Below are 230,686 nucleotides of genomic sequence, written 5' to 3' on the forward strand. Positions count from 1 at the left end.
AACGAGACGGCGACGACGAAGAGCGCGATCGGCGCGGGAACGATCACGATCACGGATGGTGCGAACCAGAAGCAGGACATCGCCAGTCTGAACCGTGACACGGCCGACTTGAATGGCACGGTAAGCAAGTTGCCGGATCTGTCTAACTTGCTGAATCAACAGGCGAGTACGCAGCAGGCAGCGGCGATCGTGGCGCAGACGGTGGCGACGCAGATCGGCAATTATGCGGATCGGCAAAAGCAGGCGGCGGACGCTGCGGGCGATCAGGACACGGCCGATAAGTGGAAGGAAGGAGGCGCGTACCGGATCGCGATGCACATCGCGGGCGGGGCGGCGGTTGCCGGTCTTGGTGGTGGTAGTATCGCGGGCGGCGCTGCGGGCGCGGGTATCTCAGCGGCCGCAGCGGGCAAGTTGAACGATTTGAGCGAAGCTATCGCCACTTCGAGCGCGACGGGTAACGCAGATGCGGACAAGGCACTCGGGAATATCATTGCGAATGTGATTGCCACAGGCGCAGGTGCTGCCGTGGGTGGCGGCTCTGGCGCGATGACGGCGTCGAATGCTGATCTTTACAATCGGCAACTTCATCAGGACAGCACGGCGAAGGAAAAGACGCTGGCCAAGAAGCTAGCCGACGAGAGCGGCGGCAAGTACACCGAGCAGCAGATCGAAGATCAGATGGCGCAGATGAATCTGAAGGTGAACGGTCTGACGGAATCAGGCGGTGTTCGGGTTGCGACTGGCGCGCAGCCGCAAGATGGAACTGACTGGCAGCCTTATGGCGTAAATCAGGCGGGACAGCAAGTTTGGACCCAGAGCGTTGGTCCGGGTGATCCGGGTTTGCAGGCTTACATCGCCAAGGGCGCGCAAGGTAGTGGGCTATCGTACCAGCCGACGACCACGGGTTCCAATCCGGGAGTGATTCGTGCGCCGGACTTCGTGAACTTCCAGCTTGATTATTTTGTGGGTAGTGTATGGGGAACGTTCACGCGCGATGGGAATTCGTTCTTCGGTTATGGTGTAAATGCAGCGCTTCCAAATCCTGTTCAAGCGTCGGCGAGTATTACGGCTGGATGGCTTAATCAATCAAGCGTCTCGCCGGGTCAAGTGAATAATTTCGCTGGAGGTTATGCCGGTGGTATGTCCGGCGCTTACGGCATATTTGGTGGAGGTATTGTGTCTTCGCCCGGCAATGGAACCGCGACAGTGATCGGTGTTGGTGGTGGTGCGAGTGCAGCAAAAAACACAAATATCGGTGGAATCAGTGGTGGGTTCAGTAACGATCAAGGTAAAACAGGATTGAGGTGGTGATTATGGTTGGGATTCCTGGATCAACCCCTAAGACCCGAGGTCAAAAGATCGTGGGTACCATAGCCTTTACCGCAATCATGGGCTTTATCGTATATGTAGTAGTAGAGAACATCCTCTTCCGCTAAAGCAACGAACCCCGCTGAGCCCGGTTTCGTTGAATGCAGCTGTTCAAGCGGGCGTAGTGATGAGCTTGCCATCCTAAACTTGAACGTGCACGCGGCTGTGTTGTTTGAACCCAGTCTATTCGAGCCACAGCCCGACAAGCTGAATGCGAGCTACGGGCCAGTCTGAACCGTGACACGGCCGACTTGAGTGGCACGGTAAGCAAGTTGCCGGATCTGTCGAAGTTGCTCAACCAGCAGGCGAGCACGCAGCAGGCAGCGGCGATCGTGGCGCAGACGGTGGCGACGCAGATTGGCAATTATGCAAATCGGCAAAAGCAGGCGGCGGAGGCGGCGGGCGATCAGGACACGGCCGATAAGTGGAAGGAAGGGGGCGCGTACCGGATTGCGATGCACATCGCGGGCGGGGCGGCGGTGGCGGGCTTGGGTGGTGGAAGCATCGTAAGTGCGGCGCAGGGTGCTGCTGGAGCGGGGATATCGGCGGCGGCAGCGGGCAAGTTGAACGAGTTGAGCGAAGCTATCGCCACTTCGAGCGCGACGGGTAACGCAAATGCGGACAAGGCACTCGGGAATATCATTGCGAATGTGATTGCCACAGGTGCGGGTGCTGCCGTGGGTGGCGGCTCTGGCGCAATGACGGCGTCGAATGCTGATCTTTACAATCGGCAACTCCACCCTGACGAAAGAAAATGGACGAAGGATAACGCGAAGAGGTTTGCCGACTTCTACAAGGATCAGACGGGGCAAACGCTGACGGCAGACCAGGCGCAGCAGATGTTACTGGCAAGTGGCTATCGAATGGTGGATGCGGCCGCGAGCGCGGGACCGGCGCCGGACGGAAGCAAGTACGCGACGGCGTTCATTAGTCAGAATGCTGGCAGCATGTTCGCTGCTACTGCAGCCGAGTACAACAATCCGTTCTTGTACGGTAGCCAGGATGGGGCGCTGACGCCGGAGCAAAGGGCGTTGCCGGGAGCCGTAGCTAACCCTAAACTTGGACTCGCTATTGCGGGTGCGTTGGCGGCACCGGCAGTCCTACCTGCACTGGCAACAATACCCGGTGCGCCGATCTTCGGGATTGATGGTGCGTTGGGTTCAAGTACATGGGCTTCCCCGCTCGGCATCGGCGCGATCACAGGAACAGTCAACGCGACCTCACAGTATATTCAGAACGGCTCAGTGAATCCCGTTGACGTCGCTTATGCTGGGATCGGCGGAGCTGGCGGAATGTATGGTGGATTCTTTTGGAACGTTGGCCTCAATGCAATTACGGGAGCTGCCGACACGGCAACCAACAACGCCTTGTCCGGTAAGAACGACAGTATTGTGACGGGTGCAGCGGCAAATGCTGGCGCGGCAGCTATAGGCTTTAAGATCGGCGCGGGCGCTCAATCCATTGCAGCCGGATCGAGCGGAGCTAATTGGTTTATTCCGAATAATCTTCCGAATATTACTGCTGGATTTTTGGGGCGGCCGGAGCGGAAAGTGGGGCGGCAGGAATAAATGCGGCCAAGACGCGGGTCGGAAAATAAAATGAGTAAATACATCCTTACCTACGTAAAGTTGTTCCTTCTGAGCTTCGTAGGCGCGATGGTGTTAAGAATCTGGATGATTTTTATTTCCATGTGGATACATGGCGACCATTATCAATGGGGATGGGTCGATGTAAAATTTATTTTGGTTAAAGGCGGCCTATTGACGGTTTTATTCTGGGTTACCGTAACTATCGGCTGGATGAAAAACAGGTCATAAGCCAATGCGTCATTTCTTTTGGCAGCGTTCTACTGATGGCACGCCAAAACGCGCCAACCTAATGGAAGGAAGGCGCCGAGTACAGAACCGCGATGCAAATCGCGGGCGGGGCGGCGGTGGCCGGCTTGGGTGGCGGAAGCATCGGAAATGCAGCGCAGGGTGCTGCTGGAGCAGGGATATCGGCGGCGGCAGCAGGTAAGCTCAATGAGTTGAGCCACGACATTGCCGCGTCGAGTCCGACCGGCAACGCCGATGCGGATCGAGCGCTCGGCAATATCATTGCGAACGTCATCGCGACCGGCGCGGGTGCGGCGGTGGGCGGCAGCAGTGGCGCGGCGGCGGCTTCGGCCGTCGATTTGTACAATGGCCAGATCACCGCCCTAAGCCTGACGAACGACCGGGCCACGAGAATGCAGCAGGTAATGACATTACGGACGAGCATCTAAATATTGTGCCGTCGGGCGGTGGAGTTATTAACGAGGCAGAAGCTGGCGAGAAACTCACGGTGGGCGGTGGTGGTGCATGGGGCGGAGTGAATGGCAATGCAAAATCGGGAGTTTAAGACAGTAGCTTTACGCCTAACGAAGGTGTCTCTACGCCATACATTCGCCCGACAGGAGCTGGGCCAACTAATGCACAAAATGCAGCATTTCAAGGACAGCCGTGTGTGGATTGTGGTGCTGTAACCGGCAAACAAGTTGCGGATCACGTAGATCCTCTAGTAGTACAGTATTATCGTTAAGGTTCTGTTAACGTGGAGCAACAGCGTTCGGCCGATGCTGTCCAGCCGCATTGCCCGACATGTTCTTCAGTACAAGGCGGCCAGCTAGGAGCCTTCGGGCGCGCCATGAAGAGCTATTTTGGATTCTGATTATGAGTGAAGACATTCGCGAAACACAGCGGAAAATGTGCGTGAAATTTAATGCCGCGTACTTTGGATGTGACCTCAGTCTCAAGGTGGGAATCTACCGCAATGTAAAGGATGGACTTCGTCCATTGAATGGACTTCGACTTCAACCTGAAGGCGGTACATGTGGTTGGTATATTTGGGCTGGAGACAAGTTCTCTGATGCGCCGGACTTCTTTGTTCCCCTGCATGCAACGCACATCGAAGATTGGGCACCTTTGATCATTCCATACCTCGGATTGCCGCCTGGCTGGAGATTTATTGTCACTGAACATTATGACGACGTGTGGGAAGATCCTCATTTACTTGCTAAATGAACTACAGGGTGAACCGAATAACTCAACGGTGGTCAGTCGAATGACCAAACAGTTTGCCGCGATGTTGATGTGGTCATCGGGATGTTTCGCGACTTTTTTGATCATGGCGATTTAACTGAGTTTGGCCTAAGCAAGACGCGTCGTCTTCGGGAACCTAGAGCGCGCTAGATCGCCACCTCCAAGACACAACATACGAGAGCCATCGTCCGACGAAGTGATTTCGAGCTTAAATGATGAGCGAAGAAGGCTTGCGAAGACGAAGGCATGCGAAGTAAAAGTGAGTATTTGAGCATTATGAGAATCAGAAAGTGGCTGACGGCTTTGCCGCTTACAGCCTTCGCATCACTAGGGATACACGCACAGCAAGCACCAAACTCCGCAAATGAAGCGGCAGCAGCGCGCGCCAACGCCCAGCAAGAACAACAGGTCCAGCAGCAACGCGAAGCGCAGCAACGTGAGACGTCAGTTCAAACGCCCGCCGTGCGCTCAAGTGTTCCCGGCGATCAGGGCTTTCCAACCCTGCCAACCGAATCGCCGTGCTTTCGCATCAACACATTCGCGCTCGACGTTCCACCAAGCCTGCCCGACGCGATACGCGCCAAAGGCGCATCGGCTCTACCGCTCGATCCCTTCGCGTTCGCACGTGAATGGCTCGGCCACTACACCGATCAATGCATCGGAAAAGAAGGCGTGAACCTGCTGACCAAAGGCCTGCAGCAAGCGATCCTGAGTCGCGGCTACATCACCACACGCGTGTTGTTACCCGAGCAAGACCTGTCGCATGGCACGCTCAAGTTCGCGCTAGTCCCGGGCGTCATTCGTGACATACGGTTCGCCGAACCCTTGTCACGGGGCGCGTGGAAAACCGCTTTCCCCACAAGACCCGGCGACGTCCTCGACTTGCGCGATCTTGAACAAGGCATCGAACAGATGAAGCGCGTCGCCAGTCAAGATGCGGACATGAAGATCGAGCCGACCGAAATCCCCGGCGAGAGCGATGTCGTGCTCACGGTCAAGCGCGGCAAGCCTTATTCGTTCGTCGCATCGGTCGATAACTCGGGCAGCCGCGCGACGGGTAAGCTCCAAGGCAACCTCAGTCTCGGCATCGACAACCTCCTTGGCCTGAATGACATCCTCACTGTCGGCGCAAATCAGGACCTCGAGTTCGGCGACAAGGGCTTGGGTTCGCATGGCTTCAACGGATCGTACTCGATGCCATGGGGCTATTGGACCGCGACCGTCTTCGGCAACACCAACACGTACTATCAACAGATCGCGGGCGCCAACCAGACCTTCGTATCGAGTGGCAACTCACAGACCGCCGGCGTCAAACTCGCGCGCGTCTTACATCGCGGACAAAGCGACGTGTTCGGCACCTACGTGCAACTGTCGAAGCGCTTCGGCGCGAGCTTCATCGACGACACCGAGATCGAACTCCAGCACCGCAACAACACGTTCCTGGAACTTGGTCTGACGGATCGGCATTACCTGGGTGGCGCGCAGTTCGACGGCACGCTTGCGTTTCGCCAGGGCATCGGCGCATTTGGCGCGACGCCCGATCCATCCTTGCCGCCCGACCCGAATATCGCACCTACGCCGGCGACCAAGCCAAGCGGCCCGACTTACCGCTTCCACATGGCCGTGCTCGATGCGAACCTCTCGGTGCCGTTAGCCATCGCAAATCAAGCGCTTCGCTACGTGACGACGATCCACGGCCAGTACACGAACGACACGCTCAACTACATCGACGATCTGACCATCGGCAGCCGCTATACGGTGCGTGGCTTCGACGGTGAACAGATGCTCGCGGCCGAGCGCGGTTTCTACTGGCGCAACGAGTTGCAAGCGCCGATCGGAAAGACAGGGCAAGCGCTCTATGCCGGCATCGACTATGGACGCGTTTTTGGTCCGAACACGGCGTTTCTCGCGGGTACGCAGCTCGTGGGCGCGGTAATCGGCATTCGCGGCGGCGTCCCAACGAAATATGCGGGCTTGAGTTACGACCTTTTTGCCGGCACGCCAATCTACAAGCCGTCAGGGTTTCCAACCTCACGCGTTACGGTTGGATTCCAAATGACGGCCCAACTCTAAGTCATCGCGAGGGGGCGTACTTGAAAGTACGACCCCTCGCTCGGGCACTGAGCGAGCAGGCGTCGCACCCTTAGCCTTCTTCCTGATCATCCTCCCCGCACCAAATCCCGATGCGTCAAATAAAGCCGTAGATCGAACTCGATTTGGTGGTACCCCGGCTGCATCAATTCGCAAAGCCGGTAAAACGCCTTGTTGTGATCGTTCTCTTTCAGGTGCGCGAGTTCATGCACGACAATCATCCGAAGAAACTCGGGAGCCGTATCCTTGAAGAGCGATGCGATCCGTATCTCTTTCTTCGCCTTGAGCTTGCCGCCCTGCACACGTGAAATCGCCGTATGAAGTCCGAGCGCATGACGCAGCACATCGAGCTTGCTGTCGTAGATGACCTTGTCGATCGAAGGCGCCACGCGCAGAAACTCGCTCTTGAGTTCCGCACAGTATTGATAGAGCGCGCGGTCGGACTGCACCGCGTGCTTTTGCGGATAACGCGCTTCGAGATAGCTGCCGAGCTGTTGCTGGGCAATCAATCGGCGCACTTTGTCCTGTAGCGTATTCGGATAAGCGCTCAGGTATTTCAGCTGTTGCATGACGATAAAAGTCGATAGATAAAGATGCACGAAGGCGCGCACGCGCAGCGTTGTTTTATTCATTCTAGTCAACGCTGCGCCATCTCGCCGCCGAAAGAACCATGAGCGGTGTTGCAGGTCCCGCATTTACGTAAGTTTCTGTATCCGCCCGCTCCGGCAGACGCGCGCCATGCGAACATCTGCGCTCTTCATTGCAAGCAGGACAAGGCAGTCATGGCATCGAGCAAGGCCCATCACGCGACCGGGTGGGCTGCGGGAATCATCGCGGCGGCAATCGTTGGCCACATGGGCAACATCGGCAGCGCGCAAGGCATCGACAAGACCAGCGGCGGCATGTATTACCTTTACCTTGCGCTGGCGTTACTTGCTGGGGTAGCCGGTGCAACCGCGCCGGACTGGCTCGAAGTCGCCTGGTGGAGCAAGAGGCGCAAGCTCTGGATCACGCATCGCACGCTGACGCATTGGGGCATTGGCTGGGTCGCCTTGCTCGCGCTTTCGTGGCATTTGCTGAGACAGCATCCCGCCGCGGCGGTCGGCTTCGGGTTCGCGTGCGGCGGCATCATGCATCTGCTCGCGGACTGGCCCAACCCGCTCGGCGTGCCCTGGATCGGTCCGCGTCATTCGCTCAATCTCTGGACGAGCGGAACCTGCGACCTGATCGTGGTCGGCTTGTCATGGGTTGCCGCGTTCTATGTCGTGGACGATCTCTGGTTCCATCACGCGCATGTTCGCATGCTGCTGAACGCGGTGCATGTGCTGACCGGTCCGGCATGAAGGCATCACCCCGTTAGAATGTCCGTTGCCTAATCTCTCGCAACAGGAGCCCTTGCCGATGCAACCGAATCACGCGCGAAGCCGTTTCCTTTTCCTGATCACCGCTCTCGTGATGCTGTTCGCCTTCTCCGGGTGCGCGAGTCTGCTCAACCGCGACAGCCTGCGCGTGAGCGTCGCGGGCATCGAACCGCTCGAAGGGCAGGGGCTCGAAATGCGCTTCGCCGTGAAGCTGCGCGTGCAGAATCCGAACGATACCGCCGTGAACTTCGATGGCGTCGCGCTCGATCTCGATGTCAACGGCCGTTCCTTCGCAAGCGGCGTCAGTCCGCAAAGCGGCACGGTGCCGCGCTTCGGCGAAGTCGTGGTGGCGGTGCCGGTGACGGTGTCGGCGGTATCGGTGGCGCGTCAGGCGCTCGGCTATGCATCCGGCGACTCGGTCAGCAAGGTCTCCTACGTCGCGCGCGGCAAGCTCGCGGGCGGTCCATTCGGCGGCACGCGTTTCTCCGACTCCGGCACCATCGACTTTCCCGGCGGCAACGGCGCGTTGGGTTACTGAGCAGCCCGTCTTCGGGCTGTCGCGCGTTCGTCATCGTGACGGAATAAGGTGCCCTGACGAGCGCTCGCGCATTGTGCATCCGCACATGGTCCATCCAAGGCTTCCGCACGACGGGGCGCATAATCCTGCAGAGCATCCGACAGACTCGAAAAGACTGAGGAGGGCACCATGCTGGTCAGGAACGAAGCGCAGGTCGAACATCTCATCAAGGATCTGCTCGAATTCGCACACGGGCGTCTGCCTGACGCCGCCTTCCAGCTCATCGAGCCTTTCCTGTGTCATTACTACGACCAGGTGGATATCGAGGACATCGCGAGCCGCGATATCGCCGATCTCTACGGCGCGGCCATGGCGCACTGGCAAACGGCGCAGCAGTTCGCGGGCGGGCGCGAGGTCCTGCGCGTCTACAACCCCAATCTCGAACAGCACGGCTGGCATTCCGACCATACGGTGGTCGAGATCGTCAACGACGACATGCCTTTCCTCGTCGATTCCGTGACCATGGAGCTGAACCGTCTCGGTCTTGCGCTGCATTCGGCCATTCATCCGGTGTTTCGCGTGTGGCGCGCGGATGCCGGGCCGCACGCCGGCGAGATCGTGCGTATAGGACAAGGTCACGCCGATGCAGGCGATGGCCGCTCGTCGCTCGAATCGTTCATTCATTTCGAAGTGGACCGCTGCAGCGAAGGCGAGCGGCTCGAAGAAGTGCGCGAGAGCATTGCGCGGGTGCTTGGCGACGTGCGCGAGGCGGTCGAGGACTGGCCGAAAGTGGTCGATGCGGCGCGCGCGTCCATCGCCGATCTGAAAGCGCGCGATACGTCTCCCGACGGTCTCGAAGCGCGCGCCTTTCTCGAATGGATGGTGGCCGATCACTTCACGTTCCTCGGCTGCCGCGATTACGACCTCGTCGAGCACGAAGACGGTCTCGCGCTACGCGGCGTGCCGGGTTCGGGAGCGGGCATTCTGCGCGAGCCGGCGGGCGGCGATCTCACGCCGCTGCCACCGGGCGCGGCCGCGATCGTCGAAGGCGCGGCGCCGATCTTTCTGACCAAGGCGAATTCGCGTGCCACGGTGCATCGGCCGGGCTATCTGGATTACGTCGGCGTGAAGCGCATCTCGCCCGACGGCAAGGTCACGGGCGAACGGCGCTTTCTCGGGCTTTACACATCGACGGCTTATCTCGTGCCGACCTCCGAGATTCCTATCGTGAGGCGCAAGTGCGCGAACATCGTGCGGCGCGCGGGCTTCCTCGAAAAAGGGCATCTCGCGAAGTCGCTCATCTCCGTGCTCGAACAATATCCGCGCGACGAACTTTTCCAGGCCGATGAAGACGTGCTCTTCGACATCGCGCTCGGCGTGCTGCGTCTGCAGGAACATCAGCGCACGCGTCTGTTCGTGCGGCGCGATCGCTTCGACCGCTTCGTGTCGTGTCTCGTGTTCGTGCCGCGCGACAAGTTTAACACCGACCTGCGCCGCCGCATTTCCAAAGTACTGATGGAGGCGTTCAACGGCAAGAGCATCGAGTTCACGCCGCTGTTGTCGGAGTCGCCGCTGGCGCGAATTCATATCGTCGTGCGCGCGGATCGTGGCGCAATGCCCGAAGTCGATACGCGCGAACTCGAAGCGCGCGTCGTGCAAGTCGCGCGCCGCTGGCAGGACGATCTCGCCGATGCGCTCATCGACAGTCACGGCGAGGAAGAGGGCAACCGGCTGTTGCGCCGTTATGCGGATTCGTTTCCCGCCGGTTATCGCGAGGATTATCCGGCACGCACGGCGGTGCGCGACATCGAACTGATCGAGGCGACGCATTCGCGCCCCGGCGGTCTCGCGATGAGTCTTTATCGGCCGATCGAAGCGGCCATAGAACCGGGACGGCGCGCGTTTCGCTTCAAGGTGTATCGCGTGGGCGAGCCGATCGCGCTGTCCGCAAGCTTGCCGATGCTCGAACATCTCGGCGTGCGCGTGGACGAGGAGCGGCCGTATCTGATCGAGCCGAACGGCGCGCCTACCGCGTGGATTCACGATTTCGGTCTCGAATTGCAGGACGACGTGGAGTTCGATATCGACCGCGTGAAGCCGCTCTTCGAAAACGCGTTCGCGAGCGTCTGGACGGGCGAAACCGAGAGCGACGACTTCAATCGCCTCGTACTGCGCGCGCAGTTCGGCGCACGCGACGTGACCATCATGCGCGCGTATGCGAAGTATCTGCGGCAGGTCGGCTCGAATTTCAGCGACGCGTATATCGAACGCGCGCTCACCGGCAATCCGAAAATCGCGACGAAGCTGCTCGAACTTTTCATGGTGCGTTTCGATCCCGCACGCGGCGGCTCGGCCGAAGAGCGCGAACCGCACGTCGAACGCGTGCTCGCCGATATCGAAGCGGCCCTCGACAAGGTGCCGAATCTCGATGAAGACCGCATTCTGCGGCAGTTCCTCGGCGTCATCACGGCGACCGTGCGCACGAATCATTTCCGCCGCGAGCCGAACGGAGAACCGCGTCCGTATCTGTCGTTCAAGCTCGATCCTTCAAAAGTGCCGGGTCTGCCCGAACCCAAGCCGATGTTCGAGATATGGGTCTACGCGCCGCGCGTGGAAGGCGTGCATCTGCGCGGCGGCCGCGTGGCGCGCGGCGGCTTGCGCTGGTCGGACCGGCGCGAAGACTTCCGCACCGAGGTGCTTGGCCTCATGAAGGCGCAGATGGTGAAGAACGTGGTGATCGTGCCGGTCGGTTCGAAGGGCGGTTTCGTCGTGAAGAATCCGCCGCCGCTCACCGACCGCGAAGCGTTTCTCGCGGAAGGCGTCGCGTGCTATCAGATGTTCCTGCGCGGCCTGCTCGATGTCACCGACAACCGCAAGCCCGATGGCATCGTGCCGCCGCCCGATGTCGTGCGCCACGATCCCGACGATCCGTATCTCGTCGTGGCGGCGGACAAGGGCACGGCCACCTTCTCCGATTATGCGAACGCCATTGCGCATGAATACGGCTTCTGGCTCGACGATGCCTTCGCCTCGGGCGGCTCGGTTGGCTACGATCACAAGAAGATGGGCATTACGGCGCGTGGCGCGTGGGAGTCGGTCAAGCGGCATTTCCGCGAGATGAACTTCGATACGCAGACCACCGACTTCACCGTGGTCGGCGTCGGCGACATGTCGGGCGATGTGTTTGGCAACGGCATGTTGCTGTCGCGGCATATCCGCCTGATCGCGGCGTTCGATCATCGGCATGTGTTCCTCGATCCGAATCCGGATGCGGCCACGAGCTTCGAGGAACGTCAGCGTCTCTTTGCGTTGCCCCGTTCGAGCTGGGCCGATTACGACACCGCGTTGATCTCGGCGGGCGGCGGCATTCATGCGCGCACGGCGAAGACCATTCCCGTGTCGCCGCAAGTGCAGAAGGTGTTGGGCATCACGGCATCGAGTCTTGCGCCCGTCGAGCTGATCCGCGCGATTCTGCTCGCCGAAGCCGATCTGCTCTACAACGGCGGCGTCGGTACGTACGTGAAATCGAGTATCGAGACCAACGCGCAAGTCGGCGATCGCACCAACGACGCCGTGCGCGTGAACGGTGCGGAACTGCGCTGCAAGGTTGTCGCCGAAGGCGGCAATTTGGGCTTCACGCAACTGGGGCGCATCGAGTTCGCGCAACAGGGCGGACGCATCAATACGGATGCCATCGACAATTCGGCGGGTGTCGACTGCTCGGATCACGAAGTCAACATCAAGATTTTGCTCGGCCTCGTGGTCGCGGACGGCGAGATGACCGAGAAGCAGCGCAACGTGCTGCTCGCGGAAATGACGGACGAAGTGGGCCTGCTCGTGTTGAAAGACAACTACGCGCAGACGCAGGCGTTGTCGATTGCTAACCGTCACGTCGCTGAGACGCTCGATGCCGAGGCGCGCATGATGCGTTATCTCGAACGCGCGGGCCGGCTCAAGCGCAAGATCGAGTTCCTGCCATCCGACGACGAAATCGCCGAGCGCGCCGCTGCAAGGTTAGGACTGACATCGCCCGAACGCGCCGTGCTGCTTGCCTACGGCAAGATGTGGCTCTACGACGAATTGCTCGAATCCGACGTGCCGGAAGATCCACTCGTCGCCGATCTGCTGCCCGCGTATTTTCCGAAGCCGCTGCAGCGCCGTTTTAGCGCGACCATGCAGCATCATCCGCTCAAGCGCGAGATTCTCGCCACGCATCTGACCAACGTGCTCGTGAATCGCACGGGTTGCACGTTCGTGCATCGGCTGATGGAGGAAACCGATGCGCGGCCGAGCGATATCGTGCGCGCCGCATTGATGGCGCGCGACGTCTTCAGCCTCGATGACTTGTGGCGCAATATCGACGGACTGGACAATCTCGTCGCGGATGAAGTGCAGGCACGCATGTTCGTCGATGTCGTGCGTCTGCTTGACGACACCGCACTCTGGTTTCTGCGAACGCTCGAACAAAGTCCGAACGATGCGGCGGGCGTGCTCGCGCGTTGCCGTGAAGCCGCGCATAGGCTCGCGCCGCAACTGCCCGCGCTCTTGCCGGCCACGCAACTCGATGCCTGGTACGCGCGCCGTCGTGAACTCGAAGACGCCGGCGTGGAAAGCAGTCTCGCCGCACGTGTCGCGAGTGGCGAGATTGCCACGGCGGTGCTCGATAGCGCGGAAGTGGCCGCCTGCTCGGAGCGTGGTCTCGAAATCGTGGCGAGCGTCTACTTCGGCATCGGCACGTTGCTGGATTATCGCGGTATCGCCGAGCGCGCGATGGCTTTGCCCATCACCACGCACTGGGACTTGTTGGCCCGCGCCGCCGCGCTCGAAGAGCTCGGCCGGCTCAAACGTGCGCTGACGGTGAGTGCGCTCGAACAGTCGAGAGGCATCGATAATCCGGATGTGATCGTGGAGAGTTGGCGCGCCAAACGCGAGGCGGCGCTCGACCGCTACACGCGCTTGCTCACCGAGCTTCGCGCGAGCGGCGGCACGAGTCTGTCGATGCTGCTCGTCGTGGTGCGCGAAATGGCGGTGCTCGAACGCGCCTGAATCAGCGGCGCTTTTTCCTGGTGGCTTTCGGTGGCGTGAGCGCGGCGGTCCAGAAGTCGGCTACTTGCTTCTGGCTGCGGCGCGTCGCCGTTTTCGTCTGTCGCCTGGCGGCCGCCGTTGCGTGGCCGCGCACCGATCCGGCCACGGCATTGGCGCCGGACAACCACATGCTCAGAAAAGGGTTCTTCATGGCGTTTGCCTGATGGTTGCGTTCGTTGATTCGTTTTCAACGCATCTCGAACGCACGGGACGTGCCCGCGCGGTGCGGTTGTGGTATTGCTTGGACGAAGCCTTGACGATCGAGGTTTTCGGTGAACGCAACATTCGCGCTGCGCCTTGCAGATGGCGGGTTGGCGCTGCGACCTTGATCGGCAAGAGAAGAAAGTAGCGACGCGCTTGGCAAATGCCGGGGCATCGCCTACGTCCTGCATGCCATTTCACGCCGCCGCGTTTGTAACGGGCGACGGACTGACAGGAGCACGGGGTCATGGCTATCGTGCACGCCACAGCGGCCTTCGCGGCCGCGTTGATGGGACTGACGCTCGCGCCCTTCGGCAAGCGCGCGCCGGCGCGGGACATCCGGGTGGCGCGCGCGTCGCTCTCGCTTCGTTTCAGCTCGCTGTTCTCCGTGCCGCCGTTCAAGCGGCATGCGCATGGTGCCGCATCGCAAGCCATTGCAGTGCCCGCGAGCATCGAACCCAATTCGTCCTTGCGCGATACGCTCGAATGCCTTCCGCTCGCGATCCTGATTCTGCAAGCCGATGGCCGTATCGAGTTCGTGAACGGCAGCGCCGAAAAGCTGCTCGGTTATGCGCGCTGCGAGCTGATCGGCGAACTCGCGGAGCTCGTCGTGCCCGGCTTGCAGATGGCGAGCCTGCAGCAGCCTGACGATATTGGCACGACCGTCGCGCAACTCTTCGCACGCCGCAAGGACGGCACGCAGTTTCTGGCCGATGTCGCCCTCAACGCGATGCACGGCAGCGACGCCTGCCTCACGCTTGCGGTGGTCATCGACCGCACGGACCGTTACGAGCTGCAGCGCAATCGCCAGGAACTGGCGCATATGACGCGCGTGTCGATGCTCGGCGAACTTGCAGCATCGCTTGCGCATGAATTGAATCAGCCGCTCACAGCCATACTCAGCAACGCGCAGGCGGCGCAGCGCTTCATGAGCCGCGAGCCGATCGACCTCGACGAAATGCGCGAGATTCTGCGCGATCTCGTCGCCGACAACAATCGTGCGAGCGAGATTTTGCGACGCATTCGCGCGCTCGTGAAAAAGGGCGAGCTGGAAGTCGCGCCCTTGTCGATGGCTGGCGTGATCGGCGATGTCGCGTTGCTCGTGCATAGCGACGCCATCGTGCGCGGCATTCGCGTCGTGCTCGAATTGGCGCCCGACTTGCCGCAGATCCACGGCGACAAGATTCAGCTGCAACAGGTCGTGCTGAACCTGCTGCTGAACGCCTTCGACGCGATGAACGATTGCACCGGCAAGCGCGTCGTGACCGTATCGGCTGCGCGTGATGGCAATGCGTGGCTGCAAGTCACCGTGCGTGATGAAGGCGAGGGCTTGCCCGCTGCTTTCACGGACGAACTCTTCAAGCCGTTTCATACGTCGAAGCGCGATGGTCTCGGGCTTGGGCTTTCCATCAGCCGCACTATCGTGGAGATGCACGGCGGGCGCATCTGGGCGGAGAGCAACAGCGGACATGGCGCGGCGTTTCATTTCAGGTTGCCGATTCGGGATCACGTAAGGACCGCGCCATGAGCGAAGTCTTTATCGTCGACGACGATGCTTCCGTGCGCCGCGCGCTCGAGCGTCTAGTGGGCGCGGCGGGTTATCGCGTGGAGGCGTTTGCGTCGGCACAAGCGTTTCTCGATCGCGCGCGTAAGCGGGCGGACCCCGCCTGTCTCGTGCTCGATGTGCAGTTGCCGGGCGTGAGCGGACTCGACCTGCAGCGCGCGTTATGCAACACGAGCGAGACCTTGCCGATCATCTTCATCACCGGTCACGGCGATATTCCGATGACGGTGAGCGCCATGAAAGCGGGCGCGACGGATTTTCTGTCAAAGCCCGTTGGCGATACGGCCTTGCTCAATGCAATCGATGCCGCGCTGCTTCGTTCGGCCGCGGCGCTAGTCAGCCGCGATGAAATGGCCGGAATTCAACGCCGTATCGAACGACTCACGCCGCGCGAACGCGAAGTGCTGATACTCGTGGTGAACGGCTGGCTCAACAAGCAGGTGGCGAGTGAACTCGGCACCGTCGAAAAGACCGTGAAGGTGCATCGCGCACGTGTGATGGAAAAGATGGAAGCGCATTCGCTCGCGGAACTGGTGCGTCTGTCCGACAAGGCGGGCATCTTCACTTCGGTCGGCGCACGCGCGGGGTACGCGAGCCGTGATCGTGGCGAGCGTGGCGCCGGCAATGCAGAGGTTCATTGAGCCGCGCCGGAAACTCAGGCGCGACTTCTTGCCGTTACGGCTTAGTGCGGGAAAGCGCCGTGTTCCGGTGCTTGCATCGGCGCGTGCTCGTGGTCGCGATTCTGCTCCATGCCGCGGTTGTCGGCGTGAAGCTCGTCCCGACGGCGTGCGTCCGGACGGCGTTCGTCGTGACGACGCGAATCGACGCGGCGCTCGTCGTGACGCTCTTCGTGACGGTACTCGTGCTTTTCATGCTTGTCGTGCTTGTCGTGCTTGTCGTGCGCGGCGAACGCGCTCAGCGACAGCGAAGCCATGACGATCGCGGCGAAAATCTTCTTCATTTAAAGCGCTCCTGATTCCATGACCGCAAGCCGGATGGCTCGCGTTGCGGAATCAACGTGCGCTTGGGTCTTTCGTTGACCCTTAGTATGCCGTTGTAAGGACTTTCAACATTTGTTCACAGATGTCGGCATGAGCGCGCGCCGTCAGAAGGGGCGGCGCGCGCTCATGCCGGCTGAGTCTTCGCTGGCATCTTCATGGACGAGCTTTTGAATCTCGATGCTCAGATACTCACGCAAGGTGCCGAGAAAACACGGTTCCACTGCCAGCCGCAAGCGATCGAAGCGATGATTCACACGGCTGCGTTCGAGCATTTCGGCAACGGTTCGGGCGAATTGCCGGTCGCGTTCATTGGACTGCGGGGCGCGAGGCGCCGGGTTACGAAGCTCCTCGATTTGCCTGAGGTCAAGCTTGAGCCCTCTGGTTTCGAAGATCCGGGCACGGCTGTCATCGGCGGCCAGAACCCAGGTGATGGCGGTCATGTTGCTCCTCCTCCTCGCGGCCTTGAGCGCGAAGTCCCGACATTGTGCGCTTTCTCTCGCGCGTCGTCAGACAAGTCTGTCACGCAGTGCAGCAAAGCGCGCGGCGGGTTCCAGGAGGAGCAACGATGTGAGGCAGCGTCATGCAATTTCGATGCGCCATGCACCGCAACGTAGGCGCATGGCGTCGAGTCCGCATCAATTCGCGAACGACAAATACGGCGAGCTGAAAGCCTCCGGCGGGAAGAGCGGCTGCACGCTGGTTTGCCGCGTGAAGCTGTATCGAACGTACACGGCAGCGAGCCATTCGCGATACTGATACGCGTTGCCGAACGAAGCCGTCGCGCCGATGGCGAGTTGCGGCGCAAGCTGGTATTCGCCCGTCGCGTTGAGCGAGTAGGACACGCCCGTCTTGCTCTGGCTCGGATAGACCGCGCCGGCATCCGGTGCAAGGTTGGCCGCCGCGAACGCCGCCTGATAATTCGGCTCCGTCGGGAAGTAGTTCGACGCGTCCTGCCGATAATGCTGCACGCCGATCGAGCCCTTCAGGTCGTATGTGAAAAGCCCGGTGCGGCCCATGTATTCGACCGGAAAGTTGAGAATGACGTACTGCTGCGGACTGAAGTAGCCGCCTTGTCCGTAGGTGAAGTACGAAAGGTTTTTGTCGTAGTGCATCAAGGTGGTATTCGCGCCGATGGTCAGCGCCTGATCCGCGTCCTTGATGATGCGCGTGTACACACCGCCGCCGCCCTTGACCGCGTTGTTCGTGGCGACGTTCTTGCCGTCGAGGAACTGGTACATCGCGTTGACATAGACACCGCTCGTGCCGTCGTCCCAGGCGAGGTCGCCGCGCGCACCGCTCGATGTCACGCCGCCCCAGGTCGCGCCCGCAAGCTGATCGCGCGCGCCGGCATAGGACAGCAGGCTGTCCGTGACCGCGCGTCGTGCGACGGCGAGCGAGTACGAGACTTTATCGGTGATGGCGTTCTGATACTGCAAACCGCCGACGACGTTGGTCTCGCGAAAGCCGAGCGGCGTCGTGCCAACATCGCCCTTGAAGTTGCGGTTCTCGTAACCGACCGCGAGTCCCACGCCGGTCGCCGTCTGGGAGCCATACTGGTTGCCGGCGGCCGGAGCGATCGCGTTGATGCCGGAGCCGAAGCGCGCGAGCGTGTTCTGCTCGCTGCTGGCGGTGCCGGCGTCGAGCGTGACGGGCGTCGCCCGCACGATCACGTGGCCGTTGCCGGCCTTGATGCGGCCTTCGATGGGCGCTTCGATATCGGTGAGGTTCGAGAGACCGTCTTCGCCGTTGCGATTGCGGAAGATGATCCCGCCCGACACCGTGCTGGCCTGTTCCCGCTCGATCTGCGCGAGTTCATCGGCGACGCCTGCCGTCTGCGGATTCGCGACGGGCGCGGGCATGCCGCCTGTGTTCATCGTGGCGGCGGATGCGGCGCGCTGCCCGGCTTGCGCGGCTTGCGGATAATACGGCTGCGCGTAACCGGCGGGTGGTTGCGGCACGTACTGTTGCTGGGCGTATTGCGGTGGATAGGGTTGTTGATATTGCTGTTGCGGATACTGTTGCTGCGGGTAGGGCTGCTGATATTGCTGCTGCGCATAAGCTTGCTGCGGATACGCTTGCTGATACGGCGGCTGATATTGCTGCTGCGGATAGCCTTGCTGCGCATAAGCCTGCTGACCATACGACGCCTGCGCGTACTGCAGCTGCTGCGGCGCGTTGGCGGCTTTACGCGATGCCGAGCGCTTCGCCGTCGATGTACCCGCCCGAGTGCTCGCGCTTTGCGGCGCATAAGCTTCCGACTGCGCGGCTTGCGCCGCGGGCGACATCGGCCAGGGCGAACTGTTATACGCGTCCTGAGCGGCAGACGGCGCGCCTTGATACATCGGCGCTTGCTGCGGATACGGCGCGGGCTGCGCGTATTGACCTTGTTGCGGATATGAAGCGGGTTGCGCGTACTGCGCTTGCTGAGGATACGAAGCCGGCTGCGCATACTGAGTCTGCTGACCCGGATAAGCCTGCTGCGCGCCACCCGCGCCCTGATCCTGTCCCGGGTACGGCTGCAACGGCGCACCGGATTGCCCCGAGCCATAACTGTCGGGACCATAGCCGCCCTCGACCGGACGCGGCACCCTGACAGGGACGACCCCGCCACCCGACTCCCCCGACCCATCCGCCGCACCGCCATACCCACCGCCCGCAACCGGACGAGGCACATTGGCAGGCGCCCCCGGCGCGCCGTTATAAGGACTCACATAAGGCGCGGAATAAGGCACGGTCTGAGGAGGCGGCAAATAGTTCGGCACGGGCTGCGAATAAGTCGGTGTGATGTTCTGGCGATACCCCGGAAACGCATTCGATCCGGCGGCAAGCGCGGACGGCGCCGTATCGACGGCGGTCTTGCCTTCGAATGGATTGGTGCCCGGCAACGGCATCGTGCCGATACGGCTCATCGCGGTCTGCCAGTCGCGCGGCAGGTTGCTCGCCGGCTGACCGGAAGCAGGCGCGAGCGGCGTATTGGCCGCAAGCAGCGAGCGCTGCAGGAACTGCGCGGCGAGATCGAGCTTGCCTTCTGCCCGATACATCCTCCCGATCGATGCAAGCACGCCCGGATCGTTCGGCGCGGTGTCGTACGCCTGTTTGGCGAGCGTCTCCGCCAGCTTGAAATCGCGCACGCCGGTGGCGGCCGACATCGCGGCGGCTTGCAGATTCACGTCGTCCGGACGGCGCGCGAGCGCAGTTCGATAGCAGTTGAGCGCGCTGCGGTCGTCGCCCGCCGAGGTGTACATGCGGCCGAGCGCGGCCTGCAAGTCGGCGTTGTCGGGCATCGCGGCGAGCCAAGGTGCGATCACGTCGTAAGCCGCCGCGAGATTGCCGCTCTGGCGCACGTTGTCCGCCCGCGCGATCACGATTCCGACGTTCAGATTGTTGAAGTCGGCGCGTTGCTGCGCGGTGAGCGGCATCGACTGCAGCCGGCGCATCACGGAACCGAGTTCGGCGTCCTGCTGGGTCTGCGAGAGAATGCCCGCGTATTGCAGCAAGAGACCGGGATCGTTCGGCGAATTGGCGATCGCGCCGCGCGTGAGCGAGAGTGCGCGCGATGCATCGCCCGCTTTCAGATACGCCGACGCCACCGCGCCCGTCAGTTCCGCGTTGCCGGCAGCAAGCGGCTCGGCGCGACGCAGAATCGCATAGGCCTGCTGGCGCTGACCGGCCGCGGCGGCGCGCGTCGCGAGTTCGGTCTGCTGATGCACCCACAGACGATGTTGCAACGCGCCCATCGCCGGCGTGCGCTGCGCGGCAGGAATCCGGTCCAGTTGCGATAGACCCGTCGACCAGTCCTGTGTTTCGGCGGACAGAAGGGCGCTCGCGTAGAGCGCGTCGGTCATGTCGGGGTGCGCCGCGAGCAAGCCGTCCATCATGCTGCGCGCATTGCCGACCGCGCCCTGACGCACGTAAATGCGCGCGAGGTCGAGCCGTAGCCACGGATCGTCGGGGCTATTGAGCAGCGCGTCCTCGAAGAGACTGCGCGCCGTACCCAGATCGCCGCGTGCTTCGGCGGCGCGTGCCTGCGCGGCTTGCGCATCGCCACGCAGCTTGTTGATGCCGCCGGCTTTCGCCTGTTGCTCCGAGTTCAGCTTGTTGGCGAACTCGAGCGCTTCATCGCCGCGTCCCTGCGCCGCGAGCGCGCCGACGAGTCCGCGAATGGCATCGGGATTGTCCGCCTGACGCCGCAACGCCATGCGGTACGCCGCTTCCGCGCCCTTCGGATCGCCATTCGCCAGCAGCATTTCGCCGAGCAGCGTCTGCGCGGTGACATCGGCGGGACTCGTCGCGATGGCGCGTTCGAAAAGCGCCTTGGCCTTCGCGATCTCGCCGTTGCTGCGTGCGCCGATGGCATCGCTCGTATAGGTCCAGTACGTCGCGCTCGTCAGCGCGTCCTTCCAGCGCGCCGGATTGCCGGCCCGCGACGCGCGTTCGAGATAGCTGCGCGCTTCCGCGAAACGCTCCTGTTTCAGCGCGATGACGCCGAGGCCGCCGAGCGCGTCGGCATCGTTCTGATCGCTGGCGAGCACCGACGAGAAGCGCGCCTGCGCCGCGGCCAGATCGCCGCGATCCACGGCAGCGAAACCTTCTGCGACAGTGCGACCGCGTGCATCGACGACTGCGCCCGCCTGCGCGCGTTCGCGTGCTTCCTTGTCCTGCAGCACCATCGAATCGAAACGCGCCTTGACGGCGGCATCGTCGGGCGAACCTTGCAGATACGCCTGAAACAGCGGTGCGTCCGATGCGCGCGCGCCGAGCCACAGCAGCGCCTGCCGCCAGCTCTTCTTCGCCTGCGCGCCGACCGTGCTGTCGTTCGACAACGCCGCCAGCCGGGCGATGCCATCGCGCCGCGTCGAATCGCGATACGTCAGATGCTGCGCATAGGCGAGGGTGTAGCGCGGATCGTCGGCGTTCTGGCGCGCGAGCTGTTCGAGGCCGCGTCGCGCTTCGTCCCAGCCTTGCGGCGTCGCGGCGAGCGCCTGGTAATACTCGAGCTGAAGTTCGGGCGTCGCGGGCTTGCCTCCGATGGCACGCTTGTATTCCTGCACCGCCGACGCGCTCTGTCCGCTCTGCGCGAGACGGCGCGCGTCGTTGACGGTCTGATCGCGCGCGCTGGTTTCGCCGAGCCGCCGCCCCAGATCGTCGATGTTCGGATAGTTCGGCGCGACCTGACGCAGTTGCGCGAGATATTGCTGCGCGCCGCTGCCGTCCTTGCGATCGGCGAGCACCATGCCCATGCCGAAGAGCGCATCGGGCTGCTTCGGGTCGAGGCGCAGCACCTTCTGCCACGCCTGCTCCGCGAGGTCGCCGCGCTTGTGCGACTGCCAGTATTTGCCCTGGTCGATCAACACGTTGAGCGGATCGGCACTCGTCTGCGCGATGGCGATGGCCGGCGCCGCCGCCGCGAACAATGCCGCGATGCGGATGGCCAAGGTACGTTGTCTGGCCCGCTTCAGCATGCGCTTCTCCAGTTCGGCACGAGACGGCCGGATTCGTCGAAGCGATAGCGGCCTTCGACAAAGCCGCCACCGAAGAGACCGAGCACGCGGTCGTAATACACCGGTTCGCGGCCCGCGCCCGGCGGCGCGACGAGTGCTTCGAGATGCGTGCGCGCGAGGCCCAGGCCGTGCTGGTCGTTCAGCGCCTTGAAGTATGGCGCGAGCGCGCCCCAATACGAGAGCGGGCCTTCGCCGCTGGCCGTACCGGTCGTCGAAGAAACCTTCTCCGGCGGAAATCCCGTCTGCGCCACGCTCTGGCGCATGCCGCCGAGCGCGTCGAGCCAGGGCTTCGCGAGCGGATCGCCCGCTGCCGTCATGCCGGCCCAAAGATAGACGCGGATCGCGTCGTAGCTGCCGGTATCGCCGCTTTTTGGATCGACCACGAACTGGCCGTTCTGACTTGTTTGATACGCCGCCCAGTCGGGCGCATAGCCGCGCGGCGCGGTGATCTTGATCATGCGCGCGGCGCTTTGCGCGAGCTTCGCCCACGGGCCGTCGGGCATGTCGCGAGCCAATGCGCGCAGGAGCGGCAGCGGCAGATAGCTCGGGTTCAGACGCGTGACATCGCCTGTGCGAAAGCCTTGCGGACCGGGCAGCAGCATCGGCCCGAGGCCCGGCAGATCGACCACTTCCTGCTTGGCGATCTGCGCCGCGAGCGCCTGGCCGAGCTTCGTATAAGCCGGCTCCTTCCACAGCCGTCCGGCTTGCAGCAAGTCGTATGCAATCCACAAGTCCGAATCCGATGCCGAGTTCGGGTCCATCACGCCATAGCTGCCGTCCGGCTTCTTGCCCCATTGCCACGAAGGCAGACGCACGTTGTTCGCATCGAACTGATTGCCGGCCAGATTGGCGCGCGTCCAGTCGAGCAGACGGTCGAAAGTCGCGCGGTCGTTGGCGACCAGCGCGAAGAAGAGGGCGTAGGACTGGCCTTCTGAGGTGGTCTGCTGCGCGTCGGTGGAATGGTCGACGACTCTGCCATCGGCCTGCACGACGCGCTCGACGAACAACCGATACGCCGGCCATTCGCATTGCTGTGCAGCTTGTGAACTCAACGCCGCGCCGGCAAGAACACCCGCGACGGCGGCCTTCGAAATTGAACCCCGCATGTCAGTCCCTCAGACGCCGTGCGGCGAGCGAGCGCAGCGCACGATAAAAGACGGCAGCGATGATGAGCGCGGCGATCACGGCGGAAAACACCAGCAGCACCGGATGCGCGGACAAGGCCCAGCGCATGTAGTGCATGGGCGAAAGCTGGCCGACGTAATAGGCTTCGCCGTTGGACGTGACCGCGACCGTGCGGCCGTGAATCACCGCCATCGCGCCTTGAATGGATGGCAACAAGTCGTTGTCGAGCAGGGCGGCGGACAAATCCGCATCCGACTGTCCCGCCGCGCTGATGAGCGCCACCGCGCTGCGCCCGCTCTTCAACGGCGACTCGAAGCCGGTGAGAAGCGCGTCGCCGTTGGAGCTCACGAGCGACAGATCGGCGCGCGCCGGAGAACGTTCCGGGCCATGCTCGCCATGCCACCAGTCGACCAGCTTGAACGCGACATCGCTCAGCTGGAAGGTGCGCGCGTCGCCGTCGCCGGAAAAGGGCATGTTCTTCGCCCAGCGTTGCAGAAGCGGCTGGCGGCCCGGCGAGCCGAGGACCAGCAAGTCCTTGTCGGCGAAGCGGTCGACATCGTTCGCGCTCGTCACCGTGACGCCCGTGACCGGATAACCCGTCGACGCCCCCATGCGGCCCATCTCCAGCAGAAAGAGACTGTAGTCCGCCGAGTTCGGATCGTTCGGCAGCACGACCGCCGTCTGCGACAAGTCGGCCATGCGCGTGAAGGGGAAACCGCCGTTGGCGAACGCGGCCAGATCGGGCAGCGCCATGTAATGCGGGAAGCTCGAAAGATCGATGGTCGAATTCGGATCGATGGCGCCGACGACGTTATCGAGCAGACGGCCGGTGCATTCGCCGGTCTTCGGAATGTCGTAGTAAAAGTGCATGCGCAACTGCGCGCGCGGCGAGATCAGAAGCGGCGGCAGATAAACCTCGCGGCGCGCGGCCACGGTCTTGTCCGGCATCACGCGGCTGAAGTACTGGCCGAGATCGAACGTCGAAGTCGATACCGCCGGGATGCGCAGCGACTGCACGAAGCCATTGTTCACGCTGATATTGAGCGACGAACGGTCCGGCGCCGGGCGCACGGTGTAGCGATAGCTCAGATCGACCGGCACGCCCTTGGTCTGCCACATGAAGAGATCAGGCGGCACACGCAGGTTCACGCGCACGGCGTCGGCGTCGTAACCGCGCGCGGTCAGATCCTGCGCTTCGGCCAATTCACCGAAACGCACGGCGCGGTCGGACGGCAGCCAGTTCGGCGCATCGTAGGGGCGGCGCGGTTGCAGATCGGCGAATTGCGTGATCGTCGCGCTCGTGCCGGAGAACGCGTTGCGACCGACACCCAGCGCTTTCGCGGCGGTCTTCAACTCGTTGTCGTCGCGGCCCATCACGAGCAGCAAGCGCCCGCGCGCGGCGGCATCGCGTTCGACGACCGCGATGGTCGGGCCGGAAACCGGCGGCAGATCGACGCCCGCGATTTTCGCATCGCCGGTGGCGAACACGACGGCGTTGCCCGCGAGCGGGACGTTATCGGACTGTGCCGGGAAGATCGCGCCGCGATAGCCCGCGAGCGAGCCGAAGTACGACGCCACGGTGCCCGCCGCTTCGAGCGCGGGCAGGCTCGGCTTGCCCGCGAAGACAAACGGCAGTTCCAGGCGACGCACGTCGCGCCGGTCGAAGAACGGCGCGGGCAGCGCGGCGAGATCGGGCTTGCTGGCAAGCGACGCATAAGTGAGATCGAGCGAACTCGCGTTGCTGACCGTCGCCCACAGCGTCGAATTCGACGGGTCCTCGCACTGCTGCGTGTAATGGCCGATCAGCTGAACGTTGAGGTGATTGAACTCGGTGATGAAGCGCGGATCGATGGCGATATCGCGCGCCACGAGCGTGCCGGCCTGATCGCGCGGCACGGGCAGGGTCGCCGCGACTTCGCCGTTGACGAGCACCTTCAATTGCGAGATGGACGGCAACAGCGACGGCGAATAGCTATAGATCAGATGCAGGACCGCGGCCGTCACGACTTCGTCGCCGCGCACGGAAAACGCCACGCCGTTCTGGCCATCGGTGCCGCGCATTTGCAGCGGGTCCTGCGCGCCGAGGTCCACGAAAGTAAGCGTCTGACGACGGCCGCCGGGAACGAGCGTGCCCGGATCGGCGGTAGTCGGAAGACGCGCGGCGAGCGGCGAGGACGGCTTGCCGGAGAACGCGGGAACCGGCATGGCGAGCGCGGGCTGGACGATCGTCGCGGAGTTGTAGATCACGGCCGGGCTTGGCGCAGGCACACTGCCGACGCCGGTGGCCTGCTGAGTCGGCGCACCGTTGGCCGCGACGGCATCCGCCGCCGCCGCGATGGACGCGAGCGGGCCGGCAAGCGCGGTCTGCAGTGCCGCGAGGAACGCCAGCGCCCGCACCAGCGGGCGTTCGCAAAAACGCGGCGCGCGCTCGCCCGCATCGTGATCAACACGCAACTTCGCCATGCCGGTGCCTTTATTGGTCTTTGGTGTTCAGCTTCTTCATGTCGACTGAACGCTTGCTCGTCCAGGTCCGAAGGTCGCTGTAGAGATGCTCGAAAAGCCCCGCGATACCGCGCGTGCCTACCAGCAGCACGTGCGAAAGGCCGCGCAGCGGCGTATCGGGGCGGCGTCCTTCGGACCAGCCGGTCCACGCGTCCGCGCGCGCAAAAGTGGTTTTCACGAAGTCGTATTCCTGCTCGCGCGTGAGCTGCGAGAAGCGCAGGCCGACGCGGCCCTTCGCCGTGAAGCCGACCGTGGCCGGGAACGCGTATTCCTCGTCGCCTCGAAAGAGCGAGACGGTGACGCGTTCGTGCATCGGCACTTCGATGTCGTTCGGCAGCTTCACGCCGACGCCGCCTTCCGAATAGTCGATCGTCTCGCAAGCCAGCGTGCGCCCCGTCGAGAACTTGAGCATGACGGGCATCTTCATCGTCACGCGATGCGTGCTGCGCACCTGACGCCGCTCGCTAGCCGCCGCCACGCTGGCGCCGAGAATCAGCATGTTGTAGACGGTCCAGCAGAGATTCAGCACGGTGGTCTGCACTTCGCTGCGGATATGCCAGTTGATGACGATATGCACCACGCCCGCGATGAAGCCGAGCAGGTTCAGCAGCAACAAGAACAGATACGGACGCGAGATGCCCCAGTCGAAGTAATCCTTCGCGATCTGGCCGCCCTTGGCCGTGACGTTGAACTTGCCGAGCTTCGGGTTGATGACGGCCAGCAGCGTCGGCGCCGTGATGTACGACGCCAGCACCGACTCATACACTTCGGCCCAGAACGAATGGCGGAAAGAACGCTGCATGCGCGAATTGGTGATGCTCGCGTGCATCATGTGCGGCAGCGCGAAGATGGCGATGGTGCCCGCCGCCGCCTCGATCACGTGCGCGCCGAAGAACAGATACGAGAGCGGCGCGGTAAGGAACACGAGACGCGGCACGCCATAGAAAAAGTGCAGCATGCCATTGAGATAACACAGCCGCTGGCCGAGCTTCAAGCCCTTGCCGGTGAGCGGATTGTCGATCCGGAAAATCTGCGTCATGCCGCGCGCCCAGCGAATGCGCTGACCGATGTGGCCCGAAAGACTTTCCGTGGCAAGTCCGGCTGCCTGCGGAATCGCGAGATACGCCGTGGTATAGCCCAGCCGATGCAGCTTGAGCGCGGTATGCGCGTCTTCCGTCACGGTCTCGACCGCAATGCCGCCGATCTCTTCGACCATCGAGCGGCGCAGCACGGCGCACGAGCCGCAGAAGAACGTCGCGTTCCACAGATCGTTGCCGTCCTGCACGAGACCGTAGAACAGTTCGCCTTCGTTCGGCACCTTGCGGAACGTGCCGAGATTGCGCTCGAACGGATCGGGCGAGAAGAAATGGTGCGGCGTCTGCAGCATCGACATGAGCTTGTCGCGCAAAAACCAGCCGAGGCAGATTTGCAGGAACGAGCGCGTCGGAATGTGATCGCAATCGAAGATGGCGAGGTATTCGCCCTTCGTGATCTTGAGCGCTTCGTTGATGTTGCCGGCCTTCGCGTGGCGGTTATGCGTGCGGATCGTCCAGTTGACGCCCACTTCCTCGCAGAACGCCTTGAACTCGGGACGGCGGCCGTCGTCGAGCACGTGGATCGCGATCTTGTCGGTCGGATAGTCGAGCGCGAGCGCCGCGTAGATGGTCGGCTTCACCACCGAAAGCGGTTCGTTATAAGTCGGAATGAAGACGTCGACGGTCGGCCAGTCGTTGCGATCGGCGGGCAGCGGCAGCGGCTTGCGCTTGAGCGGCCATGCGGTCTGGAAGTAGCCGAGCAGCAGCACGAGCGTGGCGTAGACCTCGGCTGCGACGAGCAACAGGCCCCACGCGGCGTCGAGCGGACGCTCCCAGTAGGTCGTCTCGGTCAGACGCCAGAACATGTAGCGTCCCGACGATACGACCGACAACATGATCATGACGAGCGTCGCGTACTGGCCTTGCAGACGCCGGAAGCCGAGCGCGCAGGCAAAGCAAACGGTTGCGAAAGCGAGCTGCTGACCGAACGCGAGCGGCACCGTCACCACGAAGTAGAGCGAGAACAGCGCGAACAGCGTGAGCAACACCGTGAGGATGCGGCTGCCCCAGATGCGCGCATCGACGAAACGTTCCAGCCGCGACGTGGCGACGCTGACTTCCGTTTCCTGCGAGGGAATCTTGGCGGAGCTCATGCGACGTTCCTCGAAGCGGCCATGGAATCGACGGTGGCGAGAAGCCAGTCGCCGCACGCGCGCAAATCGGCGGCGGCTTGCGAGAGCGGGTCGTAGTGGATGAGTGTCGTGTCGCACGCAAGCGACTCGGAGACGCCTTCGTCCTGATGGATCACGCCCGGAAAGAGCTTCGTGCCGAGCATGTTGCGTAAGACCTTGAGCACGTCCTTGCTCAACTGGCGCGATTGGTCAACCTGATTCACCACGTAGCCCTGTCCGCCGAAGTCCTGACGCGGCGCGGCGTAGGCGTCGATCATGCGCTCCATGCCGGGAATCGCGGCGTAGGAAGCGGCATCCGCGAGCACGACGTTGAGCGCGAAGTTCGCGGCGCACAGCGCGGTGCGCGTATAGACCGACGAGCCCGGCGGGGTATCGACGATAACGATGTCGTTGAGATCGAGCGCAAGCGATTCGAGCGAGCGCGCGAGCCACGCGGGGTCCTGGTCGACGAGCGCCTCGAAGCGGCGGCGATCGTCTTCCAGCACCGCGCCGTAGGGCAGCACGGTGACGCCGTCGACGCCATCGAACATCACGGTCTGCCACGGGTCGCCCGCGAGCGTTGCACGCGAAATGCCGTCGATGCTGTCGAGCGGAATGCCGAAGTGCAAGCGCAGCGCGTTCTGCGGATCGAGATCGACGACGATCACGCGGCGATGGCGCGCGGCGAGCACCGAGGCGAGGTTCGCGGCGAGCGTGGTCTTGCCGACGCCGCCTTTCGCGGAAACTACCGTGATGACTTTCATGAGCGTGTGACGCGGGCAGCGAAGAGGGCGCGGTTCGGCTGCGCGGAATCGGTTGCGCCGGATGACGGGCTCGGTTGGCGCAGGCGGTCGAACATCGCGGTGAGCGAGCCTTCGGGGGCTTGCGGTGCTTGTGGCTCTTGTGGCTTGAAGAGCTTGCCGAGAATGGAAGGCGCGTTGCTTTCCTGTTCGCGCGGGCCGGTGCGGGTCTGCACAGCCGGGTGGAGCGCGGCGGGTATTTCGCGAGCGCGGAAGGTCGAGGCGCCTTCCCGAGCGAGGGAGTTCGAAGCGGTTTTGATGCTGCCGCTCGCTTCCGCCGCAAGAATGGCCGGAGGTGTCACGGCACCAGCGTTCCCCTGTTCAGACGCGAAGGGCGACGCCGAAAACCGCGCCGGCGCGCTCGGACGCGCAAGGACAGGCGCTGGAGCGGAATCGGAAATCGGTGCCGCGCTTTCGGGCTTCGCCTCGACGGCAACCGGCGCGGCGTCGGCGAGCGCCGAAAAGCGCGAGGCGCTCAGCGAATCGAGCGCGGCGGGCGGCGTGACGGGCGGAATCGTGCGGCGATGCGCACGCGCGAAAAGCGGCGGCTTGGCGCGATTGATCGGCATTGGCGTGGGCGCGGCCGTGGCACGGTCGGCATCCGCTTGTGCCGCAAACTCGCGCTTGTGCACCGGACTCGCCTGCACATCACGACGCGGCGCGATTTCCGGGATGGCCGGTTGCGCGAAATCGAGCGTGGCCAGGAGCGGCCAGCGCGTGCGGGCATTCCTGGCCTCGTTTTCGCGGCCGATTTCCTGGTAGTCGCCTGCATTGCCGCCGAAATGATCGAACAGCTTTTCGATGTCGCGTGATGTATTCATGTTGCCGCATCCTCGTCGTGCCTTGCGTCGAACTGGCCTGATGCAATATTTTTGGCGCTGTCCGTTGCATGGACAGTCGATATCGCCGTTGCCTTCATATATAACGGCGGTCGTTGAAATTGATTGAATCCTTGCAGCGCCGCTTCAGTTGCGTCGCTTATCTCGTTGCGGCGCGCGCGAGCCGGAACTCGACTGCACCATCACTGCTCAATTCGCTTGCCTGGGAAATAGCAAGCCCTTGCGCGCCCAAACCGCTCAACCAGTGCTGATAAGCGCCTTCAAGAAAAGCCGGTGTCCATGCAAGCGCGCTTTCTCCGAACGCCGGCAACGGCGCGCAGTAGTGAACGATGCTCAGATACTCGCGCTCGTCGGCTAATTCGACGAAGCCCCATTCCGAATCGCGCCACAAAACATTCAGCGCGTGTGCGAGGTCGGCGGTCGAATCGCATTGAGGAAGCGGCCGGGCATCGGCGAATCGGCTGCCGACTCGATGCATCAACTGTCGAAGTTCCGCACGACCGATCTGCGCTTCGAACTCCTCGGCAAGCGCGCCAAGAAATCCACGCCATTGCCTGGAAATCGTGTGGTCGAAGAGGTAATCGAAAGTAGCTGACATGGTTGCCGTTCAGAATGGCCTAAGGGAGTCTGCAAGAATTCTTGCAATGTGGTCGGTTCTTTTTACCTGGAACGCTGCGACTGTCTAACTGCGCGAGAGAGCACCGATCCGGTGGTTTGTCCAGTCGATAAAACACGTCTGAAGGTATCCCACTGGGTTTTTTTTCGCCAGTGGAAAGACTATCAGCGCATTTTTTTATCGTATTGAGCGAATAGGCATGCGATTGCGGCTCAGTTCGAGCATTCGAATAAACCTGCCTTTTCGACAAAATTTAGACAAGCTCGGGCGAAGGCCCGCCCGCTATGGCTCTGCGGTCGTGGACGCGAGAGTGTACCATCTTGTTAATATTATCAAACGACAAAACTCAGGCCTGATTCGTACGGATTGACAATCACAGGAAGTGGTTAATCCTCTTATTAATTGCGTTGAGACAAAATGCATCTTTTTGTCTGACATTAGTGTTTCGAGGCATTTAAAAATGTCTGTAGATTGAATTGATTTCGGTCAATGTGACCGATTACGACGCGGCTCAACGCAAGCCTCTAAGGCGCAACAGGCGAAAAAAAACGCCCCGAGCGGGGCGTTTTTTTCTTGGCCAATCAACGATCACGGATTTGCGCGCACTGCGTCTCGAACTGCATCCATGACGATGCCGTAGTCGAGCGGAATGTCTAGCGCATCGGAATAACCGTTTTCGTCGGCGGACTCTTCGGGCGCGGCACTGACCGGAAGCGACTCGTAGGCGGTTTCGCCAGACGGATTGTCGCGTCCTTCGATGGCACCCTGTAATTGCGGATTCTTCACGATTAACTCCTTCCGGTAATGGAGCGGCGAGGAAATGCAATATAAACCAATGACATGACAAATTGACGAATCGATGGAAGCTCTTGATGAGCGTGCTTCGCGCGGTGCGTCGATGACCGCTGCAGTTGCATGTTCCCAAGAGCACGGGGCCCTACAGTGTAAGGGCGACGCGCTCGTGTGAATGTGCGTTCTGATTATGACGAGGCGTGTTCTGAATTGTCTTGCAAATCTGTTTTTCGGCTCGAAACTTGCGTCCTTTTTAGCGAGAAAAATGTAGCTAAACACGCAGCGAAAAACGAGATCGTCGCATGACGCAACTATGATGAAGAATCGTTGCGAAACGCCTTGCGAATGAGCGATTTATTGCGAAGTGGGGTAAGTTAAACGCAGGCTCGATCGCCGGCGAAAGCGGTGTCACAAAGGAGAACCAACAATGAGCAAAATAGCGATCATTGGCGCGACCGGACATGCCGGAAGCAAGTTGCTGGAGGAAGCGTTGCGGCGCGGACACACGGTGACGGCGCTTGCACGCAACACGTCGGAGATCGCCAAGCGTCCTGAAGTCACCGCGAAGAATGTAGACGCATCGGATGCGGCCGCGCTAAGCGAAGCCGTCGCCGGTCACGATGCCGTCTTCAGCGCCGCGCATTTCGCTTCATTGTCGGAGAGTGCGATCACCGAGCCGCTTCGACGCGCGGGCGTCAGGCGCTTGCTCGTGGTGGGCGGCGCGGCGAGTCTTTATGTCGGGCCGGGCCAGCGCGTGTTGGATCTGCCCGATTTTCCAGAAATGTACCGCACGGAGGCAACCGCGGGCGCGGCATTTCTCGACGCGCTGCGTCGCGAGCGCGAACTCGAATGGACGTTCGTTTCGCCGTCGGCGGAATTCGTCGACGGTCCGCGCACGCGCAAATTCCGTATCGGCGTGGACGAATTGCTCGTCGATAACAATGGCCGAAGCTGGATCTCTTTCGCTGACTTTGCAATCGCGTTTCTCGATGAATTCGAGAGCGGAGCGCATATCAAGCAGCGTTTCACCGTCGGTTACTGACAGCAACCAATAGACGCAAGGCGGCAACGATCCCGACACCCAGGGGTGCCGGAACTCGTCGCCGTCGTCGCTGCGCGACCGAGCGGTCAGCTTAGTCGTGCACGTCGCATTCGACTTCCTCGCTGTTGGCCGGCATGGCTGCGGCGAGAATCATCGCGGAGGCATTCTGCGGTTTCGGATCGCGCTGTGACGGGCGATACACCTGATCGCCGCGATGAATCGGCATCCCCGAGAGCGAGCAGATGCCTTCGGCGCTCGCCGTCGTCGCGCGCCAACCTTGATAACCATAGTGGCACGTACCTGGGTCCGACCAGTAGACGAGCGCCGTCGCGCTGGACGGCCGCTCGATCACGCGCACGACTGCCTGTGGGAAAGGCAGGCGGTCATCCGACGGGCGCGGATGCGGGTGCGCGCGGTTCCAGTCGCGCGTCAGGCGGTCGAGGAAACTATCTTCGATACGCGCGGTTTTTTGCGAGGGGCTGGTGTGGGCGGCGTCGTGCGGCGCGGCCTCGAGCAGGTGAACCGTCTGTGACCACGGGTCTGCAATTTTCGAAAAAGCTGTCATGGCATTGTTCCAGGCTTTGACTCGACCTAGAACGTACGCTATTAAGCATATTCCGATAAATAGTGCATCGGTGAAAACACTGTCCCGTTGCCGCGAATAATCGCGCGCTGGCGAAGCGAAGGCTTGCTGGACATGGGTTTGAGCGCCGGACGCTTGCGACCGCGGACCGCCGGTATTGTACGATCGTTCTCCGAAGTGGCGGCCTTGGCGGCTTAATTGGCCGAAATAGCAATGAGGCAAGCGGGTAAGCGGGCGCTTTACGCGTCCTTCGACCCGGAAGCGCCGATGCGCCGGGCAGGCGCTTCCACGCGTTGCGCTAAATGCGAATCTGCCGGAAAGCGACGGCTTTATCGACGGCCGGCGAAGCGTCAACGCGCAAGAAGTGGCCATCCTTGGGTCTGTCGCGTGGCGCAATGAAGCCGGTGTGGGACGGCAAGCAACGCGTGCCGCGTCTCACGTTGCCGTTGTCGCTGTCGCATGACCATCGCGTCACATTCTTACGCGCGCTGTGAGTCAGTTGCCGCGCGATGAATGAAATATCTACAAGCGGCGCCTCGGTGGAAAGGCGACTTCAGCGTTAGCAAACTGCACGTCGTTTGGCGGTCGCGGGCCCAATCGAAGGCGCAGCCAGCAAGCGCCCCACGCCAACCGTGGGCACGCTTGCGGACTGGCGTATTATCGAAAACATTGCGGATAAAGCGTCGACATTCAAAGAAGCACACCGAACTCTCGCTTATCGCCGACCGAAACCTGAATATACGACTTCGGCGACATCGCATTGCAGTGCTTTTCGCGGCCGACGCCCCACTCGAAGCCTCAGCCGGTAATGCTTTGCCTCGATCTGGCGAGCCATCTCGGACCGCTTGCAGATCATCACTCCGCAACTGCACGCGCCGCCGCACGGCCCCGCAACCACTCCAGCGCCAGCAATAGACTCGTCGAGAACACGATCAAAATCGTGGCCAACGCGGCGATCGTCGGGCTGATGTTCTCGCGGATGCCCGTGAACATCTGACGCGGTAGCGTCGTCTGATCGGCGCCCGCGAGAAACAGCGTGACGACCACTTCATCGAACGATGTCGCGAACGCGAACAGCGCACCCGAAATCACGCCCGGCGCAATGACCGGCAGCGTCACGCGAAAAAACGTCCGCAGCGGACTTGCGCCAAGCGACTGACTCGCCCGCACGAGATTCATGTTGAAGTTCTGCAAGGTCGCCGCAACCGTGGTCACGACGAACGGCACGCCCAACGCCGCGTGCGCCAGAATCAACCCGAAATATGTATTGGCGATGCCGAGCGGCGCAAAGAACAAATACATGCCGACGCCGACGACGATCACCGGCACGATCATCGGCGAAATGAGGACAGCCATGAGCACGCTCTTGCCGGCGAAATTCGCCTTCGTCAATCCAACCGCCGCGAGCGTTCCAAGAATAGTCGCGACGAGCGTTGCCGAGGGCGCGACGATAAAGCTGTTCTTTGCCGCCATGCGCCACTCGTCCGACATGACGAGATTGTGATACCAGCGCATCGAATAGCCCGGAATGGGATAGACGAGAAACGTGCTCGACGAAAACGAAAGCGGCACGATGGCAAGTACCGGCAGAATTAGATAGAGCAACGTCAGCACGCAAATGAGGCGCAATGCGAAATACCAGATGCGCTCGATAGCGGATGTATGCGGCGCGAACATCGGTTTGGCGAGTTTCATTGTCTTACCCCAGGCTTACGTTCGAGCGCGTGAATCGACCGTAGACGACGTAAAGCACGAGCGTCGCGGCAAGCAGCAGCGCACCGAGCGCGCAAGCCATGCCCCAGTTGATCGTTACGTTCGTGAAATACGCGATGTAGTAGCTGACCATCTGGTCGTTCGGCCCGCCGAGAAGCGCCGGCGTGATGTAGTAACCAATCGCCAAGATAAACACCAGCAGCACGCCGGCCCCGATGCCCGGATAAGTCTGCGGCACATACACGCGCCAAAACGCCGCGAACGGATGACTGCCGAGCGAAACAGCCGCGCGCTGATAAGTCGGCGGCACGGACTTCATCACGCTATAGAGCGGCAAGATCATGAAGGGCAGAAGAATGTGCGTCATCGAGATATAAACGCCCACGCGATTGAACAGCAGCGCGAGCGGCGAACCAATCAGCCCGCTCGCGAGCAGCGCCTTGTTGACGAGCCCTTCGCTTTGCAACAGCACGATCCACGCGGCGACACGCACCAGCACGGAGGTCCAGAACGGAATCAGCACGAGCACCATCACGAGATTGGCACGGCGCGCGGGCAGCGTGGAAATCCAGTACGCGAGCGGATAACCGAGCAGCAGCGCGAAAAACGTCACCGCGACGCCGATCACGAACGTGCGTCCAAAGACATTCAAATAGATGGATTGATCCGGACCTGCATGCTCGATGTCACCGAAACCGTCCTGCCGGTGATCCAGCGAAGCGAGCAAATAAAACGGCGAATATCGACCGGCGTTTTTCGCGATTGCCTGCCAATACGCGGGATCATTCCAGCGCTCGTCGAGTTCGACGATCTTCGCCCGAATCTGCGGTGCGGCGAGCGACGTGCCGTCGTCTGCGGCGAGCGGCATCGCGCGGGCAGTTTTTGCAACCAGCGAGCGATAGCCCGGAATCTCGGTGTTGAGCCGGCGAGCGAGCGCGCCCATCGATTCGCCGTCCTGTATCGCGGTGAGATCTTGCGCGAGCGCGGCATAAGCGGCATCGGGCGGCGCGGTTTTGCGATCCCAGTTTGCGAGCGCCGCGCCCGTGTGCGGCAGCGCGTTCGCGACTTCGGGGTTCTGCACGGCGCGCGTGAGCAGCGCACCGATTGGCACCACGAAGATCAGGAACAGAAAAATGGCGAGCGGCGCAATCAGCGCGAGCGCCATTGCGCGCTTTTTCGCATCGACGAGCTTCAGTTCGCGCTTGAGTCGCGCGCTCGATTCGCGCGTGTCGTCCGCGGCGATCGTCAAGGTGTTCACGCTTTCTGTCTCCTATCCATGCAAAGGCTTGGCGTTGGCTGCGGTTCGCATTGCGCGAAACGCAGCCGTGCTTTCACCAAAAAACGCTTACTTCGACGACCACGCCGTGAAGCGCTGTTCGAGCTCGTCGCCGTGATCGGTCCAGAACGCCATGTCCTGCAGCACGGCATTCTTCGCGTTGGCGGGCGAATTCGGCATGTCGGCCTGGATTTTCGGATCGAGCGCCGCGATAGCCGCCTTGTTCACCGGACCATAGGCGATGTTCTTCGCGTACGTTTCCTGCGGCTGCTGCGACACCGAATATGCGATGTACTGCGTCGCGACATCCTTGTTCGGCGATCCCTTCGGAATGGCCCAGTAATCGAGGTCATAAATGCTGCCGTTCCAGACAACCTTCAGATTCTTGCCTTCCTTGCGCGCGGCATCGATACGTCCGTTATAGGCCGTCGACATCACGACATCGCCCGCGACGAGGAATTGCGGCGGCTGCGCGCCCGCTTCCCACCACTGGATATTCGGCTTCAGTTCTTCGAGCTTCTTGAACGCACGATCGGCGCCGGCTTTCGTGCCGAGCACCTTGTAGACATCCTTCGGCGGGACGCCGTCGGCCATCAGCGCGAATTCGAGGTTGTAGCGCGCACCCTTGCGCATGCCGCGTTTGCCGGGGAATTTCTTCGTGTCCCAGAAGTCTGCCCAGCCGGCCGGCGCGCCCTTGAGCTTGTCGGCGTTATAGGCGAGCGCTGTCGACCAGACGAAGAAGCCGGCTCCGCAAGTTTGCGGCGATTCGGTGACGAGTTCCGACTTCTTCGCGATCTTCGACCAGTCCAGCTTTTCGTAGAGACCTTCGTCGCAGCCGCGTCCCAGATCGCCCGATTCGACTTCGACGACATCCCAGTTGACGTGCTTCGCTTCGACCATCGCTTTGACCTTGGCCTGCTCGCCGTTGTATTCGACGGCCGTGACCTTGTTACTCGATGATTTTTCGTAAGGCTGATTGAATGCGGCCTTTTGCGCATCGCCGTTCGCGCCGCCGAAATTGACGACGGTCAGTTCCGCCGCGAATGCGGATGCGCCCGACATGCACACGAGCGCCGCCGACGCCATGGAGCACAGTGCGAACTTCTTCATGGTGGTTTCCTCTCTTCCTTTTTGGCTTGGTGTTAGCAGTGGACTTGCGAGTAGACAAAGCAAAAGCGATGAAGCGCGCGCCGCTTTAGGCAAATACGCGCAAATGCTCGGGAGCGAATTCAAGCGCGACGGGCGCGCCGGGCGTGAAGGTATCGAGCAACGCATTGCCGAGCGGCACTTTCACGAAGCATTCGTCCTGTTCGCGTACGCCGCAGCGCATGCGTACGTGATCGCCGAAATAGATGAGGCTCTTGGCCTCGCCAGCGAGCGCGTTATGTGTCGCATGGTTCTGTTCGCGGATAGCCGCGAGCTTCATGCGCTCCGGCCGGATGCAGGCAATAGCCGACGCACCCGCCTTCGCCTTCGCGACATTCAGCCCGGAAAGCCGCGTGCCGTCGGCTAGGCGGATATCGCAGAACTCGCCTTGTGTTTGCTCGATGGTGCCGCGCAAGCGGTTGCTATCGCCGATGAAGTTGGCGACGAACTCGTTGCACGGCGCTTCGTAGAGATGGTCCACGGTATCGAGTTGCTGCACGATGCCTTTGTCGAATACCGCGACGCGGTCCGACATGGTGAGCGCTTCGCCCTGATCGTGCGTGACATATACGAATGTCACGCCGAGCTTCTCGTGCAACGACTTCAGTTCGTACTGCATGTGCTCGCGCAGTTGCTTGTCGAGCGCGCCGAGCGGTTCGTCCATCAGCACGAGCTTGGGCTCGAATACGAGCGCGCGCGCGAGCGCGATGCGCTGCTGCTGACCGCCCGACAATTGCGCCGGGTAACGTTTCGCGAAGCTCTCCATGCGCACCATCCTGAGTGCGTTGTCGACGCGATGCGCGCGTTCCTCGGCGGACATCTTGCGAACCGTCAGCGGATATTCCACGTTCTGCTGCACGGAAAGATGTGGAAACAAGGCGTAGTTCTGAAACACCATGCCGATGTCGCGCTTATGCGGCGGCACCTTGTTGAGCAACTTGCCGTCTAGCCAGATCTCGCCGCCAGTCGGGAATTCGAAGCCAGCGAGCATCATCAGGCAAGTGGTCTTGCCCGAACCCGATGGCCCGAGCAGCGTGAGGAATTCGCCCTGGTAGATGTCGAGATCGAGCGATTTGACGACTAGGGTTTCCCCGTCATAAGTCTTTCTAACGCCGCGAAAACTGACGATCACCTGATCGGATTTCATCTTCCGTGTCTCCTTCGGAAATCGATGCGTTGTAGCTGGGAGCGGCCTGTATGAAGCCTCTACGGCGCCTGACCGGCGCCTTTGCGGCGCTCGGAAATTCTTCCACTGCCTGCGATAACTATAGCCCGTGACGGTTCTACAATGTGGAGCCATTTCAATATTCAACTTGGAACCACTTTGCCTTCTGGCGAGGTTCCTGAGGGCTCGGGGAAATTCATGGATACCATCATCCTCGCGGACTGGCTGAGTACGCGACTCGTCGAACGCTCGCAGGCGGAGCCGATGTACCGGCAGATGCTGGAACTCATGCAGCAGGCCATCCTGACCGGTCAACTTGCGCCCGGCACCAAGCTGCCGAGTTCGCGCATGCTGGCAAGCGATCTCGGCATCGCGCGCAATACCGTGCTGCACGTGTACGACCAGTTGACGGCCGAAGGCTATGTCACGTCGACGACCGGCAGCGGCACCTATGTGGCCGATACGGCGCCGCGCGAACGCGCCGCTGCGAAGCCGGGCGCCAAGTCGAGCGCCGACGCCGCTCAGAAGCCCTGCGCGATTTCGCAACGCGGCGCGCGCTTGATCTCGCAGGCGGGGGTATCGCCGAAACAGTGGGGCGCGTTCATGCCCGGCGTGCCCGATGTACGCGAGTTTCCCGCGCAAACTTGGAGCCGCTTGCAAGCGCGGCTCTGGAAGCGCGCGAATCCCGATTTGCTGACCTATGCGCCCGGCGGCGGTTATCGGCCGCTGCGGCGCGCGTTGTCGGACTATTTGCGTGTCGCGCGCTCGGTCAAGTGCTCGCCCGATCAGATCATCATCACGACGGGCATCCATCAGTCGATCGATCTGACCGTGCGTCTGCTCACCGATTTCGGCGACCGCGCGTGGGTCGAAGAACCGTGTTACTGGGGCGTGCGAAGCGTCCTGCAGTCGTCCGGGCTGTCGCTCGTGCCCGTGCCCGTCGATGACGAAGGCTTGAATCCGAACGCGCGCGACATGGCCACGCCGCCGCGTATCGCGCTGGTTACGCCTTCGCATCAGTATCCGCTCGGCATGGTGATGAGTCTCGCGCGGCGTCGCGCGTTGCTCGAGTTCGCGCGGCAACATGGCACGTGGATCATCGAGGACGATTACGACAGCGAGTTTCGCTATGGCAGCCGGCCGCTTTCGTCGCTGCAGGGACTCGACGACGCCGGACAGGTGATCTATGTCGGCAGTCTCGGCAAGATGCTGTTCCCCGGTTTACGCATGGGCTATATGGTGGTGCCGGAAAATCTCGTCGATACGTTTCGCACGGGCGTCGCGGAGCTGTATCGCGAAGGGCAACTGATGCAGCAGGCCGTGCTCACCGAATTCATTCTCGACGGGCATCTCACCTCGCACGTGCGGCGCATGCGCGGGCTATACGGCGAACGAAGGGAATTGCTCATCAACGCCATTCGCGCGCGGTTCGGCAATACGCTCGCGGTGCACGGCGATCAGGCCGGACTGCACTTCGTTCTGGGCATGCCGGAGCACGTCGACGACCGCGAAATCACGCGTCACGCAATGACGGCGGGCGTGGTGACACGGCCGCTAGCCAATTACTACATGAACGCGGATGCCGCGCGTTCCGGTCTCATGCTCGGCTACGCGTGCGTGCCGAACGATGAGATCGCGCCCGCGTTTGCGAAGCTCGCCGAATCGATCGAGATGGCGCTCTCGCCGGCGATGCAGGTGTGATGACGGCTCGTTGGCACTATTGCGCCCGTTACCGCGGCGGGGCGGTCAAGATAACTGCTGAAGCGCAATCGAAGCAGGCGAGCGCCTTGCATGGCGTCGAATGTTCGCTGACCAAAGTCACGTCGAAGATAGCTGCTGCTTGCGTCAGGCAGCATTTATCGCATCACTAACTATTCCCTGACAAATTAGGAAAAATCGAGTGCCGTTTCTCGACGGTCTCGATTATCGTTGCGCTTCGCATTTCAACCAGACGAGATAAACGTAGCGCGTAAGCGGATGTTTATCTGTAGCAAACCTGGAAGCCGAGATGCGGCATTTGGGCGTCAAGTTCGAGGAGTGGGCGACCGCCTTTCGCGGCCGAACATTTAGCTTGATCTGACGACCCATCCCTGTCAATTTTTATAAGCATATCCAAATGAAAAAATCCTTGATCTCGGCGATGGTCGCCGCAGCACTGGGCCTCGTAGCAAGCGCCGCGTTCGCGTCGGACGGCACCATCACGTTCAATGGCGCGCTGACGGCCACGACCTGCACGATCAACGGCAACGGCACCAGCAGCAAGGACTTCACGGTCACGCTGCCGACCGTTTCCACGTCGACCCTGACGGCATCGGGCCAGACGGCCGGCACGACTTCGTACAACATCGCGTTGACGGGTTGCGCGCCGGTTACGGCAACGAGCGAAGCGGGCGTGTTCTATGAAGCCGGTGCAACGGTCGATGCGAACGATGGCCGCCTGATCGTGGCCACGGGCGGCGCGGGCAACGTCAAGCTGCAACTCCTGAACTCCGATGGTTCGATGATCAAGGCAGGCTACTCGCGTGAGCTGCAGAACGTGAAGTCGGCCGACATCTCCAGCGGCGCGGCATCGCTCAGCTATCAAGTTCAGTATTACGCGACGGGCGCGACGACCGCTGGCGCAGCCAACTCGTCCGTGATCTACAGCATCGACTACATGTGATCTTGCGGTAGTGGAACGGGGTCTTCGGCGCGATCATCGGTTGAAGACCCGTACATATGCGGGCGCGAGCCCGCTTTATCTTTACACTCGCGCTCCGTTTCGGGCATTACGTCAACATGAAAGTGGCAAAGAGACTCATAACGACCGCGGCATTTATCGTCGCGATGCAAGGGTTCATTCCTTCCGCGAATGCGTCGGTGGTGATTGCCGGCACGCGCGTCGTCTTCAATCAAAGCGATTCCGAAGTCACGGTGAAGCTGACCAACAACGGCAAGCTTCCCGGCCTGACCAAGGTGTGGATGGACAAGGGCGATCCGAACATCAAGCCGGACGCCATCGACGTGCCGTTCACCATCACGCCGCCGATCATGCGTATCGATCCGAGTAAATCGCAGACCTTGCGGATCATGTCGACGGGCGAGCCTTTGCCTGCGGACAAGGAGAGCATCTTTTATTTGAACGTGCTCGAAGTGCCGCCGAAACCCACGGGCGACGAAGCGAGCGCGAACCAGCTGCAGCTTGCATTTCGCACGCGCATCAAGTTTTTCTATCGCCCGAGTGGCCTCAAAGGCCAGGCAACGGACGCGCCAGGACAGATCGTGTGGCATCTCAAACACGATGGCGGCAAGAACTCGATCGAGGCGAGTAACCCCACGCAGTATCACGTGTCGTTCGACCGCGTGCAGGTTAGCAACGGCGCGAGTGCATCGGAGTTCACTGACGGCGGCATGGTAGGCCCGGGCGAAAGCAGGGCTTTCCCGCTCAAGGGCGAGGTGCCCGCGAACAGCACGAAGATTCGCTATACCGCAATCAACGACTACGGCGGCCCGCAGGACGGCGATGCCAATCTGGCGCCCTGAGTCATTCGCAGGCTTCTCGGCGGGCCTGCCCAGCAGGCCGATTCCCCGCGATAGCGCAGCGTTGCGCTGAACGTCGCCATCACTCGTTAAGGATGAACTCGGAGCATGCCGCATAGCGTGCCGAGTCGCGCTGTTGCCGTAATTTCGGAAGACTAAATGAATATGCAATACCGAAGCGCTCATGTGTCCGGCATGCGCCTGAGACCCATCAGCCTGTTCACGCTTCAGGCATTGGCCGCAATGGGCGTGAGCGCTCACGCATGGGCCGATTCTACCCAGCAGATCGCGGCCGTCGAATTCAACGAACAATTCCTCGAAAACGGCAGCGGCGAAAAGCTGGACATATCGCGCTTCAACAAGGGACAAGAGATTTTGCCCGGCACGTATCGCGCGGATACCTACGTGAACGACGTCTGGAAAGGCAAGTTCGATATCGATATCCGCGAGGCGGGCGCAGGCGCGGGTGTTGTCGCCATGCAGCCTTGCGTGAATGCGGACCTGCTCGATCGCATGGGTGTCGATCTGCGCAAGCTCTCGCCGGAGGCATCGGCGAAGCTCGATAACGCGGGCGATGCCTGCCTTACGTTGCCCGATCTCATTGCTGGAGCAACCGCGTCGTTCGACAACGGCGAGCAGCGTCTCGACGTCTCCGTTCCGCAAATCGCGATGAATTCCCGCGCACGCGGCTACGTCGATCCGAAGTACTGGGACGACGGCATCAACGCGGGCACGCTGCAGTACAACGCGAACGTTTATCACAGCTCGTCCGGCGGATACAACAACGACTCGCAGTATCTCGGGCTGATCGGCGGCATCAATGCGGGACCGTGGCGCTTTCGCTATCAGGGCAACCTGACGCACAACACCATCGGCGGTCAGCACTATCAGAGCGTGCAGACTTACGTGCAGCGTTCGTTCAGGGACATCAAGAGCCAGCTTACCGCCGGCGATACCTTCACGGACGGCGCGCTGTTCGACAGCTACGGAGTGCGCGGCGTCACGCTCGGCACCGACGACCGCATGTATCCCGAGTCGCAGCGCGGCTATGCGCCCGTGGTGCACGGCATTGCAAACAGCAACGCGCGGGTGCAGGTCAGGCAGAACGGCAACATCATCTACGAGACGACCGTCGCGCCCGGCGCATTCGAGATCAACGATCTTTATCCGACGGGTTACGGCGGCAATCTCGATGTCATCGTCACGGAAGCCGACGGCTCGCAGCACATTTCCACCGTGCCTTATGCGGCGGCGGTGAACGCGTTGCGACCCGGCGTCACCCGCTATAGCGCGACCATCGGTCAGTACCGCGATCCGAGCATCGATATTCATCCGTTCGTCTCGCAGGCAACGGTGCAGCACGGCGTCAACAATCTCGTGACGCTCTACGGCGGCATGATCGGCGGAGATATGTATTTCTCCGGCATGGTCGGCGCCGCGCTGAATACGAGCGTCGGCGCATTCGGCCTCGACGTGAGCCACGCCACCGCGAGCTTCAAGGGCTACGGCACGCACAATGGCGCGAGTGTGCGCTTGAGCTTCAGCCGTCTGTTCGAGCCGACGAATACGAATATCGCGGTCGCGGCCTATCGCTATTCGACCAATGGCTTTTACACGCTGCAGGATGCCGTCGCGCTGCGCCAGTTGTACGAAGACCATCAACCAGGTTTTCTCGATGCTCGCCAGAAGTCGCGCGTTCAGTTCGTTCTGAATCAGAGTCTGGGCGAGGGCGGCAAGTACGGCTCGGTGTATGCCGTGGGATCGATTCAAAACTACTGGAACCGGTCCGATCACGACACGCAATTTCAGATCGGCTACAGCAATAGCTGGCGACGCCTGACGTATGGCGTATCGGCGGTGCGTCAGTATCAAGTGAACACGAATCGCTGGGATAACCGCATCATGCTCAACCTCATGGTGCCGCTCGGCTTCGGCGCGCACGCACCGCAATCGTCCACGACCTTCCAGCACGATACGAGCGATAGAAGCTCCACGTTGCAGGAATCGGTGACAGGAACGCTCGGCGCGGACAACGCGTTCAGCTACGGCGTCAACGCCAACTACAGCGACGGCGGAAATGGCTCGGGCAGTTCGACGAGCGCTGGCGGCAACGTCGGCTACATGTCGCCATTCGCGTTGATGACCGCAAACGCCAGTACCGGACGCCACTATTCGCAGGTCGGCGCGGGCATTTCCGGCGGAGTGGTCGCGTGGCGCGACGGCGTGGCGTTCACCCCGAATATGGGCGATACGGTCGCCGTGGTCGAAGCCAAGGACGCGGCAGGCGCGCGCCTCGCGAATGGTGCGGGCTTGCGCGTCGACCGTTGGGGGCATGCGGTCATCTCGGGCATGCAGCCTTATTCGAACAACGAGGTCGAAATCGACCCCAAGGGTCTGCCGCTCAACATCGCGCTGAAGTCGACGGTGCAGCGCACGGCGCCGACCGCCGGTGCGGTGGTCGCCCTGAAGTTCGAAACCGAAAACCTGGGCAAGCCAGCGGTCATGCGCGTGACGCAGGCCGATGGCACGCCGCTGCCGTTCGGCGCCGAGGTATTCGACGGCGACGCCCACACCGTCGGTACCGTGGCGCAAGGCAGCCGCATCATCGCTACCGGGTTGAAGGCGGACGCGGGCGCGTTGAACGTGAAGTGGGGCGACGGAGCCAGCCAGCGTTGCGTGGTGCGCTATCAGCTGCCGCAGTCCGTCGACGCAACCAAACCCAATTCGATCTCCATCGGCGATGGCGTGTGTCAGTGAGGAGAAGACGCGATGATTAATCAAGAAAACCATATGGGTACGATCGACAAGGTCGCCTCGGCGCTGGTGCGCGCTCTGCTGTGCTGGCTCGTCGCGTGGGCGCTGTTACCGGCGAATGCATATGCGGATTCCGCTACTTGCCGGTCCAACTACAGTGCGTTCACGCTTTCGATGCCCGCCGCCGTGGCCGTGGCGCGGGATCTGCCAAATGGGTCGATCTTGACCGCATGGTCACTGTCGCCATTGAAGAGCGACTATTACACGTGCACCGTGGTTGGCTCCGTGTACACGGGGACCGACTTCGAGACTGCGGGAGTGACGACGGACAGTCGAACCACATATACCGTGACCTACAACGGCGTCGCGTTCGCTGTGTACCCGACCACTGTGCCGGGTATAGGCATCGCGATGGGCGGTTACGTCGTCCCCGATGGCAGACAGACGAACCTTCGCTCGTTCGAAAAGATGGGTTCGCAGTGGAACTACCCCGGCACGATCTACAACGGCGGGCAATTGATCGTGGCTTTGGTGAAGATCGGAGACGTGACACCCGGCACACTCTCGGGAACGATCGCCCAGGCCTTCTCTTGGCAGACCTTGACACCACCGCCCGCTGGCAACGTGCTGTCCGCCGGGGTGATCGACTTCAACATCACGCCGGTCGTGATCACTGTTCTGACCTGCGAGACACCGGACGTGACCGTGCCGATGGGAACGCAGGGACCAGCCGACTTGCCATCCGTCGGAGCCGCGCCTAGCAAGGTCATCGGCTTCAATCTGAGCTTCAACAATTGCCCGGCCGGTGCGGCGGTGCCGAATACGTCGGCTGGATTGATCCACAGCGTGCAGTACCGGATCGATCCGACTAACGGAACCATTGCCGGCTTCACCGACGTGGCGGCGCTGAATGGCAGTCCGAGTGCGGGCGGCGTGGGCATCCAGCTGTATGACAGCACGGGCTCGGTATTCGGCTTTGGCGTCAACCGCACGTTGAGCGGATTCGACGGCACGCGCAATAGCAGTTACACGCTTCCCATGACGGCCCGTTATTACCGCACCGGCGCGCTGAGTGCGGGACCCGCCAACGCCACGATGACTTTGACCGTGCTTTATCTGTGACAACGCGCGGCGAATTTGCCTGAGATATCGCCGCGCACTGTCTGACCGCTCATCAACACAAAGGAGAAACTCGAATGAAGCTTTTGAAAACCGGCGTGGCCGCGCTTGCACTCGTTGCCGCGCATTCGTCATTTGCCGCCGATGCCACGCTCAATTTCACCGGAACGATCATCTTGCCGACATGCACGGTGGATACGGATTCCGTTAATCAGACAATCACGCTTCAACAGGCTAAAACGACCGACTTTGCAGCCGTTGGCGCAACCAACTCCGCGCAGGCGTTCAATGTCAAGCTGGTCAGTTGCGCGGCCGGCACGAATATAGGAATGACCGTCAATGGAACCATCGACACGGTGGCAAGCGTCCTGAAAAACACGGGTACTGCTGCGCAAGTGGGCGTGCAATTGCTCAAGGCCACGAATGTGGGTGACAGTACGGGTTCGCCTCTCGCGTTGAATAGCGCGCTCACGCTGGGCGCAGCGGACGCTTCGGGTTCGATGACCGTTCCGATGGTCGCCCAATACTATAGGCTCGGCACGATGACCGGCGGCACGGTGACGGCATCGGCTACGGTGAACTTCACTTATAACTAAGGTTTCAATCGCTTCGTTAAACATAGCTGGCAAAACTACTTATTTGATTCTGCGGAGTCTGTATGTAGTCTCTGATTGCCGGATAAAGCCGGCTCAAAGAAAACCCTCTACTTAGCAACAAGCAGGATCATATCTATGCACAAAATCGATCGAGCAGCGTTGAGCGAATGCTACGTCGCCGGTGGTGAAGCCAAGGCGTCGAGCAACTCCAGTTCAAATACTAACGTTTCTATTTCCATTACGTCTGGGAACCATAACGACAAGGCAAGAATCTCTGTTGCGGCCAACTAACGTTTCCAGTCTGTCCGAAGAAGCGATTGAACGACGGGGCCAGTGGCCCCGTTGTCGTTTGCCTTTAAAAAACAGTCCACGATGACAATGAAAGCTCAATTGAAGCAATCGATAAGGGCTTCTCGGCAATCACAAACTTTATTTGATTGCCTGTGGGCATGTATATACTCCTATGACCAGTTTTATTTTTCGGAATTATCGAAGTTTAAATTCGTTTCGGGATGCCGTATCATTCGCCTTCCTTTGATATTCAGCAAGATTCGGATATCGAAGGCAATGTAATTCGCAAGAACCTCATACTTGAATTCTTGCGCGTATCGTCAATCTAAAAATAGTTTCAAGGCAATCATGCAAAAAATCGAACGTAACGCACTCCAACACGCTGACATCGCAGGCGGCTGCAACAAGGGTTCGTCGGCTAAGTCGCAAACCGTGATCAACATCTACATCACGGGCTAAATCGAATATCCGCTTAGCACTTCCCGGGCGGCGGTAAGTGGTGGCCAACAGGGTAGTGCTGGCGGTTGATTGCTTGGCTTTTGACCTCTCCTGGTTTGCTCTCCGCGAGAGGTCATCGCAAGGGTAAAGAACGGATAATCCGCGCTGTATCCAATCTCGCCTAAGAGTGCGAGATCCGCTTTCTCAATATCTGACAGAAAATACCATGGCATCGTTGCGCCCAATGCTGAGAAAGTGGCTCGCGGTGTGTCGACATCGCGTAAAGCGCGCGGTGATCGGACGTATCCCGATGACCAAAGCGGAACAGCTCGCGAATATCATGCTGCGCGTCAACGGTTTATTCAATGCCGTCTGCCGCGCGCACGGAAACATTCGCGCAGAGATCGCGCGCGATATCCTGCATTTGCCAGCCGTGCAAATAAAGCGTTCACGCGCGGCAGCGCAACTGGAAAAGTTGATCGACCAGCGCATTTATTTCGGTCGCGATATTCGCAAGCACGAAGCCCTGCCCGAGTTAGACGCAATCGCGGAGAAGTTGGCGGCGCGAATCAGGCAACTCAAACGCGATGTGCCGAATCAGCCCGTGTTTGTCTCGCCCTTTCACTATGTCTCGCAATACGCGAATATTTATATCGTCGAGCGGCTTGTCGCCTTGCTCGACCTGAAGTCGCTTTCGGTGGTTTCGGGCGTGCCAAGGAATCAATATGGCGACGATCACAAGCTCATTCCCGGCATTAAAGTGCTTTACACCTATGGTGATGCGAATCGCAATGGTCTTGGCGTGCGCGTGGCGCGTTCGCTGAAACGCGATGGCGTCGTCGTGCTGTTCTCCGACGTGCCGCCATTCACCATGCATCGTTATCCCATGGAGACCGCCGAGGTCAGAATGTTCGGACGCAGCGCGCGTATTCATAACGGCGTGTTCCGCATGGGCGAGAGTTTCAATGCGCTGTTGCTGCCGTTTTATTTGCGCTTCGAGCGCGGACATTTCGAGGCGCATATCTTCGACCACATTCCGCTCGCCGCGCCGGACGCGCCCCAGCGGCTCGCAAATTACATCGAAAGCGCGCTGACCGATAACTATCAGCAGTGGACTCCGGGCGGTCATCCCGCCATGTATTCGTTCGCTCCCAATCGCTAATCAGCGCAACCGAATCTGCGCGTCACGCACCCGGTGCAGACCGGGCCAGACCACGCAGCGAAGCCAGCCTTCATTCTCATGCAGCCGACCGATCTTCCCGAATTCAAAGACGTCCCGTGGCGATGGATAGCCTACGCGACGTCCATTTTTACTGTCGCCGCCGTCGCTTTCGCGTTCTTCCATCAGGTCGAACTGAAACAGGATGTCAGTGGCGAAGTCATGTCTCCGTCCGAGGTCAAGATTCAAGGCCTGAGTGGACTGGTGTCGGGCATCTACGCGCGCACGGACGAAAAGGTGCAGCCCGGCACGCCGCTCTTTCGGCTGCAGCGGGATTTCTCGCTGACGACAGACGGACGTCGCCGACAAGTATTCGACGAGCAAATGCGCGATGACCAGATTCGCTCCATCGACGCGCAGTACAACGAGCGCCGCATCCAGTTGAATGCGCAGCGCGAATCGGCGCGCCTGACAGCAGTGAGCCGCCGCGCCGAGCTTGGGGCGCTCAACGCGCAGATCGCGCAGAACAATCAACTGGTCGGCGAGTTCCAGCAGCGGCTGGCGCGTCTGGATTCGGTGGCGGATTACGTTGCCGCCGACAAGGTTGAACAGGCTCGCGCGGATGTTCATCAGGGCAAGGCGACGGCCGCGCAAAGCGTCGCGCGTCAGCAGCAACTGGCGGGCGAAGTCAGCGCGTCGAGCAGCACGCAAGCCGATCTCGAAGCGCAATTGCGCGGCCTCGACGCGCAACATGAGCGCGACGTGCAAGACGTGCGCACGCGCTTCGAACGCGAACGTCAGGACGCGACCGTGTCCGCGCCGAAGGGCGGCACGGTCACGTTTTCGGGCCTCGTCGCGGGCCGCATGTTGACGACGGCCGACGTGGCGATGGTCATCGCGACAGACGAGAGCGGGCCCTTGCGCGCCGCGTTGAGCATTCCTTCTCGGCGTCGCGGTTTCGTGCGCGAAGGCCAGATCGTGCGGCTCAAGTTCGATGCATTCCCGTACGCCAAGTTCGGCACGTACGAGGCGCGCATCGACTCCATCTCCGGCACCACCGTGCTGCCAGCGAGCCCGCCCAGTCCACCCGGCACACCAGGCGCGCCCGATCCGACCGAACAGACGGATAGCTCGAAAGAAGGCGAAGGCGATTACCTCGCATGGGCCACGCTGCGCGGCAATACCTTCGACTTCGAGGGACAGCATTTCAAGATTTTGCCGGGGATGCGGGCGACGGCGAGCATCGTCGTCGAGCGAAGGACGATTGCCGAATGGGTGCTGGCGCCCTTGTTCCGAATGCTGAGAGGTTGATGGTGCGGGTTATTTATCAGAATGAAGTGGCCGAATGCGGCTATGCGTGTCTGGCCATGGTGCTGTCGCATCTCGGCCGGGCGACCGAAGTACGCGAGTTGTCGAGCTACAAGCCCATTTCGGCGAACGGGCTGAGCTTGATGGACCTGTACGATGTCGCCACCGATTTCGGCCTTGCAGTGCAGGCATACCGGTTCGATCCCAACGATCTCTCGCAGGTCAAGAGGGGCTCGCTCATGCATTTCGGCGGCTCGCACTTCGTGGTGTTCGAAAAGGCGAGTCACGGCTACGTGCGCGTGCTCGATCCGGCAAGCGGCCGCCGGCGTATCTCGATGGACACGTTCCGCTCCGCCGTCTCCGGCTTTCTGCTGGAGTTCGCGCCCACGCCGCAAATGCCGCGCATCCGCGCGAAATCGCGCGTGCCCGCAGCGTTGAAGCGCGTGCGCGCACTGAATCCGGACCTCACGGCGCTCATCGCCAAGGTGCTGTTCGTCGCGCTCGGCAGTCAGTTCGCCATTCTCGCCGCGCCTTACTTCGGCAATCTGGTGCTCGACTACGTGGTCGCCGCGGACAATCGCAACTTGCTGAACGTGCTGATCATGACGTTCGCAAGCATCTTCGTGCTTGGCGCGCTGAGCGAATTCGTGCAGAAGTATCTGACCGAATTGCTCTACAACGTCACGCAGATCAACATGACCGAGGGGCTGATCGGCCATTTGCTGCGCAATCCCATGTCATGGTTCGAGAAGCGTCACGTCGGCGACGTCTTCGCGCGCGTGAAGGCGCAGGACGAGATCAGCGTGTTCGCGACGCGCTCCGCCATTTCCTTGCATATCGACCTGGCAGTCGGCGCACTCGCGCTCGTGCTCATGTTCATTCAGAGCCGCCAGCTTGCCGTGGTCGCGCTCGTCGTTTTCGCCGTGTATGTGGCGGTTGCGCTCAGCATGTTCGCGGCCATGCGCGACAATCACGCGCTCGTACTCGAAACCTCGGCCCGTTGCGACGACTCGCTGATCGAGACCATCCGCGCGGCTTCGCTGCTCAAGCTCGCGCAAGGCGAGACCCGCCGCACGGCCATCTATATGACCGTCTACAAGGCTTATGCAGCGGCGCTTCTCAAGAGCAGCCGGCTGACCTGCACGCGCGACGGCATGCTCAAACTCGTCAATTATGCCGATACCATCATCATCACGTATCTGGCGGCGCGTCTCATGCTGGGCGGCAAGGTGTCGGTCGGCGTGTTCTATTCGTTTCTGATCTACAAGTCGCTGATGTCGGAGCGCTTTGCGAGCGCCATCAACGCGATGTTCCAATACTTCATGCTGAGCGTGCCGACCGCGCGGGTGGACGACATCGCCGAGAACGAGAACGAACGCTATACGCCGCTCGCGGATGCGCAGCGTGCCACCGAAGTGCGTCATTTCGAGCGTATCGACGTGCGCGATGTGACGTTCAGCTATGGCATTTCGGACCAACCGGTTCTGAAGAACGCGAGCTTCGAAGTGCGCAAGGGTGACAAGATCGTCATCACGGGGCCGTCGGGTAGCGGCAAGTCCACGCTCTTCAAGTTACTGTCGGCGGCCGAGCCGTTGCAGGAAGGGCATATCGCGCTCAACGACATCGCCTGGCCGAATCTCGCCGTCGATGAAATCCGCCGGCATCAGGCGCATATGCGTCAGGGCGACATCATCCTGCACGGATCGATCGCGGACAACATCACGCTCTTCACGGGCCAGGCGGACGAGGAGCGCATCCACAAGCTGCTCGACGACGTCGGCTTGTTACCCGACATCATGCGTTTGCCAATGCGAACGCGCACTGTCATCAGCGACACCATCGCGAATATTTCAGCGGGGCAGCGGCAGCGTCTGTTGCTGGCGCGCGCGCTCTATCAAAATCGAGAGCTATTGCTACTCGACGAACCGACCTCGAATCTCGATCCTGCATCGGTGAAGCATATCGCCGGGTTGTTGCGCAATCTCGATCGCACCGTCGTCGTGATTACGCACGATATGTCGCTGGCTTCGGCTTTCGATACGCGCTATCGCTTCGAGGATGGTGGACTCGTGCGCGAAGGCCAAGCGCCTGTGGTTGCGACGCCGGAAGAAGAAGCTCATGCATAAATCGTTGAAGCGCAGCTTGCTGCTCGGTATGTTGATACACGCGTCGTTCGCCCATGCCGACGATCTCATGGCGGTCGTTCAACAAACGCTCGGTCACGACGCCGAATTCGCGCAGGCGCGCGCAAGCTACGAGGCCGCGAAGCAAGCGGTGCCGATCGCGCGCGCCGCATTGCTGCCGCAAGTCGGAGGCGGCTGGGGACGCGCGTATAACCGCATCGTCATGGACGGCTTTCCGCGTCAGGACTATTGGCAGAACGGCTGGATGGTGACCGTCTCGCAACCGCTCTTCGACTGGAGCAAGTGGACCGCGTATCGTCAGGCGGATTTCACGGTGGCGCAAGGCGCGGTGGACTTCGCGGGGGCGCAACAGGCGTCGATCCTTCGCGCGGTGCAGGCTTATTTCGATGAACTCGCCGCGGAAGACGAGCAGAAGCGCACGGCGGACTATCTCGCGGCCATCGACTTGCAGCTCGATCAGGTGCGTCGCAAGCGGGCGGCGGGTGAGGCCACGCTCATCGACCAGCGAGAAGCCGACACCGCGCGCGAACAAGCCCAATTGCAGCAGGCGGATGCGCAGGAAGATGTATCGACGAAACGTCGCGTGGTCGAGCAAGTCACCGGCCAGCCGTTCTCGGCGTTGCTTGCGTTGCCCCCAGGCATGACCTTGCCCGCCCTTTCCGACGGCGAAGAGTCGTGGACCGAGCAGGCGAAGGCGTCGAACTATTCGGTACAGTCGAAGCAACTCGGCTGGGAGATCGCGAAGTTCGATACCGCGAAGGCGCGCGCCGCGCATTACCCCGTTGCAAGCATTACGGGCACTTATCAGCCAGCGGGCGCTGCATCCGGCTACTCACGGCCTACGACTACCACCACGGCCATGTTTCAGGTGCAGATACCGCTGTTCTCGGGCGGCGAGGTTCAGGCGCGCGTGAAGCAGACGCTCGCGCTCGCGGACAAGGAGGAGCAGGCGTATCTGCTGGCATCCAGGCAAGCAGAAGCGTCCGCGCGCGACAACTTCGCTCGCTATACACGTCAACGGATTCGGGTGGATTCGCTCACGCATCTCGTGCAATCCTCGCGAGACACGCTGGATGCCACGCAGATCGGCTACAAGGTCGGCAGCCGTTCGGGCACGGATGTGCTTCGATCCATCGACGCGCTTTACACCGCGCGCCGCGATCTGCTGCGCTCTCGCTACGATGCCATCGTCGCATTCCTGAAACTGAAGGCCGATGTCGCGACCTTGAGCACGAACGATATCGAGGCCATGAACGCGAAGTTGTGTTGCAGCGCGCAGACGGCGCTCACGGAATCGGCGAAAGCGAGCGGCGGGTCGTTCTAGTCCGCGCTCGCTCCGCGTTTCACCGCTCGCACCACGCGTGCGAGCGCCTTCAATGCATCGGCGGGGGAGTCGGCGAATTGCGCGGCGACTATGGCGCCATCCACGGCGAGCGCCAGCGCTTGTGCATCGGCCTTGGCTGTGCGCGATGCCGGCATGAGTGCGCGAATTGCCGCTGTCATATCCTGCTTGTGCCGCCGCGCGATATCCACGGCCGGCGGCAACGTGCCGCCCACTTCCACCACCGAATTGATGAACGCGCAGCCGCGATACGTGTCGCCGCCGAACCACTCGGCAAGCGCGGGCACGAGCGCTGAGAGCGAGCCGCCGTGACGCGCGAGCGCGTCGCGAAACCACGTCATCCAGTTCTCGTGACGGAACGCGAGGAACGCGACGATCAGATCGTCCTTGCTCGGAAAATAACGGTAGAACGTTTTCTTCGCGACGCCCGATTCCGCAATCACCCGGTCGATGCCGGTCGCGCGAATGCCGTCGCGATAGAAGAGATCGTGAGCCGTTTGCAGGATGCGCGCGTCGGGCGTGAGTTCCGTGACTTCGGTATGCGTATTCATGCAATCGATTGTAGACAGGTTCGTCTACCTGCGCTAGAGTAGGCCGCAGGTAGACAGACCTGTCTCCCTATATCGACTACATGTCAGAGCGCAAAGGAGAGTTCGCCATGGAAAGCAAACCGCCGTTCCCGCCGTTCACCGCCGAAACCGCCGTGCAGAAAGTCCGTGCCGCCGAAGATGGCTGGAACACGCGCGACCCGAAGAAAGTCGCACTGGCTTATAGCCAGGACACCCGCTGGCGCAATCGCGCGGAATTCGTCGACGGCCGGGCCGCCGTGGAAGCGTTCCTGCAGCGCAAGTGGGATCGCGAACTGGACTATCGACTCATCAAGGAACTGTGGGCGTATACGGGGAATCGCATTGCCGTGCGTTTCGCTTATGAATGGCACGACGATTCGGGCCACTGGCATCGCAGTTATGGCAACGAGAACTGGGAATTCAACGAGGCGGGTCTCATGACGCACCGCCATGCGTCGATCAACGACTTGCCGATTCGGGAAGCGGATCGCAAATATCATTGGCCGCTCGGACGCAGGCCGGGCGACCATCCCGGCCTGAGCGATCTCGGCTTTTAACACGCGCGTACGCTCACATGTTGCGACGGCGGCGAAACGCCCACCATCCCGCGAGCACGGTAAAGCTCGCGACGATCAACACGAGCAGCCAGAAGCCGTGATGATTTTCCGCGAGCGGAATGCCGCCCACATTCATGCCGAAGAAACCCGCGACGATATTGATCGGCAACGCGAGCACGGTCACGAGCGTCAGCGTGAACAGCGTGCGATTGCTCTGCTCGTCCATGCGCGTCGCGATCTCTTCCTGCAAGAGCTTGATGCGCTCGACGAGTCCCGCGAGATCGTTGAGCACGAGCGAAAATTCCTCGGTGGCGTCGCGCAATTCCTGAATGTCCTGCGCGTGCAGCCAGCGCGGCGGACGCGCAAGCAGCCGGAATACCGAGCCCGGTTCCGGCGCGAGCAGGCGTTGCAGCCTGACGAGCACGCGTCGCAACGCGCCGAGATCCGAACGGCTCGTGGGCGAATGCAGCGACAGAAAGCGGTCTTCTATGCCGTCCACTTCCACGCTCGTGCGCCGCACGATCTGCACGAGCAATTCCGCCTGATCGCGCAGCAGATGCGCGAGTAATTCCGCGGGCGAACGAAACAGCTCGCCACGTCGCACCGATTCGCGCAGGGAGTCAACGGAACGCAGCGGCTTCATGCGCGCGGTGACGAGAATCTTGTGATGCGTATACGCCCACAAGGTGGCGATCTCGGACGGCGTCAGTTCGAAGTTGAAGATCACATCGTTGATGACGGCGAACAACGCGCCTTCCTTATGCTCGATGCGCGTCGAGTGCGAACCTTCGCTGAGCGTCTCGAAGAATGTGTCGGGAAGGCCGAGCCGCGTGCGCATCCAGCGTTCGCACGCGCTATTGGCCAGATCGAAGTGCAGCCAGATGAATTCCTTCGACGTATCGTCGCGGGCGAGCCAAGCGCTCGCGGTGTCGGCGTCGATGGCAACGCCCGGCTGGTCGAGATGAAACCGGAAGCCGCAGACGAGGCCGGAGAAGTCGGAGCCGTAGGACGGTCTATGCAGGGTAGCGGGATTCATGCGGGCGGTCGGTGGCAGTGGCTAAACGGCGTCATCGATATCGACTGGCGTGACAGGGCGGCAGGCGTTAGTGTGCCATTGCTCGCGCGTCTGTCGAATGGGGCGCGCGAGCCAGGTTCTTCATACCCGTGCAAATATGGCTGTCACAAAGCGGGCGTATCATGGCGCAACGCAAGAAGGGCGCGGCGCGCCCTCGCATCGGACGATATCGACGCGAATCATTTGCCCAAACTGGGGAGAGGCAAGAGTGGACGACCGTGATGAACTGGATGGCGATACGCAAACCACGGCAGCAGGCGTGGTCCGGCTGGCTTCGGTGATCGCTGTTCTCGTGCGCGAAGGCGCGGTGGATACGCGCTTTGGCGGCAAGCTTTTCAAGCGGATCGACAAGGAAGCCCGGCGCGTGGCGGAAAACGAAGAAGCGGAGCGGGACGCGGTTTTCGCGGCGCTCGGCGAACTCGATCTGGCCTTGCGTCAGCACGACGCCGCATCGCTCGTGGAAGCAAACGCGCGCCTGCGTGACCGCGAAGAAGTGGTCGCGGGCAAGCGTCGCAAAAGCAAAAAAGACTGACCGCGCACGCCGAGAAGCGGCGGCGCGCGTCTCTGGTCCGAAACCTGCTGGCTGTTCGGCAAAATGAATTTGCCGGATTGCCATGCCTCTGACTTCGCTGACCTCGTCTTCTCAACCGTGTTCGCTGTGGACCAACCGCAGCGTCGACGTCGACCGTAAGCAATGGCGCATTCTCATCGTGGATGACAACGCCACGAGCGCCGAGGCACTCTCTGCCGCCTTTCTCGCCGATGGCTTCGAGACGCGCGTCGCGCTCGGCGGCCTCGAGGCGCTGCATGCGGTGGATCGTTGGAGCCCGCACATCGTCATTCTCGATATCACCATGCCCGAGCACGACGGTTTTGCCACCGCCCGTGTCTTGCGCCGCGTGGCTCAGACGCGCGACGCCGGGATCATTGCGTTTACCGCGCTCGGTGAAGAACTCGTCAGGACGCAAGGGCTTCACGCCGGTTTCGACGGTTATTGCCAGAAGGGCAGTTCGCCGGCCGCGCTCGTACGGCTCATCGAAAAGCTCGTGCAGGTGCATTGAGAGATAACGCCGGAAATCAGCCCGAGTTACCCGTCTATTGCACGCTCGTGCGATAAATAATCGTTTTGCCCCCGCTAAACAAAGCTCGCGCCGCTGCTGGACTGCATCGTCCGCAAACCCTTATCCGAAAAGGCTGCTCAGAACTTAAGCACAATCGTGCTGCCAGCGATTGTTGGTTCAGCGTGAAAAGTGTATTGAAAGATATCGAGATAAAAAAACGATAGTAGGGGTATACACTGCATTTCATCGACGTAGCAGACAGTTTCTCGCAAGACCGCTGCGGCGCTTTCTGATTGAACGTCAACCGTCTTTGGAGCTCACCATGAAACGCAATCTTATCGCTACTCTCTTGATCGCCGCTTCCGCCACGCTCGCAGCACCCGCATTTGCAAGCGGCTACGGCCCGGCTCCGTTCTACCGTCCGGCAGTCGGCGCGCCGAGCTCGCAACAAGGCCCGAGCGCACAAACCATTGCTGCTGAAGAAGCGGCTCATGGCGACAACCGCGCTTTCGGCGGTTCGCGTGACTCGCTGGCTCAATCGGGCAATCGTGCGCAAGCCAACGGCGACAACAACGCAAACTCGGTTTTCTTCGGTCACTGATCGAAGCAGTCCGGCCGGATTATCATTCGGCTAAACGGACTGACCAGTACGCAATAAGCAAAGAAAACGGCGCCCGGAGAAACAGACTCACAAGGTCTGTTATCTCGGGCGCCGATTTCGTTTGATCGCTCGGTTTTCAGGCCGCGTTGGCCAATGCGCCGCGCATGACGGTTGCGAGTTCGGAAGCCTCGAACTTCGACACATACGCATTCGCTCCGACTTTGCGAACGTGCTGCTCGTTCGCGGAACCCGAAAGCGACGAGTGGATCACCACCGGAATATGCTGCAAACCGGATTCCGCCTTGATCCGTCGCGTGAGCGTGAAGCCGTCCATTTCCGGCATTTCCAGGTCCGTCAGCACGAGCGCGATCTGATCCGACACTTCCGTGCCGTCCTTCTGCGCCTTTCTGAGCGCCGATTCCAGCACGTCCCACGCTTCCTGACCGGTCTTGGTCATGACGAAGGGCACGCCCATCGCGGTGAGGCTCTGTCCGATGAGCGAGCGCGCCACGCCCGAGTCGTCCGCGGCGAGCACGCGCGCGCCGGGCTTGAGCCGCAGGCGGCCGGTGCTTTCCTCGGTGATATCCGATTCCTGCCCCGGCAGCACTTCCCGCACGATGCGCTCGACATCCAGCACTTGCGCAAGACGCGATCCGTCGACGTTGCCGTCCAGCCGCGCGAAGCTCGTTACCGTGCTGCCGCCCGAATGCGATTCCGCCGACAGCACCTGATTCCACTCCAGCCGCACGATGTCATCGACTTCCTCGACCGCGAAGCCCTGCGTGGTACGCGCGAACTCGGTGACGAGCAGGATCTTCGGACCGTTTTTCGGCCGGCATCCGGTGATGCGCGCCAGATCGATCACGGGAATGATCTGCCCGCGAATGTCGGCGACGCCGAGAATTTCCGCGCTCGATCCCGCGACGGCGGTGATCGTCGGCATCGCGAGAATCTCGCGCACCTTGAACACGTTGATGCCGTAGAGCTCGCGCTGTTCCGAACCCGGCGCCTCGCCGAGCCTGAACAGAAGCAGCTCGAACATGTTGCTGCCCGCGAGCCGCACGCGCTGCTCGATATCCTGTTGTGAACTGCTCACCTTTGTCATCTCCATGAGCGGCGCCTCATTGCGCCGCTTGATGCGCGCATCGCGGCGCGCGTGTCTGATTAGCGGCAAGAATCGACAAAACTGAAGGCGACGCGCCTTGCGCGCGCAAACGCAAGTCCAGCGGGCTCGCACAAATATGCGAGCGGACGGGCGCATATCCGCGAGCCGGGGTTGATCTATACTTTTTCCACGGTCGGACTTTCGCCGATGCAGCCGGTCACTTTTAAGCCCGCGCTACATGTCGCACGACGAACTGCCTCGCCCGTTACGCGCAACATCGGTTCCGCACAACAAAAGCGCGTGTTCATCGGCCGGTGAGCCGCGCGAAGCCAGACGGAGGCGCTCGATGGCAACAGTCGCACAGGTACTCAGTTCCAAACCCGATCAGACGGTCATCACGATCGCGGCAACTGCATCGGTCTACGATGCAATCAGATTGATGGCCGACCGCCATATCGGCGCGGTGATCGTCACGGAGAACGAGGAGATCGTCGGGATCGTGACCGAGCGCGACTATGCGCGCAAGGTCGTGCTGATGGACCGTTCGTCCAAGCAGACGCCGGTGCGCGACATCATGACCTCGCACGTGCGTTACGTCCGCCCCGACCAGACCACGGACGACTGCATGGCGCTCATGACGGAAAAGCGCATGCGCCATTTGCCGGTGATCGACGACGGTAAGCTGACCGGCATGATTTCCATCGGGGACTTGGTGAAGAACATCATCTCCGAGCAGCAGTTCACCATTCAGCAGCTCGAGTACTACATTCGCGGCGGCGAACATACCTGATCTGCCTTGAGCGATGGCGCACGCCTTACGCGTGCGTCTCGTCATGCAGCTGTAAGCATTTTGTTATGATTCGGCAGATACTCGCCGGGCTTCGTTGCGTGCGTGTCGGCGGGACGTGGCGTCTTAAGCGCGCTTCCACGGCACGTCGGCGGCCAGGCGGGACGAATCGCACGATGCCAGGAGCGCTGCCGATGACCCCGACCGCCACACCCGTCATACCCGCCGAACCTGCTCGAGGCGCGGAACAAGGGCAGACACTTGCGCCGCACGCGCCGTTTTTTATCGTGATGAACGCGGGATCGGGCCGCAAGCAGGCCGACGAAACCCGCGCCGTGCTGGACCGCGAACTTGGCGCGGCGGGTCGGCGCTTCGAAATGTGCGTCGTCGATGACCCCGGCCGTCTGCCCGCCGCCGCGCGCGAGGCGGCACAACTGGCGTTCGATCAAGGCGGCGTGCTGGTCGGTGCCGGTGGCGACGGCACGCTATGCGCCGTGGCGGAAGCGGCGCTTACGCGCGGCGTGCCATTCGCGGTGCTGCCGCGCGGCACGTTCAATTACTTCAGTCGCGATCACGGTATTCCCGCCGATCTCGAGCTTTCCACCCGCCTGTTGCTCGAAGCGCGCGTATTTCCCGCGCAGGTGGGCTACGTGAACGGCCAGATGTTCATCGTCAATGCGAGTCTCGGGCTTTATCCCAAGCTGCTGGAAGATCGCGAAACCTACAAGCAGCAATTTGGCCGCAGCCGTCTGGTCGCGCTGTGGTCCGCGCTCAACACGCTATTGCGGCGGCATCGGCATTTGCGGCTGCATATCGAGCATGAAGGGCAAGTGCGCGACATCCGTTCATCGACGCTCTTCGTCGGCAACAACCGGCTGCAACTCGAACAGATCGGCATGGCCGAAGCCAGCGCACTGGAACATGGCTTGCTCGTCGCCATTGCGCCGCGTCCGGTCGGGCGGCTCGCGCATCTGTTCCTGTCCTTGCGCGGCGCGGCAGGGCGGCTATCCGACTCCGATCACGTGACGAGTTTCACATTCGAGCGCATTACGGTGACGCATCCGTCCGGACGACGCCGTCGCGTGAAGATCGCAACCGATGGCGAAGTGGCGTGGCTGCAGATGCCGCTGGAATTCCGCGTTTCCGACAAGCCATTGCTGCTGCTCAAACCCGAGCCGGCCGTGGCCGAAGCCAATCGCTCATGAACGTTTTGCTGCAAATATCCGATCCGCATTTCGGCACCGAACGCCCGACGGTGGTGGCGGCGCTCTTGCGGCTTTCCGATGCCATCTCGCCCGATTTAGTCGTCGTCTCGGGCGACATCACGCAGCGCGCGCGGCGTTATCAGTTCGCGCTGGCGGGCGCCTTCTTCGATGCCCTCGGCACGCGGCCCCGGCTCGTCATTCCCGGCAATCACGACATTCCGCTCTTCAATCCGCTCGCGCGGCTTTTTCGTCCGTATGCGAATCATCAGCGCGTGTTCGGCGCGGAGCTCGAGCCGTCGTTCGAATCGGACACGCTGCTCGTGCTCGGCGTGAACACCACGCGTCCGTTCCGACACAAGGACGGCGAAATTTCGATGCAACAGGTCAAACGCGTTTCCGCGCGGCTCGAAGCGGCAAGCGCGACGCAATTGCGCGTGGTGGTCACGCATCAGCCGGTCGCGGTCACGCGCGCGAAAGACGAGGCCAACCTTCTGCATGGACACGAGCGCGCCGTGCAGCGCTGGGCGCGCGCGGGCGCCGATCTCATTCTCGGCGGCCATATTCATCTGCCCTACGTGTTGCCGCTGCACGATACCTTCGCCGGCCTGCCGCGCAAGCTGTGGGCGGTGCAGGCGGGCACGGCGCTGTCCCGGCGCACGCGCGGGACCATCGACAATTCGGTGAACGTGATTCGCTACGACGGGTCTTCGGGTACGCGCAGCACGACCGTCGAGCGCTGGGACTATGTGGAAACGAGCGAGCGCTTCGAGCTGATCGCGCGTCACGATCTCGCGCTGGATAGCGCCGCCGCCGAACCGGCAACAGTCGCATCCGCCTGATCGACGCTCTTGGAGCGCTTCGTGCTGCTGCAACTCAGGAAGCTATGTACGCCGGATGACGAGTTCCGCGAAACCTGTCGCGGGATCGTGCTCACGCGTGTAGCGTTCGTCCGGCAACTTTGCGATCAGCACTTCCGCCGTCGTGCGCACGATGCATCCCGCCGTGACGTGGCCGCCGAAGACGCGGCCATCGGCATCGGAGATGCTCATGTGCAGATGCGGCCCATCCGCCGATAGCGATCCCGCCAGCGTCAAAATTTCGAGGTCGCCGCGCAGAACGGTTGCCTCGTCGCGCCCGGCATAGCGCAAGGCAGCCACGCTCAAGCTGCCAATGCCTTGCAGGACGAACGCTGCGCCCGCTTCTTGCGCGCTTTTTTGCGAGCGAACTGCGAGATCGAGCGCGAGGCGCAGGTCATCGCCGGGAGAAAGACGCAGGGTAAGCGTGTGCATGGAAGATTCACCGCGAGCGTGAGCGTGAGAACGAGCGTAAGTCGAAGGAATGCCAACAAGCGTACACGTTCGCACGGCCCGATGGCATGATGGACCGTCGCTTGCATCGCCAACAAACCGATTGGAGACGCCATGAGTTTCGAACTGACGATGCTGGCCTGGACGCTCATCCTCGCTCTCGTGCAAGTGCTGCTGCCCGCGTTCTTGCGCAACAAGGAGACGGGCCTCAGATACAACGCCGGTCCGCGCGACGGCCCGGCGCCGCCGCCGCGCAAGCTCACCGGGCGTCTGATGCGAGCGCAATCGAACCTTTTCGAGACCTTGCCGGTCTTCGCTGTCGCGGTGCTGATCGTGCATGTCGCCGGGCGCGAAAATGCGCTTACGCACTATGGCGCGCTCATGTATTTCGTCGCGCGCCTGTGCTACGTGCCGCTTTATGCGGGCGGTGTGCCGTTCGTGCGCTCGCTGGTGTGGCTCATTTCCATCGTGGGTATCGTGTTATTGCTCGTGCCCATCATCTGACGCGTGATTGAACGTGATCGACCTCAAGGGAGTGATTGCATGTCCGCACAACCGTACGATCCATCGGTAGTGGAAGTCGAAACCGCGCCGGACCCCGAGTTCGCGGTGATCCTCATGCACGGACTCGGCGCGGATGCCAACGACTTCGTGCCGCTCGTGCCCGAACTGCGTCTGGCCGATGCCCCCGCCATGCGCTTCGTGTTTCCGAACGCGCCGGAGATTCCCGTAACCGCGAACAACGGCTACGTGATGCGCGCGTGGTACGACATCCTGTCGTTCGAAGGTATCAACCGGCGCGTGGACGAGGCGGGCATCGAGACGTCTGTGGCCTTCGTGCGCGAACTCGTTGCGCAGCAGAACGCGCGCGGCATCGCCTCCGAGCGCATCTTTCTTGCCGGCTTTTCGCAGGGCGGCGCAATGACCTATCAGGCAGGGCTCACGCATCCGGAAAAGCTCGCGGGGCTGATCGTGCTGTCGGGTTATATCCCGTCGAAAGGCTTGATCGATGCCTCGTTCAGCGAGGCGAACCGCGACACGCCGATCTTCGCCGCGCACGGCAGCTTCGACGACGTACTCAACGTGCGGCTAGGCGAGGAAGCCGTGGACTTCGCGCGCGAGCAGGGCTGCACGGTGGAATGGAATACGTATCCGATGCCGCATTCGGTCTGCATGGAGGAAGTGGAAGCACTGCGCGAGTGGCTGGGTGCGCGCTTGCGCGAGGGTTGAAGCGCCGCGTTGGTATGCCCGCCGATCCGCTTCGGCAAGGTGGAAGCCGCAGCGTGTCGGCATTGCCGCGGCGCGCGCCGGTTGCATGAAAGAAGCGGTGCACTAGACAAGCACGTCAGCCGCGCAATGTCCGAGCAAAGAGTTCGAGCACCGCGTCCGCATTGACGCCGATACACGCGTCGCACGATGGCCGCGTGTCCCAATCCGGCGCACTGGCACGCATCGACGTGGGCTTTTGCACAGTCAAACCCGCCGCGATACCTTCGGTCAGCACGCGCACCGGCCCGCTTCTCGTCGTGAACAGTTCGCGCGCGACGACGAAAGCGGCCGCCGAATAATCGTGTGCGTAGATGCCGCGCGTCTCGCCGTCGTTCGCGTGAAAGCGCTCGTAAAAGCGCGAGACGTTCCATACGAATCGGCCGGCATTGCCTGCGCTGTCCCGCACATCGGCGAGAAACGCGTTCGTCATCACGGTTTCATGCGTTACATCGAGCCCGACGATCGACACCTTCCACGGCGCGCCGAAGACGATATCGGCCGCTTCCGGGTCGCCATGGATGTTCGCCTCGGCGGCGGGCGTCACGTTGCCGAGCGCGCCGTTGTAACCGAACGCGCCGCCCATGACGACGACCTCGCGCACGAGCGATGCAATCTCCGGATCGTCTCTTAACGCGAGCGCGAGATTCGTGAGCGGCCCGACCGCGAGCAGCGTGATTTCGCCCGGCTCCGCGCGCACCTTCTCGATGATGAACCGATGTGCCGCGCGCCCGTCCTCCTTCACCGTGACGGCTTCCGTGCGCTCGACGTTGCCGAGCGCATCGTCGCCGTGGATATGCGGAATAGGTTCGGGCGCGGCGCGTTGCAAAGGCGCCGCCGCGCCGCGCACGACCGGCACGTTCGGCGCGAAACGCGATGCAAGATAGAGCGCGTTGGCGGTCGTCGTATGGATATCCGCATTGCCGAACACGCTCGTGATGCCGACGAGTTCGATCCGCGGATGCAACGTCTGAAACACGAGCGCGATAGCGTCGTCGATACCGGGGTCGGTGTCGTAGATGACCTTGTGCACACTCATGCGATGGCTGCCTCGCAAGCGCTCTGGCCGGCTGCTGCGTTCGGCATCAACGCGACCATGCCGCGGCGCAATTCCGCCGGGCTCACGGGCTTGCTCAGCACATCCTGCTCGCACGCGAGCGGTACGATGGTGGCCGACGGTTCGCCCGTCACGACCAGACACGGACACGGACGGCCGAGCCTTGCGGTGCCCAGCATGGCCACTTCGCGCGCGGTCTTGGAGTCGCGCAGGCGGTAGTCGGTGATGATGAGATCCGGGAAGCGCTCGATGTCCGCGAGAATGGTTTCGAACTCGTCGAAGGTCGCGGCGGAGTCGTAAAGCACGCCCCATTGCGAAAGCAGCGCCTCGGTGGATGCGCGCACGAGGCCGTCGTCTTCCACGAGCAGCACGTAGCGCCCGCTCAGCGCCGCCGCTTCGTTCGCCTCGGACAATGCAGGCGCGCGCGTGGACGGCTTGTCGAGCGTCGGTCCGCACTGCGGCATTTCCAGTGAGAAACGCGAACCGCGCCCTTCGGTGGACTTGAGCTCGATGCGGTGTTCGTCCAGCATCGAAATGACCGCATTGACGATAGACAGGCCGAGTCCCAGCCCCTTGTCGCGATCTTGCTCCGGGTTGTCGACCTGGAAGAAGGGCTGGAAGATGGCATCGAAATAATCGGCTGGAATGCCGATGCCGTTATCCAGCACGTCGATGCGCGCCCGCGTCGGCGAGCGCACCACGCCGACGATCACGGTGGGCTTGGCGGTCTTGCTGGCGGTCTTGCTTTGATCGGCGTACTTGATGCCGTTCGAGATCAGATTGGCGATGGCGCGTCCGAGCCAGTGCGCGTCGCTTCTCACGCAGACGACTTCCGACTTCGGCAGCCGCAGCCGCAAGTCGACGCCACGGCTCATGGCGAACGGACGCAATTGTTCGACGGCTTCCTCGATGGTTCGCCGCACGTCGAACACGTGATAGCGCGGCACCACGCGGCCCGATTCGAGCCGCGAGAGATCGAGCACGGCATTCAAGAGCCGCGCCAGAATGATCGACGAGCGCCCGCATTCGTCGATGAGCCGTTCCGCCTGCTCGAACTCGCCGTTGCGGATGGCCTCGGCGGCGGCTTGCAGGAACAGGTTGAGCGCGTGCATTGGCTGGCGCAGATCGTGGGTCGCGGCGGCGAGGAAATTGGACTTCTCGCGGCTCGCGGTTTGCGCGGCGATCATCTGCTGTTCGCGCAACGCGAGCAATGCCGTGGTCTTGTTCTCCTGGTCCTTCCTGGAGATCTCCAACTCGTCGTTCTTGCGCGCGAGCGAGCCGTTCGCGGCGCGCAGTTCGTCGTTGAGCGAGGCGAGCGCGCGCTCGGCGGAAAAGCGTTCGCGCGAGACGCGTTCGGCGTGCACGCAGACGCCGTGGCCGACCACGATCACGTTGAACATATAGAACAGTCCGGCAAAGAAATTCTCCGGATTGAGCAGATGCGCGGTGAGCTGCAGCACCACGATCGACGCCATGGTGACGATGCCCGCCGTCAGCACGACCCGCGAGCGCAGATAGAAGAAGCTGAACTGCACGAAGAGCGCGAGGCACAGCCCCGTGAAATGCTGCGTGTAGTTATAGGGCGAGGGCGTGATCGCGAAGAGCGCGAGGATCAGACACAAGAGCCCGTAGATGCCCGTGAGGATGACCTTCTCGGACATCGCGTGCGAGCGGAACGAGGGCCGCAGGACGAGACAGCATTCGAGAATCAGCAACACGATGCCCGCAAAGCGGATTGCCAGAATGTCGGACAGGCGCCCGTTCAGCGCGCTGTTGCCTTGCGAGAAACTGAAGTCCCACCAGAGGAAGCAGGTCCAGATGACGAGCGCGAGCAGCGCGGATGCGCGCCTGAACGCGCAGAAGCGCTGCGCGTGATCTTCGAGGAATTGCGCTTCCAGCGCGCGGTCGGCGAAAGCGGCCGGAATGGAAAGATTGCGAACGAGACTGAGCCCCGCTTCTCGCGCGGCGGAGAAAATCTCGGGAGTGCGCACACGTTCGGCGCGTTGAGGGACGGCCATCGCTTGTTCGAGTCGCGGTTTCGGGGATATCTACTGTAGGCCAACTTGGTCTTACCAATACGCCTTTTTTTAGGCATCAACCGTTAAAAACGGAAATTAATGCGAGCTTTTGGCGGGCGGACGCTGAAAAAAGATGGCTTTGGACGGCAGCGGCGGGGAAGGAGGAGAGAGTCGACGCGCAAAGCAACCGGTGCATCTCGGAACCGGATCAGTCGAACGGCGAGCCGGGCATGCCTGCTCGCCGTATCGAAGGACAGCCACGACCGATGCCCCCCGCGCGATGACGAGGGCTAACCGTACCGCGCGAGAGTGCGCGATACCGCGCCTCGCGCATTCACGATTTCGGTTTGGCCTTGGTGCTGCGTTTGGCGACCTGCGTTTCCTTGGCGCCCGCTGCCTTGGGCGGCGATGCCTTGGGACCGGCCGTTTTCTTGCGGCTCGACATTTCGGTTTCGGCGGGATTGCTCGCTTGAGCCTTGCGTGGGGATGGCATGATGACCTCCTTCAGTGTGTGTCCAGGACGAACACACTGATAACCATAGGACGCGCATAGCCGGGAATCAAGACGGCGCAAGGCTTTCGCGCCGTCTTTCGCAAAAAGCTTCTGAGAGCGAAGCAATTCGCGGTCTCGACGCGCCGCATCGACGCCAGTTCAGCCGATGAGCTTGAGCCCTGCCGGCAACGCCTCGCCGAACACGCGGCCTTCGTCGGCGCGATCGAGCGTGACGACTTCGCGGACCATGGCGATCCACGCTTCCGCCGCGCCCATCGTCTCCAGGCGCTGCACGACGGCGGCGCGGATGTCGTCGGGAAGGTCGCGCGAACGGTCGCCCGTCATGCGCGCGATCTGCACGGCCGCGAACGCCGCCGGATCGACCTTCTTCCAGTCGAGCGCGAGGATCGTGCCGAGCCAGGCGGTCGCCGTCTCGGGCGGCACGACGCCATGGGCGCTGCCGTAGAACGGTTGCCGCGCGCCGATCCGCCCGACCGCCCACCAGCTCTGCACGTTCTCCGAAGGCTTCTTCAGCCGCGTGAGCAGCCATTCGCCGGTTTCGATCTTGCGCGCGACCGGCACGCGTTCGAGCGATGCCGCGAGCCGCACCATGTCTTCATAGCCCGCGCGCGCAGCGCCCGCCGCGCGCCGGTAGCGGCTCGTGCCGGGCGGCTGAAGCACGAAGGCCATGTCGTCGAGCAGGCGCAGTTGCGCGGCTTCGGGCAGACCGCCCGCCGCGCGCCGCCATAGCGTCCACCATTCGGACCAGATCTGGCTTTCGTTGCCGTACTGGATGCCCTGGTCGAAGAGCGTCCACAATTGCTCGACGCGCCAGCCATCCAGCGGATGACCGAAGCCCGGCCGCAAGCAATAGCCCGTCAGGTTGAGCCACAGCCGTTCGTGATCGGCGGAACGGCGGCGGCGTTTCGCGCGGTCCCACAGCGCGCCGTAAAGCTCGCGCAAGAGCGCGAGATCCCAGCTATCGCGCGGGCCGAGCGCCTGTTCGAGCAGCGCGCGCAGGCGCTTGATCTCCTTCGGGCCGACGTCCTGTGAACGCGCGCCGAAAGTGCGGTCGATCAGATCGATGGCTTTCGGCAACGCAGGATGCGTTTCGCTTGCCGCCGCGTCGTTCGACGCATTCTCCCGGCGCAATTGAAATTCGAGCAGCCAGCGTTTGGCGGGATCGTCGGTGGCGATGCAGTGCATCTCCAGCGTGCCGACTTCAGTGAGCGAAGTCGTCAATTGCACGGGCGTCTCGTTGGGCTTGTGCGCGTGATTCGCCTCCTGGCCGCGCGGATCGACGACCGTGGCGATGGGCGGCAAGCGCACGAAGTCGCCGGCCGAGGCGCTGACATCGGCGATCTCGCCTGCCTTGAACGTCGCATCCGCCACCGAAGACACCAGGTGAAAGCGCACCGGCGCGCCGAGCCGCAACGCGAAGGTGCGGTCCGCCAGATGGATGGCCTGACCTTCCTCAGTGCCGCGCGGCAGCACGCAGACGCCGCGCTCGCCAGCGTCGCTCTTGTCTTCGTCGAGCAGCAGGAAATAGCTGCGTGCAGAGCCGCCGCCGATCTTCGGTGCGCGGCCCGCGCGCGCGAGCGCATAGGCGACCGCGCCGCGCGCCACGGCAACGTCCGGATCGTGATTGGCGAGCACGTGGACCGGCGCGCCGCGCCATGAACCGAGCGCCTCGGCGATACGGCTCGCAAGCGGTTCGGCGCGAAACACGCCGCCGTTCAGGAGCAGCGTGTCGGGAACGGGCAAGCTGGCTTGGTCAGATGCCGCTTCGCTCAACGCCTCGCGCGCCTGCGTGGCGTGTTGCGCGAGAAACGCCGCGACGTGCCGCGTGACGCCGGCATCGCTTGCATAAGGCAGCCCGAATTCGACGATACCCCCGCGCGCGCGACGCGGACGCTCGTCGGGCGCGACCATCGGAAAGAAGCCATCGACGATGATCCGCGCGATCTCCTCGCGCGTCACTTCCGTGGAACGCGCGCCGCCGATCAGCTTCGAGCCCGCGCCGAGCAGCGTGATCGTGGCCTTGTCCGGCGCGTTGACGCCGAGCAATTGCTCCTTGGCCGCGCGGCAACGTTCGACGAGTTGCGAAAGACGCGCGGCGGAGAGGCGCTCCTGATCGTTGCCGGCAAGGCGCCGCTCCACCAGATGCGCAAGCGCCAGGTCCATGTTGTCGCCGCCGAGCATCAGGTGGTTGCCCACGCCGATGCGCGTCAGGCGCGGCTCCGGGCCGTCCATCTCGACCTGGATCAGCGTGAGGTCGGTCGTGCCGCCGCCGACATCGCAGATGAGCACGAGCCGCGTGGCCGCGAGTTCATCGGCGAGCTTTTCGCGATGGTGAAACAGCCAGTCGTAGAACGCCGCCTGCGGTTCTTCCAGCAGGCGCAGCGCCGTAAGCCCGGCCATGCGCGCCGCTTCGAGCGTGAGGGCGCGCGCGCCTTCATCGAACGATGCGGGCACGGTGAGCACGAGGTCCTGCGCTTCGAGTGGCGAGCCCGGAAAGCGATGGTTCCACGCCGCGCGCACATGCGCGAGATAACTCGCGCTCGCGGCGACGGGCGAGATCTTTTCGATGTCGTCGCCCGCGCCCCACGGCAGAATTGGCGCGACACGATCCACCGAAGCATGCGAGAGCCAGCTTTTCGCGCTCGAAACGAGCCGCCCCGGAACCTGCGCGCCCAGCACGCGCGCGAGCTGGCCGACCACTTCGGGCTGTGCCCCGGCGTTTGCGTCACGGGGCCACGGCAACTGCAAGTCGCTCGCGTTCAGTTCTCCCGCTGCCGCGTGATACCGCAACGATGGCAGGAGCGGGCGCGCCGCCACTTCGCCCGGACTCACGAGCTGTTCCATCTCGAAGACGCGAATTTCGTCCGAGCCCGCTTCGGCATAGGCGACGACGGTATTGCTCGTGCCCAGATCGATACCGACGCGATAGCGCGCGCCCGCCGCCTTCTTACGCGCCGGCACTTACAGGCCCATGCCCGAGTCGGCGCTCACGCCGCCGCGCATGTCGAACTCGACCTTCCAGCGCTCGGACGATCCGCGCGGCACGGCTTCGAGTTCGAGCGTGCCGGCCTCGGTGATGCGCGCGTGCAGCTTGACCGGCACGACTTCGCCGGGCGTGCGCCCTTCCGATGGCAGCGATGCCTCGATCTCCTCGAGTTCCTGCAGTTCGTCCGGCTGCCAGTATTCGAGCAGCGTGCCCACCTCGTCCTGACGGCGCACCGACGAGCCGAAGAAGCGGAAATGCACCGGCTCTCCGACCACGAGCCCGAACTCCTGCGCGGGCAGCGCGGCCTCCGTGCCTTCCTCCATGCCGAAAGGCGCCACGCACAGTGCCTGCACGGGCGGTTCGAGTCCGGGCACGGCAGGCATTGCCGACTCGACCGCGACGTAGTATGCGCGTGCCGTGCCGCCACGAATGCGCACGCCCTTGCCGCGCCGAACATAGCCGTAATAGGCCGCGCCGCGCGCCACCGCCAGATCGAGGTCCGCGCCTTCGAGCAGACGCGCGGCGGGCGCGTTCTCGGCGGCGAGCCATGAATTGAGCGTGGACATGACGCGCTCGACCAGGAGCGGCGACTTGAACACGCCGCCGTTGAAGAGCACCGCGGTCGGATGCAGCAGCGTCGCGCCTTGCGGGGCTTCGTGCTGCAAGCCTTCGATTTCCGCGAGCGCGTGCACCTGACGGCCGAGGAACGCGGCGAGGTGACGCGTCACGGCGGCATCCTGCGCATAGGGCAGACCGAGTTGCGTGAGACCGGCGCGTGCGCGGCTGACCGGGCGCGCGCTGCCATCGACTTGCGGGAAGAAGCCTTCGAGCAAGATCTGCGTGAGTTCGGCGCGCGTGAGCTCGGTGCGCAGCGAGCCGCCGATCAGCTTCGAGCCACGGCTCGGCACGACGAGCGGCACGGTTTCCGTGTCCGGATGGGTGAGCAGCGTTTCCTTGGCCGAACGGCACGCATAAGTGAGCGCGCGCAGTTGCCACGGATCGGGTTGCGTGCCGGCGGCCGCGAGCTTGCGCGCGACGATATGCGCGAGCGCCAGGTCCATGTTGTCGCCGCCCAGCAGGATGTGTTCGCCGACCGCGACGCGATGCAGTTCGAGATTGCCTTCACGCTCAACCACGGCGATCAGCGAGAGATCGGTGGTGCCGCCGCCGACATCGACGACGAGAATCACATCGCCCACTTTCACTTGCTTGCGCCAGCCGCCCGTCGACTTCTGAATCCAGCTGTAGAGCGCGGCTTGCGGTTCTTCGAGCAGTGTCATGCGCGCATAGCCGGCCGCCGCCGCGGCTTCGGCGGTGAGTTCGCGGGCGGCGGGGTCGAAGGAGGCGGGAATCGTCACGGTGACGTCCTGCTGATCGAAAGGCGCGTCCGGATGCGCGTGATTCCATGCCTCGCGCAAGTGCGTGAGATAGCGCACCGAGCTTTCGAGCGGCGAGACGCGTTCGACTTCCTCGGGAGCATCGGCGGGAAGGATGGCCGCGCGACGATCCACGCCCGGATGGCAGAGCCAGCTTTTCGAGCTGGAGACGAGGCGGATGGGCGTGCCGGCGCCCCGGCTGCGCGCCAGCTCACCGACGATGAACGGGCGCTCCTGCGTCCACGGCAAGGTCAGATCGCCGGGCGCGAGTTCGCTCGGATGCGGCAGATATAGAAACGAAGGCAGCAACTCGCGCTCCTCGGCCGCGCCAGGCGCCGTCAGTTGCGCGATGGACAGCACGCCTTGCGCGGTCTTCTCGCCGTCGCTTGCGGACAAGTCGACGTAGGACAGCGCGCAGTGCGTGGTGCCGAGATCGACGCCGATGGAATAGCGCGGCGCGTTCTCTTCGTGATGATCGCTCATAGCTCCACCTCGGCCGGTGCGACGATGCTCGCGTCGTGTTGGTCCGCGAGCTTCGGCAGACGTGTTTCAGCGACCTTCCAGCCGCGATGGCTGAGATTGCCCGAGAAAGGCGGCTTGCCGACGACGTTGCCGGTCACCCGCACGGCGCTGGCGTCGAAACCTTCGGGCAGCGTGATGCGGCTGCCTTCGGCTTCGTTGCGCACAGGCTGGACCGTGAAATGTTCGCGCAGCACCGAGCGGCAGCCGTCGTGCACGAGACGCGCGGCCGCGCCGATATCGGCGTCGCTGTAGTTGGCGATGTCTTCCTCGACGAAATCGATGAAGCGGGCGTCGCGCTGCAAAAGGCCGAGCAATTGCAAGGCGGCGACGGGGCTCGATTCCTTCAGCGGCGACGGCGCGGGCTTGGGCGCGACCGGCGCGGTTGCCACCGGCGCAGCGGCGGGCACGGGCGCTTCCGGCGCATGCGGGGCTTCGCGCAGGCGCTGCACGCGGCCGGCGAACGCGCCGTTGCCGAGCACGCCGAAGAACGCTCCGAAGGCAATGCCTATCCTGCCGAAGAAGGACGGATTCATGTCGGTCATGTGTTTGATGCTCCTTGTGGCTGCTTGCGAGGACGACCTATCCTCGGCGGCGCTGGTGGCCGGTGGCGGCGCGGTTCTGGTGTGCGGAAAACGGCAGCCGATGCCGCGAGCGGCGCACGGCAGGCCGTTTGAGCGCGGTTGCGTGAGCCGAAGCGCGCGACGAGAACGTCAGCGCGTTTCGATCCGTATCCCGATATTGTCCATGATGTTGGCGCCGGGGCGCTAAAACCCGCCCGCGAGGGTCGCGCGGCGGCGCCCATTCTCTTGATTTAGGCGCTTAAGTCAAGGCTTGGCGGGATCGAGACGGCTTGATCGTGGCGCGGAGGCCGAGTCGCCACTGAACATTGCGTTGGCTGGCGTGCTCACGACCGGGTCGAACCGACGTGCATGCAAGCTGGCGTACGGCGTGTCCTGGTCGCTTGCGACGTTTGCGCCTGGCCCTCGCGCCGGCCGATGCAGTTTCGCGAGACGAGACAACAGCCCGCGCTCAAGCCTTCACATCGAAGCCCGCGAGATAACCGGCCGTATCGCCGCCATCCCAAACGCGTCCATCGCACAAGGTCGCTTTTCGATACTCGTCCGGCACACTTACGCCTGCCGCCAGCGCCGCCTCGCGATACAACGCCGTCTGGTTCACTGCCGACGCAATGGCGGCATCGTCGTGTTCACCGGAAAGCATCCCCCAGCGCCGATACTGCGTGATGAACCACGAGCCATCCGACACGCGCGGAAAGTTCACCGCGCCATTGTCGAAGAAGCGCACGGGAAGCGCGCGCGCGTCGCCGCCATCGGCAGCAGCCAGCCGGCTTTCGATGAGCGCCGCCGGGACGCCAAGCAACTCCGCCGAAGCCAGCGCCCGCGAAATCTCCACGCGATGCTCGCGCGCGTCGAGCCACGCGCATGCGTCGAGCAGCGTACGCACCAGCGCCCGCGCGCTATTCGGATACAGCGCGACGAAATCGCGCCGGCACGCAAGGACCTTCTCCGGATGATCCGGCCAGACTTCGCTCGTGTACGCAACCGTGCGTCCCACGCCGCGCGCTTCGGCCACCGCATGCCACGGCTCACCCGCGCAGAAGCCGTCGAGCATGCCTTCGGCCATCGCATCGGCCATGCGCGGCGGCGGAATCACGACGCTTTGCACGTCGCGCAGCGGATGCACGCCATTCGCCGCCAGCCAGTAATACAGCCACATCGCATGCGTGCCGGTCGGGAAAGTCTGCGCAAGCACGGGCGGGCGGTCGAGCGACGCCAGCGCATCTTTCACGCTCGCGCCATTCTGAATGGCATCGGCGAGCGGGTTTGAAAAGGTGATCGCCTGACCGTTGCGGTTGAGGACCATCAGGACGCCCATGTCCGCCTGCGGCCCGCCGATGCCCAGTTGCACGCCATACACGAGCCCATATAGCGCGTGCGCGGCGTCGATCTCGCCGGAAAGCAGCTTGTCGCGCACGGCGGCCCACGAAGGCTGACGGCACAGTTCGATACGGATGCCATGGCGCCGCCCCATCTCGTGGATGGCCGCGACGGCAAGCGGCGCGGCGTCGCTCAACGCGACGAAGCCGAGCCGCAAATGCGTGCGTTCGGGCAACGCGGACGGGGATGTATTCGTTTCGGGCAAGTTCATGGTCTGTGCAATGTGCTTGGTCAGGGCAGCAAATCCGCGACCGAGAGAAGCTGGCGCGCGATCTCCGCGACTTTCACGCCCTGGTCCATCGCGCGTTTGCGCAGCATGGCGTAGGCGTCGTTCTCGGACAGGCCGCGGCGATCCATCAGCAGCCGCTTCGCGCGGTCGATGATCTTGCGCTCCGCAAGCTCGTTCTCCACTTGCGCGAGCCGCTGCCGCAACTGCGCCTCGTGTGCGAAGCGAGCAAGCGCGACTTCGATGATCGGTGCAAGCCGCGCGGGCGCGAGCCCTTCCACGGAATACGCTGTCACGCCCGCGCCGACGGCGGCGCGAATGAACTGCTGATCGGCGTCGTTGCTGAACATGAGCACGGGACGCGGCGCGGCCTTGTTCATCACCGCGAGCTGTTCGAGTGTGTCGCGCGAAGGCGAATCGGTATCGATGATGACGACATCCGGCTTCTGGCTCTCCACGGCCGCATGCAGCGCGGAAGGCGCGGCGACCTCGGCGAGCATGTCGTAACCGAGACGCGCCAGCTGCTCGCGCAAGTCGCCGATGGGCTTGGCGGTGTCGGTGACGAGCAAGACGCGCAACATGGATGGAGCAGGAGTCATGCGGGAAACGGTCGGAACGAAGGCATACGCGATACCTTCGACTCTAACGTGCGCCAGGCCGCTTGAGAACCTGGCCGAATGGCATAGGCAATACGGCGTGCGAATGTGCGCGACCAGCGTCTTTCGTTGCGACGAACGCGCGGATTCAACGTTGCATCGCGAACTATTCGCTCAAGCGGCATGCGCGAGACCTTGCCTGGAATGGCACGCGAATTCGACGGCTTCGCCTATCGCGCCGCCAATCAGAATGACGGCGGGGCTGCCGAGTCCGGCGGCGGTGGCGTCGGCGGCGAGACGATCGAGCGTGGTGACGAGGCGCTTCTCATCGGGCGATCCCGCGTGCTGCACGACCGCGGCCGGCGTATCTGCACGCAGCGCCAGGAGCAACGCCTGAGCGATGCTCGCAATGCGGCTCATGCCCATGTAGATGGCGAGCGTCGTGCCGGTGGCGGCGAGCGCGGCCCAGTCCGGTTGGCTGTGATCCTGCATGTGTGCCGTGACGAAGGTCACGCCCTGACAATGATCCCGATGCGTCAGCGAAATGCCGAGCCCCGCTGCCGCCGCGAATCCCGACGACACGCCGTTCACGATATCCACGGCAATGCCTGCATGGCGTAGCGCCGAAATTTCCTCGCCCGCGCGGCCGAACAGCAGCGCATCGCCGCCCTTTACGCGCACCACGTGCATGCCCTTTCTCGCATAACGCTGCATCAGACGTTCGATGAACGCTTGCGGTGTCGACCGGCAACCGCCGCGCTTGCCGACGCGAATCACGCGCGCGTTGGGCGCAAGCGTGACGATCTCTGGATTGGCGAGGTCGTCGAGCATGAGGATGTCGGCGGCGGCGAGCGCCTTGGCCGCGCGCAAGGTCAGCAAGTCGAGATCGCCGGGACCCGCGCTCAGGAGGGTGACTTTGCCTTCAACGTGATTCATCGTGTTCTCTTTCGGCTCGGGGCGAGATGACTCGCCTGTATCGGTGGGGCGCATCGGCGCGGCGGGACGAAATGCAAAAAGCGTCCGCCCGTGTCGTTGCACGAGGGGACGCCGTTGTCCTTGGGCCTTGGTCGATGCACGCATCGGTCGATGTATGCATGCTTTGCGCTGCTGCCAGCGCCGTTGCCGGCAGCGCTTCGAGCAATGCAATAAGCGGGCCATTTGCGCCGGGAACGCGCTTGCGTACATGTCGCAAGGGCTTGCGCGTCGACGCGCGCATCACGTCGCACCGCAAGGAGGCACTGTCGATGTGCAGCCGGCACCCGAACAGCGCGCGCATGCCTCGATGCGTTGCCAAACGCATGGCGTCCCGCGTTCATTCGCACGATTAACCAGACGGTTCAAATATAAGCGACGTTCGCACGCCATCAGTGCTGCGCCGCACCAGCGATGTGCCCGCGCGCATCAAAACGCGACGCGGAGCCAATGCGCGTTGCCGGTGCAGGATGGCTCGAACGCTTATGCCGCATGGTTTTGAGCTGCACGCCTTCAACATGGCATATCCCTTGCCTTATGTCCCGCCATCGGATCAACGGCGATCCGTCCTGATTACAGCGCCCGGCAGGTTAAAGCCATGCGGGCATCGGACAACGGCGTCCCCCGCATCGGCTTCCCGGCTGATGCGCGGGACGCCTTTCTTTTTTGGCGGAAAGACGATGGACAAAGCCACCCGGATCGATCTCTTCAGCATGCGCACGGCGCCGATGCGCGCCTTCCATCTCACATGGATGGCGTTCTTCGTATGCTTCTTCGCATGGTTCGCTTGCGCGCCGCTGATGCCGCTCATCAAGCGCGAATACGGCCTCTCCAACGACCAGGTCGCCAACCTCAATATCGCGGCCGTGGCCGTGACCATTCTCGTACGTCTGATCGTGGGCCCGATGTGCGACCGCTTCGGCCCGCGCAAGGTCTATAGCGCGCTGTTGCTCGTAGGCGCGGTGCCGGTGTTCGGCGCGGCGCTTTCCACGGGCTACGACAGCTTCCTGTGGTGTCGTCTTGCCATCGGTGCAATCGGTGCGAGCTTCGTCATCACGCAATACCACACGTCGGTGATGTTCGCGCCGAACGTCGTCGGCACCGCGAACGCCACGACCGCGGGCTGGGGCAACGCAGGCGCAGGCGCCGCACAAGCTCTCGTGCCGATGCTGGTTGCCGCCGCGATCGCGTTGGGCGCAGGCGCGGCATCGTCGTGGCGCATCGCGCTGATCGTGCCGGGTATCGCCATGCCTGTGATGGCGTACTTTTACTGGCGCTATACGCAAGACTGTCCGCAAGGCAACTTCACGCAACTGCGCGAACTGGGCGTTGCCATCGACGGCGGCAAGAAGGGCGGCTGGCAGAGTTTCGTGACCGCATGCTCGAACTATCGCGTGTGGATGTTGTTCGTGACCTACGGCGCGTGCTTCGGCGTGGAAGTGTTCATCCACAACATGGCGGCCGTGTACTACGTCGATCACTTCAAGCTCTCGCTCGGCGCGGCAGGACTGGCGGCAGGCAGCTTCGGTCTGCTCGCGCTCTTTGCCCGCGCGCTCGGCGGCTGGCTTTCCGATAAAGCGGCCGCGCGCCGCAGCCTCGATATTCGCGCGACCTTGCTGTTCGTACTGATCGCGGGCGAAGGCATCGGTCTCTATGCGTTCGCGCATGCCGAAGGCGTCGCGCTCGCCATCGTATCGATGCTCATCTTCGGGCTCTTCACGCATATGGCTTGCGGCGCGACCTACGCGCTCGTGCCGTTCATCGACCGCAAGGCGCTGGGCGGCGTGGCTGGCGTGATCGGCGCGGGCGGCAACGTCGGCGCGGTCGCGGCGGGCTTCCTCATGAAAGGCGTGGGCAATGCGCAAGCCACGCTCTCGATGCTCGGCGTGATGGTCGGAGGCGCTGCACTGTGCGCGCTGGCCGTGCGCTTTACCCCGGAACACAAGGCACGCGAAGCCGCGTTGCGTGAAAGCGCGCTCGCGGGCAACAACCGTGTAGCTGGTTAAGTCATCACTCAGGCAGAGTCCCCATGAAAATCGTCGTCATCGGCCACGGCATGGTCGGCCACAAGTTCCTCGAATGTCTCGCCGAAAGCGGGCATGACACGCTGCAAGTCACCGTGCTCTGCGAAGAACCGCGCGCGGCCTATGATCGCGTTCATCTGACCGAATTCTTTTCGGGTAAGTCGGCCGATGAGCTTTCGCTCGTGCAGGAAGGCTTCTTCGATCGCTCGGGCTATGCGCTTCAACTCAATGCGAAAGCCGTCGCGATCGATCGCGCGGCGCGTACCGTGACGGCATCCACGGGCGAAGTGCTGCCCTACGACAAGCTGGTGCTCGCAACGGGTTCGTATCCGTTCGTGCCGCCCGTCGAAGGCAAGGAGCGCGCGGGATGCTTCGTGTATCGCACGATAGAAGATCTCGAAGCGATGCGTGCCTTCGGTGCGAAATCGAAAGTCGGTACGGTCGTCGGCGGCGGTTTGCTTGGTCTCGAAGCGGCGAAGGCGTTGCGCGATCTCGGGCTCATCACGCACGTCGTCGAATTCGCGCCGCGTCTGATGGCCGTGCAAGTGGACGACGGCGGCGGACGCGTGCTGCGCAGCAAGATCGAGGAACTGGGCGTGACGGTGCATACGGGCCGCAACACGCTTGCCATCGTCGATGGCGAGGGTGCTGCGAATCGCATGAATTTTGCCGATGGCGCGCATCTCGATACCGACATGATCGTGTTCTCCGCGGGCATTCGTCCGCGTGACGATATCGCGCGTGCGGCCGGTCTCGAGATCGGGCCGCGCGGTGGCATCGTGATCGACGACGCATGCCGCACGAGCGATGCGGATATCTACGCCATCGGCGAATGCGCGCTGTGGCAAGGGCAGTTGTTCGGCCTCGTCGCGCCGGGTTACGACATGGCGCGCATCGTCGCGAAGCAGGTCATTGGCGCGGACGACGCCATGTTCGCGGGCGCGGACATGAGCACCAAGCTCAAGCTGATGGGCGTGGACGTGGCGAGTATCGGCGACGCACATGGCAAGACGCCGGGCAGCCGCTCGTATCAGTTCAGCGACGAGCGCAAGCAAATCTACAAGAAGCTGGTCGTGTCCGATTGCGGCAAGTTCCTGCTGGGCGGCGTGATGGTTGGCGACGCCACTGAATACGGCACGCTTTTGCAGATGATGCTCAACAAGATCGAGCTGCCGGAAGCACCCGAATTCCTGATCCTGCCGCAAAGCGACGGCAAGGCGAAGCCCGGCCTCGGCGTCGAAGCCTTGCCCGATGCCGCGCAAATCTGTTCGTGCAACAACGTGAGCAAGGCGGAAATTTGCGCGGCGGTGTGCGCGGGCGCGACCAGCATCGGCGCGTTGAAGAGCGCATGCAAGGCGGGCGCATCGTGCGGCGGCTGCGTGCCGCTCGTCACGCAGGTGCTGAAGAGCGAGATGAAGCGCCAGGGGCTCGCGGTCAACAACCATATCTGCGAACACTTCCCGTATTCGCGCCAGGAGCTTTATCACATGGCGCGCGTGGAAGGACATCGCACGTTCGGCTCGATGCTCGCGAAGCATGGCAAGGGTCTGGGCTGCGATATCTGCAAGCCTGCCGTGGCCAGCATTCTCGCTTCGTGCTGGAACGAGTTCGTGCTGAAGAAGGAGCATGCGGGCCTGCAGGATTCGAACGACTACTACCTCGCCAACATTCAACGCGATGGCACGTATTCCGTCGTTCCGCGCATGCCGGGCGGCGAAGTCACGCCCGATGGTTTGATCGCGGTCGGACAAGTGGCGAAGAAGTACGGGCTCTATACGAAGATCACGGGCGGCCAGCGCGTCGACATGTTCGGGGCGCGCGTGGAGCAGTTGCCCTTCATCTGGGAAGAGCTGATCGCCGCGGGCTTCGAATCTGGACATGCCTATGGCAAGTCGCTGCGCACGGTGAAGTCGTGCGTCGGTTCGACATGGTGCCGCTATGGTGTCGGCGATTCGGTCGGTCTCGCCATCGCGCTGGAAAACCGCTACAAGGGGCTGCGCACGCCGCACAAGATCAAGTTCGGCGTCTCGGGTTGCACACGGGAATGCGCGGAAGCGCAGGGCAAGGATATCGGCGTCATCGCGACGGAGAAGGGCTGGAACCTTTACGTCTGCGGCAACGGCGGCATGAAGCCGCGTCACGCCGAACTGCTCGCATCCGATCTCGACGAAGTCACGCTCATTCGCTACGTCGACCGCTTCCTGATGTTCTACGTGCGTACGGCGGACCGCCTGCAACGCACGAGCGTGTGGCGCGACAACCTCGAAGGCGGCCTCGATTATCTCGTCGATATCGTCGTGAACGACAAGCTCGAACTCGCCGCCGAACTCGAAGCGGAGATGCAACTCGTCGTCGATACGTACGAAGACGAATGGAAGAAGGCCGTCACCGACCCCGAAACGCGCAAGCGCTTCCGTCACTTCGTCAACAGCGACAAGAGCGACGAGAACGTGACCTTCGTGGAAGAGCGCGGCCAGATTCGTCCCGCGACGCCCGAGGAACGCAAGCTGAAGCTGATCGACATTCCTGTCGTCGTCGAAACCGTTTGAGCGCTGGAGACCACCATGAATGACCGCATTGAACAGGACTGGACCGAGATCTGCGCACTCGATGACATCGTGCCCGACACCGGCGTCTGTGCGCTTTTCAAGGGCGCGCAGGTGGCCGTGTTTCATGTGGCGGGCGACGAGCAGAGCGTCTTCGCCATCGACAACTTCGATCCGCATTCGCAGGCGGCGGTGCTCTCGCGCGGTATCGTCGGCAGCTTGGGCGAGCGCATTGTCGTGGCATCGCCGATCTACAAGCAGCACTTCGATCTGCGTACCGGCGAATGCCTCGAAGCGCCCGAGCGCTCCGTGACCGCGTATCGCGCACGCGTGGCCGGCGGCAAAGTGTGGATTGCCGCATGAAGACGGAATATGCGGTTGCGGCTGGCGCGGCCGATGTACCGATGGTGCAGGCGCGTCAGCGTCTCGTCGTGATCGGCAACGGCATGGCGGGCATGCGCACGGTCGAGGAATTGCTGAAGATCGCGCCCGAGCTGTACGACATCACCGTGTTCGGCGCCGAGCCTTACGGCAACTACAACCGCATTCTGCTTTCGCCCGTGCTTGCAGGCGAGAAGAGCGTGGACGACATCATCCTCAATACGCGCGAATGGTATCGAGCCAATGACATCACGCTGCATGCAGGCGACGCCGTGGTCGGAATCGATCGCGTGCGGCGCATCGTGCGCTCGGCAAGCGGTGTCAAGGTGCGCTACGACCGACTTCTCATAGCGACGGGTTCGAAGCCTTTCATCATTCCCGTGCCGGGTTGCGATCTTCCGGGCGTGATCGCGTTTCGCGACATTCAAGACGTGGAAAAGATGCTGGCGGCATCGCGCGATCATCGTCACGCGGTGGTGATCGGCGGCGGCTTGCTCGGTCTCGAAGCGGCCAACGGTTTGCAACGTCAGGGCATGTCGGTGACGGTCGTGCATTCGAGCGAAAGCCTGATGGACCGTCAACTCGATGCGAGCGCGTCCACGTTGCTCAAGCGTTCGCTGGAAGCCAAGGGTCTGCGTTTCGCGATGGCCGCGAAGACGACGGAGATCGTGGGCGATGAACGCGTGACGGCGGTGCGTTTTGCCGATGGCCGCGAGATCGAAGCCGATCTCGTCGTGATGACCGCGGGCGTGCGTCCCAACATCGCGCTCGCGAAGGAAGCGGGACTGCACTGCGAGCGCGCGATCGTCGTCGACGACACCTTGCAGACTTACGATCCGCGCGTCTATGCAGTGGGCGAATGCGTGCAGCATCGCTCGGCTACGTTCGGTCTCGTGGCGCCGATCTGGGATCAGGCGCGTGTGGCCGGCGCGCATCTCGCGGGCGCGGGACATCGCCGCTATGTGCAGCGCGCGACCGCGACCAAGCTGAAAGTCACGGGCGTCGATCTTTACTCGGCGGGCGATTTCATCGGCGACGATTCGTCCGAAGACCTCGTGCTGCGCGATCCGCGTCGCGGCGTCTACAAGCGTCTCGTGTTGCAGGCGGGCTGTGTGATCGGCGCGGTGCTGTATGGCGACGTGAAAGACGGCGCATGGTATTTCGAGCTGATTCAGAACCGCACGGATGTCTCGCATCTGCGCGGACGTTTGTTGTTCGGCAAGACGCTTTGCGAAGCGCAAGCATAGATATGAACGCGAGAATCCCCATCATTCCGGTTCAGGCGGCTGCCGTTCGCACGACATGTCCTTATTGCGGCGTGGGTTGCGGCGTAATGGCGACACCGCGCACGGCTATCGACGTGGCGATTGCTGGCGACGAAACACATCCGGCCAACTTCGGCCGCTTGTGCGTGAAAGGCTCGGCACTCGGCGACACGGTAAGCCTCGAAGGACGTCTGCTCAAACCGAAGCTGCGCGACGGTCAAACCGGCGCGCTCGCCGATGTCTCCTGGAGCGATGCCATCGGCACCGTGGCGAGCGGATTCGCTCGCATCGTCGAACGTCACGGTCCGGATGCGGTCGCCTTCTACGTATCGGGGCAATTGCTCACGGAAGACTATTACGTCGCCAACAAGCTGATGAAGGGCTATATCGGCAGCGCGAACATCGATACGAACTCGCGGCTTTGCATGTCGTCGTCGGTGGCGGGACACAAGCGCGCGTTCGGGGAAGACCTCGTGCCGCTGAATTACGAAGACCTCGAACTCGCCGATACCATCGTGCTCGTCGGATCGAATACGGCATGGTGTCATCCAATCCTGTTTCAGCGCATCGTGAAGATGAAGGAAGCGCGGCCAGACGTGAAGATCGTCGTGATCGATCCGCGCCACACGGCAACGTGCGAGATGGCCGATCTGCATCTGCCGCTCAAGCCTGGCAGCGATGTGCGGCTGTTCAACGGCCTGTTCGCGTTTCTGGCGGAGCATGGCGCATCCGATTCCGCTTTCGTCGATGCACACACCAACGGCTTCGATGCCGCGCTCGCGGCAGCAGGACCGTCCGATCTCGCGCAGACCGCGAAGGACTGCAAGCTCGATGCGCACGACTTGATGACCTTCTATCGGCTCTTTGCGCGCACCGAACGCGTGGTGACGGTTTATTCGCAAGGCGTGAATCAATCGAGCGCGGGGACGGACAAAGTCAACAGCATCATCAACTGTCATCTGTTGACCGGACGCATTGGCAAGCCAGGCATGGGACCGTTTTCCTTCACGGGACAACCGAACGCGATGGGCGGGCGCGAAGTGGGCGGCCTTGCCAACACGCTGGCGGCGCATCTCGAACTGGATAGCCCGCTGCATCGCGAGATCGTGCAGACGTTCTGGGCGTCGCCTGCGATTCCCGAACGCGCCGGATTGAAGGCCGTCGATCTGTTCGACGCCATCGAAGCCGGCCGCGTGAAAGCAGTGTGGATCATGGGCACGAATCCGGTCGTGAGTCTGCCGGACGGCGACCGCGTGAAGTGCGCGCTTGCGAAGTGCGACCTGGTGGTGAGCTCGGACATCATCGAGCATACGGATACCAACGCTTGCGCCGATGTGTTGCTGCCCGCGCTCGGCTGGGGCGAGAAGGACGGCACCGTGACCAACTCGGAGCGCCGTATCTCGCGGCAGCGCGCGTTTCTGCCGGCACCGGGCGAAGCGCGCGCCGACTGGCGGATCATGTGCGATGTCGCGCGTCGCATGGGCTTTGCGGGCTTCGACTTCCAGGCGCCGCATGAAATTTTCGATGAACACGCGCGTTTGAGCGCGTATCGCAACGACACGGAGACGGGCGTTTATCGCGCATTCGATATCGGCGGACTAACGCAACTCGGAGAGCACGACTACGACCTGCTTGAACCCGTGCAATGGCCGCTGCGCTCGAAAGACGACACCGGCAGCGCGCGACTCTTCGAGGAACGACGCTTCAGTCATGCCGATGGGCGCGCGCGTTTCATCGCGACGCCGCCGCGCGATCCGGTCAACGCGCCCGATGCCGACTATCCGCTCATTCTTAACACGGGCCGCGTGCGCGACCAATGGCACACGATGACGCGCACCGGGCGTTCGGCGAAGCTCGCCGGGCATATCAGCGAATCGTTCATCGACATGCATCCGCAAGACGCGCTTGCATACGGCGTGCGCGAAGGAGAGCTCGCGCGCGTGACGAGCCGCTGGGGTTCGATGATCGCGCGTGTTCAATTCGGCGGCGGCATGTCGCGCGGCAGCGTGTTCGTGCCGATCCACTGGAACGATCAGGTTGCCTCGGATGCGCGCGTCGGCGCGGTGGTGAATCCGGTCGTCGATCCGGTATCGGGCGAGCCCGAGTTCAAGCACACGCCTGTGTCGATCGAGCAATTCCACGTGACATGGCACGGCTTCGCGCTTTCGCGACGCGCGCCCGCGCTCGATTCCGTTACGCACTGGACGCGCGTGCACGGCGCGCGTTTCGTGCGCCATGAACTGGCAGGACGCAATCGTTTCGATGCCGCGCATGACGATCATCACGACTGGGCGCGCGCGCTCTTTCGCATTGACGATCCGCATGCGGACTGGATCGAATACGAGGACAAAAGTGCGGGCGTGTATCGCGCGGCGCATGTGGTGAACGATCGCATCGAGAGTTGCGTGTTCGTTTCCGAGCGCCCCGACTTGCCTGCACGCGCTTGGCTTGCGAGTCTCTTCGAGAAAGAGCGTCTCGACGATGAAGACCGCGCGAGCCTTTTGCTCGGCCAGCCGATAGGCAAGGGCGAGGACACAGGACCGACAGTCTGCTCGTGCTTCGGCGTCGGGCGCAATACGATCTGCAAGGCGATTCAGGACAAGGGTCTGAAGACGGCCGCGGAGGTTACCGCTTGCGTGAAGGCCGGCGGCAACTGCGGATCGTGCGTGCCGGAGTTGAAGAAGCTGATCGTCGAAACGGAGATGGCTCGGTTGAGCACGGTTTGATTTGTCATTTGACGGCTGCGGCAAGAAGCGGGCGCCTCGGCGCCCGTTTTTACTTCATGCAGTCTTCTAATAAGCGCCCTGTGAGCGCTGTCGAACCAAACATCTGATGAATCAGCGCGATTTCAGCGCATATGTTGGTTCCCCCGCCAATTCCTTTCGCGATTCTCCTTACAGTCCTTTCCCACAGGCGCATCGACAAAATTGAGCGTCAGCGGGCATCGTCGAATGGCTATAGGGATTGAAACGAAGGCACGGTTATTTCGGATGGCGAATGAGTTTCTTGGTGACGCTTCCACGCTATAGGGCACACGAAGCGAAGCTTGCCGCCATTGCAATAGCCATTGCAATAGCCGTTGCCATTGCCTCGACGAAACCGACGTCGCAAACCGCTCAGTAACACCGTTGGAACTCCGGAGGCAACCAGGCAAGGTGGCGTTTCTGGAGCATGGAGATGTGCTTCACAGCCGTCTCTTCTTTTTGGGTTGGCTCGGATGTGGATACATCGGAAGGGCCAACCCTTTTTTTTGACATTGCGGGAAAGCACCGCGAGAACAATCAGCCTGTGGAATGCCGTTCCGAAAGGCCCATCGCAATGCGCGCCTGCTGCGCATGCTCGGCGGATAACGGCGCCCCGGCCGATGCTCCGCCTTCGCTCATGGGCCGATGCTCATTGCCGAATCGCGCCACCGAGAACGCGAATGTGTTGATGCCCTTGGCACTCGTCGCCGATACCGTGCCGCGATGCATTTCCGCCACGGCCTTCACGATAGCCAGTCCCAGCCCGTGATTCTCCCGGCTGTTGGTGCGCGAGCTTTCGGCGCGATAGAAACGATCGAACAGATGCTCCATGACAGGCGGCGCGATCTGCTCGCCGGGATTAGCCACCGCGATCCGCACGCGCCCATGCTCGCGCGCGATGTTGACCGAGATAGTCGCGCCCGGCGCGCAGTGCTGAATGGCGTTCATCACGAGATTGGAAAGCGCGCGGCCGAATAGCGACGTGTTGACGAAGGCGCGTGCATCGCCGCTTGCCGTCGCGCGCACTTGCGCTTCTTCGAGCGGTATCTCCAGAAACTCCAGCGTGCGGTTCACTTCCGCCGCGAGCGACACTTCGACGAGCCCCGTTGCGCGTTCGCCCTGATCGGCACGCGCGAGGAACAGCATGTCGTTGATGATCGCGCGCACGCGCTCGAACTCTTCGAGATTCGACTGCAACGTATGACGCAATTCTTCGATCGGCCGGTCGCGCGTGAGCGCCACTTCCGTCTGGCCGATGAGGATGGTGACGGGCGTGCGCAACTCGTGCGCGACATCCGCATTGAACGATTCGAGCCGTCCATACGCGTGATCGAGCCGTTCTAGCGCGCCGTTGAATGACTTCGCGAGGTCTTCGAGTTCAAAGGGCAACGAGCGCGTGTTGAGCCGCTGCGAGCGATTGTTCGGGCTTACGTTCTGCGCGTCGCGTGTCAGACGCGTCAAGGGCGCAAGGCCCAGTCGCGCCACCGAATAGCTTAGGAACAACACGGCGACCGTGGCGAGCGCCGTCAATGCGGCAAGCGCAAGCCCGAAGGCGCGCATGGTCCGCACGTTCGGCGAACAGTCCACGGCCACGAAAAGCTGCAACGGCGGACGGTCCATATACGGCGGAATGGTCAGCGTGGTCATGAGCATTTCATACGCGCGGCCTTCGGGCTGGAAGTGCCCGTAATGGTCCTGCACGCGCTTGATCTGATCGCGCAAGGGCGGCGCGCCGTAGTTATAAAGCCCGTCGTTGCTGGCCACGGCGAACATCGTGGAGCCGTCACGCGGCGTGATGTCCGCGAGCTTCTCCTTGGCCATCTTCCACTTGTCGGGGTTCGATACGTGCGAGACGATCAGCCGTGCGATCTCCGCGCGATTGTCGAGCGAGTCGCGCAGATGCTGTTCGAGCTGCACACGCAGCACGAGAAAAAGCCCGGTGCCCACGAGCGCGAACACGAACAACGCGACGACCGCGAACATGACCGCAAGCCGCCGCGCAATGGATCGCTGCGAGCGCGGTTCGCCGTCGCCGGATTTGGCCCACTGCACGTTCATGATGTTCTCGCGTCTTCCCTGGTTTCCCGCGTGTCGCGTGCTTCGCGCACTTCGAGCACGTAGCCCATGCCGCGCACGGTATGCAGGAGTTTGGTGCGAAACGGCCCGTCGAGCTTGGCACGCAGCCGCTTGATGGCGGTTTCCACCACGTTGGTATGACTTTCGAAATCTACTTCCCAAACGAGTTCGGTGATGGCCGTCTTCGACAGGATATCCCCATGACGGCGCGCGAGCACGCTCAGCAGCTGAAATTCCTTCGCGGTGAGATCGAGGCGCACGCCGTCTCGCGTGGCGCGTCTGCCGATCAGATCGACGTAAAGATCGCCCACGGAAATGAGCGTGGATTCCTGCGCGCGCGTGCGCCGTGCGAGCGCGTGCAGTCGCTCGACGAGTTCGAGAAACGAAAAAGGCTTGGTGAGATAGTCGTCCGCGCCCTCGCGCAGACCGCGCACACGGTCATTGATATGATCGCGCGCCGTGAGCATGATGACCGGCGTCGACTTCTGCAGACGCAGCGCCTTCAGCACCGCGAAGCCATCGCGGCGCGGCAGCATGACATCGAGCACGACCACGTCGTAATCGTATTCGATGGCCAGATGCGTGCCTTCCTCGCCGTCCATCGCCACATCGACGACCCAGCCTTGCTCGGTCAGTCCGGAGCGCAGGTAATCGACTACCTTGTGTTCGTCTTCCACTATCAGGACTTTCATGCCTGCCTCTTCAAGGGGTTTGCTTACCGCTCGCTTGCTTATTGTTATAGGTGATTACTATACGATCCTCACGTCTAACATGCTTGCATCGAACCGCCATTCAACGCGATGATTCCTCGACGCTCTGATTCGATGCACCCTGTTCCTGCGCCGCGTCATGCACGTCCCATCCGCCGCCCAGCGCCTTGACGAGCGCGACAGACGTGGTGTGTTGCTGGCCACGTATCTGCACATCCTGGCGCTCGCTCGTGAGCAATTGCTGCTGTGCGGTGATCACGTCGAGATAAGCGACGAGGCCGCCGGAATATCGATCATTGGCAAGCGAAAGCAGACGCTGCGAGTCCACCACGGCTGCATGCGATTGCTTCGCCGCGCCATCCAGCACCGATAACCCGACGATACCGTCCTGCACCTGCTGGAACGCGCCGAGAACGGTCTGACGATAATTCGCCTCAGCCGCCACGTAGCCTTCGCTCGCGAAGTCGACGGCAGCGGAACGCCGGCCGCCATCGAACACGACCTGGCTCGCCATGGTGCCGATGGTCCACAAGAGGCTTGGCGCGGAGATGAGACTCGAGAACGCCGTGCTCTCCCAGCCGACGTTACCGTTCAAGGTCAGGCTCGGAAAGAATGCAGCCTTCGCGACGCCGATCTGCGCATTCGCCGACGCCATCGAACGCTCCGCCGATGCCACATCCGGCCGGCGTTGCAGCACGTCACTCGGCAGGCCGAGCGGTATCGACGGCACCGGACGATCCTTGATGTCCGCCGCGATGGAGAACTGCGGCGCGGGCGTGCCGACGAGCGCCGCAATGGCGTGTTCGTATTGCGCGCGCTGGTTCAGCAGCAGTTGCGCCTGCACGCGTGTCGAGTCGAGTTGCGACTGCTGTTGCAGCACGTCGAGACCGGATACCGCGCCCAGATCGTGCTGCGAGGTCACGTAATCGAGCGCTTTCTTCTGCAGCCCCACGGAGCGATTCAGCACGTCGATCTCGGCATCGAGTTCGCGCATCGAGAAATAGCTGCTCGCGAGTTCCGTGGTGAGAACGAGCCGCGCGTTGGCGAGGTCGTCGCGCGATTGTTCCGCCGTTGCCTGTGCGCCTTCCACTTCGCGGCGAATGCGTCCGAACAGATCGAGGTCATAGCTCACGGAAGGCGCGAGCTTGATGTCGTTCTGAACCGTGCTCATGACCGGCGTGTTGTAGCTCGTGACCGGACGATTCTTCGATACGCGCAGACGGTCGGCCTGTGCGCCGAGATCCACCTCGGGCAGCGCGAGCGATGAGGTTTGCGCGAGCGTTGCGCGGGCCTGTTCGTAATGCGCGACGGCGGCCGCGAGCGTCTGATTCTGCGCGAGTGCTTGCGTCTCCAGCGTGTTCAGCGTGGCGTCGTCATAGCTCGTCCACCAGTCGAGCGCGAGCGGCGCGTGCGAAGGTTCGCCGACTCGCCAGTACGAGTCGGTTTGCCAGTCGGGCGGCGTCTCGGCGACGGGGCGCTTGTAATCGGGGCCGACGGTGCACGCCGCGAGCATCGTCAACAAGCCGATGGCAACGATGCCTCTCATGACGCGGCCTTCTGATTCGGAGTCTGCGGATCGTGCTGATTCTGCTGCTTCTGCGGCTGGACCACGACATGATCGCCATCCGCAATGGAATCGCTCGGATTGATGATGATCTTGTCGGTCGGCTCGATACCGCTCTCGATTTCGAGCGACTGCCCGAGATCCTGCGCGATCACGATCTTGTTCAGATGCACATGGCCGTTCGAGTCGACCACCGCGACGCGCGGTCCTTCCGCACGGAAGAGCAACGCATTGCCCGGCACGAGCAGGCGTGCATGGACGACGGCTGGCACCGCGACCTGCACATAGGCGCCGGGACGGAGGCGCTGATCGGCGTTGGGCAGCGTGACTTCGACTTGCAGCGAACGCGTGGGCACGTCGATCGCGCCGGAGATATGCGTGATCTTGCCGTGGAACTGCTGACCGGGAAGCTCGGCCTGCATCACGACCACCGACTGACCGACCGACACGTTCTGCGCATACGCCTGCGGCAACTGCACGAACACGCGCAGCGGGTCCGACTGCGCGAGCGCAAAGAGCGCGCGGCTCGCGCCACTGCCCGCGTCGATGAGATCGCCGACATCGACGTTGCGCTGCGTGACCACGCCTGCAAACGGCGCGACGATGCGCTTGAACGATTCGAGCTGACGCAGACGCTTCACGTTGGCGTCCGCGGCGGCGAGATTGGCCACGTCCTGGTTATACGTGCTCTGACGTTCGTCGAGTTCCTGCTGCGAGACGGCATCGCGCTGACGCAGTTGTTGCCAGCGTTGCAGCGAGCTTTTCGCAAGGCCCAGGCTCGATGCTGTCTGATCGCGTTGCGCGACCGCCTGCGCGAGCTCCTGATCGATTTCAGGGGTATCGAGATCGGCGAGCAACTGGCCTTGCTTCACGCGTGTGCCGATATCCGCATACCAGTGCAGCAGATAACCCGTCGCGCGCGCATAAATCGGCGATTCGACGAAGCCGCGCAGCGTACCCGGCAAGGTCGTGTTGCCGCCGCCATCGGTCTGCGTCGGCGCGACCACGTTGACGTATTGCTGGGCGTTCTGTTGCGTGCGCGTGACGACCGAGCGGTTGTGAATCATGTCGCTGATCACGGTGCGCGCCGCGCCGAGCGCGAGCAGCGCAAGCACGATCACGAGCGCGATCTTCGCGCGTTTCCATTCGACATGGCGCGGTGGCAGCGCGGGTCCTTCATTCGGATCACGCGCGGGAATCGCGAGCGAGGCGTGGTTCTTTTCAGTCATGTTCGTCGGAGTGCCTGGATTGAATTCAGTGCTGCGTGTTCGTGTCGTCGGACTGCGCTTCGCCGTGCGGTTTCTGGCCTTTGCGTTCCGCGCGTTTAGCAAGGCGCGCGTGAATACCCGCGAAGACGAGCGGCACGAAGAACAGCGTGGAAACCGTGGCAAACAGCAAGCCGCCGATCACCGCGCGGCCGAGCGGCGCGTTCTGTTCGGCGCCTTCGCCGAGACCGAGCGCCATTGGAATCATGCCGATGATCATCGCGAAGGCCGTCATCAGCACCGGGCGAATACGGCTTGCGCCTGCTTCGAGCGCGGAGGCGAGCGGCGGCACGCCCGCTGTCAGACGTTGCCGCGCGAACGACACCATCAAGATACTGTTGGCGGTGGCGACGCCCATCGTCATGATCGCGCCCGTGAGTGCGGGCACGGACAGATGCGTGCCGGTGAGAAACAGCATCCAGACGATACCCGCGAGCGCCGCCGGCAACGCGCTCACGATGATGAGCGGATCGACCCACGACTGGAAGTTGACGACGATAAGCAAATACACCAGCACGATCGCCATGGCCACGCCAACGCCCAGCCCGAAGAACGATGTACGCATGGTCTCGACCTGACCACGCACGTTGATCTGCGTGCCGCGCGGAAGCGTGCGGCGCGCTTCATCGACGAGATGATTCACCTGACGCGCCACGCTGCCGAGATCGTTTCCTTCCACGCTTACGAAGAGATCGATCACGGGACGGATGTTGTAGTGCGAGACTTCCGCGAACTGATTCTGCGGCGAGACACGCACGAGGTTGCCGAGCAATTGCGTCGGTCCCGTGAGCGAGGCAGACACAGGCGTGCGCAAGAGTTCGTCGACCGATGAAACCTGATACTGCGGCGTCTGTACCGCGAGGTTGTATTCCACGCCATTCTTCGGGTTGAACCAGAATCCCGGCGACGTTTGCGAACTGCCCGATAGTGAAACGAGCACGTTCTGCGCGACATTGCTTGCCGAGAGATTGAGCTGCTGCAGACGCGTACGGTCCATGGTCAGGTTGATGACGGGTTCGTCGAGCTTCTGCTGGATGTGCGTATCCACGTTGCCGGGAATCATGCGGATCTGCTTCATCAGCTTGGCCGCGACCTGAAAGTTAGCTTGCTGATTTTGGCCTTGAATCTGCACGTCTACGGCGGCGGGCAAGCCGAAGTTCAGAATCTGCGTGACGATATCCGCGGGCTGAAAGAAGAACTCCACGCCGGGAAATTTCTGCGGCAAGAGCGCGCGCAGTTCGTCGATATATTTTTCGGTCGGCGCGTGATCTTCCTTTAACGCGACCTGTATCTCGCCGTCGAGCGTACCGATGGTGCCCGAGTTGCTGTACGAGAGATTGATACCGCTATAGGGCAGGCCGAGATTGTCGAGGATGGTATCGAGCTCATCGGCGGGCACGACCTGACGCACGACCTTCTCGACTTCATCGGCGAGGCGCGCGGTTTCCTCGATACGCGTGCCCGTCGGCGCACGCATGTGCATGCGGATGTCGCCGGCGTCGACCGTGGGAAAGAAGTCCTGGCCGAGCACGAACACCAGCGCGGTGGAGATGAGACAGAAGCCGAGAAAGAGCGAACCGTAGAGCCGCCGCTTCACGAGCAGGCTGCTCAGAATCACGATGTATGCGGCGCGCATGCGCTCGAAGCCGTGATCGAACCGGCGATGCAGCCGCATGAAGAGATTCGGTTTCTTCTTGGCATCGGGTGCATGCGCGTGGCCCATCAGCAGCATGGCGAGCGTCGGCACGAGCGTCCGAGAAAGAATGTACGACGCGATCATGGCGAACACCACGGCTTCCGCGAGCGGCACGAACAGGAACTTCGCCACGCCGGTCAGGAAGAACATCGGCACGAACACAATACAAATACATAGCGTCGAGACGAGCGCGGGCACGGCAATTTCGCCCGCGCCTTCGAGAATCGCTTCGTGCAGATCGGTGCCCATGTGCAGATGGCGTTCGATGTTCTCGATGGTGACGGTGGCGTCGTCGACGAGAATGCCCACCGCGAGCGCGAGCCCGCCCAACGTCATGATGTTGATGGTCTGCCCGAGCGCATGCAGCACGATCAACGACGAGAGAATGGACAACGGAATCGAGATCGCGATGATGCAGGTACTGCGCCAGTTGCCGAGGAAGAGCAGGATCATGGCGGCCGTGAGCGCGGCGGCGATCAGCGCTTCGCGCACCACGCCCTGCACGGCGGCTTTCACGAACACCGATTGATCGAAGAGCGCGGTGATCTTGATGTCTTCCGACAACGACGAACGCGCTTGCGGCAGGAGACCCTTCAACGTGTTGACGATAGAGAGCGTCGATGAATCGCCGTTCTTCAGCACCGAGATCAGCACGCCGCGCCGGCCATCCTGACGCACGACGTTGGTCTGCGGCGAGAAGCCATCGCGCACGTGCGCCACTTCACGCAGATAAGTCGTCGCGCCGTTCACGGTTCGCACGGGCAGGTCGTTGAGGCCTTCCACGGTGGTCGGTGAGCCGTTCATGTTGATGGTGAATTCTTTCGGCCCGATCTTCGCCGTGCCGGTCGGCAGAATCAGGTTCTGCGCGTTGACGGCGCTGACCACATCGGTTGGCGTCAAGCCTTTGGCGAGCAGCGCGCGCGTATCGAGGTCGATGGAGATGAGACGCGACTTCCCGCCATACGGATACGGCACCGATGCGCCCGGAATGGTCACGAGCTGCGGGCGCAGGAAGTTGAGCGCCGTATCGTTGAGCGACTGCTCCGACTCCTTGGGACTCGACAATCCAAGCTGGATCACCGGAATGCTCGACGCCGAATAACTGATGACGAGCGGCGGCGTTGCGCCGGGCGGCATCTGCTTGAGCTGCGCCTGTTCGACGGCCACCGTCTGCGCGATCGCCGTCTGAATGTTCGCGGTCGGCTGCAGAAACAGCTTGATGATGGCGATACCCGGCAACGACTGCGACTCGATATGCTCGATGTTGTTGACGGTGGTCGTGAGACTGCGTTCGTTCACGGACGTGATGCGGTTGGCCATGTCCTCGGACGAGAGGCCCGTGTACGTCCAGATGATGCTGACAACCGGAATGTTGATCTCCGGAAGTACGTCCACCGGCGTCGTCAGAATGACGAATGGCGTGGCCAGCAGGATCATGATGGCCATTACGATGAACGTATAAGGCCGCTTCAGCGCTACGTTGACAATCCACATTGAGGCGTTCGGAAGAGCGAGGGAGGGACGCAGGTGCTTTCACGCGCGGGACGAGTCTCGAAGGCGAGTCGGTGAGCCGCCTTCGGTGCCCTATGGTAGTGGCAACGTACCAACGAGATAATGACGCGAAAATGGCGATTTCGTCATCTTGCGTGGAATGAAAGGCGTGCGTAATCCTAAGCGCTCGAAAGGAAAGCCGGCAGCGCGCAATGGAAGGTGAACGTAATCGGAAAGTACGTCGATGCATCGCGCGAAAGGCAATGCGAGTACCGCAGTGAGACGGCGCGGGATCGCTTCAATTCAGCGGAAGCCGCGCTGGCCTCGTTCGGAATGGCGTGACTGTCGAGTGGCGTTATTGCGGAGTCTGGCCGAGCGGCGTGGTCGTCATGGTCGGTTGTCCCGACGCCGACGAGCCTTCCGACGATGCGCCATACGACGGGTTCGAGACCTTCTGTTCGGCGGCCTGGATATCGTTCGGGTAAAACGCATCGCGCTCCGACGGGTTGTAGCCGGCTTGTTCGACCTTGACGAGATCCTGTCTGACCTGTGCACGGGTGAGTCCTTCGCTTTGAGCAAAGGCGGCAAGTGGCGCTGCGGCCAACGTAACGATAGCGATGCGAGCGAGTAGTTTCATGGCGAACTCCCTGAAAAGTTAAGGACGATTCGCGGCGTGCGGTTTCGTGGTTTCGAGCGTCATGAAACTCGTTACACCCACCACCGCCACGGCACCGATTCTATGTCTCGCACCGTGACGAGATGCTGGCGGTCAAATGGCGCTTTGGTCAGATTGAAGCGGGCGCTGTCACAAACGTTTTCGCCTGTGGCGGCAAGCGCCCGATGATAGACTCGCGAGCTTCGAGCGTCCTGTAAGACAAAGGCATGGTTCGTTTCAGTGACGCTCGCTTTCGTTCAAACATCTTTCGTTCAAACATCGACACCGGGACCGTCAATTGCCGTTCAAGCTGCCGACCACGGCCACCGCGCCATTCTGTCCGTCTGAAGTCAAAGGCTCCGTCGCCGTCGCGCCTGGCGCGTCGTTCTGGAAAAAGCTGCTGCAGTTCGCGGGGCCGGGGCTGCTCATCTCCATCGGTTATATGGACCCGGGCAATTGGGCCACCGATATCGAAGCCGGATCGCGCTATGGCTACGACCTGCTTTTCGTGGTCGTGCTTTCGAGCCTTGCGGCGATGGTGCTGCAATGTCTGTCGATGCGCCTCGGCATTGTCACCGGACGCGATCTAGCGCAGCTATCACGCGAACGCTACGCAAAGCCCGTCGCTCATGCGCAATGGGCGCTCGCCGAACTCTCGATCATCGCGTGCGATCTCGCCGAAGTGCTCGGCGGTGCGCTCGCGTTTCACTTGCTATTCGGCTGCTCGCTGATGTGGGGCGTGATCTTCACCGCGTTCGATACGCTCATCGTGCTCGGTCTCAAGGGCAAGAACTTTCGCGATCTCGAAGCCATCATGCTGGGTTTGATTGCGACCATCGGGCTTGGTTATATTGTCGAGCTCGTGCTCGTGAAGCCGCATTGGGCTTCGGTCGCCGCAGGTCTCGTGCCTTCGATCAGCCTCTTCTCGCAGCGCGAGCCGCTGTATCTCGCCATCGGCATTCTCGGCGCAACCGTGATGCCGCATAACCTCTATCTGCATTCGTCGATCGTGCAAACGCGCGTGGTTCAGCGCGATAAGAAGAGCCTGGCGTCGGCCATCGGCTTGTCGCGCATCGACACTATCGTCGCGCTCGTGCTTGCGTTGCTCATCAATGCGGCAATTCTGATTCTCGCGGCATCGGCGTTTCATGCGACAGGGCATACGCAAGTCACCGAGATCGAAGATGCCTACAAGCTGCTGGCGCCTATCGTCGGCACCGGGCTGGCCGCGGTTCTATTCGCGGTGACGCTATTCGCTTCGGGACAAAGCTCGACGTTTACCGGCACCATCGCGGGCCAGGTCATCATGGAAGGCTTCCTGCACTTGAAGATTCCGTGCTATCAGCGGCGTTTCATCACGCGTGCGCTCGCGCTCGTGCCCGCGCTGATCGGCGTGTATGCGATGGGCAACGGCGCGGTCGGCAAGCTGCTGGTCGCGAGTCAGGTCGTGCTGAGCCTGCAATTGCCGTTTGCATTGTGGCCGCTCATTCGCATGACGAGCGATCGGACGCTGATGGGCGAGTTCGCCAATGCCATGACCACGAAGCTGCTGGCGTGGCTCTTGTTCGTCGTGATCAGCGTGGCGAATGTGTGGCTCGTCGTGCAGACCGTGAGCGACTGGCTTTCCTGAGCGCATGAAAGAAAGCGCCATGCACGCGTGATTTGTGCATGGCGCATCTGTCGATGTAGCCTGGAGGTTACTTGACCACCGCTGCCGGCGCGGTCGATTTCGCCGCCACGGCCGCCGGAATCGCGGTTTCGGGAGGCAAGGTCTGATCCACCGTCGTGCGGCCGCCATCGCGGAAGAATGCCTGTTCCGCAGCCTTGTTCAGCACGAGAATACTGATACGGCGGTTGGTCGGTTCGTCGGCAACGTCCTTATTGAGCGGCAGTGCATCGGCGAGACCGCGCACCTGAAGAATCTTGCTTTCCTTCATGCCGCCGCTGACCAGCGCCCGGCGCGCGGAGTTGGCACGCTCGCTCGACAGCTCCCAGTTCGAGTAGCCCGTCTGATTGCCGGAGTAGGGCACGGCGTCCGTGTGACCGGCGATAGACACGCGGTTATCGACGTCATTCAACGACGCGCCGATATTCGTGAGAATCGTCGTCACATAGCTTTCGAGCTTGAAGCTGCCCGACGCGAACATGGGCCGCTTGAGCGAATCGACAATCTCGATACGCAAGCCTTCGCTCGTGATCGCGATCCGAATCTGATCCTTGAACGCTTTCAGTGCAGGCGTCTGTTCGATCAGCGCTTGCAGCTTCTGCTTCAGTTGCTGCAGGCGCTGCATGTCGTCCGCGGCGACAGCGGCACGCGCGATTTGCGGCGGCACTGGCTGCGTCTGGCTCTTCTTGCCTTCGCCGGGACGCGTGCTCGACAGATCGCGTCCGCCGCCTGGAATCACGCTCGTGTGCGCGGATGCGCCGCCGTCGTTGCCGAAGAGCGCGGAGAGCGGTGTGTTGAAGTAGTCCTCGATGCCTTCCTTGTCGTACTTCGACGTGGAGCCCAGCAGCCACATCAAGAGAAAGAAGGCCATCATCGCGGTGACGAAGTCGGCGTAGGCAATCTTCCATGCGCCGCCATGATGACCGTGTCCGTGCGCCTTCTTCTTGCGGCGCACGATGATGGTCGGCGCGAGCACGGATTGCAGCGGATCGCGTGAAGGTTTCTCAGCCATGAACGTGTTTTCCGGTAATGAGCGCGAGCGGCTTTAAGCGGACTTCGGCATCTTGGTGGCGCGCACGGCGTCGTCCAGTTCCTTGAAACTCGGACGGTCCGCCGTGAAGAGCACCTTGCGGCCAAACTCGACGGCGATGGTCGGCGCGTAGCCGTTCATCGACGCGAGCAACACGGACTTCACGCACTGGAACGGCTTGGCTTCGGCCGCGCCCTTTGCGTTGAGCAAGTCAGCGAGCGGTCCGAAGAAACCGTATGCGAGCAGAATGCCCAGGAAGGTTCCGACGAGCGCACCCGCGATCATCTCACCGAGCACGGCGGGCGCTGCGCCGACCGAGCCCATGGTGTGCACCACGCCCATCACCGCCGCGACGATACCGAACGCCGGCAAGCCGTCCGCCATCTTCTGAATTGCGTTACCGGCAATCGCGCTTTCGGTGTGATGCGTTTCGAGTTCTTCGTCCATCAGGTCCTGCATTTCCATCGCGTTGACGTTGCCTGCGGACATCATGCGCAGATAGTCGACGATGAATTCGAGCAGATGATGATCGTTCATCACGTGTTCGTACTTCTGGAACACGGGGCTGGCTTCGGGAGCATCGACGTCGGCTTCGAGCGCCATCATCCCTTCCTTGCGGGCCTTTTGCAGCAGCTCATAGAGCAGCGCGATCAGCGCAAGGTATTTCTCTTTCGTGTACGCGCCACCCTTGAAGGCCTTCGGCAGACCTTGCAAGGTCTTCTTGAGCGTCGCGGTCGGATTGGACACGACGAACGCGCCGATTGCCGCCCCGAAAATACACAGCAGCTCGAACGGCTGAACCAGCGCCGCCAGATGCCCGCCGACGCCGATAAAACTCCCGATCACCGAACCGATGACCACTACCCAACCGATAATGACAAACATGATCTCTCCGCAAGAAGTCAGGGCGTCGCGAGCACTGCGAGCTCGACATGAGACACGCACGGCACGCGAAACTTTATTGGCTTGTTGATGGCTTTTAACGGCGCGGACCACCCGAGATTTAGGGTTACGCGCGCAAAGATTTCTGCGCAATGGTTTGCGAGGTAAATGTTACGACCGCATTCGACGCAACTTTGACCGGTCATTACGCGTCAGGTAATGGATCGCGGATGGACGAATCGACTAACATCGGCGGCATGAATTCGACTTTTGCGTTCGTTGCATCGAGTGTCGCGCCGCCCGCGACGGTCGGCGCGCTGTTGCGTGAATGGCGCCAGAAACGGCGCATGAGCCAGCTCGACCTGGCTGGCGACGCTGAGGTATCGACGCGTCATCTGAGTTTCATCGAATCAGGGCGATCGTTGCCGAGCCGCGAGATGCTCATGCGCCTGGCCGAGCAACTCGATGTGCCGCTGCGCGAGCGCAATACGCTTCTGATGGCGGCGGGTTATGCGCCGCTATATCGCGAACGCCCGTTCGCCGATCCGCAACTCGATGCCGCGCGCCGTGCCGTCGAACTCGTGCTCAAGGGACACGAGCCGTATCCGGCGTTGGCCGTCGATCGTCACTGGACGATGATCGCTGGCAACGCCGCCGTGTCGGCGCTGGTTGCGCTCGCGGCGGATGCGTCGCTACTCGCGCCGCCCGTGAACGTGCTGCGCTTGTCGCTGCATCCGCAAGGCTTGGCTCACGCAATCGAGAACTGGCACGAATGGCGCGCGCATCTGCTGGCGCGTGTGCGTCGGCAGATCGAGGTTTCTGGAGACGCCGCGCTCGCCGCGCTGCTCGTGGAACTCGAGGCGTATCCAACGCCGCCGCATGCCGGCAAGGCGAGGAGTGCCGAACTCGATCCCGTGGTCGTGCCGCTGCGCCTTTTGACGCCGCACGGCACACTGTCGTTTCTGAGCACGACGACGGTATTCGGCACGCCGGTGGACATCACGCTATCCGAGTTGGCAATCGAGGCCTTTTTTCCCGCCGACCAATTTACGGCTACCGCGCTCGCGGAGATGTCGTTGCGCTCACGGCCATCAGCTTACAAAATTGAACCTGACGACGCGGCGCGAATCAATGAATGAGCACGCGGCGTTTTAGCGAAGCGGCTAACCATGGCTTTTGTCCAACCAACGCGGAAGACAGCGATGATTCAAACATTCGAACAAGTAATCGGCGGGCAAAGCATGCAGTTCTGCGCGAGTATCGCGGACGGCGGCGGTCCCCGGCGCGTCATCATCAGCCGGGCGGATTCGGCGGAATCGCTCGTGATCGTGGAGGCGGGCGGCATTATCGGTGCCATCAAAGCGGAAGTCGAGGCGCCGGATACGTTCGTCGCGGATGCCGTGAAGCGGGCGCAGGAGGAAGGCTTGATCGAGCGCGCCCTGCAGACGGGTGCCGTGCAAACTACGAATTTGTAATTCTGGTTTAGACGGCAACAACGCCCGCGCGGCGATCTTCGGTCGCGCGGGCGTTGTGCTTTCTGTGTTTGGAAGATAGTGCGAGCCAGACAGCGCGCTGCTTAGGCTCTCGGCCTGCTGTCTCTGCGGTCAGTTAGGCGTGACCTCGACCGGCGCCGGCATTCAGCGGAGTCGCGCGATCTATTTCACGAAAGCAGCGCCGCTCGAACAACGCGCGCCTTCAAAGGCGCGGCTGCCCATTCCTCGGATCGGCGGGAACGAGTGGCGTCGCTGAATCCGGGCCATCGGGCATGTCCGGATCGTCGGGGTTCGGCGCCGCGTCGGGGTCGAGCAGCTTGTCCGGGTCCGGTTCCATCGGCTCTTCGGGTGAGCGGGGCATCGTCGACATGATGGGGTGTTCTCCAGGGTATGCAGTTCGTGTGTGACCGGCACGGTTTCGTCGATGCCGGGCGTCCCTCATGCGTCTGCAACGCGCGTTCCCGAGTCTCGTCGCATTATTCCGTCGCCTGCCGTGCCGCGCTCATCGGGCGATTGCCACGCGCATCGCGCACGAGAAACCCGCTGAAGCAAGCGCAGACTAGGAGCGCGACGGATATGCCCGCCGACCAGCGCACCGCATCGACGATCTGCGCCGTTGCCGCGCCGCCTTCGCCATGTCCCGCGAGCGCGCCGAATGCCGCCACGCCGATTGCGCCCGCCGCCTGCCGCGCCGTATTCAATACTGCGGACGCCGTGCCCGCGCGCTCCTGACCGACCGTGCCGAGAAGCGCGGTGGTCATTGCCGGAACCGCGACGCCCATGCCGGTTGGAATCAGGAGGAACGGCACGATGAGCGCGAGCGTGGGCGTGTGGGCATCGACGAAAACGAGCGCCGCGAAACCGGCGGCGTCGATGAGCGCGCCGGCGATCATCGGCGCACGCGAGCCGAAACGCGCGACGACCGGTCCGCTCGCCAGATTCGACAGCAGAAAGCCGCCCGTCAGCGGCAGAAAAGCAAGACCGGTCTGCAAGGGCGTATGTCCGAGCACGCGCTGCAAGTACAAACTCAGCACGAACACCATCCCATAGTAGGTAAGATTCACGCCGATACCGAACACCACCGCCGCGCTGAAGGTGCGCTCCTTGAAGAGCGCGAGCGGAAGCATCGGCGAGCGTGTGCGGCCTTCGATCACGACGAACGACGCGCCCGCCAGCAACGCCAGCGCAACCCCGCCGAGCACGAGCGGATGCGTGAGTCCGAGCGGCCGCATCTCGATGACCGCGCCGACGAGCGCCGTGAGCGCGATCACGGCAAGCGCCTGACCGGGCAGGTCGATACCGCGCGCGCCGCGACCGCTTCCAGGTTGCGCGGGTGTTTCGCGGACCCACGCGAGCGTCGCCGCTATGCCCGCCGCACAGATCGGCACGTTGACCCAGAAGATGCTGCGCCAGCCGAACGCCGCGATCAGCACACCGCCAACGATCGGCCCGGCCGCGATCGAAATCGAGCCTGCAGCCGTCCACAGACCCACCGCGCGCGCCCGCAAACGCGGATCGTGACCGCAGGCTGCGTTAAGCAGCGCGAGCGAATTGGGCAGCATCGCCGCCGCGCCGATTCCTTGCAGCGCGCGGGCCGCGATCAACTGCGGGGCATCGCGCGAGAACGCGCACGCGAGCGACGCCAGCGCGAACAAGGCGAGCCCGCCCGCAAACAGCCGCCGCGCGCCGATGCGATCGCCGAGCGAGCCGGCGGAAAGCATCAGCGCGGAAAAGGCGAGCGCGTAGCTGTCGATGGTCCATTGCAGACTCGCGACGTTCGCGTGCAGGTCGTGACCGATACTCGCCAGCGCCACATTGACGATGGATACATCGAGTTGCGAGACGACGAAGCCGACGCTGGTGGCGGCAACGATGAGCACCTGACGCGCGCTCAGGCGCGACGTTTTGGGATCGAGATCGAGGTTCGAGTTCATGCCCTCAATGCTAGACGCGGCGCACGCTCGATGTTTCAGGCACGGGTGAAACGTGGCGTTCAAGGCGAAAAAAGCGCACTCACGGGGAGTGCGCGTTGCGTGATCGGATCCGGCCCGCCGTTCAGGCCTCGACCGCCGCTTCCCGGATAAACAGCGTAGTCACCGCGCCCACCGCGCACAGCGCGCAGACGTAGATCACGGGTGCCATCGGACTGGATTTCATCATCAGCGAAACGACGATCGGCGTGAGTCCGCCGAAAACGGCATATGCGACGTTGTACGAAAACGAGATGCCCGAAAAGCGAATGGCGGGCGGAAACGCTTTCACCATGACGAACGGAATTGCGCCGATCACGCCAACCGTGAAGCCCGCGCACGCGTACCACGGCAAGAGCACGGAAGTATCGAGCGAAACTTGCCGGAACAGCAGGTAATACGACACGCCGAGCGCAATCGCGCCGATGAAAATCGTCCTGCCCGCGCCGATGCGCCCCGCAATCGCGCCCGCCAGCACGCAACCGATGGTCAAGAACAGCGTCGCCACGCAATTGGCCGCGAGCACGGTCGCCGGCGCGATGTGGAATTGCTTCTGCAGAAGCGTCGGCGTCATCAGAATGACCACGACGATAGCCGCGGAAAGCATCCACGTGAGCAGCATCGACACGATCACGGCGCGGCCATGATCGCGCAGCACGGCTTTGAGCGGAATCTCGGCGGCAAGCGACTTGCGCTTTTGCAGTTCGGCGAACACGGGCGTTTCATGCAGCCAGCGTCGCAGATACACCGAGCACAACCCGAACAATCCGCCGAGCAGGAACGGCAGACGCCACGCGAAGTCCGCGACTTGCGCCGGCGCGAAGCTCTTGTTGATCGCGGTCGCGACCAGCGAACCGAGCAGAATGCCGGCCGTCAGTCCCGCCGTGAGCGTGCCGCACGCGTAGCCGACATGACGACTCGGCACGTGCTCCGACACGAAAACCCACGCGCCAGGCACTTCGCCGCCGACGGCCGCGCCTTGCATCACGCGAAAGAGGAGCAGCAGAACGGGCGCCATCATGCCAATCGAAGCGTAAGTGGGCAGCAGGCCCATCAGGAGCGTCGGCACCGACATCAGCAGCACGGAGAGCGTGAACATGCGCTTGCGGCCGAGCAGATCGCCGAAATGCGCCATGACGATACCGCCCAGCGGCCGGGCAAGATAACCCGCCGCGAAGATGCCGAAAGTCTGCAGTTGCCGCAGCCAGTCAGGAATCGTGGCGGGAAAGAACAGCTGGCCGATCACGGGCGCGAAGAACACGAAAATGATGAAGTCGTAGAACTCGAGAGCGCCGCCAAGTGCGGCGAGGGTGAGCGTTTTATAGTCGCCGCGCGTGAGACGGCGGCCCGCGGCGCTCGTGGTGTCCGAGGCGCCGGGCAGAGGTGTTGCGTGCATCGAAAAAAGAACCCGTAAATGAAAAGAGCCGCGCACGTGTCGGGACGTGCCGCGCAAGAAGAGGCGTTGTCCTGCGGCTTTTCAAGACGCGCCGGGTGAGCGCGAATCAAGGACCGGATGATGAGCCCGACGGACGCATTGTCGTATCGCGCCCGGCGGCCGCGCTGCGCGAACGACTCGGAGTCGCGCGGCAGCGTTCCTTTGCGAGGCATCGGTAAGAGCTCGCAAACGGGGACGTTCAAGCCAGACGCGCGATGTTACAGGATGAAAGGCCACCTCCGGCAGAACGGCCGATCTATTTTCGAGATGGTTGTGCATGCGACACGGTGTCGAAATCGTCACATGCGTTGACAAATTCGGATGAGTCCGATGGGAAAGGGAAACGGGTCTGCCCAGAATGCCGCCTGTATTTAACCGTCTCAGTCTGTAACGAGACGTCCTGCGGTGCCCGTTCGACAAGGCATCTGCTTATTGCCCCTCAGACTCATCAGGCCAGACCCTATGCGCGTCGCCGTTTTGCAAACCGACCCAAGTTATAGAAATCTCATCAGCGACGTCGTCAAGCGGCTTGGTCACGCGTGCGTGACCTTTGGCGACGGCCTCCAGTTGTCCAAGGCGCTCTCGCGTTCCACGGTCGATTTGCTCATTCTCGACTGGAATTCATCCGGTCTGTGCGGTCTCGACCTGCTCAAATCCGTGCGCTCCAGTTTCGGCGAGCGCGTGCCGGTCATGTTCGCCACGCCCGACGGCGCCGAACACAACGTCGTTTGCGCGTTGACGGCAGGCGCGGACGATTACGTCGTTTATCCGGTGCGCCCGGGCGAATTCGGCGCGCGCATCGAAGCGCTGATCCGCCGGGCGTATCCAACCACGTCGAGCGCTTGCCTCGAAGTCGGGCCGTATCGCTTCGACTCGCGTCAGCAAGCCGTCACGGTGCGCGGCCGTCCGGTGCAGTTGAGCGGCACGCAATTCCGCCTCGCCCAGTTGTTCTTCTCGAATATCGGTCGCGTGCTGTCGCGCGATCATATTTTCGCGATGGTCTGGGGTCGCGAGTTCCGCGAAACCACGCGCACTATCGACAGTCACGTGTCGCGTCTGCGTCTGGCGCTGGAAATCGAGCCGGTCAATCACTTCCGACTGCAGCCGGTGTACAAGAGCGGTTATCGCCTGTTGCATCTGTATGGCGATGGCGAGGAAACCGGCGACGAGCGCGTCGAACCCGAGCATGCCCGTATTGCTGCTTAAGAGCACCAAGTAAAAATGCCGTCGCGAGACGGCATTTTTGCGTTTGCCTTGAAAGACTCACGCTTTCACATAATGGATTCCGTCGCGAGACGGCATCGCTGTGATCGGCGAAATTAGAACCGCGGCAATTCAGGCCGCGTTTCGATACTTCGCCGGATCAGCGCTTCGATCTCCTTGCGTTCGTCGCCGGCAAGCGGAAGTCGCGGCGGGCGTACCGGCTCCGTGCCAAGGCCGACGATCGTTTCCGCGAGCTTGATGTTCTGCACGAGCTTGTGCGACACGTCGAGCGCGAGCAGTGGCGCGAACCAGCGGTAAATCGCGCGCGCTTCCTCCATGCGTCCCGCCTGCAAAAGCTTGTAGATCGCCACGGTCTCGCGCGGAAAAGCGCACACGAGGCCAGCCACCCAACCGTGCGCGCCCATCAGCATGGCTTCCATCGCCAGATTGTCGACGCCGCAAAAGAGCGCATAGCGGTCGCCGACTTCGTTGATCAGGTCGGTGATGCGCCGTACGTCGCCGCTGGATTCCTTGATCGCCGCGAATTTGCTGTCTTCGGCCAGTTCCGCGAACATGCGCGGAGTGACATCGACGCCATACGCGAGCGGATTGTTGTAGACCATGATCGGCAGCGGACTTGCATCCGCGACCATGCGGAAATGGTTGAGCGTCTCGCGCCGATCCGAAATATAACGCAGACCCGGCAGCACCATGTAGCCCTTCGCGCCCCGGCTCGCCGCGCGCGCCGCCTGGCGGCAGCCGTCGAGCGTGCTGTTTTCCGCGATGGTCAGCAGTACCGGCACGCGTTCGCGCGCCGCGTCCACGGCGATATCGAGCACGTCGAGCTTTTCGTCGAGCGAAAGCGTCGAAGCTTCGCCGAGCGAGCCGCACACGATGATGCCGTCCACGCCAGCCTCGATCTGCGCTTCGATGTTCTTCTTCGTCCACGCGCTGTCTATGCTGAAATCGGCGTTGAACTTGGTGGTGACGGCGGGCATCACGCCTTCCCAGATATGCGACACGGCGGCTCTCCGAAAATGTTTGAACGCTGTGCAGTTTAAGCACGGCAAAACAAGGCGTCTTGCGCGTTTCGCGCGCGGCGCGTGCCGATTTCGGCACAGCGCGCGCGGGCTCCGGCGAGCGTCATCGGGCGAGGGCGGGTTATGCCGATATCGTCATCGAAATCGCGTAGCCGCTCCAAGACGCCTGCCGCGCGCATTTTTAGGATAGGCGGCATGAAAACCATCGACATCATCGATTCGCATACGGGCGGCGAGCCGACCCGCCTCGTCACCGCGGGTGGTCCGGACTTGGGCGACGGCACACTCGCGCAACGGCTGGAGACGTTTCGCACGCGTTTCGACGACTGGCGCCGCGCCATCGTCACCGAGCCGCGCGGCTCCGACGTCATGGTCGGCGCGCTTCTCTGCGCGCCCGACGACCCCACCGCGACTGCGGGCGTCGTCTTCTTCAACAACGTCGGCTATCTCGGCATGTGCGGGCACGGGACCATCGGGCTCGTGGCGTCGCTGGCGCATGCGGGACGGATAGCGGCGGGGCGGCATCGTATCGATACGCCCGTCGGTCCCGTCGATGCCACGCTCAATCCGAACGGCAGCGTCAGCGTGCGCAATGTGCCGGCATACCGGCATCGGCGCGCGGTGACGGTGGATGTGCCTGGCTGCGGTCCGCTCACGGGCGATGTCGCGTGGGGCGGCAACTGGTTTTTCCTCGTCGCGGACCACGGACGCACGCTCGACGGCGCGCGTATCGCGGAGTTGACGGCATTTTCCGATGCGATCCGCGAAGCGCTGCAGGCGCAGGGCATAACGGGCGCGGCGGGAGCGTACATCGACCATATCGAACTGTTCGCGGATTCGCCTTCGACGGGCATCGACAGCCGCAGCTTCGTGCTGTGCCCAGGCAGCGCGTACGACCGGTCGCCGTGCGGCACCGGCACGAGCGCGAAGCTCGCGTGTCTCGCGGCGGATGGATTGCTCGCGCCGGGCGAAATCTGGCGGCAGGAAAGCATCATCGGCAGCGTGTTCGAGGCGAGTTACGAGCACGCGCAAGGCGAGATCGTGCCGACGATCACCGGCTTTGCGCACGTCATGGGCGAAGGGCGGCTCGTGTTCGACGAGCGCGATCCGTTCGCGCGCGGCATTCCGGCGAGCGTTGCCGCGTGACGCACATGTCGGCGGATGTGATCGTCGTCGGCGCGGGCATCGTCGGCGCGGCGTGCGCGGCGGAACTGGCTGCGCGCGGGCTTGTGGTCGATGTCGTGGATGCGCGGGGTATCGGCGGCGGCGCGACGGCGGCGGGCATGGGGCATATCGTCGTGATGAACGATTCCGCCGCCGAATTCGCGCTGACCCGCGCGTCGCGCGACTTGTGGCTGGCGCTCGCGCCGCACTTGCGCGAACGCGACGCCTTCGTGCGATGCGGCACCGTCTGGGCCGCCGAAGACGACGAGGAACTCGACGCGGCGCAAACCATGCGCGATGCCTTCGCGGCAGGCGGCGTGCGCGCGCATTTGCTCGATGCGACCGGCTTGCGCGAGGCGGAGCCATCGCTGAGTCACGCGCTGCGAGGCGGCGTTCTCGTCGATGACGACGCCATCGTCTATGCGCCCGCAGCCGCGCAATGGCTGCTGACGTGCTCCGAAGGCGCCGCGCGCATTCGCGTCGTCACCGGCTGCGCGGTCGCTGGCGTCGCCGCGACCGACAGCGCCGCGAGCATCACGCTTCGCGGCGGCGAGCGGCAGCACGCGGCGCATGTGGTCGTCGCCAACGGGATCGCGGCGGCGGAGTTGGTCGATGGCGTGTCACTCGAAGCCAAGAAGGGACATCTGCTGATCACGGATCGTTATCCGGGCACGATCAGGCATCAGGTGGCGGAACTCGGGTATATCAAGAGCGCGCATCACGCGCGCGGCGTGTCGGTGGCGTTCAACGCGCAGCCGCGGCCGACGGGACAGATTTTGATCGGCTCTTCGCGGCAGTTCGGCAATGTCGATCCGGCCATCGATGCCCGCGTGCTCGCGCTCATGCTCAGACGCGCGTCGCGGTTTTTGCCGGGCATCGGCGCGCTCAACGCGATTCGCGCGTGGACCGGTTTGCGCGCGGCGACGCCGGACGGCATGCCGCTGATCGGCCCGGCGCGGTATGCGGGCGATCGGTTGTGGCTTGCGGCCGGGCATGAAGGGCTGGGCGTCACGACTTCGCTCGGCACTGCCGCGTTGCTGGCGGATCAGATTCTCGGCGCGATGCAAGCGCCTTACGCGGCTGCGTTTTCGCCGCAGCGGTTTGCGCGGGAGCCGGTCGATGGTTGAGATTGCGCGCTTGCCGCTCGCGTGGCCGCTTTGGCTTTCCAAGCTTGCAAGCAGGAATGCCTCGACGATTGCTGCCGGGCGTGGCGCAATCGACGGCGAAGCGCCGGGTCCGCTCGCGCTCTTACAAGATCATCCAGATGGCTGAAACCGTCCGCATCTTCATCGACGGTGAAGCGCTCGACGTCGCCGCTTTCACCACCATCGCCGCCGCGCTCGCGATGCGCTCGATCGCAGGCACGCGCCGCTCCGTTTCGGGCGAGCCGCGCGCTGCGCTCTGCGGAATGGGCGTCTGCCAGGAGTGCCGCGTCGTCGTGGCGGGCCGCGCGCATGTGCTCGGCTGTCAGACGTTGTGTGACGAAGGCCTCGTCATCCAGACGATGGCGACGCCGCGATGACGCCCGAAATGTTCGATCTCGCGATCGTCGGCGCGGGGCCGGCGGGGCTTGCGGCGGCGCAGGAAGCCGCGCGCGCGGGCGCGCGGGTCGCGCTCATCGACGATAACCCGCGTCCCGGCGGTCAGATCTGGCGGCAGGGTCCGCAGGCAGCGCTCGCCGATCCACTTCGTCACTGGCTCGCCGATACCGCCACGCGCCCGAATCTCACACGCTTCAGCGCAACCAAAGTGGCCGCCGTCTCCGGCGACAAGCGGCTCTTGCTGGAGCAGCAGACGGCATCGCTCGAAATCGCATGGTCGAAGCTGATTCTCGCGACCGGCGCGCGCGAGCGTCTGTTGCCGTTCGAGGGCTGGACGTTGCCCGGCGTCACGGGCGCGGGCGGCTTGCAGGCGCTCATCAAGAGCGGGATGCCGGTGCGCGGGCAGCGCGTCGTGGTGGCGGGAAGCGGTCCGCTACTGCTCGCCGCCGCCGATACCGCGCGCCGTCATGGCGCCAAAGTTCTCGCGGTCATCGAGCAGGCGCGTTTTGGGCGCATCGCGCGTTTTGTCGCGTCACTTGCGGCGACGCCCGCGAAGCTCGCGCAGGCCATGGCGCTTGGAACGGCTGGCTATCGGACGGGCGGTGTCGTCGTGAAGGCGCACGGGCGTGAGCGCGTCGAAGCCGTCACGATCCGCACTGGCAGTCGGGAGCGAGTCATCGAAGCGGATCGCATCGCGTGCGGTTACGGGCTCGTGCCGAATACGACGCTCGCGCAGGCGCTAGGCTGCGCATTCGCCGATACCGCCGCCCTTTGCATCGACGACACTCAGCGCACTTCGCTCGATGCGGTGTTCGCCGCCGGAGAATGCACGGGCATCGGCGGCATGGAACTGGCGCGCGTCGAAGGATTGATTGCGGCGCGCGCGGCGCTGGGGCTCGCCATCGACATGCGTCTCGTGCGCGAACGCGGGCGCTGGCGTGCGTTTGCCGGGCGCGTCGAGCGCGCTTTCGAGCTGGGTGTTGCCGCACGCACGCCGCCATCCGCCGACACGCTCATATGCCGCTGCGAGGACGTGCGCTTTGGCGACGTCGCGGCGCATGCCAATTGGCGCGATGCGAAGCTGCAGACGCGCTGCGGCATGGGCGCGTGCCAGGGACGCATTTGCGGCGAGGCGGCGTCGGTGTATTTCGGCTGGGAACGCCCGATGACGCGTCCACCGTTCGCGCCGGTTCGCATCGATACATTGATGGCGGAACTCGACGAAGGCGCGGTGGATTAAGGTCTTGGCGGCCGATGAACCGCGTACTAGCGTGATGAAGCCGTGCCGCGATACGCTTCACGCCAACGCCAACGCCAACGCCAACGCCAACGCCAACGCCAACGCCAACGCCAACGCCAACGCCAACGCCAACGCCGACGCCAACGCCAACTTCAAGAACCGACGCCCGCTCACGCATGAGCCGCCATGCGAGACAGACGCCACGCTCAATTTTGTCCTGATGCACGCGCTCCTATAATCACCCGCATCGCGTTCAAAGTCAGCCCAACCGAAAACGCATGCCAACCTCGCCCGGCCTTCCCGATGAAGAACCCGCAGCCGATGCCTCGCCTGCATCGACGCTCGGCGCCATGCTCGCGCACTTCGCGCTGCTCGCGCCGGTGTTCGACGCGATGCCCGACATCGTATTCTTCGTGAAAGATCGCCACGCGCGCTACGCGATGGTCAACCGCACGCTTGCGCGCCGCTGCGGCCACAAGGACGACAAGTCCGCGCTGCTCGGCCGAACCGCCGAGGACGTTTTTCCGAGCCGCTTCGGGCGCATCTATACGGCGCAGGATCAGGCGATCATCGCGCAGGGCACTCAGCTCATCGATCAACTCGAACTGCATCTGTATCCCGGCCGCGAGCCCGGCTGGTGCATGACCTGCAAACAGCCGCTGCACGATGCGACGGGCAAAATCGTGGGTCTCGCGGGTATTTCGCGCGATCTGCAAGCGGCTGAAGGCACGCATCCGGCCTATAGCCGGCTTGCGGCGGTCGTGCAGCACATCCAGGAAAATTTCGTGCAGCCGCTCAACATGCGGCAACTCGCGCAGATGGCGAACATGTCGATTGCGCAGCTCGAACGATATTTCCACAAGGTCTTTCACCTGACACCGCGACAGGTGTTGCTGAAGACCCGGCTCGATGCCGCCACCGCACTGCTTGTCTCAAACGACAACAAGGTGACGGACGTGGCAGCGTTATGCGGCTACACCGATCACAGCGCCTTTACGCGGCAGTTCAAGGCGACGGTCGGAATTACGCCGACGGAATATCGCGCGCTCTTACAGACATCGCAGGCGCCGCAGCCGTTGTCCACGCGCCCCGATTCCGCCGCGAACCTAAATGTCTGACGAGAAATCGGGGCATGGCTGCGGTTTTAATTACACGGTCGTGCGGCTTTACCGGCCGGTGCGCCACTAAAAAAACGCTGAAAGCGCCGCCAGTCAAGGGTCTGCGGGCGACGCCGGAGACCGGTCCGGTTCTTGCTCGATTTCGGTGCGCCGAGACCGGCATTACCCCCGTTGTCCCGGCGCGAGACATACTGCGCGGCATTCCGCACCGGTGCACGCGCAGCATAGAACACGGTGCGTTCGGAATTCCCGCCGCGTTTTCTTGTCAACGTATGCTTGGTGCGCGCAGTCGACGCAAGGTTGCCCAAGCAGTCAGGAGCGGCGAGCCGTGGAGACCGTGCGCGAGAATTCCGTTTTAGGCAGTCGAAAAGAACATCATGAACGAAGTAGCAAGACTGGGGCACACGCGGATCGTGCTGGTCGAAGACGATCCCGAAAGCAGGGCATCACTGCAAATTTTGCTGGAAGAAGAAGGCGCCGATGTGATCGCCGTAGCCGACGCCGAAGACGGCGCGGAAGCCGCGATCCGGAATCTTCCCGATGCGGTGATATGCGATCTCGACCTTCCCGGAATGGACGGTTTCTACCTCGTGCAACGTTTGCGCGACCACGAAATACGGGGCAATCTCCCGCCTTCCGTGGCCATCGCGCTGACGGGACACGACGGCGACGAATACCGATTACGAAGTATTGGCGAAGGATTCCAGCATTTCATGACGAAGCCCGCGCATCCCGATGAACTAGTGGCGCTGATTCAAGACGCGCTGTCGACACGTGTGGTGACTTGAATTCGCGTTTGTCTTGCGCGAGCGGCGTCGGCTGCAAGCGCAAGACAGCGGGAAAAGGCAGGCGATAAGCGGCTACGAGCGGTCGCGATTGCGGGCGCGCGTTGCGCCGGTAATGACGGCGATGCCGAGCAGGATGACGGCTACGATGGCGATCGTATGTTGCGACACGTGCATGGCAACGAGCCCCCACGCTACGCCGCCGATGAAAATCAGCCAGCCCACCAGATAAATGATCAGCGTCACGGTTTCTCCTGTTGTCCCTGTGTGCGTGTGAAAGAGATGCGCCCTCGGGCGCGCGGACATTATCCTTCGACGTATGCTCGCGTGGTGTCGGCTTGCAAGTCGCATACCAACGCTCACGATAACAATACGAGGCAACAGCGTGCTCACCGTCCATCACCTCAATAACTCCCGCTCGCAACGCGTCCTCTGGATGCTCGAAGAACTCGGCGTCCCGTACGAGCTGAAGCGTTACGAGCGCGATCGCAACACCATGCTCGCGCCGCCCGAATTACGCGCCGTGCATCCGCTCGGCAAGTCGCCGGTCATCACGGATGGCGCGCAGACCATTGCCGAATCGGGCGCCATTCTCGAGTATCTCGTCGATCGCTACGGCGAAGGGCGTTTCTCGCCGCCGCATGGCGCATCGCCGGAACGCGTGCGCTTCAACTACTGGATGCATTACGCCGAAGGCTCGGCCATGCCGCCGTTGCTGCTCAAGCTCGTGGCCTTGCGCATCGGCAGCGCGAAGATGCCGTTCTTCGTGAAGCCGATCGGCCGCCGGATCGCGCAGACCATGCAGACCAGTTTCATCGATCCGCAATTGAAGCTGCACTTCGGTTATATCGAAAGCGAACTCGCGAAGTCCGAATGGTTCGCGGGCGACACCTTCAGCGCCGCCGACGTGCAAATGAGCTTTCCGCTCGAAGCCGGCAGTCAGCGCGCGGGCGCGAAGAGCTTGCCGCATGTGCGCGCGTTTCTCGAACGCATTCACGCGCGGCCTGCCTATCAGCGTGCGCTCGAGCGCGGCGGCCGTTACGATCTCGCGGGATAGCGTCGGATAGCGCCCGACGCTTCGGCGCGCGCCGTTGCGTACAATGAAGCGCGACTTCATCGCAGATGCAACCAAGCTCCAAGGCAAGCATGGCTCGAATCGTTCCCGACGACTGGAAGAACCTGGAAGCAACCGGCGCAGCGGCCCGCGAGCTCGAAACGCTCGCGCTGCTGGAAAAGCTGCCCGAGGACTACACGGTGTATCACGGCGTGCACTGGACGCGCGTCAACGAAGGCTTCTCCGTCTTCGGCGAAGCGGATTTCGTGGTGGTCGCGCCATCGGGCCGCGTGCTGATGATCGAGCAGAAAGCCGGTTTCCTGCGCGAGACCAGCGCGGGGCTCGTGAAGGTCTACTTGCAGAAGGAACGCAACGTCGCCATTCAACTCGCGCGCACGCTGGAAAATCTGCATCGGCGCTTTACGGCGGCGTTCGGCGCGGGAACGTATCGCATCGAGGAACTGCTGTATTGCCCCGACTACACGGTGAAGGACGCGGCCATCGCCGGCGTGCCGCCCGGACGTATCGTCGATGCAAGCCGCAAGGCGCAACTGCCGAAAGTCGTGCTGGAGATTCTGCCGCCCGACGAGCCGCGCTTCGAATCGGCCGCACGCATCCATCACTTTCTCGCCGATGAACTCTCGCTCACGCCCGATACCAACGCGCTCGTCGGCGCAGCCAACACGCTCGTCACGCGCCTTTCGGGCGGTTTGGCGACATGGGCGCGCCGGCTGGAGTTTTCGCCGTTTCGCTTGCGCGTGATCGCAACCGCCGGCGCGGGCAAGACGCAACTCGCCGTTCGCGTCATGCGCGACTCGCTCGCGGCGGGCAAGAGCGTGCTGTACGTATGCTTCAACCGGCCGCTCGCGGATCATATCCGCGCGATTGCGCCGAAAGAGGCGAGGATCGCGAATTATCATCAGCTGAGCGCCTCGGTGGCGCGCGATGCCGGCAGTCCGCCCGACTTCTCCCAGCCCGATGTCTTCGCGACGCTCGAAGAACGCTTCGCCGCCGTGCCCGTGCCCGAGCACTGGAAGACGGATGTGTTGATCGTTGACGAGGGACAGGATTTTCAGCCGGGCTGGGTCGAACCGCTGGAACGGTTGCTGAATCCGGACGGCGCGTGGTGGTGGCTCGAAGATCCGATGCAGAACCTGTATCTGCGCGAGCCCGTGCCGCTGCCCGGCTGGACCATTCTGCGCGAGACGACCAATTACCGCAGTCCGCGCGATCTTCTGGGCTTCATCCGCAAGATCGTCGGTCCGGGCGCGCGGCTGGATGCGGGCAGTCCGTTCGATGGCTCGGACGTGACTATCGCCACCTACGAGAACGGCCATTCCGACGAAGTGATCGAGGCGACCAAGCGCGCCATCACGCAGGCGCTCTCGCTCGGCTTTCGCAAGCAGGACATCGCGGTTCTGTCGTTTCGCGGGCGCGAGGGTTCGGCGCTCACGCCCGTCGATCATCTCGGGCCGCATCGGTTGCGCGCGTTCACCGGCACGTACGATCTGTTCGGCAATCCGGAGTATCGCGATGGCGACGTGCTGCTCGAATCGATCTATCGCTTCAAGGGACAATCCGCGCCGTGCGTGATCCTCACCGAAGTCGACTTCGACGTGCTCGATGAACAAGCCGCGCGCAAAGTCTTCGTCGGCGCGACGCGCGCGACCATGAAGCTGATCGTGGTCGCGTCGGAGCGGGCGGCAGCCGCCATCGAAACGCTGCCATAAAGCAATGTCCGTCATAGCCGCCAAACCTGCCGCGCCCGGCGTGCCCGGAAGGCCGTGGTTTCGCCGTTTCTGGTACGCGGCGCTGATCGTGCTCGCGGTGGCACCGCCTATCGGCGCGGTCGGCTACATGCTGTATTCGGGGCTGTTGGCGCGCGATTCGCATCGCTTCGCGCTGCCTTACGACGGCCTCTATTGGGACGCGGCGCAATTTCAGATCGACTACGAACGTTTCGAGAGCCAGGTGCTGCTGTTCCGTGGCGGAATCGATGAAGACGCCGATGCCGTGCGCGCAAGCTACCGGCAGCTACGCGCGCGGTTGAAGCAGGTCGCGGAATCGAACGATCTGCTCGCCGGACACGACACGCTGCGCAATCGTCAGCAGGAAATTCTCCGGCAGATCGATACCGCGCTCGGCTCGGTCGAAACCGATGTCGAGGCATTGCGCACCGACCATCAACGCACGCTGCGCACCATCGGCGTGTTGCGGCAGAACGCGCCCGCCGTCGCGGAACTCGCGAGCGGCCGGCGTCTGATGGAAATCGTCGGGCGCGATTCCGTGGTGCGCGACTTCGAAAAGAAGCGCACGTATCTGATCTACGGTGGCATTCTGCTTGGGCTTTTATCGGCGGCGGCCACGGCGCTATTGCTGTTCAACGGCTACCGGCGCACGCGTCTCATCGAGCAGCAACGCGCCGCGCTCAGCGCCGAGCATCAGGCGACCCGCGCCGCGCGCGAGGCGGGCGTCGCGAAAGACACGTTCCTCGGCATGATCAGCCACGAACTGCGCACGCCGCTGCACGCCATCGTCTCGTCGGTCGAGCTTCTCGGGCTGAATCTGCGCGCCGAGGCGGATCGCAAGATCATTCAGCGGCTTGAAGCAGGCGCGCGCCATCTCGAAGCGCAGATGCGCGATCTCACCGACTACGCGCGTCTCGGCGCGGGCAAGCTCGAACTGCGCATGGCCGTGTTCGATCCCGCGGAACTGCTCGATTCAATCGTCGATGCCAACACGCCCGCGGCCAACGCGAAAGGTCTTGCGTTACGCGGCGGATTCGAAGGCGCGCGCGGGCCGCTCGAATCGGACCCGCATCGCGTGCGGCAGATCGTGACCAACCTCGTGACCAACGCCGTCAAATACACGGAGGCAGGTTCCATCGACGTGCATTTCGTGCGCGCCGACAAGCGCCTCGACATCTCCGTGGTGGATACCGGACCCGGCATCTCTCGCGAACAATTGCCGCTCATCTTTCAGGAGTTCACGCAACTGGATTCGTCCAGCACGCGGCGCTTCGACGGCGCGGGCATGGGTCTCGCGGTCGTGCGCGGCCTGGTGAATTTGCTGGGCGGGACGATCGAGGTATCGAGCGAAGTCGGGCAGGGCGCGGCGTTTCGCGTGAGTCTGCCGGCGGTATCGGTGGACTACTTGCCGGAGCCGCGCGATGAAGCGATAGAAACGCCCGCCAGCGGCAGATCGCGCGTCCTCGTGATCGACGACCACGAAGCGATCCGCGATTCATTGACGGAAATGCTCACGCACCTGGGGTATTGGACAGTCGCAATGCCCGATGTGGACAGCGCACTCGCATGGCTGCGCGCCAACGACGCCGATGTGATCCTCGCCGACCTGCACATGCCGGGCAAGGACGGCTACTCGTTCGCCAACGAATACCGCGCGCGCCTTTCGCCGGGCGCGAGCGTGCCGATCATCGCGGTGAGCGCCTACGCGCCGGAACTCGTCGACCCGCGCGCGGCGATTCTCTTCTTCGATTATTTGCTGAAGCCCGTGCGCTATGACGTGCTGAAAGGCGCTGTGCACCGCGCCGTGACGGTGCGGCGGCGCGCGGCGTGAGCGGACTCAACTACGCAAAAGCCGCTTGGAAAGATCCGCGACGAGAATGCCGAGCCGCGCCGGTTTTTCGAAACACGTCACGTTGTAGTCGCGAATCACCTGGCTGATTTCGGACTCGCTCGCCTTGCCGGTGGTTAATTCGCCTGTCAGCACGAAGATGGGCGCATCCGGATTGTCCGACTCGCGCACGTCGCGGATGGCGCCGGCTGACGTGTGTACGCCGAACAGCCAGTCGATCACCACGGCATCGAACACCTGCACTTGCAGCGCTTCGTGGAACGCGTCGAGCCCGTAGTAAGCCATCGCCGTGAAGCCGCTGAATTCCAGATAGTCGTGCAGATTGTCGGCGGAAGCGTGATCGTCGTCGACCACGGCGATGATCGGCTTCTCGATATCCGCGCGGCGCGGCAGGATCTCGATCTTGTGGACGTCGAACGCTTCGTGAAGCAGCACGCCTTCGTGACGCGAGACGATCCAGCGGTTATTCAGCTTCTGCGCGATGAAGTCGGGCCGGCTGCCCGCGTCCAGCGCATTTCCGACCCATGTCATGCAGGGAATTTCCAGCGAGCCGATCTTGAGCACCGCGTCGTGCGCCGTGCCTTCACTCTCGTCGGCGCGCGTGTCGATGGGTTCGAAGAGCTTGAGCGCGGCTTCGTCGAACGCGTCCGCGACCTTGCGAATTTGCGCGAGCGTCCACGGGCTGTTACCGCGCAGTTTGCGGTGCCCTTGCGAAAAACTCAGGTCGAGGATGCGGCACAGTTCGGCGGTTTGCTGCCGCTTGCCAATACCGTGGCGGGCCATGAGCTCACGCACGCGCTCAGCGACGGCGAGCGATTCCGATGAAGACGTTTCAGTGACCATACAGCCAAATGCGTAGAGGGGTGTCGACAAGGAAGCGGTTCGAGCGAGGCAAGACGCCTGAGTGCCACATTGTAAAGGGCGCGGCTAAGCGAACTCAAAACGGACCGGCGGACGATCGACAATGAGCTTGCATTTTACTTTCGTGCGATTGCTGCCGTCGTTCGTTGGCGCTCATTGAAGATCGTGGTTTACGAGGCGTGCGTAAGTGTTGCCGATCGACCCGCCAGGGGCGTCGGATCGGCGTCGCGAGCCGCGACGCTCGATTGCGCAACAGGCATCGGTTGCGGCGGTTTCAGGCAAATGCGGGCGCGGTTTGGCGCGCGGATTTTTGCACGACGGGCATTTCATCGAGCAGCGTGGAGAGCTGGCTTTCGGCGTCGCGTCCACTGAATTCGCGCAAGGTGGCAAGCAGCGTGCGCCACGGTGCGGGCCAGCGCGTCTCGCGGACGCAATGTCCGGTTGCGTCTGTGATGCGCAGTAGTGTGGTGTCGGGGAAGTACGTGAGCGTGACGGGCATTCCGTCGAGTACGCAAGTGGCAGTGCAGGCTTTCGGTGTGAACATGCTTTCTTATGTGAGTAATGTTCGGGCGCGGCCCGATTTATCGTCTGGTCAATGCGACCGTGAAGAGCTATAGCAACGCGCGTTCCCGACGATGGCTGCGAACGCTACTTGAACATTCGGAATCGGCTCCATCTTAAAAAGTCGCTTCGATAGTTAAACGGCGTTTTGCGAAGTTGGGGATAATTTGACCGAGATTATCGCTTTATACTGCGACGTAGCCAGTTTAAGGAGTTTCTCGTGTTCGTCGCCATTCTTCTCTTTAGCCCAATCGGTATCGCCGCTTTATTTGCCTTTGCCATGTTCGCCGACCGCGCCTTTCACGACCAGCACTTGGAAAGGTCTGGGACTGCAGTCCACCCCGAGACACCTCGGCGCATGTTCAAACTTCGCTCACGCGACGCAAAACCTGCTCGTCGATAAGCCAGCCGATCCGCTTTCGCTATCGAACGATTGCCCTTTCGAATTGTTGCGCTATTGCCGTGGGACTATAGTGCGTCTCACGGCATTCATTTCTTGCATGAATGACGCAACAAAAAGGAGACGAAAGGATGAACCGGATCGATCTGGCGGGCCGCACGGTGGTCGTAACAGGCGGCGCGCGCGGCATTGGCCTCGCGGTGGCGGAACGGGCGCTCGAATCGGGCGCGGATGTCGTGCTGTGGGACGTCGACGGCGAACGGCTGCAGCGCACGACTGCGGAACTCTCCGCCAAGCACGAAGCCCGCAAGGTGAGCGACGCAGTCGTCGAACTCACCGATGAAGCCTCCATCGAGGCGGCCGTCCAGAAAGCGCTCGCCGCGCACGGCCATATCGATGTCCTCGTGAACAACGCAGGCATCACCGGCGGCAACGGCACGACCTGGGAACTCGCTCCCGATGTCTGGCGCCGCGTCGTCGATGTCAATCTGATCGGGCCGTATCTCACTTGCCGCGCCGTCGTTCCGCACATGCTGAAGGCGGGTTACGGGCGCATCGTCAACGTGTCGTCCATCGCGGGCAAGGAAGGCAACCCGAACGCCTCGCACTACAGCGCGTCGAAGGCCGGGCTGATCGGGCTCACCAAGTCGCTCGGCAAGGAACTCGCGGGCAAGGGCATTCTCGTCAACGCGGTCACGCCGGCCGCCGCCAAAACCGAAATCTTCGATTCGATGTCGCAGCAGCACATCGACTACATGCTGTCCAAAATTCCGATGAACCGCTTTCTTCAGCCGCAGGAAGCCGCGTCGCTGATTCTCTGGCTCTCGTCGGAAGACTGCGCGTTCAGCACGGGCTCGGTGTTCGATCTGTCGGGCGGACGCGCGACTTATTGATATCGCCGTGATTGCTCGATCGCCATCATAAAAAAGCAAGGCGACCTGGAGAGAGACATGAATGACTCCGTTAGCGCGGAAGGCGCCGTCACGTCCCGCGTGATGCGCCGGCTGCTGCCCTTTCTGCTGCTCATGTATGTGCTTGCGTTTTTGGACCGCGCGAACATCGGTTTCGCGCAGAAGGCGCTGCAGCAGGACACCGGCCTCACCAATGCCGCGTTCGCGTTCGGCGCGGGCGTGTTCTTCGTCGGCTACGCAATCTTCGAGGTGCCGAGCAATCTGCTCTTGCATCGCGTGGGCGCGAAGCTGTGGATGTGCCGCATCATGGTGACGTGGGGTCTTGTTTCGGCGGCGATGTCCTTCGCGCACAACGCCACGAGCTTCTACACGTTGCGCTTTCTGCTCGGCGTGGCGGAAGCCGGATTCTTTCCCGGCATCGTCTATTACTTGACGCGCTGGTTCCCGCAAAGCGCTCGGGCGCGTGCGCTCGGCGTGTTTTACTTCGGCGCGCCGCTCGCGTTCATCTTCGGTGCGCCTTTGTCCGGATTGCTGCTGGACTTGCACGGCGCGCTCGGCTTTTCGGGCTGGCAATGGCTCTTTCTGGTCGAAGGCTTGCTCGCGTCGATCGTCGGTGTCTGGGCGTTCTGGTATCTCGACGACGACCCCGCCCGCGCACGCTGGCTCACTCAGGATCAACGCGCGCTGCTCGTCGCGCGTCTCGATGACGACGCCCGCAACGCGTCATCGCACGGACCGCGTGGCGTGCTGGCGGCGCTCATCGATCCGCGCGTGCTGGTCTTGTGCTGCGCGTATTTCCTGATCCAGGCAGCCGTTTATGGCGTGGTGTTTTATCTGCCGCAACAAGTGTCCGCGCTGCTCGGAACCAAGGTCGGCTTTCGTGTCGGACTCGTGACCGCGTTGCCGTGGGTGGCGGCCGTCATCGTCACGTGGATCGTGCCGCGTTATGCGGATCGCACCGGCAAGCATCGCGTGTGCGCTATCGCGTTGCTCGTGATGTCGGGCGTCGCGATCGTCGTGTCGGGCATCGCGGGAACGCCGGTGGTATCGCTTTTCGCGCTGTGTTGCGCCGCGAGCGGATTCATCGCCGCCCAGCCGCTCTTCTGGACGTTCCCGACGCGTTATCTCACTGGCGCGGCCGCGGCGGCCGGCATCGCGCTCATCAACTCGTTGGGCGGCCTCGGCGGATTCTTTGCACCGATGGCCCGCACCGCCGCCGAAGCCGCATTCCATTCGACCAGCGCCGGACTCATGGTGCTCGGCGCGGCGAGCGTCCTGGCCGCGCTCGTGATCGTCGCCTTCGTGCGCGTGCCGCAGCGCGACGCCTCGCGCGATGCCCGCGCCAAACCCGCCAGCGCATCCTGAACAACAACGCCTTCAAACGGAGACAGACACTCATGTCCATGCCCACCATTCGCCAAGTGCGCGCTTTCACCGTTCGCGGCGGCGGCGCCGATTATCACGACCAGGGCGCGAACCACTGGATCGACGATCACATCTCGACGCCGATGGCGCGTTATCCCGAGTATCGCCAGAGCCGTCAGTCGTTCGGACTGAACGTGCTCGGCTCGCTCGTCGTGGAGATCGAGGCAAGCGACGGCACGGTCGGCTTCGCGGTGACGACGGGCGGCGAGATCGGCGCATTCATCGTCGAGAAGCATCTGGCGCGCTTCCTCGAAGGGCAGCGCGTGACGGATATCGAAAAGATGTGGGATCAGATGTATTTCGCGACGCTGTACTACGGGCGCAAGGGTATCGTGCTCAACGCAATATCGGGTGTCGATCTGGCGTTGTGGGATCTGCTCGCGAAGGTGCGCCAGGAACCCGTGTTCCAGTTGCTCGGCGGACCGGTGCGGGATGAACTCCAGTTCTATGCAACCGGCGCGCGGCCGGATCTCGCCAAGGAGATGGGTTTCATCGGCGGCAAGATGCCTTTGCAGCATGGACCGGCCGAAGGCGAGGAAGGGCTCGCGAAGAACATCGCCAAACTGGCCGACATGCGCTCGAAAGTCGGTGACGACTTCTGGCTCATGTTCGACTGCTGGATGAGCCTCGACCTCAACTACGCGAAGCGCCTCGCGAACGCGGCGCGCGAGTATGGCCTGAAATGGATCGAAGAGGCGCTGCCGCCCGACGATTACTGGGGCTATGCCGAACTGCGCCGCGCGGTGCCAGGCGGCATGATGGTGACGACGGGCGAACACGAAGCCACGCGCTGGGGTTTTCGCATGCTCTTCGAGATGGGCTGCGCGGACCTCGTGCAGCCGGATGTCGGCTGGTGCGGCGGCATCACGGAGCTCATCAAGATATCGGCGCTCGCGGATGCGCATAACGTGCTCGTGGTGCCGCACGGTTCGTCGGTGTATAGCTATCACTTCGTGGTGACGCGTCACAACTCGCCGTTCGCCGAGTTCCTCATGATGGCCGAGAAAGCCGATCAGGTCGTGCCGATGTTCACGCCCTTGCTGCTCGACGAACCCGTTCCGGTGAACGGCCGCATGAAGGTGCCGGAGACGCCGGGCTTCGGCGTGCGGCTGAATCCCGAATGCGCGTTGACGCGTCCGTACACTCATTGAAGGAAACGTTCATGCTGTTGAAAGACAAAGTGGTGATCGTGACGGGCGGCTCGCGCGGCATCGGCCGGGCGATCGCGCTGGCGAGCGCGCGCGAAGGCGCGAACGTCGCGATCAACTATTGGGGCGACAACGACAAGTCGTACGGCAAGGGCTACGCCGTCGAGTCGATCCTGCGCGAGATCGAGGCGCTCGGCCGTCGCGCGATTGCGGTCGAAGGCAATGTCGCCGAACACGAGACCGGCCGCGAACTCGTGCGCCGCACGGTGGACGCCTTCGGGCGCGTCGACGTGCTGTCGAGCAACGCGGGCATCTGTCCGTTCCATGCGTTTCTCGACATGCCGCCATCGGTCTATGAAACCACGGTCGCGGTGAACCTGAACGGCGCGTTCTACGTGACGCAGGCCGCGGCGAATCAGATGAAGGATCAAGGCACGGGCGGCGCGATCATCGCGACGAGTTCGATCAGCGCGCTCGTCGGCGGTGGAATGCAGACGCATTACACGCCGACCAAGGCGGGCGTGCATTCGCTGATGCAGTCGTGCGCCATCGCGCTCGGCCCTTACGGCATCCGCTGCAATTCGGTGATGCCGGGCACCATCGCCACCGACCTCAACGCCGAAGACTTGTCCGATACGGAAAAGCGCGCCTATATGGAAAAGCGCATTCCGCTTGGAAGACTCGGTGAACCGGACGATGTGGCGCAGTGCGTCGTGTTTCTGGCATCGGATCGCGCGCGTTACGTGACGGGCGCGTCGCTGCTCGTGGATGGCGGTCTCTTCGTCAACCTGCAGTGACCGCGAGCGACGACGCCGAATACTTGCGCAACAGCGCGATGAAGTATTCGGCGGGTTCGGAGAGCGTCTCGAACTTGCGGCGCAGCAAGCCGAAGCCCGACAGACTCTTGCCGATTTCAATGGGCAGTTCCACCAGCAATTGCGCGCGCAGATAATCTCGCACGACGGATTCCGGCAGCATTGCGACGGCGTCGCTGTTTTGCAGCAGTTGCAGCGTCGCGAAGATGGACGCGCATTCCACGATATCGGCAGGCGTGGTGAGCCCGGCGCGCGCGAGTTCATCCTCGAAGAGATGACGCGCGGGACTCGTGATCGGCTGGAGGATCCACGGCCAGCCGACGAGTGTATCGAGCGCGAGCGTCGTCTTCGAAACGAGTGGATGTCTGGCGCGCACGACGAGCCGCATGGCTTCGCGCGCAAGCGGTTCGAAATCGAAGTCGTTGTGCTGCAAAGGCGTGGTGAGACGGCCGAGCGCGAGATCGACTTCGCGGCGATGCAGCAGTTGCACGACCTGGTCGCTGGTTTCGCCGAGGATGCGCACGTTGAGCAGCGGCCGCTCCGACTTGAGTTCGGTTACGGCCATGGCGAGCACGTCGGGCGCGGCGCCCATGATCGCGCCGACCGTGAGTTGGCCATGTCCGCCACGGCGTTTGTTGTCGAGGTCGTCGGCGAAGCGGGTGAGGTCGGCGAGCGAGCGGCGCGCGTAGGCGAGCGCGGACATGCCGAGCGGCGTTGGCTGCATGCCGCGCGCGTTGCGCTCGAAGAGCAGGAAGCCGAACGCTTCCTCGATATCGGCCAGCATGCGGCTCGCGCTCGGCTGCGCGACGTTGATGGCATCGGCGGCCTGGTGCAGATTGCGCGCGTCGTCGAGCGCGACGAGCAGCGCCAGATGCTTGAATTTCAGGCGATTGACGAGCGCCACCTGTGAGACGTTCTGATTCATTGTCGGTCCGCGGTGATGCAACGCAGTAGCTTCAAACCGATACGCATTTGCGATCGGCCAATCCTTCTTTCGGATTGTCGTGTTATCGGTCGGCGAATTATAGTCGCAGCACAACGAGCCGCGAACATTCGGGCTCACTAAACAAAATCAGGCGGTCCGCCATGGAGACAATGGCATTTCGCATGACCCTGAAGCCGGGCATGCGCGAGGAATACGAGAAGCGCCATCGCGAGATATGGCCCGAACTGGCCGATGCGCTCGTTGCAGCGGGCATCCGCGACTACTGGATTTTTCTCGACGAAGCGACCGGACATCTGTTCGCCACCTACAAGCGCACCGGCACGCATTCGACCGACGCGTTGCCGCATTTGCCCATCATGCGCAAATGGTGGGACTACATGGCCGCGCTGATGGAAACGCATGCGGACAACGCGCCTGTTGCCGTGCCGCTTGCGCCCGTCTTTCATCTTCCGTAATCGCGCATTTCCAAGCTCGTGAGGAACACCATCATGCAGGTCGTCGATCCGCATATCCACTTGTGGGATTTGTCCACGCATCACTATCCGTGGCTGGCGAATCCGCAGACATCGTTCGTCGGCGACGCGCGCGATTTAAAGCATGACTATCTGCTCGCCGATCTGTTGCGCGATGCCGGCGACATCGAAGTGCTGAAGATCGTGCACGTCGATGCGAACCACGATCCCGCCGATCCTGTCGAGGAAACGCGCTGGCTGCAAGGACTCGCCGACGACACCGGCCGCGGCATGCCGAACGGCATCGTGGCGGGCGCGGATTTATCGGCCGACGATGCGCCCGCCGTGCTCGAAGCGCACGCGGCCTTCGCCAACACGCGCGGCATCCGGCAGATTCTCAACGTGCACGAAAATCCGTTGTATGACTACGTCGGGCGGCACTTCATGCACGAGCCTCGGTGGCGCCGGAACTTCGCGTTGCTCGAGCGCTTCGGCATGTCGTTCGACTTGCAGCTTTATCCGTCGCAGATGAACGATGCCGCGCAACTCGCGCGCGAACATGCAAACACGCAGTTCATCGTCAATCATGCGGGGATGTTCGTGGACCGGTCTTCGGTCGAAGGATATCGCGCGTGGCGCGACGGCATGCGTGCGCTCGCGGCTTGTCCGAACGTCGCGGTGAAGCTGAGCGGCTTCGCCATGCTCGATCACGAATGGACAGTGGAGAGCTTCCGGCCGTATGTGCTCGAAACCATCGATACCTTCGGCGTCGGCCGCGCGATGTTCGCATCGAATTTCCCGGTCGACAGGCTTTTCGGTACTTACAAACAGCTGTGGAACGCCTACGCGCAAATCGTGAGCGACGCGAGCGACAGCGAAAAGCAAGCACTATTCGTGCGTAATGCGGAGCGGATTTACCGCATTTAATAGCAACGTTCGAAGACCGGAACTGGCGTCGGACTTGATCGAAGGCGTCGCGTGAAACTCGCGTAAGCGCTCAGGCGCAACGCCAAGGTCCACGGCGTTGCACAGGCCGGAGCAAGCGCCAGCTTCGGCCGACAAACAGGAGACAGCGCATGACAACCAACAAGCCGCCAAGACTCGAATTGCGGCACGCGAGCAAGGCGTTCGGCCGCGTGCGCGCATTGGGCGACGGCAGCCTGCAACTCTTCGCGGGCGAAGTCCACGCGTTGCTCGGCGAAAACGGCGCGGGTAAATCCACGCTCGTCAAACTGCTCGCCGGCGTGTATCAGCCGGATGCAGGCGAGATTCTCGTCGATGGCGAACCGCGCCGCTTCGCCAATCCCGCCGAGGCACGCGATGCCGGTCTCGCCGTCATCTATCAGGAGCCGACGCTGTTCGCGGACCTTTCCATCGCGGAGAACATCTACATGGGCCGGCAGCCGCGCGACCGGCTCGGACGCATACGCTACGACGAAATGCATCGCGAAGTCGATGCGTTGCTCGCGTCGCTCGGCGTGAACCTGCGCGCGCAACGGCTCGTGCGCGGCTTGTCGATCGCGGACCAGCAAGTGGTCGAGATCGCCAAGGCGCTTTCGCTCGACGCCAACGTGCTCATCATGGACGAGCCCACCGCCGCGCTCTCGCTAACGGAAGTGGAGCGGCTCTTCGCCATCGTGCGTGCGCTGCGTGAGCGGGATGTCGCGATCCTCTTCATCACGCACAGGCTCGACGAAGTCTTCGCACTGACGCAGCGCATGACCATCATGCGCGACGGCATGAAGGTCTACGACGCGCTCACCAGCGACATGACCATCGATGCCATCGTGAGCAAGATGGTCGGCCGCGATCTCGACACGTTCTATCCGAAGGCGGACGTGCAGCCCGGCGACGTGCGTCTCTCGGTCCGCAACCTGACGCGCGAAGGCGTATTCAAGAACATTTCCTTCGATGTCCGCGCAGGCGAGATCGTCGCGCTCGCGGGCCTCGTCGGCGCGGGACGCAGCGAAGTCGCGCGCGCCATCTTCGGTATCGATCCGGTCGATGGCGGCGAAGTGAAGATCGCGGGGAAGGCGCTCGCCCTCGGCCATCCGGCGGCAGCGGTGCGCGCGGGCCTCGCGCTCGTGCCGGAGGATCGCCGCGCGCAAGGGCTCGCGCTGGAACTGAGCATCGCGCGCAATGCATCGCTCACCGTGCTCGGCCGCTTGATGCGGCACGGGCTCATCTCCGCGAAAAGCGAATCGACGCTCGCCGCCGACTGGGGCAAGCGCCTGCGCCTCAAGGCCGGCGATCTCGATGCGCCCGTCGGCACGCTGTCGGGCGGCAATCAGCAGAAGGTCGTGCTCGGCAAGTGGCTCGCGACGAATCCGAAGGTGCTCATCATCGATGAACCGACGCGCGGTATCGACGTGGGCGCGAAAGCCGAGGTGTATCGCACGCTCGCCGAACTCGTGAAAGAGGGCATGGCCGTGCTGATGATTTCAAGCGAGCTGCCCGAAGTGCTAGGCATGGCGGACCGCGTGCTCGTCATGCACGAAGGCCGTATCAGCGCCGACATTGCTCGCGCCGATGCAAACGAAGAACGAGTGATGAGCGCCGCGTTGGGCGCATCGCCGCAAACCCTGGGACGCGCCGCATGATGACACGACACTCTCCCACCATGCCCGCGCTGCCTGCCGCCGAAACGAAACGCGAGAGTCTCGCGGGTTCGATCGCGAAGAGTCGCGAGCTCACGCTCTTCATCGTGCTGCTCGTGCTGATTGGCGCGACCGCTGCGGTGAAGCCGGACTTCCTGAATCTGCAGAATCTGCGTGACGTGCTGCTGAATGTGTCGATCATCGGCTTGCTGACGGCGGGCATGACGATCGTCATGCTGATGCGGCATATCGATCTGTCGGTGGCGTCGATCGTCGGCGTGAGCGCATATGCGGTCGGCAGCCTCTTCGTGATGAACCCGCACATGCCGGTGATCGTCGCGATGTTCGCGGGCATGGGCGTCGGGCTCGTGATCGGCGCGGTGAACGGCGCGCTCGTCACCTTCGGGCGCGTGCCGTCGCTCGTCGCCACGCTCTCGACGCTGTATATCGTGCGCGGCGCGGACTACGCGTGGGTCCACGGCGGCCAGATCAACGCGACGAGTCTGCCGGATAGCTTCGCCACGATTGCAACCGGATCGCTGCTCGGCGTGCCGAATCTCGTGTTGATCGCGCTCGTCGTGCTGATCGCGTTGTCGGTGTATCTGAAGCAGTATCGCGGCGGCCGCGAGCATTACGCCATCGGCTCGAACCCCGAAGCCGCGCGTCTCGCGGGCATTCGCGTGGACCGCCGCGTGATGATCGGCTTCCTGCTGTCCGGCGCGATCGCCGGCCTTGCGGGCGTGCTGTGGCTTGCGCGTTTCGGCACCGTCGATGCCAGCACGGCGAAGGGCATCGAGCTGCAGGTGGTCGCGGCGGCGGTGGTCGGCAGCGTTGCGATCACGGGCGGCGTCGGCACGGTGGCGGGCGCGACGCTCGGCGCGCTGGTGCTGGGCGTCATCAACATCGCGCTCGTGGTGTTGCGCGTGTCGCCGTTCTGGCAGCAGGCCATTCAAGGCGCGCTGATCGTCGCGGCGATCGCGCTGGATACGTTGCTCGCGCGCTCGGTCGCGCGCCGCATGATGAGGAAACGCGATCATGGCTAAACCCGACTCGGCTCTTTCCACGGCAAAACGCCGTCATCTGCAATGGGAGGCGATGCTCGCCATCGTGCTGGTCGTCTCGCTGATCGGCGGACGCGTGCTTTCGCCGATGTTCCTTTCCGGCGCGAACCTCTCGAACATGCTCGCCGATTTCACCGAGATCGCGCTGATCGCCTTGCCGATGACGCTCATCATCGTCGCGGCGGAAATCGATTTGTCGGTGGCGTCGGTGCTGGGCGTGTCGAGCGCGTTGATGGGCGTGCTTTGGCACATGGGCTTGCCGATGCCGCTCGTCATCGCCATCGTGCTCGTCGCGGGCACGATGGCCGGGCTGCTCAACGGGCTCGTGATCGTGCGCTTCAATCTGCCATCGCTTGCTGTCACCATCGGCACGCTAGCGCTGTTTCGGGGTCTCGCTTACGTGTTGCTCGGCGATCAGGCCATCGCGGACTTTCCGGCGTCGTACACGTCGTTTGGCATCGATACCATCGCGGATACCTTCCTGCCGATGCCCTTCGTTCTCGTGATCGCGGGCGCGCTCGTCTTCACGGTGCTGTTGCAGGCGACGCCGTTCGGCCGCAGCCTCTTTGCCATCGGCGCGAACCCCACGGCCGCGCAGTTTTCGGGCATCGACGTGGCGAAGACCAAGATCAGGCTCTTCATGCTGTCCGGCGCGATGGCGGCGCTCGCGGGCATCGTCTATACGCTGCGTTTCACCAGTGCGCGCGGCGACAACGGCGAAGGCTTCGAGTTGTCGGTGATCGCGGCGGTGCTGTTCGGCGGCGTGAGCATCTTCGGCGGACGCGGGTCGATGATCGGCGTGCTGCTGTCGCTCGTGATCATCGGCGTGCTGCGCAATGCGCTGACCCTCGCGGATGTATCGAGCGAAACACTGACTATCGTGACCGGGGCGCTGCTGCTGTCCTCGGTGCTAATTCCCAATCTGGTCGCGCGCTGGCGGGCCGCGCGTGAAAGACGCTTCATGGCGCAGACGTCGTAGGTGTTGAGGGCTGGTCGAGGGTGCATTGAAGAACGTTGATAACCAGCGCAACGGTTTGTCCAAAGGCAAAACTCGCGCGCAATGACAGGAGACATACATGAAAAAACCGTATCGATTCTCACGCGGGCCGGTGCTCGCGGCGGCCTTGCTGGCCGCCACCGTGGCGCTTGCCGCAAGCGCCGCCGAGCTGAAGAGCGGGCTGAAGATCGCTTTCCTGCCCAAGCAGATCAATAACCCGTACGAAGTCATTGCCGATGACGGCGGCATGGCCGCGATCAAGGAGTTCAAGGGCGATGGCAAGGTCGTCGGCCCGTCGGATGCGGGCGCGTCGTCACAGGTGAGCTATATCAACACGTTGATCACGCAGCGGCAGAACGCCATCGTGATCGCCGCCAACGACGCCAACGCGGTCGTGCCGTATCTGAAAAAAGCGATGTCGCAGGGCATCAAGGTCGTGACTTTCGACTCGGACACCGCGCCCGACGGACGGCAAATTTTCGTGAATCAGGCCGAATCGGAAGCGATCGGACGTGGACAGATCCAGTTGCTGTCGAAGCTGATTGGCGGTGAAGGCGAATTCGCGATTCTCTCCGCGACGCCCAACGCGACCAATCAAAACACCTGGATCAAATGGATGCAGGACGAACTGAAGAAGCCGGAGTATTCGAAGATCAAACTCGTGAAGATCGCCTACGGCAACGATGACGATCAAAAATCATTCGTGGAGACGCAGGGCCTGTTGCAGGCTTATCCGAACCTGAAGGGAATCGTGGCGCCGACATCGGTGGGCATCGCGGCGGCGGCGCGTTATATCTCGAGTTCGCCAGCCAAGGGCAAGGTCACGGTGACGGGTCTCGGCACGCCGAACCAGATGCGCGCGTTCGTGAAGAACGGCACGGTCAAGGCGTTCCAGTTGTGGGACCCGGGTCAGTTGGGTTATCTCGCGGCGTACGCGGCGGCCAGTCTTGCGTCGGGCACGATCACGGGCAAGGAAGGCGATTCGTTCGAAGCCGGCAAGCTGGGCAAGCGGACCGTGGGAAAGAGCGGGGAAGTGATTCTCGGGCCGCCTACGACGTTCGATTCGGCGAATATCGATAACTTCAATTTCTGAGGTCGAAAGGGTAGCGGGAATCTGAGAGGTTGGCCCCGCGGTCGCGGGGCTTTTTTATTCGCGTATGCAAAATGGGTCATCCACGAAACTATCCACAGTTTCTGTTGAAAGCCCTGTGGATAGCCGCTGCGTGACCCATCCAACGCATTGATCCGCAAAGGCTTTCCGGAGCGTGGCGATTGCGCGTCAAGATCAGCGTAAGGGCTGCCCGTCCCTGAGCACTTGAATGGCCGTCGCCGATTCGAATTGCGCATGCACCATATCTCCGGACTTCAAGCCGTCAAGCGATAAGTCCGGCGCGACCGCAAGCGTCACCGTGTGGGTCGGGCCGCGTAGCGTGATCTCGCGCTTTTTCTTGTCGATGTGCTGAATCGTCGCCAGTATCTCCACCGTTCGCGCCTGCGCCGTCACGCCGTTCGTCGCCGGAACGGTCGCTTGCGTGTCGACGCGCTCACGAATCGCACCCGGCTTCGCCTTGACCGCGCGCATCAGCACGGCGTTGCGATACTCGATGTTCACCGTGTCGCCTATCTTGAGCTTCTTGACATCGGCGACCTGCGGATTGACGGCGACTTCCACGACGCGCCCCGCCGGCCCCTTTAGCGCGACGCTGTTCGTCACCGGGTCGATGCCAACCACATGCGCCTGCACTTGCGCCACCGCCGCCCCGGCTCGCGCTTGCGGTTCCGACGCGGCATCCTGCGCCGCAGCCGGCAAAGCCGAGACACAAGCAAGCGCGACGAGTGCGCATCCGATCCATGAACTGCCTGCACGACGCGAAGTTCGAAGCATGGTCATCTCCTTTGATATGTGAACATCACCGGCATCAGCGTCGTGACTTCGACAGCAGATGCCCAAGTCCGAGATTGGTCGCGATCTGCCACACATAGACGCGCGAATAACGCACGCCGAAGCGCCGCTCGATCAGTTCGCGCAGACGCGAGTTGGTCCACGCGTCGCTCGCAAAACCATGCACGCGCGCCGGGCCCTGCAAGGCGGCCGCGATCCATTCGAGCGCCTCGCGGTCCAGCACCGATACCCGTCCGCCCACGCCCATTTTCGCGAGCTCGTCGAGCCCGCCATCGGACACGATTGCCTTGTAACGCTTCACCGTCTGCAAGGACAGATGCAGATGCTCCGCCACGGCCTGCACCGATGCCCCTTCGAGCAACATGCGCCCGGCTGTCATGCGCCGCTCGACGCTCGGCAGGGTAGTGGGCCGGGGCAACATGGCGCTCCTCGTTCGATACGCGTTTCGCGGACGCTATACGTCAGCCGCGATGCAAGGCGAGGCCTGAGCGCGTGCTCCGCTTCCTCGTCTGTCGATGCAGCTGCCAATCAGTTTCGGTTTCGGTATCGTGGCGCGCGAGGCGTCGGTAAGCGTTCATGCGTTCCCCCTGTCGAGCAAAGACTGCGGGACCTGTTCGGCGTACTTGCGGTGTACTAACGGTGTGCTGGATGTAACGATGAAGTGTTCGCGAAACGGCGGCGCTTTCAGGAAAGCCGGGTACTGGTCACCACCAATAAACGTTTTCCGCCGCGAAAGGGAACCATCGTCGAAATTTTTTAGGCTTGATTATTCGCGATGAATTGCCTATGCGCGAGGCTTCGCACGCGCCGAGCCGCGCAATTGCATGCGTGTGCGTTTCGAATGTGCACGGCCGGTCGGCAAATGCGGGCGCGATTAACCACGACGTCTTTGCGAAAAAACGGCGCGCGCAGAAGCACGCGGAGCATTCCGCTTGCATGGCCTGAGGTGACAATGACGAAGGCGAAACGCCCATGCCTTACGAATCGCGCTTAATGACTACGCATAATGATGGCGTTTATTGGCCACCGTGCATGCGTATCCGAAAGGCGGGGAAACGAGGAAGGGCGTTACACGCGATAAAACTCGATATCCTGACCGGCATGCACGGCGCGCTTCAGCCATTCGGGCATGTCGCCCAGGCCGTCCCACGTGTCGCCGCTGGCGTTACGGAAAATCGGCGCTGCGCCGTCTCCGGATTGCGGCAGTGACGGCAATTGCGGCATGGCCCGAGCTGGCTTCGCCGTACCGTTGGCGCCGTTGGTCTTGGTAAAGGTGGGCGGCGGTTCGGCCGCTGGTGCGTCGGCCAATGCTTCGGCCAGCGCGCCTTCCGTAATGCCGAACTCGACCATTCGGCTGCGTAAATACGCGATGATGCTGTCTCGCTTTCTTTCGTCCACGGCTTTCCTGATTCAGCTTTTTGATTTGCGAAAGACGAACCGATGCCCCGCGCGGACCGGGGCGGCTCGATGACTAGGTTTGATATGTTTTATCCAGCGTGACGCACAGTGAAACGTGCGTCAATTAGTGTATTTACCGCAGACCGCGCTTATCCCATCACACGCGCCGCCCACACCGATTAATGTCCCCGCTGTGTCGGCTATATAACAGTAATACCGGCTTCGGACATTGGCTCGTGCGGGAATCGCCATGACGGACGCACGACTATAGTGCGCGCGGGAGGTCACGTCGGGAGGCTACGAACTGCGGGAAAGCGACACTCGAACCGCCCGGTTTCCCGAACGGCTGATGCGTCGCCTGAACGCTATTGTATGCTGCTTGCGCCAACTATTAAATTGTTTTAACGACTATGTTGTTCACCCGGCAATTCCGCACCGTGCGCGCGAATTGCCGCAATCAGTTCGGCGGGCGTAATTTCATAACGAACTTCACGATGAATACCCGGCTTGCGCTCGTCGATCTCGATCAACAGAACAGCCTTGCCGTCGGATGCGGGTTCGAGCCGCAGCGAACGCACTTCCTGGCCGCTCGATTCATCGTATTCCGTCAGGAGCGTCATGGCGCCCGTGGCGGCGCTTTTCGGCATCGACATTCTTCCTCCCGTCTTGCGACGTATTTGTTGTTGTCTTGCCGCGCCTCCTCTCTCATGCACGAATTTCGGGCGCACGACGAAGGCAGACACGGCGGATAAGCAGATGCGAAGCGCGCACGCGCCCCGCCTGTCTCATTATTGCCTGTCAAAAGCGCGCGCGTAAAGCGTAGGGGCTTTCCCGAATGTCGTGCGGCCTTCGTCGTTGCGCCGATTCAACCGCGGGCGGCAATCGAATCGCGTACTTCCGCCGTGATCTCGAACGAGCGCAGACGCGCCCGATGATCGAAGATCTGCGCCGTGACGATCAACTCGTCGGCCTGAGTCTGCTCGATCACCGAGCGCAAACCCGCTTCGACATCCGCACGCGCGCCGACCACCGAACACGCGAGCGACCGCTCGACGCCTGCGCGCTCGCCCTCGCTCCACGCGATCTGGTCGACGGGCGGCGGCAACTGGCCGGGCGTGCCGCGCCGCAAATTGATGAACTGCTGCTGCAGCGAGGTAAATAGAAAGAGGGCTTCATCGACGGTATCGGCGGCGAAGACGTTCACGCCGACCATCGCGTGAGGCTTCTTGAGCGTCGCCGATGGCCGGAATTGCGTGCGATACACCTCCAGCGCGGTCAGCAGATAATCCGGCGCGAAATGCGACGCGAACGCGAACGGCAGCCCGAGCGCCGCCGCCAGTTGCGCGCTGAAGAGCGACGAGCCGAGCAGCCAGATGGGCACATGAAGACCGGCGCCGGGCACTGCGCGCACGCGTTGTCCCTCGACGGGATCGGCGAAAAAACGCTGCAGTTCGACGACGTCGTCAGGGAAGGAATCGGCGCTGCCTTGCAAGTCGCGACGCAGCGCGCGAGCCGTGGTCTGGTCGGTGCCGGGCGCGCGTCCGAGGCCCAAGTCGATACGTCCCGGAAACAGCGACGCGAGCGTGCCGAACTGTTCGGCGATGACGAGCGGCGCGTGATTCGGCAGCATGATGCCGCCCGAGCCGACGCGAATGGTCTTGGTGCCCGCCGCGATATGGCCGATCACGACCGCCGTCGCCGCGCTGGCGATGCCCGTCATGTTGTGATGCTCGGCGAGCCAGTAGCGGTTATAGCCCCAGCTTTCCGCGTGACGGGCGAGGTCGAGCGAATGCGCGAAGGCGTCGGAGGCGGTCGAGCCGAGCGGAATCGGTGAGAGGTCGAGAAGCGAGAAGGGGATCATTGCGACGTTCCGGATGCGTGGGACGACGAGAAGCGTGGCCGTCAGCGTTCAGGCCCGGCTGGCGGACAAGCCGCGCCGGCGCCTCGCGTTTAAAAGTCGATTGTGCCGAATGTGCGGGATTCTTGCCGAAGCGATCAGGCCAGCCGCGGATAGCCTTGCGCGATGGCATCGCGTTCGAGGTCGAGAATCGGCGCGTAGTCGGCGCGCGTGGGGCGCACGAAGCCGTCGAGCCGCAGCCGTTGCGCAAGCGCGGGATGGTCGCGTACGGAATCCGCGAGCGCGGCGGCGAGCCGCTCGATGCCGTCTCGCGGAACCCGCTTCGAAGCGATGAAAGGCAGCGCGGGCGAACTCGCCGTCACGCCGATTTCCCTGACGCCTTCGGCTAGTTCCGGCACATGTTCGCGCACGTAAGCAAAGGTCACGCAGTCGATGGCGGCGACATCCGCGCTTCGGTCCGTCGCGAGCGCTTGAAGCGAAGCCAGATGCCCGCCGCTTCGCTCGACCGAAGCGAAGAAGCGGCCCTCGCGGGCCAGCGGCGCGACCGCGTGACGCAGGAAGTTCATGCCGCTGTTGGAGTCGTCGCTGTTGTAGATGGCTCTAAGGCCGCGACAGTCGGCGAGCGTCGTCGCTTGCGTGTGCTTTCCGGCGACGATCACGCTGCGATAGCTGCCGTTCGCGCAGCCGGGGACATCGAAATTGGGCGTGGCGACGAGTTGCACGCGGCCTTCGAGCGCGTGAACGAGCGGATAACCGCAGGTTTGCGACAGGAGCAGATCGTCGCGTTGCCAGAAAGTGGTGAGATCCGCACCCGGATCGACGATGTCGAGCGTATCAGCGCGTTCGTCCAGCCAGTCTGTCACCCGCGCTTTCACGTCCGTCAGCAGCGCGCGCCAGTCGGCAGCCAGCGCGGGCGTGACGTTGTACATCGGAAGGGCGGTGATCCATTGCATGGGCGAGCTTTGCGAGAAGCGAGAACGCTCTATCGTACAGGGCGGCTCGACCGCAAGCCGATCTACGAAACCTTCGCCGAGCGCGAATCACGCGTGGACGCCGCAGCCCTGACCAGCGCCGGCTGCCCGAAGCGCTTGGCCGCGCCGCGTTGCATCGCGTTCGTGCGCGTCGTGACGGAGGTATCGGCAATCCATTCCACCGGCGCGCGCGTCCCGCCCGCGAACGGATGCACCGGTGAAACCGCGCGCGCGAACGCATGCTTTTTGATCCACTCGCCGTACCCGCGCACGACAAATCCGCCATTGCTCGCGCCGTACGCTTCGCGCCGCTGCCGATACACCGCGCCCAGCGCAAACCACGGCACGCCGGGCAAGTCGTGATGCACCGAATGATAATTGTTGTTCAGAAACAGCAGTCGCCAGGGCCACGCGGCCTCGTTCAGAACGGTGCGTTCGCGGGCATCGCCTTCCGCCCGATGCTCCTGAAACGATCGCACCGAAGCCAGCGCCAGCGATGCATAGCCGACGCCGAACAGAAACGCGCGCCACGGAATGCCGCAACGGGCATCGAGCCACCATGCAAGCGCGGCAAGCGACGCTGCGTGCACGAGCCAGCTCGCGACGATCCGCCATTGACCTAGCGCGACCGCCTGCGCGGCTTCGCGCCACGAGGCGGCGATCGAGAACCATGGACCGATCAGCACGCGGCCCAAGAACGTATTGCGGGCAGCGAGGGCCGCGCGCAATACGACGCCCGCATTGGCCCACTGCTCCGGCGTGACGTAATAGCTTTCCGGGTCGCGGCCGGGCTCGGTCAGATGCGCGTCGTCGTGATGACGCAGATGCGAGTCGCGATACACCGCATACGGAAACCACACGGCGAGCGGCGCCAGGCCGAAAAGCATGTTGACGAGCGGCCAGCGCGTGGGATGTCCATGCAGCAGTTCGTGCTGCAGCGACATGTACCAGCACGAGAGCACCGCGAGCAGCGTGAGCGTGACCGGCAAGCCGAGCGTGCGCGCATGGAGCGCCACGCCGAACCAGCCGCTGTACACCGCGACGATCACGAGCCACGTCGGCCACGCGCTGCGCCAGCGCCACGTCGCGCGTTGTTCCTGGAGTTGCTCGCGTTGCGCGTCGTCGAGATAGCGGGGCATGGCGAAAGTCGGGATAAGCGAAGTGCCATCCTAGCTGCGCGCTTCGATGCGCCCAACCAATGAATCCGCCTATGTTTTCCCCGCTCAGCGAATAGGAATAGGCAAAAAGTCATATATGCGGCAGGTCACGTGATTGCCCGGTGAACGCGCCGAACGCGCGGGAGTGGCCGCGCCGATTATTGGCCGCCCATCGAAGCGCGGTATCCTTTGACCCTTTGTGGCCCCAAATCCACCGACATGTCCCGATTTCACGACAGAGACGCCAACCCGAGTCACAGCGCGGTCATCGAGACTGCCGGGCGAATGGGCGCTTTCAGTCTGCAACGCAAGTCGACGCGCATGTTTGCCGGGCTCATCGTCTTCAATGTGCTCGCGTGGCTCTGGGCGCTCGTCGCGTTCCGGCACTATCCGGTGCTGCTTGGCACGTCGCTGCTGGCGTATTCGCTCGGACTGCGCCATGCCGTGGATGCCGATCACATCGCCGCTATCGATAACGTCACGCGCAAGATGATGCAGCAGGGTAAGCGTCCGCTTGGCGTCGGCATCTTCTTTTCGCTCGGCCATTCGACGGTCGTCGTGGTGGCGAGCGCGCTCATTGCCGCGACCGCGTTCGCCGTGCAGGGCCGCTTTGCGCAGTATCGTGAGATCGGCGGGGTGATCGGGACGTCCGTCTCCGCGCTTTTTCTCTTCGCCATCGCGGCGATGAATCTGTTCGTGCTGCGCGGCGTCTGGCGCGCGTTCGGGCGCGTGCGTCGCGGCGAAGCATGGCACGACGACGACGCCGACCTGCTGATGGCGGGCGGCGGACCGATCGCGCGCATCGCCCGGCCGCTTTTCCGCCTCATCAGCCGAAGCTGGCATATGTATCCGCTCGGCTTTCTCTTCGGACTCGGTTTCGATACGGCGACCGAGATCGGCCTCATGGGTATCGCCGCCGCGGAAGCCGCGCGCGGCATGCCGGTGTGGTCGATCCTCGTGTTTCCGGTGCTTTTCACCGCGGGCATGTCGCTCATCGATACCGCCGACAGCATGCTCATGGTCGGCGCCTATGGCTGGGCTTTCATGAAGCCGATCCGCAAGCTCTACTACAACCTCACGGTCACGCTGGTGTCGGTGCTGATCGCGGTGCTGATAGGCGGCATCGAAGCGCTCGGGTTGATCGCGGACCGGTTGCAACTGAAGGGCGGACTGTGGGACGCGGTCGCCGTGCTTTCCGAACACTTCGGCGCGCTCGGTTATGCAATCGTCGGTCTCTTCGCCGCGTGCTGGCTTATCTCAGCGCTGATCTACAAGTGGCGCGGCTATGATTCGCTCGATGGCGGCATCGTCCGCTAGAAATGTCTTCAAACTGACTCGTCGGGCATTCTTTCTGCTTGAAAGCTTCGCCGCCGCTCATCCGATCCCTGCATCGAGCGGCTTTCAGGGAGAAAAACATGTCACAGCCGAAACCCGGCGCGCAGCAAGAAGAAACATCCACCGAAGCTTCTCCCAAGGAAAGTTCCGCTGGCGCACAGTCGCCCAACCTCGATAACGCCGAGCGTGAACAGGCGGCCGAGCATTCGACGCCGCATGCGCTCGTCGTTCACGAAATCGTCCGCGAAGAAGGCGAGGCGGCGATGGAGCGGACCTTCGGCGCGCTGATGTGGTCGGCGCTTGCCGCCGGCCTTTCGATGGGTTTCTCGTTTCTCGTCCAGTCGATTCTCGAAAGCTCGTTACCGGAGACGAGTTGGCGTTCGCTCGTATCGAGCTTCGGCTATACGATCGGTTTCGTGTTCGTCGTGCTCGGACGCCAGCAATTGTTCACCGAGAGCACGCTGACCGCTGTGTTGCCGGTGCTCACGCGCCGCGATATGAAGACGCTGTTCAAGACACTGCGGCTTTGGGCGATCGTGCTCGTCTTCAACCTTGTCGGCACGGCAATTTTCGCGGGCATTCTGCAGATCAAGGGCGTCTTCTCGCCGGAAGTCACCGAAGCGCTCGCCCACGTCGCCGAGATGCCGTTTTCCGCCGACTTCGGCGTGACGCTCGTGCGCGGCGTGTTTTCAGGATGGCTGATCGCGTTGATGGTCTGGCTGCTGCCGAGCGCGCGCTCGGCGCGGCTGCTGACCATTTTGATCGTGACTTATACGGTTGCTGTGAGCAAGCTGACGCACGTGATCGCGGGATCGGTGGAAGCGGCCTATGCGGTGATGATCGGTGCGGCGAGTATCGGCGATTACTTTCTGGTCTTTATGATTCCGACCGTGATCGGCAATATGCTCGGCGGGATATCGCTCGTGGCGATCGTGAATCACGCGGCCATTGCGCCGGAAATCGAGGGAACGCCGCAAGGCGAGAAGTAACGGATAGGCGGCACAGGGCGTCGAGTAACCGGCAACGCCCTGATCGCTATCCGACCACACGCCTTATTTATTGTTGCCAGCTCCCGTGCCGTAGAGACCGTTGTTGAACCCGCCCGCGCCATCGGTCTTGTGATCCTTGCCGGCGCTGGGGCCTCGCGCCGCGCCCGCCGCATCCTTCGATTGCGGCTTTTGCGATTCATGCACCGTCACGCCCGCCGGATTCGCACGCGAAGTCGAATCCGAGGCGCGACTGTCTTGCGAGTCGGAGCCGGAGCCCTGGACGATCTGCGCAAAGCCGTAAGTGCTGAACACCGTCGTGCCGATGGCAACGATAGCAGCGACCATCTTCGAGGTGCGGTGTGATGTGTTGGACATGGCGTTCCCTGTATGAATCGATGACCTTTCATCGAGCAGGAACGATGCCCGGCAGTGAGCACCGGGAACCCCTCGCGCAGCTTTCGCGCGAACGGATATGACAATAGCGCGCGCCGCAGCGCGGAATTTCGCGCCGCCCGGCGCGAGTGGCGAAAGCGGTTTTTAGGCCGCTTTCGCCCACAGCCTGTTCGTGGATTTCTTGCGGCTTCCCGGGCCGCTCGGCCCTTTGCTGCTCACGGAATCGAGCGCCGTCGAAAGCGCTTCGATGCGCTGCTTCTGCGCCGGCACGAGCGCGAATCCCGCCGATACCGCCGCAAGCCGCTCGCGCCAATAGTCGACATTGAGCGTGCCGGAAGACTGGTTGTTCATCGTGCGAAGCTGCGCGACTGCGCGCTCGATATGCTGAAGTTCGAGATCCGCCATGGCCGAGGGCAAGAGACTGCCCTTGGTCTCACTTTTCTTTTTTTTCATTTGTGGTCTTCCTCTCGGCAGGCAAGCGCCCGATGAAATCGCTCATCGTCGCGCTACGCCGTAGCCGCTTCACCCCGTACCCCGATCACCCACGCCGGTTCTGGTCGAACCGTCGTGAGCGCCCCTTACTCGTCTTTGTTTTCACGACTCGTGCGGCGACGACATCCCCATGTCAACGCCTTGCGAATCGTTGAAAAAATAGTCGCAAACGGCGAGGCGGCGCTCCGTCTGGCATCGCACATTCAAGCAGGCGCGGTGCGGCGCTATGTGCGCTGCGCCGCGCAAAGGGCTGATGAGATTCGGAAGGATGCGGGACTACCCGCGAAGACGAAACTGCTACTCGGACGCGCGCTTGCCGCTGCGGCTGATTTGCGCTTCGAGCGCCTCGTCGAGCTTGCTGACCTTGCGCGGCTTGCCGGGCTCGCGCGCGTTGACGAAGGTGACGAAATCGTCCATTGGCATTGGCTCGGAGATCTTGCGCGAGCCTTCCGCCGATCGTTCGACCAGATAGAAGTAGCCGCCGGGCATGGAGACGGCCGCATAGTGCGCGTTGCCGCTACGCGTTTTAAGCCGTTCGACGGCGTTGATGGCTTTGGTCGAGCGCATTTGGACTCAGGGCGCGCACTTCTTACCAGCGCCTTCGATCCAAAGATTCGATGCGTGGCGCTCGCCGGGATAAAAGCGGTACGTGGTCTCGCCGTTGTCGTAGCGGACCTTGACGACGTTCGAATCGCCGAATTCGAGCATGGTGCCTTGCGGGATTGGCGTCGACTTGTATTTGGTGTCGTGCTTCTTTGCTTCGTCGGTGATGCACTGGACGATTTCGCCGACCCGGTTATCCGTGGATGCGGCTTCGACTTCGGGTTGCCCGGCATCGGCGTTATGAAAACGGCCGCACGCGGTAATGAGCAAAGGCAGCGCTAGCGCCGCGACAAATTTCTTCATGAGTCTCCCGAATGACCGTTGTTCTCTGCGAACCCGCATTAGAGCACAGGGCCTTTACAGTTCGATAAGGCGGACATGCGGCAAGGTTCGCGCTCGATGATTGGGCAGCAAAGTGCGCGCCCGCTCAAGCATCCGGCGGCACGCCCAGCAATGGCAACGTCGCGCCGACGATGCCAGAGAACACCGGCCCCGCCACTGTCCCGCCGTAATACGTCGTGCCCGACGGCTCGTCGATCATTACCGCGACGATCACGCGTGGATCGCTCATCGGCGCGATGCCGACGAACGACGCGCGATACTTGTTCGCCGCATACGACCGCCCGATCTGCTTCCTCGCCGTGCCGGTCTTGCCGCCCACGCGATAGCCTTCGACCGCGGCGGCGCGGCCGGTGCCGTTCGGGCCCATCGCCATTTCCAGCATGTTGCGCACGGCCTTCGCGGTGGCGGGCTTCGTGACCTGCAACGGGTCGCGGCGCGTTTCGCCCTGAATAAGCGTGGCTGCGTGAAAGCGCCCGTCGCCAGCATAGGCCGTATAGATCTGCGCAATCTGCACGAGCGACAGCGACATGCCGTAGCCATAAGCCATGGTCGCCTGCTCGATCGGCTTCCAGCGCTCGGGCGCGCGCAACCTGCCGACCGCCGCGCCCGGAAAAGTCAGCTCCGGCGCGCGGCCGATGCCGTAATCGCGGTACTTGTCCCAGATGGTCTGCGCGGGAATCTGCAGCGCGAGCTTCGTGAGCGCGACGTTGCTCGACATCTGCACCGCCTCCGAGACGGTGATGACGCCGTGATTCGACGTATCGTGGATCACGTTCGGGCCGATCTTGAGCGTGCCGGGCGACGTATCGATGCGCGTCTCCGGCCGCGTCTTGCCGAGGTCGATGGACAACGCGGCGACCAGCGGCTTGATGGTGGAGCCGGGCTCGAAGGTATCGGTGAGCGCGCGATTGCGCAGTTGCTCTCCGGTCAAATGGCTGCGGTCGTTCGGATCGAAGGTCGGATAGTTGGCGAGCGCGAGCACTTCGCCGGTCTTGGCGTCGAGCACGACGACACTGCCCGCGCGCGCCCGATGCTTCGCAATTGCCGCCTTCAGATGCGTATGCGCGAGCTGCTGAATGCGCCGGTCGATGGTGAGCGCAATGGTCTCGCCGTTTTGCGGCAAGTCGGGCTCGCCGATCTGCGAGATCACGCGCCCGAGCCGGTCGCGAATCACTTCGCGCTGACCCGCTTCGCCTGTCAGACGCGCGTTCGCCGCGAGTTCCACGCCTTCCTGACCGTTGTCCTCGTTGTCGGTGAAGCCGACGATATGCGCCGCCGATTCGCCTTCCGGATAAAAGCGCTTGGTGTCCGGCACGAGCGTGATGCCCGCGCGCCCAATCTGCGCGATCTTCTCCGCTGTCTCGGCCTCCACTTGCCGCCTGAGCAATACAAAGCTGCGGCCGGTTTCGACGCGTCTTTGCAAATCGCGCGCGGGCATGCCGAGCAGTTGGGCGATGTCGTCGCCGCGCGTGCCGTCGAAGAGTTTCGGGCTTGCCCAGACTTCATACGTCGACAGGCTGACGGCGAGCATGGCGCCGTGACGGTCCACTATCTTGCCGCGCGTCGCCTGCAAGGAGAGCGTGCGCTGATAGCGCTTCTGACCTTCGCCGATATAGAACTTGCGGTCGACCACCTGCACCCACGCCGCTCGTCCGGCGAGCGCGAAAAAAGCCGCGGCAAGGCCGATCACCACGAGTTGCGAACGCCACGCGGGCAACTGCCGCGCGAGCATCGTACTGCGATGATGAGTCTGAAAATCGCTGCCGCCGCGCGTCTTTTTCTTGAGCATCGTGGTCTCGTGCGTGTGCTGGGAGTGGGATCGGCGTTGCGCTCGATGCGTTACGGAAGCCGCGCGAGCGCGCCATCGAGATCGGCGGCATCCGGCAGACGAATGGCGAACTCGTCCGACAGCACACGCCTTAGTTCTTCTATCGTCTTCAGTTCGCGATGACTCGTGCCTTCGCGGTCGTCGTGCACGCTCAGGCGCCGGTTGAAAAGCCCGTAACGCTTGCCGGGCGCAAGACGTGCCGCGAGCAGGTTGTTCACGAAGACGGAACTCGGGTAAGTCGACACGAAATGGTTCGACATCTCGTAGTCGACGTCGTATTGCGGATCGAGGTCGAAGCGATAGACCGGCTTCCAGTCGCCGTCGATATAGGCGTTCAGGATGTAGCCCGGCAGCATGGTTCCGGTTTCGATGCCGTCGAGCCGGAACGCGCCATGCGGCGTGATCTGTTCTAGCCCGGACTTGAGCGCAAGCGGCGCGGAGAGCGTCATGCCGCCAAAACCGACATCCGTGAGGAAGGGACCTTCGTCGAGATCGACGATCAGCAGCATGTGGGCACGCGGCGGCATGGCGGGATCGTCGCGGCCCCACAGCACACGTCCCGCGTAACCTCGCGCGCGAAAACCGAGCGCTTCTAGTACCCTGCGGAACAGCAGATTGTGTTCGTAACAATAGCCGCCGCGCGCATTGGTCACGAGCTTGCGCTGAACCGAGGCAAGATCTAGGCGAACGGGACGGCCGAGCAGGACATCGAGATTTTCGAACGGGATGGCTTGCGGGTGCAGCGCATGCAAGGCGCGCAGTGTTTCGAGCGTGGCCGCCGTATGCTGCGTTTGGTCGTAGCCGATGCGTTTGTAATAGGCGGGCAGGTCGATCTTGGTATCGTCGGCATTCATGTGAGGTCCGTGTCGCATTGATGGTTGATGATGACGCATGCCCCGCACCGCCCGTACCCACGCCGCTGGCGCGCATATTTTACGACACGTAAGGTTGCTAATTACAAAAGCCATACGTCTTTATTGCTTCTACCGCAAAGCACTGCAAGCTTTTGAACTGTGCCGCGTCGCTCGGGGTCTGTCCTGAGTACTGCACAAAACGATCAAGGGGCGAACGAGTCATGCCGAACGAGAACAACGAAGCACAGCAATCGAACCCAACGCAATTGAGCGGGCAAAAGCCGGAACAGGCCACGCCGCTTGCCGGCAAGCATCCCGCGCCGCCTTGCACGCTGGTCATCTTCGGCGCGGGCGGCGATCTCACCAAGCGGCTCCTGATGCCCGCGCTCTACAACCTCGCATCGGATGGCCTGCTCGACGACGGCATGCAGATCATCGGCGTCAATCACGGCGAGCGCGAAACCGCCGACTGGCGCGATGAGCTGACGCAGTCGCTACGCAAGTTCGCCGCCGACAAAGCGAGCACGTTCCACACGTCGCAACTCAACGAAAAAGCGTGGAGCTGGGTCACCGAGCGGCTCGAATACTTCGCGGGCGAATTCACCGAAGACGAAACCTTCGAGCGCCTCAAAAGCCGGCTCGCGAAGGCCAAGGGCGGCAACGTCGTGTTCTATCTGGCGGTGAGCTCGCGGTTCTTCGGGCCTATCGTCGAGCATCTCGGCAGCGCGGGCCTGCTGGAAGAGAAGGACGGCAGCTTCCGCCGCCTCGTCATCGAGAAGCCGTTCGGTACCGACCTGGCCACGGCGCAGGAGCTCAATCGCTGCATTCTTTCGTATGCGTCGGAGTCGCAGGTTTATCGCATCGACCATTTTCTCGGCAAGGACACGGTGCAGAGCATTCTCGCCGTGCGCTTCGCCAACGCCATGTTCGAGCCGATGTGGCGGCGCGAGTACATCGATCACGTGCAGATCACGGCGGCGGAAACCATCGGAGTGGAAGGGCGCGGCAGCTTCTACGAACAGACCGGCGCATTTCGCGACATGCTGCCGAACCATTTGTTCCAGTTGCTCGGCATGGTGGCAATGGAGCCGCCCAATTCCTTCGACGCCGAAACCGTGCGCGACAAGAAAGCCGAGGTGTTCGATGCAATCGTGCCGCTGCATCCTAAAGACGTCGTATTCGGCCAGTACGAGGCCGGTCCAGCGGGCAAGGGTTACAAAGAAGAAGACGGCGTCGCGAAAGACAGCCGCACCGAAACCTATGCCGCGGCGCGCGTCTATGTGGACAACTGGCGCTGGGCGGGCGTGCCGTTTTACTTGCGCACCGGCAAGCGTTTGACCGAGCGCCGCACGGAGATTTCGATCTATCTCAAGGCCGTGCCGTTTCGCCTGTTCCGCGACACGCCCGTCGATGAACTCACGCCCAACGTCTTCACGCTGCGTATCGATCCGGCGCACGGCACGAGTTTCGACTTCAACGTGAAGGTGCCGGGACCGATCATGCAGATCGGCGCGGTGCGCTCGGCGTTCAATTACGGCGATTTCTTCGCGGAGCGCGCCAACGTCGGTTACGAAACGCTGCTCTACGACTGCATGCTCGGCGACGAGACGCTGTTTCAGCGCGCGGACAGCATCGAGACGGCATGGGCCGCGGTGGACGACGTACTGCATCCGCATGACGGCGAGGTCGAGGTGCACGGGTATCCGGCCGGTAGCGCGGGGCCCGAGGCATCCGACAAGCTGCTCGCAGCCGATGGCCGCGCGTGGCGCTCGCTTACCGACACCATCAAGAAAACCAACTGATCAAGGGGACGAAAAGCGTGAGCACGACATCCGTAGCGAAAAAAACCAAGAGCCGCACGACCATCGACAAAGGCGCCGCGCGCGCCGAGCGCATTCTCGCCATCGACGTGGGCGGCACGGGCTTGAAAGCCGCGATCATCTCGGAAGAAGGCGAAATGAAGAGCGATCGCCTGCGCGTGGCAACGCCGCATCCGGCGACGCCCGAAGTGCTCGTCGATACGCTCATCAAGCTGGTCGAGCCGCTCGTTGCCGAACCGCCGACGCATATTTCCATCGGCTTTCCGGGCGTGGTGCGCAACAACGTCGTCCTGACCGCGCCCAATCTCGGCAACGAATACTGGAACGGCATCCCGCTCGCGGATTTGATCTCGCAGCGCGTCGGCGGCGTGCCCGTGCGCATGATCAACGATGCCGAAATGCAGGGGCTCGCGGCTATCGAAGGGCGCGGCCTGGAGTTCGTGCTGACGCTTGGCACCGGCGCCGGCACCGCGCTCTTTCGCGACGGCGAACTCATGCCGCATCTGGAACTCGCGCATCATCCAGTGTCGAAGAAGGGCGACGCGTATGACCAATACATCGGCGCGGCGGCGCGCGAGAAGGCGGGCAATAAACGCTGGAACAAGCGCGTTCAGAAGGTCATCGGCATTCTGTCGTCGCTCGTGAATTACGACAAGCTGTGGATCGGCGGCGGCAATGCCGCGAATCTGAAGTTCGAGTTACCGCCGAACGTGGCGGTGGTGTCGAACGCGGCGGGCATCGAAGGCGGCGCGAAGCTCTGGCATCCGCGTTCCGTGCGGGAAACGCGTCAGTTGCCGCATTTCAATGCGCAGCACGCGGACAAGGAAAAGGGAGCGCAAGCATGAGCGCCGCCGATATCCGCTACGGCCTCCATAGCGCAACCGGCGACGGCGCCGCCGCGTTCGAGGCGCTCGCGAAGGTCGAACTCGTCGTCACCGATTGCGACGGCACGCTGCTCTACACCGACAAGACGCTCGGCGACAAAGCCGTCGACGCCGTGCGGCGCCTGCGCGAAGCGGGCGTGCAGTTTACGGTGGCGAGCAGCCGGCCGGGCAAGGGCATGCGTCATATCGTGAAGACGCTCGGCGTGGATTTGCCGTTTGGGTCCTACAACGGCGGCAGTCTGGTTCAGCCGGGAACGTGGGAAACGTTCGCCGCGCACAAACTGCCGCGCGATGCCGTGCAGACCGCGCTGGACACGCTTGCCGAAACGGGCGTGGATGCCTGGGTGTTCATCGACGATAACTGGTACTTGACCAATCCCGATGGCGAATACGTGCCGCTCGAAACGCGCACCGTGGGCTACGAAGGCGTGCGCGTACAGCGCTTCGACGAACTCGATCTGTCGGCGGTGGACAAGATCGTCGGTTCGACTTCGAATGCAACGCTGATCGAAAAGGTCGAGAAACAGTTGGAGGAGCGGCTGAAGGATCGCGCACACGCGGCGCGTTCGCAAACCTATTACCTCGATGTCACGAGCCTCGAAGCCAATAAGGGCGACGCCGTGCGCGAGCTGGCGAAGCGCGCGAATGTGCCGCTGGATCGTGTGGCCGTGCTCGGCGACATGGGCAACGATGTCGCCATGTTCGAGATCGCGGGTGTGTCAATTGCCATGGGACAAGCGTCGGAGGCCGTGCAACGGCGCGCGAGCCTGGTTTCGGCGAGCAATGACGAAGACGGTTTCGCTATCGGCCTCGACGCCATATTGGCGATGCGGGCCGCTCGATAGCTCGATTAAGCGAAACGTACAGACATCGACGCGTGGCGCAGCCGTGGCGGTTTGCCCGACCGGGCTGGCTAGCGGCCGCGTCGAAGTTGTGAAGATCCGCTCAAGGTAATGCACGCGTTTGCCGCGGATCGGGCGGGCGCGTTCCTGATCAAACCGTTACCGCATGTACGACGTTGCTGCTTAACGACGGCGCATTGGCGCGCGCGGGCCACCGCTGCCTGCGCGTTCGTCCTTGTGCCGGAAGTTGATGCGGCCCTTGGTCAGGTCGTACACCGACAATTCCAGCGTCACGCGGTCGCCCGCGAGAATACGAATGTGGTTCTTGCGCATGCGGCCCGAGGCGTATGCGCCCACGACGACGCCATTGTCCAGCGTCACGCGGTAGCGACTGTCGGGAAGCACTTCATCAACGATACCGTCGAGTTCGAGTAGTTCTTCTTTCGCCATATGGAGCTCCTGTTGAAGTAGTAATCATGGGTGCCGCGCCGTTGCCACAGTGCCTCGCCGCGGAAGTCGCCAAAAAGGCGGGCGGCGCTGCACGGGCGTGGTCGCTGCAGGGCGGCGTGCATCGCAAACAAAGCGCGAAAGCGGTGCCCGACGCGCCCCTGACGATGAGCGCGCCGCGTCTCAATTCAGGCCCGAGAGCTTGACGGACAGAGGCCGGAACGACATGGCGGCTCGGAAGTGAGCGCCTGGCCGGCATGACCGGGACGGCGACATCGGCGTGGCCAAGGCCGTGCAGGACCTTGAATTTTGCCGACGTGCGGTTGGTGCGGTACAGGTGAAGCTTAGAGTGAACGTGTCGAATGCGCGCTGGCAACAGTCTGGAGGAGATATGAGGCCGTTTCGCGTCAATTCAAGCTACCAGCTCAGAACCGGTGAGCCTGCCGACAGACCCTGAAGCGCCTCGCGCCGACATGTTCTGTTAGACAAATGAAATCGCGTTTTGGTTCCGTTTTGGCGCCAGGCGCGAGCTCTGCAAGACAGCATTATAGCCAACCTGCCTTCTTGAAGCGCCAATATAGTACTAAATCCACCGCTAGCATGACAGCAAGACACGCAGGATAGCCGTAAGCCCAGTCCAGCTCGGGTATGCGATGGAAGTTCATCCCGTAGATGCCGGCGATCATGGTCGGTACGGCAAAGAGCGCGGCGAACGAACCGAGACGCTTGGTTACTTCGCTTTCCGAGAGCGCGATCAGGCCGAGATTCACCTGTATCGCGGTGACGATCATTTCGCGACGTCCTTCGATGGTCTTCACGATTCGCAACAGGTGATCGTACACATCGCGGAAATATTCCTGCATGCCCGCGCACACCCCCGGCGAGCGTCCGCCATACAGTTTGCTGACTGCTTCGAGCAACGGCGCCGTGTGATGTTGCAGGATCGTCATGCGGCGCTTGAGCGAATAGAGATCTTCGATGATCTCGCGCGAAGCCGTCGAGCCGTTCTGCTCGAAGATGCGCTCCTCGACTTCATCGAGTTCCGAGCCGAGCGATTCCAGCACGGGAAAGTAACGATCGACCACCGCGTCGAGCAGCGCGTACATCACGAACGCCGGACCGTGCTTGAGCAAATGCGGCTCGCGCTCGCAGCGCTTTCTGACTTCCTGAAAGCCTTGCGTTGTCCGGTTACGCACCGAGAGCACATAGTTCTTGCCGACGAATACGTTCATCTCGCCAACGAGCACTTCGCCTTCTTCATCGAACTCGACAGTGTGGAACACGGCGAATAGCGAATCGCCGTATTCCTCGATCTTCGGACGTTGATGGCCGTTTTGCGCGTCTTCAACCGCGAGTTCGTGCAAGCCGAACTGATGCGTCATGTGGGCGAGTTCGCCGGGACCAGGTTCCTTCAATGCAACCCAGATGAAAGAATCGGGCAGATCGCGATAAGCGTTGATATCGTCGATATGCACGTCCGCGAGCTTCCGGCCGTTTTGATAAGCCGCGCAATTGACCAGCATGGGGCGCCCTTGTTGTGTCGATGTCACGGGCCACGCGTCGATGGGCGCTCGGGCCGCGTCATGTACGAGCGACATGCGAGGGCGCGAGCGCGTGGCCTCTTCATCTCCCGAATCTTAGCGGAAATGCCTCGCCTTGCATGCTCGCTGTTTCCCTTGCTGCAAGAACGCGACGCCTTATTTCGCCGAGTAATCGAGCACGGGAATGGGTTCGGGCGCGGGCAGCGTGGCGACGAGGCCGCCTTGCATCGAATCGAGCCGAGTCAGCTTGCCTTCTACGGTCGCGCCGACATCCATGCGCAACTTTTGATAGTAGATGTTGCCGTGCACGTGAGCGTTGGACTGAAGCTCGACGAAATTCGCGACGGTGACGTCGCCGACCACGCGTCCGTTGATGATCACATCGTGCGCGACGACGTTGCCGTGAATCGCGCCCTGATCGCTCACGACGAGCAGCGACTCGTCACCCATGCGGCCCGTCACGTTGCCAGTGACCTGACCGTCCATGCGCAGGCCCTCGCTGAATTCGAGGTCGCCCGAGATATGAACGTTATGCGCGATGAGCGTGGCGAGCTTGGCTTGCTTCACGCCTTGAGTGTCTTTCTTCGATGAAAACATATCGAGTCCTTGCAATGCTGTTTGGATGTGACGAGCGACGCCGGCGGCGCTGCGAGAAGCGCATCAACGCTGTTTCTTGAGGAAGGCGAGATCGGTCTGTAATTTCTCGATCTGCGCGGTGGCCTGCGCCGCGCGTTGTTCGAGCGCCGTGCGCGTTGCGGCTTCCTGTTCGAGCGCGAATTGCGCATGCTGAAGTTGATCGCGCAACGTCTGTTCGGGGGCGGGCGGCGCGCACAGCACGTCGAGCTTGCGCGCCTGTTCGTGCGAAGTCTTGAGCGAATAGCCGGCAGCGCCGAGCGCGGCGATGGCGCAGACCGCGGCGATGACGCCCGGTACGAACGCGAGACTGCGCTTGGGCGTGAGCGAGTAGGTGTGGCGCGCGAGTTGCATCGACGCCCGTTTGGAATCAGCCTTGCGCATGAGCGATGCCCCTGAAAAGCATGAGATAGGGCTTCGGATTGATCTGCGCGCCATCGAGGATCACCTCGAAGTGCAGATGCGGTCCGGTCGAACGCCCCGTGGAACCGACTTCGGCGATCTCTTGTCCCGGCATCACGTACTCGCCCTGATGCACGAGCAGTTTAGATGCATGGCCGTAACGCGTGACGACGCCGTTGCTGTGACGGATATCCACCGCATTGCCATAGCCGGAATGCTCGCCGGCCTGGACCACGCGACCGCCCGCACTCGCGAGAATGGGCGTGCCCGTGGGCGCGACCAGATCCATGCCGGGATGGAAACTGAGCCTGCCGGTGAACGGGTCGAAGCGATTGCCGTAAGGCGAGCCGAAGTGCGAGCCCGGCGCGGGATCGCGGCCGGGGTAGGCCATGTAGGCAGCGTAGTGTGCAAAGGTCTTGTCCTGGAGCAGCGAGAGTTTGTCGCCGATACAGTCGATGATCTGCTCGGCGCGCTTCATGCGCTGCCGGGGCGAGCCGGTCGCGCTGCTGTTCGTATCGCAAAGATGCGGCGGCAATTCGGGGCCGCCCGCGCCATCGAGTGCGGGGCCGCCTTCGTCGCTATCGGGCAGCGGCGGGACGTCGTGGACACCGGGTGCTCCGCCCTCGCCGCCGTTCGCGGCCTTGAGGTGAGCGTCGAAATCGTGCAGTTCGCCGACTTGCGCGGCAAGACTTTCCACGCGCGGCGCGAGTTCGATCAGCGAGGCATTGAGACGGCCGAGTTGTTCGATCTCGTAGGAATTGCGCGAGACGAGCGCGTGTTCCTCGCCGAGATGACTGCGCCCGAAGATCGTGCCGATGGCAATGCCGAGCGCGAGCGCCGCGATGAGCAGCGCGATCAGCGCGACGACGGCGATTGCACGCGCGGTACGCGCTTCGACGAAGCGAATGCGCTTGCTCGATACCGATCGCCGTGACCAGATGACGAAAGCCATTAGCGAGACGCGCGAGCAGAACGGGCGTCGTGAGCCCGTGCGGATTGAAGCAGGATGAAACTAGGCGAAAGCATGAGGATAGGAGGATCGCGGCGCGGAACGAACATGGAAACCGGCCGGCGATTATGCCGCACGAATGCGCGTATTTGAGGTCTCGAATCAAAATGCTACGAATTCCGCTTTTTGGCCTTATTTATCTCGAAATTAATCAGGATGCCTTGACGTCGACCCACGTCATGTTCGAGTCGCTGCCCATGAGAAACGCGCGGTTGGCGTCCGCTGCTTCGCGCAAGTAATCCCACACTGTCGTGATGCGTCTGAGCTTGCGCAAGTCCTCGCGGCAAGAAAGATAGAACGCCCGCGTCACTTCGACTTGCTCCGGCAACACCGCCACGAGTCGCGCATCCGGCGCGGCCATGAAGCACGGCAGAATGGCGAGCGCGCGGCCCTGCAACGCGGCGAAGTACTGCCCGATCACGCTCGTGCTGCGAAAGCGCGAAACCGCGCCCGGCACCGCGCGCTCCAGATAGAGCAGCTCGTAGCTGAAGGCGAGATCGTCGATATAACTCGCGAAACGATGACGCGGCAGATCGTCCTTCGTCTGGATGCGCGGATGCGCGTCGAGATATTCGGCGGTGGCGTAGAGCTTGAGCCGGTAATCGCAGAGCTTCGTGTAGACATACTGGCCTTGCTCCGGGCGTTCGAGCGTGACGGCGATATCCGCTTCGCGTTTCGAGAGACTCACGAAATGCGGCACGGGCAGCAGATCGATGGAAATGTTCGGATGCGCATCTTGAAAGCGCGCGAGTTGCGGCGCGAGAAAGAAGCAGCCGAAACCTTCCGTCGAGCCGACACGCACGTGGCCGGACAGCGCGTGACCCGTGTTGGCGATCTGCTCGGTGGCGGACTGTACCGTGGTCTCGATCGAATCGACGAAACCGAGCAGATGTTGTCCTTCCGCCGTGAGGACGAAACCGCCACTGCGCGATTTATCGAAGAGCAGCGCGCCGAGTGCGTCTTCCAGCACGCGAATGCGCCGCGCGACCGTCGTGTAATCCACGCCCAGCCGCTTGGCGGCGTGGCTCGCGCGCTGCGTGCGGGCGACTTCGAGGAAATAGCGCAGGTCGTCCCAGTTGAGTTTGCTTAGATCGAAGTTCGTGTGTTTTTGCATATCGATCGGGTGTTTTTATGGCGCGTCGATGGACTTTTGCATAACTATACTCAAGGGTACGAGTGCGCTGCATGACGGCGCACCGATAACGATTCCGGAGACGACATGCTCATTCCCTTGCCGCTGGCCTTTTGGCGCGTCCCGTCGCTTCCGTTCGTCCTTTCTGCATGACATTCCAACAAGGAGACATTCGTGAATATTGCTGCTGAACATCCGACTCAAGGCGCGGCTCGCGCAGACACGTCGACTCGCACGGCCAAATTGCTGATCGACGGCAAATTCATCGACTCGAAGACTGCGGATTGGCGTGATATCGTCAATCCGGCGACGCAGGAAGTCGTCGGCCGCGTGCCGTTCGCGACCAAGGAAGAAGTCGATGACGCCGTCACTGCCGCGCACAAGGCGTTTCAGACCTGGCGCGCCACACCGCTCGGCGTGCGCATGCGCCTCATGCTGCGCTTTCAGGATTTGGTGCGGCAGAACCTGAAACGGGTGGCGCAGACGCTGACCGCCGAGCAAGGCAAGACGCTGGCCGATGCCGAAGGCGATATCTTCCGCGGCCTCGAAGTCGTCGAACATGCGTGTTCCATCAGCACGCTGCAACAGGGCGAGTTTTCGGAGAACGTTGCGGGCGGCGTGGATACCTACACGCTGCGCCAGCCGATTGGCGTCTGCGCGGGCATCACGCCTTTCAACTTTCCGGCCATGATCCCGCTCTGGATGTTCCCGATGGCGATCGTCTGCGGCAACACTTTCGTGCTGAAGCCATCGGAACAAGATCCGCTTTCGACCATGGAACTGGTCGAACTCGCGGTCGAAGCGGGCATTCCGGCGGGCGTGCTCAACGTCGTGCACGGCGGCAAGGAAGTGGTGGATGCCATCTGCACGCATCCGCTGATCCGCGCGATTTCCTTCGTCGGCTCGACGGCGGTCGGCACGCACGTGTACAACCTCGCAAGCCAGCACGGCAAGCGCGTCCAGTCGATGATGGGCGCCAAGAATCACGCCGTCGTCCTGCCCGACGCCAACAAGGAGCAGACGCTCAACGCGCTCGCGGGCGCGGGTTTCGGCGCGGCGGGACAACGCTGCATGGCGACATCGGTCGCGGTGTTCGTGGGCGCGGCCAAGGACTGGGTGCCGGAACTCGTCGAACGCGCGCGCTCGCTCAAAGTCAACGGCGGCACGGAGCCGAATACGGATGTCGGGCCGGTTGTATCGAAGGCAGCGAAGGAACGCATCCTCGGGCTGATCGGCCAAGGCGTGGAAGAGGGCGCGACGCTCGCGCTCGACGGACGCGACGTGTCGATCGAAGGCTACGAGAGCGGTAACTTCATCGCGCCGACCATTTTCACGGGCGTCACCACCGAGATGACCATCTATAAGCAGGAGATATTCGGGCCGGTGCTGTGCGTGCTGGAAGCCTCGACGCTCGAAGACGCGATCGAACTCGTGAACCGCAATCCGATGGGCAACGGCGTCGGCCTCTTCACGCAAAGCGGCGCGGCGGCGCGCAAGTTCCAGAGCGAGATCGATATCGGTCAAGTCGGCATCAACATTCCGATTCCGGTGCCGGTGCCCGCGTTCAGCTTCACGGGATCGCGCGGCTCGAAGCTCGGCGATCTCGGTCCGTACGGCAAGCAGGTCGTGCAGTTCTATACGCAGACTAAAACCGTGACCGCGCGCTGGTTCGACGACGCCACCGTCAACGACGGCGTCAACACGACCATCGCGTTGCGTTAAACAGGAGACAGCGATGCATATCGGCTTTATCGGACTCGGGCACATGGGTGGCCCGATGGCGGCGAATCTCCTCAAGGCCGGTCACGCGGTGACGGCGTTCGATCTTTCCGCGCCCGCGCTCGATGCGGCGAAAGCGGCAGGCGCGACGCTCGCCGCGCGCCCGAGCGACGCGGTGCGGGACGCGGAAGTGGTCATCACCATGCTGCCCGCCGCCGCGCACGTGAAGGCGGTCTATCTCGGCGATGACGGCGTGCTCGCGGGCGTCAAGGCAGGCGTTCCGCTCGTGGACAGCAGCACGATCGACCCGGCGACCGCGAAGTTCATCGGCGCGGCGGCGGCGAAGCACGGCAATCCGTTCGCGGACGCGCCGGTGTCCGGCGGCGTGGTCGGCGCGCAGGCCGGCACGCTCACCTTCATGGTCGGCGCGGAAGTGGCGCTCTTCGAAACCTTGCGTCCCGTGTTGGCGGGCATGGGTAAGAACATGGTGCGTTGCGGCGAAACCGGAACGGGCCAGATTGCAAAGATCTGCAATAACCTGCTGCTTGGTATTTCGATGATCGGCGTTGCCGAAGCAATGAAACTCGGAGAAACGCTCGGTATCGATCCTTCGAAACTGGCGAGTATTGTCAATACATCGACGGGGCGTTGCTGGAGTTCGGATACGTGTAATCCCTATCCGGGTATTGTCGAAACCGCGCCGGCTTCGCGCGGATATAGCGGCGGCTTCGGCGCGGATCTCATGCTCAAAGATCTCGGCCTTGCAGTCGATGCCGCGCGCGGCGCGAGACAGCCCGTCTTCATGGGCGCTCTGGCACAACAGTTGTATCAGTCGATGAGCCAGCAGGGGTTAGGCGGACTCGACTTTTCGGGCATTATCAAGTTATACGGAAAACCCAAGAGCGGTAACGCAGATTAAGCAATAGGTTAATTAGGCACGCACGTGCGTGCCTAATTCGTCTTAACGTAATAATCGCTTTATTAAGCTGCACTGCACCATGTCGCTTTAAACCCCTTACTGGGTGGAATCATCGGGATAACGATGATTCGCTTTCTCGAAAATTGTCCTATTCTGAAAGCACGACGCCCTTGTACTGTTAAAACACGGCTGCAATGGCGTTACTGGATGCAGGCGATTAGCCCGGCCTGTCGGGCGCTCAGACGAGGAGTACGCGATGCAAGTAACACGACACTTAAACATGGAACTGCGGCACGCCACGCTGCCGACTTATGTAGCCAGCTACTTTTTCCCGTTGCTGTTATTGGCATACGAAATCTGGCGAGTAGGGTCTTATGTTGCGGTCAACGGCTTTAATTTCATGAACTTCAACGCGATGGGTTATGAGTTCGCGCTGATGATCGCCGTGTTCGCCATGCAGGTCATTGTTGAAATTGCTTTCCTGGCGGGCGCGGTTTTGACGAAGCATAAGGACGTGGGGCATCGCCTTGCGAATTTGTCGCTGGGGCTGTTCTGTTCGCTCGTCGTGCTCGGTTTTGACCTTGCACTGCAATATGGCTTGAGCCAAAGCTAAATCACGCGTTCTTGCTCTGAGTCAAAAAGGGCCGGCTGCTTTTGCAGCCGGCCTTTCTCGTTTCAGGCGTTCAATAACCTGCGGCGCTGGGCAATCCCGGTGGCGTCTCCGAGCGTTCTTCATAGCACTTTCTATTCGCATCTTTTAACGCGGTGCGCAATCCTTCTTCGACAACCGGGTGATAGAAAGGCAGCTTCAGCGTTTCGTCCAGCGTCAAGTCGAGTTGCAATGCCCAGGCGAGTAAATGCCCGAGATGTTCCATCGCCGGGCCGCAGCCTTGCGCGCCGCGCAGCTTGCCGGTTTTGGCATCGGCGTAGATATGGAGAAGGCCGCGATTCTGCCGCATTACCCGACTGCGTCCTTGCGTCTCGAACGATACTTCGCCCGTCACCGTCATCTGCTTGTCGAGATCGTCGTAGGCTGCGCCGACGATCGCCACCTGCGGCTCGCAGAACACGATGGAAAAGGGCACCTTGCGCTTGACCGGCTTCACGTCCGGGAAGCGCGCGGCATTGTCGCCTGCGAGCTTGCCTTCGTCGGCGGCATCCTGTAGCCAGGGACGGGTGCCGTCGCAATCGCCTGCAATGAAAATCGCGCTCTTGCCGCATTGCATAGTGTTTTCGTCGAAGAGCGGAGCGCCCTTGTCGTTCAGCTCGATGCCCGTTTTGCCGAGGTCGAGCGGCTGCAGATTCGGCGCGCGTCCGGTCGCGGCGAGCACGAGATCGAAGCGCTCGATGCGCTCGTCGCCTTGGGGCGTCTTGAAGCGCAGCGTCGGTTGCCCGTCCATGAGCGACATTTCGTCGATCTTCGCATCCGCATCCAGATAGAACTCGTCGGCGAGCGCGGCGGCGAGCGCATCGCGCACGGGCGTGTCGCTGATCGCGCCGACGCCGCCGCCTTTCGCGAAGATGAATATTTCGACGCCCAGCCGCGACAGCGCCTGTCCGAGTTCCAGCGCGATCGGTCCCGCGCCGAAGATGGCCATGCGCTTCGGGAACGTGTGCAGTTCGAACAGATCGTCGCTCGTGATGAGTTTGTCCTCGAAGACCTTCAACTCGTCTGGAATCACGGGCGCCGCGCCCGTCGCGATCACGATACTTTTCGCCTCGATGCGCGTCTCGTCGCTAACGACGAGCGTCGTCGGCCCGTCGAAGCGGGCGTGGCCGCGCAGGATCGACCCGTCGGGAAACGACTTCGTTTCCTCGATCACGCTATTCACGAAGTGATCGCGCTCGTGCCGCACATAGTCGAGCACGTGCGCGAAATTGGCATCGAGCGCATGCGTGCCTTCGATACCGCGCGGAGCCAGCGCGTGCGCGTCGTGCAGGCCATTCGCGGCGGCGAGCAAGAGCTTCGACGGCATGCAGCCGATGCGCGCGCACGTCGTTCCCAGTTCGCCGCTTTCGATCACGACGGCCTTCGCGCCAGCCTCGCTTGCCGCGCGAAACGCGGCGAGACCGGCCGTGCCCGCCCCGATCACGGCGACGTCTACTGTGATTGTCTTCATCGTATGTCCCGTTGGTTATGTGGTTGCGGCCCGCTGGCCTTCGTTTGTTGTCGGGACGAACAGATCATCCGTTGTCGGCGAAACCGGGGTAAAGCGTCATGCCGCCGTCGACGAAGAGCGTCGTGCCGATGACGTAATCGCTGTCGTCGGAGGCGAGCCAGACCGCCGCGCGCCCGATGTCTTCCACTTCGCCGACGCGCCCATAAGGCACGAGCGTGAGCAGCCGGTCGAGCGCTTCCTGCGTGTCCCACGCGTCCTTGTTGATCGGCGTGCGGATGGCACCGGGCGCGATGGAATTGACGCGGATGCGCAGCGGCGCGACTTCCTGCGCGAGCGACTTCATCATCATCTGAATGCCGCCTTTCGACGATGCGTAGTTCACGTGCCCTGCCCACGGAATGATCTCGTGAACCGAACTCATGCAAATGATCTTGCCGAGCGCCTTCGACACCGGCCGCGGCCCGCGCCGCTGAAACTCGCGTACCGCGCGCTGCGCGGTGAGAAATTGCCCGGTCAGGTTCGTGTCGATAACCCGGCGCCAGTCGTCGAGCGTGAGTTCGGTGAACCTCGCGTCCTTTTGCAGGCCGGAGTTCGCCACGACGATATCCACCGTGCCATAGCGCTTGACGACGGCATCGAACATGGCGTCGGTTTCGTGTTCGTCGGAGACGTCGGCGGCGACGGCGAACGCATCGCCGCCATTCGCCGTGATCTCGGCGGCGAGCTTTTCGGCGGGTTCCGCGTGCGAGTGATAGTTGATGGCGACTTTCGCGCCAGCATCGGCGAGCGACTGGGCGACACCCGCGCCGATGCCGGAACTCGCGCCCGTGACGAGCGCGATCTGGCCTTCGAGGGATCGTTGCATGAGCGTTTCCGTGTGATTTGCGTCACGTGGCGGCAAGCAAGGTGCGCGCCCGGCACGTTCACGCGCCGAGCACGCCCTGATAGACCTCCGCGTAGCGCAATGCCGCCGTCTCCCAGCCGAAGTTCTGCGTCATTCCGCGTTTGACGACGGTCTTCCACTCCGTGCGACGCGCTTTCAACGCGAACGCGCGCCGGATTGCACCGACGATCCCCGCGCGGTCGAAGACATCGAAGGTAAAGCCGGTCGCGAGTTCATCCGCGAGATTTTCCAGCGAGCAATCGACGACCGTATCCGCGAGCCCGCCCACGCGATGCACGAGCGGCGGCGCGCCATACGACAGCGCATAAAGCTGCGTGAGTCCGCAAGGCTCGAAACGCGACGGCACCATGACGACATCGCTGCCCGCGATGATCGAATGCGAGAGCGTTTCGTCGAAACCCAGTTCGACGGCCACCGCGCCCGGATGCGCGAGCGCCGCGTTCTTCATGCCGGTTTCGAGCGCCGGGTCGCCCGTGCCGAGCACGACGAGCTGGCCGCCGCGCTGCACGATATCCGGCACGGCGGAAAGCAGCAGGTCGAGACCCTTCTGCTCGGTCAGGCGGCTGACGACGCCGAAGAGCAGGGCGTCGTCATCGCGCGTGAGGCCCATGCGCTCCTGCAAGGCGGCTTTGCATTTGCTTTTCGCCGATGGCTTCGCGGCCGTGTAGCGCGACCCGATGGAGTCATCGACGGCAGGGCTCCAGATCGAATAATCGACGCCGTTCAGAATGCCGGTGATGTCGTGGGTACGCGACTGCAACAGGCCATGCAGACCCGCGCCGTGGGCTTGCGTCTGGATCTCGCGGGCGTAAGTCGGACTCACCGTGGTAATGCGGTCCGCGTAGTAAAGCCCGGCCTTCAAAAACGAGACATGACTATAGAACTCGACGCCATCGACCGCGAAAAAGTCGCCCGGCAATTGCAGCGCGCCGAACTCGGACGCGGGAAAGACGCCCTGATACGCAAGGTTGTGCACCGTCATCACCGTGGCGACGCGCGGCGCGCCTTCACGCTCGAACGCGCGCATGTAGGCGGGCGCGAGGCCCGCATGCCAGTCGTGCGCGTGCACGATCTGCGGCTGCCAAGCGGGATCGGCGCCGCCAGCGATACGTGCCGCGCTCCAGCCGAGCAGCGCGAAGCGCCGGTCGTTGTCCGCATACGGGCGATGCGCGGCATCGAGATAAGGATTGCCCGGACGGTCGTAAAACTGGTCGGCCCGCACGACGTAGACGATCACGCCATGCGGCTGCAGCACACCGCGTTCGAGCCGCACATTGCCGGCACCGAACGCAGCGCCCAGATCCGCGACGGGCTCGATGCCGGTGAGACCTTCGAGCACGGCGGGAAAGCCCGGCAGCACCACGCGCGCGTTCGTGCCCAGTTGCGATTGCGCCGGCGGCAGCGCCCCGACTACGTCGGCGAGGCCGCCGGTTTTCAACAGCGGAAACATTTCTGCTGCGACATGCAGCACGCACACGGTCATCGGCGCTCCCGTAGGTTGAGTTGACTACTTCGTGGCTTCAACGATCCGCGAGCCGCTGCAACGCTTCGCGCGTGACGAGCGTGACGCCGGACTCCGTGCGGAAAAAGCGCGCGGCATCGTCGTCCGGATCTTCGCCGATCACGAGACCTTCCGGTACCGTGCAACCGCGATCGATCACCACGCGCTGCAATCGGCAACTCGGTCCTATCGTCACCTGAGGCAACAAGACTGCCTCATTGATGTTACAGAACGAGTGCACCCGCACCGCCGACGAGAACACCGACTTCGAAACTTGCGAACCCGAGATCACGCAGCCGCCGCAGACGAGCAGATTGGTGATCGCGCCCTGCTGGCCGTTGAGATCGCGCACGAACTTGCCTGGTGGCAACTGTTCCTGATTGGTCCAGATCGGCCATTTGCGGTCGTACAAATCCAGTTCGGGGATGGTCGATGCAAGGTCGAGGTTTGCGGCCCAGTAGGCATCCACGGTGCCGACATCGCGCCAGTAAGCGGGCGCTTCGGGATCGGCGCTGGAGGTCACGCACGACATGCTGAACGGATGCGCGATGGCCGTGCCGCTCGTCACCACGCGCGGAATGATGTCCTTGCCGAAGTCGTGATCCGTGTTCGACGCGGCGATGTTCTCTTCGAGCAGGTGGTAAAGATACTTCGCGCTGAACACATAGATGCCCATGCTCGCGAGCGCAACGTCGGGCTTGCCGGGCATGGCGGGCGGATCGGCGGGCTTCTCCAGGAAGTCCGTCACGCGGCGATTTTCATCGACATGCATCACGCCGAAGGCGGTCGCGTCCATGCGCGGCACTTCGATGCAGCCGACCGTGCAATCCGCGCCGCTCTCCACGTGGTCGAGCACCATGCGCGTGTAATCCATCTTGTAGATGTGATCGCCCGCCAGCACGATGATGAACTCCGGCGCAATCGACCGGATGATGTCGAGGTTCTGGAACACGGCGTCGGCCGTGCCGCGATACCAGCTCGAATCGACGCGTTGCTGCGCCGGCCAGATATCGATGAACTCGTTGAACTCGCCGCGAAGGAAACCCCAGCCGCGCTGAAGATGGCGCAACAGCGAGTGAGCCTTGTATTGCGTGACGACGGCGATACGGCGGATGCCCGAGTTAAGGCAGTTCGATAAAGCGAAATCGACGATGCGGTACTTGCCGCCGAAGTGCACGGCAGGTTTGACGCGCCTGTCGGTAAGCGGTCCGAGACGAGTGCCGCGCCCTCCGGCGAGGACGATTGCCAGGGTCGACTTTTGCAAATCGGTGCGATTCTTTGACGACGTCTCCATGTCAGCTCCTGATTTGACCTGCGACTAGTGAATTGATGCTGCTCTCTTGTTCGTCCTCGTATGCTGGCGGCGCGCGAGCTCGCTGGCTTGGGGTAGGTCCATGAGTTCGCGCGCACGAACAGGGTGGAAGCATTATCCGGTGCGCGTCGGCATTCGTGTACCGATGTCGCTCTTTTTTTGTTCCACCGATCCGCGCTGCCGTGCCCAGTGCACGGAATGTTGGCGGCATTTTCGAGCAAACAGCGTGCCGAACGCCCGTGCGGCGGCCTTCTCGGGTGTTGCAGTTGCGCAATTTATCGTGCGTGGACGATGCCGCGGTGCGTTAAGGCACGGCACAATACGGCTATGCAAGCTTCGCGATCCACACGCAACGCTTGCGAGCACGAAGAGAAGCCGCATGCCATGCGGCATTCTCCTGACCGAACAAGCCGCACCCGGGAATCAAAAACATGAACAACGTCCTGAGTATCCAGTCGCATGTGGTGTTCGGCCACGCCGGCAATAGCGCGGCGGTTTTCCCAATGCGCCGTCTCGGCGTCAACGTCTGGCCGCTCAACACGGTGCAGTTCTCCAATCACACGCAATATGGCCGCTGGACCGGTAGCGTGGTCGACGCCGACGAGCTCCAGAGCGTGATCGAAGGTATCGGCGCGATCGGCGTGCTCGGCCGCTGCAACGCCGTGCTGTCGGGCTTTCTCGGCGCGACCGAGCAAGGCCGCGCGGTGGTCGAGATCGTGAAGATGGTGAAGGCGGTGAATCCGCGCGCGCTCTTCTTTTGCGATCCGGTCATGGGCGTGACGGGCGGCTGCACGGTGGCGCCGGGCATCGAAGACTTCCTCGTGACGACCATGCCCGAAGTCGCCGATGCCATGATGCCCAATCACCTCGAACTCGAAAAGCTCGCGGGCCGGCCGATCGAGACGGTGGAAGAAGCCGTCGATGCCTGCCGCGAAGTCATCGCGCGCGGGCCGCGCACGCTGCTCGTCAAGCATCTGCTCGACCGCAACAGTCGCGCCGATACCTTCAACATGCTGGCCGTGAACGCGCACGAAGCGTGGTTCGCGCAGCGTCCGCTGTATCCGTTCGCGCGTCAGCCAGTGGGCGTCGGCGATCTGACGAGCGGTGTGTTCGTCGCGCGCACCTTGCAGGGCGATTCCTTGCGCCACGCGCTCGAACACACGCTCGCGGCCGTCAACGCGGTGGTGAAGACGACTTACGATGCAGGGCGTTACGAGCTGGAGATCGTCGCCTCGCAGGACGAGATCGCAAAGCCCACCGACTGGTTTCCGGCCATTCGCGTGTCGGGCACCGAGATGGCGCGGCGATAGTCCGGCCACGCGCCCCGTATTTACCCTTGGTTGGCTGACAGGACGCGCGGTTGCTTTTGACAAGCCGCCAGATGGGCGTCGATGATTCACCGACCCTCACTCATGGAAGCGCGACATGGCAAAGGCGTTCGCATCCCAGGCGGACCTGGAAGAGAAGAAGATCACCTTCACGCAGCTCTCCGAGAACGCCTGGGCCTATACGGCAGAGGGCGATCCGAACTCGGGCGTGATCGTCGGCGACGACGCCGTGCTGATCGTCGATACGACCGCGACGCCTGCAATGGCGCAGGATCTCATCGCGAAGATTCGCAGCGTCACCGACAAGCCGATCAAGTACGTCGTGCTGTCGCACTATCACGCGGTGCGCGTGCTGGGCGCATCGGCGTATTTTGCGGAAGGCGCGCAGCAGGTCATCGCAAGCCGTGGCACGTACGAGATGATCGTCGAGCGCGGCGAGGCGGACATGAAGTCGGAGATCGAGCGCTTTCCGCGCCTCTTCGCAGGCGTCGAGACGGTGCCGGGCCTGACATGGCCCACGCTCGTGTTTCATCGCGAGATCACGCTCTGGCTAGGCAAGCTTGAAGTGCGCATCGCGCATCTCGGCGCGGGTCACACGAAGGGCGATACGGTCGTATGGCTGCCATCGCAGGACGTGCTGTTTTCGGGCGATCTGGTCGAATACGACGCCGCGTGTTATTGCGGCGATGCCCAGCTCGCGCAATGGCCCACGACGCTCGAAGCCTTGCGCGCGCTGAATGCGCGGAAGCTCGTGCCGGGCCGTGGCCCCGCGTTGCTCACGCCTCAAGATGTGCACAAGGGTCTCGACTACACGAAGGACTTCGTCACGATACTGCTTGCCGCCGGGCGCGAAGCCGTTGCGCAACGACTCGACCTCAAGGGCGCGATGGCGCTCGCACGCAAGTCGATGGACCCGAAGTTCGGCCACGTCTTCATCTACGAGCATTGCCTGCCTTTCGATGTCTCGCGCGCCTTCGACGAAGCGAGCGGCATCACGCATCCGCGTATCTGGACCGCCGAGCGCGACAAGGAAATGTGGACCGCGTTGCAGGAATGATGCGCGCGGCCGTTCGCGTTTGGTCGTCAATCACGCGGTCGCGGCGGCTGCGGCCATTGCCTTGAAGTTCTCCGGCGTGGCGAATGCGAGGTACTGCGCCTGCATGTCGGGCGTGAGGAATTCGAGCATCGTCGAGTTTTCGATCCATAGTTCGATCACGTCGAAGAAATTGCGGCCGCGCGTGCAGCGCACCGCGCGCCAGCCTTCGCGTTCGCCGATGGCGATCACTTGCGCCGCGTCCATCTGCGTGGCAATCGCCATATGAAACGCGCTGTATTGCGGACGGTCGACCTTGCCCGCGCCAAAACTCACGCTGGTTTCCGCGCCGCCGCCGGGCGTGATGACGCGATCGCCCGGATAGACTTCGATGATGCTGCCGCGGTCATCGCCGGCGACGGCCATCCACGAGTCGGGAAACGATGGAAACGGCGCGGCGAAACCGTTCCAGAGTTCGGCGAGCACGTTGGCGACGTTTTGTGGATCGCGGGCGGGAATGGATGCGTGGTAGATCATCGCGAAGGTCTCCGGTGGCTTTGAGGAAGATCGACGGCGATGCTTTCATGCTTCGCAAGTGGCTGTCAATTGGCACTGCTACGAAGCGCGGATGAGTGCTTAATCTTGGCGTTATCTTGTCACTAAGCGCTGATAGAAAACGCTTGAAGTGTCTGAGGAAAATCCATCGATTAGTTAGCAAAACAGACGGATAAAAAAATGCCGCCCGGGGTAGGCGGCGAGAGCGCGTCCAGTTGAAATCCCGTTAGGGTGAACGCGTGAGGAGACAACATTGAGGAGTATGGCAAACGCCCGCGCGGCGCTCAACCTCGATTCGGAAGCACACCATTTCATGGTCGTCGTGATTCCGTTCAGGCTGAAACCTCGTCGTCGCAAGGTTCATTGCTTGAGTAAGCGCTTCGGAACGATGTGCATCATCGTTGCGCTTTCAAACATATCTTTGCGTTTCTGAACGCGCGCAACGCCATGCGTTGGCTACACTGATAATCCGCTTCGTTTCCTCGCTTCATTCATGCCTTGTCTGCTCGTTGATTCATTCGATTTCAAGCAGTATCCCGACGCGAACCACGCACTCAAGCACGCTTTGGAAATACGTGATTCCGGCGATTGGGCGTTGCTCGAGCACTTTTGTGCAAACGCGCTGCAGTGCTTTCCTGCCGATGTCGAACTGTCCTGGCAACTCAGTCATAGTCACTGGATGCGGCATGACTGCATGAAGGCCGAAGCGGTCATGCGTGATGCCGCAAGGCTGCATCCGGACAACGGTCTCGTCACGGGCGCGATCGCGATGTATCTGAACGAAGAGGCGCGTTATGAGGAAGCGGAAGCGCTTTACCGCCAGGCTATCGCGCAGAGTCCGAATGCGCCGCATCTCCCGATCGATCTAGCCGATCTCGAATTGCGTCGCGGCGCGTGGCGTGACGGCTGGACGCGCTTCGAACATCGTTTGACAAACCCGCATCATGGCGACAAAAGCGTCGTCACCCGCGTGGAACGTGAAGCGCCGCGCTGGCGCGGTGAATCGCTCGCGGGAAGGCGCGTGGTTGTGTATAGCGAGATCGGTCATGGCGACGATATCCAGTTCGTGCGTCTATATCCGCGATTCGCAGAGTTGGTGCGCGCGCACGGCGGCGAGCCGATGCTGGCTGTGCGCCACGTCCTTCACTCGCTCATCGAGCGTGTCGTGCCTGATTGCGTGCTGGTCGCGGAACATGCATTCAGCGGCTGCGATTACTCCATACCCATGATGAGCATGCCGTTCTGGCTAGGCTTGATGCCGGCGGATATCGAGGGCCGCGCGTATCTGCATGCCGATGCGGAACGCGTTGCGGCGTGGCGCTGCTTGCTCGAAGAAGAAGGCGCCGATAACTTGCGTGTCGGCATCGTCTGGGCGGGCAGTCCGACGCATCGGCGCGATGGTCAACGCAGCATTCCCGTCGATGCGCTTGCGCCGCTTTGGCGTCTGTCGAACGTGACGTTTTATCCGGTTGCTCCCGGCCGCGATGGCGATATCGCAAAGATGCGCGCGGCAGGTGCGTGTGTCGTCGAGGTTGCGCAGCACTATCGAGACAATTTTCATGACTCCGCTGCATTGCTCACGGCGCTGGACGTATTGGTGACTATCGATAGTTCGCCCTTGCATCTCGGTGGCGCGCTTGGGCGGCCGGTGCTGGCGATGATCGATCTTGCATCGCACTGGTGTTGGGGAACCGGCGAGACGCAGCCGTGGTACGACTCGGTGCAACTGCTGCGTCAGCATGTGGCGGGCGACTGGCGGCCCGTTGTGGAACGCGTTGCGGATGAACTGGCGCAACGCGTCCGCATCCATCAAAGGACGGCGGGCAAATGAGTCGACCCGCCGTTGCCGCTCATGAGCACTCGTGGGCAGGCATGGGCCGCGCATAGCCGCGCTGGGCGGAATGGATGGTGGTCACGCACTGACCGTCTTGCGGTTCAAGCGCGCTGTCGATATCGCGCTTGGCGCCGTCGTGCGTCTTCATGCTGTAGCGACTCTCGCGGTGCGCTTCGGGCTGCTGTCGAAGAGGCCGTTGAGATCGGCACGCGCTTCGGAAGGAAGCGAATGCGCGGCCGTCAAAGTGCAGTAAGGATCATGGAATTAAAACCGAAAGCCTTTATTCGGTTGACGCGGCCTCAGCGCTTCAACAGATAGTCCACGATTTTGTCGCACACGCGCCCGAACATTTGTGTGCCGGTGACGGTGCGGCAACCTTGCGCGCGCGCCGCTTCGATGAACGGCGTAAGCGGCGGCTTCGTGACGACATCGCCGACGAAAGTCTTTGCATCGAGCTTCGATACATCGATTGGCAGCGGATCGCCTTCGCGCATTCCGGCAGGCGAGGCATTCACGACGATGTCGAAGTTCTCCGCGCCCGAGTCATTATCGACGCTCACGGCGCCGCGACCCAGACTCGCCAGACGCGAGGCGAGGGCTTTGGTGCGCGCGGCATCGAAATCGCGGACAGCGAGCGATGCGACGCCCGCATTTACCAACGCATGACCGATTGCCGATCCCGCTCCGCCCGCGCCGATTAGAAGCGCGCGTTTTCCTTGCGGATCGCAGCCTGCGTCGCCAAGGGCCGCGACCATCGCGGCGCCGTCGGACATGCCGCCGTGCCAGGAGCCGTCCGCGTTGCGTCTTAGCATGTTGGCCGCTCCGAGGAACGCGGATTCTTCCGCGAGCGACGCGCAAAAGCCAGCGGCGCTGAACTTGTGCGGCACGGTGATGATGACGCCATCGACGTTTTGCATTGGCGTGACGCCGGCAAAGAAAGCGGCAAGGTCGGCAGGTGCGACGTGAGCCGGGATCACGATTGCATCGTGTCCTGCCTTGCGCAAGGCGGCGGTCACGCCGGAGGGCGAACGTACCTGCGCAATGGGATCGCCGACGATGAAGTAGAGGCGAGTTGCGCCGCTTAAGCCCGCATCGAGCGATGCGGAGAAGGATGTGTCCTGCGCCATGCTTTGAATGTCTCCTTTGTGCGCTTCGGTTGGTGGACGTTGCGCGGATGGGTGTCTTAGCTCAAACGCGTTGATGAACTGTAGTCTAAATTGGAATTGGATTCAATCTTCGGTATGCATTGGCAACTAACGGTCTTTGATTTCGGCTTACTTGAAATACGCAGAGTGAGTGGTCGGAGGAAGTGCCTCACGGCTCTCTGCGCCAGCATGGGCAAAGTGCATGCAGTATGCAACTTGCGGTACCCAAAATACAAAATCCAATGCAAAACGAGTGTGAAAGTGCCGAAGCCAAAGCCAAAGCCGAAGCCGAAGCCGAAGCCGAAGCCGAAGCCGAAGCCGAAGCCGAACGCCGAACGCCGAACGCCGAACGCCGCAGCCGCAGCCGCAGCCGCAGCCGCAGCCGCAGCCGCAGCCGCAGTCGCAGTCGAAGCCAGATGCCGAAGCCAGATGCCGAAGCCGAATGCCGAACTCCGAGCCCTGAGTCCTATGTGCCGAACGCGCCGCACCTCAAAGCGCCCCTGCTTCATGCGCCTCGGCACTCACCCCCGCAGCCGCAAGCGCCTCGTGCAGCGTCGCGAATACATTGGACTTGCCGATCACTTCCGTTAGTCCATGCCGATCCATGTCGAGCCGAAGAAACGGATTCACTCGTCCAAAGATCATCGCGATATCGCGATGCCGCACGCTTGCGACTAAATCGCTCAACGTGCGCGCGGCCGAGTAGTCCAGATCGGTGATCGCGCCGGCATCGACGACAAAATGACGTAGTTCAAGAGGCGCCGCATCGATCAACTGCTTCACTTCCGCCGCGAAGAGATGATCGTTCGCATAAAACAGATCGGCGCCAAAGCGATACACGATCAAGCCAGGCGCGGTGACGACGCCGGGACGCGTCGGTACGAACTGCCATCGGCGGTTCGGCGCGACGGGCGCGAGTACCATCGTATGCGGACGATAGCTATGCCGCACATGCCGCATCAGCGACAACGCCACGGCAAGCAAGATGCCATGCTCGACCCCGATCAGAACGACCGCCGCCGCCGTGATCAGCGCCAGCGTGAACTCTCCCGGACTCTCGCGCCGAATGGCCTGCAAGCTTTGCACATTGACGAGCCCGACGGCGATAGTGAAGACGATCGCGGCAAGCACGCAATGCGGCAGATACTGCAAAAAGCCGCTCAAAAACATCAAGACGACGACCACCACCACCGCGAAGGTGAGTTGCGCGATCTGGCTGCGTGCGCCGGCGCGATCGGCCATCGCTGTCTGCGTCGGGCTGCCGTTGACCACGAAGGCGCCGCTGAACGCGGCAGCCGCATTCGCGGCGGCGAGGCCGAGCAAGTCGCCGTTGGTATCGGCGGATTCGTGGTGCTGCTGTGCGAAGACGCGCGCCGCGGCCGCGCTTTGCGCCACGATCATCACGAAGCACGACGCCGCCACGGGCACGAGATCGAGAAACTGCTGCCACGTGACGTGCGGCACGCGCAGCGGCGGCAATCCGCCTGCGACCGGGCCAAGTACCGCGATGCCGTGGGCCGCGAACCCGAACGTCTTGCTCGCGAGGATGCTGCCAATGACCGCGACGAGCGGTATCGGCACGCGCGGCCAGATACGTCTGAAGCCGAGTATCGCGACGATCACGAGTAACGAGAGAGCGAGCGTCGGCAAGTTCGCTTCGACGATATGGTCGACAACATACCAAAGCTGCGCAAGGCTGCGCGACGACGGCACCGGCACGGTCATGCCGAGGATATCGCCGAGCATGGCGATCGACACCTGTATGCCGACGCCCGCCAGGAAACCGGCCAGCACCGTGCGCGAAAGGAAGTCGGCGAGAAAGCCGAGCCTGAAGAGCCGTGCGAGCAGCAACAACGCGGCAGTCAGCAGCGCGACCATGCTTGCCAGTTCGACATATTCGGCGCTCGCCATCGGCGCGATGGTCGATACGCGGCTCGCGAAAATCGTGGCGGTGGCGGAATCCGCGGCCACCACGAGATGGCGCGATGCCCCGAACAACGCGAACGCGGCGAGCGGAATGAATGCGGTATACAAACCGGTAACCGCAGGCATGCCGGCAATGCGCGCATAGCCCAAGACTTGCGGGATATCCATCGATGCGAGCGAAAGCCCCGCAAGAATGTCGCGTCCCGCAGCGAGCCGGTCGATCGGCAAGATGCCTTTCAGGAAACGCGGCGGCACGGGAGGTCGCGGAGTTGAATCTTGCATGCGTTATACCGGGTCGCGGGAAGAGCGCATCGTGCCCCATGACGGCCGCAATGCCAAGCGGCTTGATCACTCACGCCAAGCAATCTAAAAAGGTCTTTGCGCGCGATCGGAAAATGGAATAGGATTCCAATATCAAAGACAGTTCTACAGCTAAAGGCAGCTTCGAGTCGCGTATCACTGCGATCCGAATCGGAAGGAGCGAGACAAAAATGATGGAGACGCTGGTTAGATCGAATACAAGCGGCCGTATGCGCGAGCTTGTTTCCCGGCTGTCTACGCGACATCGAACGTCACCAGACAGCATGCGTTTGCTGCACGAGGACTCTTCGCCGCGTGCGCCGGCAAGCAATAGACATCAACCCAGGCCTAGCGATGAAGCCTGACCCAGTACTGGAATGCGATGTCCTCGTGCTCGGTTCCGGTGCGGGCGGACTATCGACGGCCGTGACAGCGGCCACGCGCGGACTCTCCGTTTTGGTCTGCGAGAAGGAAGACGTCTTCGGCGGCACGACCGCGTGGTCGGGCGGCTGGATGTGGGTTCCGCGCAGTCCGCTTGCGACGCGCGCAGGAATGATCGAGGAAGCAGACGCGCCGCGAACGTATCTGAAGGCCGAACTCGGCGCGCAATACGACGCGGCTAAAGTCGACGCGCTCATCGAACACGGTCCGCGCATGGTCGAGTTCTTCGAGACAAATACGTCGATGCGTTTCATCGATGGCAACCGCATTCCGGACTTTCATACCTCGCAAGGCGCGGGAATGGGTGGCCGCTCCGTGTGCGCCATGCCTTTCGATGGTCGCGAACTCGGGGCGCTCATCGACAAGCTGCGGCCACCGCTTCTCGATACGACGATCAACGGCATGGCGATCTCTCCTGGACAAGAGCTCACGCACTTTCTGAACGCCACGCGCTCGGTGCGCTCCGCGTGGCATGTCACCAAACGCTTCGCCAAGTTCGCGCACGACAAGCTTCGCTACGGCAGATCGATGCATCTATTGAACGGCAATGCGCTCATTGCAAGACTCTTGAAGTCGGCGGCGGATCGTGGCGTCGATCTGCGCACGCGCGCTAAAGCGGTCGGTCTCTTGCGCGATGGCTATCGTGTGATCGGCGCTCATGTCGAGATCGAAGGCGTAAAGCATGAGGTCCATGCGCGACGCGGCGTGGTGCTCGCGTGCGGTGGTTATCCGCACGATGAAGCACGTCGCGCGGCTACGTTCGCTTATACGCCGACGGGCCGCGAACATTGGTCCGCGGCGCCGCGTTCCAACACCGGCGACGGCATTCGCATGGGCGAGGCCGCAGGCGCACACTTCAACGCAGCGCTCGAAAACCCCGCGGCTTGGGCGCCCGTTTCGCTCGTTCCGAAGCGCGATGGTCCGCATGTCGCGTTCGCGCATCTGATCGAACGCGGCAAGCCTGGTCTGATCGCGGTGACGCGTGTGGGAAGGCGCTTTGTGAACGAGGCGTCGTCGTACTACGACTTCATGTCCACGTTGATGGACATCACACCCGCAGGCGATGAAGTGTGCGCGTGGCTCGTCTGCGATCATCGTTTTCTGCGACGCTATGGCCTTGGTGCCGCGAAGCCGTTTCCATTCCCGTTGCGCGCGCACGAACGCTCGGGCTATCTGAAAAGCGCGCCCACGCTCGAAGCGCTCGCGCGAGTTTGCGGCATCGAGGCAACTGGCTTCATCGAAACCATCGCGGCGTATAACCACTACGCTCGCGACGGCTTCGATCCGCAATTTCATCGAGGCTCGACGCCCTACAACCGCATGCAGGGCGATGCATCGCATAAGCCGAATCCATGCGTTGCACCTATTGCCGATGGCCCGTATCACGCAGTGAAAGTGCTGCCCGGCAGCCTTGGTACATTTTCCGGCCTTGCTACCGATTCGAGCGCCCGCGTGCTGGACGAAGCGCACATGCCGATTGCCGGCCTCTACGCAGTTGGCAACGATGCCGCGAGCATGATGGGCGGCCACTATCCCGCAGGCGGCATCACGCTCGGTCCGGCGATGACCTTCGGTTATCTCGCGGGCCACGCACTTGCAGATCAAAGCGATGACAGCAGTGAACGCGAAGCGCATCGCATCGAAACCATGACCACTCTCTCTCAATTCAATCAGGCAAGGACATTTCAATGACCCTGTACGACACAGTCACACTCACCGTGAAGATCGGCACGAACGCGCAGGTCTTCGAAAACATCAAGTCGAGCGGCGAGCAAGCAGGCGCGCGCTTGCTCGGATGCTGGTATTCCGATATCGGTGCCTTGGGCAAGGTGATGGTCTTGCGCGGCTACGCTTCCGAAGCGGCACTGATCGATGAACGCAGGCGCCTTCTGCTCGAAGGCAATCCGTTCGGCTGCGGCGAATTCATTACGGATGTCGAAATAAATAGCTATGCGCTCTTTCCATTCTTGCCGCCGATCGAGCCTGCCGAACACAACGGCATCTATGAAATGCGCGTCTACGGCACGAAGCTCGCGAGCCTGCAGCACACCATCGACGCGTGGCAGAACGCCTTGCCCGAACGCACGAAGCGTTCGCCGTTGATCGGTGCAATGTACGCGCTCGATGGCACCGTGCCGCGTTTTCTGAACATCTGGCCGTACAAGAGCGTGGATGAACGCTCGCGTATTCGCGCGGAATCGGTGAAGGATGGCGTATGGCCGCCGAAGGGCGGACCCGCCCATCTGACGACGATGGAATCGACCATCTATGTGCCCGCACCGTTCTCGCCACTACGCTAAGGAAATCCATATGTCCACACGAAAACTTTCGCTCTCAGCTTTGACCGTGCTCGAATTGACGCCGCCGCAGATGGTCGAATGCGCGGCGAACGCCGGCTATGACTATGTCGGCCTGCGCCTTCTTCCGGCGACCGATACCGAAGTGCGGCACGACATCATCGGCGATACACCGCTCGTGCGCGAGACGCTCGCGGCGTTGAAGGACACCGGCATTGGCGTGCTCGACACGGAAATTCTCCGCCTCAAACCCGACACCGATGTGACCGCATACGAGCCGATGCTTGCGACCGCCGCCGAACTTGGCGCGCGCTATGTGCTCGTCGCGGGCAACGATCCCGACGAGTCGCGCACCGCCGAGCGTCTCGCGCAGTTGTGCGATCTGGCGCGTCCGTATGGCCTCTCGCCATCGCTCGAACCGATGCCGTGGACCGACGCTAAGGACATCGTGCAAGCCGCGCGCATCGTGAAGGCGGCGGAACGCAACAACACGGGGCTGATCATCGATCCGCTTCACTTCGACCGCGCGGGGTCGTCGACCCAGACGCTGAGTGAGTTGCCGCGCGAGTATTTCGGCTATGTGCAGTTCTGCGACGCGCCCGCCGAGCGCCCGACCGACCTCGAAACACTACTTTTCCAGGCGCGCTGCGAGCGGATGATTCCGGGTGAAGGCGGTATCGACTTGTCTGGCATTTTGCATGCACTGCCGGAAGACTTGCCGCTTTCACTCGAAATACCGACGCAACAGTGGGCCAAGACCGCCAGCGCGCTCGAGCGCGCGAAGCGCATGCGCGAAGCGACGCTTGCCTTGCTTGACGAGATTTATGCCGGGCATTGAACGATGGCGGTTGAATTCCGAGGTGGAATCATGTTCAAATTCCGAATCGGAACTTCGAGGTAACGAAACATGGCAGGAAATCTTGAGCGCGCGTTGTCCATCATCGAACTGCTGGCGAAGAACGGCGGACGCATGCCGCTTGCCGCCATCGCGGATACCTTGAGCATTCCCCGCAGCGGCACGCATCGTCTGCTCGCGATGTTGATCGACGAAGGCTACGTGCGCCAGGACGAGGATCACGGCGAGTACATGCTCGCGCTGAAGCTCGTGTCGCTTGCGCTGATCTATCTTTCGACGGGCGGCGTGCTCGATGTGTCGCAACCGGTGCTCGACCGCCTCGCGGCGGCGTCGGGCGAACTGGCGCGGCTTGGCGTGGTGGAGGACGATCACATCACCTTCGTCGGCAAGGCGCAGGGCGCGAAGTCCGGGCTGCGCTACGACCCGGACATGGGCAGCCAGCCGCCCTTGCATTGCACGGCAAGCGGACAGGCGTGGTTGTCGTCGCTGACCGATGAGGAAGCGCTCGAACTCGTGTCGAAGCAAGGCGGACTCGGCAAGCCCGGACAAGGCGGTCCGAAGGCGCCGAAGACGATTCAGCAGTTCCTGACCGACTTGCGCGCGGCGCGCGAACGCGGTTACGGCATCGCGAGCGAAACCTACGAAGCCGGCATGACGTCGATGGCCGCGCCGATTCATCATCCGATGACGGGCGTGGTCGTGGGTGTCGTCAGTCTCGCGGGTCCGACGAGCCGTTTGCCGGAAACGCGTCTGAAAGAGCTCGCGCCCGCGCTGCTCGAAGCGGCATCCGATATGAGCGCGGCAACCTTGAGCTCGCCTTATTTCAAGCGGCCGTTGACTCAAGCTCCGGTCGTTGCCGAAACGCCGGCGCCTGCTGGCAAGAAGCGGGCAAAAAGCGCTCTCGTTCAATAAGCGCAACGGCCGTCGCGCGCGTCGCGCTTGCACTATGCTGTGCACATCAGCGCTTGCGAGGCCGATCATGAATGCCGCGTCCGTCACAGCTTCTTTGCGCGAAATCGACGACTTGCCTTCGCCGCGCGGCTTGCCGCTCGCGGGCAATCTCTTTCAATTGCCGCCGTCGACTCATCATTTGACGCTCGAGCGATGGGCGAAGGAACTGGGCACGCCGTATCGCTTCAAGCTCGGCCGCGTGCCTATTGTCGTGTGGTCGGATTTCGAGCTGTCGCAAGCGGTTTTGCGTGAACGTCCGCATCGTTATCGGCGTTACGGTCCGCTCGAAACCTTGTTCGATGAAGTCGGCTGTAACGGTCTCTTTTCCATCGAAGGCGAAGCGTGGGCGCCGCAGCGTCGGCTCGTGATGCAGGCGCTGTCCGTGCCGCATATCAAGGCGTTCTATCCGACGCTGGCCGCGATCACCGAGCGTTTGCGGCGGCGCTGGGAGTCAGCCGCGCGCGAGGGACGTATCGTCGAGATGAACGGCGATTTGAAGCGCTATACCGTCGATGTCACGAGCGCGCTCGCATTCGGCGAAGACCCGAACACGCTGGAAAAAGAACGCGGCGTCATCCAGGAGCATCTCTCGCAGCTTCTGCCGATGATCATGACGCGCCTCTCCACGCCGTTTCCCTACTGGCGCTATATGCGGCTGCCGCGCGACCGCCGATTCGATCGTGCGATGGCCGAAGTGCATCGCTATGTGCGTGGCTTGATGTCGAGATCGCGCGAGCGCATGCGTGACGAGGCATCTGCACGCGAGCCGCGCAATTTGCTCGAAGCGATGCTCGCGCTGCGTGACGCGCCCGAGTCCGGCCTCACCGATGACGAAGTCGCCGCCAACGTCATGACGATGCTCGTCGCGGGCGAAGACACGACGGTGGCATCGCTCGCATGGGGACTCCTGTTTCTCGGCGGCGATGAAGCCTTGCAGACGCGCATCGCGACGCATGCAAAATGCACGTTCGGCGACGCGCGCGTTTGTCCGAGTTATCAGGCAATGCGCGAACTCGATCTATGCGAGGCCGTCTGCACGGAGGCGAGCCGACTGCATCCGGTGGCGCCGTATTTGTCGCTGGAACCGTTGGAGGAAGTGGAGTTGCAGGGCGTACGGCTACCCGCGGGCACCAAGCTCTTTTTTCTAAATCGTCCCGCGATGCTTGACGAAAGCCACTTCAGCGATCCCGCGCGCTACGATCCGGATCGCTGGCTGCGCGAGCATCGGCTGCAGGCGGGCGAGCACGCAAATCAGGGAACGCACGATCCACGTGCTTATCTGCAATTCGGCGCGGGGCCGCGCGTGTGTCCCGGACGGCATCTGGCAGCGGTCGAAATACGGCTCGTCATTTCGATGCTCACGGCGAATTTCACGGCGCGCCTGGCTCAGGATGCCGCCGATATTCACGAAGTCTGCAACTTCACGGTGGTGCCGAATCGCATGCCGATGCGGCTCGCTTTGCGGCCCGCTTGAACCGCGTCATCGTTCATTGAACGTCGGCGGCACCGGTTGCCATCCACAGAACTTCGGCATCTTCCGCGCTGGTCGATATCGCCGCGTGGCCCGTGCGGCTGTCGAAATAGATGCTGTCGCCCGCATTCAGATGCGTCGGCGCATAGAGTTCCGAGTAGAGGCATACGCTACCGCTGATCACGTACAAAAACTCTTCGCCTTCGTGACGGCCCCAGTCGTCGAAGGCATCCAGTGTATGCGCCGAGATGCGGATGCGAAACGGCAGCATCGCCTTGTGCGCGAGCTCGGTCGCCAGCAATTCCATCTGATAGCCGCGATACGCGTGCCTTTGCCCTTCGTCGCGTCGCGTGAGTGCGCGCCGGCCGCTTGCGCTGGCGGCGGGCGCGCTGCCGAACAGTTCCGCGAGATCGATCTGCAGGCCGCGTACTATCTTCTGCAAGACATCGAAAGTCGGCGACATCAAGCCATTCTCGATCTTCGACAACGCCGAGCGCGACACGCCGCATAGCCGGCTCGCGGTTTCCAGCGTGAGATTCTGAGCGGTGCGAGCGTGCTTTACCCGTCGTCCGAGATCGGCTGCGGATTGCTCAGTCGAATTTTTGGCGGGCAAAGTGGACATGGAGGGTCAAAGGTGGTTTGTTTCCGATAATACCATCGACTTTTCGGGCGTTTGCATTCGGTATGCAAACCGAGACTGGTGAGAACCCCAATATTGACAGCGTTGTGAGCATGGGACGCTGCGCGTATAGTTTCCGAACTTGACCGTTGTTTCGCATCGGAAACAGCGAAACTAATTTTGCATGCAAAAGGAATTCACTGTGGACGCCAAGACCATTCTCTCCGACCTCGGTATCGCAGGCATCGCGAACGAGAGCGACATGACTGTCACTTCGCCCATCAGCGGCGAAATCATCGGACGCGTGAAACGCCATACTTCCGCCGATGTCGATACCGCGCTCGCGCAAGCCCGCAGCGCATTTGCCGTATGGCGCAACGTTCCGGCGCCGCGACGTGGCGAACTGGTGCGTTTGCTCGGCAATCGCCTGCGCGAAAAGAAGGCTGCGCTCGGCCGGCTCGTCGCGCTCGAAGCGGGCAAGATCCTGCAAGAGGGCCTGGGCGAAGTGCAGGAAATGATCGACATTTGCGACTTCGCCGTCGGCCTTTCGCGGCAACTGTATGGCCTGACGATCGCCTCCGAGCGGCCCGGTCATCGAATGGCGGAAACGTGGCATCCGTTCGGCGTCTGCACAATCATTTCTGCATTCAATTTTCCGGTCGCGGTGTGGTCGTGGAACGCGGCGCTTGCGCTCGTGTGCGGCAATGCGGTCGTGTGGAAGCCGTCGGAAAAGACGCCGCTTACCGCGCTCGCCGTCGATCGCATCATGCGCGATGTACTCGACGAGTTCGGCACCGCGCCGGCCGGCCTGGCATCGGTTCTGATCGGCGACCGTGAAGTGGGCGCGAAGCTCGTCGCGGACAAACGCTCCGATATCGTCAGCGCGACCGGCAGCACGGAAATGGGCCGCGCGGTGGGCGTGGAAGTGGCGCGCCGTTTCGGGCGCTCCATTCTCGAACTCGGCGGCAACAACGCGGGCATCGTTTCGCAGACGGCCAATCGCGACCTCGCGCTGCGCGGCATTCTGTTTTCGGCGGTCGGCACGGCGGGGCAGCGCTGCACGTCGCTGCGGCGTCTTTTCGTCCATGAGAGCATCTATGACGAAACCGTCGCTCGCCTCAAGGATTTGTATGCAAAAGTCCCGGTCGGCAATCCGTTGAACGACGGCGTGTTGATGGGACCGCTCATCGACGTGCAGGCTTTCGCGCGCATGCAGGACGCGCTGGAACAGGCGAAGGGCGAGGGCGGCAAGGTGTTCGGCGGCGAACGCGTGAGCGTGACGGGTAACGAGAATGGCTATTACGTGCGTCCCGCGCTCGTCGAAATGCCCGCACAAAGCGAAGTCGTGCTGAAGGAAACCTTCGCGCCCATTCTCTACGTGATGCGCTACACCGATTTCGATGACGCCATCGCCGCGAACAACGCCGCCGCGCACGGCTTGTCCTCATGCGCCTTCACGACGGATCTGCGCGAGGCGGAGCGCTTTCTGTCGGCATCGGGCAGCGATTGCGGCATCGCCAATATCAACATCGGGCCGAGTGGCGCGGAGATCGGCGGCGCGTTCGGCGGCGAAAAGGAAACCGGCGGCGGACGCGAATCCGGCTCGGACGCTTGGAAGGCCTACATGCGGCGCGCGACCAACACGATCAACTATTCGTCGGAATTGCCGCTTGCACAGGGCATCGACTTCAATCTCGGCTAGTCCTTAAACGGAGGCGGCGTGGTGTCCAAGGTTGTGATCGTTGGCGGCGGCGTGATCGGCAGTTCGACCGCGTACTTTCTTCGCTTGATGGATCCAGACGTGCAAGTCACGGTGATCGAGCGCGATCCGACTTACGCGCGCTCGTCGTCGGCGTTGTCTGCGGCGTCGATCAGACAGCAATTCTCGACGCCGCTTTCCGTGCGTATGTCGTTGTTCGGTATCGAGTTCTTACGGTCGATTGGCGAGCGGCTCGAAGTGAACGGCGAACGGCCTTCGGTCGATCTGCACGAAGGCGGCTATCTCTTTCTAGCGACGCCGCCGGGCCTGTCCACGCTGCAAGAGAACCATGCGCTGCAACGCGAACTCGGCGCGGATATCACCTTGCTCGATCCCGCTTCCCTGCGCGCGCGCTTCCCCTGGTTGAATACAAAAGACCTTGCGGCGGGTGCGTTCGGCGAGACCGGCGAAGGCTGGTTCGACGGCTATGGTCTCGTCCAGGCGCTACGACGCAAGGCTCAGGCCCTGGGCGCGCGTTACGTGGCGGCCGAAGTGACGGATATTGAATGCCAAGGCGGCCAGGCGAAGCGCGTGCTTGCCTCGAACGGCGAAGCGTTCGCATGCGATGTCGTCGTCAACGCAGCGGGAGCTTGGTCGCGCCGGATTGCGGCAATGCTCGACATCGATATTCCGGTGTATGCGCGGCGGCGCAGCATTTTCAACGTATCGTCGCCAGCGGTGCTCGAAGACTGCCCGTTGTTGATTGATCCGAGTGGCGTCTACTTTCGCCCTGAGGGACGCACGTTTATCTGCGGCACATCGCCTTCGGCGGACAACGATCCGGACGACCTGCCGCTCGATGAAGTCGATCACGCGCTTTTTGACGATGTCATTTGGCCGACGCTTGCGCACCGCGTTCCGGGATTCGAAGCGCTGCGCGTGGAACGATGCTGGTCTGGGTATTATGAATACAACGTGTTTGACCAGAATGCGATCATTGGGGCCCACCCGCACATCGAGAATTGCCTTTTTGCCAATGGGTTCAGCGGACACGGCTTGCAACAAGGACCCGCAACGGGACGGGGCTTGAGCGAACTTATCTTGCTTGGAAAATACATCACGCTAGATTTATCTTCGCTCGATTGGGCGCGCGTGTTGACCGGCCGGCCAATCATTGAAAAAAACGTGGTTTGAAAAAGCTATATGCAGTCGAGTTGCATAAACCAGCATGGCTGCATTACCGTCTGCAAAAGCAGGCGCTAATACGGCCGTCAGAGAAATTAGCAGATTGCTGTCAACGATATGGCACGCGGTAAATAGCAATTTTTTCGAGCAAGTCACAAAAATGCCGTTCGTCCATTAATGAAATCCACTAGGGCCAATAGACGCCGATAAGCGCATGCTTAAACCGTCAGACGCAACTTGCGTTTTTAGTACGGAGACAAGACATGGAAGCCTATATGAGCGCCCGGCTCGCACAATGGCTGGAAGACGAAGCCGACACCGCGTCGGCAACAACTGCCCCGGTGTGTCACAAGTCCAGCCAGGTCAGCGGCGCACCACAGTATGTTGCGGAAATCTGCGGTCGTTTTGCAGGCGAGAAAACCGAAGAGGAACAAAAATCCTGCGTGATTCGCGGGTATAACTGATCATTTACTTTTCCGATTCGTTGCGCGTGCGACACGCTTTACGGCACGCGTAGCGCAACTCTGCCCGATAGAAAAAGCCATTCACGCGAGAAAAGGATTTTGCTTATGATCGCTTCAGGTCATTAAGCTTCCACGATTCACGCGCATCAATCGGCGCTGGAAAATTATTTCCATTGCAAGCTAAAAAAAACGCGGTTGACGCATTTTGGCAATGTGGCGTCGCGTGAGAACGTGGAGCGAGTTTTTTTGATCGCCTACGCTGACGCTTGTGAATGGAGAATTCCAATGAAAGATATCGGGGAGCGGCAAGATTTGACCGCTCGGCAACCGCATGTTTTGCGAGCGTGTCATGAGCGGCGGTGACGATCCCGGGCCACTGGAACTGATGTCGCCGCCCGCCCCGCGCATGCGCGACAGACCAGCCGACTTGCCGCCGGTCGCGTTCGAGCTGCCTGTCACGCCACCGTTCGAACCGCCGTCAGGCAAGCGCTCGCTTCAAGATCTCGTGGCGGACGCGGATCGTCTGCGCCGTGCGGTTGCAGCGTCGGCGTGTGTAGTCGTTGCATGGTCGATATTCGAGGCGCCTTGGGAAATCGACGCCAACAGCAGCACGGAGGAGATTGCCGGCGTCATCTTTTCGAAGGCGATGCTCGGCGCTATCGCAGCCTTTGCGCTTGCCGGACGCAAGTCGGCGCGCTATCTGCTGCTCTTTGTATGCTTGACGAGCGTGCTGGCCATCGTGCCTGACTTGCCTGCCGAATTCGTTCATGCGCCATGGCTGGCGTTCTTATCGAGCGTCGAGTCTTTGGCAAAGCTCGCGACTTTTGCCATGCTCGCGTGGTATCTCAAGCTCGTCAGCCGAATCGACGCTTTGCGCGCAGTTGCGCCGACCAAATGAAGGCCTAAGACTAGAACGACCTCTTCAAAACCCGCCTCGCGCGGGTTTTTTGATGTGCGCGAGAAACCCAACGTGGCGGCACGTTGCGCGCCTCGATGGCACAATCGAATGCAATATTCCAAACCCGCGCAGCACCCACAAGCATCGACGATGCAAGGAGATCCGCAAACGTGGCGAACCTGGATCTGGACAATCCGTTTCTCGAAGCGCTTGGCGCGACCCTTACGGCATGGCGCGCCGGGTATGCAGAATTCAATATGCCAATTCACGCGGGGCATTTGAACCGTCAACGTATTCTTCAGGGCGGCGCGATCGCTACCTTGCTCGACGCCGCCTGCGGTTACGCGGGTCTTTTCACGAGCGGTTCCACGCCCATCCACGGGTTCACGCTTTCGCTCACGGTCAACTATCTGGATCGAGGTATTGGCGACAAGGTGGTCGCCAAAGGATTCCTTGAGCGACAGGGACGCTCGTTTTACTTTGCGCGCGGCGAAGCGTGGATAGACGAGCGCGTGATGATTGCGAGCGCGCAAGGCACGTTCAAGTACGCGCGCTGAAGCACCATGCCATGACCTCTCGCAACCTGCTCCGGCGCCTCGACCTCACCACGCTGCAACTCTTTCTCGCGGTTTTCGAGGAAGGCACGCTCACACGCGCGGCGGAACGTGAAGCGATCGCGGTATCGGCGGCGAGCAAGCGGTTGCTGGAACTCGAGCAAGCGGTCGGCGCCGTGTTGTTCGAGCGCAAGGCGCGTGGAATGGAGCTCACGCCCGCGGGCGAAACGCTTCTGCACCATGCGCGCCGCGTGTTGCGCGATGTCGAGAATATCGGCATCGAACTGGCGGAACATGCGAGCGGCGTGCGCGGTTATGTGCGGATGATGGCGAATCTTTCCGCCATCGTCGAATTCCTTCCGGAAGATTTGCGCGCGTTCATCACCGTGCACGATCAGATCAAGATCGATCTGGAGGAGCGGCCGAGCGGCGGCATCGTGGAAGGCGTGCTGGATAGTCTCGTCGATCTCGGCATTTGTTCGGGCGATGCCGACACGCGCGGACTTCAATCCACGCATTACCGCCATGACCGTCTCGTGATCGTGACGCCGGGCGATCATCCGCTGAGCCAACGCGAGCGCGTCACTTTCGCCGATACGCTCGACTTCGACCATATTGGCCTGCATTCGGCCAGTTCCATCAATATGCGCACGCATCTGGCCGCGCGGCAAGCTGGCAAGGCGTTGCGGCTGCGCATTCATGTGCCGGGCTTCGACGCCGTTTGCCGCATGGTTCAGGCGGGCATGGGCGTGGGCGTGTTGCCGCATCGCGTATTCGAGGCGATGGGGCGACAGCTTGGACTCGCTGCCGTCGCGCTCGACGAGGAGTGGGCCGCGCGCAGCCTCGTGATCGTCGTGCGCGATACGGGCGCCTTGTCGCCAGTGAGCCGTCTTTTGTTCGATCATTTGCGATCGGTGGAAGCGGGCACATAAGCGAGCGTTCGTCATTCGCGAACGATGCTTGCCAAAATGCGGTTGGACGCGGTCGAGCGTTCGCCAATAAGCTTGTCTCAAGCAAATCATAAATGGAGACAAGCACCATGAGCGGACCCCTCAAGGGCATTCGCGTCATCGAGATCGGCACCCTCATCGCGGCGCCTTTCGCGGCGCGCATGCTGGCCGAATTCGGCGCCGAAGTCATCAAGATCGAAACCCCCAACGGCGGCGATCCGTTGCGCAAATGGCGCAAGCTTCATGAAGGCACGTCACTCTGGTGGTATCTACAGTCGCGCAACAAGAAATCCGTGTGCGTGAATCTCAAGTCGCCGGAAGGCGCGGACGTCATCAAGCGTCTTGCGGCGGATGCGGACGTCGTCATCGAAAATATGCGGCCGGGCGCGCTCGAAAAGCTTGGCCTTGGCTGGGACGTTTTGCATGCAATCAACCCGAAGCTCACGATGGTACGCATTTCCGGCTACGGTCAGACGGGCCCGTATCGTGACCGGCCGGGCTTCGGTGCAATCGGCGAAGCGATGGGTGGCATTCGGTATACAACCGGCGATGCCGATGGCCTGCCCGCGCGCGTCGGTGTCAGTCTTGGCGACTCACTGGCGTCGCTGCATGGCGTGATCGGCGCGTTGATGTCCCTGTTGCGCGTCAAGACCGGACAAGGCGACGGTCAGGTGGTCGATGTCTCGCTCGTGGAAAGTGTTTTCAACCTGATGGAGAGCCTCGTACCCGAATACGATTTGCTCGGGCATGTACGCGAGCGCAGCGGCGGCGCGCTGCCGGGAATCGCGCCATCGAATACCTATCGGACCGAGGACGGCGGCTTCGTCGTGATCGCAGGCAACAGCGACCCGATCTACAAGCGTCTGATGAACGTGATAGACCGCCCCGATCTCGCCGACGATCCCGCGCTCGCGCACAACGATGGTCGTGTGCGGCAGAGTGCGATGCTCGACGAAGCCATCACGGCGTGGACCACGCATCATGCAATGGACGATGTGCTCGACACACTCGCCGTTGCGGAAGTCCCTGCGGGACGCATCTATTCCGTTGCGGACATCATCGACGACGCGCATTACCAGGCGCGCGATATGTTGCTGCAGGCCGACTTGCCGGGCGGTGCATCGGTGAAGATGCCGGGAATCGTGCCGAAACTGTCGGATACGCCAGGCGAAGTGCGCTGGCAAGGCCCGACGCTTGGCGAACATACGCAATCGGTGCTGGAATCGCTCGGCTTCGATGCAAGCGAAGTGCAAAGGCTTCGTGCCGAAGGAGCGGTTCAATGAACGATGAACGTTTGCTCGTTCAGGAAGTCGCGCCGCGCGACGGCTTGCAGATCGAATCGAAATGGGTCGAGACTGCCGACAAGATTGCATTGATCGATGGTCTCTCGGCGTGCGGCTTCACGCGCATCGAAGCGGGCTCGTTTGTATCGCCGAAAGCCATTCCTGCGTTGCGTGATGGCGAGTCCGTGTTCAAGGGCATCGAGCGTCAAGAAGGCGTGATCTATGTCGCGCTGGTGCCGAACGTGAAGGGCGCGCAGCGTGCGCTCGATGCGAACGCCGACGAACTGAACCTCGTGATGTCTGCAAGCCAGACGCACAATCGCGCCAACATGCGCATGAGTTGCGAGGCATCGCTTGAGGGCTTCGGGGATATCGTCGCGCTCGCGCAAGGTACGAAGGCCATGCTCAATGCAACGGTTGCCACCGCGTTCGGCTGTCCGTTCGAAGGGCATATCGATGAAGACCGAGTGGTGTCGATCGTGCGGGCATATCGCGAGTTGGGTATCGATGGCATCACGCTTGCCGATACGACGGGCATGGCGAATCCGCGACAGGTCGCGCGGCTCGTTACGCGCGTGCTGGAGCAAGTGCCGGCCAGTGCGTTGACGTTGCATTTTCATAATACGCGAGGGCTAGGCCTTGCCAACGTACTCGCCGCATACAACGCAGGCGCACGCCGGTTCGATGCCGCGCTCGGCGGCCTGGGTGGCTGTCCATTTGCGCCGGGTGCATCGGGAAACATCTGTAGCGAAGACCTCGTGAACATGTGCGACGAGATGGGCATACCCACAGGCGTCGATTTGCAGAAGCTCATCACGTTGTCACGCACTTTGCCTGCGCTCGTCGGCCATGACGTGCCGGGACAAATCGCGAAGGCAGGACGCAACTGCGACCTGCATCCCGTTCCCGATTACGTGCGCGCAATCTGAAATCATCGACGACAAACCATACGACCGGATATCACAAAACAATCCGGCCACTTTGCTTCGAGCAAGGAGACAAACATGAGTGACTTGAGCGTAGGTGCGCCGCGTGAGCAGGCGCTAGGCAATACCGCGGACATCATCCGCAAGGTGGCATGGCGTCTCATGCCGCTCATCATGCTGTGTTATCTGTTCGCGTTCTTCGACCGCATCAATATCAGCTTCGCGAAGTTTCAACTGCAAAGCACGTTGGGTTTCTCCGATACCGCCTACGGTCTCGGCGCGAGTCTCTTCGTGATCGGCTATGTGCTTTTCGAAGTGCCGAGCAACTTGCTGCTCTACAAAGTCGGTGCGCGTCGATGGATAGCGCGCATCATGATTTCATGGGGTATCGCAACGGCGCTGATGGTTTTCGTGCAGACCGAGTGGCAGTTCTATGGCTTGCGCTTCATCATCGGCGCGATGGAAGCGGGCTTTGCGCCAGGCGTGCTTTACTACCTGACGCTGTGGTTTCCGGCGAGCTATCGCGGACGTATCACGTCGCTGCTGTTTCTTGCATCGGCGTTCTCGGGTTTGTTTGGCGCCCCGTTGTCCGGGCTCGTGCTGGGGCATATGAACGGCGTGTTCGGTATCGCCGGATGGCATTGGCTCTTTCTGCTTGGCGGCCTGCCTTGCGTGCTGCTTGGCATCCTCGTTTTGAAGGTGCTGAAAGATCGTATCGACGATGCCGCGTGGCTCACGGGCGCCGAGAAGACTTACCTGAAAAGCCAAATCGCGACGCAGAGCCAGCACACGGACTCCGGGCACTCGCTCTTCGGCGCGATCAAGACACCCGGTTTTCTGATGCTCGGACTGATCTACTTTCTGATTCAAGTCGGATCGTATGGTCTCAACTTCTGGGCGCCGCATTTGATTCGCGCCGCCGGGACGGAGAATCCGACGATCATCGGTCTGTTGACGGCGGTGCCTTATATCTGCGGGGCGATCTGCATGGTCGTGGTAGGGCGCATGTCGGATCGCTCCGGCGAGCGGCGCAAGTTCGTTTGTGTATTGCTTCTGATGGCGGCTGCAGGCTTCTTCGCGGCCGGCGTGTTCGACAAGCAGACGGCGTTGTTGATCGCCGCGCTCGGTGTGATGGGTGCGGGCGTGATTGCATCGATTCCGGCGTTCTGGGCGTTGCCGCCCAAGCTATTGACGGGAGCTGGCGCGGCGGGCGGGATCGCGCTTATCAATACGCTTGGACAGCTTGGAGGCATCGTGAGCCCGGTGATGGTCGGACGTATTCGTGATGTCACCGGCAGCACGACGCCTGCGCTGTATGCCATCGGTGCGATGAGCCTGATTTGCGCGCTGCTGCTCTTGTATGGGCTGCCGCAGTCGTTGCGGCAACGGGATCATTCGGAGAAATAGGACCGAGGTGGTCCGAGGAAGGTTGAAGAAGCGCCCGGCGATGGTTGTTCACCGGGCGCTTTGCCTATTGCATGCTGCATTCGGTACGTTGAATGCAGAACGGCATTCGTCGACACGTGGCCGTTCTTCACGCTTGGTGCTTTCACGTTGTGCAGCCTTTTGCATGCAAAAGTCAAAGAAACTCGGCGTGCAATCGGATCGTGGTTAGCGCGTTGCGTTGCTTGTACGAGTGCACGCAACGTAAAGATCTACGTCTTGTCCGCTGCACTCTGCATGCAAAATGCCGCCGACCATCCGACGGCACACTGCATGCAAATGCAACCAGTCACGCATCAAGCAACCGCCGACAATGCCGTGCAATCTGCCGTTCCTCCTCGGTCTCCACAACCCGATGCGAAGCCCCAAGAAACGAAAGCCCATCGAGAACCTGCGCACGAACCGCCTCGCTATGCTCGCCAATTCCTCCGCTGAACACGATCTCATCCAGCCCGCCGAGCAAAGCCGCATACCCGCCGATAGTCTTCCGTATCGCCGTGCAAAACACGTCGATGGCAAGCGTTGCGTTCGCATCGCCGTGATCGCGGCGTTCGATCAGCGTTTGCATATCGTCGTCCGATTCCGATAACGCTTTGAGACCGCTTTGCCGATTCACGAGCGTCTCCAGCGCATCTGCGTCGAGCGACTCCTGGCGCAAGAGATGAATCAGCACACCGGGATCGAGGTCGCCGCTGCGCGTCGCCATCGGAATGCCGCCGGTGGGCGTCATCCCCATCGACGTATCGATTGAATGGCCATTCTGCAGCGCGCACAGGCTTGCGCCGCTGCCAAGATGCGCGATGACCGTGCGCGGCTTCAGCTTCGCGCCAAGCGCGTTGACGATAGATTCATACGACAGCCCGTGGAATCCATAACGCATGACACCACGCTCGGCAAACTCTCGCGGTAACGCATAACGCGTCGCGCGCTCCGGCATCGTGCGATGGAATACCGTATCGAAGCATGCAAAATGCGGTATGCCAGTGAAGATGCCCTGCGCTTCGTCGATGAGGGCAAGCGATTGCGGTAGATGCAGCGGCGCAAACGGCACGGCGTCGCGCAACGTGTCCTTGAGCGCGGAAGTAATCTCGCGATGCTCCCGCACATCTGGCCCACCATGCACCACGCGATGCCCGACCGCTGCAAGCGGTTCGCGCATATGTTCGCGCAGGGCATCGGCGACACGCTGCAACGCGTCGTGCTGCGACTCCATCAGATGGTCCTGCGCGACATCGATCTGCTTGTCGGAAGAACGCATCGTCAAGGAACCGTTGTCGCGGCCGATGCCCTTCGCGCTGCCCGTGAGCCACGCCTCATCGTCGCCGTCGTTCGCCATGAATACGCCGAACTTGAGCGAAGACGAGCCGCTGTTCAACACGAGAATGCCCTGTGTCATGGTGTCAGTCCTTCCATGTCCACTCGCGGATCTCGTCGCGGTCGATACCTTCCGCATGGGCATACTGCACGCTCTCGATGATCTGATTCTTGAGCCATTCCTTCGTATGCGCGGCGGTATCGGAGATACGTTCCACGCGGTCGATCACGTCGATGGCAAGCGAGAAGCGATCGACGCCATTGATGATCGCAAGCTCGAACGGCGTGTTGATGTTGCCGCGCTCGCAGTAACCATGCACGTGCAGATTGTCGTGATTCGTGCGGTTGTACGTGAGTTTGTGCACGAGCGACGCATAGGAATGGAAGTTGAAGATGACCGGTTTATCACGCGTGAAAATGGAGTCGAAGTCGCGATCGGAAAGACCATGCGGATGGTCCGTATCCGGCATCAGCCTGAAAAGATCGACGACATTGACGAAGCGTATCTTCAGATCGGGGCATTGCGCCTTCAAAATTTCGACGGCAGCGAGCGCTTCCATGGTCGCGATATCGCCCGCGCTGGCAATCACCACGTCGGGCTCGTGGCCCTTATCCGTCGATGCCCAATCCCAGATGCCAATGCCCTTCGCGCAATGCACGATGGCATCTTCCATGTTCAGATACTGCAGATGCGGCTGCTTGTCCGCGACGATCACGTTCACGTAATCGTGCGAGCGCAAGCAATGATCCGCGACGCTCAACAGGCAATTCGCGTCGGGCGGCAGATAAATTCGCACGACACCCGGGCTTTTGTTCGTGACGACATCGAGAAAGCCAGGGTCCTGATGCGTGAAGCCGTTATGGTCCTGCCGCCATACGAGCGACGTGATCAACAAATTGATCGATGGCACCGGCGCGCGCCACGCAATCTCATTCTTTGCTTTTTCGAGCCACTTTGCGTGCTGATTGAACATGGAGTCGATCACGTGCACGAAGGCTTCGTAGGTCGCGAAAAGACCGTGGCGACCGGTCAACACATAGCCTTCGAACCAGCCTTCGAGCGTGTGTTCGGAGAGCATCTCCATCACGCGGCCATCGACGGAAAGGAAGCCGCCGTCTGCATCTTCGGGCAGCGTTTCCGCAAGCCAGCGCTTGCCCGAAACTTCATATACGCCGTCGAGTTTATTGCTCGCGGTTTCGTCCGGACCGAATAGACGGAAGCGCGTCATGTTGCGACGGATCACTTCGCGCAGATAAATGGCGAGCACGGCCGTTGGCGACTGATACGTCCCGGCCGCGCTTTTGAATTCGAATGCAAAATCACGAATGTCGGGTAGATCGAGCGATTGCCGCAACACGCCGCCGTTTGCATGCGGATTCGCACTGATGCGGCGCGCGCCTTCCGGCGCGAGTTCGCGCAGCGGCTCGATCAGCCGGCCGTTCCCGTCGAACAACTCCTCGGGCTTGTAACTGCGCATCCAGGTTTCGAGTACCTGCAGATTTTTGCGATTGGTCGCCGGATCGGCCACGGGCACCTGATGCGAGCGCCAGAAATTTTCGACCTTGTGACCATCCACTTCTTTCGGACCGGTCCAGCCTTTCGGCGAACGCAGCACGATCATCGGCCAGCGCGGACGCTCCACCTTTTCCTTGCTCGCGCGCGCACGCTCTTGAATTGCGCGAATCTCGCCGATGCAATGTTCCAGCGTCGCCGCCATCTTCTGATGCATGGTGTCGGGGTCGTCGCCCTCGACGAAATAGGGCGTGTAGCCGTAGCCCTTGAAGAGCGCTTCGAGCTCCTCGCGGGGAATGCGCGCAAGGATGGTCGGATTGGCGATCTTGTAGCCGTTCAGATGCAAGACCGGCAGCACGGCGCCGTCGGTTATCGGATTGAGGAACTTGTTCGAATGCCAGGACGTGGCGAGCGGTCCGGTTTCGGCTTCGCCGTCGCCGACCATCGTGGCGACGATCAGATCGGGATTGTCGAAGGCTGCGCCGAACGAATGCGACAAGCTATAGCCGAGCTCGCCGCCTTCGTGAATCGATCCTGGTGTTTCTGGCGTGCAATGCGAGCCGATGCCGCCCGGCGAAGAGAAGGCGCGAAAAAGCCGCTGCATGCCGTGTTCATCGGCGCTGCGATCGGGATAGATTTCCGAGTAATGGCCTTCGAGGTAAGAGTTGGAAAGCGTGGCGGGCGCGCCGTGTCCAGGCCCCGAGACGAACATGACGTTGAGATCGTCGCGCTTGATGAGACGGTTTAAATGCACCCATACGAACGATTGCCCCGGGTCCGAGCCCCAGTGGCCGAGCAAACGCCGTTTGATGTGTTCGGGCTTGAGGGGTTCGCGCAGCAACGGATTCGCGCGCAAATAAATCATGCCGACCGAAAGATAATTGCAGGCTCGCCAATATGCGTCGAGCTTACGCAGGAGGTCGGTGGAAAGAGGCGTCTCGGTTGCTGTCCTGCCTTGGACGTCGTCGTTCAATTGCATCTCCTTGCGGTGAAGTGAGAAATCGAGCGTCGGGATACGGCCTGGCGCGTGTACTTGCCATGTTCGAGCTTTATTGTTGCGCTTTAGTTGCAGCGCCGTGCGGGAGTGTGACGCGATGCCGCGAACATCATACTTGGGTTCGCCAGATGATGTCCGCAAGCATGCAGAGGCAGGTTAATCGCGGGCGGATTGCCTGAGATCGTAGTCCATCAGCAGCGCTTTATGGGTTTCCCATATGCCGATGTAATGCACCATGAAGCTCGTCGGCCGCTGATAAATCCAGGGTGTGTTGAAGTCGATAAGACTGGCTACCTGCGTTACGTCGAAGTCGGGGCGCGCGGCAAATTCGGCGTTGAAATAATATTGATCGCCCTTATTTGCGTAGACAGTGGATTTGTCGTCGATGCAATTGCACGCTTCGAGTATGCGATGAAGCGAATCGTAATTACGTTGCGTGCGCTTGAGTCCCATGATGCCGGAATTGAAGCGCCAATAGCCGATATCGCGTGCAAACACCGCTTCCTTGTCGTGCATGATGGATTCGAGCGGCCGGTTCATGTTCTTGAAGAGCACGTCGGCGTCGACCCAGAAAATCCATTCGTGATTCGGGAGGGTTTCGCGCAGTAAGGCCGCCTTGAGCCAATTGCCCGAGGTTTTACCGTCGTTCAGATGCGCGGGAATTTCGCGGTGCACGTAAAGCGTATAACCGTGGCGCTCGCAGTATCGCGTGAAATTGGCTTCGGCAATACGGCCGTAAATCGCGATGTTCGGCGTGTATAGCGTCACTATCGCGACGGACCGATTCGGCTGTCGAATACTGACGGCGGATGTATCGGTAATGCCGGTGTCGTTTAGCGAAAGCAGTGGCAGGCCGCGCGTCTGGCAGTCGTTGATATGTTCGAGGAGCGCATTGCGGAATCGCCGATGATGCTTCTGGTCACAAATCTTGACCGAGAAAGCAGACCAGTGCGCCCAGACGCTCTCGACGTTGGTGGAGGCGGGCACGACAGCCATGACATCACCCACGCGGTACCGCGACGGACAATACGCAAATGCCTGCAAGAGGAGCGCTTCTTCCTTCGGAAGCACGACGCCATTGCGGCATCGCGTGACTATCTCGAACAACTCACGCATGACGTGCTCGGTCTTGCGCCAAATTTGCATGTCGAGTTGCGGCAGATCGGACTCGATGCAGGTTAGAAGCCAGTCGCGGCCCTGCATGAGTTCCGGCAGAGCGAGCGGCCTGAGAATCGCGGCATTCTCGTTCAACAGCAAGACGAGTTCGTCCTCATTCGCCAAGCCGAGCTGATGCAGCAGCGTTTCGTATTTGATGATCCAGCGTGTTTCGTCGCTGCAGCCGCTGATCTCGGACATATCGATTTCGATGTGCCGATAACCATGCCCGCGCGCATAACGCCGATGATTGGCAAGCGCGGCAGGCGCATGGTCGAAAAGCAGACTGATGACGATCATAAGACGTAGAAATGGCCAGAAGCGCGGAGCCGTAAGGATCAGTGACAGCCTACCTTTCTCGCATGGGATTCGTCCGAAAAAGCCTGATAAACGCAGTTTCAAAACCCCTCATACAATGACCGCATGACCCGCACCGACGCCCTGAAGGGCTTTCATCCCGCCGTCGTCAACTGGTTTCGCGCGCATTTCGAAACGCCGACCGCCGCGCAGGCGCGCGCGTGGCCGCTCATCCACGCGCGCCGTTCCACGCTCGTGGCTGCGCCAACTGGCTCGGGCAAGACGCTGACGGCCTTTCTCGCCGCGCTCGACGAACTTGTGCGCGAAGGCGTGGAAAGCGCGGCAAGCGGCAAAGTGCTGCCCGACGAGACGCGCGTGGTGTATGTGTCGCCGCTCAAGGCCTTGTCCAACGACATTCGCGTAAATCTGGAAGAGCCGCTTGCGGGCATTGCGCGCGAGCTTGGCCCCGACGCGCCGCTGATACGCGCCGCCGTGCGCACGGGCGACACGACCCAGCAGGAACGCAGCGCCATGCGAAAGCGCGCGCCGCATATTCTCGTGACGACGCCTGAATCGCTTTACGTGCTGCTTTCGTCCGATTCCGGCCGGGCGATGCTTTCGACCACGCGCACGGTGATCGTCGATGAAATCCATGCCGTGGCGGGCAGCAAGCGCGGCTCGCACCTGAGTCTGAGCCTCGAACGGCTGGATGCGTTGTGCGAGGCGCGCGGCGCGGCGCGGCCGGTGCGCGTCGGTTTGTCGGCGACGCAAAAGCCGATCGAGCTCGTCGCGAAGTTTCTCGCGGGCGTCGGAAAGCCGTGCGAGATCGTGGATGTCGGTCACGTCCGTGCCCGCGATCTCGCCCTCGAAATGCCGCCGATGCCGCTCGAAGCGATCATGTCGAACGACATGTGGGAGCGCGTCTATGACCGGCTGGCCGAGCTTTCCGGCATGCATCGCACGACGCTCGTCTTCGTCAATACGCGGCGCATGGCTGAGCGCGCGGCGCGGCATCTGACCGAGCGCCTTGGCCGGGACGCGGTCGCGGCGCATCACGGCAGCCTTGCGCGCGAGCAGCGGCTTTCCGCCGAACAGCGCCTGAAGCGCGGCGAATTGCGTGTGTTGATCGCGACGGCATCGCTGGAATTGGGTATCGATATCGGCGATGTCGATCTCGTCTGCCAACTCGGCTCGCCAGGATCGATCGGCGCATTCTTGCAGCGCGTCGGGCGCTCGGGGCATCACGTCGGCGGCGTGCCGAAAGGGCGGCTCTTTCCGACTTCGCGCGACGACCTGATCGAGTGCGCGGCCTTGCTCGATTGCGTGAGGCGTGGCGAACTCGACGCGCTTTCCATTCCGCGCGCGCCGCTCGACGTGCTCGCACAGCAGATCACGGCGGAGGTCGCCTGTCGAGAATGGGGCGAGGATGAATTGTTCGAGCTGATCGGGCGTGCGTATCCGTACGCGACGCTCGAGCGCGCCCGCTTCGACGAAGTGGTGCGCACGCTCGCCGAGGGCTATACGGGGCGGCAGGGCGTGCGCGCGTCGTATGTTCATCGGGATGCGGTGAGCCGCACGTTGCGCGGACGGCGCGGCGGCAAGCTGACGGCCGTGACTTCCGGCGGCGCGATTCCCGACAACGCCGACTTCGCCGTGCTGCTGGAGCCGCAGGGCTTGCAGATCGGCACGGTGAACGAGGACTTCGCGGTCGAGAGTCTGGCTGGAGACATCTTTCAGTTGGGTAATACGTCGTACAGGATCATGCGGATCGAAGGTGGCCGGGTGCGAGTGGAGAACGCGAATGGTCAGCCGCCGAACATTCCGTTCTGGCTTGGAGAGGCGCCGGGGCGCAGCAGTGAGCTTTCCTTCGCGATCGCGCGGTTGCGGGCGGGGGTGGATGCGCGGTTGGCGGGTGTCGAGGCCAAGGGCGCGAAGGATTTAACCCTCGCGCACGGCGCCAATGACGCGAACGCGGCGAAGGCCGCGCGCAACGCCAACGGCGGAAAAGACGCACTTAGCGACTCGCTAGCTCCCACCATCGCATGGCTCGCCGATGAAACCGAAGGCATCGGCGCCGATGCCGCGCGTCAGATCGTCGAATATCTCGCACGCGCACGCGCCGCGCTGACCGTGCTCCCGACCCAGGACACGCTCGTCATGGAGCGCTTCTTCGACGAATCCGGCGGCATGCAACTCGTGATTCACGCGCCGTTCGGCAGCCGCGTCAATCGCGCGTGGGGTCTCGCGTTGCGCAAGCGTTTCTGCCGCACCTTCAATTTCGAACTGCAGGCGGCGGCGACGGAAGATGCCATCGTCCTGTCGCTCACGGGCAGCCACAGCTTCGCGCTCGATGAAGTCTGGCGTTATCTGAAATCGGCAAGCGCGGAACATGTGCTGATCCAGGCGTTGCTCGACGCACCGCTTTTCGGCGTGCGCTGGCGCTGGAACGCGACCAACGCGCTCGCCTTGCCGCGCTATTCGGGCGGCCGCAAAGTCGCACCGCAGTTGCAGCGCATGCGAAGCGAGGACTTGCTCGCCGCCGTTTTCCCGGATCAGGTCGCGTGCGCGGAAAACATCGCGGGCGAGCGTGAGGTTCCGCGGCATCCGCTGGTCGAGCAGACTCTCGACGACTGTCTGCACGAAGCGATGGACAGCGAGGCTTGGCTTGCACTTTTGCGTCGTATCGAAACGGGCGATGTGCGGCTCGTCACGCGCGAGTTGCCCGCGCCGTCGCCGCTTGCCGCCGAGATTTTGTCGGCGCGGCCGTATGCTTTTCTCGACGACGCCCCGCTCGAAGAGCGCCGCACGCGGGCTGTCTTGGCGCGCCGCTGGACCGATCCGCAATCGACCGATGATCTCGGCGCGCTCGATGCCGACGCTATCGAAAGCGTGCGCGCGGAAGCCTGGCCCGCGGTGACGAGCGCCGATGAGATGCACGAAGCGCTGACCGGTCTCGCGTGCATCGCGCATGGCGAGGCGGCGCGTTGCGACGGCTGGCCAGCGTGGCTCGACGCGCTCGCACGCGCCGGGCGTGCGACGCGCTTGCAGATTGCGGAGCACGACGCGCTGTGGATCGCCGTGGAGCGGCTTGCCTGCCTGCGCGCGGTCTATACGCATGCGCCGATGCATCCCGCACTGCAGCCGCCGCCCGGTTTCGACCATGCCTGGACTGAAGATGACGCGCTCGTCGAGATCGTCCGCGCGCGGCTCTCGGGGTTCGGTCCGCTGACGGTGCCGGAAATTGCGCGTCCGCTTGCGTTGCCTGCGTCGAGCGTGGCTTCGGCGTTGACGCGTCTGGAAGCCGAAGGCTATGTGATGCGTGGCTGCTTCACGCCCACGGCTAAAGACGAGGAATGGTGCGAGCGGCATCTGCTGGCGCGGATTCATCGCTACACGGTGCGGCGTTTGCGTCGCGAAATCGAACCCGTGGAGCGGCAGGATTTCATGCGTTTCCTGTTCGAATGGCAACGCGTCGCGCCGGATTCTCACGGCGAAGGCCGCGATGCGCTTCTCGGCGTGCTCGAACAGCTCGAAGGCTTAGAGGCGCCCGCCGTGGCGTGGGAGGATGAAATCCTGCCGGCGCGCATCGCCGATTACTCGGGCATGTGGCTCGACGAGGCTTGCCGTGCGGGCAAGATCGTGTGGACGCGTCCGGCCGGCCGTGCGCGCGCGACGGGTGGCCCGGTGCGCGGCACGCCGATCGTGCTGCTGCCGCGTCGCCATCTGGGGGCATGGAATACGCTGATGCGCCCCGACGAAGCGCCGCAGTTGTCGTCGCGCGCGCAACGCGTGTTCGAGGCCCTGAGCACGCACGGCGCGATGTTCTTCGACGAACTTCTCGCCGATGTACGGCTCCTGCGCACGGAACTCGAAGATGGGCTCGGCGAACTGGTCGCGCTGGGCCTCGTCAACGCGGACAGTTTTGCGGGCTTGCGCGCGCTTCTGGCGCCGGCCGCCAAGCGCAATGTGTTCGCGCGGCGGCAGCGGCGCGGCGGGCTTTTCATCGGCGGGATGGACGATGCGGGCCGCTGGGCGCTCTTGCGTCGAGCCAATTCCAACGATGATGCGGACATCGAGCACGTCGCGCTTGCGCTGTTGCGCCGGTATGGTGTCGTGTTTTGGCGACTGCTCGAACGCGAAGCGCAGTGGCTGCCGCCGTGGCGCGATTTGCTGCGTGTCTATCATCGGCTCGAAGCGCGTGGCGAGATTCGCGGCGGGCGCTTTGTTGCGGGCCTCGCGGGTGAGCAGTTTGCATTGCCAGATGCGGTGCCGCTGTTGCGTGACGTGCGCAGGCGGGCGAAAGAGGGCGCGCTCGTCGCGCTTGGCGCGGTCGATCCGCTGAACCTCGTGGGCACGTTGCTGCCGGGCGAGAAGGTGCCGGCGATTGCGGGCAATCGCGTGTTGTTTCTGGATGGCTTGCCGGTTGGGGCGGTCGTGGCCGGTAAGACGCGATATCTCGGCGATTTCGATGGCGATACACGCGAACGTATCAGGCTTGCGCTTGTGAAGCGGAGCGGGCGGTCGATCGGTACGCCATTGACGGGCGGAATGGGCTCGATCGGGATGACGGTGCGTAGTTGACGCACCGCTCGCTGGCGTTTTGCATGCATGATGCAGCGCGGTGGCATTTTGTATTACGACCACCGTGCCTCGCGTTGCTGCTTGCTTCGATGCATAAGCAGCACGCTAATCGTTCACCCCGCGAACATCGACGGACGTAAGCGCCGTGTCCTCAAACGCTACTTCTTCGACACGATCTTGGTCGTGAATGGCCCAGGCTTTTCAGCGGGCACATCGTTCACCGGCACGCCTGGATAATCGACCACGCGATTCGCCTTCGCTTTTGGCCTGATACGAAAGAGCGGACGGGCACCGTTGCGTGCACCGCCCGTGATCGCGGTCATTGCCTGACGGTCCAACTCGATGCTGTCCGCGAGATCCTTGATTTTGACGATGGCCATGACTGTGTCCTCCAAAAAAGTGAGAAAGCCTAAAGCCGCGCCGATCCCGGTCAGATGCGGCGCGTCGACTTACCTTGCATGCAGCATGCACATTCGACGAACGCAGAACGCGTTCAGTATATGCATTTCGTCTGACGCTGCCACGCAAGACTACTCGTGCCGCCGCGACCGTTTCATTCTGACCGGATGTGCCAAGCGGCAAGACGGCGGAGGGGTGAAACCCTTGGCCGTTTGTATGATGCATGCGTGATTCACTGAATGCACCATGCCTGATCGAGAGTGCAACGTCGTACCCTTTCCGGTCATGTCATGCATCAGGTATGCCAGTCGAACGCCTTGGCATGAACGAATCGACGGACCCCATGTGTGACGTGCTTTACGCAGCGACGAGCCGCTTGGCCAACCGCGCGCAATAAGACGCAAAAGCCTGTACCTGACTTAACCGAACCAACACCCGAACCAAACATGTCGGTATCCGAACGACATGTGCGCGATGCCGCGCATCATCGAAAACGCCATTTGCGTAAGGCGCATGCGGAGGCTAGTATCAAGCGATTACTGGGTATTTGTTACGACAAGTGAATTGTCGGTCGATTTGGAGCCGCGTCGCGTCGCACAGATGACAAGCTTTGCGCAGGCGATTCGTACATATCGGGGCGACGGCGGGTCGCGCGACGAGTTCTTTGCCGGGGTCGATGGCGCGCTCGCCATCGAACGAACTCCGGCCAAACGGCTCATGGAGATCCTCGACGAGGAGCACGCGGCTCGGCCTCTGCCACCCGATATCTACGTTGCCATTCGACGCCGCATCGAACATGTGGCGCTCGCTCATCCCGAAACAGAGTTCGGCACCGGCTTCGCGCCCGGCCGCGACGAGACACGCATGCAGACCACGCCGGGTTTCCCGGCGCCTTTGCCGCCGCGCGCATCGGGCGACGCGAGCGCATCGACGTCCGGCCACGCCACGCAGGTGCTCACGGAAGTCGTTCAGGTCAAGGGTGTCGGCGACACGCTGAACAATCGCTTCGTGCTGGAGGAATGTCTCGGCATCGGCGGGATGGGAACGGTCTACAAAGCGCTCGACTTGCGCAAGCTGGAAGCGTCGGATCGACGGCCGTACGTGGCGATCAAGGTTCTCAATCTTCAATTTCGCGGCAACCCGAAATCGCTGATCGCACTGCAGCGCGAGGCGCGCAAGGCGCAGCAACTCGCGCATCGCAACATCGTGACCGTGTACGATTTCGATCGCGATGGCTCGATCGTCTATCTGACGATGGAATATCTTTCCGGCCAGCCGCTTTCAAGAATGCTTCGGAACCCGAATTTCAAGGGTCTGCCGTTTGCCGAAATGTTTCCGATCTTCAAGGGCATGGCGAACGCGCTCGCATACGCGCACGAGCGAGGCTTCGTCCATTGCGATTTCAAGCCGCCGAACGTTTTTCTCACCGATACGGCGGAAGTGAAGGTGATCGACTTTGGCATTTCGCGTGCAATCACGCGCCCCGAGGACGAAAGCGAGGCCACGGTCTTCGATCCCGGCAGCCTGGGCGCGCTCACGCCTGCCTATGCAAGTCCGGAGATGCTCGAGCATCGCGAGCCCGATCCGCGTGACGATATCTACGCGCTTGGCTGTATAGCGTACGAATTGCTGGCGGGGAAGCATCCGTTCGAGCGCGTTCCCGCGCTGCAGGCAAAGAGCGCCAACATGAAGCCGCAGCGGCCCGAGAATCTGGGCAACAAGCAGTGGAAGGCGCTCAAGGGCGCGCTGGCGTTCGAACGCGAGGCGCGAACGCCGAGCGTCACGCAGTTCCTGGATGAGCTTAGCGAACCGCCTGCCGCTGCGCCCGCAAGCAATAAACCGAAGCGCGAAGTCGGCCCCAGTATTGCGATCGGAGCCGTAGCAGTTGCGGCGATCATTGCTGCGGGCGCGAGCTATTACTTCTTCGAGCGGTCAAAAAACAGCGAACAAGCGCCACCCTCGAACGCGAGCGCAAGTCCGGTCGAACCAGTAAGACCGTCGAGCGCCGAACCCCAAGCGAGCGCGTCGGTGGTCGCGATAACGCCTGCCGTTCCCGTCGCCGCCGCACCGCAGCTTACGATGGCCGCGGTCACGCCGGTGCTGGCGAGCGCGCCGTGTTCGGCGCTCGTGGCATCGGTTCACGATCAGACGGTCGATGTGCAGGGTTTCATATCGGAGAAATACGGGCTCGCGCGTTTGAAGGACACGCTTGGACGCGTGCCCGGCGTGAAGACCACCAACTTCGGCGTGCAGCAAGTCGTCGACGACAAATGCGATCTGCTCAAAGTCTTCGCGCCTTACTGGACGGCGAACCGGCAGTTGGGACATCCGGCATCGGTCCATACGCGGTCGAACCAGTTGCGCCTGACCGAAGGCGATCCGCTGATCGTCGATCTGATGACGCCCGCGTTCGAGTCCTACGTCACAGTCGATTACTTCATGCTCGACGGCAGCGTGGTGCATTTGCTGCCGACCGAAAGATCCCGCGACAACCAGGCGCCTGCAAACTACGCGGCCACACTCGGCTCGATGGGCGATTGGGTCGTCGGCAAGCCGTTCGGCTCGGAGATGATCGTATTGACCGTGACGCCCGCGCCGCTCTTCGATGACATCCGCCCGGACAGCGAAGCGAAGAGCGAATATCTGCGCGCACTCGACAAGCGTCTTACGGCGCTCACCGGCAAATACGGACGCGATAAAGTCGTCGTGGACATGTTCCAGATCACGACGCAGGCGAAGAAGTGAGCGTCGCCACGTAAGCGACGGCTCACCGGACCGTTGGCTGATCTCGCGCGATCAAGCTTGTGGTTTGTTGACCGACGCCTTCAGTTCCTGCAACGCATCCTCCATGCGCTTCGTGACGAGCGCATACGCTTCGGCCTGCGTCTGCTGCGTGGTGCGGGCGATGTCCTGCATATCGGCGAGCGCATTGTGCAATGCCCGTTGCACGACTTCGTTGGCGTTGAACGGCGGTTTCGCGGCCGACGATGCCATTTGCTTGGCGATATCCTCCAGATCGCCCAGCGTGCGCCGCAAGATTTCAAGTTGCTTGTCGCGCAAGGCCTCGATGCCGCCGAACGCAACGCGATTGGTGGCCGCGAGCGCCTCGACGTCTTTGCGTCGCGATTCCATGATCGCGGTGACATCGAAACCGGGAAGCTGATACTGCTGAAACATGGCGGCAAACTGGCTGAACGGATCGCTGAATTTCTGATTCATCTTGCCTCCCAGGTCGTTCGGTGGAGCGCGTTCTCATGCATGGAGCCATTCGATCGCGCGGCAACGTGCGCCGTGTGCCACGTCTTCTCGACGCGCGGCCCGGCCCCTGATACTACCAATTTAACCGTGCTAAATGGGGCAAGGGAAAACACCAGAGCGATTGCATTCAATCGACCAACTGTCGGGATGCTTAATGCAAATCAAGGCGCGTCGCGTCGCAGCGAGCACGCAATAGAGCGACAGTTGACAGGCCGCGCGACTGGCGGCCAGGATCGGAGGCGAGGGGGCGTTACGACGGTCCGCGTGGTCTTCGTTTCGTTGGCCGGCGCGGCACGGGCATGGTGTTCGACCGCCGCGCAGTTTCCAATTACCGCGCGATAGCGATTGCGCTTTTGCACGACAATCTTCGTCAGGCCGCTCATGCCGCTACCGAACGGCGACCCATTATCTTCGAGATGTCGTGCCTGCCCGCTTCAGAGCGCGGTCCAGTTGACCTCCTCGCCAGCGAATACGCCGTGCTCCGCCTTGATCTGCGCGCGGTCGATACATTGCACATGCCAGCGTCCCTCGCTCTGTGCGCCGGATTGATCGGTATACCAGAGCGCGCGTCCGGCGAGCCCTTCGGGCGGACCGCCCGGTACGTCGAAATCGAGTTGTTCGAGCACGCAGATCGGTTGCGGCGCATCCTGCCCGCAGATCACGGTGTCGCCCGCGCCTTTGGTTAGATCGCCCCAATCAGGCACGTCCATCGATTGGTGACCTTCGCGTGACCAGCGGCTGGATTCTCTGTCGAGCCACAAAATGGCGTAGGCGGCCGATTGCGCGCCTTCGAATCCATCCAGCTTGACGGTGATACGCATGACTTCCTCCATTACATCGATTTGGCGGACGGGACGCTCGAGCGCTTATTCGCGCTGGCCATGAGCGTCTTCGATTTGAACGGTGGCGTCGCGCGCCACGCTGTAATACGTGTCTTTGCTATTTTTGTATTCGGTACGCACTTAAACACTCGCGGGTTTAGGCGCAATGTCTGGTTCGAGCGCGATACTGGCGATCGGTTCGATAAGCCGAAAGAAATCGCAAATCGGTCGGTGCTGTGATGGCTCCACGCCATGAGTGCTGCGGCGCACAACAACGCGATCAACTTAAAGCAAGTGCGATGCCGACCTCAGCTCCTGCACAATGGTGAAGCTCAGTACGCCAATCTGACGCTTCGGAGGCATGGCGGTAATTTTGCGTTGTCGATGAATGCACTACCTCGTCAGCCCGCGCCCCAACAGCATGCCTGCGTGCCCCACACCGGACCTACACGCCGAACACGCTCATTGCACTGCAGCAACTCAGATTCGCTATGGGTATGCGGTCGACGATATGCGCGGTCCATCTATTCAGATTGATAGCGTCTTCAAGTTGGAGCGTCGATGGCAACCGGGTGACGATTTTTGATTCAAGGGATGTGGGCGCGAGCCATAGGCACCCGCAGGCAGTTTGATATTTCGTCCTGCTGCGCGACCGTTTCATCTTACGAGAACAGTATGGGCTCACCGGAGAACGAATGCAAAATACTGTTAAGCCGCGCATGAATTTTAAATACCAAGCGGCAAGACAATGCACGCCTCAGCGCCACCACCATGGCGTGCCCGCAAAACTAGCGTTCCGCCGTGCTGCCGAGCGATGCGCTCTACGATCGCCAGACCCAATCCCGTGCCTTTTGGCTGCGCCTCGCCGCCGCCGCGCTTGAACGGCTGTTTGAGCGCTTCCGGGTCCTGACCGCCAAGCCCCTTGCCGCGATCCGCGATCACAATGCATGCAGCATGCAATCGCGTATCGGTCCAGCTACGCACTTCGAGTCCGACGACGCCATAGAGTATGGCGTTCTGCATCAGATTCATCAGTACGCGCATCATGCCGATGGGACGGAAGGCGAACGGCTCTATGGGCCCGAGCGTAAGCGCGAACTCGTGGCCAAGGCCCGCAAAATCCGCTGCCAGATTCGAGATCAATGCGTTTATGTCTCCCACGACCGGCGCTTCCTTGGCACCGCTCCCTGCATAGTCCATGAACTGCTGGAGGATGCTGTCGATCCGATCCAGATAACCTTCCGCCGATGCCGTGAAGTGAGCGTCCGCCGCACTCGCCGAGGACATCGCCATCGCAAGGCGCAGCTTCGTCATCGGGGTGCGGATGTCATGCGAAATACCAGCGAGCATCAGTGCTCGCGTGGCGTCCGCTTCGCTCAGGGCAGCGCTCATTTGGTTGAACGCGCGACTAACCTGGGCAATCTCGGTGGGGCCGTCTATCGGCAAGACGCCGGGTTCATCGCCGGCAGAGAGGCGCCGCGCGGCATCGGCGAGGTGTTCGAGCGGGCGGTTCAAATGCCGCTGGATCAAATACGCGGTCGCGATTGCAAGCGCCCCAAGGCCGAGCGATAGCAGCAGGGCCGTGGCGAGGCCGTCGTCGTGCGCGGCTTCCGGCACGGGCAGGGCGACCCAGCGTGGCTCGCCGGACAGATGCGCACGTATCCAGAGGCGCTGCTGGCCATCCGCCGCCGTCGCGCCGCTTTCCCAGCGCACTAGCATGTCTGGCGGCAGATGCGCTCGCAAACTATCGATGAAAGTCTGACGCTGATACGTGCGATAGAAGCGCAAGCGCGACTCTTCGGGCGTCTCGCGCGCGTCCTCGGGCAGGGCGGCGCGCACTTCGAGATGAGCGGCGATGGAGTTCGATGCTTGCGGCGGGCTTGCTTTCAGAAGGGTATCGAGCGTCTCGATGTAGGCCGCGAATGTGGTCGCCGCCCGTTCGATGCGCGGCGTCTGAATGAAATGGAGCAGCACGGCGAGCGCGCATACCTGACTCACCGCCACCAGCGCCACGAGCAAAAGAATATTGCGTGCAAAAAGGGACCGCGGCGCGAGGCTCACGTTTCCACGTCCGCAAGCAACATATAGCCGACGCCCCATACCGTCTTGATGAAACGCGGCTTGCCCGGATCTTCCTCGATGAGCTGGCGAAGACGCAGCACCTGGACATCGATGCTGCGATCGAGTGCATCGTGATCGCGTCCGCGCGTGCGGGCGATGAGGTTGTCACGACTCACGGCGCGGTTCGGTGACGATCCAAGTGCATGCAATAACTGCATCTGCGCGGAATGCATTTCGAATGCATTACCGCTGCGCGTAATCTGCTGCTTGCCGAGATCGAGCCGAAACTCGCCGAAACGCAGTACTTGCGAGGTGAGCGTGGGATCGCCCGCTGCAATCTTCTGACGGCGCAGCAGCGCTCGCACGCGCGCCACCAGTTCCTGCGGCAGGAAGGGCTTGGCGAGATAGTCGTCGGCGCCTGTCTCCAGGCCGACGACCTTGTCCACCGGATCGCCCTTGGCCGTCAGCATGAGAATGTGCAGCGTGTGTCCTTCGGTGCGCAGACGCCGGCATACCGACAATCCGTCTTCCGGCTCCATCATCCAGTCGAGCACGAGCAGGTCGTATGGTTCGCGTTGCAGATAGCGGTCGAGCCGCTTGCCGTTTTCCACGACCCGCACCTCGAAGCCTTGCGATGTGAGGAAACGTTGCAGCATGTTGCGCAGTTCGGCTTCGTCGTCGAGCACGATGATTTTCGGAAGTGCTTCCATCGGCGATCTCCGTTAGCGTTGCGCGGCATGCTGATGCATAAAGGCTTCGATCTGCGGCAGCGTCACGTAGCCGGCTTTTTGCGTGTCGATTTCGTCGAAATGTCGAGCCACCATCGGCATGCTGGACGATGCTTGCGCGCGCGTGAGCTTGCCGTCGTGCGTGGTGTTGGCGCTTGCGAAGCGCGTCTGCAGACCGTGCATGACCTGCTCGATATGCGGACTTGCGCCCATTGGCTGCGTGGCGGTTTGTGCGAAGACCGCCGTGGCGATTGTGAAGCCGAGAATGCCGGCCACGCACGCTCGTGGAATCTTTTGCATGTCGGTTCTCCGTGAATTCGATGCAGCCAGACAGTGACGACATTTTATTGAGCCGCGTAGCGAAGGCAATCTCGGGGAAACGACGAATCATGTCGCCATGTGTCATGCATCGTCCGGCAAGTCTTTCTCGACATCCAGTGAAACATGTTTGCGCTCACGTTTTTCGCGGTCCTTCGATATCGTTCTGCTGGCCGGCATTGCTGGTCGCCGCCTTCCTCTCAAGACTCAAGGACATCGCCATGAAAGTTCGTCTGCTCAGTATCTCCGCTCTTGCCGCCCTTGCCCTCACTTGCGCAGGGAGCGCATGGGCGGGAACTTCAGTCGTCGTTTCGTATGCTGGGCCCGCGGTGATTTACGCGCCACCGCCGCGCCCGGTTTATTACTACGCGCCTCCGCCTGCTCCGACTTATTACGTGCCAGGGCATGCGGTGGTTGTGACGCCCGTCGCGGTGCCGCCGCCGCGTACGGTCGTAGTGGCGGCGCCCGCGCCGACCTATGTCGTGACGCCGGCCGCGCGCGCGATCTATGCGCCGCCGGTTTATCGCCCGCCTGTCGTCATCGTTCGATAGGCGCATTGGATTTTGAATGCCAATGGGCGGTTGCACTTCGTCTGTGCCAAGTGCTTTGGTGGCGTTTGGTTCCCTTGAGCCGCTCGTGCGCCGCGTCAATTTGCATTCTGCATTTGGTCGATTGAATGCAGCATACGCATTGAACCGACCGTTTGAAGGTCACGGGCAAATTCACTGCGCGCGGTTATGCACCGGCACTGATTAGCCGCACTAGGCGTTTTTTGCAGTCTCGCACTGTGTGACACACAATTCGCAAATTGCAAGCGAGAGCGCCAAATGCGATTTTGCATGCCATATGCGGCGTCGCGGCATACAAAAGGCCAACGTCACTTCTACAGCTAGCAAATGCCGCCTTCTATACTGTATGTAAGCGTCAGGGCGTCTACTGGCGGAGGCAGCTATCGGATTTTTTTGCCGTTGTCTTGGCATTCTCGAGGTCGGGGCGAATACGCGACCTATTGTGAACTGACGGCATTTTGCGGGAAACAAATGACCTCGAAGGAGCGCTTACTATGAACACGCGGTTCGCCGCCGCAAGGCGTGCGATTGCCGGGGCGCTGGCACGCAGTTGGCTCGGTAAGGGGTGTCGCCATCTGCGAATGCGACAGTTACCAATCGATCAGGCAAAAAACGCAAGACCGGGCCCACCTGTTTCGCGCGATTGATGGCCGGCGATTACCGACTGGTGTTTCGGCAAGCCGCTCGCAGGCCCAGAAGCGACAATCGCTCCACTGTCGGAGTCAGAAAAAGCACGAACGTGAGATCGATTGGGTCCATAAGAATAAGGGTTTGCGCGGCTTGCAACGGTTCGTACGATCCAGCAACATATTAAACGTACTAGTTAGTTAAAATTAACCGAACCGCCGGCGACTAGATCGGCGCCTCACAGGAGCACGAACGTGACGCAATCGCCTACAACTGATCCTTGCATCATCTCGGTCGCCATCACGGGCTCGGTACCGAAGAAAAAAGATAATCCCGCTGTGCCAACCACGATTCCCGAGCAGATCGAAAGCACGCACGAAGCCTATGAAGCCGGTGCGACGCTGGTTCATCTGCACGTACGCGATGAAGACGAGAAATCGAGTTCGGATCGTCACCGCTTCGAAGAATTGCAGGACGGCATCCGCAAACACTGTCCGGACATCATCATTCAGTTTTCGACAGGTGGACGCGGCCGATCTTTCGAGCAGCGTGGGGCGATGCTCGATCTGAAACCCGACATGGCTTCGTTGGCGACGGGTTCGGTGAATTTCCCGACCATCGTGTACGAAAATCCGCCAGACTTCGTGCGTTCGCTCGCGCAAACCATGCTCGACCACGATGTAAAGCCCGAGATCGAGATCTTCGATCTGGCGATGCTCTACAGCACTTATGACCTCGTCAACCAAGGTTTGCTCAAGTCGCCGGTTCACGTGCAGTTCGTCCTTGGTGTAAAGAATGCATTACCGGCGCGTCGCGAGATCCTCCAGTTCGAAGTAGAGCAGTTGGGCAAACTCTTGCCCGAGGCGACATGGACGGCTGCAGGAATCGGCCGGCATCAACTCGAAGTGAATCACTGGACGCTGGAACTCGGCGGCCACTGCCGCACGGGTCTGGAGGACAACGTGCGTTGGGACAAAGACACGCTCGCCAAGAGCAATGCGCAACTGGTGAGCCGCGTGGCGTCGCTGTGCGCGGAGTATGGCCGGCCGGTGGCGAGCGCAAAGGAGGCGCGGCAGTTGTTGTCTCTTTGAAGTTTCAATTGCTTGAAAAGGCGCGTCGACGAGAAATCGCGACGCGCTTTTTTTTGTCTTGCTTATTCATCGCAAGTTGATAGCCGATGTTGTCGCTTATGTTTGACGCATGCGCATGCAGCATCGGTTACCGCGTGTCTTCGCATACTGGTAACGCTTTCCAATACGCACAACTTCTGTTTAATTTCCTGCTGACTCATCTTATAACTGCCTAATGGCAATTGAATGACCATATCGCCTGCTAAATCTTCTTCGTATTTATACATCGCTGAATTTCGGCAAATACATCTTTCAGCACGTTCAGATATTCGATGCATTTTTAAGACTTTCTGAATGGAAAAAACGCTTCGATAAGACAAAAATCCAAGCGTGGATAGAGACTTCTTGCCGCGCGATTGAGGAATGTCAGAGGCTCCATGTCCTGGTGACACTCTGACATGCGTGATTAGGTTTTGGAAACCTAAATAATCGAAGCTCTGACGATTATTGCTTCTTCATGTTTATCCGATGGCCCCGAGCCAAGCGGTCTATGTCGCGTTTGGTCAAGCGCCGTGTTGCTCATTACGAGCACATCAGTCCGTGTCGGAAATCACGAAGAAAAAGAATTTCAACTTGAACTCGAAGAAGGTTTTGATGAATAAGACGTATCGCGTGGTTTGGAGTCAGGCATCGGAAAGCTGGGTTGCCGCAGCGGAAAATGCGCGGACCAAAAGCAAGCGTGGCCGAACAAACGCAGCAGTGTTGGCGGTGTTCGCACTCGCTGCGGGCAGCGCGCAGGCGGGAAGTGGGTATTCCGTCGGTGTGTTATCGGACGGATATACTCCGGCCAGTTGCCTGAGTGACCAGGGCGCAGGGAACGTCGTGCAAACGTCTTCTGTGGCTTGTGATGGCACCAATCATCCTGGAGCGGGTCTGGTTGCCTATTCAGCAAGCGGGGGAATGGGCGCTTACGCCGTCGCTGTCGATTCCAATACACTTGTAATGGGAGCCGGGGGCGGGACCCTCATGACGATGACTCCCGGCAATATCTCGGTCACTGCATCGACCTTCTCGATCAGTACCGGTACCACGTTCGACATGGGCAACAACAAAATTCAGAACATGGCGCCGGGGGGACTGACAGCAGGAAGTCATGATGGCGTGACCGGTGCTCAGTTATATCTGGCTCTTTCGACGACCGCGTCTAGTTTGGGCGGCGGCGCGTCCGTGAGTGGCGCAAGTATCTCTCCCCCGTCTTATTCAGTAGCCGGAACGACCTATCATGACGTAGGTGGGGCAATCAACGGGCTGAACACGCAGGTCGGCTCTTTATCGACGACAATCAGTTCGGTGTCGACAACGGTTGCTTCCCTTTCCACCACCGTAGATTCGGTTTCCACTGGTCTCAATTCGTTATCCACAACGGTTTCAACGACGGCCACTTCCTTGTCAACGAGCGTGGACTCGTTATCGACGTCGACTTCAAGTACTTTGAACTCGCTGTCTACCTCTTCATCGACGGCGGTGACTTCACTGTCCACGACCGTCGATTCAGTATCGACGAGCGTGACTTCCCTGTCCACGGGTGTCGACTCGCTCTCGACCTCGGTTTCCACGGGGATGAACTCGCTGTCGACCGGGTTGACCTCGGTGTCGACTACCGTCGACTCACTGTCGACAAACGTCGGTTCGCTGTCCACCGGTCTCAATACGTTGTCAAGTTCGACATCGACTGCCGTAGGGTCGCTGTCGACGGGTCTCGCGAACTCGGTTCAGTACGACAACGCAAGCCATGACTCCGTCACGCTGGGCGGTATCGCCGCGCCTTCCGAAGTGAAGCTGACCAACGTCGCCAAAGGCGATGTAACAAACTCAAGCACGGACGCCATCAACGGTAGTCAGTTGTATTCGCTTTCGACGTCTGCTTCAACGGGCCTCGACTCGCTCTCGACCTCGGCTTCGTCGAGCGTAGCCTCCTTGTCGACCTCCGTTTCGACCACGACCACCTCGTTATCGACAAGTATCGATTCCTTGTCGACGTCGGCTTCGACCACTGTAGGCTCGCTGTCCACCTCGGCCTCGACCGCGGTAACCTCACTGTCTACAACTGTCGATTCAGTGTCGACGAGCGTGAACTCGCTGTCTACGGGCGTCGACTCTCTTTCGACTTCGGTTTCCACGGGCGTGACCTCGCTGTCAACCGGGTTGACTGCAGTGTCGAGCACGGTCAACTCGCTGTCGACTAACGTCGGCTCGCTCTCCACGAGTGTGGACACGCTGTCCATCTCGACTTCGACCGCTGTCGGATCGCTGTCGACGGGTCTCGCGAACTCGGTTCAATACGACAACGCAAGCCATGACTCGGTCACGCTGGGTGGTGTCGGCGCTTCGGAAGTGAAGCTGACCAACGTAGCCAAGGGCGATGTAACAGAGTCGAGCACGGACGCCATCAACGGCAGCCAACTGTACTCGCTTTCGACGTCGGCTTCGACCGGCCTTAACTCGCTTTCGACCTCCGCTTCGACGAGCGTCGCTTCGCTTTCGACGAGCATCGATTCCGTGTCGACAAGTGTTGGATCATTGTCCACAACTGTCGATTCTGTGTCGACTGGCGTCAATTCGCTGTCCACGAGCTTCGACACGCTTTCGGCTTCAGTATCGACGACCACGGGCTCCATCTCGACCAGCGTCGAATCGCTTTCGGCTTCCACTTCGACCTCTGTCAATTCGCTGTCTACCAGCGTCGATACGCTGTCGACATCCACTTCGACCGCAGTCAACTCGCTTTCAACGGCAACCGCGACCAGCGTTAGTTCCCTGTCGACGAGCGTCGATTCGCTTTCGACGTCGGCCTCGACGAGCGTTGCTTCAGTGTCCACGAGCGTCGGCTCGCTTTCGACCTCGGTGGATTCGATTTCGACGAGCGTAAGCACACTGTCCACAGCTGTCGATTCAGTGTCGACGAGTGTCAGCACGCTGTCCACGTCCGTGAATTCGCTTTCGACGTCGACATCGACGAGCGTTGCCTCGCTCTCGACGGGCGTGGACACGCTCTCGACCTCCACCTCTACGGCAGTCGCCTCGCTCTCCACCGGTGTCGATACGCTTGCCACTTCGATGTCCACGACGGTCGGGTCGCTTTCAACAGGTATCGACACACTGTCGGGATCGACGTCGACATCGGTGGCGTCGCTTTCCACCGGTCTCGCGAACGCCGTCCAGTATGACAACGCGGCCCACGACTCGGTCACGTTCGGCAACGCCGGCACCCCCGTGAGGCTTCACAACGTAGAGGACGGCGTTGTAGCAGCAGACAGCAAGGACGCGGTCAACGGTGGTCAGCTGTACAACTTGTCGTCATCAGTGTCGACGGGCATGACCTCGCTTTCGACCAACATCGACGGCATTTCGACCAGCGTCACGTCGCTGTCGACGAGCGTCGATTCAATCTCGACGGGCATGACCTCGCTCTCGACCGGCGTCGCCAACTCGGTTCAATACGACGACGCTAACCACACATCGGTTCGCTTGGGCGACACCGGCGCCGCCCCGGTCAAGCTGACGAACGTTGCCGATGGCGAAGTGGCTGCGGGCAGCAATGAAGCGGTGAACGGCGGGCAGTTGTTTACGCTCTCGACATCGGTGTCGACGAGCATGACGTCGCTTTCGACCGGCATTGCCAACGCGGTCCAATATGACGACGGCGACCACAAGACGGTCACGCTGGGCAATGTGGGTACGCCGGTCAAAATCAAGAACGTGGACGCAGGTGAAGTGAGCGCGGACAGCCTTGAAGCGGTGAATGGCAGCCAACTCTACAAAACTGCATCGAGCACGGCCGACGCCCTCGGCGGCGGTTCGACCGTAAATCAGGACGGCACCATCACTAAGCCGACGTACACGTTCCAGGACGGTAATACCTTCAACAACGTCGGCGACGCCCTTACCAATCTCGACGGCCGCGTCACGCAGAACACGACCGACATCTCGACGATCAACGAGACGCTCAACAATATCAACACGGGCGGCGGCATCAAGTACTTCCACGCCAATTCGGTGCTGGAGGACTCCCAGGCCACGGGCGCGGAATCAGTGGCGATCGGCGGCAATGCTCAGGCTATCGCGAACAACTCGGTGGCGCTCGGCTCGAACTCGCTGGCGGATCGTGCAAACACCGTGTCGGTCGGATCGAAGGGCGCGGAACGTCAGATCACCAACGTGGCAGCCGGTACGCAGGATACCGATGCCGTCAACGTCTCGCAGTTGAAGGGCGCCGGTCTCATTAATGGAGACGGCACGACCAATACTTCCGTGACCTATGACCACAACGCGGACGGGTCGACCAACTACTCGAGCATCACGCTTGGCAATAACGTCGCAGGCGGCACGACAATCCACAATGTTGCTGCCGGCGTTGCGAGCGACGACGCGGTCAACGTCGACCAGATGAATGCCGCAATCGATCGCGTGACGAACATCGCCATGAGCGGTGGCAACCCAATGTTCGCCGCGCAAGGCGATGTCAACACTGAAGTCGCTAGCGCGACAGGCGTGCATTCCGTTGCCATGGGCGCGAATGCCAGCGCTACTGCGGACAATTCCGTCGCGCTCGGGGCTAACTCAGTGGCGGATCGAGTCAATACGGTTTCGGTCGGGTCTGCGGGTAACGAACGTCAGATCACGAACGTCGCGGCGGGCACGCAGAGTACCGATGCGGTCAATGTGAGTCAGTTGAATCTCGCTTCCACACAGGCGCAGAACTATACCGACTCGCGTATCGCGGGCGTGCAAGGCCAGATCAACAACATGGCGAAAGCGGCTTATGGCGGTATCGCGGCCGCGATGGCTTCAGCCGGACTGCCGCAGCCTACCGCTCCGGGCAAGACCATGGTCGCGTTGGCCGGCGCACGTTACGCCGGGGCCTCCGGCGCGGCACTCGGCATCTCTCATGTTACGCAAGACGAGAGTTGGGTAATCAAGGCTTCCGGCAATACAAGCAGTTCCGGAAATGTCGGCTTCACCATCGGAGCGGGGCATCAGTGGTAATGCCCAGTGCGTGAAGTGAAGTGAAGTGAAGTGAAGTGAAGTGAAGTGAAGAAGGCCGACGCAGCATGGCGTGCGTCGGCCTTCACGCGTTATCGCGACAACGCAAAAATTTGCCTTACAATCGTTCCCTACTCTGACAAGCACGTCCAGCGTACACATGAACGAGCGTAAATCGCATGGTCTCGCCGACCGAATCTACAGCGATATCCTCAACAGCATCATGGAAGGCGAATTCAAGGAAGGCGATCGTCTTCTGACAGAACACGCCCTTGCCGAACGCTTTGCGACCTCGCGCCCGACCGTGCGCGAGGCGTTGGCGCGACTACGCGCGGACGGCATCATCGTCACGCGGCGCGGATCGGGCACTACTGTCGGTCGTCGTCCAGACCCGGATGTGCGGCGCTTCGCTCCGTTAGAAACGCTGTCAGACATTCGCCGATGCTACGAATTTCGTGTAGTCACGGAAGCAGGCGCAGCCGAGCTTGCCGCGCTTAAGGCGGATGACGACGACATCCGCGCCATCGAAGCCGCCTGGGAACAACTCGAACGCGTGGTGGAGGCGCAAGAAGGCATTGGCGCGAAAGACGACTTCGCGTTCCATCTTGCGGTCGCAAAGGCATCAAAGAATCAGTTCTTCATTACGGTGCTCTCGTTTATCGAGGAGCAGATTGTTTTCAGCATGAACCTGTCGCGAAACCTGTCGCTCGTGAAAACAGTCGAGCGGCAGCGTCTCGTCCAGCGCGAGCATCTGGATGTGCTCGATGCCATTCGTGCTCGCGATTCGTCACGAGCCGGCGAAGCTATGAAGTCTCATCTCGAAAATGCGCTGAATCGGATGTTTGGCAGTTAGGCGTAGATGTCATACGACCGTATCGATAGATTCGAGGGGAAACCCTAGTTAACAGAAAAGTTGTTTGACAACTTTGGGGTGCCTTGCTACTTTGGATCGTTCCAGACGACAACCGCGAGGCGCCGTGAACATCCAACCGATTACCGTAAGTGAGTTTTCCGAGTCCGTCATGGCCGTGCCGCCGCTCGCACGAAATGTCGATTACTCGTTGAATCCTCATGCAAACCGCAAGCTGGTCGAGCATATAGAAGCGGGCGGCGTGCGTACGCTCCTATACGGCGGCAATGCGAATCTTTATCACGTTGCCGTGAGCGAGTACCGCGAGTTGCTTGACATGCTTGCCGAGATTGCGAGGCAAGAGACGCGCGTAATTCCCGCCATCGGTCCGGACTACGGAAAAATGCTCGACCAGGCGCACATTCTTTCGCAGACAGACTTCCGTACCGCGATGGTGCTCCCGCTTGCCGGTTTCACGACGCCACTGGGCGTGGCGACGGGCCTCAAGCGTCTGGTCGATGCAGCCGGCATGCCGTTCACGCTCTATATCAAGAGCGAAGATTATGTCGATGTCGATACGCTCGCCGCACTCATCGATGACGGTACGTTGCTGGCCGTCAAGTACGCGATTGTGCGTGCCGATCCCGCCGTCGATCCGTATCTGCTCCGCCTGCTGCAAAGCGTTCCGGCCGCGAAAGTCGTGTCCGGTATGGGCGAGCGCCCGGCGATCACCCACGTGCGTGAATTCGGACTCGCTGCGTGGACAACGGGCTCGGGCTGCATCGCGCCTAACGCGGTGACGGCGTTGCTGCACGCCGTGAAAACCGGTCGCATGGACGAGACTCGCCAGCTTTATAACCGCTTCCTCCCGCTCGAAACCCTACGCGACGAAATCTCGCTCATCCGCGTCCTGCATGACGCCGTGACGCTCTCGGGCATCGCGGATATGGGGCCGCTTCTGCCGCTTCTGAGCGGCTCGCCCGAAGCGGCGTTGCCTGCCGTCGCAAAGGAAGCGCGCGACCTCGTTGAAATGGACCGCGCCATCGCGCGAGTGCGTAATGCGGCGCCTTCACGGGAAACGCCAGTTAAAAGCGGTTAAACAAGTCGCTCGGGGTATATCCCGAGAGCGCGCAGCAAACATCGGCAGACAAAGCGTCAACGCCTGTTTGACCCGGTTGGGAAACAAGATCTGCTTCCGTCGATTTGCTTGACATACGATGATCGCGTTAGCTATTTTTCAACTTCCGAAGTAAAAGGAAGCATTGCGCGGCTGCGCTGCAGCGTGCGAAATCGCGGAAGTATCGAAAAATCAGAGCAAGCAAACCCAGGCCGGGCACCAATAAAACAACCGGCCTTGCGAAAGACGTGAGGAGACGAAATGGCTTTCAAGGCAGGACTGTCAGTGAAACTGGCGGCGGTATGCGTCGCCGTCAGCGCGACCTTTGCGGCGGGCGGGGCGAATGCGGCCGATCCGGTATCGATCAACATCGTCGACGTTGCGGGCAATCTTCAACTGACGCAGAAGGGGTTCGAAGCCTTCAAGGCGAAGTATCCCGATCTCGTTTCCAGCATCACCTTCACGAACGCGCCCGCGCCGCAGTTGCCGGGCAAGATCAAGGCGATGCAGGGCGCGGGCCGCTCGGACATCGACCTCGTCGTGACGGGCACGGATGCGCTCGCGGCCGGCATCCAGCAAGGTCTGTGGGAAAAGCTGCTGCCCGACAACGCCAAGGCGTTCCCCGGTGTGCTCGACAAGTACGCACCGGGTCCGCGCAAGATGCAGGACATCGCGCAAGGTTACGGCCTGGAAGTCACCTACATGCCCGCGGGTCCGCTGCTCGAATACAACCCCGCAAAGGTCACCGACGTGCCGAAGACGCCGGATCAACTGCTCGCGTGGTGCAAGGCGCATCCGAACAAGCTGATCTACGCGCGCCCGGCGAATTCCGGTCCCGGCCGTACCTTCCTCATGGGTCTGCCGTATGTGCTCGGCGACAAGGACCCGACCGATCCGGTCAACGGCTGGGACAAGACCTGGGCCTTCCTCAAGCAACTGAACGACTGTATTCCCTACTATCCGGGCGGCACGTCGGCGGTGATGAAGGAACTGGGCGAGGGCACGCGTGACATGACCGTGACCGTGACGGGCTGGGACATCAACCCGCGCGCGCTCGGCATCGTGCCGGCGGAATTCAAGGTGCAAGCCTTCGACAACATGACCTGGGTGAACGACGCCCACTACATGGTGATCCCGAAGGGCGTGCCCAAGGAAAAGCTCGACGTGCTCTACAAGCTGATGAACTTCATGCTCGAGCCCGCGCAGCAGGCACTGACATACGACGACGGCTATTTCTATCCCGGCCCCGCCGTAAAGGACGTGCCGCTGTCGGCCGCGCCCGCCAAGAGTCAGGAAGTGATTCAAAAGTTTGGCCGGCCGGAATACGCGAAGTTGCTTGCCGACCGTCCGCACGTCGTGCCGCTCAACGCGCAGGCGATGGTCGCCGCGTTCCAGAAATGGGACCGTGAAATCGGCGCGGCGAAAACGAAGTAAGCATCGACGCCAGGCATCGATACCGCGTCATTGATAAAGCGGCGGCGCTCCTCATCGGACGCCGCCGCTTCGCACAAGGGTTTCGCCATGAAGCATGATTTTGAGCAGTTGCGTCTCGACTCGGTCTCGCGCAGTTTCACCAATGCGGAAGGGCAGCAGCTCGCCGCGCTGAAAGGACTCGACCTGAACATCCAGCGCGGCGAGTTCATCGCGCTGCTCGGGCCTTCGGGTTGCGGCAAGTCGACGGCGCTGAACTGCATCGCCGGTTTGCAGCCTTTGACGGGCGGCGGCATCTGGCTGGACGACAAGCGTATCGACGTGTTGCCGCCCGAGAAGCGCGGCTTCGGCATGGTGTTTCAGAACTACGCGCTGTTTCCGCATATGTCGGTGCTGGATAACGTCGGCTTCGGCCTGAAGATGCGCGGCGTCGCGAAGGCGGAAGCCACCAAGCGCGCCAAGGCCGCATTGAATCTCGTGCAACTGATCGGGCACGACGCAAAGTTGCCCGGCCAGTTGTCAGGCGGCCAGCAGCAGCGCGTGGCGATTGCGCGCGCAATCGTGATCGAGCCGCCGCTCGTCCTGATGGACGAGCCCTTGTCCAATCTCGACACCAAGTTGCGGATCGAGATGCGCGCGGAAATCCGCCGCATTCACGGCAAGCTCGAACGCGCCACCATCTACGTGACGCACGATCAGGACGAAGCGCTGTCGATGGCCGACCGCATCGTCGTGATGAAAGAGGGGTCGGTGCAGCAAGTGGCCGCGCCGAAGGAAGTCTATTCGCGGCCGAAGAACCTGCATGTCGCGCGCTTCATGGGCTTTCGCAATGTCGTGCCGTTCACGCTCGAAGGCACGCAGGGCGAATCCGTCGCGGTCACCGCGAACGGCGTGCGCTTGCTCGGCATGCCGATGGAAGGCTTCGACAGCAAGAACGTCAGCGTCGCGCTGCGGCCCGAAGACATGGAACGCGCCGCGCCCGGCGAGCCGAACGCGTTCGACGCGCTCGTCGAGATCGTCGAATACGGCGGCCGCGATTCGCTCGTCATCGTGAACACGGCGTTCGGCAAGCTGTGGGCGCGCATTGCGGGCGAGTACAGCGAAGGCGAGCGCATCACGTTGCGCGTTGCGCCTTCGAAGACGCTCGTGTACGGAGAAGACAAATGATCGCCACGCTTCCCGCTCAGCGCGATCCGAAGGGCTGGCTCGTCGCGCCGGCGCTGATTTTCATCGTCGCGCTCTTCATCTATCCGTTCGCCTACGGTCTCATGCTGTCGTTCAATCCGATGAACGGCGGCAGCGCGTGGGCCAACTACATCACGTTTTTCACCGATACGTCGATGTGGCCGACGATCATCGTTACGCTCAAGCTCGCGGTGCCGGCGACGCTCATCAACGTCGGCGTCTCGGTGCCGGTCGCATTTGCGTTGCGGCGCTCGTCGCCGTATCAGAAATTCGCGACCACGCTGCTCGTCATTCCGGTGACGCTCGGCACCGTGCTGATCGCGGATGGCATGCTGACGTACTTCAGCCCGAACGGCTGGTTCCCGCAAGCCGTGCAGGCGTTGCATCTCTATGGCGATGAAGTCCGGCTCACGCATAACTACTGGGGCGTGCTGATTTCGCTCATCGTGTCGGGCTTTCCGTTTGCGTTTTTGCTGACGCTTTCGTATGTGACGGGCATCGACCCGACGCTTGCGCGCGCGGCCGCCACGCTCGGCGCAAGTCCGTGGCAACAGTTCCGGCAGATCTACTTTCCGCTGTTGCTTCCCGGTCTCACGATGACCGCGTGCCTCTCGTTCGTGCAGGCGTTCTCGGTGTTTCCGTCGGCGGTGCTGCTCGGCGCGCCTGCGGGTCCCACGCGCGTGATCTCGATCGCCGCATCCGAAGCGGCGTTCGAGACTTACGATTACTCGCTGGCATCGACCATCGCCCTCGTCATGGGCTTCGTGCAGTTGCTCGTGGTGGGCGGCATGCTCGGCGCGCGGCGCTTCTTCTATACCGGTCCTGTCACCGGAGGGAAGGGATAATGGCTACCGACAATCGCGCGACCCAGAACTGGCCGGCCGCCACCCTCGGCGAAGCATCGAAGCCAGGCAAGAACATGAAACAACGCGCTAGCTTGCCCGACCGGTTGTGGAAAGCCCTCGTCTGGGCGACGATGGGTTTCTTCCTCTTGAACGTGCTGCTGCTGATTGCGACCGTCGCGGTGAATTCGGTCGCGACGCGCTGGTTCGGCACGCTCTTGCCGCAAGGTTTCACGCTGCACTGGTACGCGCAGGCGTGGAGCGACTTTCAATTGTCGAGTGTGCTGCTCGTCACGATGGAAGTGGTGGGCGCGGTCGTGCTGCTGTCCATCGTGCTGGGTGTGCCCGCTGCGTATGCGCTTGCGCGCGTGCAGTTTCCCGGCAAGCGCTTCGCCATGCTCGTGTTTCTGCTGCCGCTGATGGTGCCGCCCGTCACCTACGGCATTCCGATGGCCACCGTGATGTACAAGTTCCATCTCGCCGGCACGCTCACGGGCGTGATCCTCGCGAATCTGGTGCCCGCGCTGCCGTTCGTGATTCTTGTGATGACGCCGTTCATCGAGCAGATCGATCCGAATCTGGAATCGGCGGCGCGCATCTTCGGGGCGAACACGACGCGTTACTTTCGCTATGTTTTGCTGCCGCTGCTCGTGCCGGGCATGCTCGCGGCCGGTTTGCTCGTGCTCGTGCGCACCATCGGCATGTTCGAGCTGACGTTCTTCACGGCGGGACCGACCACGCAGACGCTCGTCGTCGCGCTCTACTACGCGGTGTTTTCGACAGGCGTGCGAGCGCCGCAATCCATCGACGCCATGGCGATGATCTACATGGCGATCACGCTGATCTGGGTGCTGATCGCGCTGCAGTTCGTGAGTCCGACGCAACTGGTTTCGCGCGTGAAGGAGCAGCGGCAGTGATGGGACCGCGTGATGTCGTGGCGCTCGCGGCCGAGCCGCGTCTGACGATTGCGAGTGGGCCGCATGTCATCGAAGTGGCGCCGTCGGCGGGCGGGCGCATCACGCGCTTCGCCACCGGATTCGCCGGCGGTCTGCAAGACTGGCTCGTGCCGATCACGCTTTCAGGCTGGCCCGCCGATACCTGGCCGAAAGGCGGCAGCTATCCGCTCGTGCCGTTTTCGAATCGCGTGCGCGATGCGCGCTTTCCGGCACCGGATGGCGAGCGCGTCGAGTTGTCGACGTTTCCGGGCATGGCGCACGCGCTGCATGGCTTCGGGCAATACGCGGCGTGGCAGGTCGAGCGCCATGACGCGGATTGCATCGTGATGCGTTATGTGCATCGCGAGGACGAGCATGGCTGGCCGTGGCCGTTCGAAGCGGAGCAGGTCATCCAGGCGAACGCCGAGGGTGCGCGGCTGTCGATGCGCGTGTTGAACCGTTCCGCGCGGCCGATGCCGGTCGGCATGGGTTTTCATCCGTATTTCGCGGCGCAGGAAGCCGAACTGGATGCGAGTATCGACTGGCGGCATGAAGGCGAGATTGCGGTCGAGCCATCGGGGGAAGCGCCGGCGCGCCGGCATCGACGAGAAGAGGAAGGGTACACGCGCTATCTGAGCGGATGGAGCGGCCGCGCGACGCTAAATTTCGCCGACGGCCGCACGCTTTCGCTCGACGCCGGCGACACGCTCGACCACGTCGTCGTGCATTGCCCGGCCGGTGCGGGCTATCTGTGCGTCGAGCCCGTGTCGCACGTGAGCGATGGTTTCAATCTCGACGCACGGGGCTTGCGCGGGACGGGCGTCGCTGTCATTGCGCCAGGTAGTGAAAAAGCGGTGTCGCTCGTGATGGCAACCGGCGTGAGCCGGGACGAACGCCCGGCCGGCGCCGGCGCCTGACGCGCGCCGCCAGGGCGTGCCGCATGCGCGATGCATTGGCCGGCAACACGCCCCCGGCTAAAAGGCAAGCATCCCTGTTCATGCGGCACCTCCCGTTCGAGCGTCAGCGCGTGGCCGGCGCGGAGAAAAATGCCTCGACCATTTCGACGATGCGCCACGTCGAACATGGTCTGCGGCAATGCGCGTCGAAGCCGGCTTCCTTCAGCGTCTGCACCGGATCGGCGGGTAAAACGTTGCTGAGGGCGACGAGCAGCCGCCCGGTGACATCGACATCCATGCGCAGCGTGCGGATAAAGACGTAGCCGGACTCACTGTCCAGACTCGTATCGACGATAAGCGCCTGCGGCTTCCAGCTATTCACGAGCGCGCGCACCGACTTGAGATCCTGCGACAGAATGACCTGCAAGCCCTTCAGGCGAAGCTGTACGGCGAGCGATTCACCGATCGATTTATCCTTATGAGCCACCAGCACGCGCCGAGGCGCATCGCCCGTGTGAGCCCGCTTCATTCGCCACAACGCGAACTCCCGTTCGTTGTTGGCTTGACTGCTTGACATCTCATCCTCCCGGTCTTGGTTGATCTCTTGGTTGATTCGATGCCGAGCATTTTTGACCGGCCGTGCTTTGTCCAACACCCGGCACGGGTAGGGGTTCGGGGGATTTTGGGAGACTGCCGAATGTATCCCTGCGAAGGGAGGGTGGAAGTCAATCAGCGAACGCGTAATATCGGAACCGTTCTCGGAGCTTTGCAATGGAAAACGGTTATTTCAAAAATGTATTGCTGGTAGAGGACGAAGGGCTGACCAGGAGCGCGATGAAAAGTCTCATTTTGGCGAACGAGCCTTTGCTTGAAATCGACGAAGCGGATGGTTTCGAGCAGGCTAAGGCCAAGTTGTCGGCCAACTCGTATGACCTGATGTTTCTCGACTACCACTTGCGCGGTCAGACCACGGGTATGGATTTGCTCAACTGGATCCGCGAGGAAGATCGCGAAATTCAGACGGTCATGCTTTCAGCCCAGGACGACCGCGATACGGTGCTCGAGTGCATCAAGAACGGCGCGTGCGGATTCATTTCCAAGGGTAGCGAACAGGGCGCGGGCGTGTTCCGCGAGGCGCTCAAGACTATCCTGAACGGCCGCGTCTATCTGCCGAACACGGTACTCGGCAAGGGCGGTCATAGTCCGCGTCCGGTCACGCCTCACGCTGGGATTACCGTCGAATCGCTGGACTTGCCGCCACGGCTTACCGAAACCTTGCGGTATCTGCTGCAGGGGTTATCGAATAAGGCGATCGCGCGGAAGATGAATATCAGCGAAAACACGGCGAAGGAGTATTCCAGCGACTTGCTGGCGCGCTTTCACGTCACGCGGCGCACGTTCCTCATCGTGGAAATGGCGCGGCGAGGAATCGAGATGCCGATGAGCAATACGTCGTCGGCTTCCTGAGGCGGTTCTCTGCCAATACTGCGCGGGCGCACCGAGAGGGCGTCCGCGTTGTCGTTTAAGTTTAGGAAAATCCGTCGCAAAAGCGCCGCGTCCCCATTTCTCAAAATTCGGACGAATCCGACGACGGTGTTAAGGTAGAGCCCGTTTATTTCAAGACGGGAATCTGCAGGTGAATAGCGGTTCGAGATTCAGCACACTCCGGCGCGGCGGCGCAGCTTACGCGGTAGCGATGGCGCTGGCCTTGGCACTTGGCGCTTGCGCGCCCCTTCCGCAACAGGTCGATGCCGATGCGGCCGCCGCGGCATCTGCCGCGTCCGCGGCTCAGGCAGCACAGGCGGCGCGTGCTGCCGCCAAGCCCGTGGCACCGTCCCCGCCGGGCGAGCAGCGTATCGTGATCGGCGGCACTAGCGGGTTCCACACGACCGTGAAGACCATGCCGCCCTCGCAAGTCTGCGATACCGACGCTTTCGCCGACGGCGTGCGCTACGGCTACGCGCTCACCTGGAATCGGCTCATCGCTGAGGCGGCGCGCAGCGGTGGCCGCGTCGACAAGCGCAAATTCGATGCATCCGCCGTGCACTCGCAGGACGACCAGTACAAGATCCAGTGGGACGGCAAGGAGCGTACTAACGCGTGCGCGTCGGATGGTTATCTGATTGGACGCATCGTCGGCACGCACCTCGCAGGCTTGAACTTGCGCGACGGCAAGCCGTCTTGAACGCCTTCTAGTTGCTTAGTCGCAAAGGTGGGCCGCAGTCACATAGCGGCTCGCGACCGCGATATCCCCGTAAATCGTGTAGCCGGTGCCGCCCGCGGATTGTTGCGCGACGGCCAGCACGGTCGATGCACCGCCTTTTCCCGCCACCGAAACCGCTTCGGTATCCGCGCTCAGCGAGTATTCACGTACGCGCCCGCCAATCGGCATCCACCTGGCCTTGGCGCATTCCACGAAGTCGTAGGGCGCGCGCTGCGAAGTGCCGGAACCGATCGGCACGGTCTTGATGAGGGCGTCGTCCGTGCTTGCGCAGGATGCGAGGACGAGGGCAAAACACGTTGCTGCACAGGTTGTGACAATTTTTCTCATAATTCCGATGACTTTCTCTGCAGTATCCGCTTAATCTGCGCCCCGTGCGCCGAAACTGGCGTGCCGATGCGGTGGCCGTCGATCGTAACCGCAAGGCTGACGAACCGTAGACCCGCCAGTTCTTGCTATTCGAGCACGGTCGGCCGCTTGCAAAACCGCTCCAGCTTACGATTTCCACGTTCTTACCCGTGGTTGTCCCAATATTAGTCAAGTTGGGTCAACCGTCGCCGTTATACAGGCGTTTCTCGCTCTGAAGCCTTTTGTATGGCGCGAGCACGGGCGGCAAGTGTAGACGAGCCGAACGAGCGCTGCGACCGCGCAAGGTTGCGCGGTTCCCGATAACGATGATCAGCGCTCGCGCCGGGCAGTATCCCTGCCCACGCGAGCGCGGGCAAGTTCCAAAGAACGCATGTCTCGCAGAAAGTTGTTCTCCCGGCTTCGCGCCACGTCGATGCCCGCTCGTTTCAGCGGCATCGTTTCCGATCCTCAGCGGCTCGCCGCGCCTGCGCTCACGGTAATCGTCGGCGTGTTGCTGCTCGTGGTCTTCGAGCATCTTTCGCGCGCGGTCAATTATCAGTCGGTGATGCACGCGCTGCGAGCGACGACGCCGCAGGCGTGGCTCGCGGCGCTTTGCGCGACCGCGCTCAGTTTCGCCGCGCTCGTGGGACGCGACGCCGTCGGTTTGCGGCACATTGGCGTGAGCGTGCCGCGTTCGCTTCTGTGGGTCGGCGCGACGGTGGGATCGGCGCTCGGCAACGTGACCGGCTTCGGCGCGCTGACGGGCGGCGCCGTGCGCTGCCGCGTGTACGGCGCGGCCGACGTCACGCCGGCTCAGGTTGGCCGCCTCTCGGTCTTCACGGGCGTCACGCTCGCTTTGTCGCTCGCCTTCATGGCTGCGGCCGGCATGCTGTTCTCGGCGGGCACGCTCGCCGGCATGATGCATCTTTCGCCAACGATCCTGCAGATCATCGGCGCCGCGCTGCTCGCCGTGTTCGTCGCGATGCTCGTCTTTTGCGGCCGCGCGCCGCGCACCTTGCAGTCGCGCTGGAAGTGGCTCGCGTTCACGGTGCCGTCGCGCCGCGATTTCTTGGCGCAAACAGCGCTTGCCGTCGTCGATGTGTTCGGCGCCGGTCTCGCACTGTGGGCGCTGTTGCCGGGCGCGCAGGTCGGCTTCGGCGAATTTATGACGGTGTTTTCGGCGGCCATGTTGCTCGGCATGATCGGTCATACGCCGGGCGGCGTGGGCGTATTCGAAGCCGCGATGGTCTTCGCGCTCGGCAGCAGCGCCCGGACGCCGGACGTGCTCGCCGCGTTGCTCGCGTATCGTGCGATCTACTTCGGCCTGCCGCTGATCCTCTCCGCCGGTGTGATGACCGCGTTCGAAGGCCGCGCGCTCAAGGGCAGCTTCGGCTTCCTGCGTCCGAGCCGCGTTTCGCAACTCGCGCCGCTGTTTCTGTCGATCGTGACCTTCGCGGCTGGCTCCATGCTCGTCATCTCCGGCGCCACGCCCGCTTTCAAGATCCGCATTGCGTTCTTGCAGACCGTGCTGCCGCTGTGGGTGCTGGAGAGCTCGCAGCTGCTCGGCAGCGTGCTCGGCGTGCTCCTGTTGTTCGTCGCGCGCGGCCTGATGCGCCGTCTCGATGCGGCGTGGTGGCTCGCGCTCATGCTCGCGGTGGCGAATCTGGCGCTGTCCCTCGCGAAGGGTCTCGCGTTCGTCGAGGCAGGCGTGCTCGCGGTCCTGATCCTCCTGCTCGTCGCGACACGCGAGCGGTTCAACCGCCGCTCGTCGCTGTTCGCCGAGCGCTTCACGGCGACTTGGCTGTTTTCTATCGGCATGGTGATCGCAGTTGCCGTGTGGATCATGTTCTTCGCTTTCCGCGACGTCGCCTACAACACCGATCTCTGGTGGCAGTTCGCTTTCGACGACCGCGCGCCTCGCGCCTTGCGTGCAACGCTCGCGGCGGGCGTGTTCGCGTCGGCGTTCGCGGTGTGGCAACTGCTGCGTCCGGCGGCAGGCCGTTTCGAGAAACCCGCGCCGCAAGATCTCGCCGATGCCGCGCGCATCTTCCGCGCGCAGGAGCGCAGCGACGCCGGTCTCGCGATGATGGGCGACAAGAGCTTCCTCTTCTCCGAGTCGCGCCAGGCTTTCCTGATGTACGCGAAACACGGCCGCACGTGGGCCGCGCTGCACGATCCGGTCGGGCCGCGCCACGAGTGGGCCGCGTTGATCCGTCAATTCGTCGCGCTCGCGCATTCGCACAACGGCCGCGCGGCGTTCTACCAGGTGCGCGCCGATGCCTTGCCGCTCTATCTCGACGCCGGCCTCACGCTGATGAAGCTCGGCGAGGAAGCGCACGTCGCGTTGTCGGAATTCGATCTGAAGGGCTCGCATCGGTCGCATCTGCGTTATGCGTTGAAGCGCGGCGAACGTGATGGCTTCGATACCGAAGTGATCGATCCGTCGCGTGTCGCCGAATGCATGCCGATGCTGCGCGCCATCTCCGACGACTGGCTCGACAGCCGTTCCGCGCGCGAAAAAAGCTTCTCGGTGGCGGCGTTCAACGAGGATTATCTGGCGGCGCAGTCCGTGTTGCTCGTGCGTCAGCAGGGCGCGCCGGTCGCCTTCGTCACCTTCATGACGACGGACATGAACACCGAAGCGACCGTCGGCGTGATGCGCCATGTCGCCGAGGCTTCGCCGTACGCGATGGAATATCTCTTCACCAAGCTCGCGCTGCATCTGAAGGAAGCGGGCTTCAAGTCGCTGTCGCTCGGTATCGCGCCGCTGTCGGGGATGGAGCCGACGCCCCTGGCATCGCATTGGCATCGGCTGGCGGGCCTTGTGTGGCGTTTCGGCGGGCGCTTCTACAACTTCCGCGGTCTGCGCGGATTCAAAAGCAAGTTCCAGCCGCGCTGGGAACCGCGTTACCTCGCGGCGTCCGGTTCGGTTGGCGTATTTTTCACTTTGGCGGACCTCTCGCTTCTGGCGGGAGGCTGGCGTTCATGATTTTGAATAGCAAGAAACTGATTGCGGCGGCGCTTGCCGGCATGTCGATGCTGGGCGCGGCTCACGCGGCATCCACGATTTCGGGTGGCACTTATGGCCAGGTCACGCTCACCAAGCCTTCGGGCGACATGACCGGCTTCGTCGTCTTGTTCTCCGAGAAAAGCGGCTGGAATGCGAGCGATCAGCAAGCCGCCGATGCGCTCGCCGCGAAAGGCGCGATGGTCGTCGGCGTCGATACGCCGCGCTACGCCGCCCGCCTGACCGCGGAAAAAGAGAAGTGCCACAACCTCGTCGGCGACGCCGAGAGCATGAGCCATCAGCTCGAACGCACGGTGCAGGCGAGCCACTATTACTCGCCTATTTTCGCGGGCACGGGCCAAGGCGCGATTCTCGCCGAGCAGGCGCTCAAGCAGGCGCCGGACAATACGGTTGCGGGCGCGATATCGCTTGCGCCGGATACTCAACTCGACGCGCGCTTTAATCCGTGTCCGCCCGACCCGACCATCATCCACGCGAAGGGTTTGCCGGGCTTCATGGCGCGCGATGCGGTGCAGCCGGGCCGCGGCAAATCCGATGCGATCGTCGCGATGGCGGCGCCGCATCTGAAGAAGGCGGAAGTCGCGGGCGAGCATGACGTGTCCGATCTGCCGCTCATCGAGTTGCGCGCCGCGCAGCCGACGGATTTGCTTGCCATCGTCATTTCCGGCGATGGCGGCTGGCGCGATCTCGACAAGACGATGGCGCTTGCGCTACAGCGCGATGGCGTGTCGGTGATTGGGATCGATTCGCTGCGCTATTTCTGGAGCGAGAAGTCGCCGCAGCAAACGGCGGCGGATATCGCGCGCGTGGTTCGCACTTACAACGCGCGCTGGCATACGAGCCATGTGGCGCTGGTTGGCTATTCGTTCGGCGCGGACGTCATGCCGTTTGCCTACAACCGTTTGCCGGACGACGTACGCGGTCAGGTTTCGTATGTCTCGCTGATGGGTTTTTCGCCGTCGGCGGATTTTCAGATTCGCGTGACGGGTTGGCTCGGCATGCCGGCAAGCGACAAGGCGCTCAAGGTACGGCCCGAACTCAACAAGCTGCCGCCGGCGCTCGTGCAGTGTATCTACGGCGAGAAGGAGGAAGATACGCTGTGTCCGTCGCTGACGAAGACGGGGATCGAGGTGGTGAAGCTGCCAGGCGATCATCATTTCGGCGGCGACTACGATGCCTTGGCGCGGCGCATTCTCGCGGGATGGCGTAAGCAGATCGCGGCGCGAGGAGAGCAGGCGCAGACGGCTTCGCGGTAGGCGGGTCGTTCGAGTTTGGTTTGAAAAGCCGAAGCGCGATGGGTCGCGTTTCGGCTTTTTTGCGTTTGCGGGCTGCGCTCTTGATTAATGCGGGCGCTTCGTTCGAGTTCGCTCGTTGGTGCGGTTCGAGAGTCAGGGCGCAAGGCGAGCGCCAGTTTCCCGAGCGTCGTCGTTCACGATTCAGCGTCATCGTCTACCATGACCGGACCCTACACGCGGAGTCCGGCATGTCTCTCATCGATCATCTCGACCATCTCGTCCTCACCTGCGTCGACGTGGAGGCGACCAAACGCTTTTACGTCGATGTGCTGCAGATGAAGCTCGAAAGCTTCGGCTCGGACCGTCTCGCGTTTCACTTCGGCAATCAGAAAATCAATCTGCACGTGCGCGGTTCCGAATTCGAACCGAAGGCGCATCTGCCGGTGCCGGGCGCGCTCGATCTGTGCTTCATCGCCGCCGTGCCGCTCGACCGGGTGATCGAACGGCTCGCGCAGATGAACGTGCCGATCATCGAAGGTCCGGTCGAACGAACCGGCGCGACGCAAAAATTGCGCTCGGTCTATGTGCGCGATCCGGACTACAACCTGATCGAGATTTCCGAACTCATTTGAGCGGACCGAGATAGTCCAGCTTGCCGATAGGCGCGCCGAGGTGACGCAGGATGTCGTGCGTCGTCACGACATGGAAGTAGAAATTCGGCAGGCCGAAGCCGAAGAGATAATCGACGCCCGAAAACGATGGTTCGAAGTTGGGAAACTTCATCGTGACGGTGCGCGTTTCGCTGTCGGCCAGTGTCTCTTGCTGGATGCTCTTCAGAAACACGATGGTCTTCGCGATGCGCTCTTGCAAAGCGGCAAAGCTGTCTTCGTTGTCTTCGAAACGCGGAGCTTCCGCGCCTGAAAGACGCGCGGCGGAAAGCTTGGCCGTATCGCTTGCACGCTGAATCTGCGCGGCGAGCGGCAGCATGTCGGGGGCGAGACGCGCGTTGATTACATCGGCGTGGGTGAGGCCTTTTTCATCGGCGAAGGCGGCGCCTTTTTCCAGCAGGCTGGCGCAGACCTCGAGTCCGCGAATGAACACGGGAATCGACGCGCGATACATCGAGAGTGACATGGGAGAGCGCTCCTTTTTTGGTTTGTGATGCGGGTGGGGCTAGCGTAGGCGTTTTCGAGTTGCCTCAATCATGGCCGCCGCGCCGAGTATGTCGGCGGGGCATAAGCATAGCGCTGTGAGGTGCGGGCTGCTGAAGTGAATCGGCGAGCCGGCTTGGTCCGTCGTGTTGCGGACATGAAAGCTTGAACGGCTGGCTGCGACGCTTTCCATGAACGGCGATTCGGCGTGCCACGCCGCGAGAACCGCATTCTCACCCAGACGCCTCACCATGTCTCGCGTTCCACTCCCGAAGTCGTTCTTCGTAACGCTCCAGCGCTTCTTCATAAAGATCGAACACGCAAGGATGGCAGCCGCTTTGGCAGCAGTCTTCCGGCAATGGACGTTCGGGGGGCGCAGGGCGCGGGTCGTCGGTAGGGGGCATCTCTCGCTGTGGGGAATCTCATCGGGTCATTGTGCATTGCATGTTGCATGCAACATGCCGCATGCAAAATGCTTCGTCACCCAGGAGCGCACGGTCGTCTAAATTTTGGCGGCGGCCTGCGAACGCCGAATGCGATACTTTCGCGCGAGGCATTCTACAAACCGCGTCGATCGGACACAGGATTCTCCCGATGAACCAGACCGTCAGGCATGCGATTTCTGGTGCGCTCCTAAGCGTGTTGCTGGCCGCGTGCAGCGCGCCTCAGTCCGATGCGGGGCGAGCGCAAACCGCGCAATCGACGCAAGCCGGAAACACAGCGTATAGCGCGGAGATCCGCCGCACGGAGTCGGGCATCCCGCACGTACGCGCGGTGGATTGGGGCAGTCTCGGCTTCGGTTTCGGCTACGCGCAAGCCGAAGACAACCTGTGCACGCTCGCCGATGCCTTCGTCACCTATCGCGGCGAGCGCTCGGCCTCGTTCGGCGCGGATGCGCGTCCGCCATCGATGTCGACGTTCGGTCAGCCGCGCAACCTCGATGCCGATTTCTTCTTCCGCATGGTTATCGATCAGGCCGCCGTCGAACGCTATCGCGCGGCGCAAGGCGTCGACCTGCGCGATCTGATCGATGGCTTCGCCTCCGGTTACAACCGCTATCTCGCAGATTTAAACGCGGGCAGTTTTCCGAAGTTGCATGCTGCATGCAAAGGCAAGCCGTGGGTCGACAAAATCACATCGGACGATATTTACCGTCGGCTGATCGCGGCGAATCTCGCGGGCGGATCGACGCGCTTCGTGCAGGCGATTGCAGCGGCGCAACCCCCGAAGGCGGGAGCGACGCCGCGCGGGGAGACAACGCCGGACGCGGCGCCGGCGACGAGCAGTACATCGGCTGGTTCGCTGGATGAAAGCGGCGGGCGAATCGCGCTAACGCCATCTCCGGTGAACAAGGGCGCTCTGCTTGCTGCCGCCAGTTCGCGAATATTGCCGCGCTATCTCAGCGGCGAAGATCCAGGCATGAGCAATGACGCAGCATTCGGCACTCCGCTTCATGCCACAAAATCGCACGATTTTTCAGGCTATTCCGCCGGTGACAATCCCGGCCTCGGCAATCAAGCACCCGCATTCGGCACTCCGTTCCACGCCGACAACCCGCTCGATGCCCTGCGCTATCCGATCGGCGAAAACCCCGGCATCGGCAGCAACGCACTCGCATTCGGCGCGCCGGTAACGCGCGACCAACGCAGCATCCTCTTCGGCAATCCGCACTGGTTCTGGCGCGGCCCGGACCGCTTCTATCAGGCGCAACTGACCATCCCCGGACGCGTGAATGTGGCCGGCGTGTCGTTTCTCGGCGTGCCGCTCATCGTGCTCGGCTTCAACGAGAACATCGCGTGGACGCATACCGTATCGAGCGCGCGCCGCTTCGGCATCTTCCAGTTGACGCTCGATCCCGCCGATCCCACGCATTACATGTTCGATGGTCGAAGCCAGCCGATGACGCCCGTGCCGCTCACCGTCCGCGCGCTTCGCGCCGATGGCACGATCGAATCCGTCACGCGCACGCTGTATCGAACGCGCTTCGGCCCGGTGATGGACCTGTCCGCGGTTTCGCCGGCACTTGGATGGAACACGCAGCGGGCCTATGCGCTCGCCGATGTCAACGCCGACAACGCGCGCGCCTTCCAGAACTTCTTCGCGTGGAACCAGGCGCGCTCGCTCGAGGATTTCATGGCGATTCAAAAGCGCTATGCGGCGATGCCGTGGGCCAACACGCTCGCGATCGGCCGCAACGACGCGCGCGTCTGGTTCGCCGACATCGGCGCGATCCCCGACGTGCCCGACGCGCTCGCCGATGCATGCACGCCGCCCGCCGGCCGCGCGCTCGCGAGCCGTATGCCGGGCGTGCCGTTCCTCGACGGTTCGAAGAGCGCCTGCGCGTGGCGCGCGGATGGATCGAGCGTGCGGCAGGGCGCGCTGCCGGTCGCGCAAATGGCGAGCGTCGTGCGCGGCGATTACGTCGGCAACTTCAACGACAGCTACTGGCTCACCAACGCGAACGCGCCGCTCACGGGCCTTGCGCGCGTGGCCGGAGCGACGCGTTACGAGCAGTCGCTGCGCACGCGTTACGGCCATCTGCTCGCGGCGCGGCTGCAGCGCGAGCCGGGCGGCATCACGCGAGACGCGCTGGAAACCGCGGTGCTGGCTACCGGCTCGATGTCGGAGAGACTGTATCGTCAACCGCTGCTCGATGCCGTGTGCAACGGCAACGACGCGCAATACGCTTTGCATGATGCATGCGAAGTGCTGCGCAGCTGGAACGGTTCATCGGATATCGATGCACGCGGCGCGAACCTCTGGGACGAGTTCTGGCAACGCGTGACGCGCCTCGCGCCCGAGCGCCTCTACGCGACGCCCTTCAGCCCCGACAAGCCGCTCGATACGCCGAGCGGCTTCAACATCGACAATCCCGCCGTCGTACAGGATCTGCGACAGGCGCTCGGCGGCGCGGCGCTCGCGCTCCGGCTGAACGGTTTCGCGCTCGATTCGCGGCGCGGCGACATTTTGTATACCACGCGCGCGGGCGAACGCGTGCCACTCTACGGCGGTTGCGACGAAGCGGGCTACTTTACGGTGGTATGCGCGCGGCGTCCGCTGGACGCGAAGGGGTATCCGATGGACGCGAACGGTCAGGGCGACAGCTACGTACAAGTCGTCTCGTTCGCGGCCGATGGCCCGGGCGGCGTGGAGGCAGACACGCTGCTGTCGCATTCCGAGTCCGACGATCCCGCTTCGCCGCACTCGGCCGATGCCACGCGTCTTTTCTCGGCGAAACAGTGGGCGCGCTTTCCGTTCACCGATCAGGCGATCGAAGCCGATCCAGCCGTTTCGCGCACCGTGATCACGGGAACGCGCTATTGATCATACATATTGAAAAAAATTGCATGATTGCCGCACGATCAAAGGCATGGGCGCAAAAGGGCCGCGAAACCCGTCTATGATGAAGGTTTTGCCCGCCTGGACACACGCTCATGACTAACGGCGACAATACGCAACACGAAGAAGCGGTACGGCTCGATTCGACGGAACTGCAGCGTTTCGTCGACCAGAAATGGAACGATGAGATCGTGCCCGCGCTGACCGACTACATCGCGGTGCCCGCGAAAAGCCCGATGTTCGACTCGGACTGGGCGCGGAACGGTTTCATCGAACGGGTAGTGACGGACGCGGTGGACTGGGTGAAGGCGCAGCGCGTCACGGGCCTGAAAGTCGAGATCGTGCGTCTGCCTGAACGCACGCCCGTGATCTTCTTCGAAGCGCCCGCAACGCGTTCGGGCAGCACCGAAACCGTCGTGCTGTATGGCCACCTGGACAAGCAGCCTGAATTCGAAGGCTGGCGCAATGATCTCGGCCCGTGGACGCCGAAGTTCGAGGACGGCCGGCTCTACGGCCGGGGCGGTGCGGACGACGGCTACGCGACCTACGCCAGCATCACGGCGCTCGCCGCGCTCGACGCCCAAGGCGTGGAGCGGCCGCGCTGCGTCGGCATCATCGAGACGTGCGAGGAATCGGGCAGCTACGACTTGCTGCCGTATATCGACGCGCTCCGCGAACGCCTGGGCGATGTCGGCCTCGTGATCTGCCTGGACTCCGGCGCGGGCAACTACGACCAGTTGTGGCTCACGACTTCGCTGCGCGGTCTGGTCTCGGGCGACCTCGAAATCCAGGTGCTCGAAGAAGGCCTGCATTCGGGCGGCTACGGCGGCATCGCGCCATCGACCTTTCGCATCATGCGGCAACTGTTCGAGCGGCTCGAAGACGCGGCCACCGGCAACCTGCTCCCGAAGGACTTTCATTGCTCGATTCCCGCGCAACGTCTGCGTGAGGCTGAAGCGACCGCCCGCATTCTCGGCGACGATGTCTGGAAGAAACTGCCGTGGAGTTGTGGCCAGGACGGCGGCAGTGTGTTGCCGACCACTACCGACCCGCAAGAAGCGCTCATCAATTCGACGTGGCGTCCGTCGCTGACGGTCACGGGGGCCGCCGGCCTGCCGTCACTCGCCGACGCCGGCAACGTGCTCGCGCCGCGCACCGCGTTCAAGCTGTCGCTGCGCCTGCCGCCGCTTGTCGAAGCCGCCGAAGCGGTCGGTCAGTTGAAGTCGCTGCTGGAACTCGATCCGCCTTACAACGCCAAGGTCACGTTCAAGGCTGAAGCCGGCGCGGCAACTGGCTGGAGCGCGCCCGAGCTTGCGCCCTGGCTGGGGACGTCGTTGAACGATGCATCGCGTCGCTACTTTGGCGCGGATGTCGCATACATGGGGCAGGGCGGCACCATTCCGCTCATGAACACGTTGAAGGAAGGCTTTCCGCGCTCGCAGTTCATGGTGTGCGGCGTGCTGGGCCCGAAGTCCAACGCGCACGGGCCGAACGAATTCCTGCACGTGCCCTACGCAAGGAAACTGACGGCGGCGGTGGCGGAAGTGATCGCTGCTGCGCCCTGATTCAACGCGTCTTCCGGAATCAGAGATCGCCCGCTTCGCGCGGGCTTTTTTTCGGGCCTTTTCAGCGAATTCTTCAAAACGAACTGGTAAGGCCAGTTGATCATGGGTAAAGTAATAGGCCCTCGCCCGTCGTGCGGCATTGCGGCCGGGCCATGCACTTCACATACAGGAGACAGACATCGCGATGAACGATACCCAAAAATCCCCCGAACTGCGCATCGCCGCCGATACCCTTCACGCCTATGTGCGCGCCATCTGGGAAAGCGCCGGCAGCGCGCCGCGCGAGGCCGAACTGGTGGCGGACCATCTCGTGATGTCGAATCTCTCGGGGCATGATTCGCATGGCGTCGGCATGATTCCGCGCTATACGTCCTCCCTCGCGGATGGCCAACTCAAGCTCAACACGCATGCTGAAATCGTTCGCGATGCGGGCGCCGTCATCACCGTCGATGGTCGCAAGGGCTTCGGTCAAGTGGTTGCCTACGAGGCGATGGAATTCGGCATCGAGCGCGCGAAGAAGTTCGGCGTGTGCGCGGTCGGCTTGCGCAACGCGCATCACATCGGCCGGATCGGACACTGGGCGGAGCAATGCGCGAAGGCGGGGCTCGTGTCGTTTCACTTCGTGAACGTAGCGGGCGATCCGCTGGTGGCGCCGTTTGGCGGTATCGACCGGCGCTTCGGCACGAACCCTTTCTGCGCGGCGTATCCGCGTAAGGGCAAGAAGCCGCTGGTGCTGGATTTCGCGACGGCGGGCATTGCTTACGGCAAGACGCGCGTCGCCTACAACAAGGGCGTGCAGGTCGCGCCGGGCATGTTGCTCGACCACGCAGGCGTGCCGACGCTCGAACCGAAAGTGATGCATGAAGAGCCGTTCGGTTCGCTGACCGCATTCGGTCTGCACAAGGGCTCGGGGCTTGCCGCGCTCTGCGAGATTTTCGGCGGCGCGCTGTCGGGCGGATATACCACGCATGAGAGCACGCTGGAGAAGTCGAGCGCGATCATCAATTGCATGACTTCAGTGATTCTCGACCCGAACTCCTTCGATGCCCCGGCCGCAGAGGCCGAAGCGGAAGCGTTCCTCGAATGGATGAAGGCTTCGCCGAAAGCCGCTGGCACCGATGCGATTCACGCGCCTGGCGAACCGGAGGAAGCGCGCCGCGCCGAGCGCAATTCGAACGGCGTGCCGGTCGACCCGACTACGTGGCGGCAGATTCGCGAATCGGCTGTGAAGTCGGGGATGGCGGAGACGGAAATCGAGAAGTTCGCGGGCGCGTTGAAGTAACGTGAAACCGACGGGCAAATTGGTCAAGCCAGTTTGCCCTTCGCGCTTTGTTTTGCTCGATGGCAGATTGCCTCTGGCCTCAGTCGCGGAATAACGGCGCGACTTTCAGAGCCGAAGCGACACCGTTCACCGCACCATTTCTTTCTCGATCCAGTCAATGACCGAGGTCCGCTTCGGCTCCCAGCCCAGCAGGAAGCGCACGCGCTTGCCTCTGACGCGGCTGTTCGAGCCAAGCCCGTAGTTGGCCATCTCATAACCCCATTCCTTGACGGCATCTTCGAGCGGCCAGTCTTCGGGGCCGCGCAATTGCATCGCGCGCGCCATGGCGGTGGTCATGTCGCGATACTGCGCCTCGCCGCTTTCGATGAAATAGAACGTGCCGGCCGGCGTCTTGTCGAGCGCGCGTCGATAAGCATCGACGACATCGTCGATATGCACGTTCGACCAGATGTTCAGCCCGCGTCCGACATGACGCACGATGCCGCTCTTCTGCGCCTGACGTTCGAGTCGCGGCAGTTGCACGCTTGCGGTGTTCGGAATGGCGCCGTGACCGTAGATCAGCGTGTTGCACAGCACGGCAGAGCGCACGCCATGCTTGGCGGCGCCCAGCACGAGCTTGTCGATGGCCACGCGCGGCGCCTTGTCGGCGGTCGGTTCCGGCAGATTCTCTTCGGTGTAGATGTTGTCCGATGCTTCGCCGCCCGACGCATCGCCGACAATGCTCGATCCGCTCGTATGCAGGAACGGTTTGTCGGAGCCTTCGAGCGCGGCGATCAGGGTTTCGACCGCGTCGCGATGATCGCTGCTGGCCGCGTTGATGACTGCATCGGCAGAACGGGCTTCGGCGGTGAGAAGCGCGGCGTCGTCGAGACTGCCGACGACGGGCTCGATACCCGCGTGCTTCAAGGCGTCGCTCTGCTCGGCGCGACGGATCAGGCCGCGCACCGTGTGACCGTCGCGCGCGAGTCCCGCCGCGATCGAACCGCCGATAAAGCCGCCTGCGCCTGTGATGAAAATCTTCATGTTTTGCTCCTGTGGTCCCATGCAATGCGATTTGCGGGAATTCGTTTGAACCGATGCAGAGAGTATGTCCCGTTTCGACTTTCGCAAAAACGATGCTAGTCTCAAATCAAACTTGACTTGAAATCAACAATCGATCCGCATCGCGCCCGCATGAAGACCAATACCGACGAACTGCAGGTTTTCGTGACCGTCATAGACAGTGGTTCGATGACCGCAGCCGCCGAAACGCTTCAGCAAACCGTATCCGGCGTGAGCCGCACGCTGACGCGCCTCGAAAAGAAGCTCGACACGACCCTCGTGCGCCGCACGACGCGCCGTCTTCAACTCACCGAGGAAGGCGAGCTGTTTCTGACGCGCGCTCGCGCCATCCTCGCCGCGATGGATGACGCCGAGGAAGCGATCTCGCGCCGGCACGAGCGTCCGGCCGGGCGGCTGCGTGTGGATGCGGCGTCGCCGTTCGTGCTTCACTGCATCGTGCCGCATGTGAAGGCGTTCGCCGCGCTTTATCCGGACATCACGCTGGAACTGACGAGCAACGAGCGCATCGTCGATCTGATGGAGCAGCGCGTCGATATCGCGATTCGCATCGGCGTCCTGCAGGATTCGACCTTGCACGCGCGCTCGCTCGGCAGCAGCCGACTGCGTGTTCTGGCGAGTCCGGATTATCTTGCCGAACACGGCGAGCCGCGTGATGTCGATGAACTCATGCGCGCGCGGCTGATCGGCTTCACCGCGCCCGAAAGCCTCAATGACTGGCCGTTGCGCGCATCGGGCAATATTCCGGGCGCGCCGTTCGTGACGATCCGGCCTGCGGTATCGGCGTCCAGCGGCGAGACTATCCGGCAATTGACGCTCGATGGCGGCGGCATTGCGTGCCTCGCCGAATTCATGACCGCCGCCGATATCCGCGCGGGCCGTTTGCGTCCGATACTTGACGACGCGCTCGAAGACGTGCGTCAACCGATCAGCGCGGTGTTCTATCAGACCGAATCGATGGCCGCGCGCTCGCGTGCGTTCCTCGACTTCCTGGCGACGAGGCTCACGCTTTGAAATCAAGCTTTGATAATCACTCGACCATGACCATGCCTACGATCAAGACCATCAACGCACCCGAACTTCCGGTTCCCGCCGGCCACTACAGCCACGCAACGCGCGTGGGCAATCTCGTCTGCGTTTCGGGCCAGTTGCCAATGCGCCCCGACGGCACGCATACCGGGGACCGGCCGTTCGAGGAGCAGGCAGAGCAGACGCTTGCCAATCTGCGGACCGTGCTGGAAGCGGCGGGCGCGCGCATCGAGGATTGCATGGAGGTGACGGTGTATCTCGTTGGCGTCGATCACTGGAAGACGTTCAACGAAATTTACACGCGCTTCTTCGGCGACTGGAAGCCGGCGCGCGCCGTCGTGCCGGTTGGCGCGTTGCATTATGGATATCTGGTCGAGATATCGGCGCGGGCGTGGGTGGAAGACGGACGATGATTTTGGCTTGGGATCATCGCGGCTTTCCACGGGTGTTGAGTTTCGCGCGTGATCTTTGAAATGCGAGTCGGCCGTCGCCGCGCGAGTTACGGCATTTGTTGAATCCGGAACGGCTCCGGGCGTGACGGCTTGCGTCGCGCAACGCAGTTCCCGGCGGCTCGCTGCCTCGCGCGCTTTACGCCGAGTCCGATATTTTGTCGGATACCGGAGGACTTCGACCGGACGCGTAATCCCTCGCGTGATGCGAAGTTCCGTCCGGCCGTCGGCACGCGAGTGTTGTCAGGCCAAATCCAGCGCCCCCGTCAAATCGCCGAGTGGCTTCTCCCCGTTCGCCGCAAACGCCCGATCCCGCGACGCCACGCCATCGAGCGGTTCGAGATCGTGCACGCGCGAGATGAAGCGAAGAATCGAGTTGGTGTCGTAGACCGTGTGATCGACATATCCCTTCTTTGCGTACGGCGAAATCACCAGTGCCGGAATGCGCGAACCCGGCCCCCAGCGATCGCCCTTCGGCGGCGAGACGTGATCCCACCAGCCGCCGTTTTCATCGACCGTGACGACGATCACCGTGTTCGCCCATTGCGGTCCGCGCTGAATATGCTCGATGACATTGGCGATATGCCGGTCGCCCGAAGCAACATCCGCATAGCCCGCGTGCATGTTGAGATTGCCCTGCGGCTTGTAGAACGTGACGGAAGGCAGGCGTCCGGCATCGATGTCCGCGAGCAGCTTGTTCGTGGATGAATCGTCGCC

General features: G+C 62.1%; 196 protein-coding genes and 3 pseudogenes (1 of these 199 cut by a window edge). 109 read left to right on the plus strand and 90 right to left on the minus strand.

Going from position 1 to position 230,686, the window contains the following annotated elements; all coding sequences use genetic code 11:
- From NCR98_RS15250 to NCR98_RS15270, 5 genes are all read left to right on the plus strand, one after another.
- Positions 1-1,311: hypothetical protein (locus tag NCR98_RS15250; protein ID WP_502799752.1), on the plus strand; the 1,311-nt coding region annotated here is incomplete at its 5' end.
- Between the two features lie 329 nt (positions 1,312-1,640).
- Complete coding sequence (locus NCR98_RS15255; RefSeq protein WP_250526576.1) at positions 1,641-2,936, plus strand: hypothetical protein; 1,296 nt, start codon at positions 1,641-1,643, stop codon at positions 2,934-2,936.
- Between the two features lie 341 nt (positions 2,937-3,277).
- Complete coding sequence (locus NCR98_RS15260) at positions 3,278-3,631, plus strand: hypothetical protein (protein WP_250526577.1); 354 nt, start codon at positions 3,278-3,280, stop codon at positions 3,629-3,631.
- Between the two features lie 427 nt (positions 3,632-4,058).
- A complete protein-coding gene (locus tag NCR98_RS15265; protein WP_250526578.1) occupies positions 4,059-4,409 on the plus strand; it encodes an immunity protein Imm33 domain-containing protein in 351 nt (116 codons plus the stop codon).
- 294 nt (positions 4,410-4,703) lie between these two features.
- Entirely contained in the window at positions 4,704-6,500 is a 1,797-nt protein-coding gene (locus NCR98_RS15270) for a ShlB/FhaC/HecB family hemolysin secretion/activation protein (RefSeq protein ID WP_250526579.1), read from the plus strand.
- Positions 6,501-6,586: 86 nt separating this feature from the next.
- Here NCR98_RS15270 and NCR98_RS15275 read toward each other — a convergent pair whose 3' ends face one another.
- Entirely contained in the window at positions 6,587-7,087 is a 501-nt protein-coding gene (locus NCR98_RS15275) for a M48 metallopeptidase family protein (protein WP_244829716.1), read from the minus strand.
- Positions 7,088-7,300: 213 nt separating this feature from the next.
- Here NCR98_RS15275 and NCR98_RS15280 point away from each other — a divergent pair, with 213 nt between their 5' ends.
- The 3 genes from NCR98_RS15280 to NCR98_RS15290 all read left to right on the plus strand — a co-directional run bounded on the left by NCR98_RS15280 (position 7,301) and on the right by NCR98_RS15290 (position 13,442).
- A complete protein-coding gene (locus tag NCR98_RS15280; protein ID WP_250493210.1) occupies positions 7,301-7,861 on the plus strand; it encodes a metal-dependent hydrolase in 561 nt (186 codons plus the stop codon).
- A gap of 58 nt (positions 7,862-7,919) precedes the next feature.
- The gene (locus tag NCR98_RS15285; RefSeq protein ID WP_250526580.1) at positions 7,920-8,417 is read left to right on the plus strand and encodes an LEA/WHy family protein; all 498 of its coding nucleotides are present in this window, start codon (positions 7,920-7,922) and stop codon (positions 8,415-8,417) included.
- A gap of 168 nt (positions 8,418-8,585) precedes the next feature.
- Positions 8,586-13,442, plus strand: coding sequence for an NAD-glutamate dehydrogenase (locus tag NCR98_RS15290; RefSeq protein WP_250526581.1), 4,857 nt, complete (start codon positions 8,586-8,588; stop codon positions 13,440-13,442).
- Position 13,443: 1 nt separating this feature from the next.
- On the opposite strand, the gene NCR98_RS15295 is transcribed toward NCR98_RS15290, so the two are convergent.
- Positions 13,444-13,632 (minus strand): hypothetical protein, encoded by a 189-nt coding sequence (locus NCR98_RS15295; RefSeq protein ID WP_244828599.1) that lies wholly within the window; start codon positions 13,630-13,632, stop codon positions 13,444-13,446.
- Between the two features lie 297 nt (positions 13,633-13,929).
- Between NCR98_RS15295 and NCR98_RS15300 the strand changes: the two genes are divergently transcribed.
- Positions 13,930-15,210, plus strand: coding sequence for a sensor histidine kinase (locus tag NCR98_RS15300; RefSeq protein ID WP_250526582.1), 1,281 nt, complete (start codon positions 13,930-13,932; stop codon positions 15,208-15,210).
- Positions 15,207-15,887 carry a response regulator transcription factor gene (locus tag NCR98_RS15305; RefSeq protein ID WP_250526583.1) on the plus strand — a complete coding sequence of 227 codons (681 nt, stop codon included), beginning with the start codon at positions 15,207-15,209 and terminating at the stop codon, positions 15,885-15,887. Before NCR98_RS15300 ends, NCR98_RS15305 begins: the two co-directional genes overlap by 4 nt.
- A gap of 41 nt (positions 15,888-15,928) precedes the next feature.
- Here the strand turns inward: NCR98_RS15305 and NCR98_RS15310 are convergent, their stop codons facing one another.
- The 10 genes from NCR98_RS15310 to NCR98_RS15355 all read right to left on the minus strand — a co-directional run bounded on the left by NCR98_RS15310 (position 15,929) and on the right by NCR98_RS15355 (position 30,622).
- Entirely contained in the window at positions 15,929-16,207 is a 279-nt protein-coding gene (locus NCR98_RS15310) for a hypothetical protein (RefSeq protein WP_250526584.1), read from the minus strand.
- 144 nt (positions 16,208-16,351) lie between these two features.
- Positions 16,352-16,687, minus strand: coding sequence for a host attachment protein (locus NCR98_RS15315; RefSeq protein ID WP_250526585.1), 336 nt, complete (start codon positions 16,685-16,687; stop codon positions 16,352-16,354).
- A 195-nt stretch (positions 16,688-16,882) separates the two neighbouring features.
- Entirely contained in the window at positions 16,883-21,709 is a 4,827-nt protein-coding gene (locus NCR98_RS15320; protein WP_250526586.1) for a cellulose synthase subunit BcsC-related outer membrane protein, read from the minus strand.
- Complete coding sequence (bcsZ, locus tag NCR98_RS15325; protein WP_244828587.1) at positions 21,703-22,854, minus strand: cellulose synthase complex periplasmic endoglucanase BcsZ; 1,152 nt, start codon at positions 22,852-22,854, stop codon at positions 21,703-21,705. The genes NCR98_RS15320 and bcsZ overlap by 7 nt, the downstream gene beginning before the upstream one ends.
- Before the next feature lies 1 nt (position 22,855).
- On the minus strand, positions 22,856-25,336 hold the full coding sequence (bcsB, locus tag NCR98_RS15330) for a cellulose biosynthesis cyclic di-GMP-binding regulatory protein BcsB (RefSeq protein ID WP_250466679.1): 2,481 nt from the start codon (positions 25,334-25,336) through the stop codon (positions 22,856-22,858).
- A gap of 10 nt (positions 25,337-25,346) precedes the next feature.
- A complete protein-coding gene (gene bcsA / locus NCR98_RS15335) occupies positions 25,347-27,563 on the minus strand; it encodes a UDP-forming cellulose synthase catalytic subunit (protein WP_244828583.1) in 2,217 nt (738 codons plus the stop codon).
- Complete coding sequence (gene bcsQ / locus NCR98_RS15340) at positions 27,560-28,345, minus strand: cellulose biosynthesis protein BcsQ (protein ID WP_250466681.1); 786 nt, start codon at positions 28,343-28,345, stop codon at positions 27,560-27,562. Before bcsQ ends, bcsA begins: the two co-directional genes overlap by 4 nt.
- Positions 28,342-29,202 (minus strand): cellulose biosynthesis protein BcsP, encoded by an 861-nt coding sequence (gene bcsP, locus NCR98_RS15345; protein WP_250526587.1) that lies wholly within the window; start codon positions 29,200-29,202, stop codon positions 28,342-28,344. Before bcsP ends, bcsQ begins: the two co-directional genes overlap by 4 nt.
- 157 nt (positions 29,203-29,359) lie before the next feature.
- Complete coding sequence (gene bcsD / locus NCR98_RS15350; RefSeq protein ID WP_250466685.1) at positions 29,360-29,818, minus strand: cellulose biosynthesis protein BcsD; 459 nt, start codon at positions 29,816-29,818, stop codon at positions 29,360-29,362.
- A 606-nt stretch (positions 29,819-30,424) separates the two neighbouring features.
- Complete coding sequence (locus NCR98_RS15355) at positions 30,425-30,622, minus strand: hypothetical protein (protein WP_244828575.1); 198 nt, start codon at positions 30,620-30,622, stop codon at positions 30,425-30,427.
- Positions 30,623-31,055: 433 nt separating this feature from the next.
- Between NCR98_RS15355 and NCR98_RS15360 the strand changes: the two genes are divergently transcribed.
- On the plus strand, positions 31,056-31,670 hold the full coding sequence (locus NCR98_RS15360) for an NAD(P)-dependent oxidoreductase (RefSeq protein ID WP_250526588.1): 615 nt from the start codon (positions 31,056-31,058) through the stop codon (positions 31,668-31,670).
- A 91-nt stretch (positions 31,671-31,761) separates the two neighbouring features.
- On the opposite strand, the gene NCR98_RS15365 is transcribed toward NCR98_RS15360, so the two are convergent.
- Positions 31,762-32,235, minus strand: coding sequence for a DUF3331 domain-containing protein (locus NCR98_RS15365; protein WP_250466687.1), 474 nt, complete (start codon positions 32,233-32,235; stop codon positions 31,762-31,764).
- A 367-nt stretch (positions 32,236-32,602) separates the two neighbouring features.
- On the opposite strand from NCR98_RS15365, the pseudogene NCR98_RS15370 reads away from it, so the two are divergent.
- Positions 32,603-32,726, plus strand: a pseudogene (locus NCR98_RS15370) (2-oxo acid dehydrogenase subunit E2); the annotation flags it as partial.
- A 382-nt stretch (positions 32,727-33,108) separates the two neighbouring features.
- Here the strand turns inward: NCR98_RS15370 and NCR98_RS15375 are convergent.
- The 4 genes from NCR98_RS15375 to NCR98_RS15390 all read right to left on the minus strand — a co-directional run bounded on the left by NCR98_RS15375 (position 33,109) and on the right by NCR98_RS15390 (position 37,535).
- A complete protein-coding gene (locus NCR98_RS15375; protein ID WP_250526589.1) occupies positions 33,109-33,948 on the minus strand; it encodes an ABC transporter permease in 840 nt (279 codons plus the stop codon).
- Positions 33,949-33,952: 4 nt separating this feature from the next.
- Positions 33,953-35,224, minus strand: a complete 1,272-nt coding sequence (locus NCR98_RS15380; protein WP_250526590.1) for an ABC transporter permease — start codon at positions 35,222-35,224, stop codon at positions 33,953-33,955.
- Positions 35,225-35,311: 87 nt separating this feature from the next.
- Positions 35,312-36,352, minus strand: a complete 1,041-nt coding sequence (locus NCR98_RS15385) for an ABC transporter substrate-binding protein (RefSeq protein WP_250466692.1) — start codon at positions 36,350-36,352, stop codon at positions 35,312-35,314.
- An 85-nt stretch (positions 36,353-36,437) separates the two neighbouring features.
- Positions 36,438-37,535 (minus strand): ABC transporter ATP-binding protein, encoded by a 1,098-nt coding sequence (locus NCR98_RS15390; protein WP_250493222.1) that lies wholly within the window; start codon positions 37,533-37,535, stop codon positions 36,438-36,440.
- A 216-nt stretch (positions 37,536-37,751) separates the two neighbouring features.
- Here NCR98_RS15390 and pdxR point away from each other — a divergent pair, with 216 nt between their 5' ends.
- The 10 genes from pdxR (at position 37,752) to NCR98_RS15440 (ending at position 52,205) form a co-directional block, all read left to right on the plus strand.
- Entirely contained in the window at positions 37,752-39,254 is a 1,503-nt protein-coding gene (gene pdxR, locus NCR98_RS15395; RefSeq protein WP_250526591.1) for a MocR-like pyridoxine biosynthesis transcription factor PdxR, read from the plus strand.
- A gap of 415 nt (positions 39,255-39,669) precedes the next feature.
- Complete coding sequence (locus NCR98_RS15400; RefSeq protein WP_244828565.1) at positions 39,670-40,215, plus strand: fimbrial protein; 546 nt, start codon at positions 39,670-39,672, stop codon at positions 40,213-40,215.
- 116 nt (positions 40,216-40,331) lie between these two features.
- Positions 40,332-41,075 (plus strand): fimbria/pilus periplasmic chaperone, encoded by a 744-nt coding sequence (locus NCR98_RS15405; protein WP_250526592.1) that lies wholly within the window; start codon positions 40,332-40,334, stop codon positions 41,073-41,075.
- 156 nt (positions 41,076-41,231) lie between these two features.
- The gene (locus NCR98_RS15410; protein WP_250526593.1) at positions 41,232-43,829 is read left to right on the plus strand and encodes a fimbria/pilus outer membrane usher protein; all 2,598 of its coding nucleotides are present in this window, start codon (positions 41,232-41,234) and stop codon (positions 43,827-43,829) included.
- A 12-nt stretch (positions 43,830-43,841) separates the two neighbouring features.
- Positions 43,842-44,948, plus strand: a complete 1,107-nt coding sequence (locus NCR98_RS15415; RefSeq protein WP_250526594.1) for a fimbrial protein — start codon at positions 43,842-43,844, stop codon at positions 44,946-44,948.
- 74 nt (positions 44,949-45,022) lie between these two features.
- Positions 45,023-45,541, plus strand: coding sequence for a fimbrial protein (locus NCR98_RS15420; protein WP_244828555.1), 519 nt, complete (start codon positions 45,023-45,025; stop codon positions 45,539-45,541).
- A gap of 955 nt (positions 45,542-46,496) precedes the next feature.
- A complete protein-coding gene (locus tag NCR98_RS15425) occupies positions 46,497-47,432 on the plus strand; it encodes a lysophospholipid acyltransferase family protein (protein WP_250466702.1) in 936 nt (311 codons plus the stop codon).
- 78 nt (positions 47,433-47,510) lie between these two features.
- Positions 47,511-48,740: an HlyD family secretion protein gene (locus NCR98_RS15430; protein ID WP_244828543.1), complete on the plus strand. Its 1,230-nt coding sequence runs from the start codon at positions 47,511-47,513 to the stop codon at positions 48,738-48,740.
- 2 nt (positions 48,741-48,742) lie between these two features.
- Complete coding sequence (locus NCR98_RS15435; protein WP_250510278.1) at positions 48,743-50,863, plus strand: peptidase domain-containing ABC transporter; 2,121 nt, start codon at positions 48,743-48,745, stop codon at positions 50,861-50,863.
- Positions 50,856-52,205, plus strand: coding sequence for a TolC family outer membrane protein (locus NCR98_RS15440; protein WP_250526595.1), 1,350 nt, complete (start codon positions 50,856-50,858; stop codon positions 52,203-52,205). The genes NCR98_RS15435 and NCR98_RS15440 overlap by 8 nt, the downstream gene beginning before the upstream one ends.
- On the opposite strand, the gene NCR98_RS15445 is transcribed toward NCR98_RS15440, so the two are convergent.
- Positions 52,202-52,774, minus strand: coding sequence for a TetR/AcrR family transcriptional regulator (locus NCR98_RS15445; RefSeq protein ID WP_250466706.1), 573 nt, complete (start codon positions 52,772-52,774; stop codon positions 52,202-52,204). The genes NCR98_RS15440 and NCR98_RS15445 overlap by 4 nt on opposite strands.
- Before the next feature lie 80 nt (positions 52,775-52,854).
- Between NCR98_RS15445 and NCR98_RS15450 the strand changes: the two genes are divergently transcribed.
- Entirely contained in the window at positions 52,855-53,349 is a 495-nt protein-coding gene (locus NCR98_RS15450) for a nuclear transport factor 2 family protein (RefSeq protein ID WP_250526596.1), read from the plus strand.
- 13 nt (positions 53,350-53,362) lie between these two features.
- On the opposite strand, the gene NCR98_RS15455 is transcribed toward NCR98_RS15450, so the two are convergent.
- Complete coding sequence (locus tag NCR98_RS15455) at positions 53,363-54,385, minus strand: transporter (protein WP_250466709.1); 1,023 nt, start codon at positions 54,383-54,385, stop codon at positions 53,363-53,365.
- Between the two features lie 247 nt (positions 54,386-54,632).
- Between NCR98_RS15455 and NCR98_RS15460 the strand changes: the two genes are divergently transcribed.
- The 3 genes from NCR98_RS15460 (at position 54,633) to NCR98_RS15470 (ending at position 56,086) form a co-directional block, all read left to right on the plus strand.
- On the plus strand, positions 54,633-54,956 hold the full coding sequence (locus NCR98_RS15460) for a hypothetical protein (protein ID WP_244828535.1): 324 nt from the start codon (positions 54,633-54,635) through the stop codon (positions 54,954-54,956).
- 82 nt (positions 54,957-55,038) lie between these two features.
- On the plus strand, positions 55,039-55,485 hold the full coding sequence (locus NCR98_RS15465) for a response regulator (protein ID WP_250466710.1): 447 nt from the start codon (positions 55,039-55,041) through the stop codon (positions 55,483-55,485).
- Positions 55,486-55,807: 322 nt separating this feature from the next.
- Complete coding sequence (locus NCR98_RS15470) at positions 55,808-56,086, plus strand: hypothetical protein (protein ID WP_244828532.1); 279 nt, start codon at positions 55,808-55,810, stop codon at positions 56,084-56,086.
- 136 nt (positions 56,087-56,222) lie between these two features.
- On the opposite strand, the gene NCR98_RS15475 is transcribed toward NCR98_RS15470, so the two are convergent.
- Positions 56,223-57,182 carry a chemotaxis protein gene (locus tag NCR98_RS15475; protein ID WP_244828531.1) on the minus strand — a complete coding sequence of 320 codons (960 nt, stop codon included), beginning with the start codon at positions 57,180-57,182 and terminating at the stop codon, positions 56,223-56,225.
- A 355-nt stretch (positions 57,183-57,537) separates the two neighbouring features.
- On the opposite strand from NCR98_RS15475, the gene NCR98_RS15480 reads away from it, so the two are divergent.
- The 3 genes from NCR98_RS15480 to NCR98_RS15490 all read left to right on the plus strand — a co-directional run bounded on the left by NCR98_RS15480 (position 57,538) and on the right by NCR98_RS15490 (position 60,022).
- Entirely contained in the window at positions 57,538-57,981 is a 444-nt protein-coding gene (locus NCR98_RS15480; RefSeq protein ID WP_250466713.1) for a CBS domain-containing protein, read from the plus strand.
- A 191-nt stretch (positions 57,982-58,172) separates the two neighbouring features.
- Positions 58,173-59,183 (plus strand): diacylglycerol/lipid kinase family protein, encoded by a 1,011-nt coding sequence (locus NCR98_RS15485; RefSeq protein WP_250526597.1) that lies wholly within the window; start codon positions 58,173-58,175, stop codon positions 59,181-59,183.
- Positions 59,180-60,022 (plus strand): metallophosphoesterase family protein, encoded by an 843-nt coding sequence (locus NCR98_RS15490; RefSeq protein WP_250526598.1) that lies wholly within the window; start codon positions 59,180-59,182, stop codon positions 60,020-60,022. Before NCR98_RS15485 ends, NCR98_RS15490 begins: the two co-directional genes overlap by 4 nt.
- 42 nt (positions 60,023-60,064) lie before the next feature.
- Here the strand turns inward: NCR98_RS15490 and NCR98_RS15495 are convergent, their stop codons facing one another.
- Complete coding sequence (locus tag NCR98_RS15495) at positions 60,065-60,472, minus strand: PPC domain-containing DNA-binding protein (protein ID WP_244828521.1); 408 nt, start codon at positions 60,470-60,472, stop codon at positions 60,065-60,067.
- A 132-nt stretch (positions 60,473-60,604) separates the two neighbouring features.
- On the opposite strand from NCR98_RS15495, the gene NCR98_RS15500 reads away from it, so the two are divergent.
- Both NCR98_RS15500 and NCR98_RS15505 read left to right on the plus strand, forming a co-directional pair.
- Positions 60,605-60,994, plus strand: coding sequence for an MAPEG family protein (locus NCR98_RS15500; protein WP_250526599.1), 390 nt, complete (start codon positions 60,605-60,607; stop codon positions 60,992-60,994).
- A 39-nt stretch (positions 60,995-61,033) separates the two neighbouring features.
- Positions 61,034-61,720 carry an alpha/beta hydrolase gene (locus NCR98_RS15505; protein ID WP_250466718.1) on the plus strand — a complete coding sequence of 229 codons (687 nt, stop codon included), beginning with the start codon at positions 61,034-61,036 and terminating at the stop codon, positions 61,718-61,720.
- Between the two features lie 115 nt (positions 61,721-61,835).
- On the opposite strand, the gene NCR98_RS15510 is transcribed toward NCR98_RS15505, so the two are convergent.
- The 9 genes from NCR98_RS15510 to cobA form a co-directional block, all read right to left on the minus strand.
- Entirely contained in the window at positions 61,836-62,795 is a 960-nt protein-coding gene (locus tag NCR98_RS15510) for a nucleoside hydrolase (protein WP_250526600.1), read from the minus strand.
- A complete protein-coding gene (locus NCR98_RS15515; protein WP_244828515.1) occupies positions 62,792-64,831 on the minus strand; it encodes an ATP-binding response regulator in 2,040 nt (679 codons plus the stop codon). Before NCR98_RS15515 ends, NCR98_RS15510 begins: the two co-directional genes overlap by 4 nt.
- Positions 64,832-65,165: 334 nt before the next feature.
- Complete coding sequence (locus NCR98_RS15520) at positions 65,166-65,324, minus strand: hypothetical protein (RefSeq protein ID WP_244828514.1); 159 nt, start codon at positions 65,322-65,324, stop codon at positions 65,166-65,168.
- Positions 65,325-65,483: 159 nt separating this feature from the next.
- Positions 65,484-68,306 (minus strand): Hsp70 family protein, encoded by a 2,823-nt coding sequence (locus NCR98_RS15525; protein ID WP_250526601.1) that lies wholly within the window; start codon positions 68,304-68,306, stop codon positions 65,484-65,486.
- Complete coding sequence (locus NCR98_RS15530) at positions 68,307-70,190, minus strand: Hsp70 family protein (protein ID WP_250526602.1); 1,884 nt, start codon at positions 70,188-70,190, stop codon at positions 68,307-68,309.
- Complete coding sequence (locus NCR98_RS15535) at positions 70,187-70,771, minus strand: DUF2760 domain-containing protein (protein ID WP_250526603.1); 585 nt, start codon at positions 70,769-70,771, stop codon at positions 70,187-70,189. Before NCR98_RS15535 ends, NCR98_RS15530 begins: the two co-directional genes overlap by 4 nt.
- Before the next feature lie 487 nt (positions 70,772-71,258).
- On the minus strand, positions 71,259-72,398 hold the full coding sequence (locus NCR98_RS15540) for a CmpA/NrtA family ABC transporter substrate-binding protein (RefSeq protein WP_250526604.1): 1,140 nt from the start codon (positions 72,396-72,398) through the stop codon (positions 71,259-71,261).
- Positions 72,399-72,418: 20 nt separating this feature from the next.
- Positions 72,419-72,994 carry an ANTAR domain-containing response regulator gene (locus NCR98_RS15545; RefSeq protein WP_244829714.1) on the minus strand — a complete coding sequence of 192 codons (576 nt, stop codon included), beginning with the start codon at positions 72,992-72,994 and terminating at the stop codon, positions 72,419-72,421.
- A 189-nt stretch (positions 72,995-73,183) separates the two neighbouring features.
- A complete protein-coding gene (cobA, locus tag NCR98_RS15550; protein WP_250526605.1) occupies positions 73,184-73,945 on the minus strand; it encodes a uroporphyrinogen-III C-methyltransferase in 762 nt (253 codons plus the stop codon).
- A gap of 716 nt (positions 73,946-74,661) precedes the next feature.
- Here cobA and NCR98_RS15555 point away from each other — a divergent pair.
- The 5 genes from NCR98_RS15555 to NCR98_RS15575 are packed head-to-tail and all read left to right on the plus strand — an operon-like array spanning position 74,662 to position 82,923.
- On the plus strand, positions 74,662-75,987 hold the full coding sequence (locus tag NCR98_RS15555) for an MFS transporter (RefSeq protein ID WP_250493242.1): 1,326 nt from the start codon (positions 74,662-74,664) through the stop codon (positions 75,985-75,987).
- A gap of 23 nt (positions 75,988-76,010) precedes the next feature.
- A complete protein-coding gene (nirB, locus tag NCR98_RS15560) occupies positions 76,011-78,554 on the plus strand; it encodes a nitrite reductase large subunit NirB (RefSeq protein ID WP_244828500.1) in 2,544 nt (847 codons plus the stop codon).
- 15 nt (positions 78,555-78,569) lie between these two features.
- Positions 78,570-78,914, plus strand: coding sequence for a nitrite reductase small subunit NirD (nirD, locus tag NCR98_RS15565; RefSeq protein WP_244828499.1), 345 nt, complete (start codon positions 78,570-78,572; stop codon positions 78,912-78,914).
- Positions 78,911-80,179 carry an NAD(P)/FAD-dependent oxidoreductase gene (locus tag NCR98_RS15570; protein ID WP_250526606.1) on the plus strand — a complete coding sequence of 423 codons (1,269 nt, stop codon included), beginning with the start codon at positions 78,911-78,913 and terminating at the stop codon, positions 80,177-80,179. The genes nirD and NCR98_RS15570 overlap by 4 nt, the downstream gene beginning before the upstream one ends.
- 2 nt (positions 80,180-80,181) lie before the next feature.
- A complete protein-coding gene (locus NCR98_RS15575) occupies positions 80,182-82,923 on the plus strand; it encodes a nitrate reductase (protein WP_250526607.1) in 2,742 nt (913 codons plus the stop codon).
- A gap of 555 nt (positions 82,924-83,478) precedes the next feature.
- On the opposite strand, the gene NCR98_RS15580 is transcribed toward NCR98_RS15575, so the two are convergent.
- The 6 genes from NCR98_RS15580 to NCR98_RS15605 form a co-directional block, all read right to left on the minus strand.
- A complete protein-coding gene (locus NCR98_RS15580; RefSeq protein WP_250466737.1) occupies positions 83,479-84,999 on the minus strand; it encodes a heavy metal sensor histidine kinase in 1,521 nt (506 codons plus the stop codon).
- A complete protein-coding gene (locus NCR98_RS15585) occupies positions 84,996-85,709 on the minus strand; it encodes a heavy metal response regulator transcription factor (protein ID WP_244828488.1) in 714 nt (237 codons plus the stop codon). The genes NCR98_RS15580 and NCR98_RS15585 overlap by 4 nt, the downstream gene beginning before the upstream one ends.
- A gap of 100 nt (positions 85,710-85,809) precedes the next feature.
- Positions 85,810-87,273: an efflux transporter outer membrane subunit gene (locus NCR98_RS15590; RefSeq protein ID WP_250509929.1), complete on the minus strand. Its 1,464-nt coding sequence runs from the start codon at positions 87,271-87,273 to the stop codon at positions 85,810-85,812.
- Positions 87,270-88,520 carry an efflux RND transporter periplasmic adaptor subunit gene (locus NCR98_RS15595; RefSeq protein WP_250493245.1) on the minus strand — a complete coding sequence of 417 codons (1,251 nt, stop codon included), beginning with the start codon at positions 88,518-88,520 and terminating at the stop codon, positions 87,270-87,272. Before NCR98_RS15595 ends, NCR98_RS15590 begins: the two co-directional genes overlap by 4 nt.
- A 25-nt stretch (positions 88,521-88,545) precedes the next feature.
- The gene (locus tag NCR98_RS15600; RefSeq protein ID WP_250466742.1) at positions 88,546-91,746 is read right to left on the minus strand and encodes an efflux RND transporter permease subunit; all 3,201 of its coding nucleotides are present in this window, start codon (positions 91,744-91,746) and stop codon (positions 88,546-88,548) included.
- Positions 91,747-92,098: 352 nt separating this feature from the next.
- Positions 92,099-92,380: a DUF4148 domain-containing protein gene (locus NCR98_RS15605; RefSeq protein WP_244828483.1), complete on the minus strand. Its 282-nt coding sequence runs from the start codon at positions 92,378-92,380 to the stop codon at positions 92,099-92,101.
- 316 nt (positions 92,381-92,696) lie between these two features.
- Here NCR98_RS15605 and NCR98_RS15610 point away from each other — a divergent pair, with 316 nt between their 5' ends.
- Positions 92,697-94,028, plus strand: coding sequence for an Nramp family divalent metal transporter (locus NCR98_RS15610; RefSeq protein ID WP_250493246.1), 1,332 nt, complete (start codon positions 92,697-92,699; stop codon positions 94,026-94,028).
- 67 nt (positions 94,029-94,095) lie between these two features.
- On the opposite strand, the gene motB is transcribed toward NCR98_RS15610, so the two are convergent.
- Positions 94,096-95,076 (minus strand): flagellar motor protein MotB, encoded by a 981-nt coding sequence (gene motB / locus NCR98_RS15615; protein WP_244828478.1) that lies wholly within the window; start codon positions 95,074-95,076, stop codon positions 94,096-94,098.
- Positions 95,077-95,109: 33 nt separating this feature from the next.
- Entirely contained in the window at positions 95,110-95,979 is an 870-nt protein-coding gene (motA, locus tag NCR98_RS15620; protein WP_244828477.1) for a flagellar motor stator protein MotA, read from the minus strand.
- Between the two features lie 254 nt (positions 95,980-96,233).
- On the opposite strand from motA, the gene NCR98_RS15625 reads away from it, so the two are divergent.
- A complete protein-coding gene (locus NCR98_RS15625; RefSeq protein WP_250526683.1) occupies positions 96,234-97,115 on the plus strand; it encodes a helix-turn-helix domain-containing protein in 882 nt (293 codons plus the stop codon).
- A gap of 63 nt (positions 97,116-97,178) precedes the next feature.
- Positions 97,179-97,451 carry a hypothetical protein gene (locus NCR98_RS15630; protein WP_244828475.1) on the plus strand — a complete coding sequence of 91 codons (273 nt, stop codon included), beginning with the start codon at positions 97,179-97,181 and terminating at the stop codon, positions 97,449-97,451.
- Between the two features lie 220 nt (positions 97,452-97,671).
- Here the strand turns inward: NCR98_RS15630 and NCR98_RS15635 are convergent, their stop codons facing one another.
- The 3 genes from NCR98_RS15635 to NCR98_RS15645 all read right to left on the minus strand — a co-directional run bounded on the left by NCR98_RS15635 (position 97,672) and on the right by NCR98_RS15645 (position 100,835).
- Positions 97,672-97,839 (minus strand): hypothetical protein, encoded by a 168-nt coding sequence (locus NCR98_RS15635; protein ID WP_244828474.1) that lies wholly within the window; start codon positions 97,837-97,839, stop codon positions 97,672-97,674.
- Between the two features lie 106 nt (positions 97,840-97,945).
- Positions 97,946-99,403: an MFS transporter gene (locus NCR98_RS15640; protein ID WP_250526608.1), complete on the minus strand. Its 1,458-nt coding sequence runs from the start codon at positions 99,401-99,403 to the stop codon at positions 97,946-97,948.
- A gap of 121 nt (positions 99,404-99,524) precedes the next feature.
- Positions 99,525-100,835, minus strand: coding sequence for an MFS transporter (locus NCR98_RS15645; RefSeq protein WP_250526609.1), 1,311 nt, complete (start codon positions 100,833-100,835; stop codon positions 99,525-99,527).
- A 501-nt stretch (positions 100,836-101,336) separates the two neighbouring features.
- Here NCR98_RS15645 and NCR98_RS15650 point away from each other — a divergent pair.
- Positions 101,337-102,080, plus strand: a complete 744-nt coding sequence (locus tag NCR98_RS15650) for a response regulator transcription factor (protein WP_250466750.1) — start codon at positions 101,337-101,339, stop codon at positions 102,078-102,080.
- A gap of 113 nt (positions 102,081-102,193) precedes the next feature.
- On the opposite strand, the gene NCR98_RS15655 is transcribed toward NCR98_RS15650, so the two are convergent.
- A complete protein-coding gene (locus NCR98_RS15655; protein ID WP_250526610.1) occupies positions 102,194-103,099 on the minus strand; it encodes a dihydrodipicolinate synthase family protein in 906 nt (301 codons plus the stop codon).
- A gap of 213 nt (positions 103,100-103,312) precedes the next feature.
- On the opposite strand from NCR98_RS15655, the gene NCR98_RS15660 reads away from it, so the two are divergent.
- From NCR98_RS15660 to NCR98_RS15690, 7 genes are all read left to right on the plus strand, one after another.
- Positions 103,313-104,263, plus strand: a complete 951-nt coding sequence (locus tag NCR98_RS15660; protein WP_284503857.1) for a 4-hydroxyproline epimerase — start codon at positions 103,313-103,315, stop codon at positions 104,261-104,263.
- A gap of 5 nt (positions 104,264-104,268) precedes the next feature.
- The gene (locus tag NCR98_RS15665) at positions 104,269-105,408 is read left to right on the plus strand and encodes an NAD(P)/FAD-dependent oxidoreductase (RefSeq protein WP_250526685.1); all 1,140 of its coding nucleotides are present in this window, start codon (positions 104,269-104,271) and stop codon (positions 105,406-105,408) included.
- Between the two features lie 137 nt (positions 105,409-105,545).
- Positions 105,546-105,803, plus strand: a complete 258-nt coding sequence (locus tag NCR98_RS15670) for a 2Fe-2S iron-sulfur cluster-binding protein (protein WP_250493354.1) — start codon at positions 105,546-105,548, stop codon at positions 105,801-105,803.
- A complete protein-coding gene (locus tag NCR98_RS15675; RefSeq protein WP_250526611.1) occupies positions 105,800-107,062 on the plus strand; it encodes an NAD(P)/FAD-dependent oxidoreductase in 1,263 nt (420 codons plus the stop codon). The genes NCR98_RS15670 and NCR98_RS15675 overlap by 4 nt, the downstream gene beginning before the upstream one ends.
- Positions 107,063-107,066: 4 nt before the next feature.
- Positions 107,067-107,300 carry a hypothetical protein gene (locus tag NCR98_RS15680; protein WP_250526612.1) on the plus strand — a complete coding sequence of 78 codons (234 nt, stop codon included), beginning with the start codon at positions 107,067-107,069 and terminating at the stop codon, positions 107,298-107,300.
- Positions 107,301-107,340: 40 nt separating this feature from the next.
- Positions 107,341-108,180 (plus strand): AraC family transcriptional regulator, encoded by an 840-nt coding sequence (locus NCR98_RS15685; protein WP_250493253.1) that lies wholly within the window; start codon positions 107,341-107,343, stop codon positions 108,178-108,180.
- A gap of 377 nt (positions 108,181-108,557) precedes the next feature.
- Positions 108,558-108,968: a response regulator gene (locus NCR98_RS15690; RefSeq protein WP_250526613.1), complete on the plus strand. Its 411-nt coding sequence runs from the start codon at positions 108,558-108,560 to the stop codon at positions 108,966-108,968.
- A gap of 72 nt (positions 108,969-109,040) precedes the next feature.
- Here NCR98_RS15690 and NCR98_RS15695 read toward each other — a convergent pair whose 3' ends face one another.
- The gene (locus NCR98_RS15695) at positions 109,041-109,211 is read right to left on the minus strand and encodes a hypothetical protein (protein ID WP_244828429.1); all 171 of its coding nucleotides are present in this window, start codon (positions 109,209-109,211) and stop codon (positions 109,041-109,043) included.
- 139 nt (positions 109,212-109,350) lie between these two features.
- On the opposite strand from NCR98_RS15695, the gene NCR98_RS15700 reads away from it, so the two are divergent.
- From NCR98_RS15700 to NCR98_RS15710, 3 genes are all read left to right on the plus strand, one after another.
- Positions 109,351-110,022: a glutathione S-transferase family protein gene (locus tag NCR98_RS15700; protein ID WP_250466759.1), complete on the plus strand. Its 672-nt coding sequence runs from the start codon at positions 109,351-109,353 to the stop codon at positions 110,020-110,022.
- An 89-nt stretch (positions 110,023-110,111) separates the two neighbouring features.
- Positions 110,112-111,749, plus strand: a complete 1,638-nt coding sequence (locus tag NCR98_RS15705) for an ATP-binding domain-containing protein (RefSeq protein ID WP_250493255.1) — start codon at positions 110,112-110,114, stop codon at positions 111,747-111,749.
- A 4-nt stretch (positions 111,750-111,753) separates the two neighbouring features.
- Positions 111,754-113,598, plus strand: coding sequence for an ATP-binding response regulator (locus tag NCR98_RS15710; protein ID WP_250466760.1), 1,845 nt, complete (start codon positions 111,754-111,756; stop codon positions 113,596-113,598).
- A gap of 6 nt (positions 113,599-113,604) precedes the next feature.
- Here the strand turns inward: NCR98_RS15710 and NCR98_RS15715 are convergent, their stop codons facing one another.
- Positions 113,605-114,459: a helix-turn-helix domain-containing protein gene (locus NCR98_RS15715; protein WP_244828425.1), complete on the minus strand. Its 855-nt coding sequence runs from the start codon at positions 114,457-114,459 to the stop codon at positions 113,605-113,607.
- A gap of 292 nt (positions 114,460-114,751) precedes the next feature.
- Positions 114,752-115,021: a hypothetical protein gene (locus NCR98_RS15720; RefSeq protein WP_250493258.1), complete on the minus strand. Its 270-nt coding sequence runs from the start codon at positions 115,019-115,021 to the stop codon at positions 114,752-114,754.
- 548 nt (positions 115,022-115,569) lie between these two features.
- Here NCR98_RS15720 and NCR98_RS15725 point away from each other — a divergent pair.
- Genes NCR98_RS15725 through lra1 form a run of 4 tightly spaced genes read left to right on the plus strand, consistent with a single transcriptional unit; the run spans position 115,570 to position 119,719 of the window.
- Positions 115,570-116,331 (plus strand): SDR family NAD(P)-dependent oxidoreductase, encoded by a 762-nt coding sequence (locus NCR98_RS15725; RefSeq protein ID WP_250526614.1) that lies wholly within the window; start codon positions 115,570-115,572, stop codon positions 116,329-116,331.
- A 57-nt stretch (positions 116,332-116,388) separates the two neighbouring features.
- Positions 116,389-117,714, plus strand: a complete 1,326-nt coding sequence (locus NCR98_RS15730) for an MFS transporter (RefSeq protein ID WP_250526615.1) — start codon at positions 116,389-116,391, stop codon at positions 117,712-117,714.
- 32 nt (positions 117,715-117,746) lie between these two features.
- Entirely contained in the window at positions 117,747-118,925 is a 1,179-nt protein-coding gene (gene rhmD, locus NCR98_RS15735) for an L-rhamnonate dehydratase (protein WP_244828420.1), read from the plus strand.
- A gap of 11 nt (positions 118,926-118,936) precedes the next feature.
- Positions 118,937-119,719 carry an L-rhamnose 1-dehydrogenase Lra1 gene (gene lra1 / locus NCR98_RS15740; protein ID WP_244828419.1) on the plus strand — a complete coding sequence of 261 codons (783 nt, stop codon included), beginning with the start codon at positions 118,937-118,939 and terminating at the stop codon, positions 119,717-119,719.
- On the opposite strand, the gene NCR98_RS15745 is transcribed toward lra1, so the two are convergent.
- On the minus strand, positions 119,706-120,662 hold the full coding sequence (locus tag NCR98_RS15745; protein ID WP_250509943.1) for a LysR family transcriptional regulator: 957 nt from the start codon (positions 120,660-120,662) through the stop codon (positions 119,706-119,708). The genes lra1 and NCR98_RS15745 overlap by 14 nt on opposite strands.
- A 161-nt stretch (positions 120,663-120,823) precedes the next feature.
- On the opposite strand from NCR98_RS15745, the gene NCR98_RS15750 reads away from it, so the two are divergent.
- From NCR98_RS15750 to rhaS, 6 genes are all read left to right on the plus strand, one after another.
- The gene (locus NCR98_RS15750) at positions 120,824-121,138 is read left to right on the plus strand and encodes an L-rhamnose mutarotase (protein WP_250526616.1); all 315 of its coding nucleotides are present in this window, start codon (positions 120,824-120,826) and stop codon (positions 121,136-121,138) included.
- Positions 121,139-121,171: 33 nt separating this feature from the next.
- Positions 121,172-122,062 carry an amidohydrolase family protein gene (locus tag NCR98_RS15755; protein ID WP_250466773.1) on the plus strand — a complete coding sequence of 297 codons (891 nt, stop codon included), beginning with the start codon at positions 121,172-121,174 and terminating at the stop codon, positions 122,060-122,062.
- Between the two features lie 149 nt (positions 122,063-122,211).
- Complete coding sequence (locus NCR98_RS15760; protein WP_244828413.1) at positions 122,212-123,735, plus strand: sugar ABC transporter ATP-binding protein; 1,524 nt, start codon at positions 122,212-122,214, stop codon at positions 123,733-123,735.
- On the plus strand, positions 123,735-124,775 hold the full coding sequence (locus NCR98_RS15765) for an ABC transporter permease (RefSeq protein ID WP_409015393.1): 1,041 nt from the start codon (positions 123,735-123,737) through the stop codon (positions 124,773-124,775). The genes NCR98_RS15760 and NCR98_RS15765 overlap by 1 nt, the downstream gene beginning before the upstream one ends.
- Positions 124,768-125,772 carry an ABC transporter permease gene (locus tag NCR98_RS15770; protein ID WP_250509946.1) on the plus strand — a complete coding sequence of 335 codons (1,005 nt, stop codon included), beginning with the start codon at positions 124,768-124,770 and terminating at the stop codon, positions 125,770-125,772. The genes NCR98_RS15765 and NCR98_RS15770 overlap by 8 nt, the downstream gene beginning before the upstream one ends.
- Before the next feature lie 97 nt (positions 125,773-125,869).
- The gene (gene rhaS / locus NCR98_RS15775; protein WP_244828410.1) at positions 125,870-126,883 is read left to right on the plus strand and encodes a rhamnose ABC transporter substrate-binding protein; all 1,014 of its coding nucleotides are present in this window, start codon (positions 125,870-125,872) and stop codon (positions 126,881-126,883) included.
- A 192-nt stretch (positions 126,884-127,075) separates the two neighbouring features.
- Here rhaS and NCR98_RS15780 read toward each other — a convergent pair whose 3' ends face one another.
- The 7 genes from NCR98_RS15780 to NCR98_RS15810 all read right to left on the minus strand — a co-directional run bounded on the left by NCR98_RS15780 (position 127,076) and on the right by NCR98_RS15810 (position 133,059).
- Positions 127,076-127,675: a hypothetical protein gene (locus NCR98_RS15780; RefSeq protein ID WP_250526617.1), complete on the minus strand. Its 600-nt coding sequence runs from the start codon at positions 127,673-127,675 to the stop codon at positions 127,076-127,078.
- A gap of 34 nt (positions 127,676-127,709) precedes the next feature.
- Positions 127,710-128,114 (minus strand): helix-turn-helix domain-containing protein, encoded by a 405-nt coding sequence (locus NCR98_RS15785; RefSeq protein WP_244828407.1) that lies wholly within the window; start codon positions 128,112-128,114, stop codon positions 127,710-127,712.
- A 647-nt stretch (positions 128,115-128,761) separates the two neighbouring features.
- On the minus strand, positions 128,762-129,043 hold the full coding sequence (locus NCR98_RS15790; RefSeq protein WP_502799753.1) for an H-NS family nucleoid-associated regulatory protein: 282 nt from the start codon (positions 129,041-129,043) through the stop codon (positions 128,762-128,764).
- 449 nt (positions 129,044-129,492) lie between these two features.
- Complete coding sequence (locus NCR98_RS15795) at positions 129,493-129,744, minus strand: hypothetical protein (RefSeq protein WP_370652151.1); 252 nt, start codon at positions 129,742-129,744, stop codon at positions 129,493-129,495.
- A 212-nt stretch (positions 129,745-129,956) separates the two neighbouring features.
- Complete coding sequence (locus NCR98_RS15800; RefSeq protein WP_250526618.1) at positions 129,957-130,952, minus strand: luciferase-like monooxygenase; 996 nt, start codon at positions 130,950-130,952, stop codon at positions 129,957-129,959.
- A gap of 134 nt (positions 130,953-131,086) precedes the next feature.
- On the minus strand, positions 131,087-131,902 hold the full coding sequence (locus NCR98_RS15805) for a phosphate/phosphite/phosphonate ABC transporter substrate-binding protein (RefSeq protein ID WP_250526619.1): 816 nt from the start codon (positions 131,900-131,902) through the stop codon (positions 131,087-131,089).
- Between the two features lie 62 nt (positions 131,903-131,964).
- On the minus strand, positions 131,965-133,059 hold the full coding sequence (locus NCR98_RS15810) for a fatty acid desaturase (protein WP_250526620.1): 1,095 nt from the start codon (positions 133,057-133,059) through the stop codon (positions 131,965-131,967).
- Between the two features lie 303 nt (positions 133,060-133,362).
- Here NCR98_RS15810 and NCR98_RS15815 point away from each other — a divergent pair, with 303 nt between their 5' ends.
- Positions 133,363-134,394 (plus strand): HoxN/HupN/NixA family nickel/cobalt transporter, encoded by a 1,032-nt coding sequence (locus NCR98_RS15815; RefSeq protein WP_250467448.1) that lies wholly within the window; start codon positions 133,363-133,365, stop codon positions 134,392-134,394.
- A 98-nt stretch (positions 134,395-134,492) separates the two neighbouring features.
- The gene (locus tag NCR98_RS15820) at positions 134,493-135,401 is read left to right on the plus strand and encodes a formate/nitrite transporter family protein (RefSeq protein WP_250466782.1); all 909 of its coding nucleotides are present in this window, start codon (positions 134,493-134,495) and stop codon (positions 135,399-135,401) included.
- Between the two features lie 63 nt (positions 135,402-135,464).
- Here NCR98_RS15820 and NCR98_RS15825 read toward each other — a convergent pair whose 3' ends face one another.
- The 6 genes from NCR98_RS15825 to NCR98_RS15850 form a co-directional block, all read right to left on the minus strand.
- Complete coding sequence (locus NCR98_RS15825; RefSeq protein ID WP_250466784.1) at positions 135,465-135,776, minus strand: beta-xylosidase; 312 nt, start codon at positions 135,774-135,776, stop codon at positions 135,465-135,467.
- A gap of 162 nt (positions 135,777-135,938) precedes the next feature.
- Positions 135,939-136,247: a hypothetical protein gene (locus tag NCR98_RS15830; RefSeq protein ID WP_244828399.1), complete on the minus strand. Its 309-nt coding sequence runs from the start codon at positions 136,245-136,247 to the stop codon at positions 135,939-135,941.
- A gap of 336 nt (positions 136,248-136,583) precedes the next feature.
- Positions 136,584-136,853, minus strand: coding sequence for a hypothetical protein (locus tag NCR98_RS15835; RefSeq protein ID WP_250493266.1), 270 nt, complete (start codon positions 136,851-136,853; stop codon positions 136,584-136,586).
- 6 nt (positions 136,854-136,859) lie between these two features.
- Positions 136,860-137,192 carry a hypothetical protein gene (locus NCR98_RS15840; protein WP_250509951.1) on the minus strand — a complete coding sequence of 111 codons (333 nt, stop codon included), beginning with the start codon at positions 137,190-137,192 and terminating at the stop codon, positions 136,860-136,862.
- A gap of 124 nt (positions 137,193-137,316) precedes the next feature.
- Positions 137,317-139,020: a peptidoglycan D,D-transpeptidase FtsI family protein gene (locus NCR98_RS15845; protein WP_250526621.1), complete on the minus strand. Its 1,704-nt coding sequence runs from the start codon at positions 139,018-139,020 to the stop codon at positions 137,317-137,319.
- A gap of 50 nt (positions 139,021-139,070) precedes the next feature.
- On the minus strand, positions 139,071-139,913 hold the full coding sequence (locus NCR98_RS15850; protein ID WP_250526622.1) for an arylamine N-acetyltransferase family protein: 843 nt from the start codon (positions 139,911-139,913) through the stop codon (positions 139,071-139,073).
- A gap of 221 nt (positions 139,914-140,134) precedes the next feature.
- Here NCR98_RS15850 and zwf point away from each other — a divergent pair, with 221 nt between their 5' ends.
- The 3 genes from zwf to NCR98_RS15865 are packed head-to-tail and all read left to right on the plus strand — an operon-like array spanning position 140,135 to position 143,462.
- A complete protein-coding gene (gene zwf / locus NCR98_RS15855; RefSeq protein ID WP_250526623.1) occupies positions 140,135-141,715 on the plus strand; it encodes a glucose-6-phosphate dehydrogenase in 1,581 nt (526 codons plus the stop codon).
- A 17-nt stretch (positions 141,716-141,732) separates the two neighbouring features.
- Positions 141,733-142,578, plus strand: coding sequence for an ROK family protein (locus tag NCR98_RS15860; protein WP_250526624.1), 846 nt, complete (start codon positions 141,733-141,735; stop codon positions 142,576-142,578).
- Positions 142,575-143,462, plus strand: a complete 888-nt coding sequence (locus NCR98_RS15865) for an HAD family hydrolase (protein ID WP_250526625.1) — start codon at positions 142,575-142,577, stop codon at positions 143,460-143,462. Before NCR98_RS15860 ends, NCR98_RS15865 begins: the two co-directional genes overlap by 4 nt.
- Positions 143,463-143,642: 180 nt before the next feature.
- Here NCR98_RS15865 and infA read toward each other — a convergent pair whose 3' ends face one another.
- From infA to NCR98_RS15895, 6 genes are all read right to left on the minus strand, one after another.
- The gene (gene infA, locus NCR98_RS15870) at positions 143,643-143,909 is read right to left on the minus strand and encodes a translation initiation factor IF-1 (protein WP_244828391.1); all 267 of its coding nucleotides are present in this window, start codon (positions 143,907-143,909) and stop codon (positions 143,643-143,645) included.
- A 542-nt stretch (positions 143,910-144,451) separates the two neighbouring features.
- Positions 144,452-145,429, minus strand: coding sequence for a magnesium/cobalt transporter CorA (gene corA, locus NCR98_RS15875; RefSeq protein WP_244829707.1), 978 nt, complete (start codon positions 145,427-145,429; stop codon positions 144,452-144,454).
- Positions 145,430-145,603: 174 nt separating this feature from the next.
- Entirely contained in the window at positions 145,604-146,044 is a 441-nt protein-coding gene (locus NCR98_RS15880; protein WP_244828389.1) for a bactofilin family protein, read from the minus strand.
- A 63-nt stretch (positions 146,045-146,107) separates the two neighbouring features.
- A complete protein-coding gene (locus NCR98_RS15885) occupies positions 146,108-146,464 on the minus strand; it encodes a hypothetical protein (RefSeq protein ID WP_244828388.1) in 357 nt (118 codons plus the stop codon).
- The gene (locus tag NCR98_RS15890) at positions 146,451-147,434 is read right to left on the minus strand and encodes a M23 family metallopeptidase (protein WP_244828387.1); all 984 of its coding nucleotides are present in this window, start codon (positions 147,432-147,434) and stop codon (positions 146,451-146,453) included. The genes NCR98_RS15885 and NCR98_RS15890 overlap by 14 nt, the downstream gene beginning before the upstream one ends.
- 208 nt (positions 147,435-147,642) lie before the next feature.
- Positions 147,643-148,605, minus strand: a complete 963-nt coding sequence (locus NCR98_RS15895) for a LysR family transcriptional regulator (RefSeq protein ID WP_250466796.1) — start codon at positions 148,603-148,605, stop codon at positions 147,643-147,645.
- Between the two features lie 192 nt (positions 148,606-148,797).
- Here NCR98_RS15895 and NCR98_RS15900 point away from each other — a divergent pair, with 192 nt between their 5' ends.
- The 3 genes from NCR98_RS15900 (at position 148,798) to NCR98_RS15910 (ending at position 151,874) form a co-directional block, all read left to right on the plus strand.
- Complete coding sequence (locus NCR98_RS15900) at positions 148,798-150,345, plus strand: CoA-acylating methylmalonate-semialdehyde dehydrogenase (protein WP_502799754.1); 1,548 nt, start codon at positions 148,798-148,800, stop codon at positions 150,343-150,345.
- Positions 150,346-150,358: 13 nt separating this feature from the next.
- Positions 150,359-151,261: a 3-hydroxyisobutyrate dehydrogenase gene (gene mmsB, locus NCR98_RS15905; protein ID WP_250526626.1), complete on the plus strand. Its 903-nt coding sequence runs from the start codon at positions 150,359-150,361 to the stop codon at positions 151,259-151,261.
- A 280-nt stretch (positions 151,262-151,541) separates the two neighbouring features.
- Positions 151,542-151,874: a hypothetical protein gene (locus tag NCR98_RS15910; RefSeq protein ID WP_250526627.1), complete on the plus strand. Its 333-nt coding sequence runs from the start codon at positions 151,542-151,544 to the stop codon at positions 151,872-151,874.
- 70 nt (positions 151,875-151,944) lie between these two features.
- On the opposite strand, the gene NCR98_RS15915 is transcribed toward NCR98_RS15910, so the two are convergent.
- From NCR98_RS15915 to glgC, 4 genes are all read right to left on the minus strand, one after another.
- Positions 151,945-153,381: a dihydrolipoyl dehydrogenase gene (locus NCR98_RS15915; protein WP_250526628.1), complete on the minus strand. Its 1,437-nt coding sequence runs from the start codon at positions 153,379-153,381 to the stop codon at positions 151,945-151,947.
- Positions 153,382-153,445: 64 nt separating this feature from the next.
- Positions 153,446-154,246, minus strand: coding sequence for an SDR family oxidoreductase (locus tag NCR98_RS15920; RefSeq protein WP_244828381.1), 801 nt, complete (start codon positions 154,244-154,246; stop codon positions 153,446-153,448).
- A gap of 58 nt (positions 154,247-154,304) precedes the next feature.
- Entirely contained in the window at positions 154,305-155,768 is a 1,464-nt protein-coding gene (gene glgA / locus NCR98_RS15925; RefSeq protein WP_250526629.1) for a glycogen synthase GlgA, read from the minus strand.
- 37 nt (positions 155,769-155,805) lie between these two features.
- A complete protein-coding gene (glgC, locus tag NCR98_RS15930) occupies positions 155,806-157,080 on the minus strand; it encodes a glucose-1-phosphate adenylyltransferase (RefSeq protein ID WP_244828377.1) in 1,275 nt (424 codons plus the stop codon).
- Between the two features lie 449 nt (positions 157,081-157,529).
- Here glgC and pdxY point away from each other — a divergent pair, with 449 nt between their 5' ends.
- A complete protein-coding gene (gene pdxY, locus NCR98_RS15935) occupies positions 157,530-158,408 on the plus strand; it encodes a pyridoxal kinase PdxY (protein WP_244828375.1) in 879 nt (292 codons plus the stop codon).
- Between the two features lie 115 nt (positions 158,409-158,523).
- Positions 158,524-159,483, plus strand: coding sequence for an MBL fold metallo-hydrolase (locus NCR98_RS15940; protein ID WP_250526630.1), 960 nt, complete (start codon positions 158,524-158,526; stop codon positions 159,481-159,483).
- Between the two features lie 30 nt (positions 159,484-159,513).
- Here NCR98_RS15940 and NCR98_RS15945 read toward each other — a convergent pair whose 3' ends face one another.
- A complete protein-coding gene (locus NCR98_RS15945; protein ID WP_250526631.1) occupies positions 159,514-159,996 on the minus strand; it encodes a hypothetical protein in 483 nt (160 codons plus the stop codon).
- 583 nt (positions 159,997-160,579) lie between these two features.
- Here NCR98_RS15945 and NCR98_RS15950 point away from each other — a divergent pair.
- Complete coding sequence (locus tag NCR98_RS15950; protein WP_250526632.1) at positions 160,580-161,845, plus strand: glycosyltransferase family protein; 1,266 nt, start codon at positions 160,580-160,582, stop codon at positions 161,843-161,845.
- Positions 161,846-161,864: 19 nt separating this feature from the next.
- Here the strand turns inward: NCR98_RS15950 and NCR98_RS33325 are convergent, their stop codons facing one another.
- From NCR98_RS33325 to NCR98_RS15960, 3 genes are all read right to left on the minus strand, one after another.
- Positions 161,865-161,996: a hypothetical protein gene (locus NCR98_RS33325; RefSeq protein ID WP_284503858.1), complete on the minus strand. Its 132-nt coding sequence runs from the start codon at positions 161,994-161,996 to the stop codon at positions 161,865-161,867.
- A 151-nt stretch (positions 161,997-162,147) separates the two neighbouring features.
- Entirely contained in the window at positions 162,148-162,975 is an 828-nt protein-coding gene (locus NCR98_RS15955; RefSeq protein WP_250526633.1) for a shikimate dehydrogenase family protein, read from the minus strand.
- Positions 162,976-163,482: 507 nt separating this feature from the next.
- Complete coding sequence (locus NCR98_RS15960; protein WP_250526634.1) at positions 163,483-165,201, minus strand: SulP family inorganic anion transporter; 1,719 nt, start codon at positions 165,199-165,201, stop codon at positions 163,483-163,485.
- Between the two features lie 372 nt (positions 165,202-165,573).
- Here NCR98_RS15960 and NCR98_RS15965 point away from each other — a divergent pair, with 372 nt between their 5' ends.
- From NCR98_RS15965 to NCR98_RS15985, 5 genes are all read left to right on the plus strand, one after another.
- On the plus strand, positions 165,574-167,352 hold the full coding sequence (locus NCR98_RS15965; protein ID WP_250526635.1) for an FAD-dependent oxidoreductase: 1,779 nt from the start codon (positions 165,574-165,576) through the stop codon (positions 167,350-167,352).
- Positions 167,349-167,960: an NIPSNAP family protein gene (locus NCR98_RS15970; protein WP_244828366.1), complete on the plus strand. Its 612-nt coding sequence runs from the start codon at positions 167,349-167,351 to the stop codon at positions 167,958-167,960. Before NCR98_RS15965 ends, NCR98_RS15970 begins: the two co-directional genes overlap by 4 nt.
- Positions 167,961-167,970: 10 nt before the next feature.
- Positions 167,971-168,795, plus strand: a complete 825-nt coding sequence (locus tag NCR98_RS15975) for a sugar phosphate isomerase/epimerase family protein (protein ID WP_250526636.1) — start codon at positions 167,971-167,973, stop codon at positions 168,793-168,795.
- 69 nt (positions 168,796-168,864) lie between these two features.
- Positions 168,865-169,725, plus strand: coding sequence for an IclR family transcriptional regulator (locus NCR98_RS15980; RefSeq protein ID WP_250526637.1), 861 nt, complete (start codon positions 168,865-168,867; stop codon positions 169,723-169,725).
- Positions 169,726-169,792: 67 nt separating this feature from the next.
- Positions 169,793-171,238 carry a cytochrome P450 gene (locus NCR98_RS15985; RefSeq protein ID WP_250526638.1) on the plus strand — a complete coding sequence of 482 codons (1,446 nt, stop codon included), beginning with the start codon at positions 169,793-169,795 and terminating at the stop codon, positions 171,236-171,238.
- A 13-nt stretch (positions 171,239-171,251) separates the two neighbouring features.
- On the opposite strand, the gene NCR98_RS15990 is transcribed toward NCR98_RS15985, so the two are convergent.
- Positions 171,252-171,857, minus strand: coding sequence for a helix-turn-helix domain-containing protein (locus tag NCR98_RS15990; protein WP_250493287.1), 606 nt, complete (start codon positions 171,855-171,857; stop codon positions 171,252-171,254).
- Positions 171,858-172,056: 199 nt separating this feature from the next.
- Between NCR98_RS15990 and amaB the strand changes: the two genes are divergently transcribed.
- The 9 genes from amaB (at position 172,057) to NCR98_RS16035 (ending at position 181,220) form a co-directional block, all read left to right on the plus strand.
- On the plus strand, positions 172,057-173,556 hold the full coding sequence (gene amaB / locus NCR98_RS15995) for an L-piperidine-6-carboxylate dehydrogenase (protein ID WP_250526639.1): 1,500 nt from the start codon (positions 172,057-172,059) through the stop codon (positions 173,554-173,556).
- Between the two features lie 18 nt (positions 173,557-173,574).
- A complete protein-coding gene (locus NCR98_RS16000; RefSeq protein ID WP_250526640.1) occupies positions 173,575-174,747 on the plus strand; it encodes an NAD(P)/FAD-dependent oxidoreductase in 1,173 nt (390 codons plus the stop codon).
- 254 nt (positions 174,748-175,001) lie between these two features.
- Entirely contained in the window at positions 175,002-175,202 is a 201-nt protein-coding gene (locus tag NCR98_RS16005; protein ID WP_244828357.1) for a hypothetical protein, read from the plus strand.
- A 349-nt stretch (positions 175,203-175,551) separates the two neighbouring features.
- Positions 175,552-176,100 carry a hypothetical protein gene (locus tag NCR98_RS16010; RefSeq protein WP_250493290.1) on the plus strand — a complete coding sequence of 183 codons (549 nt, stop codon included), beginning with the start codon at positions 175,552-175,554 and terminating at the stop codon, positions 176,098-176,100.
- Positions 176,101-176,270: 170 nt separating this feature from the next.
- Positions 176,271-176,657: a PaaI family thioesterase gene (locus NCR98_RS16015; protein WP_250526641.1), complete on the plus strand. Its 387-nt coding sequence runs from the start codon at positions 176,271-176,273 to the stop codon at positions 176,655-176,657.
- Positions 176,658-176,668: 11 nt separating this feature from the next.
- On the plus strand, positions 176,669-177,586 hold the full coding sequence (locus tag NCR98_RS16020) for a LysR family transcriptional regulator (RefSeq protein WP_250526642.1): 918 nt from the start codon (positions 176,669-176,671) through the stop codon (positions 177,584-177,586).
- Positions 177,587-177,693: 107 nt separating this feature from the next.
- Positions 177,694-178,887 carry a CaiB/BaiF CoA transferase family protein gene (locus tag NCR98_RS16025; protein WP_250466830.1) on the plus strand — a complete coding sequence of 398 codons (1,194 nt, stop codon included), beginning with the start codon at positions 177,694-177,696 and terminating at the stop codon, positions 178,885-178,887.
- Positions 178,884-179,816, plus strand: a complete 933-nt coding sequence (locus NCR98_RS16030) for a hydroxymethylglutaryl-CoA lyase (protein WP_250526643.1) — start codon at positions 178,884-178,886, stop codon at positions 179,814-179,816. Before NCR98_RS16025 ends, NCR98_RS16030 begins: the two co-directional genes overlap by 4 nt.
- Positions 179,817-179,891: 75 nt before the next feature.
- Positions 179,892-181,220: an MFS transporter gene (locus NCR98_RS16035; protein ID WP_244828349.1), complete on the plus strand. Its 1,329-nt coding sequence runs from the start codon at positions 179,892-179,894 to the stop codon at positions 181,218-181,220.
- Between the two features lie 325 nt (positions 181,221-181,545).
- On the opposite strand, the gene NCR98_RS16040 is transcribed toward NCR98_RS16035, so the two are convergent.
- The 3 genes from NCR98_RS16040 to NCR98_RS16050 form a co-directional block, all read right to left on the minus strand.
- Positions 181,546-182,652, minus strand: coding sequence for an acetate/propionate family kinase (locus NCR98_RS16040; protein WP_250526644.1), 1,107 nt, complete (start codon positions 182,650-182,652; stop codon positions 181,546-181,548).
- Positions 182,653-182,656: 4 nt separating this feature from the next.
- Entirely contained in the window at positions 182,657-185,056 is a 2,400-nt protein-coding gene (locus NCR98_RS16045; protein WP_250526645.1) for a phosphoketolase family protein, read from the minus strand.
- A 180-nt stretch (positions 185,057-185,236) separates the two neighbouring features.
- Positions 185,237-186,535: a glycosyltransferase family protein gene (locus NCR98_RS16050; protein WP_250526646.1), complete on the minus strand. Its 1,299-nt coding sequence runs from the start codon at positions 186,533-186,535 to the stop codon at positions 185,237-185,239.
- A gap of 123 nt (positions 186,536-186,658) precedes the next feature.
- Between NCR98_RS16050 and NCR98_RS16055 the strand changes: the two genes are divergently transcribed.
- Entirely contained in the window at positions 186,659-191,113 is a 4,455-nt protein-coding gene (locus NCR98_RS16055; protein WP_250526647.1) for an Lhr family helicase, read from the plus strand.
- 158 nt (positions 191,114-191,271) lie between these two features.
- Here the strand turns inward: NCR98_RS16055 and NCR98_RS16060 are convergent, their stop codons facing one another.
- A complete protein-coding gene (locus NCR98_RS16060) occupies positions 191,272-191,493 on the minus strand; it encodes a hypothetical protein (RefSeq protein WP_250526648.1) in 222 nt (73 codons plus the stop codon).
- A gap of 619 nt (positions 191,494-192,112) precedes the next feature.
- On the opposite strand from NCR98_RS16060, the gene NCR98_RS16065 reads away from it, so the two are divergent.
- Positions 192,113-194,257, plus strand: coding sequence for a serine/threonine protein kinase (locus tag NCR98_RS16065; protein WP_250526649.1), 2,145 nt, complete (start codon positions 192,113-192,115; stop codon positions 194,255-194,257).
- A gap of 51 nt (positions 194,258-194,308) precedes the next feature.
- Here the strand turns inward: NCR98_RS16065 and phaP are convergent, their stop codons facing one another.
- The 5 genes from phaP to NCR98_RS16090 all read right to left on the minus strand — a co-directional run bounded on the left by phaP (position 194,309) and on the right by NCR98_RS16090 (position 198,680).
- On the minus strand, positions 194,309-194,731 hold the full coding sequence (phaP, locus tag NCR98_RS16070) for a phasin family protein (RefSeq protein WP_244828337.1): 423 nt from the start codon (positions 194,729-194,731) through the stop codon (positions 194,309-194,311).
- Positions 194,732-195,204: 473 nt separating this feature from the next.
- Positions 195,205-195,591: a DUF3564 family protein gene (locus NCR98_RS16075; RefSeq protein ID WP_250526650.1), complete on the minus strand. Its 387-nt coding sequence runs from the start codon at positions 195,589-195,591 to the stop codon at positions 195,205-195,207.
- Positions 195,592-196,317: 726 nt separating this feature from the next.
- The gene (locus NCR98_RS16080; RefSeq protein WP_250493298.1) at positions 196,318-197,652 is read right to left on the minus strand and encodes an ATP-binding protein; all 1,335 of its coding nucleotides are present in this window, start codon (positions 197,650-197,652) and stop codon (positions 196,318-196,320) included.
- Complete coding sequence (locus NCR98_RS16085) at positions 197,649-198,362, minus strand: response regulator (protein WP_250526651.1); 714 nt, start codon at positions 198,360-198,362, stop codon at positions 197,649-197,651. Before NCR98_RS16085 ends, NCR98_RS16080 begins: the two co-directional genes overlap by 4 nt.
- Before the next feature lie 12 nt (positions 198,363-198,374).
- The gene (locus tag NCR98_RS16090; protein WP_244828329.1) at positions 198,375-198,680 is read right to left on the minus strand and encodes an EF-hand domain-containing protein; all 306 of its coding nucleotides are present in this window, start codon (positions 198,678-198,680) and stop codon (positions 198,375-198,377) included.
- A 239-nt stretch (positions 198,681-198,919) separates the two neighbouring features.
- Between NCR98_RS16090 and NCR98_RS16095 the strand changes: the two genes are divergently transcribed.
- The 4 genes and pseudogenes from NCR98_RS16095 to NCR98_RS33495 form a co-directional block, all read left to right on the plus strand.
- The gene (locus tag NCR98_RS16095) at positions 198,920-199,249 is read left to right on the plus strand and encodes a hypothetical protein (RefSeq protein ID WP_250526652.1); all 330 of its coding nucleotides are present in this window, start codon (positions 198,920-198,922) and stop codon (positions 199,247-199,249) included.
- 534 nt (positions 199,250-199,783) lie between these two features.
- Positions 199,784-200,098: pseudogene (locus NCR98_RS16100) on the plus strand (DUF3303 domain-containing protein); the annotation flags it as partial.
- 50 nt (positions 200,099-200,148) lie between these two features.
- Positions 200,149-200,985, plus strand: coding sequence for a 3-oxoadipate:acetyl-CoA acetyltransferase (locus NCR98_RS16105; protein WP_244828326.1), 837 nt, complete (start codon positions 200,149-200,151; stop codon positions 200,983-200,985).
- Between the two features lie 633 nt (positions 200,986-201,618).
- A pseudogene (locus NCR98_RS33495) lies at positions 201,619-202,191 on the plus strand (ESPR domain-containing protein); the annotation flags it as partial.
- Positions 202,192-202,244: 53 nt separating this feature from the next.
- Here the strand turns inward: NCR98_RS33495 and NCR98_RS16110 are convergent.
- Complete coding sequence (locus NCR98_RS16110; protein ID WP_250526654.1) at positions 202,245-202,664, minus strand: hypothetical protein; 420 nt, start codon at positions 202,662-202,664, stop codon at positions 202,245-202,247.
- On the opposite strand from NCR98_RS16110, the gene NCR98_RS33675 reads away from it, so the two are divergent.
- The 8 genes from NCR98_RS33675 (at position 202,585) to NCR98_RS16160 (ending at position 213,284) form a co-directional block, all read left to right on the plus strand.
- Complete coding sequence (locus NCR98_RS33675) at positions 202,585-206,010, plus strand: YadA family autotransporter adhesin (protein ID WP_502799757.1); 3,426 nt, start codon at positions 202,585-202,587, stop codon at positions 206,008-206,010. The two genes, NCR98_RS16110 and NCR98_RS33675, sit on opposite strands and share 80 nt — an antisense overlap.
- Before the next feature lie 157 nt (positions 206,011-206,167).
- Positions 206,168-206,860 (plus strand): FadR/GntR family transcriptional regulator, encoded by a 693-nt coding sequence (locus NCR98_RS16130; protein ID WP_244828317.1) that lies wholly within the window; start codon positions 206,168-206,170, stop codon positions 206,858-206,860.
- A gap of 124 nt (positions 206,861-206,984) precedes the next feature.
- The gene (locus tag NCR98_RS16135) at positions 206,985-207,956 is read left to right on the plus strand and encodes a dihydrodipicolinate synthase family protein (RefSeq protein ID WP_502799755.1); all 972 of its coding nucleotides are present in this window, start codon (positions 206,985-206,987) and stop codon (positions 207,954-207,956) included.
- A gap of 279 nt (positions 207,957-208,235) precedes the next feature.
- Positions 208,236-209,408 (plus strand): ABC transporter substrate-binding protein, encoded by a 1,173-nt coding sequence (locus NCR98_RS16140; protein WP_250493305.1) that lies wholly within the window; start codon positions 208,236-208,238, stop codon positions 209,406-209,408.
- A gap of 87 nt (positions 209,409-209,495) precedes the next feature.
- Complete coding sequence (locus NCR98_RS16145; protein WP_244828315.1) at positions 209,496-210,572, plus strand: ABC transporter ATP-binding protein; 1,077 nt, start codon at positions 209,496-209,498, stop codon at positions 210,570-210,572.
- On the plus strand, positions 210,569-211,435 hold the full coding sequence (locus tag NCR98_RS16150; protein ID WP_250466860.1) for an ABC transporter permease: 867 nt from the start codon (positions 210,569-210,571) through the stop codon (positions 211,433-211,435). Before NCR98_RS16145 ends, NCR98_RS16150 begins: the two co-directional genes overlap by 4 nt.
- On the plus strand, positions 211,435-212,349 hold the full coding sequence (locus tag NCR98_RS16155; RefSeq protein WP_250526657.1) for an ABC transporter permease: 915 nt from the start codon (positions 211,435-211,437) through the stop codon (positions 212,347-212,349). The genes NCR98_RS16150 and NCR98_RS16155 overlap by 1 nt, the downstream gene beginning before the upstream one ends.
- A complete protein-coding gene (locus NCR98_RS16160; RefSeq protein WP_244829705.1) occupies positions 212,349-213,284 on the plus strand; it encodes an aldose epimerase family protein in 936 nt (311 codons plus the stop codon). Before NCR98_RS16155 ends, NCR98_RS16160 begins: the two co-directional genes overlap by 1 nt.
- 103 nt (positions 213,285-213,387) lie before the next feature.
- Here NCR98_RS16160 and NCR98_RS16165 read toward each other — a convergent pair whose 3' ends face one another.
- Entirely contained in the window at positions 213,388-213,840 is a 453-nt protein-coding gene (locus tag NCR98_RS16165; RefSeq protein ID WP_244828312.1) for a response regulator, read from the minus strand.
- 194 nt (positions 213,841-214,034) lie between these two features.
- On the opposite strand from NCR98_RS16165, the gene NCR98_RS16170 reads away from it, so the two are divergent.
- Positions 214,035-214,730 (plus strand): response regulator transcription factor, encoded by a 696-nt coding sequence (locus NCR98_RS16170; RefSeq protein WP_284503325.1) that lies wholly within the window; start codon positions 214,035-214,037, stop codon positions 214,728-214,730.
- A 229-nt stretch (positions 214,731-214,959) separates the two neighbouring features.
- A complete protein-coding gene (locus tag NCR98_RS16175; RefSeq protein WP_250526658.1) occupies positions 214,960-215,448 on the plus strand; it encodes a hypothetical protein in 489 nt (162 codons plus the stop codon).
- A gap of 15 nt (positions 215,449-215,463) precedes the next feature.
- Here the strand turns inward: NCR98_RS16175 and NCR98_RS16180 are convergent, their stop codons facing one another.
- Entirely contained in the window at positions 215,464-215,724 is a 261-nt protein-coding gene (locus NCR98_RS16180; RefSeq protein ID WP_250466865.1) for a hypothetical protein, read from the minus strand.
- Positions 215,725-216,223: 499 nt separating this feature from the next.
- Between NCR98_RS16180 and mprF the strand changes: the two genes are divergently transcribed.
- From mprF to NCR98_RS16195, 3 genes are all read left to right on the plus strand, one after another.
- Complete coding sequence (gene mprF, locus NCR98_RS16185) at positions 216,224-218,821, plus strand: bifunctional lysylphosphatidylglycerol flippase/synthetase MprF (protein WP_250493308.1); 2,598 nt, start codon at positions 216,224-216,226, stop codon at positions 218,819-218,821.
- Complete coding sequence (locus NCR98_RS16190) at positions 218,818-220,116, plus strand: virulence factor family protein (protein ID WP_284503862.1); 1,299 nt, start codon at positions 218,818-218,820, stop codon at positions 220,114-220,116. The genes mprF and NCR98_RS16190 overlap by 4 nt, the downstream gene beginning before the upstream one ends.
- Before the next feature lie 227 nt (positions 220,117-220,343).
- A complete protein-coding gene (locus NCR98_RS16195; protein ID WP_250466870.1) occupies positions 220,344-220,727 on the plus strand; it encodes a VOC family protein in 384 nt (127 codons plus the stop codon).
- Here the strand turns inward: NCR98_RS16195 and NCR98_RS16200 are convergent.
- The gene (locus NCR98_RS16200) at positions 220,720-221,229 is read right to left on the minus strand and encodes a DUF1993 domain-containing protein (protein ID WP_250466872.1); all 510 of its coding nucleotides are present in this window, start codon (positions 221,227-221,229) and stop codon (positions 220,720-220,722) included. The genes NCR98_RS16195 and NCR98_RS16200 overlap by 8 nt on opposite strands.
- 250 nt (positions 221,230-221,479) lie before the next feature.
- Positions 221,480-221,650 (minus strand): oxidoreductase-like domain-containing protein, encoded by a 171-nt coding sequence (locus NCR98_RS16205; protein ID WP_250509987.1) that lies wholly within the window; start codon positions 221,648-221,650, stop codon positions 221,480-221,482.
- 190 nt (positions 221,651-221,840) lie between these two features.
- Here NCR98_RS16205 and NCR98_RS16210 point away from each other — a divergent pair, with 190 nt between their 5' ends.
- The 3 genes from NCR98_RS16210 (at position 221,841) to NCR98_RS16220 (ending at position 227,432) form a co-directional block, all read left to right on the plus strand.
- Positions 221,841-224,570 (plus strand): penicillin acylase family protein, encoded by a 2,730-nt coding sequence (locus NCR98_RS16210; protein WP_250526659.1) that lies wholly within the window; start codon positions 221,841-221,843, stop codon positions 224,568-224,570.
- Positions 224,571-224,680: 110 nt separating this feature from the next.
- Complete coding sequence (locus NCR98_RS16215; RefSeq protein WP_250526660.1) at positions 224,681-226,150, plus strand: M20 family metallopeptidase; 1,470 nt, start codon at positions 224,681-224,683, stop codon at positions 226,148-226,150.
- A 184-nt stretch (positions 226,151-226,334) separates the two neighbouring features.
- Complete coding sequence (locus tag NCR98_RS16220; protein WP_250526661.1) at positions 226,335-227,432, plus strand: malate/lactate/ureidoglycolate dehydrogenase; 1,098 nt, start codon at positions 226,335-226,337, stop codon at positions 227,430-227,432.
- Between the two features lie 126 nt (positions 227,433-227,558).
- On the opposite strand, the gene NCR98_RS16225 is transcribed toward NCR98_RS16220, so the two are convergent.
- Positions 227,559-228,455 carry an NAD-dependent epimerase/dehydratase family protein gene (locus NCR98_RS16225; protein WP_250526662.1) on the minus strand — a complete coding sequence of 299 codons (897 nt, stop codon included), beginning with the start codon at positions 228,453-228,455 and terminating at the stop codon, positions 227,559-227,561.
- Positions 228,456-228,605: 150 nt separating this feature from the next.
- On the opposite strand from NCR98_RS16225, the gene NCR98_RS16230 reads away from it, so the two are divergent.
- A complete protein-coding gene (locus NCR98_RS16230; protein WP_250526663.1) occupies positions 228,606-229,505 on the plus strand; it encodes a LysR substrate-binding domain-containing protein in 900 nt (299 codons plus the stop codon).
- A 32-nt stretch (positions 229,506-229,537) separates the two neighbouring features.
- Positions 229,538-229,933, plus strand: coding sequence for a RidA family protein (locus NCR98_RS16235; protein ID WP_250466877.1), 396 nt, complete (start codon positions 229,538-229,540; stop codon positions 229,931-229,933).
- A 279-nt stretch (positions 229,934-230,212) separates the two neighbouring features.
- On the opposite strand, the gene NCR98_RS16240 is transcribed toward NCR98_RS16235, so the two are convergent.
- A protein-coding gene (locus NCR98_RS16240) for an acid phosphatase (RefSeq protein ID WP_250493314.1) crosses the window boundary here: on the minus strand, positions 230,213-230,686 show its end. Its footprint extends 1,224 nt past the window's final position; the window shows 474 of its 1,698 coding nt (coding positions 1,225-1,698); its start codon lies off the right edge, out of view — the gene reads right to left on this strand; the stop codon is at positions 230,213-230,215.

This window comes from Caballeronia sp. GAWG2-1 (assembly GCF_023631405.1).
Lineage (GTDB): Bacteria > Pseudomonadota > Gammaproteobacteria > Burkholderiales > Burkholderiaceae > Caballeronia.

Coding starts and splice junctions, on each gene's coding strand:
- NCR98_RS15765 (WP_409015393.1), top strand. CDS start 123,735: ATGACACGACACTCTCCCACCATGCCCGCGCTGCCTGCCGCCGAAACG.
- nirD (WP_244828499.1), top strand. CDS start 78,570: ATGAATGACCGCATTGAACAGGACTGGACCGAGATCTGCGCACTCGAT.
- NCR98_RS16190 (WP_284503862.1), top strand. CDS start 218,818: ATGATTTTGAATAGCAAGAAACTGATTGCGGCGGCGCTTGCCGGCATG.
- motA (WP_244828477.1), bottom strand. CDS start 95,979: ATGTTTGTCATTATCGGTTGGGTAGTGGTCATCGGTTCGGTGATCGGG.
- NCR98_RS16020 (WP_250526642.1), top strand. CDS start 176,669: ATGACCTCTCGCAACCTGCTCCGGCGCCTCGACCTCACCACGCTGCAA.
- NCR98_RS16160 (WP_244829705.1), top strand. CDS start 212,349: ATGGGACCGCGTGATGTCGTGGCGCTCGCGGCCGAGCCGCGTCTGACG.
- NCR98_RS15285 (WP_250526580.1), top strand. CDS start 7,920: ATGCAACCGAATCACGCGCGAAGCCGTTTCCTTTTCCTGATCACCGCT.
- NCR98_RS15260 (WP_250526577.1), top strand. CDS start 3,278: ATGCAAATCGCGGGCGGGGCGGCGGTGGCCGGCTTGGGTGGCGGAAGC.
- NCR98_RS15965 (WP_250526635.1), top strand. CDS start 165,574: ATGAAGCCTGACCCAGTACTGGAATGCGATGTCCTCGTGCTCGGTTCC.
- NCR98_RS16225 (WP_250526662.1), bottom strand. CDS start 228,455: ATGAAGATTTTCATCACAGGCGCAGGCGGCTTTATCGGCGGTTCGATC.
- NCR98_RS15430 (WP_244828543.1), top strand. CDS start 47,511: ATGCAGCCGACCGATCTTCCCGAATTCAAAGACGTCCCGTGGCGATGG.
- phaP (WP_244828337.1), bottom strand. CDS start 194,731: ATGAATCAGAAATTCAGCGATCCGTTCAGCCAGTTTGCCGCCATGTTT.
- NCR98_RS15820 (WP_250466782.1), top strand. CDS start 134,493: ATGTCACAGCCGAAACCCGGCGCGCAGCAAGAAGAAACATCCACCGAA.
- NCR98_RS15290 (WP_250526581.1), top strand. CDS start 8,586: ATGCTGGTCAGGAACGAAGCGCAGGTCGAACATCTCATCAAGGATCTG.
- NCR98_RS15545 (WP_244829714.1), bottom strand. CDS start 72,994: ATGTTGCGCGTCTTGCTCGTCACCGACACCGCCAAGCCCATCGGCGAC.
- bcsP (WP_250526587.1), bottom strand. CDS start 29,202: ATGAATACATCACGCGACATCGAAAAGCTGTTCGATCATTTCGGCGGC.
- NCR98_RS15665 (WP_250526685.1), top strand. CDS start 104,269: ATGTCGGCGGATGTGATCGTCGTCGGCGCGGGCATCGTCGGCGCGGCG.
- NCR98_RS15605 (WP_244828483.1), bottom strand. CDS start 92,380: ATGAAACTACTCGCTCGCATCGCTATCGTTACGTTGGCCGCAGCGCCA.
- NCR98_RS15535 (WP_250526603.1), bottom strand. CDS start 70,771: ATGACCGACATGAATCCGTCCTTCTTCGGCAGGATAGGCATTGCCTTC.
- NCR98_RS15600 (WP_250466742.1), bottom strand. CDS start 91,746: ATGTGGATTGTCAACGTAGCGCTGAAGCGGCCTTATACGTTCATCGTA.
- NCR98_RS16200 (WP_250466872.1), bottom strand. CDS start 221,229: ATGTCACTCTCGATGTATCGCGCGTCGATTCCCGTGTTCATTCGCGGA.
- NCR98_RS16215 (WP_250526660.1), top strand. CDS start 224,681: ATGACTAACGGCGACAATACGCAACACGAAGAAGCGGTACGGCTCGAT.
- pdxY (WP_244828375.1), top strand. CDS start 157,530: ATGAACAACGTCCTGAGTATCCAGTCGCATGTGGTGTTCGGCCACGCC.
- NCR98_RS15585 (WP_244828488.1), bottom strand. CDS start 85,709: ATGAAAGTCCTGATAGTGGAAGACGAACACAAGGTAGTCGATTACCTG.
- bcsB (WP_250466679.1), bottom strand. CDS start 25,336: ATGGCGAAGTTGCGTGTTGATCACGATGCGGGCGAGCGCGCGCCGCGT.
- bcsZ (WP_244828587.1), bottom strand. CDS start 22,854: ATGCGGGGTTCAATTTCGAAGGCCGCCGTCGCGGGTGTTCTTGCCGGC.
- NCR98_RS15455 (WP_250466709.1), bottom strand. CDS start 54,385: ATGAATCCCGCTACCCTGCATAGACCGTCCTACGGCTCCGACTTCTCC.
- NCR98_RS15650 (WP_250466750.1), top strand. CDS start 101,337: ATGCGCGTCGCCGTTTTGCAAACCGACCCAAGTTATAGAAATCTCATC.
- NCR98_RS15540 (WP_250526604.1), bottom strand. CDS start 72,398: ATGAACTTGCCCGAAACGAATACATCCCCGTCCGCGTTGCCCGAACGC.
- NCR98_RS15575 (WP_250526607.1), top strand. CDS start 80,182: ATGAACGCGAGAATCCCCATCATTCCGGTTCAGGCGGCTGCCGTTCGC.
- NCR98_RS15640 (WP_250526608.1), bottom strand. CDS start 99,403: ATGAACTCGAACCTCGATCTCGATCCCAAAACGTCGCGCCTGAGCGCG.
- NCR98_RS15595 (WP_250493245.1), bottom strand. CDS start 88,520: ATGACTGAAAAGAACCACGCCTCGCTCGCGATTCCCGCGCGTGATCCG.
- NCR98_RS15275 (WP_244829716.1), bottom strand. CDS start 7,087: ATGCAACAGCTGAAATACCTGAGCGCTTATCCGAATACGCTACAGGAC.
- NCR98_RS15385 (WP_250466692.1), bottom strand. CDS start 36,352: ATGAAGAAGTTCGCACTGTGCTCCATGGCGTCGGCGGCGCTCGTGTGC.
- NCR98_RS16075 (WP_250526650.1), bottom strand. CDS start 195,591: ATGCGTATCACCGTCAAGCTGGATGGATTCGAAGGCGCGCAATCGGCC.
- NCR98_RS15310 (WP_250526584.1), bottom strand. CDS start 16,207: ATGAAGAAGATTTTCGCCGCGATCGTCATGGCTTCGCTGTCGCTGAGC.
- NCR98_RS15270 (WP_250526579.1), top strand. CDS start 4,704: ATGAGAATCAGAAAGTGGCTGACGGCTTTGCCGCTTACAGCCTTCGCA.
- NCR98_RS15705 (WP_250493255.1), top strand. CDS start 110,112: ATGGCTCGAATCGTTCCCGACGACTGGAAGAACCTGGAAGCAACCGGC.
- NCR98_RS16060 (WP_250526648.1), bottom strand. CDS start 191,493: ATGGCCATCGTCAAAATCAAGGATCTCGCGGACAGCATCGAGTTGGAC.
- NCR98_RS15845 (WP_250526621.1), bottom strand. CDS start 139,020: ATGCTCAAGAAAAAGACGCGCGGCGGCAGCGATTTTCAGACTCATCAT.
- NCR98_RS16040 (WP_250526644.1), bottom strand. CDS start 182,652: ATGACACAGGGCATTCTCGTGTTGAACAGCGGCTCGTCTTCGCTCAAG.
- NCR98_RS15670 (WP_250493354.1), top strand. CDS start 105,546: ATGGCTGAAACCGTCCGCATCTTCATCGACGGTGAAGCGCTCGACGTC.
- NCR98_RS15755 (WP_250466773.1), top strand. CDS start 121,172: ATGCAGGTCGTCGATCCGCATATCCACTTGTGGGATTTGTCCACGCAT.
- NCR98_RS15590 (WP_250509929.1), bottom strand. CDS start 87,273: ATGAGAGGCATCGTTGCCATCGGCTTGTTGACGATGCTCGCGGCGTGC.
- NCR98_RS15480 (WP_250466713.1), top strand. CDS start 57,538: ATGGCAACAGTCGCACAGGTACTCAGTTCCAAACCCGATCAGACGGTC.
- NCR98_RS15915 (WP_250526628.1), bottom strand. CDS start 153,381: ATGAAGACAATCACAGTAGACGTCGCCGTGATCGGGGCGGGCACGGCC.
- NCR98_RS15415 (WP_250526594.1), top strand. CDS start 43,842: ATGATTAATCAAGAAAACCATATGGGTACGATCGACAAGGTCGCCTCG.
- NCR98_RS15440 (WP_250526595.1), top strand. CDS start 50,856: ATGCATAAATCGTTGAAGCGCAGCTTGCTGCTCGGTATGTTGATACAC.
- bcsD (WP_250466685.1), bottom strand. CDS start 29,818: ATGTCAGCTACTTTCGATTACCTCTTCGACCACACGATTTCCAGGCAA.
- NCR98_RS16140 (WP_250493305.1), top strand. CDS start 208,236: ATGGCTTTCAAGGCAGGACTGTCAGTGAAACTGGCGGCGGTATGCGTC.
- NCR98_RS15780 (WP_250526617.1), bottom strand. CDS start 127,675: ATGCTTCGAACTTCGCGTCGTGCAGGCAGTTCATGGATCGGATGCGCA.
- glgC (WP_244828377.1), bottom strand. CDS start 157,080: ATGGAGACGTCGTCAAAGAATCGCACCGATTTGCAAAAGTCGACCCTG.
- NCR98_RS16175 (WP_250526658.1), top strand. CDS start 214,960: ATGGCGCTGGCCTTGGCACTTGGCGCTTGCGCGCCCCTTCCGCAACAG.
- NCR98_RS15895 (WP_250466796.1), bottom strand. CDS start 148,605: ATGCAAAAACACACGAACTTCGATCTAAGCAAACTCAACTGGGACGAC.
- NCR98_RS15910 (WP_250526627.1), top strand. CDS start 151,542: ATGGAACTGCGGCACGCCACGCTGCCGACTTATGTAGCCAGCTACTTT.
- NCR98_RS15465 (WP_250466710.1), top strand. CDS start 55,039: ATGCCTCTGACTTCGCTGACCTCGTCTTCTCAACCGTGTTCGCTGTGG.
- mmsB (WP_250526626.1), top strand. CDS start 150,359: ATGCATATCGGCTTTATCGGACTCGGGCACATGGGTGGCCCGATGGCG.
- NCR98_RS15425 (WP_250466702.1), top strand. CDS start 46,497: ATGGCATCGTTGCGCCCAATGCTGAGAAAGTGGCTCGCGGTGTGTCGA.
- NCR98_RS15645 (WP_250526609.1), bottom strand. CDS start 100,835: ATGCACGCAACACCTCTGCCCGGCGCCTCGGACACCACGAGCGCCGCG.
- infA (WP_244828391.1), bottom strand. CDS start 143,909: ATGGCGAAAGAAGAACTACTCGAACTCGACGGTATCGTTGATGAAGTG.
- NCR98_RS15990 (WP_250493287.1), bottom strand. CDS start 171,857: ATGTCCACTTTGCCCGCCAAAAATTCGACTGAGCAATCCGCAGCCGAT.
- NCR98_RS15470 (WP_244828532.1), top strand. CDS start 55,808: ATGAAACGCAATCTTATCGCTACTCTCTTGATCGCCGCTTCCGCCACG.
- lra1 (WP_244828419.1), top strand. CDS start 118,937: ATGCTGTTGAAAGACAAAGTGGTGATCGTGACGGGCGGCTCGCGCGGC.
- NCR98_RS16085 (WP_250526651.1), bottom strand. CDS start 198,362: ATGGAAGCACTTCCGAAAATCATCGTGCTCGACGACGAAGCCGAACTG.
- NCR98_RS15530 (WP_250526602.1), bottom strand. CDS start 70,190: ATGAGCGATCATCACGAAGAGAACGCGCCGCGCTATTCCATCGGCGTC.
- NCR98_RS15280 (WP_250493210.1), top strand. CDS start 7,301: ATGGCATCGAGCAAGGCCCATCACGCGACCGGGTGGGCTGCGGGAATC.
- NCR98_RS15880 (WP_244828389.1), bottom strand. CDS start 146,044: ATGTTTTCATCGAAGAAAGACACTCAAGGCGTGAAGCAAGCCAAGCTC.
- NCR98_RS15315 (WP_250526585.1), bottom strand. CDS start 16,687: ATGACCGCCATCACCTGGGTTCTGGCCGCCGATGACAGCCGTGCCCGG.
- NCR98_RS15450 (WP_250526596.1), top strand. CDS start 52,855: ATGTCAGAGCGCAAAGGAGAGTTCGCCATGGAAAGCAAACCGCCGTTC.
- NCR98_RS15520 (WP_244828514.1), bottom strand. CDS start 65,324: ATGCCATCCCCACGCAAGGCTCAAGCGAGCAATCCCGCCGAAACCGAA.
- NCR98_RS15445 (WP_250466706.1), bottom strand. CDS start 52,774: ATGAATACGCATACCGAAGTCACGGAACTCACGCCCGACGCGCGCATC.
- nirB (WP_244828500.1), top strand. CDS start 76,011: ATGAAAATCGTCGTCATCGGCCACGGCATGGTCGGCCACAAGTTCCTC.
- NCR98_RS16095 (WP_250526652.1), top strand. CDS start 198,920: ATGAAAGTTCGTCTGCTCAGTATCTCCGCTCTTGCCGCCCTTGCCCTC.
- NCR98_RS15390 (WP_250493222.1), bottom strand. CDS start 37,535: ATGAAATCCGATCAGGTGATCGTCAGTTTTCGCGGCGTTAGAAAGACT.
- NCR98_RS16155 (WP_250526657.1), top strand. CDS start 211,435: ATGGCTACCGACAATCGCGCGACCCAGAACTGGCCGGCCGCCACCCTC.
- NCR98_RS15405 (WP_250526592.1), top strand. CDS start 40,332: ATGAAAGTGGCAAAGAGACTCATAACGACCGCGGCATTTATCGTCGCG.
- NCR98_RS15630 (WP_244828475.1), top strand. CDS start 97,179: ATGATTCAAACATTCGAACAAGTAATCGGCGGGCAAAGCATGCAGTTC.
- NCR98_RS15760 (WP_244828413.1), top strand. CDS start 122,212: ATGACAACCAACAAGCCGCCAAGACTCGAATTGCGGCACGCGAGCAAG.
- NCR98_RS15960 (WP_250526634.1), bottom strand. CDS start 165,201: ATGCAAGATTCAACTCCGCGACCTCCCGTGCCGCCGCGTTTCCTGAAA.
- NCR98_RS15980 (WP_250526637.1), top strand. CDS start 168,865: ATGGCAGGAAATCTTGAGCGCGCGTTGTCCATCATCGAACTGCTGGCG.
- NCR98_RS15265 (WP_250526578.1), top strand. CDS start 4,059: ATGAGTGAAGACATTCGCGAAACACAGCGGAAAATGTGCGTGAAATTT.
- NCR98_RS15720 (WP_250493258.1), bottom strand. CDS start 115,021: ATGTTCACACCGAAAGCCTGCACTGCCACTTGCGTACTCGACGGAATG.
- NCR98_RS15970 (WP_244828366.1), top strand. CDS start 167,349: ATGACCCTGTACGACACAGTCACACTCACCGTGAAGATCGGCACGAAC.
- NCR98_RS15830 (WP_244828399.1), bottom strand. CDS start 136,247: ATGAAAAAAAAGAAAAGTGAGACCAAGGGCAGTCTCTTGCCCTCGGCC.
- NCR98_RS15985 (WP_250526638.1), top strand. CDS start 169,793: ATGAATGCCGCGTCCGTCACAGCTTCTTTGCGCGAAATCGACGACTTG.
- mprF (WP_250493308.1), top strand. CDS start 216,224: ATGTCTCGCAGAAAGTTGTTCTCCCGGCTTCGCGCCACGTCGATGCCC.
- NCR98_RS16165 (WP_244828312.1), bottom strand. CDS start 213,840: ATGTCAAGCAGTCAAGCCAACAACGAACGGGAGTTCGCGTTGTGGCGA.
- NCR98_RS15715 (WP_244828425.1), bottom strand. CDS start 114,459: ATGGTCACTGAAACGTCTTCATCGGAATCGCTCGCCGTCGCTGAGCGC.
- NCR98_RS33325 (WP_284503858.1), bottom strand. CDS start 161,996: ATGAAGACGCACGACGGCGCCAAGCGCGATATCGACAGCGCGCTTGAA.
- NCR98_RS16090 (WP_244828329.1), bottom strand. CDS start 198,680: ATGCAAAAGATTCCACGAGCGTGCGTGGCCGGCATTCTCGGCTTCACA.
- NCR98_RS15515 (WP_244828515.1), bottom strand. CDS start 64,831: ATGGCCGTCCCTCAACGCGCCGAACGTGTGCGCACTCCCGAGATTTTC.
- NCR98_RS16170 (WP_284503325.1), top strand. CDS start 214,035: ATGGAAAACGGTTATTTCAAAAATGTATTGCTGGTAGAGGACGAAGGG.
- NCR98_RS16025 (WP_250466830.1), top strand. CDS start 177,694: ATGAGCGGACCCCTCAAGGGCATTCGCGTCATCGAGATCGGCACCCTC.
- NCR98_RS15660 (WP_284503857.1), top strand. CDS start 103,313: ATGAAAACCATCGACATCATCGATTCGCATACGGGCGGCGAGCCGACC.
- NCR98_RS15890 (WP_244828387.1), bottom strand. CDS start 147,434: ATGGCTTTCGTCATCTGGTCACGGCGATCGGTATCGAGCAAGCGCATT.
- NCR98_RS15295 (WP_244828599.1), bottom strand. CDS start 13,632: ATGAAGAACCCTTTTCTGAGCATGTGGTTGTCCGGCGCCAATGCCGTG.
- NCR98_RS16230 (WP_250526663.1), top strand. CDS start 228,606: ATGAAGACCAATACCGACGAACTGCAGGTTTTCGTGACCGTCATAGAC.
- NCR98_RS15885 (WP_244828388.1), bottom strand. CDS start 146,464: ATGCGCAAGGCTGATTCCAAACGGGCGTCGATGCAACTCGCGCGCCAC.
- NCR98_RS15750 (WP_250526616.1), top strand. CDS start 120,824: ATGGAGACAATGGCATTTCGCATGACCCTGAAGCCGGGCATGCGCGAG.
- NCR98_RS15685 (WP_250493253.1), top strand. CDS start 107,341: ATGCCAACCTCGCCCGGCCTTCCCGATGAAGAACCCGCAGCCGATGCC.
- NCR98_RS15800 (WP_250526618.1), bottom strand. CDS start 130,952: ATGATCCCCTTCTCGCTTCTCGACCTCTCACCGATTCCGCTCGGCTCG.
- NCR98_RS15945 (WP_250526631.1), bottom strand. CDS start 159,996: ATGATCTACCACGCATCCATTCCCGCCCGCGATCCACAAAACGTCGCC.
- NCR98_RS16210 (WP_250526659.1), top strand. CDS start 221,841: ATGAACCAGACCGTCAGGCATGCGATTTCTGGTGCGCTCCTAAGCGTG.
- NCR98_RS16150 (WP_250466860.1), top strand. CDS start 210,569: ATGATCGCCACGCTTCCCGCTCAGCGCGATCCGAAGGGCTGGCTCGTC.
- NCR98_RS15815 (WP_250467448.1), top strand. CDS start 133,363: ATGGGCGCTTTCAGTCTGCAACGCAAGTCGACGCGCATGTTTGCCGGG.
- NCR98_RS15625 (WP_250526683.1), top strand. CDS start 96,234: ATGAATTCGACTTTTGCGTTCGTTGCATCGAGTGTCGCGCCGCCCGCG.
- NCR98_RS15420 (WP_244828555.1), top strand. CDS start 45,023: ATGAAGCTTTTGAAAACCGGCGTGGCCGCGCTTGCACTCGTTGCCGCG.
- NCR98_RS16010 (WP_250493290.1), top strand. CDS start 175,552: ATGAGCGGCGGTGACGATCCCGGGCCACTGGAACTGATGTCGCCGCCC.
- NCR98_RS15305 (WP_250526583.1), top strand. CDS start 15,207: ATGAGCGAAGTCTTTATCGTCGACGACGATGCTTCCGTGCGCCGCGCG.
- NCR98_RS15810 (WP_250526620.1), bottom strand. CDS start 133,059: ATGCCCCGCTATCTCGACGACGCGCAACGCGAGCAACTCCAGGAACAA.
- NCR98_RS15920 (WP_244828381.1), bottom strand. CDS start 154,246: ATGCAACGATCCCTCGAAGGCCAGATCGCGCTCGTCACGGGCGCGAGT.
- NCR98_RS16050 (WP_250526646.1), bottom strand. CDS start 186,535: ATGATCGTCATCAGTCTGCTTTTCGACCATGCGCCTGCCGCGCTTGCC.
- NCR98_RS15745 (WP_250509943.1), bottom strand. CDS start 120,662: ATGAATCAGAACGTCTCACAGGTGGCGCTCGTCAATCGCCTGAAATTC.
- zwf (WP_250526623.1), top strand. CDS start 140,135: ATGCCGAACGAGAACAACGAAGCACAGCAATCGAACCCAACGCAATTG.
- NCR98_RS16145 (WP_244828315.1), top strand. CDS start 209,496: ATGAAGCATGATTTTGAGCAGTTGCGTCTCGACTCGGTCTCGCGCAGT.
- NCR98_RS16030 (WP_250526643.1), top strand. CDS start 178,884: ATGAACGATGAACGTTTGCTCGTTCAGGAAGTCGCGCCGCGCGACGGC.
- corA (WP_244829707.1), bottom strand. CDS start 145,429: ATGCTGGTCAATTGCGCGGCTTATCAAAACGGCCGGAAGCTCGCGGAC.
- NCR98_RS16205 (WP_250509987.1), bottom strand. CDS start 221,650: ATGCCCCCTACCGACGACCCGCGCCCTGCGCCCCCCGAACGTCCATTG.
- NCR98_RS15825 (WP_250466784.1), bottom strand. CDS start 135,776: ATGTCCAACACATCACACCGCACCTCGAAGATGGTCGCTGCTATCGTT.
- cobA (WP_250526605.1), bottom strand. CDS start 73,945: ATGAATCACGTTGAAGGCAAAGTCACCCTCCTGAGCGCGGGTCCCGGC.
- NCR98_RS16235 (WP_250466877.1), top strand. CDS start 229,538: ATGCCTACGATCAAGACCATCAACGCACCCGAACTTCCGGTTCCCGCC.
- bcsQ (WP_250466681.1), bottom strand. CDS start 28,345: ATGAAAGTCATCACGGTAGTTTCCGCGAAAGGCGGCGTCGGCAAGACC.
- NCR98_RS15865 (WP_250526625.1), top strand. CDS start 142,575: ATGAGCGCCGCCGATATCCGCTACGGCCTCCATAGCGCAACCGGCGAC.
- NCR98_RS15505 (WP_250466718.1), top strand. CDS start 61,034: ATGTCCGCACAACCGTACGATCCATCGGTAGTGGAAGTCGAAACCGCG.
- pdxR (WP_250526591.1), top strand. CDS start 37,752: ATGGATACCATCATCCTCGCGGACTGGCTGAGTACGCGACTCGTCGAA.
- NCR98_RS15725 (WP_250526614.1), top strand. CDS start 115,570: ATGAACCGGATCGATCTGGCGGGCCGCACGGTGGTCGTAACAGGCGGC.
- NCR98_RS15320 (WP_250526586.1), bottom strand. CDS start 21,709: ATGCTGAAGCGGGCCAGACAACGTACCTTGGCCATCCGCATCGCGGCA.
- NCR98_RS15955 (WP_250526633.1), bottom strand. CDS start 162,975: ATGGCGCAGGACACATCCTTCTCCGCATCGCTCGATGCGGGCTTAAGC.
- NCR98_RS33675 (WP_502799757.1), top strand. CDS start 202,585: ATGAACTCGCTGTCGACCGGGTTGACCTCGGTGTCGACTACCGTCGAC.
- NCR98_RS15365 (WP_250466687.1), bottom strand. CDS start 32,235: ATGACAGCTTTTTCGAAAATTGCAGACCCGTGGTCACAGACGGTTCAC.
- NCR98_RS15840 (WP_250509951.1), bottom strand. CDS start 137,192: ATGAAGAAATTTGTCGCGGCGCTAGCGCTGCCTTTGCTCATTACCGCG.
- bcsA (WP_244828583.1), bottom strand. CDS start 27,563: ATGAGCTCCGCCAAGATTCCCTCGCAGGAAACGGAAGTCAGCGTCGCC.
- NCR98_RS15500 (WP_250526599.1), top strand. CDS start 60,605: ATGAGTTTCGAACTGACGATGCTGGCCTGGACGCTCATCCTCGCTCTC.
- NCR98_RS15690 (WP_250526613.1), top strand. CDS start 108,558: ATGAACGAAGTAGCAAGACTGGGGCACACGCGGATCGTGCTGGTCGAA.
- NCR98_RS16035 (WP_244828349.1), top strand. CDS start 179,892: ATGAGTGACTTGAGCGTAGGTGCGCCGCGTGAGCAGGCGCTAGGCAAT.
- NCR98_RS15770 (WP_250509946.1), top strand. CDS start 124,768: ATGGCTAAACCCGACTCGGCTCTTTCCACGGCAAAACGCCGTCATCTG.
- NCR98_RS15495 (WP_244828521.1), bottom strand. CDS start 60,472: ATGCACACGCTTACCCTGCGTCTTTCTCCCGGCGATGACCTGCGCCTC.
- glgA (WP_250526629.1), bottom strand. CDS start 155,768: ATGACCGTGTGCGTGCTGCATGTCGCAGCAGAAATGTTTCCGCTGTTG.
- NCR98_RS16005 (WP_244828357.1), top strand. CDS start 175,002: ATGGAAGCCTATATGAGCGCCCGGCTCGCACAATGGCTGGAAGACGAA.
- motB (WP_244828478.1), bottom strand. CDS start 95,076: ATGGCTGAGAAACCTTCACGCGATCCGCTGCAATCCGTGCTCGCGCCG.
- NCR98_RS16055 (WP_250526647.1), top strand. CDS start 186,659: ATGACCCGCACCGACGCCCTGAAGGGCTTTCATCCCGCCGTCGTCAAC.
- NCR98_RS15940 (WP_250526630.1), top strand. CDS start 158,524: ATGGCAAAGGCGTTCGCATCCCAGGCGGACCTGGAAGAGAAGAAGATC.
- NCR98_RS15795 (WP_370652151.1), bottom strand. CDS start 129,744: ATGTCGATGCCGAAAAGCGCCGCCACGGGCGCCATGACGCTCCTGACG.
- NCR98_RS15490 (WP_250526598.1), top strand. CDS start 59,180: ATGAACGTTTTGCTGCAAATATCCGATCCGCATTTCGGCACCGAACGC.
- NCR98_RS15375 (WP_250526589.1), bottom strand. CDS start 33,948: ATGAAACTCGCCAAACCGATGTTCGCGCCGCATACATCCGCTATCGAG.
- NCR98_RS15635 (WP_244828474.1), bottom strand. CDS start 97,839: ATGTCGACGATGCCCCGCTCACCCGAAGAGCCGATGGAACCGGACCCG.
- rhmD (WP_244828420.1), top strand. CDS start 117,747: ATGTCCATGCCCACCATTCGCCAAGTGCGCGCTTTCACCGTTCGCGGC.
- NCR98_RS15790 (WP_502799753.1), bottom strand. CDS start 129,043: ATGGTCGAGTTCGGCATTACGGAAGGCGCGCTGGCCGAAGCATTGGCC.
- NCR98_RS15360 (WP_250526588.1), top strand. CDS start 31,056: ATGAGCAAAATAGCGATCATTGGCGCGACCGGACATGCCGGAAGCAAG.
- NCR98_RS15555 (WP_250493242.1), top strand. CDS start 74,662: ATGGACAAAGCCACCCGGATCGATCTCTTCAGCATGCGCACGGCGCCG.
- NCR98_RS15805 (WP_250526619.1), bottom strand. CDS start 131,902: ATGCAATGGATCACCGCCCTTCCGATGTACAACGTCACGCCCGCGCTG.
- NCR98_RS15975 (WP_250526636.1), top strand. CDS start 167,971: ATGTCCACACGAAAACTTTCGCTCTCAGCTTTGACCGTGCTCGAATTG.
- rhaS (WP_244828410.1), top strand. CDS start 125,870: ATGAAAAAACCGTATCGATTCTCACGCGGGCCGGTGCTCGCGGCGGCC.
- NCR98_RS15835 (WP_250493266.1), bottom strand. CDS start 136,853: ATGCGCTCGACCAAAGCCATCAACGCCGTCGAACGGCTTAAAACGCGT.
- NCR98_RS15300 (WP_250526582.1), top strand. CDS start 13,930: ATGGCTATCGTGCACGCCACAGCGGCCTTCGCGGCCGCGTTGATGGGA.
- NCR98_RS15510 (WP_250526600.1), bottom strand. CDS start 62,795: ATGAGTGTGCACAAGGTCATCTACGACACCGACCCCGGTATCGACGAC.
- NCR98_RS16220 (WP_250526661.1), top strand. CDS start 226,335: ATGAACGATACCCAAAAATCCCCCGAACTGCGCATCGCCGCCGATACC.
- NCR98_RS16130 (WP_244828317.1), top strand. CDS start 206,168: ATGAACGAGCGTAAATCGCATGGTCTCGCCGACCGAATCTACAGCGAT.
- NCR98_RS16195 (WP_250466870.1), top strand. CDS start 220,344: ATGTCTCTCATCGATCATCTCGACCATCTCGTCCTCACCTGCGTCGAC.
- NCR98_RS15410 (WP_250526593.1), top strand. CDS start 41,232: ATGAATATGCAATACCGAAGCGCTCATGTGTCCGGCATGCGCCTGAGA.
- NCR98_RS15710 (WP_250466760.1), top strand. CDS start 111,754: ATGTCCGTCATAGCCGCCAAACCTGCCGCGCCCGGCGTGCCCGGAAGG.
- NCR98_RS15850 (WP_250526622.1), bottom strand. CDS start 139,913: ATGAATGCCGACGATACCAAGATCGACCTGCCCGCCTATTACAAACGC.
- NCR98_RS15570 (WP_250526606.1), top strand. CDS start 78,911: ATGAAGACGGAATATGCGGTTGCGGCTGGCGCGGCCGATGTACCGATG.
- NCR98_RS15580 (WP_250466737.1), bottom strand. CDS start 84,999: ATGAACGTGCAGTGGGCCAAATCCGGCGACGGCGAACCGCGCTCGCAG.
- NCR98_RS15785 (WP_244828407.1), bottom strand. CDS start 128,114: ATGTTGCCCCGGCCCACTACCCTGCCGAGCGTCGAGCGGCGCATGACA.
- NCR98_RS16065 (WP_250526649.1), top strand. CDS start 192,113: ATGACAAGCTTTGCGCAGGCGATTCGTACATATCGGGGCGACGGCGGG.
- NCR98_RS15400 (WP_244828565.1), top strand. CDS start 39,670: ATGAAAAAATCCTTGATCTCGGCGATGGTCGCCGCAGCACTGGGCCTC.
- NCR98_RS15675 (WP_250526611.1), top strand. CDS start 105,800: ATGACGCCCGAAATGTTCGATCTCGCGATCGTCGGCGCGGGGCCGGCG.
- NCR98_RS15730 (WP_250526615.1), top strand. CDS start 116,389: ATGAATGACTCCGTTAGCGCGGAAGGCGCCGTCACGTCCCGCGTGATG.
- NCR98_RS15485 (WP_250526597.1), top strand. CDS start 58,173: ATGACCCCGACCGCCACACCCGTCATACCCGCCGAACCTGCTCGAGGC.